Here is a 230686-nt window from a genome sequence, read left to right as displayed (position 1 = left end):
GGCGGTGGCGGTCGAGGTGCTCGGCAGCTGCGGCAGGGCGATCTCCTGGACGCGGGAGTCCTTGCCCTCGCTGCCCACCAGCAGGCCGGCCCCTCCCGGGGCGATGGCCAGGGTCTCCCCTTGCGGCTGGAGCGGGAGCAGGGTGGTGAGCTGCTCGGTCCACGTACGGGGGTCGAGCAGGTGGAGCGAGGTGTAGGTCCGGACGGCCAGCGCGGAGCCATCGGGCAGGAAGACGGCGTCGGTCGCGGTCGAGGGTGCCGGCCCCACGCGGGTCAGCCGGTTCACCCCCTGACGGCTCGGTGCGGTCGGGAGGGCGTAGACGCCGCCCGGCCGACCCTTGGTGACGACGAGCACGCGACCGGTCCGAGGGTCGACGGCGAGGGCCTCGGCGTCGTGCGGCCCGTCCGGGTAGCTCAGCTCCCACGATGCCGGTCCACCACGTGAGCCGGACGTCTTCCCCAGCTCCGGCTCGTCGAACCAGTAGATCCGCACGACCGTGCGGGATGCGCTGTTGTCACCGATGTCGGCGACCAGCATCCGAGCTTGCGGCGTGACCGCAAGGGCCTCGACGTCCCGGACCGGGGCGTCGAAGGTGTGCGCCCCGACCGTCGCGCCGGTGCGGGTGTCGACGGCGAAGACCCTCGCGGAGTCGCCGGAGTCGTTGACGGTCCAGACCGTGTGAGCGTGGCGCACGCTCAGGGCCAGCCCGGACGACTCGCTGATCCGGGCGTCCTCGAACCGGAAGTCCACGCGCGGCTGCTCGGCCGCGACCGCCGGGGCGGCGGCACACGGCATACCCACCGCCGCAGCGGCGAGCACGGCGGTCACGAGCAGGCGAAGCTCAGGCAAGGAGCGCGTCGACGAAGGCCTCGGGGTCGAACGGCGCGAGGTCGTCCGGCCCCTCGCCCAGGCCCACCAGCTTGACCGGCACCCCGAGCTTGCGCTGGACGGAGACCACGATGCCGCCCTTGGCCGTGCCGTCGAGCTTCGTGAGCACGATGCCGGTGACGTCGACGACCTCGGCGAAGACCTCCGCCTGCCGCAGGCCGTTCTGGCCGGTCGTGGCGTCGAGGACCAGCAGCACCTCGTCGATCGGGCTCTGCTTCTCGATGACGCGCTTGACCTTGCGCAGCTCGTCCATCAGGCCGACCTTGTTGTGCAGCCGGCCCGCGGTGTCGATGAGCACGACATCGGCCTCGAGCTCGGCAGCCGCCTTGACGGCGTCGAACGCGACGGCTGCCGGGTCGGCGCCGTCCCGGTCGGAGCGCACGGTGGGCACGCCGACGCGGGCACCCCAGGTCTCCAGCTGGTCGGCGGCAGCGGCCCGGAAGGTGTCGGCAGCGCCGAGCACGACGTCCTTCTCCTCGGCGACGAGCACGCGGGCCAGCTTGCCGACGGTCGTGGTCTTGCCGGTGCCGTTGACGCCGACGACCATGACCACCGCCGGGCGCCCGTCGACGCGGGAGCTGACGACGGTGCGGTCGAGGGTGGGGTCGACGAGTCGCAGCAGGTCCTCCCGGAGCCAGCCGCGGACGGTCGCCTCGTCGGTCGTGCCCTCGACCTTCACGCGGGCGCGCAGCGACTCGACGAGCTCGGTGCTGGCCTCGACGCCGAGGTCGGACGCGATGAGGGTGTCCTCGACCTCCTCCCAGGCCTCCTCGTCGAGCCGGCCCCGCGACAGCAGGGCGAGCAGGCCCTGCCCGAGGGCGGTGTTCGACCGCGCCAGGCGGGCCCGGAGCCGCTGCAGGCGACCAGCCGGCGCGTCGGGGCGGTCCAGCGTCGGGGTCGGCGCGGGCGAGGGCAGTGCCTCGTCGACCGGGGTGGGGAGGGTGTCGACCGAGCCGGCGTCCTCGATGGACCGCTTCGGGGCGTCCCGGGGCGGTTCCGCGTCGTCGCCCACACCGGGCAGGACGTCGCGGTCGCGCGTCGGTGTCGTCGGTGACGGCGCGGACTTCGGGCGGCCTCCGCGGCCCCGAACGAGTCCGAGCAGCACCCCTCCGAGGATGACGAGGAGCCCGACGGCGACGGCAATCCATTCCCACAGCTGATCGATCACGCGCGCCATCCTCCCCCATCACCGCCCCGCGACACGATTCGAGGTGGGCGCCCCAGCGACCCGGCACGCCCACCCCGCCTCGTGCGGCAGCGCTACTGCGGCGCCGGGATGCTCCAGATGCCCCGACCGTGTGTCGCCGCGTAGAGGTTGCCGTCCGGCGCGGACTCGAGGTCCATCACCACCGTGAGCGGCAGGCCGGTGCCGAGCACCTGCCACGTGGTCGCACCCTTGGCCCGGTAGAAGGTGGCCAGGTCGGTGCCGAGGACGACCCCACCGTTGGCCAGCTGCTTCACCGTGCTCGCGGGCACGTCCGGCAGGTTGCCGCTCGTGTCGGTCCAGGTGGCTCCACCGTCGGTCGTCTCGTAGAGGTGACCGACGCCGGCCCCCGGGCCCTCGGTGAACCTGCGCGAGAAGCCGTTGATGGCGGCATACGCGTGCTGGGTGTTGGCCGGGTCGATGGTCAGGCCCTGGACGAACCGGTTGGGGAAGGTGGACGCCAGCGTGAGCTGGTGCCACGTCCCGCCGGCGTTGGTGGCGATACCACGGGTGAATCCGGTGTTGTTGCAGGGTCCGCACCAGGACACGTATGCGGTGCCGTCCTGCATCGAGACCGCCGTGGCCGAGTGCCCGGCGCCGAGGTCGAAGACCTTCTTCACCGCCGAGGCGTCGCGGGCGGCCCACACCTTCGGGACCGTGTAGACGAACTGGCCGCCGAAGATCGCGGTGTCCGGGTCGGCACCGTCGAGCCCGACCGGGGCGATGAACCGTGGGTTGGGGTCACCGGGGTCCAGCGACCAGCTGGTCGCCGTGGCCTCGCTCAGCGCGCCGGGGTTCGTGGCGCAGTTGTTGGTGACCTTCACGGCGAGGTAGACGTACTCCTGCAGCTGGTTGCAGCCCTGGCGCGGGTCGGCGGCACTGTCGCCACCGTCGCCGCCGAAGCCCGATCCCATCTCCGTGTCGCCGTTCGTGCCGTTCGGCGCGACCTTCCGCAGGTTCGACGTGCCGTTGTCCTGCAGACCGCCGGAGACGACGACCCCGCTGCCGGCGGTCTCCGTGCCGACGGAGACCGAGTAGTACTGCAGCGCGTCGAGGGTGCCGTCGGTCGAGGTCGACTCGAGGTCGGTGGCGTTCCCGTTGGCGTTCACCTGGCCGTTGACCGGACGACGGTAGACGCCGCCGTCGTTGCCGAAGAACACCACTGGAGTGCCGTTGCGGGTGCCGACGGCCACCGAGTGCTGGTCGGGGTGACCGGCCAGCGGGCAGGTGTTCTTGGAGTCCGCGATGTTCCAGCAAGGGAAGTAGAAGTTCCAGTACGGCGACACCGCGGACCAGTGGCTGCCGGCGTCCTTGGTCTCGAAGACCTCCTCCAGACCGGCCCACACGTGGTCGCGGTTGGCGGGGTCGACGGTGAGGAACTGGTTGTACCAGGCCTGCACGCCGACGCCGTAGCCCTTGCGGTCCAGCGCCGAGCCGCTGTTGTGCAGCTGCGCGGCGTCGGCGATCTTGTTCCACGGTCCCTTGGGCGAGCCGGTCTTCGACACGAAGATCCCCGCCAGCGACGAGGAGCCGCTGATCTTGCTGGGCTGCTGCACCAAGGCGTACAGCCGGTCACCGGTCTTGCTGAACGCGAACGTCGTGTACCCCACGTCGGAGGTGTTGGTGATGCTGCCGAGGGTCACCGACAGCTTGTGCCAGCCGGACGGCCCGGTGGTGAAGTCGTTGGTCTCGTAGAACCCGTTGTAGGCGTCGCCGGACCGCCAGCCGATGGCTGCCACGACGTGCTTGGGGTTCTTCGGGTCGACCGCGATGTCGTTGACGATGTTCTTGTATGCCGCGTCGGTGGGTCCCGAGGCGGTGTTGCCTCCCCAGTTCGACCCCGCCGGGACGAGGACGTTGCCGGCGTCGTCCTTGATCTCGGGCATCCAGCTGGGGTTGGGCGCGAAGCCGAACGTCCACGCGCCGGCCTTGCTCCCGGCCGCGTGGTACCAGATGCCGCGGTTGGTCGCGGCGAACACGGTCGAGCCGCCACCGAACCGGATCCGGCCGATGGTGGTCGACTCCAGCTCCTTGCCGCCGACCCGGTCGGTCGGGGCGAACGCGGCGGACGTCGGGCTACCGAGCCGGTAGACCCCGGCCCCCACGAACGAGGTGGCTCCGGTGTTGGACTCCCCGGTCGCGAACCACAGCGAGCCGTCGCCGGCCAGCTGGAGGTCGCCACCGCTCAGCGAGGGCAGGGTGTCGGCGATCGACGTCCACGCGCCACCACCCTGGGAGGAGCGCCAGACGCCGCCGTCGGCTCCCGCGGCATACACGTGGTTGGCGTTGTCGGCCGCCAGGCCGGTGATCCGGCCGGTCACGTGGCCGGCCCCGCCGGAGGAGTTGGAGTAGTAGTCGCGGTAGCGCGGGTCGTCGGCGTTGTAGGGGACCCCGGTGACCTCCTTCCAGGTGCCGGCCGAGTGGGTCAGGCCCTGGATCTGGGTGAAGGCGTTCCCGTAGGCGCCGGGTGCGACGACGCCGGGGGCAGTGCGCGCCTGGGCGAACTGCTCGGCGATCGTCACCGCCTCCTTGGACTCGTTCTGGGCCTCCGTCGGGTTGCCCCCGGCGATCATCAGGGCCTTCTCCATGACGGCGGCGTTGTAGTGACGGTCCCGCCACTGGTACTTCAGCCAGGCTTCGTTCAGCTCGTGCCGGCCGAGGAAGCCGGCGGCACCGCCGACGACCAGGGCCAGGCCGCAGCCGGCGGCGATGGTGCGGCGGGTGCGGGACGTGAGAGATGCCATCGGTGGGTCTCCTCCAGGGCGGGGTGGCCCCGGGGTCTGGGACCGCGCCCCAGCATCCTCGTGCGGACAGTCAGCGGCCCATGACAAATGTCATGGGTGGGGCCATGCGCGACGTACCTGACCTGCGCAGACACCCGACGACGAGAGCCGCTCCCCTCGTGATGGAAGCGGCTCCGAAAACCTTGCGCGTCCGACGCGCGGGTGACCCGGCGGTCAGCTGGCGCGGTGCTTGCCGATGTCCTCGGCGGTGGCGTTGGGGGTGATGGTGTCGGCGACCTTGTCCTTGGCCGTGACGATGGCGTCGCCGGTGGACTCGATGGTCGACACCGTCTTGTCCTTGACGGTCGCGATGAGCTCCTCGCCCTGCGGCGTGAGCAGCTCTCGACCCTCGCGTCGTGCCGGGATGGCGACCACGGCGACGACGGCAACGGCCAGGACGACGCAGACGAGCATGCCGATGATGAGGGGGACCATGCCTCCAAGGGTGCCCTGCCCGAGCGCCTTTGCTCAAATCGGCGCGCTAGCGCCGGGGTGCTACGCGCTCTGGGCAGCCACGTCCCGGATCCGCTGCGAGACCACAGTGGTCACGCCGTCACCACGCATCGACACACCGTAGAGGGCGTCGGCGACCTCCATGGTGCGCTTCTGGTGGGTGATGACGATGAGCTGGCTGGAGTCGCGCAGCTCCTCGAAGAGCGTGATCAGACGGCCCAGGTTGGCGTCGTCGAGCGCTGCCTCGACCTCGTCCATGATGTAGAACGGGCTGGGCCGCGCCTTGAAGATCGACACCAGCAGGGCCACGGCCACGAGGGACCGCTCGCCACCGGAGAGCAGCGAGAGGCGCTTGATCTTCTTGCCGGGCGGGCGGGCCTCGACCTCGATGCCGGTGGTGAGCATGTTGGCCGGGTCCGTGAGGGTGAGCTTGCCCTCGCCACCGGGGAAGAGTCGGCTGAAGACGCCCTCGAACTGCGCGGCCGTGTCGTGGAACGCCTCGGTGAACACCCGCTCGACCCGCTCGTCGACCTCGCGGACGATGTCGAGCAGGTCGCGCTTGGACTTCTTGAGGTCCTCGAGCTGCTCGGTGAGGAACTTGTGGCGCTCCTCCAGCGCGGCGAACTCCTCCAGTGCGAGCGGGTTGACGCGGCCGAGGGCACCGAGGGCACGCTCGGCCTTGCGCATCCGCTTCTCCTGGACCTCGCGCACGAAGGGCGCCGGCTCCGGGAGAGCGTCGGGGTCGTCGTCGGGACCGGCCACGAAGGGGACGAGCTGGTGGGGGCCGAACTCCTCCATCAGGGCGTCGGGGTCGATGCCCAGCTCCTCGACCGCCTTGGCCTGCATGGCCTCGATGCGCAGGCGCTGCTGGGTGCGCGCGACCTCGTCACGGTGGACGGTGTCGGTCAGCTCGCGCAGGTCGTCCTGGAGGACGGAGACCTCGCGTCGCACCTGGGTCAGGGCCTGGTCGCGCTCGGCGCGCTCCTGCTCGGCGGCGGCGCGCTGGCGGGCGGCGGTGTCGAGGGCGGTCGCGATGAGCGTGCTCGCGTATGCCGCGCCGCGCCGGACGGCCTCGGCCACCGTCGCCTCGCGCTTGCGCCGCTCCTGGCGGGCTGCGAGCCGCTGACGGGCAGCGAGCTCGTTGCGAGCCGCGCCCTCGAGCGAGTCGGCCCGACCCTTGAGGGCGCGGGCACGCTCCTCCTTGGTGCGCAACGTGAGTCGCAGCTCGGTCTCCGCGGTGCGGCCGCGGCTCGCCTCGAGCTCCAGCCGGTCGCGCTCGTCGGTGCTCGGGTCCTGCGACTCGGTCGGCTCCGCGCTGGCCTCGTCGAGGCGCTCGGTGAGCCCGGCCAGCTCGACCCGGTCGCTCTCGAGGGCCGCGGTGGCGTCGGCGATGGTGCGCTCGGTGCGCTCGGCCTCGGCCTTGGCGGAGCGCACGGTGGCCCCGAGGTGGCCGAGGCGCTCGGCCACGGCTGCCATCTTGGCGTCGGAGTCGTGGAGTCGCTCGAGGGCGGCCTCGACGTCGTCGTTGGCCACCCGCTGGCGCTCCTGCGCAGCGGTCAGCGCGAAGCGGGCCTGCTCGCCGCGCCGGGTCGCGTCGGCGACGCGGTCGCGGGTCTCGTCGACGGCCGACTGGATCTCGATGAGGCTGGGGGCGCTGCTGCTGCCGCCGCGGACGAAGCCGGGGGCGAACACGTCGCCGTCGGTGGTGACCGCGGTGATCCCCTCACCGCGTGAGGCGAGGGCCGCTGCGAGGGCGGGGTCTGCGACGAGGGCCACGCGGTCGAGCAGCTGCTCCACCGCGGGCCGCACAGTGGCGGGTGCCTCGACGACCTCGCGGGCCCAGACCGCCGAACCCTCGAGCACGGGCCAGGTGGACGGGTCGCTGGAGCGGGCGGTCTGCCCGACGAGGAAGGCAGCCCGGCCGGCGTCGTCGGCCCGCAGCGTGGTGAGGGCGCGAGCCGCGTGGTCGACGGACTCGACGGCGAGGGCGTCACCGGCCCAGCCGAGCGCCGCCGCGATGGCGGCCTCGTGGCCGCCCTTGACCTGGAGCAGGGAGGCGACCGACCCGACGATCCCGTGCCGGGAGTCGGCGGCGGCCAGCAGGGTGGCCGCGCCGTCCTTGCGGGACAGGCTGAGCTCGAGGGCCTCGAGCCGCGCGGCGCCACTGGTGCGGTCGCGCTCGGCGAGCCGCTCGGCCTCGCGGTGCTGCTCGACCTCGGCCTCGACCTGCTCGAGGACGGCAGCGGCCTTCTCGTAGGCGGAGTCGAGCCCCTCCTCGCCCTCTTCGTCGACGGCGACCGAGGCCTCGAGGGTCCGGAACTCCTGCTCCGCCGCGGCGGCGCGCTGGAGCGACTGCTCGATGACACCGCGCAGGCGGCCGATCTCCGCCTCTCCGGCCTCGAGCCGACTCCGGCGGGCGCCCACCTGACCGGCCAGCTTGGCCAGTCCCTCTCGTCGGTCAGCGGCCGCGCGGGCGAGGCGCTGGAGCCGCTGCTGCTCCGCGGCATACGCCTGCTCGGCGGCCTCGCGGGCCGCGACGGCGACCTCGAGCTCGGTCTTGGCCTCGCGCACCTCGGCGAGCAGGGCCTCTTCCTGCTTGCGCGCCTCGGCAGCCTGCGCGCGCAGCTCCTCGGGGTCACGGCCCGAGGTCTGCTCGTCGTGGGTGTCCTGGCTGAGCAGGCGCACGCGCTCGGCGGCGAGGGACTCGGTGGAGGTGAGCTTGTCGCGCAGCTGCTGCAGGCTGAACCAGCGCTCCTGCGCCCTGGCGAGCTCCGGCGCGGCGTCCTGGGCCTGCTGCTCGAGGGTGGCGAGCCGGCTGCGCAGCGTGGCCAGCCCCTCCTCGACCTCGGTGCGCTTGGCAACCAGGGCGGTCTCGTCGGCGACCTCCTGCTCGAGGGTCGACGTCAGCTGGACGAGGTCGTCGGCGAGCAGGCGCAGGCGGGCGTCCCGGGCGTCGGCCTGGATGACGGCGGCCTTGCGGGCGGCCTCGGCCTGGCGACCCAGGGGGCCGAGCTGGCGGCGGATCTCACCGGTGAGGTCGTTGACCCGGGTGAGGTTGGCCTCCATCGACTCGAGCTTGCGGAGCGCCTTCTCCTTGCGCTTGCGGTGCTTGAGGACGCCGGCCGCCTCCTCGATGAAGCCGCGCCGCTCCTCGGGGGTGGCGCGCAGCACGGCGTCGAGCTGGCCCTGGCCGACGATGACGTGCATCTCGCGGCCGATGCCGGAGTCGGAGAGCAGCTCCTGGACGTCGAGCAGGCGGCAGGACGTGCCGTTGATGGCGTACTCGGAGCCGCCGTTGCGGAACATCGTCCGCGCGATCGTGACCTCGGTGTAGTCGATCGGGAGCGCGCCGTCGGAGTTGTCGATGGTCAGCGCGACCTCGGCGCGACCCAGCGGCGCACGGCCGGACGTCCCGGCGAAGATGACGTCCTCCATCTTGCCGCCGCGCAGGCTCTTGGCGCCCTGCTCCCCCATCACCCAGGCGAGCGCGTCGACGACGTTGGACTTGCCCGAGCCGTTCGGCCCGACGATGCAGGTGATGCCCGGCTCGAGACGCATCGTGGTCGCCGAGGCGAAGGACTTGAAGCCCTTCAGGGTGAGGCTCTTGACGTACACGAGCGGGTCGGCTCCTGGTGAGATGCGGGGCTGTCTGACGGGACCGTCGAGGTCTGGGCCACCTTACCTGCGGTCGCGGCGTGGTCCCGGCACCTTCCGTCGCCCTGCGTTGCCTGTGCCTCATGTGACAGGAGTGGCCCCAGAGGTATGCCGCGCGCCCCTCTTCTCCGACTTCTGGCCATCCGTGCCGCACCGGACCCGCCAGACCCCGGCTCCCTGCCACACCAGTGGCCAGAAGTGGGGGCAGAGTCAGGAGCTGGCGATGGCCTCGTGGTGGTGGATGACCTCGGCGATCACGAAGTTGAGGAACTTCTCGGCGAACGTCGGGTCCAGCCCGGCCTGGTCGGCGAGGTCGCGCAGCCGCGCGATCTGGGCCTCTTCGCGCGCGGGGTCAGCGGGCGGCATACCCTCGCGGGCCTTGAGCTCACCCACCTGCTGGGTGCACTTGAAGCGCTCGGCGAGCAGGTGGATCAGGGCCGCGTCGATGTTGTCGATACTCGCACGCAGGCGCAGCAGATCGTCAGGGGTCGAACCAGTGGAACGGGACGAACCGGGCGTCGCTGCGGTCGAGCTCACCCGGCAATCGTAGGCACGCCGGCTGCGACGGCGTCGGGGTGTCTCAGATCTTCACGCAGCTTGTCGTTCTCGAGCTGCAGTCGCTCGACGAGGAACTCGAGGTCCCGCACCCGGCGACGCAGTTCGATGGTCTCGAGCATCAGTCGCGGGTCAGACGCCACGCGATAGCCCACCAGGGCCTTGGCCATGTCGACTCCTTCTCCGCAGACGTGGGGGTCGCGTCCGGCGGGTGCCCGATTCCGGCATCTCATCCGGCTTCTCGTCCGGGCATCTCTCAGAGTGACATCCGGACCACAGCCGGTCAATGCCGCAGCGGGCAAACTGCCGCAACCGCGCTCATTTCGCGCTCACTTCTCGACGCGCTGGTTTCGCGACGCGCTCCTCCACACGGTCACTTCTCCACAAAGCCGACCAGCCCGTCCTTGGGCGAACCCCAGGTGGTCACGCACTGGTGGACCTCGCCGGGCCGCAGGTGCTGGGAGGGACGCTCCTCGATCAGCGCGACCAGCTCACGGATCCGCTCCTCGTCGCCCTGGGCGACCACCTCGACGCGGCCGTCGCCGGCGTTGCGGGCGTGACCGACGAGGCCGAGCTCGAGCGCCCGGGCGCGGGTCCACCAGCGGAACCCGACCCCCTGCACCCGACCGTGCACCCAGACGACCGCCCTGGCCGGACCGTTGTGATCCATGCTCACCACCCTCTCGGTTCAGTTGTACAACCGCGCGACCCCCGCTGTCAGCAGCAGGGTCTGCAGCCGGCTCAGCCGCGGCGGGGTCGGGGACGGGGCTGGCACCTCGGGCACGAGAACGACGAGCGGTTCATGAAGGCCTCGCGCCGGATCAGCGTGCCGCAGCGGTCGCACGGACGACCCTCCTGCCCGTACGCGTGCAGCGACCGGTCGAAGTAGCCTGACGCCCCGTTGACGTTGACGTACAACGCGTCGAAGCTCGTCCCGCCCTCACCCAGGGCCGCGAGCATCACGTCGTGGGCGTGGTCGAGCACCCGCGACAGGGTCGGCTTGGTGAGCGACGAGCAGAGCCGCTCGCCGTGCACCTGCGCCCGCCAGAGGGCCTCGTCGGCATAGATGTTGCCGATCCCGGCGACGAGGGTCTGGTCGAGCAGCGCCCGCTTCACGGCGGAGTCGCGGGACTTCATCCGGCGCACGACGGCGGCCTGGTCGTAGCCCGCCTCGAACGGGTCGGGGGCGATGTGGGCGATCGTCTCGGGGACCAGGTCGTCGGTCAGCTCGGCCAGCGCCATCCCCCCGAACGTCCGCTGGTCGACGAAGCGCAGCTCGGGTCCGCGGTCGGCGAAGGTGAGCCGCGCGTGCAGGTGCTTCTCCTCCGGCGCGTCAGCCGCCTCGACGAGCAGCTGCCCGCTCATGCCGAGGTGCGCGATCAGCCCCTGTCGGTGGCCGTCGGGGGCGCGCAGCACCAGCCACAGGTACTTCCCGCGTCGACGGGCCTGCTCGATGTGGTTGCCGGCGAGCTGGTCGGCGAGGTCGAGCGGGCCGGGCAGGTGGCGGCGGGCCACTCGCTCGCCGCGGAACTCCGCGACATCGATCGTGCGCCCGACCACGTGGTCGGCCAGACCACGGCGGACCACCTCGACCTCGGGCAGCTCGGGCATGGGGCAACTCAAGCATGCGGGCCCGACACCCGTGCGGGCCGGCCTGGTCTGACGTGGGGTATGCCGTGGGGTATGCCGTGGGGTATGCCGCGTGCTCGCCTAGGAGGGCGAGCCCGCCACGGCCTCTTCGTCGACCGACGCGGTGGGGTCGCCGGGGAGGTCGGCCGCGCGCGCCGTCAGGGCCCGCCAGGCCAGCTCGGCGGCGCGCTGCTCGGCTTCCTTCTTGGACCGGCCGCTGCCGGCCCCCAGGACCTCGTCGCCGACGACGGCGCGGGCGTGGAACGTCTTCTCGTGGTCGGGACCCTCTTCGTCCACGCGGTACTCGGGCACGCCCTTGGCCGTGGCGGCGGACAGCTCCTGGAGGCTGGTCTTCCAGTCGAGCCCGGCGCCGAGCGTGGCGCTGGCGGCCATCAGCGGGTCGAGCAGGTGGTGCACCAGCCGGGCCGCCGCGGGCATGCCGCAGGACAGGTAGACCGTCCCGATCACGGCTTCCATCGTGTCGGCCAGGATCGAGGCCTTGTCGCGACCCCCGGTGCTCTCCTCACCCCGGCCCAGCATCACGTGGTCGCCCAGACCCAGGGTGCGGGCCACGTCGGCGAGCGCACGCATGTTGACCACGGCGGCACGCAGCTTGGCGAGCTGGCCCTCGGGCAGGTCGGGGTGGGTGGCGTAGAGGGTGTCGGTGACGACCAGCCCCAGCACCGAGTCGCCGAGGAACTCGAGGCGCTCGTTGTTGGGGAGTCCGCCGTTCTCGTACGCGTACGAGCGGTGCGTGAGGGCACGCAGAAGCAGCGACTCGTCGATCGTCCCACCCACCACCTCGGTGAGGTGCTGGACGAAGCCGTCGACGGGCCGCTGCATCGCGCTGTCCCCGGTCGGGGACTGAGGAGTACTCACGCGAGGTTCAGACCGACTCAGCCCTGGTGCTCGGTGCGCTCGGCCGGCGTGTAGTGACGGCCCTTGTAGGTGCCACAGGACGGGCAGGCGATGTGGGGCTGCATGGCAGCCTTGCACTGCGGGCACGTGGTGAGCGTGGTCGCCGTCGCCTTCCAGTTCGCACGACGCGAACGGGTGTTGGAGCGCGACGTCTTCCGCTTCGGGACAGCCACGTCAGTTCCTCTTCTCTTCGGTGTTGCTCTGGGTGGTGTCGGGGGACAGCGCGCTGAGCGCGGCCCACCGGGGGTCAAGCACTTCGTGGTGGTGCTCGGGGTCGTCCGCCAGGTGGGCTCCACACTCGGAGCACAGGCCCGGACAGTCTTCCCGGCACACGGGCTGGAACGGCAGTGCTGGCACCACCGTGTCCACGAGCACGGGCTCGAGGTCGAACAGGTCGCCCTCCAGCACGTGCTCCTCGGTCTCGTCGTCGTCCGCGCCCACCTCACGGTGGTGGGCCGCGCGATCGGCGTAGGCGAACAGCTCCTGGAAGTGTCCGTCAACCTCGTGGCTGACGGGATCCAGGCACCGCACGCAGGCGCCGGTTGCCGTGGCTCGGGCCGAGCCGGTGACCAGCACGCCCTCGACGACGGACTCGAGCCGGAGCTCCAGCTCGATCGGGGACCCTTCCGGGACCGCGATGACGTCCGTGCCGAAGTCGGCAGGTGCCTCGACGGTGCGCTGGAGGCGTTCCATGGAACCGGGTCGCCGACCGAGGTCCGTGGTGTCGAAGACCAGCGGCGATCGGGGGTTCAGGTGTTCCATGGCTCCAGCAGACGTCGAGTGACTCGGACTTCACCTCGGGCGAGGACAAGACCGACGCACGAGATTACCGGAGCACGGGCCACTCCCCCAAATGCGCGGGTAGGCCGTCCCACCCGCAGCCGCCCTGTTGGAAGCGAAACTGCCGGAATCCCGGAAGTTTCGCTTCCAACAGAGGGGCTGATCGTGGGCCCGGTTCAGCGTGTCACAGCTGCCGGGACGGCGCGGTCCAGCGCTGCCCCCAGTACGGGGGCCAGGGTCCGCACGTAGGTGGCCGTCAGGTGGTCGCCGGCGCGGTGGATCGACACGTTCCCGATCGCCACAGGGCACCGCTCCACCGGGCAGATCCACGGGGTGAGGTCGACCAGCGGGGTGCCCGAGGAGGCCGCCGCCGCGCGCTGGGCGGGCAGCCCGCTGCCGGCCACGGCGGACGCCCGGTCGAAGGCGCACCGGGTCAGCTGGCGCGGGTGGCGGGCGGTGCACACGTCGAGGTCGTCGGGCGAGAGCGGGCTGTCCCCCAGCACCACGACCGGCACGCCGTCGTCGCGCAGCTGCCCCCAGCGGGTCGCGAGCCCCGAGACCAGTGCCGTCCGGGTGGCGTGCGCGCCGTCCCAGGCCGACGCGGCATACCCGGAGGTGAGGAGGAGGTCGGGCGGGTCCGCGCGCAACCGGTCGGCGACCCGCCGGTTCCACTCGTCGCAGGCGGGGTAGGGCCGGCCCTCGTTCTGGGCATGACCGGCCGCCAGCGCGCAGGAGGACTTGCCGTAGGTCACGACCCGCCAGCCACGGTCGGAGGCCAGCCGCTCCAGCGCGGGCAGCCACTGCATGGCCTTGGAGTCGCCGACGAGGGCCACCGTGGTCTGGCCGTCGGCGACGCCGAACTCGCAGGCCACCGGCTCCTCGACCAGCCGGTCCACCTGGCAGCGGTCGACGTCGGCGGCGGGGCGGTCCTGGCCGGCGAGCTGCGGGTCAGGGGTGAGCCAGCCCCAGTCGTCGACGGCATACGCCGCTGGGTCGGTGCTCGGCGGTGACGAGAGGGTCATGGCGCCGAGCGCGTCGACCGAGGGTCGGGCGCCGGCCACCGGCGTCGTGCGGAACGGCGATGCCGCGGCGACGAGCGGCAGGGCCGCGAACGCCCCCACGGCCGACAGGGCGACGCCGAGCGCGAGCACCGGACGGGTGCGGGCGGCCAGCGCCCGGCTGTGGTGGATCGGGCTCTCGAGGAACCGGTGGCTGGCCCACGCCGGCAGCAACGACACGGCCAGCACCAGCACCCGCTGGGTCGTCGTGATCCCGTCGAGGGCCCACTCGGTCAGCACCAGCGAGGGCCAGTGCCAGAGGTAGATCGAGTAGGACAGTCCCCCGACCCACACCATCGGCGCGCTGCCGAGCACCCGCACCGGCCCGCCCGGGGCACCCGACCAGCCGACGAGCAGCACCGCCGCCGCCCCCACCGTCGGGACCAGGGTCCAGGGTCCGGGCGTGGTCGCACCGGCCGGCAGCCAGACCGCCGACCCGATGACGGCGGCGAGCCCGACCCACCCGAGCACGGCCCACGCCACCGCGGCCTTCCCGCCGTCGGCGTCCTCGGGCGCTTCGGTATGCCGGGTGCTCGCCTCCCTGCCGGCGCACCAGACCGCGAGCGCCGCACCCACGCCGAGCTCCCACGCCCTCGTCGTGGTGACGAAGTACGCGCGGTCCGGGTCGACGTGACCCAGCCACACGGCATATCCGAAGGACGGCACGGCGATCGCGGCGAGGAGGCCGGCCACGACGCCCACGCCGGGTGGGCGGCCCAGCCGCTTCAGGACCAGGGCGAGCGCGATCAGGGCGAGGGGCCACACCACGTAGAACTGCTCCTCGACGGCGAGCGACCAGAAGTGCTGGACCGGGGAGGGGATGCTGTCGGAGGCGAGGTAGTCGACGGCGCGGCGGGCGAACACCCAGTTCACGACGTACAGCGCCGCGCCGGCGACGTCGGTGCCGATGTCGCGCCGCCGTAGGCCGGGCACGACGAACCAGGCGACCAGCGCGGTCACGACGAGGACGAGGATCGCTGCCGGGAGCAGCCGCCGGATCCGTCGGCCGACGAACCGGGCCCAGCTGATCGTGCCCGTGGTGACCAGCTCGCGCACGAGGATGCCGGTGATGAGGAAGCCGGAGATGACGAAGAAGACGTCGACCCCGAGGAAGCCGTTCGGGAGCGGCAGGCCTGCGTGGTAGAGCACGACGAGGAGGACGGCGACGGCGCGCAGCCCTTCGATGTCGGGCCGGAAGCGTGCCGTCCGGGGGTCCGTCGAGGTCAGGTCAGCGCTCCTGCAGGCGGGCCAGCAGCGCGTCCCGCACGCGGTCGCTGACCAGCCCTGAGATGTCGCCGCCGTGCGCCGCGACCTCCTTGACCAACGAGCTAGAGATGTGTTCGAGGCTCGGGTCGCCCGGGAGGAAGACGGTCTCGATCCCGGTGAGGTGGCGGTTCATCAGGGCCATCGGCAGCTCGTAGGCGAAGTCGGTGCCACCTCGCAGGCCCTTGACGATCGCGCTCGCCCCGACCTCGCGGGCGACGTCGACGAGGAGGCGACCGGCGAAGAGCTCGACGCGGACGTTTCCGAGGTCGTCGCACGTGTCGATGATGAGGTCGCGGCGCTCCTGCGGGCTGAACGTGCCTCGCTTGGCCGGGTTGTGCAGCACGGCGACGACGACCTCGTCGTAGAGGGCCGCCGCCCGCCGGATGACGTCGGTGTGGCCGAGCGTCACCGGGTCGTAGGAGCCAGGGCACACGCACCGCCGGGCCCCCACCTGCACGGGCCCGGCCTGTGTGGTCTCAGCGCTGCTCACACGGGAACGCTAGCAGCGCGGCCCTGCCCGTCGAGCTCCGTTGCCGGCTACTCGTCCTCCTCCTCGTCGGCGGGGAGCAGGCCCTCCTTGTGGGCACGGGCCACGATCTTGCGGACGTTGGTGATCGACCCGGCCCCCTCGTCCAGCAGCTCGTTGCGGCGGGTCGCCCACGCGACGCCGAGGTCCTGGCGGACCTGCTCCGACACGTCCTCACGGGCCGGGTTGAGGATGGTCTGCTCCTCCTCACCGATGTGGTGGTTGAGGGCTTTGGCGAGCGCCTCGACCGCATCGTCGAACTTCTGCGTGTCGGTGCCCTTGCACTCCAGCAGGGCGAGGAGGGCTTCGTTGCCCTCGGCGTGCTCCTCCTCGCCGTGCTCGGCCTCGTGCGCGGTGATGGCGCGCTTGCTCTTCAGCTGGTTGTACACCTTCTCCTCCTCGGCCTCACCGTGGGCGATGAGCACGTTGGACAGAGCCTCGCGGGCGGTCTCGCGGTCGGCCGTGGCGTCCCGCAGGTCGCGCAGGAGGGCTTCGAAGAGGCGGTGGTCGTTGAGGATCAGTTCGACGACATCGCCGTCGATGGGTCGGGGGATCTCGTAGTGCGTCATCCCCATACCCTCTCCCACCTGCGCTGATGTCACATCTCGGGGGTAGTGCGAGGTGGCGGTCCCACCCAGCGGACACCCGTTTTGGTGTCCGCGCGGTGGGTGCGACACGGTGGAGGGGTCCTGACCTCAATCGCCTGACTCATCGGCAACGAAGGAGAGCCCCATGCTCACCCTGACCGAGAACGCCAGCACGATCGTGAAGACCCTCGTCGACCAGAACCTCAGCACCGAGGACGCTGGTCTGCGGTTCAGCCAGGAGGGCGTCGACTCCGGCGGCCTGACCGTCACCACCGCCGAGGAGGCGCTGCCCGGCGACGCCGTCGTCGAGCAGGATGGCGCGAAGGTCTACCTCGACGAGACCGCCGCCGTCGCCCTGGGCGACCAGGTGCTCGACGCCGCGGTCGACGAGACGGGCGGGGTGCAGTTCAGCCTCCTGCCGTCCTCCTCCCCCACGGTCTGACCGACCCGGCACCCTGACAGAGCCCGACCGCGGTGCGGTCGGGCTCTGTCACGTCCGCGTCCGGGTCGCCGCGAGGCGACCACGTCAGGCGACTGCGTCAGGCGACTGCGTCAGGCGACGACGTCAGGGGTGCGTGGGCCCGCGAACCAGATCTTCGTCTCGCCGTAGCGGCGCTCGCCCTCACGCTCGAGGACCTCGGGCCAGGCCGGCTCCGGTGAGCGGGCCGAGCGTTCGACGACCACGAGCGCGTCAGGGGCGAGCCAGCCACCGGTCGTCAGCGCGGTGAGGTCGGCGGTGAGCGCCTCCTCGCTGAGCTCGTACGGCGGGTCGAGGAAGACCAGGGTCTGCGGCTCGGGGGGCGGCGTCGCCAGCACCCGCTGCACGGTCGCGTGCCGGACCGTTGCTCCCGGTATGCCGAGGGCGTCGGCGTTCTGTCGGGTCACCTTCGCGGCAGCCTTGTCCGACTCGACGAGCAGGACCGTCACCGCTCCGCGGCTGGCTGCTTCGAGGCCCAGAGCTCCTGAACCGGCATACAGGTCAACGACCCTCGCCCCGACGAGCACCTCGAGGTGCTCCAGCCGCGAGAACAGCGCCTCACGGACGCGGTCGCTCGTGGGCCGGGTGCCGGAGCCCGACGGGGTGGTGAGCCGCATGCCTCCGGCCCGGCCGCTGATGATGCGCGTCACGGCGGCAAGGTAGCAGTGGCGTGGGTCAGGGTGCGTGCACCGTCGGGTCGTCGCGCAGGACGTCGAGCAGCAGGGCGAGAACGGCGTCCGGGCGCTCGAGGGCGGGCAGGTGTCCGGCCCAGTCGAGCTCGACCGTCTCCGCCCCGGGGATCTGCTCGCCCAACAGCGCGGCCACCTCACCGAAGTGGTCGAGGTCGTGGGCCCCCGACACCACGACGGTGGGCACGGCGATGGCCGTGGGATCCACCTCGACGCGGCGCGGTTCGGGCCCGGGATCGGCCAGGTCGGCGGCGATCTGGACATCGAAGGCCCGCTTCTGCATGAGCGTCAGCAGGGCCCGCGCCGCGGAATCGCCTTCGGGGCCCAGGAAGGTGTCGACGTTGAGGGCGACCGCTCCGTCGACGTCACCGGCCTCGAGCAGCCGGTCCTCCTCGGCGCCGAACGCCTTCACGCTGTCGGTCGGCTCCAGCCCGCGGTAGGCGGTGCACATCAGGACCAGCGAGGACACCCTCGCCGGGTGAAGCGTGGTCAGCTCCATCGCCACCCGCCCGCCGAACGACGACCCCACGACCGCGGCGTCGACGACCCCGAGCGAGTCCAGTAGGGCGTCCACGTCGTCGGCATCCGCGTAGGGCCCGGGCGGCTGCGGGGTCTGCCCGAAGCCCCTCAGGTCCGGTCTGATCACCCGGAACGTGTGCGCCAGCGCCGGTGTGATGGCGTCCCACATCCTGCGGTCGGCCACCCCCGCATGCAGGAGCACGACCGCGGGACCGGAACCTTCGTCGTCATGCGAGAGCAGCATCCATCGAGCGTATTGCGCCGCGGGCCAACCGCGCCCCTCCATATCTCGACGTTGGCGCGCTGCTACGACACTGCTCGCTCCGGGCGAGCAGTGTCGTAGTCCTAGCCTCGGTCGAGGAAGGCTGCCTGCTCGGCGTCGACCCGCTCGGCCACGGCCTTCGCCAGCTCCGGGTGCTCGGTGAGCTCGGGGTCGGCCGCGACCAGCTCGGCGGCGTCCTCGCGCGCCTGCAGGATCACCTCTTCGTCCCGCACGAGCGAGAGGAACCGGAAGCTCCCCCGACCCATCGCCCGTCCGGACCGGCCGCCCCCGCTCTGCCGTCCGCTGAGGACGTCGCCGGTGCCACGCAGCTCGAGGTCGAGCCGGGCCAGCTCGAAGCCGTCGTTGGTGGCTGCCACCGCTTGGAGTCGCTCGACCGATGCCTCCGCCTCGGACGACGTCATGAGCAGGCACAGTCCGGGGTGGACACCACGGCCGACGCGGCCGCGCAGCTGGTGCAGCTGCGAGACCCCGAACCGGTCGGCATCCACGACGACCATCACTGTGGCGTTGGGGACGTCGACACCGACCTCGATGACGGTGGTGGAGACCAGGACGTCGATGCGCCCCGCCGTGAACGCGCTCATCACCGCGTCCTTGTCCTCCGGGGCCATCCGGCCGTGCAGGACCGCGATCGAGAGACCCGCGAGGGCGGGGTTCGCGCGCAGGGTGGCCTCCACGGCATACACGCTCGCCATCTCGCGCGGCGGAGCGGCGACCTCGCCCTCGTCGCCGTCCTCGTCGGTGGGGGCGAAGACGCCGGAGATCTCCTCCTCGTCAGCCGTGGCCGCGGAGCCGGCGGCCCGGGAGTCGCCGTCCCCGATCCGCGGACAGACGACGTAGGCCTGCCGCCCCGAGCGCACCTCCTCCGCCACTCGCTCCCAGGTGCGCTGCACCCACGCGCCCCGGTCGGCGGGCACGACGTGCGTCACGATGGGTGAACGGCCCCGAGGAAGCTCGGCCAGGGTCGAGGTCTCCATGTCGCCGAAGACCGTCATGGTCACGGTGCGCGGGATCGGCGTCGCCGTCATGACGAGCACGTGAGGGGGCTGTGATCCCTTCTCCCGCAAGGCATCTCGCTGCTCCACGCCGAAGCGGTGCTGCTCGTCGACGACGACCAGCGCGAGGTCCTGGAACTGCACCTTCTCCTGGATCAGCGCGTGTGTCCCGATGACGATGCCGGCGTCGCCGCTGGCTGCCTGCAGGAGGTTCTCGCGACGCGCCGCGGTGGCCTGGCTCCCGGTGAGCAGCGCCACCCTGGTGCCGATGTCGCTGCCGCCGAGGAGGCCACCCTCGGCGAGGTCGCCCAGCATCGTCGTGATCGAGCGATGGTGTTGTGCCGCAAGGACTTCCGTCGGGGCGAGCAGCGCCGCCTGGCCGCCGGAGTCGATCGCGGCGAGCATGGCGCGCAGCGCGATGATCGTCTTGCCTGACCCGACCTCGCCTTGGAGCAGGCGGTTCATGGGCACATCCCTGGCGAGCTCCTCGGCCAGCGTGGCGCCAACGGCCTTCTGCCCGTCGGTGAGCTCGAACGGCAGCCGCGCGTCGAAGGCCGCGAGCAGGCCACCCGCCCGAGGAGTGCGCGCCACGGTGCGGTCGGCGGCCTGCCGTGCCCGCCGCTGGGCGAGGAGGGTCTGGAAGACCAGTGCCTCCTCGTAGCGCAGCCGCTGCCTGGCCCGCTGCACCTCGGGGAAGGCCTTGGGGACGTGGATGCCGCGCAGGGCCTCGAGCCGCTCGGGCAGCCCGTGTCGCCTGCGCAGGTTCGCCGGCAGCGGCTCGGGCACCTCCTCGAGGTGGTCGAACACGATCCGCACGCACTCGGCGACGGTCCAGTTCTGCAGTCCCTTGACCTGGAGGTAGACGGGGATCGGCCCGCGGTCGGTGGCGGCGACGCCGAGGTCGCCGCCCTCGACGAGCTGGTAGGCGGGGTGGGCGAGCTGCCACTTCTTGCCGTACATCCCGACCGTGCCGGCGAACACTGCCCGGACACCGGGCACCAGCGCGTCCTTGTGTCCCCATGCCTTGAAGAACACGAGGTCGACGTCGTTGCGACCATCGGTGATCGTCACCGTGAGCATCTCGCCGCGACCGCTCTTGGGTCGTCGCGTAGCCGCGGTCTTCACCTCGGCGACGGCCACGACGTACTTGCCCATGTGCAGGTCGGACAGGTCGGAGGTGTGCTCGAGGTAGCGACGCGGCCAGAACTCCAGGAGGTCGCCGACCGTCACGAGGTCACGGTGCTTGGCGAGGTTGCCAGCTGTCCGCACGCCGAGCAGCTTGTCCAGCTTGGTGCGCTCGTCGACCACGCCTACTCGACCCCGAGCAGCAGTGGGTAGTGCGGCTGGCCCCCGTCGATGACGCTGACCTCGACGTCTCGGTGGCCCCGCTCGATCCGCGCCCCGAGGCCCTCGGCCAGTCCCTCGGGTGCGTCGACACCCCCGATCACGGTGACGATCTCGCCCCCGCTGCTGAGCAGCCGCGCCACCACCTCGACGGCCACCTCCTCGAGGTCGGACCCCACGATGACGACGTCACCGGCCACGGCGCCCAGCACGTCGCCGGGCTCGCAGGGGCCGGCACTCGTGAGGGCCTGCTTGCTGGCGACCGCCACCGCGCCGTGGCGGGTGGCCGCGGCGGCGTGCGACATCTGCGCGGCGTTGCGGGAGGCGGAGGCCGTCGCGTCGAAGACGGCGAGCGCGGCCAGGCCCTGCACGGCCGTCCGCGAGCGGACGACGTGCAGGGTGATGCCCTCCTGCTCGGCCGCGCTGGCGGCCGCCTCGGCCGCCAGCACCGTGTCACCGTCGTTGGGGAGGACGATGACCTCGAGGGCGTGCGCCGCGCGGGCCGCGTCGAGGAGCTGGCCGGCGGAGGCGCGACGACCCGGTCCGCTGGACACGACGACCGCACCGGCGTCCTCGAACACCTCGGCCAGCCCGGGACCGGCCGCGCAGGCGACCACGGCCACCGTGGCTGCTGGCGTCGCGCGAGCGATCTGGTCAGCGCCACCACCCTGAACAGAAAAATGCGTGACCCGCACCCGGTAGGGGCGACCGGCGTCGATGCCCGCCTCCACGGCCGCACCCACGTCGTCGACGTGCACGTGGACGTTCCACAGGTCCGGTCCGCCGACCACCAGCAGTGAGTCGCCGAGCCCGTCGAGGGTCGCCGTGAGGGTGGCCACCCGCTCCTCGTCGCTGTCCCGCAGCAGGTACATCACCTCGTAGGCCGGGCCGCCCACGACGAGGTCGCCGTCACCGGTGGGCGCTCCCCCCGCCGCGCCGATCGGCTCGACCACGCCACCGACCTGGCTCCAGTCCTCGCGACGGCGCATCGAGTCGTCGGCGAACACCTCCATGCGCTCACCCACGTGCGTGCCGTCCTGGTGCACCACTCGCGCAAGCGCCTCGAGCAGCAGCAGGTAACCGGCCGCGCCCGCGTCGACGACGCCGGCGCGCTCCAACGCCGGGAGCTGGGCAGTCGTGGCCCGCAGGGCCTCGGTCGCCGCGTCGAGGGCGTCCTCGGCCACGGCCACGAGCCCGCGGTCGACAGCGGCGGCTCCGGCCGCCGCGGCCGCCCGGGCCACCGTCAGGATCGTTCCCTCCGCGGGGCGGGTGACGCTCGCGTAGGCGCGCTGGCTGGCGCGCTCGAGGCCGTCGGCGATGGTCTCGGCACCCGCCTCGTCCTTGCCGGACTCGGCGATCGCCTCGGCGAACCCGCGCACGAGCTGGCTCAGGATCACCCCGGAGTTCCCGCGCGCGGTCAGCAGCAGCGAGCGGGCCAGCGCCGAGCACTCCTGCGCCAGGGTGGCCGCCCCGAGGATGCCGGCCTTCTCGTGCTCGGTGCGGACCGAGTCGAGGGCGGCGTCGAGACTGAGGTAGAGGTTGGTGCCGGTGTCGCCGTCCGGGACGGGGTAGACGTTGAGCGCGTCGATCTCGGCCCGCCGCGCGGCGAAGGCGGCGCGAGTGAGCACGGCCCATCGCCTCGCGTCCACAGCGGTGAGGGCTTCGAGCACGGTGGCAGGCTAGCCGCAGACGCCGTCACGAGCCCCGTTTTGGCCGTTGCGCCACACCTCGGCTACGCTTGACCGGTTCCCGTGGACCTCTGCGTCGCTGGCTTGTGCCCGCGCGAGGAGACACCTTGGGGCCATCCATTCTTGTACCAATCGATTTCAGGAGAACACCCGTGGCTGCCAACTGCGACGTCTGCGGCAAGGGACCGGGCTTCGGTCACAACATTTCGCACTCGCACCGCCGCACCAAGCGTCGCTGGAACCCCAACATCCAGCGCGTCAAGGCGCTGGTGGGCGACGCGGGAGTGACCCCGAAGCGTCTCAATGTCTGCACCTCGTGCCTCAAGGCCGGCAAGGTCAAGCGCTGACCCTGCCCCCGCGGCATACCGAAACGAGCCGATCTCCCCACCGGGAGGTCGGCTCCTTTCATGCCTGGCCGGTCACGTCTGGCCGCCGAAGTGTCGATTTTCCTGCTACGCCCGGAAGTGTCGATTTTCCTGCTACGCCCGGAAGTGATCCCAGCCGCGCGCCTGCTGGACGGCCCCGTCGAGGGTGACGCCCGCGCCGGCCTCCACGAGGCCGATGGTGCGCCAGCCGTCGGGGACGTCGCCCGGGAAGGTGGCCAGCAGGCTGTGCTCCTCGCCCCCGGCGAGCACGCACTCCCACGCTGCGTCGCCGACGACCGGCTCGAGTGCCGCGTGGTCGTCGAGGAGACCGGTCGGGGACAGCGCGAGGCGCACGCCGCTCGCCTCGGCGATGCGGTGACCGTCACGCAGCAGCCCGTCGGACAGGTCGATCATCGCGCTGGCACCAGCGCGCGCAGCCTCTGGTCCGGCCGCCAACGGCGCGACCGGACGCAGGTGCTGGGCCAGGCACGAGCGAGGTATGCCGTCCGTGACGGTCAGCGGGTCGGCGCCACCCTGCAGCAGCGCCAGGCCGGCCGCCGAGCGGCCGAGGGTGCCGTTGACGGCCACGACGTGGCCGGGGCGCGCGCCGCTGCGCAGCACCGGCTGGTGGTCGCCGAGGTCGCCCAGCGCGGTGACCGACACCATGAGGACGCCGGTCGGGGCCGAGGACAGGTCGCCGCCGGCGACGACGACACCCGCTGCGGAGGCTCGCTCCCCCAGCACCCGGGCGAAGTCCACCGCCCAGTCGAGCCGGGTCGCGGGCTCGGCCACCAGCGACACGAGGATCGCGGTCGAGATCGCGCCCATGGCGGCGACGTCGGCGAGGTTCTGGGTGAGGACCTTGGTCGCCACGTCACCCGCCGTCGACCACTCGTCGAGCCAGTCCCGGCCGCGCACCATCGAGTCAGTCGTGGCAACGGTGGCCGGGCCGGTGCGCAGGACCGCTGCGTCGTCACCCGGCCCGACCGACAGCGCTGCCGACGACGGGAAGAACGGGAAGATCTCGCGCAGGAGTTCGGACTCGGAGACGTCAGCCAGGGTGCGAGCGGCCGTGACCATGACTTGACCTCCTCGTGACGGGTCGGGGGAGACGGGCGGGACACGGGCACGGTAGCGTCTGGCGTGGCCGAGGTGCGCCCCGGCCGTGCAGTTCTCCGGGACACCGATGTCCCGCTCAGGACTCTGAGTACCAAGACGAGCTCAACGCTTGAACAGACTGAACCCTTTAACAGAACTGTGAGGTGCCACGTGGTGGTCCAGGCCTACATCCTGATCCAGACCGAAGTCGGCAAGGCGGCGTCCGTTGCCGAGGCCATTGCCCAGATTGCCGGTGTGGTGCTGGCCGAGGACGTCACTGGTCCCTACGACGTGATCGCCCGCGTCGAGGCCAACACCGTTGACGAGCTGGGCAAGCTCGTCATCGCCAAGATCCAGGACGTCCCGGGCATCACCCGCACCCTGACCTGCACCGTCGTCCACGTCTGAGCGTTCGACCGACGTGCGTCGCGCTGCCCGCCTGAGGGCTGCGCGCCCAGTGCGCACCACGACCACCGGCCTCCTCGTCCTCGGGGTGGCCGGTGGTCTGCTTTCGGCCTGCTCCACCCTCGTGGAGATCTATCCGCCGCGACACACGGCGGAGTGCGAGCCGGCGACCGCCCAGTGGCCTTCGAAGGCTGGTGGTCAGTCCGCGCGGGGGGTCGACCCCAACGGTGGCGTGAAGGCAGACGCGGCTGCGTGGGGTGACCCCGCCATCATCGCCACCTGCGGATGGCCCGCCCTCGGCCCCACCGACAAGGAGTGCCTCGACGTCGACGGCATCTACTGGGTCGTCGAGCCCCTGAGCGACGGCGTGCGGTTCACGACCTACGGACGAGAGCCGGCGATCGAGGTCCTGGTCCCCCACGCCTATGCTCCCGAGCCGCTGCTGCTCCCCGCCTTCGGTCCGGCCGCGAAGGCGCTGCCCACCAACGGCCGCAAGTGCGACTGAGCCACCAAGCGCCTCAAGACGCCTTGGCAGGGGCCTACTGGACTTTCTGGAACGCTGGGCCGATGGAAGCACTTGGTCAGTTCCCCTTCGGTCGGGCAAACATCTTACGGCCAGCCCGAATGTCGTCGAAGGGACGCGCAGAGATAGTGGTCGTCGGCGTTTACCCACAGATGGGCGGAGGGTCAACCTCGGTGAGGTTTGGCAATCCCACTACTCCTGACGCAGCAAGTCGTATCCTCCTCGAACTGCCCGTTTCATCAGCTCGATGTCACGCCTTAGGTCGCCCTCCGTCCGACCCTCCAACTTCATCGAGCCTTTGGCGAGGACAGATTCCGTGCCGTCCTCGCCCTCGACCCAAGGCGAATGAATGACGCGGTTGCGCGACTCGTTGGCGCTTCTGGCCAACGGCAACCAAGCACCCACGCGTGCGGGGTCCAGCGAGCCACACTCCGTCCTTGCTCCCAGTGTCTGGAGCACTCCGAACGTGGAAGCCAGCCCCATCGAACCCGTGATCAGGCGGGCGGTCGACTCCGTCACCTGAATTGCCCGGGCCAATATCTGGGCCGTGACAAGTTCGAGCTGATGGCCTAGCGCAGTCGTATAGCCAAGAAGTTGTAGTCGCGTTTCGTGCTCCACAGGGGCAACCTACGTGCCGCAGTGTGCCAATGACTCAGACCCGCGCCGAGGAGGTGCGTTTCCGCTGCTGCCAGCGACGGATCTCGACACGCGTCTCGAACCCAAAGACGGCCGCGGCGCGTTATTCAAGCGCCTTCTTCAGAGTTGGGCCAGGAACGCGAACACGGCGTCTGCGTGATCGGCTAGCGGTAGCTCGTGCCGGAAGTCCGGGTAGAGGATGACGCTCTTGGGGCTCGCGATCTTGTTGTAGACGGCAAATTGGCTGGATGGCGGACACGTGCGATCAGCGAGGCCGACGCCCAGGAGCACATCCGCCCGGATGCGCGGGGCGAGGAACTGGATGTCGATGTACCCGAGCTGGGTGAAGATCTCACCCTCCCTTTCGTGCCTCGGGTCGAAGCGGCGGAACCAGTCGTCCACCTCCTTGTAGGCATCGAGATCCAGTCCCCAGACTCGTTGGTAGTCGCAGAGGAACGGAAAGACGGGCGCGGCCAGCTTGATCCGTGGTTCCAAGGCGGCACAGGCGATGGTGAGGGCACCACCCTGGCTGGGACCAGTGACACCGACCCGCGACTCGTCCACATGGTCCATGCCCATGACGAGCCGAGCGAGCAGTGCGGTGTCCAAGAAAACCTGTCGGTAGTAGAGCTGCTTGGGTGGGCCCTGCAGGCCGCGGACGATGTGGCCCTCCAAGGTCCAGCCAGTGACCCCTCCGACGTCTTCGGACAGGCCGGCCTGACCACGACAGTCCATCGCTGCGACGGTATAACCAAGGCTCGCGTAGCCCAGCAGCTCGGACCAGTCGGCGGACCTCTGCGCGTAACCGTGGAACATCAAGACCGCCGGCTGTGGTTCGGTCTGGAGCCGGGGACGAACCAGCTTCGCGTGCACCCGGGCTCCGCCAGTTCCCCTGAACCAGAGGTGCGAACACTCGAACGCCTCCGTCTGGAAGGCCGCCGTCTCGATCTCCAGTTGGGAGTCCAACGAGTCGAGCTCCCGCAGACTGGCGTCCCAGAATCGGTCGAAGTCCTCCGGACGAGGGTTGGTCCCTTCGTAGGCAGCCAGCTCGTCCCGGGTCATGTCGAAGGTCAAAGGCATCGTGGGTCCTCTTGCGTCGTCGGCGGGCGCGGCGCCCGATCTTGGCATTCTCCACGGCCCCGCCCTCTTCGTGAGGAAGGGGCCTTTCGTCATGCCGTCGGGGCCAAAAGGACGATGGCACCCACCTGCGGCAGCTCATAGCCTTCCAGGATGACTCTGGGGGAAAGCCTCGAGGGCCGCAACAACGCCCTCAACGCCCTCCGACTCCTGTTTGCCGTGCTCGTGATCGCTTCACATTCGTTTGCCCTGACCGGACGCCACGAACCGAGCTACGTGGGCGTGCCCCTCGGCGGATGGGCAGTCGCAGGGTTCTTCGCCATCTCCGGCTACCTCATCTCCCGCGCCCGCCTGCACACCGACCTCGCGACGTTCCTGCTCCGTCGTGGCCGCCGCATCTACCCGGCATTCTGGACCTGTTGTGCTGTCATCGCCTTCTGCTTCTCACCCCTTGCCGCGCACCTCACTGGTAGTCCCTACGATCCCCGCACTGGCGCCGGCTACGTGGTGCTCAACGCCACCACGTCCATGCAGCAAGTCATCATCGGCACCGAGACCTTTGGCGCACCGCCCACCCTGATCATGTGGAACGGCTCGGCTTGGACCCTCGCCTTTGAGATCACGTGCTACCTCATCATCGGTGCAGCACTCACGGTCACGCTCGTTCGGAAACACCACATAATCGCAGCGGTCTGTGCGTACGCCATCGGTGGGACGACCGCCATCGTCACTGACAGCCAGCAGGGGCTCGCCTGGTTCGTCGCTCTTTTCGCCGCTGGCTGGATCGTCTCCACCCGGAGCCGCCAGCTGACTGCCACCAAGGCCACGACGGCGATCGCGTTGCTCTTCGCGCTCGGCGCGGCGCAGATCCACCCCGTGCTGGCCGCGCTCCCCCTGTCCTACGCGGTGCTCGGGGCTGGTGCGCTCCTGCCGTCCCGCTGGTTCACGACCAACGACATCTCCTACGGAACCTACCTGTACGGCTGGCCTATCCAGCAGCTGCTCTTGATTGCGGAGCTCGATGAGCTGGGCCTGTTCGTGTTCATCGCGGCCGCCATCTCCCTGTCGTTGGCGGCGGGGGCGGTGTCGTGGTTCCTGCTTGAGCGACGCTGCCTGCCGAAGCGTCGGAGCATCGTCACGTCGCCGACCCTCGCCCCACAGAGCATCACGCAGCCGGCATAGTTCACATCGGGTTCAGGCGCGCTCCTCATCGCACTGCTTAGCCCATCGGCGACCACTCACGTTCCACCGGTGCTGGCCGCGAGCGCGAGCTTGGCGACCAGGGCCAGGAGCGCGGTCACCAACACAGCACAACGCTCCCCGGTGGAGGACAGTGCCGCACGGCTGCCATCGGGATGATCTCGCGCCCCCGATTCCTGTGGCGGGTGCGACGCCCCGAGGTCGGCTACGGCGCGGGGACGAGCTTGGCCTCCTGGAGCAGGCCCCACACGTACTCCGCCCACCTGGCCTGACCACTCAGGTTCAGGTGGTTGAGGTCGTCGCTGTAGTCGGATCGACGCATGGTCCAGCCCTGGCCGGTCTGGTCGGTGCTGCACCGGTCGGTCTCCGAACAGGCCTTGGTCAGCTCGGTCTTGAATCCGGCGATCGCGGCTTCGAGCCGGGTGAGCTCCTTGGGGACGAGGTTGCCTCTCGGGTCGAGGAAGGCGCACGGACCCGTGCCGCCGACGCTCGCCCGCTCTGATCGTGAGTACACCGCGGCATCGCGGCTGGGTGTGCTGATCTGGGTGGTGATGAAGAATCGGCTACCGGGCATCTTCGTGGACAGCTCTCCGAGGACCTTGCCGATGGCTTGGCCGTACGCAGCGAAGTCGCCTTGGGTGGCCGGACAGGCGATGTCGGCATCCAGGGTCGCGATGAGGACCAGCTCAGGCTGTGGGTTCTGCGCGATCAGGCCCTCGGCCTGCCCAGCAAGCGACTCGACGTCGGCACTCCCCGAGCCGAAGTTCACGACGTGGCCCTTGATCGCAGGGTGTGCCTGCAGGAGGCGCAGGTAGACGCTGTTCACCTCAGGATTGCTCCCTGTCGCCCACGAGTTGGCCTTGACCTCCTGGCCGCCCGGCTGGGTGCCTTCGCCAGTCACCGCCGAGTGGCCGATCGCCGCAACGGAGTCCGGGTAACCGGTGTACGCAGACGCGGGCTTCGTGGCCGTGGCCGTTCTGCTGGTTGGGTTCGTCGGACTGTCTCCACCAGAGCAACCGGTGCCGAGCAGGACCGCGCAGAGGGCCGAACACACCCAGGCGCGCTCTGAGCCGCTACCTGCCATCGTCTTCATCGCGGCACTCCTCTCGCCAACCGTCGAGGACGAGCCCCAGCTCCACCCTCAGGTCATGGTCATGGAGTCGTTCCCGGGCACCGTCAGACCGGGGAGCGCCTCCGGTGCGACCAAGACGAGTACGCCGAGCACGAGCAGGATGACCGCCGTCCCGTACGTCGCCGTTCGCCGCCACGGCAGGACCTTCTCGACCGCGATGAAGCCTGCGACGACTGCCATCCAGACCACGCTCATGACTCCCAGCGCGAACAGTGACGCCATCAGGGCCCAGCAGCACCCGACGCACCAGGCGCCGTTCTTGGCACCCATCCGGAGGGCGCCCGACCTCCCGCCCCGCCAGGACCCGAGCAGCGTGCCCAGCGGGCTACGGCACTTCCCGAGGCAGACGTTCTTGAGCGGCGTCAGCTCGTAGCCGGCAGCCATGACCAACACGGCTCCGGCGATGGGCCGCCCGGCGCGGTCCCACGACAGGGCCCCTCCAGCCAGGCGGCTCGCCACTCCCCCGACCAGGAAGGCGATGACGCCGGCACCAGCCCAGGTCAGGAGGTAGCCACCGGTGAAGACGAAGGGCAGCAAGCGCGACTTCCCGCTCATCCGCGCGTAGAGGGCGATCGTCGGCGCGACCGACGGGAACATCATCGCCGCCATCATGACCACCCAGACGCTGATGAACCATCCGAACGAGCCGAGGGCCGTCCAGGGGCCGGTGTCCATGCCGCGCATGAGCTCGAAGGTCCACCACCAGGCTGCACCTGCGAGGAGGAAGAGCAGCGCGACCAGCCCCCACTGCGCGCGGCTGGCGACGAGTGCAGGATGTAGACCTCCGCGGGCCGATGGGGCCGCCGAGCTGATGTCGGTCATCCCTTCAGGCAGTCCAGGCGAAGTCCGACTTCGACAGTCCGGTCTTCCCCTCGTACTCGATGCCGAAGGCACTGATCCTCGACCGCTTGGCTTCGGCCATCGTCAGGTCCGACCCGACCGGGTGGAACATCCCGGAGAACTTGATCGGCTCCCCGGACTCCACCCCAAACGGCACGATGTCAGCGATCTCGAAGTCGATGACGTCGCCGATGCGGACGCTGTGTCGCAGGCCATCGTCCTCGACGTCGATCTTGGCGCGTTCGACGCCCAGCATCTCGCCGATCAGCGGCGCGAGACCCGCCATCGGCCCACCCAGCTGGCCGCCGAAGACCTGCACGAGCTGGTCGAACTGCTCGTCGGTCGCGCCGTCGTCGACGAACACCCCGACCCGCCAGTTGCCCTCGGTCATGACCTTGGGCGTGTCGGCGATCAGGGCGACCTTGCACCCCGCGATGTCGGTGCCCTCCACGGCACCCTCGCGGATGTTGAACACGAGCGTCACGCGACAGAAGTCGTAGGTGGCTCCGTGATCGAGAGACAGGTTGCACGGGCACATCAGCTCGCACGAACAGGTCTCGACGTAGCTACCGGCCAAGTTCCAGGACATCGGACCTCCCAATTGCCCCTCACGCCGAGTCTCCCGCCGCGCGCCAACAGCGTCAACGGCCACGGACGCCGTTGGGGCCATTGAATATCCGGCAAGTTCCGGCCTTCCGGACAAACGGCTCTCAGGCCTCGACCACCTCCGGCTCCTGGCTGGCGACCTGCTCTTCGGGTCTCAGCGCTGCCGGCGAAGCCGCTTGGCCTGGGCAACGGCGAGCACACCGACAGGGAGCGGCACCGTGTACTCGGTGTCAAAGCCCCAGGCGTGGTCCCACGTGTCGACGCCCGACGCGACGGCAATGAAGCCACCGATCACGTCGCACGCGAGCAACGTGAGCATGGCCAGGATCAGGGCCCGCCCCAGTGCCATCCGCGACTCGGCGCGTGACCCGTCCCAGGCTCTTGGGACGCCCTCTCCCGACGGTCCGTCCATGCAGCCAACATGACAGCGGGCCCACTCCTGGAGCAGATGCAAACAGCGCAGACCCGTGCGCGTCTGACACCATCGCGGGCAGACCCACCGACAGCTGCTTGAGATGGGAGAAGCACATGCCCGAGTTCACGTGGCTGCCGGCCAACCAGGCAACGGGCGAGGACGTCGAGGCAGTGTTCGCCACTGGGGGTGCCAGCAAGTGCCGTTGCCAGGCCATGAAGGTGCCGGGCTGGATCTGGCGTGACACGACCCAGGAGCAGAGGGACAACGCCCTCATCGAACAGACTGCCTGCGGCACCGCGGGACCGACCTCTGGGCTCATCGGGTACGTCGACGGCGAAGCGGCCGGATGGGTCGCCGTCGAGCCGCGGGAGAACTACCCCAGGCTGTGGAGTCGAAAGCAGCCGTGGATGCGGATGGACCCCGAGCTCGAGGGTGTCTGGTCGGTCACCTGTTTCGTGGTGCGCAAGGGCTGGCGCCAGTCGGGCCTGACCTACGAGCTGGCCACCGCCACGGTCGAGTACGGCGAGCAGGTCGGGGCCCGCGTCCTGGAGGGCTACCCGATCGAGCCGCCACCGGGCAAGACCGTGATCTGGGACGAGGCGTCGGTCGGACTGTTGCAGGTCTTCCTCGAGGCGGGTTACCAGGTCGTGGCGTCACCCACCCTGCGTCGGCGCGTGGTGCGTCGACGACTGGAGAGCGCCCGATGACCCTCACGCGTGACTGCGGCGGATGAGTGCGGTCAGTCGGGGGTGCTCGGGGCCACCTAGCGCACCATCACGCAGTTGCCCAGGCCCTTGGGCCGGTCGTAGGTGAAGCCCTCCCGCTCGTACATCGTGCGGGTGCCGTTGTAGAGGAACGACGAGTTCTTCTTCCGCACCCCGCCGGTGTCGTGCGGGTAGCCCTCGACCACGCCGCCTCCGGCCTGCGCGATCAGCTCGACGGCCCCGCGCAGGGCGACCGACGCCAGTCCCTTGCCGCGATGGGCCTTCTCGACCTGGATGCAGGTGACCCGATAGTCGGGCAGCCGCTCGGCCGTGGCGAGGTACTCCTTGCGGTGGTGGATGCCGGGCAGCTCCTCGGGTGTCCCGTACTCCGCCCAGGCGATGGCGAGGTCGCCGTCGTAGACCAGAGCAGCGTGCGCGATCCCCTCGTCGACGCGGCGCTTCTTGAACGCCCGGTTGTCCTCGGTGGTGCTGTCCGGATCGCGGTCCTCGGGGTGGAACCACGTGCACCAGCAGTTGGCGAACATGCCCTTGTTCCGCTCGACCAGAGCGGCGAAGTCGTCGAACGTCTCCGGCGTGAGCGCCTTGATCGTGAAGTCGGACATGCCGGCAAACTACCCGGGATCCAGGACGTTCGGCGTCCGGAACCTCCCCGGGTCAGGGCGACTCGAGCGCATCACACCAAACCGCGCGGCGCCCTCCCCCGCGACTCAGCGCAGCCCGACCGGCCGGGTGAGGGCGAGCTGGATCAGCTCGTCGATCAGCTGCGGGTAGGGCAGCCCGGTCGCCTCCCACATCTGGGGATACATCGAGTGCGGGGTGAAGCCGGGCATCGTGTTGATCTCGTTGATGACGACGTCGCCGGTGTCGGTGTAGAAGCAGTCGACCCGTGCCAAGCCCTCACAACCGAGCGCCTCGAACGCCTCGCCCGCCAGCCGCTGAACCTCGGCCGAGATCGAGTCCGGCACGTTGGCGGGGCAGGACAGGACCGCGCCGTCGTCGATGTACTTGGCCTCGAAGTCGTAGAACTCGTGACCGCCCTCGGCCGTCACCTCGATCTCCCCGACGTGCGAGACGCGGGGTGCATCGGTGCCGCGGCCCTGGAGGACGGCGCACTCGATCTCACGACCGACGATGCCCTGCTCCACGATGACCTTGCGGTCGTGCTCGCGGGCGAACTCGATCGCCGCCTCCAACGCCTCGGGAGTCGACACCCGCGAGATCCCCATGCTCGAGCCGGCTCGTGACGGCTTGACGAACACCGGGTAGTCGAGCGCGCCGACCGCGTCCATCGCGGCCGCCTTGTCGCGCCGCCACTGGGAGTCGGTGATCACGACATACGGGCCGACCGGGAGTCCGGCCCCCGCAAACAGGACCTTCATGTAGTGCTTGTCCATCCCAGCAGCCGACGCGAAGACCCCCGACCCGACGTAGCGGATGTCGGCCATCTCGAACATGCCCTGGATGGTGCCATCCTCCCCAAAAGGCCCGTGCAGCAACGGAAAGACGACGTCCACCTCCCCGAGCGACTCGGGGATCTGCTGCGGCTCGAGCGTCGTCAGCGTGCGGTCGGTGGTGGCGAGCGGCACCACGACGGCAGCCCCGTCCGGCGCGACCTCGGGCGTGCTGTCCGACGTCAGCTCGAGCGACCGCAGGTCGCCGTCGGCGAGCACCCAGTGACCGTCGCGCGAGATCCCGATCGGGATCACGTCGTAGGCGTCGCGGTCGATCGCTCGCATCACCCCCGCTGCGGTAGCGCACGACACGGCGTGCTCCGAGGAGCGGCCGCCGAAGACGATGGCGACGCGAGGCTTGGAGGGCGTGGGCTGGTCAGTGCTCATCGCGGACGAGCGTATCCCGCCCATTCGTCGGGCAGCCCGACGGCACGCACGGCCACCCGCCTACGCTGGCGACGTGAGCCACGAGCAGCTGTCCCCCGCCTCCCGCGTCGTCGCCCTCGGGCGCCAGCCCCGTATGCCGGGTGCCGGAGTCAACGCGCCCCTCGAGTTCACGTCGACCTACCTCGCCGACGGCCCGGTCAACTACGCGCGCGGGGGCAACCCCACCTGGACGGCGTTCGAGGAGGCGCTCGGCGGCCTCGAGGGCGGCGACGCCCAGGTCTTCTCATCGGGGATGGCCGCCGTCTCGGCCGCCCTCACCTTGGTGCCGCACGGCGGGGCCGTCGTGGTCCCGGCGCACGCCTACAACGGCACGACCGCACTGCTCGACCAGCTCGCGTCCACCGGCGCGGTGGCGGTCCGTCGCGTCGACCCCACCGGCCAGGAGCAGGTCCGCGAGGCGCTGCAGGGGGCGGCGATGCTCTGGGTCGAGTCCCCCACCAACCCCATGCTGGAGGTCTCAGACATCCGCGCGCTCGCCGCCATGGCGCGTCAGGCCGGCGCCCTGACGGTGTGCGACAACACCTTTGCCACACCGCTGGTGCAGCAGCCTCTCAGCGACGGCGTCGACGTCGTGCTGCACTCCGTGACCAAGTACCTCTCCGGCCACTCCGACGTCATCCTCGGTGCGCTCGTCACCCCCTCGACGGACGCCGGTCGCGAGCTCGCCGACCGGCTGTCCACCGCCCGACTGCTGCACGGCGCCATCGCCGGGCCGATGGAGACCTGGCTGGCCCTGCGTGGCCTGCGCACCCTGCACGTCCGCATCGAACGCGCCACTGCCAACGCCCGAGAGCTCGCCGAGCGCCTGGCCGCCCACCCGGCGGTCGAGAGGACGCGCTACCCCGGGTTCGGGGCGATCATCGCCATCGAGGTGCCGGGCGGCGCAGCCGGCGCCGAGCGCGTCGCTGCGGCAACCGAGCTGTGGACCCACTCGACCAGCCTCGGAGGGGTCGAGTCGCAGATCGAACGCCGTCGCCGCCACCCTGCGGAGCCGGCCACCGTCCCCGACGCCTTGCTGCGCCTGTCCGTCGGCATCGAGGACGTGGAGGACCTGTGGCGCGACCTCGACCGCGCCCTCAGGGACGGCGCGGACGCCACCTGACGGCTGTCGATTCGGGGCGGGCTCGAACGTCATCTGGGTGAAGGCCACGCCCGGTGGCCTCGCCCAACCGGAGGTCATCATGAGCCATCCCATCATGCACGCCGAGATCCGTTCGGGCGACCCTGACGCAACAAGGGCCTTCTTCGGGGAGCTGTTCGGCTGGACCTACCCCACCGAAGGAGCCTTCCCCGGCTACACCTTTGTCGAGACAGGGGTGCCCGGCGCGCTGTACACCGCGATCAGCCCGCTCCAGGGCGACGGCGACCTGGTCACGTTCTTCGTCGGCGTCGATGACATGGCCGCGGCCATCGCCGAGACGACTCGCCTCGGCGGACGCGTCGTCCAGGAGCCGGTCAGCGTTCCCGGAGTGTCGTTCGCCCTGATCGCCGACCCGCAGGGTCATGTCGTCGGTTTGGCCCAGCAGGTCTGACCGGGTCAAGGAGGCGTTTCCGGAGACTCGCACCGACTCCCTCGTTGCGACAGGAATTGGTTGCTCTCCCCAACGTTGACTTTCGGGGCGCGGAGACCCTACGCAACGGGGCGTCATCATCCCTGGGTGAGCAGCTTCCAGTCGCCCTCGCTGACGACCTCGACGGTGCCGTCGACCACCGTGATGGCCGTCTGGTCGTCGATGACGTAGGAGGGACCCGGGATGCCCTCTGCCCACGCCTCTGCCTTGGGCAGGGTGTTGGTGGGAAAGACGTCCAGGTGCGGGAAGATCGAGAAGTCGACGACCCCTAGCGTCCGGTCGTCCGGGGCGGACGGCCACTCCACGAAGTAGTCGCCGATCCTGGGGGTCATGACCATGCTGCCGGCGCTCACTCCCACCCAGACCAGGTCGGGCAGTGACGGCACGAGGTCCGCCAGTCCGGACTGCCGCATCCAGTGACACAGGTAGGTGGCATCGCCGCCGTCCACCAGCAGGACGTCGGCGTCTCTGACCCACGGGACCAGCGCTCCTCGCCGATGCTGGGCAGGGCGGTGAGCTCGAGCACACCCAGTGACCTCCACCCCAGCGTGGACATGCCGCCCCACGGAGGCAGCCCGCTGACGAAGCCACGGACCGAGGTCGGCCCACACATCGGGTGCCCCCACTGGGCGGTGGGGATGCAGAGCGCGTTGGACTCCGAGATCGGCTTGCCCAACAGGTCGACCAGGGCGGCACGGATGCTGTCGTTGGTGACGCCCCCGGACGTGAGAAGCAGCTTCACAACAGACCCCTGACTGCTCTACTTCGCCTCGTTCTTGAGTGCCCGTCCCATCAGCGCGCCGACGACGTCCTCGGCCCGCCGACCGTCGTGCACGACCGCCGCCACCTGCTCGATGATCGGCACGTCGACGCCGTGGTCGTGGGCGAGCTGCAGGATCGACTCGCACGACTTCACGCCTTCAGCCGTCTGCTTCGTGACCGCCACCACCTCCTCGACCCCCATCCCGCGACCGAGGTTGAGCCCGAAGGTGCGGTTGCGCGAGAGCGGCGACATGCAGGTGGCGATGAGGTCGCCGACCCCGGCCAGTCCCGAGAACGTCACCGGGTCGGCTCCGAGCGCCATGCCCAGGCGCGACGTCTCGGCGAGACCGCGGGTGATGATCGAGGCCTTGGAGTTGTCGCCCATACCCAGCCCTTCGGCCATGCCCACCGCCAGCGCGATGACGTTCTTCACGGCGCCGCTGAGCTCGGCGCCGACGACGTCGGTCGTGGTGTAGGGCCGGAAGTAGGGCGGGTTCGAGGCCTCAGCGACCATGCCCGCGACCGCCTCGTCGATGCACGCGACCACGCTCGCGGCCGGCTGCTTGAGGGCGATCTCCTTGGCCAGGTTGGGGCCCGACACGACGACGATCCGCCGGGGCTCGACTCCGCCCGCCTCGGCGATCACCTCGCTCATCCGCTTCGTGGTGCCGAGCTCGACGCCCTTCATCAGCGACACGATCGCGGCGTTGCGGGGCAGCACCCCACCCCAGTCGGCGAGGTTGGCCCGCAGGGTCTGGGAGGGCACGGCGAGGACGATGATGTCGGCGCCCTCGGCTGCCTCGGCGGGGTCGGTCGTGGCCGAGATGCCCGTAGGCAGTGGGATGCCGGGCAGGTAGTCCTCGTTGCTCCCCGCGTTGATCTGGTCGACCACCGCCTGTCGGCGCCCCCACATGCGCACGGTCGTGCCGCTGTCAGCCAGCACCGCGGCATACGCCGTGCCCCAGCTGCCCGTCCCGAACACCGCAGCTGTCGTCATGCGCCATCTCCTTGCGTGCGGTGGAAGTTCCCGGTCTCGGGCAGTCCGTGCTTGCGTGAGTCGAAGCGCTCGGCCGGGGCCTTGGCGCCGCGGATGGTCTCGAGCTCGGCCGTGATCGCCGCCATGATGCGGTCGGTCGCCTGACGCAGCAGGGCACCCGTCACGGGCTTGTCGTAGAGGTCGCTGAGGTCGACGGCCGGACCGGCGCTGACCCGCATCGTCTTGCGTGGGAACAGCCGCAGCCGCTTCCCGTAGGGTGCGAGCAGCTCCTGCGGCCCCCACTGGGCGACCGGGATCACGGGGCAGCGAGTCGCCAACGCGATCCGCGCGGCTCCGGTCTTGCCGACCATGGGCCAGATGTCGGGGTCGCGGGTGAGCGTGCCCTCGGGATAGACCGCGACGCACTTGCCGCTCTCCACCGCGGCGACGGCGGCCCTGAAGGCGTCCGCGGCCTGGCCGGTGTTGCGGTAGACCGGGATCTGCTCGGCGCCACGGAGGATGGCGCCGACGACGGGGACGCGGAAGACGCCTTCCTTGCCGAGGAAGAAGGGCGGGTGGTCGTGGTCGACGAGGAAGTGGGCGAAAGCCAGCGGGTCGACGTAGGACAGGTGGTTGGGCGCCACGACGAACCCACCGGTGGCTGGCAGGTTCTCGGCGCCGCGCCAGTCGCGCTTGGTGACCACCATGAGCACGGGACGCAAGATCGCCACCACGAACCGGTAGGCGAAGGGCAGAGCTCGTGCACCGCGGGCGGTCACGTGTCCTCCATATCGACGGGAGCGTGTGAGTGAGCATCCTCGCGGCTCCCGGGGTCGGTGTCGAGCAAGCGCGCCAGCACTGCGACGATCGTCTCGATGACCTCTCCCGTCGACTGGCACCTCGTCGTCCCCGTCAAGGGCGGGGCGACCGCGAAGTCGCGCCTGCACCCTCCGGCCGGGGTCGGACGCGAGGACCTCGCCCTCGCCCTCGCGACCGACTGCCTCACCGCCTGCTGCGCCGGTATGCCGTCCGGCCGGGTCCTCGTCGTGACCTCCGACGAGCGGGTGCGCGGGGTCGCGCGTGCTCTGGGTGCACTGGTCGTGGCGGACCCCGGCGCAGGTCTCGACGCCGCCGTCCGTGCGGGCCGCGACGCCGCCCTGGCGCGGTCCGCGCATGCACCGGTGGCGGTGTTGCTCGGCGACCTGCCGTCCCTGCGCCCCACCGACCTGGTGGCGGCGCTGGCCGCAGCGTCCCAGCACCCCCGCGCGGTGGTCCCGGACGCCTCGGGCACCGGCACGGTCCTGTTGACCGCCCTCGACGGGGCCGACCTCGTCTCGTCCTTCGGCCACGGCTCGGCCGCCAGGCACGAGGCGGCGGGGCACGACCGGCTCCCACTCGACCTCCCCCGGCTGCGGACCGATGTCGACGACGACCGGGCCCTGCGCGCCGCCCTCGCGCTCGGGGTCGGCGCCGCCACGGCGGGCGTGTTGGGCGCCACGCCGGATACGCTGCTGCCCATGCAGGCGAGCGTGCACACCTTCGACGAGTCGACCGGCGGCGGCTCCGCGCTGCTCGACGACGGGCGCGAGGTCAGCTTCAGCTCCGCGGTGTTCGCGGCCAGTGCGCTGCGCCACCTGCGGGTCGGCCAGCGCCTCAGCATCGACCTGGGTGAGGGCACGACGGTCGACCGCCTGTGGATCGTCGGGATCGGCGACGACCAGACCATCGGCTGACTCTCGGCCAGGCGGCCGGGCGGACGGGCGGACGACGTCGTGAGGCGGGCTCAGCCGACCTCGTAGTCGGCTCCCAGGCCGTCGAGCTTGTCGGAGAACCGCTCGTAGCCCCGGTAGATCAGCTCGATGCCGTGCACCTTGGACTGTCCCTCGGCGGCCAGTGCGGCGATGAGGTAGCTGAAGCCACCGCGCAGGTCGGGGACGGTGATCTCGGCACCCTTGAGCGGCGTCGGACCCGAGATGACCGCGCTGTGGCGGAAGTTGGCCCGGCCGAACCGGCACGGTGAACCACCCAGGCACTCCTTGTAGAGCTGGACGACCGCGCCCATCTCCCCCAGTGCCTCCGTGAACCCCAGTCGGTTCTCGTAGACCGTCTCGTGGACGATCGACAGACCACTGGTCTGGGTCAGGGCCACGACCAGGGGTTGCTGCCAGTCGGTCATGAAACCGGGGTGGACGTCGGTCTCGAGCACGAGCGAGTTGAGGGTGCCACCGGCGTGCCAGAAGCGGATGCCCTCGTCGTCGATGTCGAAGTCGCCACCGATCTTCCGGAAGACGTTGAGGAACGGCATCATCGCCTGCTGCTGGGCGCCCCGGACGTAGATGTCGCCCCTGGTCGCCAGCGCCGCGCACGCCCATGAGCCGGCCTCGATGCGGTCCGGGATGGACAGGTGGTCGTAGCCCCCGAGACTGTCGACACCGTCGATCTTGATGACCCGGTCGGTCTCCACACTGATGATCGCGCCCATCTTCTGCAGCACGGCGATGAGGTCGAGGATCTCCGGCTCGACCGCGGCGTTGCGCAGCTCGGTGACCCCCTGCGCGCGCACCGCCGTCAGCAGCACCTGCTCGGTCGTGCCGACGGACGGGTACGGCAGCTTGATGCGCGTGCCCTTCAGCCCGTTGGGCGCAGTGAGGCGCAGTCCCTCGGGACGCTTCTGCACGTCGGCACCGAACTGGCGCAGGACGTCGAGGTGGTAGTTGATCGGGCGCTCACCGATGCGGCACCCGCCGAGGTCGGGGATGAACGCCTCACCGAGGCGGTGCAGCAGCGGGCCGCACAGCAGCACGGGCACGCGGGAGGAGCCGGCGTGGGCGTCGATGTCGGCCACGTGCGCCTGCTCGACGTTGGTCGGGTCGAGCAGCAGCTCGCCGTCACGGTCGGTGGAGTCGATCTTGACGCCGTGGAGCTCGAGCAGTCCCGACACGATCTTGACGTCGGAGATCTCCGGGACCCCCCGGAGCCGGCATGGCCCCTCCGCGAGCAACGCGGCGACCATCGCCTTGGAGACCAGGTTCTTGGCACCCCTGACCTCGAGGTCTCCGACCAGCGGTACGCCGCCATTCACGGTGAGGATGTCTGCCATGGCCCAAGCATCCCACCCCGCCCTCCCGCCATGTGACGGAGGCCGACACCCATCTGGGTGCCGGCCTCCGTGATGGGGCTGGTGTGGCTCAGGCCTTCTTGGCCGCGCGCTTCGTCGCGGCCTTCTTGGCCGGTGCCGCCTTCTTCGCAGGCGCGGCCTTCTTGGCCGGTGCCGCCTTCTTCGCGGGAGCCGCCTTCTTGGCCGGAGCCGCCTTCTTGGCCGGAGCCGCCTTCTTCACGACCGCCTTCTTCGCAGGCGCCGCCTTCTTGGCCGGTGCCGCCTTCTTCGCGGGAGCCGCCTTCTTGGCCGGAGCCGCCTTCTTCACGACCGCCTTCTTCGCAGGCGCCGCCTTCTTGGCCGGTGCCACCTTCTTCGCGGGAGCCGCCTTCTTGGCCGGAGCCGCCTTCTTCACGACCGCCTTCTTCGCGGGCGCCGCCTTCTTGGCGCCGGCCGCGGCGGCCTTGGTGGCCGTCCCTGCAGCGGCACGGGCACCGGCGACAGCTGCCTTGGGCAGCGAGCGCGGGTTCTTGACGACATCCTTGAAGGCCGAGCCGGCGCGGAACTTCGGCACCACGGTCTTCTTGATCTTCACGCTGGCACCGGTGCGCGGGTTGCGGCCGGTGCGCGCGGCCCGGGCGGCCTGCTCGAACGTTCCGAAGCCGGTGATGGCGACGCTGCCGCCCTTGGCCACCTCGCGGATGATCACGTCCACGACGGCCGTCAGTGCGTCGCTGGCTGCCTTCCGGCTGCCGAGGCGGCTCTCCAGCTCCTTGATCAGTTCTGCCTTGTTCACGTCTTCCCCTTCATAGGGTTGGTGACGCCGGACCCCTTAGTCCGACGAGGGTGAGCGGCCGAGCCAGTGCCCGACTTGGGTCCGACGTTAGGGCGGTTGCGCTCGTGAGTCCACCATCTCGGCGCCCGATCTGTTGTGTCGCAACGGATTGCGGCGCGCTTCGAGGGCGCCGGCGCGGCCGCAGCAGGTCGTGGACCTTGCGCTGGCCATTCCGGGTCCGGATGAGCCCGAGCGCCGGAAAGCGTTGCAGGTCAATGGTTTTCGCAGACGCATGACGATGCCGCAACGGTGCGGGACGCCAGAAGACCCCCGACGCGGCGCATCGGGGGTCGCTCCGGCAGGCGCCGGAAGGCGACTTTCGGGGAATTTGTGCTCGTCGGCGCGCCGCGCGCGTCAGGCCACCGTCGTGGAGGGCTTGTATGCCGGTCGGCGAGTCTCGAACTCGGTCACGTCCTGCTCGTGGCGCAGGGTCAGGCTGATGTCGTCCAGGCCCTCGAGAAGCCGCCAGCGCGTGTAGTCGTCGACCTCGAACGGCGCGACGATGTCACCGGCGGTGACGGTGCGCGACACGAGGTCGACCGTCACGGAGGCACCCGGCTCGTTCTCGAGGTACTTCCAGATCAGCTCGATGTCGTCCTGGGACAGCTGCGCCGTGAGCAGCCCCTGCTTGCCGCTGTTGCCGCGGAAGATGTCCGCGAACCGCGACGACAGGACGACGCGGAAGCCGTAGTTCAGCAACGCCCAGACGGCGTGCTCGCGTGAGGAGCCCGTCCCGAAGTCGGAACCCGCGACGAGCACCGACCCGGCGGCATACGAGGGGTTGTTGAGGATGAACGTCTCGTCCTTGCGCCACGCCGCGAACAGGCCGTCCTCGAAGCCGGTGCGGGTCACCCGCTTGAGGTAGACGGCCGGGATGATCTGGTCGGTGTCGACGTTGCTGCGGCGCAGCGGCACACCGATGCCCGTGTGGGTGGTGAAGGCATCCATCACTTGCTCCCCTCGGAGGTGGCGTCGACGAGGTCGGCCGGGCTGGACAGCGTGCCGCGCAAGGCGGTGGCGGCGGCGACGAGCGGGCTCACGAGGTGGGTGCGACCGCCCTTGCCCTGCCGGCCCTCGAAGTTGCGGTTGGACGTGGAGGCGCTGCGCTCACCGGGGGCGAGCTGGTCGGGGTTCATGCCCAGGCACATCGAGCAACCGGGGAGGCGCCACTCGGCACCCGCCTCGGTGAACACCTGGTCGAGGCCCTCTTCCTCGGCCTGCAGCCGCACCCGCGCGGATCCGGGCACGACGAGCATGCGGACGCCGTCGGCGACCTTGCGCCCCTTGACGATGTCGGCGGCGGCGCGCAGGTCCTCGATCCGGCCGTTGGTGCATGAGCCGACGAAGACCGTGTCGACCCGGATCTCGCGCAGCGGCGTGCCCGCGGTCAGACCCATGTAGTCGAGGGCGTGCTGGGCGGCCGCCTTCTCGTTGTCGTCGCCCATCGTCTCGGGGTCGGGCACCGACTCGCTGAGCGGGAGACCCTGGCCGGGGTTGGTGCCCCACGTGACGAACGGCGTGAGCGTGTTGGCGTCGAGGTCGACCTCTGCGTCGAAGACCGCGTCGTCGTCGCTGCGCAGCGTGCTCCAGTCGGCGACCGCGGCATCCCAGTCGGCGCCCGTCGGCGCGTGCTCGCGACCCTGGAGGTAGTCGAACGTGGTCTGGTCGGGGGCGATCATGCCCGCGCGGGCGCCGGCCTCGATCGACATGTTGCACACCGTCATGCGGGCTTCCATGGACAGCGCCCGGATCGCGCTCCCCCGGTACTCCAGGACGTAACCCTGGCCACCGCCGGTGCCGATCTTCGCGATCACCGCCAGGGTGATGTCCTTGGCCGTGACCCCGGGCTGGAGCTCACCTTCGACGTTGACCGCCATGGTGCGGAACGGCTTGAGCGGCAGGGTCTGCGTCGCCAGCACGTGCTCGACCTCGGACGTGCCGATCCCGAACGCCAGCGCGCCGAACGCTCCGTGCGTGGACGTGTGCGAGTCGCCGCAGACGATCGTCATGCCCGGCTGGGTGAGGCCGCGCTGGGGACCGACGACGTGGACGATGCCCTGCTCGGCGTGGCCCATGGGAAAGAGCCGGACCCCGAACTCCTCGCAGTTGCGGCGCAGCGTGTCGACCTGGGTCTTGCTCACGAGGTCGGTGATCGGGCCGGGCGTGGTCGGGACGTTGTGGTCCTCGGTCGCGAGGGTGAGGTCGGGACGGCGGACCTGGCGGCCCGCGAGCCGGAGCCCGTCGAAGGCCTGGGGTGAGGTGACTTCGTGGATCAGGTGGAGGTCGATGTAGAGCAGGTCCGGCTCGCCCTCGGCGCGCCGAACCACATGCGCTTCCCAGACCTTCTCGGCCAGCGTTCCTGACACGTCTTCCACCCTCTTGTCCTGGTTGCGGCCCATCGCGGGCACGGCTTGGCCGTGCCCCGTCGTGAGCACGGCGCTGTGCTGCAATCCGAGGTTCGCACGCGGGACACGCCCACGGATTTGCGTCTCAGCGAATGAGACGTCAATATCAAGCCATGGACACAACCAGTGGAGTCGGCGTTCTCGACAAGGCAGCCATCGTCCTCGGCGCCCTCGAGGCCGGTCCGTCGACCCTCGCCCAGCTGGTCACCGCGACCGGGCTGGCCCGCCCCACGGCTCACCGGCTGGCCGTGGCCCTCGAACACCACCGCTTGGTCACGCGCGATCTCCAGGGCCGTTTCGTGCTCGGTCCACGCCTGGCCGAGCTCGCCGCCGCCGCCGGCGAGGACCGGCTCCTGGCCGCTGCCGGCCCGGTGCTCGGCGCGCTGCGCGACCACACCAACGAGAGCGCGCAGCTCTTCCGGCGCCAGGGCGACCACCGCATCTGCGTGTCCGCGGCCGAGCGCCCCGTGGGACTGCGTGACTCGATCCCGATCGGCGCGACGCTGTCGATGCTGGCCGGCTCGGCGGCCCAGGTGCTGCTCGCCTGGGAGGAGCCCGACCGGCTCCACCGCGGGCTGCACGGCGCCAAGTTCACCGCGACCACTCTCTCCGGCGTGCGCCGCCGCGGGTGGGCGCAGAGCGTGGGCGAGCGGGAAGCCGGCGTCGCCTCCGTGTCGGCACCCGTGCGTGGCCCGTCCGGTCGCGTCGTCGCCGCGGTGTCCATCTCGGGCCCGATCGAGCGGCTCTCCCGCCAGCCCGGCCGGCTGCACGCCGCCACCGTCATCGCCGGCGCCAACAAGCTCACCGAGGTGCTCGCGCGCCACCACGCGCAGCAACAGCAGCAGAACCACGCCTGAGGCGAGCGCTCCACGCGTTCCCACGACGACGAGGTATGCCGCGTGGCCCAGCCGGCCACGCGGCATACCTCGCCCTGCTGGCCGTGGGTAGTGTGACTATCCATGAAGATGTCGGAGCTGTCGGAGCGCAGCGGCACGACGGTGGCGACCCTCAAGTACTACCTGCGTGAGGGGCTCGTCCCCGCCGGGGAGAGCCTCGGCGCCACCCGGGCCGACTACTCCGAGATGCACCTCCAGCGGGTGCGGCTGGTCCGCGCGCTGATCGACGCGGGCGTCTCCGTCGCCCAGAGCAAGCGGGTGGTCGAGACCCTCGACTCTCCCCCGACCTCCCGGCACGACCTCCTCGGCAAGGCGCAGTACGCGCTGCCCGCCAGCCACCCCGACGTCGCCGTCAGCGCCGAGGTGACCGACCTGGTGGCCGGGCTCGGCTGGCAGGTGTCACCCGACTCGCCAGCCCTGCGCTCGCTGACCGGCGCGATCGCGGCGGCGAGGTCCGCCGGCGTGCCGCTCGAGCCGGAGTCGCTGACCGGCTACGCGCGGGCCACCGAGGGCATCGCCGCGGTCGACGTGGCCGCGGTGCCGCGCGACGACCTCGCCGCCGCCCTGCACCGGGTGGTGGCCGGCACTGTCCTGGTCGACCCGGTCCTGGCGGCACTGCGCAGACTCGCCCAGGAGCACGTCAGCAGCGGAGCCACCTAGGCTGGCTCACCCGTCCGGACCCGGACATGGGAGAAGCCCCCGTCCGTGGACGGAGGCTTCTACTGGTAGCCCCGACGGGATTCGAACCCGCGCTACCGCCTTGAGAGGGCGGCGTGCTAGGCCGCTACACAACGGGGCCCTAGCTGGTTGCCCGTGCACTCTGCAGTGCGCGGGCAGCGGAGAGAACCATACCGGCAGGAAGTGGATTTCTCCGAATCGGCGTGTGCCACAAGGGCTTGCGCCTGAGCTGGGGTACCAGGACTCGAACCTAGAATGACGGTACCAGAAACCGTAGTGTTGCCAATTACACCATACCCCAAGGGGGTATCACTTCCAGCGCGCCCGAAGGCCTTCATGGGAGTGAACCGAGACGCGATACTACCGGCCCCTCGGTCGCGTTCCCAAATCGGCTGTGAGTGGCGCCTGACACGTGTGGCCGGCAGGCGCCGACGACCTGCTCGACGCCCCCGACCTCAGGCGAGGTCGTCGTGCAGCCGGTGCAGGCGCGCCAGGGTCGAGGTCTTGCCGAGGATCTCCATCGACTCGAACAGCGGCGGGCTGATCCGCTGGCCGGAGACGGCGGTGCGCAGCGGCCCGAACGCGAACTTGGGCTTGATGCCCATCTCCTCGACGATCGCCGTGCGCAGGACAGCCTCGATCGCGGAGGCGCTCCAGCCGCTCTCGGACCCGAGCACCCCCGAGCGGGTGTCGTCGACGTCCTCGAGCGCCTTGGTCGCCGCGGCCAGGACCGCACCGGAGTCGTCCTTGAGCTGGGCCCGCGCGTCCTCGGCGATCTCGATCTCGTCGTCGCCGAGGAAGAACGGGCGCACCAGGGCGCTCGCCTCGGTGAGCAGGACCATGCGGGTCTGGATCAGCTCGGTGACCTTCTTCAGCCGGGCCAGCTGGCCCAGGCTCGGGTTGTCACCCAGCACCCCGTCGGCCTGCAGGAAGGGCAGCAACCGCGAGGCCAGCTCACCCACCTCGAGCCCACGGATGTAGACCCCGTTGAGCCAGTCGAGCTTCTTCAGGTCGAAGATCGGGCCGACCGGGTTGACCTTCTTCCAGTCGAAGTCCTCGCTGAACTCCTCGAAGGTGAAGACCTCGACGTCCTCGCCGGCGGCACCCTCCTTCGGCGGATAGGCAAGCAGCGCAAGGAAGTTCACCAGCGCCTCGGGCAGGTAGCCCTGCTCCTTGAACCAGGTCAGGCGGGCCGCGGGGTTCTTGCGCTTGGAGATCTTCGACTTGTCGGTGTTGCGCAGCAGCGGCATGTGCGCGAACTTCGGCGGCTCGAGCCCGAGGTCCTTGTAGAGCTGGATGTGCTTGGGGGTGCTGGAGATCCACTCCTCACCACGCACGACGTGGGTGATCCCCATCTCGTGGTCGTCGACGACGACAGCGAGGTGGTAGGTCGGGAAGCCGTCGCCCTTGAGGATCACCTGGTCGTCGGGACGCGGTGCTGACACGCGACCACGGATGAGGTCGTCGAAGGTCAGCTCGACGTCGTCGGGGATCAGCATCCGCACCACGGGGGTCTCGTTGAAGCCCGGCAGCTCGGCCCGCTCCTCGCGCGTCTTGCCGTGGCAGAGCCGGTCGTAGCCGGTGGGCTGCTTGAGCTTCTGCTGCATGTCACGCATCTGGGCGAGACGCTCGGTCGAGCACCAGCAGTGGTACGCGCGACCATCGGCCAGCAGCCGCTCGACGTACGGGCGGTAGGTGTCGAGCCGCTCGGACTGGCGGTAGGGCGCGAAGGGCCCACCCACGTCCGGCCCCTCGTCCCACTGCAGCCCCAACCAGTGCAGCGTCTCGAAGACCTGCTGCTCGCTGTCCTCCCTGAACCGCGCCCGGTCGGTGTCCTCGATGCGCAGCACGAACGACCCGCCCTGCTGGCGCGCGAAGGCCAGGTTGAACAGCGACATGTAGGCGGTGCCGACGTGCGGGTCGCCAGTGGGCGACGGCGCGACACGGAGGCGGGGTGCGGAGCTGGGCGTCTCAGTCATGGTGCCCCGATTCTAGGGACCACCCGAGAAGGTCCCGTCCGCCAGTCCCCCGCGACTTCTGGCCACCAGGACCTCACCAGACCCCCGATCCGGGCCACCCGTGCCCCACCAGTGGCAACAAGTCGGCACCCCCCGCGACTTCTGGCCACCAGGACCTCACCAGACCCCCGATCCAGGCGTCGCGTGCCACACCAGTGGCAACAAGTCGAGACGCCCCGCGACTTGTTGCCACCAGGACCTCACCAACCCACCCATCCGGGCCACCCGTGCCACACCAGTGGCAACAAGTCGCGGCCGAGGGCGGAGGTGGGTATGCCGCGCGGCCGGCCACGCGGCATACCTCGCTTCAGGGCGGCCGGGTCCGGCCTGAAGTGATCCTGAAGCGGGTCTTGGGACGGTTCTCCTGTCAGCAAGAAACCACCCGGACCGACTCCCCGAGGAGGAGAGAACGATGAACACCACGACCACCACCCAGACCACCCCGACTGCCCAGCCCACCTCCGCCGCGACCCCGGCTCCGGCATCCGCTCGTCGGGCTCCGCGTCGCCTCCGCCGGCGTCTCGCCGCCCTCGTCCTCGTCCTCGCCAGCGTCGCTGGCTTCGGCACCGTCACGGCAACTTCGGCATCTGCCTCGACCCCCAGCATCACCCTCTCGGCGAACTGCAACTACCGCTCGATCTCGGCCGAGGCGCCGGACCTGCACTGGTGGGGAGCCGGTTGGGCCGTCTCCTACCGGTTCAAGGTCTGGGAGTACAACACGTCGGGTTGGGTGCTCCGTCAGGTCTACCCCTCGTCCGGCTACCTCTCGACTCGCAGCGGTCTGGGCATGGGCAACGACGTCTTCACCTTCTCGGCCCGCTCCGGCTACGCGTACAACGTGAGCATCGAGATGTACTGGTACTACAACGGCATCTACCAGGGCTACCAGTACCAGTCCGAGATCCACTCGGTCTCAGGGATCTACGTCTCCCCGTCCGCGACCTGGTGCCGCGTGCAGTAGTCCACACGGACCACGGACCAGCGCAGAGCCGCCGACAGGCCCACCTGTCGGCGGCTCTGCGTTGTTTGGCGGTGTCCGGCCACCATGCCTCCTGCCTACGATGAGGCGCTCCGGCGCGGGCCGGGTGGCTGAGCAGCCGGAGGGTCGGTGGAGGTCAAGCTCCTGGGCAGCATGCAGGTCGTCGCGGACGACGGCTCCCCCGTCGACTGTGGAGGGCCCAAGCAGCGGGCCGTCCTCGCCCAGCTGGCCCTCGACCCCAACCACACCGTGTCCGTCGACCGTCTCGCGGAAGGCGTGTGGGGCGAACGTGTCCCGCCCCACTACCGCCAGAACCTCCAGGTCTACGTCTCGACCCTGCGCAGGGCCCTCGAACCCGACCGGCCAGCCGGCTCCCCGAGCCGCATCGTCGGCCACGGCGAGGGGTACGAGCTCGTCGCGGCCGTGGAGGAGATCGACGTGTCCCGCTTCCGCGGCCTGCTCACGGAGGCTGCGGACGCCCTGACCGCCGGTCGCCCCAAGGCAGCCGCCGAGCACTGCGCCACAGCCCTCGACGAGTGGCGGGGCGACCCGCTGGCCGACCTCGTGGGAGTGCCCTTCGCTGCTGAGTGGCTCGAACCCCTGCACCGCGACCGACTGCGCGGACGAGAGCTGCGGGCGGAGGCCAACGTGGCGCTGGCCCAGCACCAGGCCGCCCTGCCCGAGCTCGAGGAGCTCGTTGAGCAGCACCCGGATCACGAGCACCTGTGGGAGCTGCTGGTGACCGCTCTCGCGCGGGCGGGTCGACAGGCCGATGCCCTCGATGCCCTGCGTCGAGCCACGCGCTACCTGTCACAGGAGCTGGGGCTCGACCCGGGCCCCGCGCTCGCTGAGCTGGCCGAGCGCGTCCTCCACCAGGATCCGGCCCTGATGGGCAGCCGACCCCCGGCGATCCGGGCTGAGCCGGTCCCCGTTCCCCTGTCCCCGTCGATCGGCCGGGAGGAGGTCATCACCGCCACGGCGGACGCCCTGGACTCCCACCGCCTGGTCGTGGTGACCGGGCCCGGCGGGGTCGGCAAGACCCGCACCGCCCAGGAAGCGCTGGCGCGGCGGGACACCGACGGGGTGCGATGGGTGTCCTTCGCCGCCGAGCCGGGAACGGCGTCGGTCACCGACAACGTCGCACGCGCGCTGGGGGTCGCGCCGGACTCCCTGGGCGACCGGCTCGACGAGGAGCCGACCCTGCTCGCGCTCGACAACCTGGAGCACGTCGTCAACGCGCCGAAGGAGATCCGGGAACTGCTGGAGGCGCACCGCACGACGAGGGTGCTGGCGACATCCCGGGGTCCGTTGGGCCTGCCCGGTGAACACGTCGTGCCGGTGCCACTGCTCGACCCCCGGACCACGGCCCGGCAGCTCTTCGTGGAGCGCGCGGGGGCGGTGGTCCCGGGGTACACGGGCGCCTCGGACGCCGACGCGGTGGTGCAGCTCTGTGAGCTCCTCGACGGGCTACCCCTGGCCATCGAGCTGGCTGCGGCGCGAGTCGCAACGCTTCCTCCCACCGAGCTCCTCGGACGTCTCCCCCGCCCCGGCGACGTAAGTTCAGCAACGCCGAGCGGACGACAGTCGTCCCTGACCAGCCTGGTCCGATGGAGCCTCGACCTGCTCCGTCCAGCCGAACGGGTCGCCCTCGAGGCGCTCTCGGTCCTCGACGGCCCGCCGGACCGGCGCACCGCCTCAGCGGTCGTCGCTGCCGCGACCGGCGAGGGGCCGACGCGCGCGGATCCCCTGCTCGCCATCGAGGCGCTGGTCCGGCACGCCCTGGTCCAGCCCCTCGAGTCGCGGTCGGGGCGACGGTTCGGCCTGCTGCACACCGTGCGCGCGGTGTGCCTGACCGACCTCGAGACGGCCGGCCCCGCCGACCCCGGTGGCGTCACGACCGCAGCAGCGCGCCGCCACGCCGCCCTCCTCGCCGTGGCCGACCTGTGGCTCGAGGAAACGGAGCGGGTGGACTTCGAGGAACACGTCCCTGAGGAGTTCGTGGCCGGGGTGCAGGACGACCTGCCCATCCTCCGGCAGGTCGTCGAAGAGCTGGTCGGCAACCGACGACCCGACCGCGCGACCGCACTGCTGGGCAGCCGCCGTCGTGCCCTGGCCCTGCTCGGACGACAGGACGTCCTGCTCGACCTCATGCGGTCCGTTCTCGCGATGCCCCGCCCGGGGCCCTGGCTCCCGAGGGCCCAGATCGTCGCGGGGAGCGCGGCCTACGTCGTCGAGGGCCCTCAGGTGGCCACTCCCCTGCTCGCGGCGGTCGACCAGCTCGACCCCTCGGACACGGTGCACCGCGTGCTGGCCCACTGCTTCCGCGCCGTCATCGCCTCGGAGTGCGGGGACGACGATGCCGCGCGGGCCGAGGGTGACCTGGCGATCTCGGTGGCGACCGAGGCGGGCCACCGCGGGATGCGGCTTCGCGCCCACAGCGCCGCGGCGTGGGCGGCCACCAACCGTGGCGATGCGGCCGAGGTGGTCCGCCTCGGTCGGATCGGCCTCGACCTCGCCGTGGACGACACGGAGGCGATGTCGACGTTGGTGGACATCGCGCGAGGCCACCTCATGGCCGACGCGCCGGGGCAGGCCGTCCCCTTCGCCCAGGAGGCGGTGCGGCGCAGCCGGCGCATCGGCACCGGATACGTCCTGTGCGACGCGCTGCAGATGCTCGGCTTCTCCCTCGTGCGCGACGGGCAGCTGGACGACGGTCGTGGCGTGCTCGCGGAGTCCATCCGGCACTTCGCCCCGAGCGACCTCGGGTGGCAGCTCGAGACGATCGCGGGCATCGCCCTCGCCACCGTGGCCGGAGGTCCTGATGTGGAGGCCGAGCGGCTGCTCCAGGACGCGACGCGCGCGGCGGTGCGTGGCGGGTTGGGCGACTCTGCCGTCCCGATGGAGCTGGAGCCACTGGCCGCGCGGCTGTCCGTCGACCCGGTCGGGGTCGCGGTCGGGCCCGCTCCGTCGATCGCCGAGCTCAGGGACCGTGCCCTGGCCTGTGGCCGGGCCCCTGCGCAGGATGGCGGGCTCGTGCGCGCCACGTCGCCCACCTGACACCCGGAGAACACTGGGGTATGCCGCGTGGCCGGCCGCCCCGCGCTGAGCGCGACGACCCCGGCGGCATACCTCGCCTCAGCGGCGCACGAAGGTGTTGCTGAGCGTGCCGATGCCCTCGATCTCGACGTCCACCCGCTGACCCGGCTCGACGAGGCCGACCCCGGCCGGGGTGCCGGTGAGGATCACGTCACCGGGGAGGAGCGTGAACGCGGCGCTGACGTAGGACACCAGGGTCTCCACGTCGAAGATCATGTCGGCGGTCCGGCCGTCCTGGCGGGTCTCGCCGTCGATCCGGCTCTGGATCCGCAGGTCGGAGACGTCGAGCTCGGTGGTGATCCAGGGTCCCAACGGCGTGGACGTGTCGAAACCCTTGGCCCTGGCCCACTGCCCGTCGCCACGCTGCCAGTCGCGCGCGGTGACGTCGTTGGCACAGGTGTAGCCGTAGACGACCTCGGACACCCGCTCCCGCGGCACGTCCTTGGCGATCCGCCCGATGACGACGGCCAGCTCACCCTCGTAGGAGATCTCCTGCGCCCCGGCCGGCATGACGATGGGGTCGCCCGGACCGACGACCGCGGTGTTGGGGACGAGGAACATCAACGGCTGCGCGGGCGGTTCGCCGCCCATCTCCTTGGCGTGGTCGGCGTAGTTGCGACCGATGCCGATCACCTTGCTGCGCGGGATGACCGGCGCCAGGAGCCGGGCGTCCTCGAGCCGCACGGTCTCGCCCGTCAGCACGACCGGCTGGTAGAGCGGGTCACCCTGGACCTGGGCGATGAACTCGCGGCCCGGCTCCCCCTCGACGATGCCGTAGGAGGGGTCCTCACCAGTGGTGTATCTCGCGATGCGCACCCGAGGAGCCTATCCGGCCACCCACCCTGCAGGTTTCTCACCCAATTGGAACGAAACCTGCACGGCCCACGGCAGATCAGCGCCGCGAGAACTCGCGACGGTAGCGCTGGGGCGAAGTGCCCACGACGGTCTGGAAGTGGGTCCGCAGCAACGCCGCCGACCCGAACCCGCTGTGCGACGCCACCGACTCCACCGGGAGGTCGGTCGACTCGAGCAGCTCGCGAGCGCGCAGCACGCGTTGCTGGACGAGCCACTTGTGCGGTGTCGTGCCCGTCTCGGCGACGAAGCGGCGGGCGAAGGTGCGCTCGGACATCATCGCGAGGCGGGCCAGGTCCGGGACGGTGTGGGGGGCGTCGAGGTTCTCGGTGATGTGGTTGAGCACCGGCTGCATGCTCTCGCAGTCGACCTCGGGCAGCGGCGCCTCGACGTACTGGCGCTGGCCACCGTCGCGCTGCGGAGGCACGACCATCCGGCGGGCGATCCGGGTGGCCACCGTCGACCCCAGCTCGCGACGCACGAGGTGGAGCACCGCGTCGATCCCCGCTGCGGTGCCGGCCCCGGTGACGATCTGGCCGTGGTCGAGGTAGAGCACGTCCATCGACACCGTGGTCTTGGGGAACCGCTTGGCGAACGACTCCGCGTAGCGCCAGTGCGTCACCGCGGTCAGCCCGTCGAGCAGCCCGGTCTCGCCGAGGATGAACGCCCCCGTGCAGATCGACAGGATCGTGGCGCCGCGGGCGTGCGCACCACGGATCACGTCGAGCAGCTCCTCCGGGTACGTGTCGCGGACGCCACCCGCGGGCATGACCACGAGGTCGGCGTCCAGTGCGTCCTGCCACTGGTGCGTCGGCGTCAGCGCGCCGCCACTCGTCGTGGGCACGGGCACTCCGGCGGTCTCGCCGCACATCATGAAGGTGAACGGCGGCACTCCGTCGTCCGTGCGGTCGAGCCCGAAGACCTCGCACGCGATGGCGGTCTCGAACATCGCGACGGGGTCGGTGATCAGCGCAGCAATCGTGGACAGGGCCATGCCGACAGTATGGCAGAAAAACCTCCCTCAGCGACAGTTCTGCCACTCGTGGCTGCATTCGGTTGGGCGCATGATTTCAGTCATGGAAATCATCGTTTTCATCGCCTTCATCACTGCGCTGGTCTTCGCCCTCGAGCGTCACCACCGCCGCACCTGGTCGCTCCCGCACGCACCGCACGGAGCCGACTCAACCATCGCCTTCAGCGACCTCGACCACGACTGGGACCGCGTCCTGCACGACGCCGCTGCCCGCTCGTGACCACCCTCCCCGCGTCACGAGGGTGACCGCCTAGCCTTGGTGCCCATGGTCGCCGGGGTGCTCGAGCAGGCGGCGTGGCAGGCCCTTGAGGCCGACCACGCCGACCGGGTCGACGCCCTCACGGCCGGCCACCGCGAGCGTCGCCAGACCGGCACGGCCCACCCGGTCGAGGACTTCCTCTTCACCTACTACCCGTTCAAGCCCTCGCAGCTGCGCCGCTGGCACCCGGGACCCGACCTGGTCCTCGACGGCGCCGCACAGCTGGACCGCGGGTCGTGGCGGTTCTACCGCGACCTGGACGGCGGCAGTGTGCTCGACACGGCGGCATACCTGGAAGCGCGTGGTGCCACGGTCGAGTTCGTGCGCCGGCTCGTGACAGCCACCCACTCGCGGCCGGCGCAGCTCGGCTGCTTCGGCCTGCACGAGTGGGCGATGGTCTACCGCCAGTCGCCTGACGAGGTGCGACACTCGGCCTGGCCACTGCGCCTCGGCCCCACCGGCACCGACGAGGTCGTCGACGGGCTGCAGATCCGGTGCACGCACTTCGACGCCTTCCGCTTCTACACTCCCCCGGCCCGGTCCCTGAACGTCCTCCAACCCACCCGCGAGGACCAGGTCGCCCTCGAGCAGCCGGGCTGCCTGCACGCCGGCATGGACCTCTACAAGTGGTGCATGAAGCTGGCGCCGGCGGTGCCGAGCAGCCTCGCGCTCGACTGCTTCGAGCTCGCCCGCGAGATCCGCGAGCTCGACATGCGCGCCTCGCCCTACGACCTCGGCGCCCTCGGCTACGTGCCCGTCGCCATCGAGACCCCCCAGGGACGGGCCGAGTATGCCGCCGCGCAGCGCGACTTCGCGACGCGCGGACAGGGCCTGCGGGAGCGACTCCTGCAGGCCCTGGACGCGGTCGACGGTGGCTACTCGACCGGGTCGGTCGGGCTCTCAGCGCCCGCCTCGTCGTCCTCTGCCAGGATGCGGTAGAGCGAGCGACGGGCGTCGGCGAGCACCTTCTGGGCCGTCTCAATCTGGGTCGGCTGGCCGGCCATGACGACCTGTTCGACGGCGACGACGAGCTGGCCGATCTCCCGGCGCATCTCGCGGAAGCCCCGCTGCGGTGTCGTCGCGTCGGCGAACGCCTGGGCGAGCTCGTCGCCGTGCGTCTCCGCGTAGGTCCGACCGTCGTCGGTCAGCGCGAAGACCTTGCGGCGCGGGTCGTCATCGGACTCGTCCGGGGCAATCAGGCCCTCTTCGTCGAGCAGTCGCAGCGCGGGGTAGACCGAGCCGGGCCCGGGCTGCCACGAGCCGTCGGAGCGCTCGGCGATGGCGGTGATGATGCCGTAGCCGTTCATCGGCTCCTCGGCGAGCAGCGCGAGGATCGCCCGGCGGACGTCACCGCGCCGGCCGCGACGCGGACCGCGTCCGCCGCCGCGAGGGCCACGGCCTTCGCCGAAGCCCGCGAACTCGCTGCGGCCACGACGGGGTCCCCCGTGGTGTCCGTGGCCGGGCTGGCCGTCCTGCCCGCGGTTGCGACCGGGCTGGTCGTCGATGGACCGGCCTCGGCCGGCGTGGCCCCCTCGGCGGGGGTGGGACATGTGGATGTTCAGGTTCATGCGGTTCACGGGTTCTCCTACGAATGTGGTGGTGCGGGGGCCGTCACTCTGGTCGGGCGGCTCTCTCTCGCACGGTCGACAGTCTGTTGTCGATATATCGAATGATGCACCTATCGATATATCGATGTCAAGTTGCCAGCACCCCCGAGCCTGCAGCCTGAGCACCCCTCGGGGCGCCCGGGTTGCAGGGAGGCTGGCCACGGACCGGACCCGTGCACGCGTCGGTCTGGCGGCCCGTAGGCTGACCTACCGTGTCGAAGGTTCTGACGTCCCTGCCTGTTGGTGAGCGTGTCGGGATCGCCTTCTCGGGCGGTCTGGACACCTCTGTCGCCGTTGCCTGGATGCGGGAGAAGGGGGCGATCCCCTGCACCTACACCGCAAACCTGGGCCAGTACGACGAGCCCGAGATCGACACCGTCCCCGATCGGGCCGGCGCGTACGGCGCCGAGCTCGCCCGGCTCGTCGACTGCCGCTCGGCGCTGGTCGAGGAGGGCTTGTCCGCGATCGCCTGTGGCGCGTTCCACATCCGCAGCGGTGGCAAGACCTACTTCAACACCACTCCCCTGGGCCGGGCGGTCACGGGCACCCTGCTGGTGCGGGCCATGAAGGACGACGGCGTCGACATCTGGGGCGACGGATCCACCTTCAAGGGCAACGACATCGAGCGCTTCTACCGCTACGGCCTGCTGGCCAACCCGTCGCTGCGCATCTACAAGCCCTGGCTCGACGCCGACTTCGTCACCGAGCTCGGCGGCCGCAAGGAGATGTCCGAGTGGCTGCAGGCCCGCGACCTGCCCTACCGCTCCAGCACCGAGAAGGCCTACTCGACCGACGCCAACATCTGGGGCGCGACCCACGAGGCGAAGACGCTCGAGTTCCTCAGCGAGAGCATGGAGATCGTCGACCCGATCATGGGCGTCCCCTTCTGGGACGAGTCCGTGGCGATCCCCACCGAAGACGTGACCGTCCGCTTCGACCAGGGCCGACCGGTGGCCATCAACGGCCAGGTCTTCCCCGACGCCGTCGCACTGGTCGACGAGGCCAACACGATCGGTGGTCGCCACGGCCTCGGCATGTCCGACCAGATCGAGAACCGCATCATCGAGGCCAAGAGCCGTGGCATCTACGAAGCCCCGGGCCTGGCCCTCCTCTGGATCACCTACGAGCGACTGCTCAACGCGATCCACAACGAGGACACCATCGCCAACTACCACGCGGAGGGCCGCCGGCTCGGCCGCCTGCTCTACGAAGGCCGCTGGCTCGACCCCCAGTCGCTGATGCTGCGCGAGTCGCTGCAGCGGTGGGTCGCGTCGGTCGTGACCGGCGAGGTCACCGTGCGGCTGCGTCGCGGCGACGACTACTCGATCATCGACACCACCGGCCCCGCCTTCAGCTACCACCCCGAGAAGCTCTCGATGGAGCGCACCGAGGGCGCGGCCTTCGGCCCCGTCGACCGGATCGGGCAGCTGACCATGCGGAACCTCGACATCGCCGACTCCCGGGCCAAGCTCGAGCTGTATGCCGCGCAGGGCCAGCTCGTCGCGCGTCACCAGGACCTCGTGGGAGACCTGGAGCCCGGCGGCGCCAAGGCGATCTCGTCGAACCCGAGGGCGCAGGACGGCGAGGACGACGCCCTCGACCGGGCAGCCATGGAGTCCGGCACCGACTGACCGGAGCCGGCGGACCCGGGGCAAACGGGTCGACATGACCCGCGTCACACATCGTTCTCCCATGCGTCTCGTTACGCATGGAGGGCATGCAGGTCCCTGCGGGCGCGGCGGTGTACGGCGAGCCGGACCCGTCGACGGTCGACGACCCCGCGAGTCCGGGAGCCGCGTCTGACCTTGCGGCCGAGGACGACCTCGTGCTCTTGGCCGCCGTCCGAGCGGGCGACATGTCGGCGATGTCGGCGCTCTACGAGCGCCACTACGCCGCAGCGCTCCGCACCGCGCGCGCCGTCGGCGGTGCCGGCCTGGCCGACGACCTGGTCAGCGACGCGTTCTCCCGGGTGGTCACGTCCGTGCTCCACGGCTCGGGCCCGGACCGCTCGCTGCGGCCCTACCTCGCGACGACCATCCGCCACCTGTACGTCGACCGGGTCCGCAAGGGCGCCCGAGAGTTCCTCGTCGGGGACTCCGACGCGCTGGACCGGCTCCAGCCCGACGACAGCGACACGATCCTCGAGGAGAGCCTGGTGGTCGAGGTGCTCTCGACGCTGCCACCGCGGTGGCGGGAGATCCTGTGGCGCACGATCATGATCGGCGAGCCGTTGGCCGTCGCCGGGGCCAAGATGGGCCTCAATGCGAACGCCGCGGCCGCCCTGAGCTTCCGCGCCCGCGGCGGACTTCGCACCGCGTACCTCGCGCGGAAGTCCGCCGAGGAAGCGGGCCCGTCCGCCGAGGAAGCCGGTCGACAGCAGGCGGTCCGCGGTCCCGCCTGAGGCCGGGTGGAGCTCTGCGCAACCCGATGGCGGACGGTCCACGGTTCCTCTCAGGACAGCGGCTCCACGAGCCTCAGGTGGCGGTTGAGGTCGGGCGCAGGGGTTGCCACGAAGTAACCCTGCGCCAGGTCGAAGCCGAGGCCGCGCACCTCGGCAAGCTGGCCGGCGGTCTCGATCCCCTCCGCCAGGACCTCGATCCCGAGGGCCGAGGCGATGTCGACCGCAGACTTCATGATCGCCCTTGCGACGTCGGTCGACCGTGGCTCCGATGCCCTGAGCGCCGCAGCGAACGAGCGGTCCACCTTGATGACGTCGACGGGCATGCGCTGGAGGCGAGCCAGCGAGGAGTAGCCGACGCCGAAGTCGTCGATCGCGATGCGGACCCCGAGCTGCGCGACCTCCCGGAGCAGCGACTCCGACCGCGGCGTGCCGGCCGCGGTCTCGGTCACCTCGAGCTCGAGCCGTTGCGGGTCGACCCCGAACTCGTCCAGGGCCTGCTCGAGCCGCTCGAGGAAGTCGTTCGCGTCGAGCTCTGAGTGGGACACGTTGAAGGCCACCCGGACCCCACCTCCGAGGGTGGCGAGCTTGCGGCAGGCCTGGCGGAGCATGAGCCCGCCGATGGGCACGAGGAGACCGGATGCCTCCGCCACCTCCAGGAACTCCGACGGCGGTAGCAGGCCGCGACGTGGGTGCTGCCACCGCAGCAGCGCCTCGGTCGCCACGACCTTGCCGGTGCGCAGGTCGTGCTGCGACTGGTAGTAGAGGAGGAACTCCTCTCGCGTGATGGCCCGCTGCAGATCGGCGACCAGGGACGCCCGCTCCCGGGCCTGCATCGTCATCGACGAGGTGTAGGAGCTCATCCGGCTTGGCCCGGCGGCCTTCGCGGCATACAAGGCGAGGTCAGCCCTGCCGACCAGCTCCTCGGACCGCGTGGTGCCCGGCCAGGCGCGGGCGCAGCCGACGCTCGTGGTCACGTGAAGCCGGTTGCCCCGCACGATGAAGGGCTCGGTGAACACGTCCTGGTAGGGCGCGAACAGCAGCTCGGCGAAGTCCGGCGGCGACGCCGGCTGCGTCACGACCGCGAACTCGTCCCCACCCAGGCGAGCGATGAAGTCGTCCTCCCTGCAGGCGGCCATCCGCAGGGCGACCTGGACCAGCAGCTCATCGCCCACCGAATGCCCCAGGGTGTCGTTGACGACCTTGAAGTTGTCCAGGTCGAAGATGGCGAGGTGGACCTCGCCGGCGCTCGGTTCGCCGTCGAGGACGGAGTCGAGGCTCTCCTGGAACCGGCGGCGGTTGGCCAGCGCCGTCAACGGGTCGGTCTCAGCGAGCCGCACCATCTCGAGGCCGTGGATGTGGGCCTGGGTGGTGTCGGCCCCCACCCCTCGCCAGCCGAGGACCCTCCCGTCCGCCGCCTTCCTCGGCTTGGCCGAGATGGCCCACCAGTGCTCCGATCCGCCGACCTGGACGTGGAGCAAGTGGTCACGGACGCCCACCCCACGCGCCATCGCGTCGGTGAGCAGCTCGACGGATCGACGCCCGTCGTCGGACGGGTGGGCGAGTCGCCCCAGCAGCTCCACCATCGTCAGCCGACGAAGCGACTCCACCGAGTAGCCGGACACTTCGGCGAGCCGTTCCGACGCGTGGGTGAGGGCGCCTTGGGAGTCGGTCTCCCACAGCCAGTCGCGTGAGCCGTCCTCGAAGTCGTCGAGGAGGAGCTCGACGACCTGGTGCTCCCGTCTGGCATTGATCTCGGCCAGCGTCCGTCGCCGGAACGAGTCGGCCAGGTAGACCACCCCGGCGACCAGCACCGCGCCGTAGACGAACATCTGGACCGTCAGCACGTCGTAGGCGGTCCGGTCCATCGCCAGGAAGGTGGGGGCAATGGTGGACACGTGGAGGACCACCCACAGCGTGCCGACCGACCTGACCGTCGAGAGCGCCACCGCCCCGGCCCCCAGGATCCCCGCGATGGACGCCACCAGGACCAGCTGTCGATCCGGGTCGATCCGCGGGAGCAGGTAGGCGGCCAGGATCGCGTTGAGGGAGGCCTGGAGCGTGACCTCGAGCATCGAGATGCGGTGGTACCGGCGCCTCAGGACGGCGGTCGGCCTGGGCGGGGAGGCTCGCTCACCGAGCCACCAGACCACCGCACGCAGAGCAGCCGCGGGCAGCGCCAGGCCCACCCACACCAGGGCAAAGACGGGGTGACCGGGCAGGGCGATGTAGAGGGTCACGACGATGATGTTCGTGGCGTTGGCCAGGTTCGCGCGTGGCGCCACCTTCATCGCGGCGAGGACCTGTCGACCGAAGATCTCGTCCTCGATGCCCTCGAGCCCGGCTACTCCTGGTTCATCCACGGGCCTCCGTCCCTCGTGACTCGTCCCCTGCGGGTGGTCTCGCCTCCAGACGTCCCAGGGGCAGCACCCATTACGCGGTGTCCAGGATGCGAGAGGCGAGGGGCGCGCCGCGGCGACGCCCACGCACGGTGGAGTCCCTAGCGGACGGGCACCCCGGCGCGCACCAGGCCGTACGTGACGCCGTCGACCAGGGCCTGCCACGAGGCCTCGATGATGTTGCCGGCCACGCCGATGGTCTCCCACGACGTCGAGCCGTCGGAGGTCTCGATGAGCACCCGGGTGACCGCGTCGGTGCCGTGGGCGGCATCGAGGATGCGCACCCGGAAGTCGATCAGCTCGAGCTTGTCGAGCTCGGGGTAGGCGGGCGCCAGCGCACGGCGAAGCGCGTGGTCGAGGGCGTTGACGGGTCCGTTGCCCTCACCGGTCGCCACGACCCGCTCGCCGCCCGCGAGGACCTTGACGGTCGCCTCGGACAGCGCGTCCTCGTCGCCACGCGCGTCGGTGATGACCCGCCAGGACTCGACCTCGAAGAAGTCGTAGCCGCCGCCCTCGACCTCACGGCGCAGCAGCAGCTCGAAGGAGGCGTCGGCCGCGTCGAAGGTGTAGCCCCGCAGCTCGAGCTCCTTGACTCGGGCCAGGACACGGATCAGCAGGTCGTTGTCGTCGGACAGGTCGTAGCCCAGCTCCCGGCCCTTGAGCTCGATGCTGGCGCGTCCAGCCATGTCGGACACCAGCATCCGCATGTCGTTGCCCACGTGCTGGGGGTCGGTGTGCTGGTAGAGGTCGGGGTCGACCTTGATCGCGCTCGCGTGGAGACCGGCCTTGTGGGCGAACGCGCTGGCCCCGACGTAGGGCTGCCGGGAGTAGGGCGGGACGTTGGTGATCTCGCTGATCGAGTGGGCGATCCGGGTCGCCTCGCGCAGCCGGTCGGTCTCGAGCAGCGGCAGCCCCCGCTTGATCTGCAGGTTGCTGACGACTGTGAGGAGGTCGGCGTTGCCCGTGCGCTCGCCGTAGCCGTTGATGGTGCCCTGCACGTGCGTCGCCCCGGCGTCGACGGCCGCCATGGAGTTGGCCACCGCGCAGCCGGTGTCGTTGTGGCAGTGGATGCCGACCCGCGCCGAGGTCGCGCCGACCGCATCGGCCACCACGTCCGCGATCTGGTCGGGCAGCATGCCGCCGTTGGTGTCGCAGAGGGCGACGACCTCGGCACCGGACTCCATCGCCGCCCGCACGACCTCGAGCGCGTAGTCGCGGTTCGCGGCATACCCGTCGAAGAAGTGCTCGGCGTCGAGGAAGACCCGTCGCCCCTCCCCCGCGAGGAACGACACGGTGTCGCGCACCATGGCGAGGTTCTCCTCGAGGGTGGTGCGCAGGGCCGACTCCACATGGCGCACATGGGACTTCGCCACCAGAGTCACCACCGGCGCCTGGCTGTCGAGCAGGGCGCGCACCAGGGGGTCGGTGGCCGCCTGGCCACCGGCCCGCCTGGTCGCGCCGAACGCTGCGAGCGTCGCATTGCGCAGCCGCAGCTCGGTCTGGGCGCGGGCGAAGAACTCGGTGTCCTTCGGGTTCGCGCCCGGCCAACCACCCTCGATGAAGCCGACCCCGAGCTCGTCGAGGTGCATGGCGATGGCGAGCTTGTCCGACACGGAGAGGTTGAGCCCCTCCTGCTGCGCGCCATCGCGCAGGGTGGTGTCGTAGACGTGCAGGTCGCTCATCGTCATTCCTCGCCGAGTCGTCATTCGGTGTCCTGGTGGTCATTCTCCCCGTCATCGCGCCCCTCTGCCCGGCTGGGGTGTGCCGGCGAGGCCTGTGTCCGTGTCTCCACGAACGCTGTGTCTCCACAAAGCAAAAGACCCCCCGGGTGTGGGAGGTCTGCGCGACGAGAGGTCTCGTCGCGCTAGTCGATAATCACCATGGTGGTAGCCATGTGCCAGGAGGTCACGGGATCACTGTGGCAGGTGCTGTCCACCGACTGAACCCCCGGTCCGCCATCTGGTCACGCTGTTCTGCGGGTCGAGGTGAACCCGCCGGTGATGGCGGGCGTGTTCACCTCGACTCGGAGGCGGAGTCGCGGTGTTGGCGCGCGGCAGCCACGAGTGCGTCGAAGAGCCTCGGGTCGTCGCCCACCTCGGGGTGCCACTGGACGCCCAGCCGGAACCGCGCAGCGGGGTCCTCCATCGCCTCGAGGGTGCCGTCCGCCGCCCACGCCGACGGCTCGTACCCGGGGTGGGTCAGCACCGACTGGTGGTGGTAGCTCGGCACATCCGTCACGTCTCCGAGCAGGCTCGCGATGCGGGTGCCGGGGACCGTGGTGACCACGTGGTGGCCGTAGACCGCGACACCCGGCGAGTGGTCGACGTGCCCGACGCGGTCGGGCACGTGCTGCTCCAGGACACCGCCGGCCGCGACGGCCATCACCTGCATGCCGCGGCAGATGCCGAGCAGGGGCAGGTCGGCCTCGGCCGCAGCCGTGGCCAGGGCGAGCTCCATGGCGTCGCGGTCGTGGCGCGCTTCCTGCACCTCCGGGTGTCGCTCGGGCGCGGCATACCGGTCCGGGTCGACGTCGGCGCCGCCGGCGATCACCAGCCCGTCGATCCGCGACACGATGTCGCGGGCGACCACGTCGTCCGCGTCGGCCCTCGGCGGGATGACGAGGATCGTCCCGCCCGCCGCCTCGACCTGCCGGACGTAGTCGTGCGGCAGGACGACGCTCGGCACGTCCTTCCAGTCACCGCGGCTCGCCGGCTCGACGTAGCAGGTGATCCCGATGAGCGGTCGGCTCACGCAGACCTCACAGGGGGGTCACGTAGGCGGCGGAGATCCCTCCGTCGACCAGGAACGTCGAGGCGGTCATGAAGCTCGACTCGTCGGAGGCCAGGAAGAGCACCGCGTTGGCCATCTCCTCCGGCTCGCCGAACCGGCCCATCGGCACGTGCACGAGCCGGCGGGCCGCCCGCTCCTCGTCCTTGGCGAACAGCTCCTTGAGCAGCGGGGTGTTGACCGGCCCCGGGCACAGCGCGTTGACCCTGATCCCCTCGCGGGCGAACTGCACCCCGAGCTCGCGCGTCATGGACAGCACGCCGCCCTTGCTGGCGCTGTAGGAGATCTGCGACGTCGCGGCGCCCATCACCGCGACGAACGACGCCGTGTTGATGATCGACCCGGACTTCTGCTCCAGCATGTAGGGCAACGCCGCCTTGCAGCACAGGTAGACGCTGGTGAGGTTGACCTCCTGCACCCGGCGCCAGGCATCGAGGTCCGTGTCCAGGATCGAGTCGTCCTCCGGAGGGCTGATGCCGGCGTTGTTGAACGCGATGTCGAGCCGCCCGAACTTCTCCTTCGCCGTCGCGAACAGGCGGTCGACGTCGTCCTTGGCGGCGACGTCGCAGTGGACGTAGGCGCCCCCGATCTCCTCGGCCAGGGCTTCCCCCGCCGCGTCGTCGAGGTCGCCGACGACGACCTTGGCGCCCTCCTCGGCGAACCGGCGGACAGTCGCGAGACCGATGCCGGAGCACCCGCCCGTGACGACGGCCACCTTGCCCTCGAGCCTGCCTGCCATGTGATGTCCTCTCAGGAAGTTGTTGAGTCAGTTCAGGGTGGAAATGCTGCGACTCGAAATGAAGACGTTCTTGACGTCGGTGAAGGCGTCGAGGGCGTCGGGACCGAGCTCGCGCCCGATCCCCGACTGCTTGAAGCCACCGAAGGGTGTGGAGTAGCGGACGCTGCTGTGCGAGTTGACCGACAGGTTGCCCGCCTCGACGCCGCGGGCCACGCGCAGGGCGCGTCCCACGTCGCGGGTCCAGATCGACCCCGACAGCCCGTAGGCCGTGTCGTTCGCCTTCGCGACCGCGTCCGCCTCGTCGTCGAACGGCATGACGGCCACGACCGGTCCGAAGACCTCCTCCTGCCAGACCCGGTCGGTCGTCGCCCTCGGCAGCACCACCGTGGCCGGGTACCAGTACCCGTCCCCGGTCGGCGCCTCGCCGCGGAAGGCGACGTCGACGTCCTCGGTCGCCTCCTCGACGTAGGAGCGCACCGTCTCGCGCTGGCCGGCGCTGATGAGCGGTCCCATCTCGGTGCCCTCGGCGCCGGGATCGGACACCACGACACCCTTCACGGCCGGCTCGAGGAGCTCCATGAACCGGTCGAAGACGCTGCGCTGCACGAGGATCCGACTGCGCGCACAGCAGTCCTGCCCCGCGTTGTCGAAGACTCCGTAGGGAGCCGTGGCAGCCGCGGTCTCGAGGTCGCTGTCGTCGAACACGATGTTCGCGCTCTTGCCGCCGAGCTCGAGGGTGATCCGCTTGACCTGGTCGGCGGCGCCGCGCATGATCCGCTGGCCGACGGCGGTCGACCCGGTGAAGCAAACCTTGCGCACCGAGGGGTGGGTCACGAAGCGCTCGCCGACGACGGACCCCTTGCCCGGGATGACCGTGAAGACGCCCTCGGGGATCCCGGCCTCCAGGGCCAGCTCGCCCAGCCGGATCGCGGTCAGCGGGGTCAGCTCAGCAGGCTTGAGCACCACCGTGTTGCCCGCAGCAAGCGCCGGGGCGAAGCCCCAGCCGGCGATCGGCATCGGGAAGTTCCAGGGGACGATGATGCCCACCGTGCCGAGCGGCTCCTTGAAGGTGACGTCCAGTCCGTCGGCCACGGGGATCTGCCGGCCGAACAACCGCTCGGGGGCCGCCGAGTAGTAGGCCAGCACGTCGCGGACGTTGCCTGCCTCCCACCGGGCGTTGCCGATGGTGTGACCGGAGTTGGCCACCTCGAGCTGGGCGAGCTCCTCGCTGTGCGCGTCGACCTGCTCGGAAAACCGTCGTAGCAGGCGTCCCCGGTCGGCGGGCGCCACGGCACGCCACGCCGGCCCAGCAGCTTCGGCCGCCTCGATCGCCGCGTCGGTCTGCTCGACGTCGGCCAGCGGGACCTCGGCCACCACGGCTTCGGTGGCGGGGTTGACGACCTGGTGCACGCTCACAGCCGCTCGAACCCCCTGACCCGCTCCCAGTCGGTCACCGCGGCGTTGAAGGCGGCGAGCTCGACGTCGGCGGCGTGCGCGTAGTGGTCGACCACGTCGTCGCCGAACGCGCCGCGGGCGAACTCCGAGGCCGCGAACAGGTCGCGCGCCTCGGCGAGGGTCGACGGCACGCGGTCCTTGTCGGACGCGTAGGCGTTGCCCTCGAAGGCCGGCTCGAGCGCGATCTCCTCGCGGATGCCGTGCAGCCCTGCGGCGAGCATGCCCGCCACCGCGAGGTAGGGGTTCACGTCACCACCGGGCACGCGGTTCTCGACCCGCAGACCGGCACCGTGGCCGACGACCCGCAGCGCACAGGTGCGGTTGTCGGTGCCCCACGCGATCGCGGTCGGGGCGAACGACCCGGGCTGGAACCGCTTGTAGGAGTTGACGTTCGGGGCGTAGAGGAGCGTGAGCTCGCGCATCGTCGCCTGGATGCCCGCCACGAAGTGCTCGAAGACGGCGCTGCGCCCATCCTCCTTGTCGTCGTCCGCGAAGACGATCCCCCCGTCGGTGCCGCGCAGCGAAAGGTGGATGTGGCACGAGTTGCCCTCGCGCTCGTCGTACTTCGCCATGAAGGTCAGCGACTTGCCATGGTTGGCCGCGATCTCCTTGGCCGCGGTCTTGTAGACCACGTGGTTGTCACAGGTGCGGACCACGTGGTCGTAGAGGAACGCGATCTCGTGCTGGCCGAGGTTGCACTCACCCTTGGCGCTCTCGACGGTGACGCCCCCGGCATACATCTCGTTGCGGATGTCGCGCAGCAGCGGCTCCACGCGGGTGCCGCCGAGGATCGAGTAGTCGACGTTGTAGCGGTTGGCCCCGGTGAGGCCCTGGTAGCGGCGGTCCCAGGCCTGGTCGAAGGAGTCCTCGAACACGATGAACTCGAGCTCGGTGCCGGTGAGGGCGGCGAAGCCGAGCTCGGCGGCCGCGTCGACCTGGGCCTTGAGGACCGAGCGTGGCGACTCCCGGACGAGACCGCTGCCGTCGAGCCACGACAGGTCGCACTGCACGGTCGCCGAGTAGGGCTGGCCCGGGGTTCGGCGCAGGGTGTCGAGGTCGAGGTCGAACATCATGTCGCCGTACCCGCGCTCCCACGAGCTGATGGCGTAGCCGTCCACGGTGTTCATGTCGACGTCGACCGCGAGCAGGTAGTTGCACCCCTCGGTGCCGTGACCCAGCACGGAGTCGAGGAAGAACTGGGCGTGGATCCGCTTGCCCTGCAGGCGACCCTGCATGTCGGTGAACGCGACGATGACCGTGTCGACCACCCCGGAGGCGATGTCGGCACGGAGCTGCTCGACGGTGAGCTGCGGTGGAGCGGTCATGCGGGTCTCCTGGTCTGTCGCGTGGTCGTGAGCGTGGTCGTGAGCGTGGTCGTCGTGAGCGTGGTCGACGCGAGCGTGGTCAGCGGGCGCCTGGTCATCCGATCAGCCCTCTCAGCAGGGCGGCCGTGGCGTCGCAGTGCTCCTCCATCGCCTCGCGGGCACGGGCGTCGTCGCCGTCGAGGATGGCCCGCACGATCGCGTCGTGCTGGTCGTTGGAGTGGGCGATGTTGGTCGGCAGCACGGGGATCGCGGAGAGCAGCTCGTTGAGGGCCGCCTGGGCGCGCGTGACTGCCTCGATGAGCATCGGCGAACCCGACAGGGTGGCCACGGCCAGGTGGAAGCGGCTGTCGGCCAGTCGGTGGGCCGCGTTGTCCGGCGCCTCGCGGGCTGCCTTGGCGCTCTCGACCAGCCAGGCCCGCTGGTCGGCGGCGAGGGCTCGCGTCGCGGTGAGCGCGGCCGCGCCAGGCTCGACGACCCGGCGGAAGTCGATGGCGTCCGCGAGCGCCGCACCGGTCCGCACCGGCACGGACCCGGCCCGGCTGCCGGGCTCCAGCCCTGCGTAGGTCACGACGCTGCCGCCCCCTCGCCCACGGCGCGTCGTGACCAGTCCCGAGTCGCGCAGCGCGGCGATCGCCTCGCGCAGCGTGCTCCGGCTGACCCCCAGCCGGTCGGCGAGCTCGCGCTCCGGCGGGAGCTGCTCGCCGTCGGTGAAGACGCCGAGCCGGATCGCCGTCGCGAGCTGCTCGACTGTCGACTCGAAGGCGTTGCCCGACGCCGGCCGGAGGACGACGTGGGGCAGCGACATCCTCGGCTGGGCGGAGCTCACCGTCCGATCCAATACCCCCGGCGGGTGGACGTCAATGGTCTGGGATAAGACCTTTAACTGGTTCATGTTGTGTCGTCTCCCCCGCGTCCGAGCTTGCGGCCCTCCGGGTCGAACGGCGGACGCAGCGACAGTCGCACCGGCCACCGCTCCCCCGCGAGGTCGACGGTCCACGTCCCCTCCTCGAGCCAGTCCTTCGTAGCAGTGCCGGAGGCCCGGTCGCCGACCAGGGCCAGGCCGACGGAGACCCCCACGGTCGCGCCCCAGGCCGCACTGGTGACCTGTCCCGCGGGCTCACCGTCGCGGAGCAGCAGCTCGCCACCCCAGAGGTATGCCGTGGGGTCACCCACCACGAGTGACACCACCCGGCGGGGCGGCGGGACGAGGCGGGAGGCCTCCACCGCCGACCGACCGAGGAAGTCGACGTCGCCGCGCAGCTTGCAGGCGAAGGTCAGCCCGGCCGCGACCGGGCCGGTGTCGGTGGTGAGCTCTCGGGCGAAGGCGCGGTAGCCCTTCTCCAGCCGCATGGACTCGATCGCGTAGTAGCCGGCCGGGACGACCCCGAGGTCCGCGCCGACGCGGAACAGGTCCTCGTAGACCGACCGCGCGAGCTCGGTCGGGACGTAGAGCTCCCACCCGAGCTCGCCGACGTAGGTGATCCGGGTGGCCCGCACGAGCGTCGTCCCCACCACGACCTCCCGACTGGTGCCGAACGGGAACGACGCGTCGTCGAAGCGGTCGGCGCTCAAGGCCTCGAGCAGCTCGCGCGAGCGCGGCCCCATGACGCCGAACACGGCATACGAGCCGGTCACGTCGACGACGCCGACGCGGGCGTCGCCGGGCACGTGTCGCCGGATCCAGTCGAGGTCACGCACCGTCGTCGCGGCGCTGCTGACGAGGAAGAAGTCGGTCGCGGAGGTCCGCGTCACGGTGAGGTCGGCCTCGTAGGTGCCGCGCTGGTTGAGCATCGCCGTGTAGACCGCCCGGCCCACGGGCACGTCGACGTCGGCCGAGCAGAGCCACTGCAGCGCCCGGACGGCGTCGGGTCCGGTCACGACGTACTTGGAGAAGGACGTCTGGTCGAAGACCGCCACGGCCTCGCGGGTGGCTCGCTGCTCGGCCACCGACCAGTCCACCCACTTCGGTCGCTCCCACGCGTAGTCGAGGACGGGCGCCACCCCCGGCGGCGCGAAGACGTTGGCCCGCTCCCAGGCGTTGCGGCTGCCGAGGCAGGCGCCTTGGGCGACCAGGAGGTCGTGCACGGGCGAGATCCGTTGCGGCCGTGCGGACTCCAGCTCGCGGTTGGGCCACGGCACGGCGTAGTGCAGCCCCAGCACCTCGCCGACCCGCGCTCGCAGCCACGCGTTGCTCCCTGACAGCGCCGAGAAGCGCCGGAGGTCCACGCCGATCAGGTCGGACGTGGGCTCCCCCTCGACGATCCACTCGGCGAGCGCCCGGCCCGCGCCGCCGGCCGACGCGATCCCGACCGAGTTGAAGCCGGCACCCACGAAGAAGCCGGGCAGCTCGGGCGCCTCGCCCAGGAGGAACTGGTTGTCGGGCGTGAAGCTCTCGGGACCGTTGTAGAACTTGCGGATCCCCGTGTCGGCGAGTGCCGGGATCCGGTGCACCGCACTGTCCATGAGCACCTCGAAGTGCTCCCAGTCCTCGTCGAGCAAGGCGAACTCGAAGGGATAGGGGATCTCATCGGGCGACACCCAGGGCTTGGCCACCGGCTCGAACCCACCGACCAGGAGACCCCCGACCTCCTCCTTGACGTAGGTGTAGCCGTCCGGGTCGCGCAGGATCGGCAGGTCGCGGTGGACCCCGGCGACCTGGTCGGTCACGACGTAGAAGTGCTCCGCGGAGTGCAGGGGCACCGTCACGCCGGCCAGCGCGCCGACGGCCTTGGCCCACTGTCCCGCGCAGTTCACCACGAACTCCGCCTCGATGTCGCCCTGGTCGGTGGACACCCCTGCCACCCGGCCGGCGCGGGTCGTGACACCGGTGACGCGGACCCGCTCGACGATCGTGGCGCCCCCCATGCGCGCGCCCTTGGCCAGCGACTGCGTGAGGTCGGTCGGGTTGGCGCGTCCGTCGCCCGGGAGCCAGATCGCCCCGAGCACGTCGTCGACCCGGATGAGGGGGAAACGGTCGAGCGCCTGGTCGGGGGTGAGCAGCTCACAGTCGAGGTCGTATGCCGCGGCGCTGGCGACGGTGCGCCGCAGCTGCACCATGCGCTCGGGCGTCCGCGCGACGGTGAGGCCGCCGCAGACGCGGTAGCCGGTGGTCAGCCCGGTCTCGTCCTCGAGCCTCGAGTAGAGGTCCGTGGAGTACTGCACGAGCCGGGTGCCGGCCTCGCTCGCCCTGAGCTGCCCGACGAGTCCCGCTGCGTGCCAAGTGGTTCCGCAGGAGAGGGTGCCCTGCTCGAGGACCACGACGTCAGTCCACCCGAGCTTGGTGAGGTGGTAGGCGACGCTGCAGCCGATCACCCCACCACCGACGACGACGACGCGGGCGCGCTCGGGGACCCCGCTCATGCGGGACCACCGGCGGCGTCGAGCAGGTCGTCCAACCGCCGGCTCGTCAGCAGCGGCAGGGCCAGCTCGTGGCGCTCCATCGCGAAGTCCCAGAAGTCGTGGTCGACGTCGGACACACCGTGCTGGATCGCCCCCCACAGCGTCCACGCCCACCGCCCGGCCAACCCCCACAGCTCGGCGCGAGCGACCAGCCGGGGGGTGGCCCTCCCGTGGTAGGCCTCGACCAGCTCGACCAGGTGGTCGTGGTCGAGCTGCGACTCGTTGACGAGGTTCCCCAGCTCGAAGGAGGCCTCGTTCATCCCCGAGTACTCGTAGTCGATGAACCGGAGGTCTCCCCCGTCGTCGAGGACGTTGGCGGCCAGCAGGTCGTTGTGGCACGGCACGAGCGGCTCGGGCCGGGAGGCGAGCGCAGCCTCGACGCGGGCCGCGGCCGGCGCCAGCGCGTCGTAACCCTCGGGCACGGCATACCCGCGATCGCGGACGATCCGCAGGTAGCCGCGCTGCACCTCGAACATGTCGAAACGGGAGGCGAACTCGGGGCCGCCGTGGAGCCGGCGCGCGGCCGCTGCGACGCGCGGGAGGTTGGCGGCCACGTCGTCCGGGCCGTAGGTGCGTCCGGGGAGGAACTCGACGACGAGGACTCCCTCGCCGGGCAGGTAGTCGACGACGGGGGCGCCGACGCCGACCGAGGCTGCCACGGTGCTGTTGTGCCACTCGTGCTCGCGGTCGATCGCCAGCAGCTCGGTGCCGGGAGGTGAGATCCGGACGACGACGTCGTGCGTCGGCGTCCGGACCCGGTAGTTGTGGTTGGTCAGACCGCCAGGGAGCTCGGTGACCTCCAGAGGCTGCCCCAGCCGGGGCAGCCTCTGGAGTGCCTCGTCGAGTGAGAGGCCCGAGGTCACTCCCCGAAGGCCTCCACCACGGCCTGGTCGATGGTGTGCTTCGGGCCCTTGAACCAGTGCCGCGCCGAGACCTGCCACCAGATCCACAGGATGACCAGCGAGCCGATGGTGAGGATGGGCGCGTAGTTGACGAACTTCCAGTCGAAGCCATCGCTGAACGGCACGCCGGCCGGGACGAAGGGCAGGATGAAGTAGATCGAGATGATCGCGATCTCGATGACGGCGATGATGTTCATCCACTTGTACTTCGCGCCGTTGTTCCAGCTGCCGGGCTGGAACGCGTCGCCCATCCGCCAGCGCAGCCAGATCGGGATGAGGAACGCGAGGTAGAGCCCGATCACGGCCACCGAGACCACCGCGTAGAAGGCGACCGGCACGATGAGCGGCGACTCGTCCGTGCCGATGTTGACCTCCTTCAGCGCGGGGAGGGTGATCAGCGCGGCCACGACGGCCACCAGCATCACGGCGTTGGCCGGCACCCTGGCGCCCGACAGCGAGGACCACAGTCGGGATCCCGGGATCGCGCCATCACGACTGAACGCGAACGTCATCCGGGAGGCACTGGTCATGCACGACGTGGTGCAGAAGAACTGGCCCACTGCGGAGATGAGCAGGATCGTGCCGGCCCACTTGCTGTCCATGGCGTGGGTGAAGATGTAGGCCACTCCACCGCCGCCGACCCCTGCGTTGTCCGGCAGTCCCTTGTCGTTGTCAGGGACCGCGAAGAGGAAGCACAGCAACAGGATCCAGCCGCCGATGGCGGAGTAGAAGATCGACTGCCAGATGCCCTTCGCCGCTGCCTTCGACGCTGAGGCGGTCTCCTCGGAGAGGTGGGCTGACGCGTCGAACCCGGTGATCGTGTACTGCGTGAGCAGCAGGCCGAACGGCAGCACGAGGAACCAGTACTTCAGCGAGCTGTTGCTCCCACCGCTGTAGCCGGAGTTGTTGAACCGCTCCGTGAACACGTAGGAGAAGCTCTGGTGGTGGTCGGGGATGAAGATGAGCATCAGGATCACGATGGTCGCGCCGACGACGTGCCACCAGACCGAGACGTTGTTCATGATCGCCATCAGGTGGCCGCTGAAGATGTTGAGCACCGAGGCGAGCGCGAGCAGGATCACGAAGAGCCAGAACACCCTGGTGAGCGAGTAGCTGTCGGCGTAGCCCTTCGAGAAGGTGCTCAGCGTGAGGTCGAGGAAGGTGGCGCAGCCGTAGGCGACCGAGGCCGTCACGGCGATGAGGCCGATCAGGTTGAGCCACCCGGTGAAGAAGCCGGCCCGCGCCCCGCCCATCTTGCTGGCCCACCAGTAGATGCCACCCGAGGTCGGGTAGGCCGAGACCAGCTCGGACATGGTGAAGCCGATGAGGAGGATGAACGCCGACACGATGGGCCAGCCCCACGAGATCGCGATGGGCCCACCGTTGTTGAAGCCCTGGCCGAAGGTGGTGAAGCACCCGGCCAGGATCGAGATGATCGAGAACGAGATCGCGAAGTTCGAGAAGCCGGACCAGGAGCGGTTGAGCTCCTGCTTGTAACCGAGCTCGGCGAGGCGGCGCTCGTCATCGGACAGTGATCGCACATCGGACACAGCAGACTCCTAGTCCACGCAACGAAGGTGAGCGAATGCTTCACCCAGCGGGCTGGGCCTGTCAATGGTCCGAACACAAACCAATAGCCCGAACCCAAACCAAAAGGTATGCCGCCCGCTCCAGGGGAGCGGGCGGCATACCGATGGCGCGTGGGGCCTCAGACCAGGCGGGTCAGCCAGCCGTGGGTGTCCGCGGTGCGGCCGTACTGGATGTCGAGCAGCCGCTCACGGATCGAGCGGGTGACCTCGCCGTAGTCGACACCGCGTCGGTGGTCGCACGAGCCGCCGGCCCAGCGCAGCTCGCCGACGGGGGTGATGACCGCGGCGGTGCCGCACGCGAAGATCTCGACGATGTCGCCGCTGGCCGCCCCGTCCTTCCACTCCTGGATGGGCACCCGCCGCTCCTCCGGCTCCAGGCCCATCTCCTTGGCGAGCGCCAGCACCGACGAGCGGGTGACGCCCTCGAGGATCGACCCGGTGAGCTCGGGCGTGACGAGCCGGTTGTCCTTCGTGACGAAGAACAGGTTCATGCCACCGAGCTCCTCGACGTAGGTGTGCGTCGAGGCGTCGAGGAAGACGGCCTGGTCACAGCCGTTCTCGATGCCCTCGAGCTGTCCCGCGAGGCTGGAGGCGTAGTTGCCGCCACACTTCGCGGCGCCGGTGCCGCCCTCGCCGGCCCGCGCGTAGTCGGTGGAGAGCCACAGGGTCACCGGCTTGATGCCGCCGCTGAAGTACGCGCCGGCCGGCGAGGCGATCACCGAGTAGGTGACCTCCGACGCCGGGCGCACCCCGAGGAACGCCTCGGAGGCGTACATGAACGGGCGGAGGTAGAGGCTCGACTCCCCGCTGGCGCCCGACGGCACCCAGGCCTGGTCGACCTCGACCAGCGCGCGCAGCGAGGCGATGAAGTCCTCCTCGGGCAGCTCGGGCAGGGTCATCCGGCGGGCGCTGCGGATCAGTCGCTGGGCGTTCGCCTCGGGGCGGAACGTCCAGATCGACCCGTCCTCGTGGCGGTAGGCCTTCATGCCCTCGAAGATCTCCTGGGCGTAGTGCAGCACGGCAGCCGACGGCATCAGCGTGATCGGCCCGTAGGGGACGACCTTGCCCTCGCTCCAGCCCTCGCCCTTGCGCCACGTCGCCGTGACCATGTGGTCGGTGAAGGTGGTGCCGAACCCCGGGTCGGCCAGTACCGCCTCACGCTCCGCGTCCGGCCGCGGGTCGCTGCGGCGGGCGACCTCGAAGGTCAGCGGGGCGGTGGTCTGGCTCATGGAGTCCTCCTGGTGGGTCACCCCCGGTGGGGGCGGGGTTCCTCCTGCCGAGATTACCTGCCCGGCCAACCACCCGGGCAGGAGACGTCGGATGTAGCCAGTCGTCTAGAGGAGGGACGCGATCGCGTCGCCGACCTCTGAGGTGCTGCGCACGACACTCCCCCTGGCCGCCAGGTCGGCCTCGACCGCGCGCTCGACGCGGGCCGCCTCGTCGGCCCGACCGAGGTGCTCGAGGAGCATGCCGACCGAGAGGATGGTCGCGGTCGGGTCGGCCTTGGCCTGCCCGGCGATGTCGGGGGCGGAACCGTGCACCGGCTCGAACATGCTGGGAGCGGTGCGTTCGGGGTTGATGTTGGCGCTGGCGGCCAGCCCGATGCCGCCGACGATCGCGGCCGCGATGTCGGTGATGATGTCACCGAACAGGTTGTCGGTGACGATGACGTCGAAGCGTCCGGGGTCGGTGGCCAGGAAGATCGTGGCCGCGTCGACGTGCTGGTATGCCGTCGTGACCTCGGGGAACTCGGCGCCCACCTCGTCGGCGGTGCGGCGCCAGAGGTGCCCGGCGTGGGTGAGCACGTTGTGCTTGTGGACGAGCGTCAGGTGCTTGCGCGGACGCGCCTGCGCACGGGCGAAGGCGTCGCGGACGACCCGCTCGACGCCGAACCTGGTGTTGACGCTGACCTCGGTGGCGATCTCGTTCGGGGTGCCGGTGCGCAGCGCACCGCCGTTGCCGACATAGGGACCCTCCGTGCCCTCGCGGACGACGACGAAGTCGATGCCGTCGGGGGCGACCCGCTCGACCGCGAGCGGGCTCTGCACTCCGGGGTAGAGCTTGGCCGGGCGCAGGTTGACGTACTGCTCGAGGGCGAACCGCAGCGGCAGGAGCACCCCGCGCTCGAGGACGCCGCTCGGCACGGTGGGGTCACCGATCGCGCCGAGCAGGATGGCGTCGTGCCCGCGCAGCTCCTCCAGGACGGAGTCGGGCAGGGTCTCCCCGGTGGCGTGCCAGCGCCTCGCCCCGAGGTCGTACTCGGTCGCGTGGAACTTCGTGCCGGTGCCGGCGGTGACCGTCTCGAGGACCTTCAGGCCCTCGGCCACGACCTCCGGCCCGATCCCGTCGCCGCCGATGACGGCGAGGTTGACGGTGTCGTTGCCGGTGCTCACGGAAGCCATGTCACCAGCCTAAGGAGGGTCTTGCAATCTGATACCGGTGTCTCACATGACGAACGACTCTGAGCGGTTGCCCGGAGCCGTTCGTCGTCGCACCGGTCGGTGCGGAGGTGTGCGTCGCGCTGGTCAGTCGTCGGAGTGACCCTGCTCGCGCAGGTCCATCGACTCCTGCAGTGCCTGACGTGCCTTTTCGGCCTCTTCGCTCATGTTGATCATTTCCTCTACGGATCTCCCTGTGTCACAACAGGGCTCGGTCTTGGGGTGGTTCTCGGTGATCGCACTGGGCACTCGCCGGTTAACGGGGTGCCACTGCCAGCCACGCACGCGGGATCTCCGCGGCGAGTGGGCTGACTACCGGAACTCGCCGCGGCAAATAAGAATTACGACCTGCCGCGTCATGTCTTCGAGGTTACGTGGACGTCCAACTAATTGACACCCGTTTCCCACGCAGTGAGACATGGCTGGACGTGACCGGCGTCTCATGGTGTGCAGGTCCTCGAGGGACCGCTGTCCGAGGTGCCCGAGACCCGATTGTCTAGGGTGGCGAGGTGCTTGCCGACGGCTACGCCCTGCGTCCCCTCTCGATCGACGACGCCGGCCCGCTGGCCGACGCGGCCGAGCGCAACCGTGACCACCTCCGTCCGTGGGAGCCCGCACGCCCCGAGTCGTTCTTCACGGAGGAAGGCCAGCGCGAGGTCGTCGAGGGTCGGCTGCGCCAGGTCGAGCTCGGGTTGTTCGACTCCTGGGTGCTCTGGCACGGCACCGACGTCGTGGGGGCCGCCACCCTGCAGAACATCGTGCGTGGCGCGATGCTCGGGGCCGACGTGGGCTACTGGGTCGACCACGCCCACCTGCGCCGCGGCCTCGCCGTCGCCTCGCTCGAGCACCTCGTGCAGCGCGGGCACGACCTCGGCCTGCACCGCCTCGGGGCGAGCACCATGGTGGCGAATCTCCCGTCCCAGTCCGTGCTGCAGCGCTGCGGGTTCGAGGAGATCGGGCGGATCCCGTCGTTCCTCTACCTCGACGGTGACTGGCGCGACAGCATCCTGTTCAACCTGGTCCTCCACGACGGCCCACCGCGCAGCTGAGCCGCGCCGCCGCACCCTCCCCCCACAGACAGGTATGCCGGTGGGTCCCCACCTCGGGGACCCACCGGCATACCTCGTGGTTCAGGTCGCGGAGCTCAGTCGGCGAGGTCGACGACGCTCACGTCGGCGCCCACCTCGGTGACGATCGCGGCGAGGACGTCGGCCGGGATGCGGCTGTCGACGGTGAGGGCGACCAGTGCCTGGCCGCCCTTCTCGTTGCGCGCGACCTGCATGCCGGCGATGTTGATGTCGGCGTCGCCCAGCAGCCGCCCGACCGTGCCGATGACCCCGGGCCGGTCGACGTAGGTGAAGAAGGCGAGGTGCTCGGTGAGCGGCACCTCGATGTCGAAACCGTTGACGCCGACGACCTTCTCGATCAGGCGAGGGCCGGTGAGGGTGCCGGCGACGCTGATGGTCGACCCGTCGGCGAGGGTGCCGCGCAGGGTCGTGACGTTGCGGAAGTCCTGCATGGTCGGGTCGGTGAGCAGACGCACCTCGCACCCCCGCTGCTCGGCGAGCAGCGGCGCGTTGACGTAGGTCACCGGGTCCTCGGTCACGTCGGTGAACAGGCCCTTGAGCGCGGCGAGCTTCCAGATCGACACGTCGTGCGCGGTGATCTCACCCTGCACGTCGACGTCGAGCTGCACCGGCACGGAGCCGGCCAGCGAGGTGAAGATCCGGCCGAGCTTCTCGACCAGGGCGATGCCCGGACGGACCTCCTCGGGGACGACGCCACTGGACACGTTGACCGCGTCGGGGACCAGGTCGCCACCGAGGGCGAGCCGCACCGACTTGGCCACCGAGACGCCGGCCTTCTCCTGGGCCTCGTCGGTGGAGGCCCCGAGGTGTGGTGTCACGACGACCGACTCGTGCTCGAACAGCGGGCTCTCGGTCGTGGGCTCGGTGGCGAAGACGTCGATGCCGGCGCCGGCCACGCGGCCCTCACGCAACGCTTCGGCCAGCGCCTCCTCGTCGACGATCCCGCCGCGGGCGGCGTTGATGATGCGGACGCTCGGCTTGACCTTGGTCAGCGCCTCCTTGCCGATGAGCCCCACCGTCTCGGGGTTCTTCGGCAGGTGCACGGTGATGAAGTCGCTCTGCTCGAGGAGCTCGTCGAGCGTGACGAGCTGGGCGCCGAGCTGGCCGGCCCGCTGCGCCGAGACGTAGGGGTCGTAGGCGAGGATCTCCATGCCGAAGCCCTTGAGCCGCTCGGCGACCAGCTGGCCGATCCGGCCGAAGCCGACGACGCCGACCTTCTTGTCGAGCAGCTCGACGCCGCCGTACTTGCTGCGCTTCCACGCACCGCCCTTGAGGGCCTGGTTGGCAGGCGCGATGTTGCGGGCGGTGGACAGCAGGAGGCCAACCGCCAGCTCGGCCGCGGAGGTGATGTTGGAGGTCGGTGCGTTGACGACCATGACCCCCGCACGGGTGGCCGCTGGGACGTCGACGTTGTCGAGCCCGACACCAGCGCGCGCGATGACCTTGAGGTTCTTGGCGGCGGCGATGGCCTCGGTGTCCATCTTGGTGGCCGAGCGGATCAGGACGGCGTCCACGTCCGCCAGGGCCGGTAGGAGTGCCTCGCGGGACGCTCCGTCGACGTGGCGGACCTCGAAGTCGGGCCCGAGGGCATCGATGGTGGCGGGCGAGAGTTCCTCGGCGATCAGCACGATCGGCTTGCTCACGGGTCAGTCCTTCGGTGGGTCACGTTGGTCATTGGGGGGTCCGGCACCACGCTGTGCCCGGCGCACAGCATACGACCCGGCTCAGCATGTGGATGCCGTGGCTCGACATGTGACACGCAGATCACACCTCTCGTGCTGCTCGGCGCCGGCCACCACGCCGTCCCGGACTGCCCCGCTGACTGCCCAGCCGGCTGGCTCGAAGACGACGAAGCCGGCCGGCCCCGCGAACGGGACCGGCCGGCATACCTGCTGTGGTCGTCAGCGGGCGGCGGAACCCTCGACGTAGTCGGAGTCCGTCTCCTTGATCCAGCTCATCAGCTTGCGCAGCTCCTTGCCGGTGCCCTCGATCGGGTGCTGGGCACCCTTCTCACGCAACGCCTTGAACTCCGGTGCGCCCGCGTCCTGGTCGTCGATGAACCGCTTCGCGAACACGCCGTTCTTGATGTCGGCGAGGACGGCCTGCATGTTCTCCTTGACGCTCGGGTCGATGACCCGGGGGCCGGAGACGTAGTCGCCGTACTCGGCCGTGTCGGAGACCGACCAGCGCTGCTTGGCGATGCCGCCCTCGACCATGAGGTCGACGATCAGCTTGAGCTCGTGGAGGCACTCGAAGTACGCCACCTCGGGCTGGTAGCCGGCCTCGACCAACGTCTCGAAGCCGTACTGCACCAGCTGGGACGCGCCACCGCAGAGGACGGCCTGCTCGCCGAACAGGTCGGTCTCGCACTCCTCGGTGAAGGTCGTCTTGATCCCGCCGGCGCGCAGGCCGCCGATCGCCTTGGCGTAGGACTGGGTCAGGGCCCAGGCGTCACCGGAGGCGTCCTGCTCGACCGCCAGGAGCACCGGCACGCCGCGACCGTCGACGTACTCGCGACGGACGAGGTGACCGGGGCCCTTGGGGGCCACCATGACCACGTCGGAGCCGGCCTCGGGCTTGATGTAGTCGAAGCGGATGTTGAAGCCGTGGCCGAACAGCAGGCCGGCGCCCTCCTTGAGGTTGGGGGCGATGTCGTTGGCGTAGACGGTCCGCTGCACCTGGTCGGGCGTGAGGATGACGACCAGGTCGGCCTCCTTGACCGCATCCGCGACCGACTTCACGGTCAGCCCTTCAGCCTCCGCCTTGGCGCGGCTCTTGCTCCCCTCGGCGAGACCGACGCGGACGTCGACCCCCGAGTCGCGCAGGTTGAGCGCGTGCGCGTGGCCCTGGCTGCCGTAGCCGATCACGGCCACCTTCTTGCCCTGGATCACGCTCAGGTCAGCATCGTCGTCGTAGAACATCTCGGCCACGGTGGCCACTCCTTAGGTTGTCTGTGCTTCTCGGGTGTGCAGTGAAATCAGGCGGACCGCATGGCGCGATCGGTGATGGAGCGGGTGCCGCGGCCGATGGCGACCATGCCGGACTGGACCAGCTCCTTGACCCCGAACGGCTCGATGACCTCGAGGAAGGCGGCGAGCTTGTCCCGGTTGCCGGTGACCTCGATGGTCAGGGTGTCGCTGGCGACGTCGACCACCTTGGCCCGGAACAGCTGCACCGTCTCCAGGACGTGGCTGCGGCTGTGGATGTCGGTGCGGACCTTGACCAGCAGGATCTCCCGCTGGACCGACGCAGTGGGCTCGAGCTCGACGACCTTGAGCACCTCGATGAGCTTGTTGAGCTGCTTGGTCACCTGCTCCAGCGGCAACGCGTCGACGTCGACCACGACCGTCATCCGGGAGATCTCGGGGTGCTCGGTCGGGCCGACCGCGAGCGAGTCGATGTTGAAGCCGCGCCGTGAGAAGAGCGCCGCGATGCGGGCCAGGACGCCCGGCTTGTTCTCGACCAGGACCGACAGGGTGTGCTTGCTCATCGCCATCACTTCCCGTCCTTGTCCGCGTCCTCGGGCTGTTCGGTGGCCTCGTCCTCTTCACGGTCCCACTGCGGGGCGGTGTCCTTGGCGACCTGGATGGCGTCGTTGCTCACGCCGGCCGGCACCATCGGCCAGACCATCGCGTCGCGGTGGACCACGAAGTCGACGATCACCGGGACGTCGTTGATCTCCATCGCCTTCTTGATCGTCGCGTCGATGTCCTCCGGCCGCTCACAGCGCAGGCCCACGCAGCCGTAGGCGTCCGCGAGCTTGACGAAGTCGGGGATGCGGTTGCCGACCGACGTGTGCAGGTCGGTGTTGGAGTAGCGCTTGTCGTAGAAGAGCGACTGCCACTGGCGCACCATGCCGAGGCTGCTGTTGTTGATGATCGCGACCTTGATCGGGATGTTGTTGATCACGCAGGTCGCGAGCTCCTGGTTGGTCATCTGGAAACAGCCGTCACCGTCGATCGCCCAGACCACGCGGTCCGGCTCTGCGACCTTCGCGCCCATGGCGGCCGGCACGGCATACCCCATCGTGCCGAGGCCACCGGAGTTGAGCCAAGCGTTCGGGCGCTCGTACTGGACGAACTGGGCGGCCCACATCTGGTGCTGCCCGACGCCCGCGACGTAGATCGACTCGGGACCGCTGATGGCCCCGATCCGCTCAATGACCTGCTGCGGCGACACAGCGTTCTCCTCGCCCTCGGGCGTGGTGTAGCCGAGGGGGAAGGTGGCCTTCCAGCCGGCGGTCTGGTCCCGCCACGCTGCGTAGTCGCCCTTGGTGCCGGCCTCGTGGTCGGCCGAGACGGCCTTGACCAGCTCGCCGATCACCTCGAGCACGTCACCGACGATCGGGACGTCGGCGGTGCGGTTCTTGGAGATCTCGGCCGGGTCGATGTCGGCGTGGATGACCTTGGCCTCGGGGGCGAACGTCGACAGCTGGCCGGTGACCCGGTCGTCGAACCGCGCGCCGAGGGTGATGAGCAGGTCGGACTTCTGCAGGGCGGTGACGGCCGCGACCGACCCGTGCATGCCCGGCATGCCCAGGTGGAGCGGGTGGCTGTCGGGCACCGCACCGCGCGCCATCAGGGTGGTCACGACGGGGATCTGGGTCAGCTCGACGAACTCCCGCAGGGCGTCCGAAGCACGACCCCGGACGACGCCGCCGCCGACGTAGAAGACCGGGCGCTTGGCCGCCGCGATGAGCCGGGCCGCCTCGCGGATCTGCTTGTTGTGCGGTCGCGCGACGGGCCGGTAGCCGGGCAGGTCGTACTTCGGCGGCCACGAGAACGTCGTCTTGGCCTGCAGGGCGTCCTTGGAGATGTCGACCAGCACCGGGCCGGGACGTCCCGTGGAGGCGATGTGGAACGCCTCGGCGATGACCCGCGGGATCTGGGACGCGTCGGTCACGAGGTAGTTGTGCTTGGTGATCGGCATCGTGATGCCGCGGATGTCGGCCTCCTGGAACGCATCCGTGCCGATGGCGGCTGACGCGACCTGGCCGGTGATCGCCACGATCGGCACCGAGTCCATGTAGGCGTCGGCGATCGCGGTGACCAGGTTGGTCGCGCCCGGCCCGGACGTCGCCATGCAGACCCCGACCTTGCCGGTGGCACTGGCATAGCCCTCGGCCGCGTGACCGGCCCCCTGCTCGTGGCGGACCAGGATGTGGCGGACCTTGACCGAGTCGAGCAGCGGGTCGTAGGCCGGCAGGATCGCCCCGCCGGGGATGCCGAAGACGGTGTCGACCTCCATGGCCTCGAGCGAGAGCACCAGGCTCTGGGCGCCGGTCACCACGGCGGGCACCTTCGCCTTGGCCTGCTCGGCCAGCCGGGACGGGCTGGGGGCTGGACTGCCGACCGGGCTCGGTGCCGGTTTCAGGTCGCTCACGTCACTACCGCTTTCGGTTCTCGCTCGAACTGCTCAGGCTGGAGGTGTTCCCACTGGATCTGCTCACACTGGATCTGCTCATGAAAAAGCCCTCCAGTCCTCAGGTGAGGACGACGGAGGGCAGCGCGCTGGCTCGGGAGCCGGCGCGCTAGTGAAGTACGAGAATTCGTGCCACACGAGAACTCTCCCGCCGTCCACTGGTGGTGTCAACGTACGAGACAACCGGTCCCACGATCCGGGACTGTCGTCTCACTCACAAACCCGGTTCGAGATATTCGGCGACCGGGTCCCGGTCGCCGAATACCTCGAACCGCGAGAGAAGGGACCCCGCGAGCTGAACGGCCTAGCCGCAGACGGCACCGCCGCTCGCACTGCCGACCAGCTTGCGGTACTTGGCCAGGACGCCGCGCGGGTACTTCGAGGCCGGCGGCTCGAAGCCCTCCGCCCGTCGGGCCAGCTCGGCCTCGTCGACGTGGACGTCGAGCACACCGTTCGCGACGTCGAGGGTGATCCGGTCTCCGTCCTGCACGAACGCGATCGGCCCACCGTCGACGGCCTCGGGGGCGACGTGCCCGACACAGAGACCCGTCGTCCCCCCGGAGAACCGGCCGTCGGTCAGGAGCAGCACCTCCTTGCCGAGGCCCGCACCCTTGATGGCGCCGGTCACGGCCAGCATCTCGCGCATGCCGGGACCGCCCTTGGGGCCCTCGTAGCGGATGACGACGACGTCGCCGGCCTTGAGCGAGCCGTCCTCGACCGCGTCCATCGCGGCCCGCTCGCCGTCGAACACCCGCGCCGTGCCCTCGAAGACGTCGGAGTCGAAGCCGGCCGACTTCACGACGGCCCCTTCGGGCGCGAGCGTCCCCTTGAGGATCGTGATGCCGCCGGTCTTGTGGATGGGCTGGGCCATCGCGCGGACGACCTTGCCGTCGACGTCGGGCGGGGCGATGTCGGCGAGGTTCTCGGCCATGGTCCGGCCGGTCACGGTCAGGCAGTCGCCGTGCAGCAGCCCCGCGTCGAGCAGCGCCCGCATGACGACCGGCACTCCCCCGACCCGGTCGATGTCGGTCATGACGTACTGGCCGAACGGCTTCACGTCGGCCAGGTGCGGCACCTTGGCGCCGACACGGACGAAGTCGTCGAGGGTCAGGTCGACCTCCGCCTCGTTGGCGATGGCGAGCAGGTGCAGGACGGCGTTGGTCGAGCCACCGAAGGCCATCACGACGGCGATGGCGTTCTCGAACGCCTCCTTGGTCATGATGTCGCGCGCGGTGATGCCGCGACGCAGCAGCTCGACGACCGCCTCACCGGACTTGCGGGCGAAACCGTCGCGTCGACGGTCGGTCGCGGGCGGGGCGGCCGAGCCGGGCAGCGACATCCCCATCGCCTCGGCCACGGACGCCATCGTGTTGGCGGTGTACATCCCGCCGCAGGCGCCTTCGCCGGGACAGATCGCGCGCTCGATCGCGTCGACGTCCGCCCGCGACATCAACCCGGCAGCACAGGCGCCGACGGCCTCGAACGCGTCGATGATCGTGACCGTCTTCTCCGAGCCGTCGGAGAGCTTGGCGATGCCCGGCAGGATCGACCCGGCGTAGAGGAAGACCGAGCTGAGGTCGAGGCGAGCGGCGGCCATCAGCATCCCCGGCAGCGACTTGTCGCAGCCGGCCAGCAGCACCGAGCCGTCGAGCCGCTCGGCGTTCATCACGGTCTCGACGGAGTCGGCGATGATCTCGCGGCTCACCAGCGAGAAGTGCATCCCCTCGTGGCCCATCGAGATGCCGTCGCTGACCGAGATCGTGCCGAACTCGAGGGGGTAGCCACCGGCCGAGTGCACGCCGTCCTTGACCGCCTTCGCCAGCCGGTCGAGCGACAGGTTGCAGGGCGTGATCTCGTTCCAGGAGCTGGCCACGCCGATCTGCGGCTTGACCCAGTCGTCGTCGCCCATGCCCACCGCGCGGAGCATCCCGCGCGCCGCGGTCTTCTCGATGCCGTCGGTGACGTCGCGGCTGCGCGGCTTGATGTCGACGCCGGACGTGGTCGCCCCCGCAGTGGGCTCGGTGGTCGTCATGTCCGCAGTCTAGAACTCGGGTCCACAGGGTGGGACGCGGGTCTCACTGGCCGACCGGCGCCGCAAGGACGCCACCCTGGTATGCCGCGTGGTCACCCGCGCGACACGTGGCAGCGTTCCAGCGCTGCCGTGCCGAACGCGAGTCCCGACCACGGTCCCGAGTAGCGCAGCACCGCGATCGAGGACGTCGGGAAGCCCGCGGCGAGGCAGTCGTGCGCGGCGCTCGAGCCGTCGCCCTCGGACAGCCCGCTGGCCAGCATCGCCATCGTCGGGTTGTGGCCGACCACCATCACGACCTGCACCTCGCCCGGCGCGTCTCGCAGCGACCGCAGCACCGTCTCGGCGCCGCCCGAGTAGATGCTGTCGGAGAACTCCACCGTCTCCCCGCAGGCTCCGCCCTCCTCGGCGGCGGCCCAGGTCTGCCGGGTCCGGGTGGCCGACGAGCACAGCACGAGCTCTGGCCCGAGCTCGTGCTCGTGCAGCCAGGCCCCGGCCGCGCGGGCGTCCCGCACGCCCCGACCGGTCAGCTCGCGCTCGTGGTCGGGCTTGCCGAAGACCTGCTCCGCCTTGGCGTGGCGGAAGAGGATGAGCACCTTGTCATCACTGGCGAGGGTCATACCCCGAGCATGGCCCTGATGGCCCCAGACGGCCAGCCCTGCAGGTCCGGCAGCCAGCCCCGGCCGCTAGCCTCGTGCCACACGACGAGGTGACCCGGGGCAGCGACGAGCGGCCACGGCATACCTCGCTGCGCAGTGAGGAATGACCGATGGAACAGGGGCCCACCCTGATCGACGCCGTGACGTCCACCCCGACCGACCGGGCGTGGCTCGACGAGGCCGTCCGACGCATCCAGGCCGACGCCAACCGCAGCGCCGACACCCACCTGGTGCACGTGCCGGTGCCCGGCCTGCCCGACGTCGACCTCTACCTCAAGGACGAGTCGACGCACCCGACCGGCAGCCTCAAGCACCGGCTCGCCCGCTCGCTGTTCCTCTACGCGCTCTGCAACGGCGAGCTGCACGAGGGCACGACCGTCATCGAGGCCTCGAGCGGGTCGACGGCCGTGTCCGAGGCGTACTTCGCGCGCATGCTCGGGCTGCCGTTCATCGCCGTCATGGTCAGCACGACGAGCCCGGAGAAGATCGCCCTGATCGAGCGCGAGGGCGGTCGGTGCCACCTCGTCGAGGACGCCTCCGAGGTCTACGACGAGGCGCGCCGGCTGGCCGAGGAGCGTGGCGGGCACTACCTCGACCAGTTCACCTACGCCGAGCGCGCGACCGACTGGCGGGGCAACAACAACATCGCGGAGTCGATCTTCGAGCAGATGGCCAGGGAGCGGCACCCGGTGCCGCACTGGGTCGTCGTCGGCGCCGGGACCGGCGGCACGAGTGCCACGATCGGACGGTTCGTCCGCTACCGCGGCCTGTCCAGCCAGGTCTGTGTCGTCGACCCGGAGCGGTCGGCCTTCTTCCCCGGCTTCTGCGGTGACGACGAGGGCGTCTCGGCGGCCTGCGGGTCGCGGATCGAGGGCATCGGCCGACCGCGCGTGGAGCCCAGCTTCATCCCGAGCGTCGTCGACCGCATGCTGCTGGTGCCCGACGCCGCCTCGGTCGCGGCGATGCGGTTCCTCACCGAGCGCACCGGCCTGCGCGCCGGCGCCTCGACCGGCACCAACCTCTTCGGGGCCCTACGGCTGGCCTGCGAGATGGCTGAGCGCGGCGAGTCCGGCAGCATCGTCTCGCTGCTGTGCGACGGGTCGGAGCGGTATGCCGGCACCTACCGCAACGACGACTGGCTCACCGAGCGCGGCTGGGACCTCGGCCCCCATCGAAGAGTTCTCGAGCGGGCCTGGGACGACGGGATCTGGACCGCCTGACCCGGGCTTACCCACGAGTCCTTGATGGATTCACCACGCTCTGACGTGGCCAACCCCTCAAAGACTGCCGCGGGTCAGCCGCCGGAGACGGCGTTGATCACGTGGACCGTCGAGGTCGGCGACACCCGCGTCTGCACGCCGTCGGCGCGCTTGGCGTCCTCGCCGTCGACGAACACGTTGACGTGGCGGCGGATCTGCCCGCGCTCGTCGCGGACGCGGGAGGCGAGGATCGGCCACGGCTCGAAAGCCCGGTCGAGCACCTCGGCGAGGGGTGCATCCGCCGACAGCTCGACGGGGAGCTCGGCAGCACCCTCGGCCAGGTCGCGCAACAGACCCGGCAGGACGACCCGCGCGGTCATCGGAGCGTGACCGCCCGGACGCACAGGACGTCGGGGAGCTGCTCGACGACCCGGTCGAAGGACTCGCCGCCGTCGAGCGAGGCGTAGACCTCGCCGTTGCGGGTGCCGAGGTAGAGGCCGGGGTCGTCGTGGGTGTCGAGCCCTGCGGCGTCGCGCAGGACGTTCGTGTAGGACGGCGACGGCAGGCCCTCGTGCTGCGTGCGCCAGTGCGCACCCGCGTCGTCGCTGCGCTGCACCTGCAGCTCCGCCGCAGGGGGGATCCGCTCGCCGTCCGAGGCGATGGGCACGAGCCACACCGTGTCGCCCTGGGTCGGGTGGGCCAGCGCGGTCATGCCGAAGTTGGTGGGCAGCCCCGCCTCGATCGAGGTCCAGGTGACCCCGTCGTCGTCCGACCGGTAGACGCCCCGGTGGTTCTGCGCGTACAGGCGGGTGGCGGTGGCGCTGTCGCGGACCACCTTGTGCACGCACTGGCCGAACTCGGGCCACTCGTCGTGGGGCTGGAAGTAGGCGTGGATGCCGGTGTTGCCCGGGGTCCACGACTGTCCGCCATCACGGGTGTTGTAGACGCCCCCGGTGCTCATCGCGACGAGCATGTGGTCCGGGCTGGCCGGGCTGGGCAGGACGGTGTGGATCGCACCGCCACCGAACCCCTCGCCCCACTCGGGCCGGTGCGGGTGCTCCCACAGCCCCCGGTTGAGCTCGAACGTCTCGCCACCGTCGGCGCTGCGCCACAGCCCCTGGGGCTCCGTGCCGGCCCAGACCACGTCGGGGTCGTGCGGGTCGGCGACGAGCTGCCAGGTGGCCTTGAGCGCGGTGTCGGTGTCCTCGGGGAAGCGGATCGAGCCCTCGGGGTGCTCCACCCAGGTGGCGCCGAAGTCATCGGAGTGCTGGAGCGAGGGGCCCCAGTGCGACGACCGGAAGCCCACCAGCAGCCTCGGGGTGTCGCGCCTCGTGTCGAACAACAGGGACAGCACCTCGCTCATCAGGAAGTGCGGTCCCTCGACCGTCCAGGTGCGCCGGTCCGTGCTGCGGGCCAGCCACAGGCCCTTGCGCGTCCCGATCCCGATGATGGTCTCCCCAGCAGTGCGCTCAGCCGTGTCTCCCATGGCTCCCAATATGGCACTGACGTCTGACGGTGGCACCCGTCACGATGGGGACATGACCGCCGACCGCGCCCAGGACGACCCCGGCCACCAGGGCTTCGTCGACGACTTCGCGGACCCCGACCTCGACCTCTCGGTGTGGGTCCCGTCCTACCTCCCCCAGTGGAGCTCCCGGGCCGCCAGCGCGGCCACGTATGCCGTGCGCGACTCGTGCCTGCACCTCACCATCCCCCCCGAGCACGGCCTGTGGTGCCCCGACGACCACGGACCGCTGCGCGTGTCCGGAGTGCAGTCCGGCGTCTTCGCCGGCCCGGTCGGGAGCACCATCGGCCAGCAGCCGGTGCGCGAGGGCGCCCTGGTGCGCGAGGCCCAGCCGACGATGTGGGGCTGGACGCCCCGCTTCGGCCGCCTGGAGCTGCGGGCGCGGATGGACCTCACGTCGCGGTCGATGGCCGCCTGGTGGCTGGTCGGCCTCGAGGACCAGCCGGACCGGTGTGGGGAGCTCTGCGTCGTGGAGGTCTTCGGCGACGCGATCACCGCAGAGGGCGCCGCGGTGGGGATGGGGGTGCACCCGTTCCGCGACCCTCGGCTGGTCGACGACTTCGACGCTCCGCGTGTGCCGATCGACGTCAGCGAGTTCCACACCTACAGCGTCGACTGGGCGCCGGACGGCGCGAGCTTCGCGGTCGACGGCCTGGTGATCCGGACCGCCGACGTCGTGCCCGACTACCCGATGCAGTCGATGGTCGCGGTCTTCGACTTCCCCGACCGTGCTGACCCCGACGATGCGGACCAGGCCGCCCACGTGCCTGCCCTGGTCGTCGACCGCATCGGGATGGCGCCTGACCAGACCCCGTCCGCCTGAGGTCAGTCGCGCGCGACGAGGTTGCGCAGGGGCCGACCTGCTGCATACGCGCCCAGCTGCTCCTGGAGCAGCCGGGCCGCCCGCGGCATGAAGGCCGTCGACGCACCACCCACGTGGGGCGTGATGAACACGCCCGGCAGTCCCCACAGCGGGTGGTCGGCGGGCAGCGGCTCGGGGTCGGTGACGTCGAGGGCGGCCCGGATCCGGCCGGCGGTCGCGTGCCGCACGAGCGCGTCGGTCTCGACCACCCCACCACGGGCGACGTTGACCAGCAACGACCCGTCGGGCATCGCCGCGAGGAACTCGTCGTCGACCAGCCCGGCCGTCTGGTCGCTCAGGGGCACGATCACGACCACCACGTCGTGGTGTGGCAGCAGCTCCGGCAGCTCGTCGACCCCGTGCACCGACCGCACCAGCTCGTCGCCCGCCCGGGCACGGCTGGCGACGGCGGTCACCTGCACCTCGAACGGCGTCAGCCGGGCCGCGACCGCTCGACCGATCGAGCCGTACCCCAGCACGAGCACCCGCTTGTCGGCCAACGACTCGTGGAACACCGAGGGCAGCCAGGTCCGATCCCGTTGCGCCGCAACGAAGTCCGGGAAGTCGCGCAGGCTCGCCAACGTCAGGGCCACGGCGAGCTCGGCGGTCGAGGCGTCGTGGACCCCCGTGGCGTTGGCCAGCAGCACGGCGTCGGGCAGCACGGCGAGGACGTTGTCGTAGCCGGCGGTGAGCAGCTGCACCAGCTCGAGGTGCGGCAGCTGTGACAGGACCGCGAGCCGCTCGCCGGCACCGATGTAGGGCGGCACGACCACCCTGACCTCGTCGGCACGGTCGGGCACACCGTCGAGGTCCCAGACTGCCAGCTCGATGCCGGAGACCGGGCCCACAGCTTCGAGCCACTCCGGTCCGGGCAGGGTCACGAGAGTCATGTCCAGCACGGTAGCCCCGTCTCCATCGGCGTTCGCAGGGTGCCCATCCCGCACAATGGGGTATGCCGCGTGCACCAGTCCATCCGAGGCGCAAGGGTCCAGGGCGCACCTCCGCAGGGGCCGCAACCGCCTCCGTGGTCGTCGGTGTGCTGCTCGTCAGCGGCTGCTCGGGCGACGACCCCGGCCCGACGGGAACGGTCTCGGCTCCCCGGATCAGCACCTCCGCGACCTCGAGCGCCTCGACGACCACGAGCCCGTCGACGACCAGGAGTCCGACGAGCGCTGCCGCCACCGCGACCATCGCCAAGGACCTCGACGTCCCGTGGGGCCTGGCGTTCCTGCCCGACGGGTCGGCCCTCGTCACGTTGCGCGACGAGGGGCGGCTCCTGCAGGTCCGGGCCGGTCAGGCGCCGAGGGTCCTGGGCGAGGTCCCCGGGGTCACCCCGGACGGCGAGGGCGGGTTGCTCGGCGTCGCGGTCTCCCCCGACTTCGCCACCGACCAGAGCATCTTCGTCTACTTCACGGCGGCCGAGGACAACCGCGTTGTGCGGCTGACCTTCGCGGACGGCGCGGCGACCCGGCCCACTGTGGTGCTGCGCGGCATACCCAAGGCCGGCCACCACAACGGCGGGCGACTCGCCTTCGGCCCCGACGGCTACCTCTACGTCACGACCGGTGACGCAGGGAAGTCGGACCGGTCGCAGGACAAGGAGGCCCTCGGCGGCAAGATCCTCAGGATCACCAAGGACGGCAAGCCCGCTCCCGGCAACCCGTTCGGCGCCTCCCCGGTCTGGAGCTACGGGCACCGCAACGTCCAGGGCATCGCGTGGGCACCCGACGGGCGGATGTTCGCCAGCGAGTTCGGCCAGAACACGTGGGACGAGCTCAACCTCATCCAGCCCGGCCGCAACTACGGCTGGCCGGTCGTCGAGGGCAGGGCCGGACGCTCGGGTTTCACCGACCCCCTCGTCCAGTGGGCGACCTCCGACGCCTCACCGAGCGGGATCGCCGTGACCGAGGGCGCCGTCTGGATGGCCGCACTGAGGGGCGAGTCGCTCTGGCGGGTCCCGTTGACCACCAACGGGGTCGGCAGGCCCGACCGGCTGCTCGAGGGCAGGTACGGCCGGCTGCGTGATGCGGTTGCCGCGCCCGACGGTCGGCTGTGGGTGCTGACGAGCAACACCTTCCGCGGCACCCCTGCCGCAGACGACGACCGGGTCGTCGCGTTGTCGCTCGACGACTTCTAGGCCTGCCCGCGCGGACGGCGGCGCGGTACGTTGACGCCAGGCGCGGCCATGGCGGCCGACCACCTCAGAAGGGGGCACCCATGTCAGCAGTGGACGAGATCCTGTCGCAGGTCGACCTCGACCAGCTCGCGCAGCAGGTGGGGGCCGACCCCGCGGACGTCGAGCAGGCTGCCAGGACCGCACTACCGGCCCTGCTCGGCGGTCTCGACGCCAACGCGGCCGACCCGGCAGGTGCGGCTTCGCTCGCCGAGGCGCTGGGCCAGCACGACCCGGCGCTGGTCGAGGGCGGCGTCGACCTCGGCCAGGTCGACCCGGCCGAGGGCGACAAGATCGCTCAGCACATCTTCGGCGACAACCGTGACCAGGTGGTCAGCCAGCTCGGGGGTATCAGCGGGTCAGCAGGCAAGGGGATCGTCGCCAAGCTGATCCCGATCCTCGCGCCCATCGTGCTGTCCTGGCTGGCCAAGAAGGTGCTCGGGGGCGCGGCCGACGCCTCCCGGTCGCCGTCCGCGAGCGCGGGCGGCGGCGGGCTCGGCGACATCCTCGGTCAGGTCCTCGGCGGGGCCACCAAGGGCACGCAGTCCGGCGGGGTCGACACCGGGTCGATCATCACGGACGTGCTCGGCGGCCTGCTCGGCGCAGGCCGCCGCTGACAGCCGCCCCGTGACCACGTCTGTTGGAAGGGGAACTACCGGATATCCGGTAGTTCCCCTTCCAACAGAGGCTCAGCGGGTGCGGTGAGCGGACGTCAGCTCAGCTTGGCGAGGATCAGCTCGCGGGCCTTGCCGGCATCGGCCTGGCCCTTCATCTCCTTCATCACCTGGCCGATGAGCGCACCAGCGGCCTGGACCTTGCCGTCGCGCACCTTCTGGGCGACCTCGGCGTTGGCCTCGATGACCTTGTCGACGGCTGCCTCGAGCGCGCCGTCGTCCTGCACGAGCTCCAAGCCGCGGGCGTCCGCCACCTCGGTCGGTGCGCCCTCGCCGGCGATCACGCCCTCGAGCACCTGACGGGCCATCGAGTCGTTGAGCCGGCCGTCCCGGACCAGCCGGTCGAGCTCGGCGATGTGGGCGGGGGTGACGCCGAACTCCTCGACGCTCCGGCCTTCGACGTTGGCGCGGCGGGCCAGCTCACCGGTCCACCACTTGCGCGCACCGGCCGGCGTGGCACCAGCGGCCACGGTCTCCTCGATGAGGGCGACCGCACCGGCGTTCATGACGTCACGCATCTCGAGATCGCTGTAGCCCCAGTCGTTCTGCAGGCGGCGCCGACGCTCACCGGGAGCCTCGGGCAGGGTGCCCCGCAGCATCTCCACGGTCTCGCGGGTCGGGGCCACGGGCACCAGGTCGGGCTCGGGGAAGTAGCGGTAGTCCTCGGCGTCCGACTTCTCGCGACCGCTGGTCGTGACGCCGGTGTCCTCGTGCCAGTGCCGCGTCTCCTGGGTGATCTTGTCGCCCCTGTCGAGGATCGCCGCGTGACGGGTGATCTCGTAGCGGACGGCCCGCTCGACGCTGCGCAGCGAGTTGACGTTCTTGGTCTCGGTGCGCGTGCCGAGCGGCACGTCGTCCTGAGACTGGTCGCCGGTCGCGCGCGGGCGCAGGGAGACGTTGGCATCGCATCGCAGCGAACCCTGCTCCATCTTCACGTCGGAGACCCCGAGGGCTCGGAGCAGCTCACGCAGGGCGCCGACGTAGGCCTTGGCGACCTCGGGTGCACGCTTCCCCGCGCCGGTCAGCGGCTTCGTCACGATCTCGATGAGCGGGATGCCAGCGCGGTTGTAGTCGACCAGCGAGTGGTCGGCACCGTGGATGCGACCGGTCGCGCCGCCGATGTGCAGCGACTTGCCGGTGTCCTCCTCCATGTGGGCGCGCTCGATCTCGACGCGGTAGGTCGTGCCGTCCCCGAGCTCGACATCGAGGTGGCCCTCGAAGGCGATCGGCTCGTCGTACTGGCTGGTCTGGAAGTTCTTCGGCATGTCCGGGTAGAAGTAGTTCTTCCGGGCGAACCGGCACCACTCGGCGATCTCGCAGTTGAGCGCGAGGCCGATCCGGATGGCCGACTCGACGGCCTTCTCGTTGACCACCGGCAGGGCACCGGGCAGGCCGAGGCAGACGGGGCAGACCTGGCTGTTGGGGTCGGCCCCGAACCCGGTCGCGCACCCGCAGAACATCTTCGTCGCCGTGTTGAGCTCGACGTGCACCTCGAGCCCCATCACGGGGTCGTAGCGCTCGAGGGCCTCGTCGTAGTCGACGATCTCCTCGGCAACGGACGTGGCGCTGCTCATGGTCACGCTCCCTTCGCGGTCAGCTGGGGCGCCTTGGCCAGCAACGGCCCACCCCATCGGTCGACGAGCATCTTCTCGAGCGCGGCACCCACGTTGTAGAGACGCTCGTCCTGGGTCGCTGGGGCGAGGATCTGGATGCCGGTGGGCAGCCCGTCCTCGTCGGCCAGACCGCTGGGCAGCGACATGCCGGGCACGCCCGCGAGGTTGGCCGGGATGGTGGCGACGTCCTGGAGGTACATCGACATCGGGTCGTCCAGCTTGTCGCCGAGCTTGAACGCGGTGGTCGGGGCCGTCGGGCTCACCAGCACGTCGACCTGCTCGAAGGCGGTGGAGAAGTCGTTGGCGATGAGCCGGCGCACCTTCTGGGCCTGACCGTAGTAGGCGTCGTAGTAGCCGCTCGACAGGGCGTAGGTGCCGAGGATGATGCGGCGTTTGACCTCGTCGCCGAAGCCGGCGTCACGCGTGGCCGCCATGACCTGCTCCGCGCTCGGGTCCTCAATCCCCTCGGGCAGCACCCGCAGGCCGTAGCGCATGGCGTCGAACTTCGCGAGGTTCGAGGACGCCTCACTCGGCAGGATCAGGTAGTAGGCGGCCAGCGCGTAGTCGAAGCTCGGGCAGGACACCTCGACGACCTCGGCCCCGGCCTCCTGGAGCAGGGTGACCGACTCGTCGAACCGGGCGCGCACGCCGGCCTGGTAGCCCTCTCCCCCGAGCTCCTTGATGACGCCGACCTTGAGCCCCTTGACGTCGGCCCGCCGTGCGGCCTCGACGACCGAGGGCACCGGGGCGTTGATCGAGGTGGAGTCCATCGGGTCGTGGCCACCGATGACCGAGTGCAGCAGCGCGGCGTCGAGCACGGTCCGCGTGCACGGACCGGCCTGGTCGAGGCTCGAGGCCAGGGCCACGAGGCCGTAGCGCGAGACACCACCGTAGGTCGGCTTCACGCCGACGGTGCCCGTCACCGAGGCCGGCTGGCGGATCGACCCACCGGTGTCGGTGCCGATCGCCAGCGGTGCCTCGTATGCCGCGACCACGGCCGAGGAGCCACCTCCCGACCCGCCGGGGATCCGGGTGAGGTCCCAGGGGTTGTGGGTGGGTCCGTAGGCCGAGTGCTCGGTCGAGGACCCCATCGCGAACTCGTCCATGTTGGTCTTGCCGAGGATCGGCATGCCGGCTGCCTTGAGCCGCGACACGAGCGTGGCGTCGTAGGGCGGGATCCAGCCCTCGAGGATCTTGGAGCCGCACGTCGTCGGCAGGCCCTTCGTCGCCATGACGTCCTTGACGGCGATCGGGACGCCGGCGAGGACGTGCAGGTCCTCGCCGGACGCCCGGCGCTCGTCGACGGCCCGGGCCGCGTCGAGCGCGCCTGCGCCGTCCACGTGGAGGAACGCGTGCACGTCGGCGTCGACCGCGGCGATCCGGTCGAGGTGGGCCTGGACGACCTCGACGGAGCTGAGCTCCTTCGAGGCGATGGCATGAGCCAGCTCAGCGGCGCTGAGGCGGGTGGGGTCGGTGTTCACGAGGGTCGTCCTTGGTCTGTCGCAGGGTCTGTCGCTGGGTGGGACGCGCACTCGGCGCGGTCGCTCAGTCTTCGTCGAGGATGCGGGGCACCGAGAAGCGCTGTTGCTCCTTCTCGGGAGCAGCAGCCAGGGCGGCCTCGGCACCGAGGGACGGGCGGACCTCGTCGGGACGCGTGACGTTGGTCAGGGGCAGCGGGTGCGACATCGGCTCGATCTCGTCGGCGGCCACCTCCTGCACCTTGGCGACGGACTCGAGGATGACGCCGAGCTCGCCGACCATGCGGTCGAGCTCGGCGTCGGACAGGTCGATGCGGGCGAGGCCGGCGAGGTGCGCGACGTCGTCCCGGGACAGTGCGGACATGGGCGCCAGTCTAGGGGCCTCGCGCACGACGAACCGTCCCCGGGCGTGCTCGGGCGGCACCCGCGGGAGGCTCCGGGCCGGTCCCCTGGGGGCACCACCACACCACCACCGTGACCCGGCGGGCCGTCGCCGATCCGGGCCTGCCGGGTCACCCCTCGTGGCGACCACCACACGACTCACCCCTGTCTGCCGGGCGGCCGGGTGCCTACGGTGGTGGCATGACCCGCCTGCCGATCGACCTGTTCACGGCCATCGACCACGTGGGGGTCGCGGTGCGCGACCTCGACGAGGCGATCGCCTTCTACCGCGACACCTACGGCATGACGCTGGCGCACGAGGAGGTCAACGAGGAGCAGGGCGTGCGCGAGGCGATGATGGCCGTGGGCGGCAGCGGCTCCCACATCCAGCTGCTCGCGCCGCTCTCCCCGGAGTCGACGATTGCCAAGTTCCTCGACCGCTCAGGCCCCGGCGTGCAGCAGGTCGCCTACCGGGTCGAGGACGTCGAAGCCGTCAGCCAGGTGCTCCGTGACCGGGGCCTGCGCCTGCTCTACGACGAGCCGCGACGGGGGACCTCGAACTCCCGCGTCAACTTCATCCACCCCAAGGACGCCGGCGGCATCCTCGTGGAGCTGGTCCAGCCCGCGCACGAGACGCACTGACCGCCAGCGGGGACCCAAGGCTGGGACTGGCCACGCGGCATACCCGGTCCGTGAGCCCGCCGAGGCAGGCGGCGGGTGAGGTAGGTCACCGCGTGACCGGAGTCTCACCGGGCCCCGGATCGCCTTACCCAGCAGTAGTTTCGGCTGCACGTGCCGACGACGCCGAGGAGCCACACCGATGCAGGAAATCCGCGACGCCATCCTCTCTGGGGACCGCACCCAGGAGACGTATGCCGGGCTGTCCATCCCCGAGTCCTACCGCGCCGTGACGGTGCACAAGGACGAGGTCGAGATGTTCGAGGGCCTGGCCAGCAAGGACAAGGACCCCCGCAAGTCGCTGCACCTCGACGACGTGCCGGTGCCCGAGCTCGCGCCGGGTGAGGCCTTGGTGGCCGTCATGGCCAGCGCCATCAACTACAACACCGTGTGGACCTCGATCTTCGAGCCGGTGTCGACCTTCGGCTTCCTCGAGCGCTACGGCCGCACCTCCGAGTTCGCCAAGCGGCACGACCTGCCCTACCACGTGGTCGGCTCCGACCTGGCCGGCGTCGTCCTGCGCACCGGCCCCGGGGTGACCAAGTGGACGCCCGGCCAGGAGGTCGTGGCGCACTGCCTGTCCGTCGAGCTCGAGGACGCCGACGGCCACAACGACACGATGCTCGACCCGCAGCAGCGCATCTGGGGCTTCGAGACCAACTTCGGCGGCCTCGCCGAGCTCGCCATCGTGAAGTCGAACCAGCTGATGCCCAAGCCCGCCCACCTGTCGTGGGAGGAGGCGGCCTCCCCCGGGCTCGTGAACTCCACGGCCTACCGCCAGCTGATCTCCAAGAACGGCGCGGCGATGAAGCTCGGCGACCGCGTGCTCATCTGGGGCGCCTCCGGCGGCCTGGGGTCCTACGCCACCCAGATGGCCCTGGCCGGCGGGGCGACCCCCATCTGCGTCGTGTCGTCGCCCGAGAAGGCCCAGATCTGCCGCGAGATGGGTGCCGAGCTCATCATCGACCGCAACGCCGAGGGCTACCGGTTCTGGAACGACGACAACACCCAGCAGGACCCGCGGGAGTGGCAGCGGCTGGGCAAGAAGATCCGCGAGCTGACCGGCGGCCACGACGTCGACATCGTCTTCGAGCACCCCGGCCGGGAGACCTTCGGTGCGAGCGTCTACGTCGCACGCAAGGGCGGCACGATCGTCACCTGTGCGTCGACCTCCGGATACATGCACGAGTACGACAACCGCTACCTGTGGATGAACCTCAAGCGGATCATCTCGAGCCACTTCGCCAACTACCGCGAGGCGTGGGAGGCCAACGAGCTGATCAACCGCGGGCTCATCCAGCCGACGCTGTCGAAGACCTACGGCATGGACGAGGTCGGCCAGGCGGCCCTCGACGTCCACCGCAACGCCCACCAGGGCAAGGTCGGCGTCCTCACCCTGTCGCCCGAGGCTGGCCTCGGGGTCACGGACACCGAGAAGCGCGCGGCCCTGCTCCCGCAGATCAACCGCTTCCGCAACGCCTGACCTGCGCCTTCGCGGGCTGGGCGGGTGTCGGTGCCATAGGGTCGTCGCATGTCAGTGCTCGACCGGTGGAGAGAGTTCCGGCGCGCCCAGCGGGACGCGTTGCGGGCCAGCAACCACCCCCACGACCGCTCCGAGCAGTCCGGCGAGTGGGGTGAGCTGCTCGCCGACATCCTGCCCTCGCGCCGTCAGCCAGCGGGAGCGACCGGCGCGGCCAGCGAGCCCGGCGACCAGCCCGACGGGGTGCCCACCGACGGCACGACGTCCCCATCGAGCCACGCCGACCTGGGCGTGGGAGTCCGCGAGCGCGAGGACGACGCCGAGCGCTCGCCCGATGACGACGGCCGTCGCTACGGGCGCGCCGGGCGCCCCCTCAACCGCCAGTCGCCGTTCTACATGGGCTTCGTCGGCGCGATCGGCGTGCTCACGGCCGTGCTCCTTTGGCACACGCTCGGCCGGCTGACCACCGTCCTGACCCTCGTCGTCATCGCGTTCTTCCTGGCCCTCACGCTCAACCCGCTCGTCGAGTTCCTCACCCGCCACGGGCTCAACCGCGCAGGTGCGGTCGCCCTGGTCTTCGCCGGGGTGGTGGCGGTGTTCACGCTCCTCGGGCTCGTCGTGGTGCCGCCGGTCATCTCGCAGGGCACCGACCTCGCCCAGAAGGCGCCCGACTACCTCGACCAGATCCTCCAGAGCCGCTTCGTCAAGGACCTCGACCAGCACTACGGCGTGGTTGACAAGATCCAGGCCGAGTTCAACAAGCGGATCACCGACGGCAACTTCCTCAGCCAGGTCTTCGGCGGCGTGCTCGGCGTCGGCGCGGCCGTCATCGGCGGGATCTTCCAGGCCTTCACGGTGCTGGTCCTCACGCTGTTCCTGCTCGCGTCGTTCCCCCGCGTGAAGCAGGGCGCCTACGCGATCGTCCCCGCCTCGCGTCGTCCGCGGGTGATCTCGCTGTCCGAGGAGATCATGCGACGCACCGGCTCCTACGCCATCGGCCAGGTCGCCGTCGCGACGATCAACGCCATCTGCTCGTGGATCATGATGATGATCGTCGGCATCCCGTATGCCGCGGTGCTGGCCGTCGCGGTCGGCTTCCTCGGCCTGATCCCCATGGTGGGTGCGACCGCCGGCGCGGCCGTCGTGTGCCTGGTGGCGATCTTCGACGAGCCCAAGAAGGCGGTCATCGCCCTCATCTACTACGTCGTCTACCAGCAGCTCGAGAACTACGTCGTGGCACCGAGGATCATGCAGCGCACGGTCTCGGTGCCTGGCGCGGTGACGGTTGTCGCCGCCCTCGCCGGCGGCACGCTGCTCGGCGTGCTCGGCGCGCTGCTGGCGATCCCGGTCGCCGCCGGCCTGCTGCTCCTCTACGAAGAGGTCCTGCTGCCCCGCCAGCGCCGCCACTGAGCTGAAGCGACGGGCCCGCGGGCAGCTGCGCCACCACAGCCACTGATCGCCCTTTGAGACCAATGCCACTCGCGACCTGGCGCCGTCAGTGATACTGGCTGGATGCAGGGGACGGGGTTCTTGGGGCGCCTTGAGCAGCGCTGGTCACGACGGCAGGACGAGCGGCGCGACGACGAGCTCTTCGGCGAGCTCTTCGAGGCGCAGTCCGAGGTTCACATCCGTGCCACCGGTCAAGCCGTCTGGGATCTGGTCGAGGCAGACGGCGTTGAAGCGCTTCTCCTGGAGGGCCATCGCGTGAAGCTGTTCACCGTCCCTGGCACGGCCGTGGACGGTCACGACAGGACCCTCTTCGTGTTCCGCACGACCGATCAGGGACAGCTTGCCGTGCTCGAGTCGGATGTACTGACCCACCTCCCGCCGAGCCTGTCCGTCCGCCGGTCACGGACCGAACGGGTGTCGACGATCGAACGTCACGAACTGACCGACGCGGCCGGCGGGTGCCGCTATGTCGTCCGTTTCGAGTCAAAGGTCCCCGTCGGCTTCACTCGGAAAGTGGGGACCAAGCTCCAGGAGGCGCTCGACGCGTACGTGACCAGGGTCAAGGTCCTCGTCGAGGCGGGCGGTGGCGCGCCGGGCTGACCTCAGAGGAACAGCAGGACAGTGCGGGCGATGCCGAGGGGTGGGCCGAAGGGCAACGCGAACCCGACCCAGTAGGCGAGCTCGAACGGCAGGAGGGCGATCGACAGGGCCTTCGCGCCGGGGGCGTCAGCCAGGATCAGGACGCCCAGCACCACCTCGGCAGCGCACACGAGAACGAAGCCCACCACCAGCGCCACCGAGGTTGGGATGCCCCAGCGCTCGAACGGGCCGCCACCGTAGGTCGGGAAACCGACGAACGTCCAGACCTCACCGGTGCGGGCAAGGTGCAGCGCGCCGAAGACGCCGGGGAGGCCGAACCCCAGGCCGAGCACGAGCGAACAGACCGCCGCCGCCACTCTCATGGAGCCAGCATCCTCCGCACGTCGGTCCCCGCGAAACAGGTTCGCGCCGAGTCGTCATTGGGCACGCGTGCCGCGCGGCTGGCCCCCCTGGCGCGCCGAGTCAGCGGGTCAGCGGGTGGCGCCGCGGGTGTGGCGGCGGTCGCGGGCCTCCCAGCAGGGCGTGTGCCAGTGCCGTCGGTCGTCGAGACCGCCCATGCCCTCGGCCGGCCAGGCGACCACGTGGGGCGTGCCGATCGGGATGTTCTGCTGGCAACCCGGGCACAGGTACGCCCGGCTCGCCCCACTGCCGGTGACGCGGCGCACGAACCACTCGGCACCGGCATACAGCTCCCGCCGCGCGGTGCCCCCGACCGCTCGGTCGAGGTTCAGCGGGGCGTCGTCACGGCGACGCCGGTTGGCGCGGGGCATGGGTCCAGTCTCCCAGAGGCCGCACGGCCCGAAGGCCGCACCCGACCCGGCTCAGGCGTAGGTGCGGAAGCCGCGACCGGTCTTGCGACCGAGGTAGCCGGCCGTGACCATGTGCTCGAGCAGCGGCGCCGGGGCGAACCCGGGCTCGCGGAACTCGAGGTAGAGCTCACGCTGGATCGCCAGGGACACGTCGTTGCCGACCACGTCGAGCAGCTCGAACGGCCCCATCGGCAGGCCACAGCCGGTCTTCATGGCGGTGTCGATGTCGTCGGCGGTGGCGTAGTTGGCGCTGAGCATCTTCACGGCGTCGTTGAGGTAGGGGAACAGCAGCGCGTTGACGATGAAGCCCGAGCGGTCACCGCAGGTCACGGCATGCTTGCCGACCTTGGCACACACGTCCTGGATGGTGGCCACGACGTCGGCGGCGGTCGAGACGGTGTGGACGACCTCGACGAGCTTCATGACCTGGGCCGGGTTGAAGAAGTGCATCCCGATGACGTCCTCGGGCCGCGTCGTGGCGGCCGCGCAGTCGACGACGGGCAGCGACGAGGTGGTGGTGGCCAGGATCGCGCCCGGCTTGCAGATCTCGTCGAGGTTCTCGAACAACGCCTTCTTGACGGCGAGGTCCTCGACGACCGCCTCGACCACGAGGTCGACGGTGGCCAGGGCGTCCAGCGAGGTGGTGCCGGTGAGGTGGGACAACGCCTCGGCGCGGGCCGACTCCTCGAGCTTGCCGCGCTGCACCGCCTTCTCGAGCGACTTGGTGATCGCCGCGGTGACGGCGTCGACCTTGGCCTGGCTGCGGGTCACGTAGGTGACGTCGTAGCCGGCCTTGGCGAAGACCTCGATGATGCCGGTGGCCATGGTGCCGGAGCCCACGACGCCGACCGTGCGGACCTCGCGCAGGGCCACGCCCGCGTCACCTGCGGGGCGCGGCGTGAGGGAGTCGTCGACGACCTGGCTGCTGCCCGGCTCGGCGTAGGTGTAGAACCCGCGCCCGCTCTTGCGGCCCTTGAGGCCGGCGCTGACCATCTGCTTGATGACCGGGCTGGGGGCGTGCAGCCGGTCCCGGCCCTGCTTGTACATCGTGTCGAGGATCTCGTAGGCGGTGTCCAGGCCGATGAGGTCCATCAGCGCCAGCGGTCCCATCGGGTAGCCGCAGCCGAGCTTCATCGCCGCGTCGATGTCCTCGCGGCTGGCATAGCGCGACTCGAACATCGAGACGGCGTGGTTGAGGTAGCCGAACAGCAGGGCGTTGGCGATGAACCCGGCCTTGTCGCCGACGATGACCGGCTGCTTGCCGAGCCGCAGGGCCAGGGCCTTGACGTCCTCGAACACCTCGTCCTCGGTGACGACCGTGCGGATGACCTCGACGAACTGCAGCACGGGCGCGGGGTTGAAGAAGTGCATGCCGACGACCCGCTTGGGGTTGCCGGTGGCCACCGCGATCTCGGTGACCGACAGCGACGAGGTGTTGGTCGCGAGGATGGCGTCGGGGCCGACGATCGCGTCGAGCTTGCCGAAGACGTCCTTCTTGAGGTCGAGGTGCTCCGGGACGGCCTCGACGACCAGCTCGCACTCCGCGAGGTCGTCGAGGCTCGAGGTGAACAGCACGCGCGAGTGCAGCGCCGCCTGGTCCTCCTCGCTCAGCTTGCCGCGGCTGACCGCCCGGCCGGTGGAGTGCTCGAGCACCCCACGGCCCTTCTCGACCGCCGCCTCGTCGACCTCGACGGCGACGACGTCGATGCCGTTGCGGGCGAACACCTCGACGATGCCGGCACCCATGGTGCCGAGACCGATCACTCCGACCTTGCTGAACTCACGAGCCATGCGGCGAGTCTGGCAGAGCGGGTATGCCGCGTGGACCCCTGGGCAGCGTGACGGTCACCACCCCGGCCCCGAAGCCCGAGTCTTTGATGGGTTGACCACACCCTGGTGTGGCCAACCCATCAAAGACCTGCGGGAAGCCGGGTCACCAGTCGTGGCCGGCGCCGATCAGGGCGGACTCCATGTGGAACCGCTGCTCGCGGGACAGGCCGCGGATCGCCACAGGCACCGGGATGCCGACGGCCCGGCAGTAGTCCCGCAGCGCGTGGTCGTAGGCGAGCCTGGCCGCCATCAGCCGCTCCGCCTTGCGGGGCTGGTCGCCCGCCTCGACACGGCGGATGTGCGCGGCCAGCCGGCTCAGCTCCATCGCCAGCAGGATGGGCGGGATGGGTTCGGGCACAGGGCGCCGCAGGTCGCGCCGTGCCTGGTACCTCGTGACGGCTGGCTGCACGAGCCGGGGTGGCTGGCCCGTCGTGAGCCAACGCACCCCGCTCACGAGGGTGCCCATCACGAGGACGAGACCGGCGACGTTGCCCAGGACGTTCGGCATACCAGCTCACCTCTGTGCTCCGAGTGTGCGCCACCGACCCCGCACGACGCAACGGTTGGCTGCCCGTAGAGTGACCCCTCGTGCGGCTGGTCATAGCGAAGTGTTCGGTGGACTACGAGGGCCGGCTGACGGCCCACCTCCCCCTGGCGACGAGGTTGCTCCTCGTCAAGGCGGACGGGTCGGTGCTGGTCCACAGCGATGGTGGTTCGTACAAGCCGCTCAACTGGATGTCTCCTCCGTGCGCGATGGCCGAGGTGTCCCCCGAGGAGCACGAGACCGCGGACGGCGTCACGGCCGTCTGGCTGGTGCAGCACGCCAAGTCGGAGGACCGGCTCCGGGTGCTCATCCACGAGGTGCTGCACGACTCGTCGCACGAGCTCGGGGTCGACCCCGGGCTGGTCAAGGACGGGGTCGAGGCCCACCTCCAGAAGCTCCTGGCCGAGCACATCCACACCCTCGGCGACGGCTGGAGCCTGGTGCGTCGCGAGTACATGACCGCCATCGGACCGGTCGACATCCTGTGCCGTGATGCCGCCGGGGCCTCGGTGGCCGTGGAGATCAAGCGGCGGGGTGACATCGACGGCGTCGAGCAGCTCACCCGCTACCTCGAGCTGATGAACCGCGACCCGCACCTGTCACCGGTGACCGGGGTCTTCGCGGCGCAGGAGATCAAGCCGCAGGCGCGCACGCTGGCGACCGACCGGGGCATCCGTTGCGTGACGCTGGACTACGACGCGCTCAAGGGCATCGACAACAGCGAGCACCGGCTGTTCTAGTCGTCGGGGCGGCGCTGGCACACCCTGTGCAGGTGGCGCCGGGGTCAGACGACCGCGCGGTCGGTCGAGCCCGGCCAGGTGCGGACGTCGAAGCCGTCACCGTCGACCGCCACCTCGGCCACCCCGCAGTTGGGCAGGAACTTGGCTGCGGCGAGGTCCCCGCGGAGGTGGCTGGACAGCCGCGGCAGGGCGAACGACATGACGCCACCGTGCGAGAAGACCAGGACGGTCTCGCCGCGGAACTGGTCGGCGATCGACAGCAGCGCCTCCCGGTAGCGGGTGAGGACCTCCTCCCCCGTCTCCCCGCCGGGGATGCAGCGCCTCGTGTCGCCGTGCAGCCAGGCCTTGAAGACCGAGTGCAGCTCGGGGTCGTCGTGCGGCCGGCCCGCCAGGGCACCGACCGAGAACTCCTCGAGCCCCTCGACCGCGCGCGAGTCGACGCCCAGGACCTCGGCCGCGACCGCGCCGGACTGGACGGCACGCGCCAGCGGGCTGGTGCGGACCGCGGCCACCCTTCGGCCGACCAGGGACTCGGCCAGGGCAGTGGTCTGCTCGATCCCCTTGGGCGACAGCCACCCTCCCTCGTCGGACAGCACCGAGGGGTGTCCGTACTCCGCGTCGCCGTGGCGGGCGACGAGGAGCGTGGCGGCACACTGCAGGTCACTCATGCGTCGAGGGTATGCCGGGCACGCCCGTTCCCTGCCGCGCGGCCGGGCCGTTCGCGCCGTGCGGCGGGTTCGCCGTGCCGCGGACACCCGTCAGCGCAGCGCGACCAGCGCCAGCAGCCGGGCCGCCTCGGCGCGCACGGCTGCGCGCGCCGGCCCGAGGTACTTGCGGGTGTCGACCAGTGCGTCGTCGGCCGCCAGCCGCTCACGCACGGCTGCGGTGAAGACGGCGTTCAGGTGCGTCGCGATGTTGATCTTGGTCATTCCCGCGCGCACCGCCGCCTGGATCCCGTCGTCAGGCACCCCCGACGAGCCGTGCAGCACCAGTGGGACGGGCACCTGCGCCGCGATCGCCGCGATCAGGTCGAGGTCGAGGACCGCGGTGCGGTGGGTCATCGCGTGGGAGGACCCGACGGCCACCGCGAGCGCGTCCACGCCAGTGTCGCGGGCGAACTGGGCCGCCTCGTCCGGTCGCGTCCGGACTCCAGGGGCGTGCACGCCGTCCTTGCCCCCGATCTCGCCGAGCTCTGCCTCGACGCTCACCCCCGCGGCGTGGCAGCGGTCGACGACCGCCCGCGTGACGGCACGGTTCTCGCTGTCCTCGAGGGTCGACCCGTCGAACATCACCGACGTGAAGCCCGCACCGAGCGCCTCCTCGACCAGGTCGGTGCTCACGGCGTGGTCGAGGTGGAGCACCACGGGGACGGTGGCCGCCTCGGCCAGCACGCGGGCCGCCGCCGCGAGCGGGGCCAGGGCTCCGTGGAAACGCACGGTGTTCTCGCTGACCTGCAGGACGACGGGCAGGCCCACGTCCTCGGCCGCCCCGACCAGGGCCTGCGCATGCTCGAGGTGGATGACGTTGAAGGCCGCCACCCCGCGCCCCTGCGCCCGCGCCTCCGCGAGCACCCCTGCCAGATCAGCCAGCACGTCAGTCCCTCCAGATCGTCACGTCGGCCCCCAGGCGGGCGACGTCATCGGCCGACACGACCCCTGCGACCGGCTGCAGCACCGCCGCCGCAGACCAGGCCACGGCGTTGCGCAGCAACAGCTCGGGCGGCTCCCCCGACAGCAAGCCCGCGGCCACCGCGGCCACGGCGGCGTCGCCGGCCCCGGTGGGGTTGCCGAGCAGTGCGTGGCCCAGTGCAGCCCGCAGCACCGGACCCTGCGCTGGGACCCAGACCATGCCGTCCGGCCCCAGCGAGACCAGCACGTCCCCGGCCCCGCGGTCCTGGAGCAGACGGGCACCCGCGACCGGGTCGTCGCTCCCGGTCGCCTCGGCGAGCTCGTCGCGGTTGGGCTTGACCACGTCCGGACCAGCGGCGACCCCACCGAGCAACCCGTCGCCGGAGGCGTCGAGGACCACCCGGCAGCCGGCGGCGTGACCGGCCGCCACGAGCTGGGCGTACCCGTCGGGCGGAAAGCCCGGTGGGACGCTGCCGGAGGCGACCAGCACCGCGGCACCGTGCTCGACGAGCACCCGACCGGTGTGCGCGACGACCGAGTCCCACTGGCCGGGGGCGCAGGGCGCACCGGGTTCGTTGAAGGCGGTCGCCTCGCCGTCGGCCCGCGAGACGACGGTGACCGTGCGCCGGGTCTCGACCGGGCTCGTCAGGCACGAGTGCCGTATGCCGCGTGCGTCGAGGTCGGCGAGCAGCCGTTCGCCGGCGGCTCCCCCGACCAGGCCCACCGCCAGCACCGGCTGTCCCTGGCCGGTGAGAACCGACGAGACGTTCAGCCCCTTGCCGCCCGCCACCTCGCGGACCTCGAGCACGCGGTGGCTGCGGTGGACCGTGAGGCGCTCGACGGCATACGTGACGTCAAGGGCCGGGTTGGGCGTGACGGTGACGATCACGTGCGATCCCACGCCAGGCAGGAGGCGCCCAGGCATCCGGCGCGGTCCCCGAGCGCGGCCTGCACAATGGTGGGGCGCCGCTGGAACGTGAGGGCGGACTCGACCGCGCTGCGCAGCGGGCGCAGCAGCACCTCACCGCTGCGGCTCAGTCCGCCACCCACGACGACTCGCTCGACCCCGGTCAGGGTGACCGTCGCGACGACCGCCCGGGCCAGCGCGTCGACGGCCCCCTGCCACACGCTGGTGGCCGGCAGGTCTCCGCCCGCCACGAGCTCCGCGACGGCAGCGGCGTCACGCCGGGTGCCGGTGCTGGCCGCGTAGGCCGACTCGACCGCTGCGGCCGACGCGACGGCCTCGAGGCATCCCCGCCCTCCGCAGCCACAGCGGGGACCGCCGGGCTCGACGACCAGGTGACCCAGCTCGCCGCTCCAGCCGTCGGCCGAGATGACCCGTCCGTCGAGCAGGAGCGCGCCGGCCACTCCCGTGCCGATCGCGACGAAGACGGCGTTCGAGGCGAGCCGGGCGGCGCCGAACCTGGCCTCGGCCACCAGCCCGGCACGCACGTCGTGGCCGAACGCGACCGGGAGCGCGAGGACCCGCTCCAGCGGTTCGGCGACGGGCAGGTCGCGCCAGCCCAGGTTGGCCGACCATCGCGCCAGGCCCCTGCCGTCGTCGACGATCCCCGGCACGACCAGTCCCACCGCGGCGACGGCGACCTCGTGGCCGTCCCGGGTCGCGGCGTCCCGCAGCGCGCCCACGGTGTCGACCGCGGCGTCCACCAGGGCGCCGTCGACGTCGAGGCGCTCGGGAGTGGGTCGAGTGAGGGCCACGACCTCGACTCCTTCGCGGGTCACCAGGGCTGACTTGATCCGCGTGCCGCCCACATCGATCGCGGCCACGACAGGACGATCCACCCTCAGACCACCTGCACCGTGACACCCGCGGCCCGCAGGTCGGAGACAGCATCGTCGGGAGCGCTGGAATCGGTGACCAGCAACGAGATCCGCTCGGTCGGGCAGATCCGCGCGAACGCCCGGCGGCCGACCTTGTCGCCCGTCGCGACGACGACGACCCGGTCCGCGCGCTGGACCATGAGCGAGTTGATGCCGGCCTCCCCCTCGTGCTGGCAGGTGGCCCCGCCCGCGCTGGAGACCCCGTCGACGCCGAGGACGACTGTGTCGAGCCACAGCTCGCCCAGCACCATGGCGGCGAGCGGACCCGAGAGCTCGTAGGACTCCTGCCGCGCCACGCCCCCCAGCGACACGCAGCGGATGAAGGGTCGCAGCACCATCTCGGTGGCGATGTTGAGCGCGTTGGTCACGACGGTGACCGCGGGGCGCCTCGAGCTGGCCGCGAGGTCGGCTCGGGCCGCGAGCCGTCGCGCGGTCGCGCTGGTCGTCGTGCCCCCGTTGAAGCCCACCACGGTGCCCTCCGGCACGAGGTCGGCCGCATGGGCTGCGACCCGCTCCTTGGCCGAGTCGCTCCCCGCGAGCTTGTAGCGGGCCGGCAGCTCGTACGCCACCGCGCTGGCCACGACCCCGCCGTGGGTGCGGGTCACCAGCTGCTGGGCGGCGAGCTCGCCGAAGTCGCGCCGCACCGTGGCCTCCGAGACACCGAGCGCCTCCACGACCTGGGCCACGCTGAGCCGGCCGTGCTCGGCGAGGAGGGCGAGCAGGGCACCCCAGCGGGCGCCGCGATCCATGCCGCCGCGCACCTCGAGCTCGCTCACTTGACCGCCCCCGACGTGAGCCCGCCGACGAGGTGCTTCTCGATGACCGCGAACAACACCACGACCGGGACGATCGCGACGATGGAGGCGGCGAACAGCTGGTCCCAGTTCTGCTCATAGCCGGTGACGTAGGAGTTGATGCCGACGGTCAGGGGTTTCTTGTCGTCACTGAGCATCAGGGTGAGCGCGACGACGTACTCGTTCCAGGCCGCGATGAACGTGAAGATCGTCGCCGTGACCAGGCCCGGCAGCGTCAGTGGCAGCATGACCCGCCACAGCCGACCGAGCCGGCCCGCACCGTCGAGCTCGGCGGCCTCCTCGATCTCGCGCGGGATCGAGGCGAAGAAGCCGTGCAGGATCCAGATCGCGAAAGCCAGGTTGAAGGCGGCGTTGGTGAGGATCAGCGCCTGGTAGGTGTCGACCAGGGTGAGGGCGTAGAACTCGCGGTAGATGCCCACGACCAGCGAGGTAGGGGCGAACATCTGGGTCACGAGCACGAGGAACAGGAACGCCATCCGGCCGCGAAACCGGAACCGCGCGGTGAAGTAGGCCGCCGGGATCGCCACCACCACGACGATGGCGGTCGAGGACAGCGAGATCACCAGCGAGCTCTTCAGCCAGGCGAGGAAGCGCTCGTCACCGAGCACCTCGGAGAACGTCGTCCACTTCCACTGCTCCGGGAGCAGGGACGGCGGCGTCTTCACCACGTCGCTGCTCGGGCGGAACGCGTCGAGCAGCATCACGAGGTAGGGCCACAGGAAGGCGAAGGCGACGACCAGGCCGATGATCGGCATGACCCACGGCCGGACGCCCCGCCACCCACCCGGTCGCGGACGACGGACGGTGGGGGCGGCCGGCAGGCCGGTGGACGTGCTGCTCATGACTCCTCCTCGCGCCAGCTGGACACCCGGAGGTAGACGAGCACCGCCACCAGGATCAGGCACACGTTGAACAACCCGGCTGCCGCGGACTGGCCCACGTCCTTCTCGGCGCTCTTGAAGGCGAGCTTGTACATGAACGTGATCGTCGTGTCGTGACCGAACCCGGGGTTGGACTCGTTGAGCGTGTAGATGATCGGGAAGCTGTTGAACACGTAGATCATGTTCAGGACGGTCGCGACGAGGATCGCGGGTCGCAGCAGGGGCAGCGTGATCTGCCGCCAGGTCTGCCAGGCCGAGGCACCGTCGATGCGCGCCGCCTCGTAGACGTCGCCAGGTATCGCGTTGAGCCCGGCGACGAAGACGTAGGCGGTGAACGGGATGGAGACGAACACCCCCACCACGATCATCGACGGCATGATCAGCCGGTCGCTGCCGATGAAGTCGATCGGGGTGTCGATGACGTGCAGCTTGAGGAGCACGGCGTTGAGCGTGCCGTAGTAGTAGCTGTAGATCAGGCTGAACAGCCGGGCGGTGATCACGAGCGACGCGGCCCAGGGCACGATCACCGCCCACCTGACGATGCGCCGTCCCCAGAACTCCTTGGTGAGGAACTGGGCGACACCCAGGCTGATGAGGATCGTGAGCGCGACCACCGCGACCACCCAGACGACCGTGTTGGTGAGCACCGTGGTGAGGCTGTCGTTGGCCAGGACGTTGCGGAAGTTGTCGAGGCCGGCGTCGCCCTTGCGCAGCCCGGTGATCGAGTAGCGCGACAGGGAGGCACGGACCAGCTCGACCGCCGGCCACACGACCACGCCGAGGACCAGCGCGAGTGCCGGGGCCAGCCAGAGCAGGGCGATCCACCCGGACACGCCGGAGGTGTGTCGCCGCCGCGCTGTGCGTCGCCGGCCACCGACCGGCTCGGCCGGCGAGGAGGGGGCCGCCGGGGCGGGTGCGGCCGGACCTCCGACCGCACCCGCCCCTGCGCCGATGGGCTGGGTCACGCTCAGCCGCCGGCCTCGGCGGACTGCTGCAGCTTGTCCAGCACCGCCTTCGGGTCACCGGTGATGGCCGTGCCGAGGTTCTGCTGCACGGCGAGCTTCACCTTGTCCCACGTGGGGTCGTCGGTGGGCGTCAGGTGCGCGTTCGGCAGGGTCTCGAGGTAGGTCTTGAGCGCGGCGTCGGAGGAGAACTCCTGGATGCCGGACTTGGTGACCGGCAAGAACCCCTCGGCCTTGATGAACTGGTTGACCTGGTCCTTCTGGTAGTAGAGGTCGTAGAACGCCTTGACCGCGTCCTGGTTCCCCTTCTTCTTGAAGGCCATCAGGTAGTCGGTGACACCGAAGGTCTGCGGCTCGCCGCCCTCGGCCTTGGTCGGCATCGGGGCGACGCCGTAGTCGACCTTCTTGTCCTTGTCGAGGGTGCCCGCGAGCGGAGAGAAGCCGACGACCATGCCGACCTTGCCTGACGCGAACAGGTCGAAGGCGTCCTGGCGGTTGGTCTTGCCGGGGTTGTTCTGGGTGAGCTTCTTGGCGGCCAGGGTCTTGAGGAAGGTCAGCGTCTCGACGTTCTCAGGGCTGTTGATCGACCACTTGCCGTCCTTCTTCCAGTCACCGCCGTTGTTGAACAGCCAGATGGAGAACTCGCCCTGCGCCTCCTCGGGGCCCAGCGGGAGGCCGTAGCCGATGTTGCCCTTGCCCAGGTCCTTGATCTTCTGGGCGTCGGCCTCGAACTCGGCCCACGTCTTCGGCGGCTCGGCGATGCCGGCCTCCTTGAAGAGGGTCTTGTTGTAGAACATGGCCCGGGCGGAGCTCAGGTCGGGCATGCCGTACATCTTGCCGTTGTAGGTGCCCGACTTCACGAAGGCCTCGAGCAGGTCGGACTTCACCGAGTCGGACAGCACCTCGTCGGAGCTGTACAGGAGGTCGTCCTTCGCGTAGCTCGCGTAGGCGTTGAGGTTGAGGATGTCCGGCGGGTTGTTGTTCTGGACCATGGTGGAGCTCTGCTGGTCGATGTCGTCCCAGCTGACGATCTGCACCTGCAGGGTGTTGCCCGTCTTGGTCTTGTAGGCCTGGGCGAACTGGTCCCAGAAGGCCTTCGTGTGGTCCTTGGAGTACTCGGCCGCGACCAGCTTGATGGTCGTGGCCTTGCCCCCCGATCCGCCGCCGTCGGCGGTACCGGCTCCCTGCCCGCCGCCGCAGGCAGCCAGCCCAAGGCCGGCTGCCGCGGTCGCCGCGACCAGCGCCGCTCCCCGGAGGTGTCGTCTCGTGCTCACGTGTCTACCTCGATCTCTGTCGGTTCTCGTGTCGACCCGGCCTCGTGGCCGTGATCGTTTCGTAGCGGTTGCCGCGTTGTTCGCTCACAACTGCGAGGTTCGACAGCCACAGTGGCCCCGGTGATCGGCGCTCGTCAAGGGGTCTGCAGCGACATTTTCGTGCAGTTGCCCTGATCAACCGGGCGAAATGCGGATCAAACCGGCCTGGTCTTGACTGATCGAATCTGATGGTTAAAGATTCGTAACAGTCGTATTCACTCATCCAAGGAGTCATGTCGTGGTTGACCGCCCCGCTGCCCACCTGGCCGCCGAGATCGCCACCCAGCCGGGTGACTGGCGGGCCGTGCTGGCCCGCGTCGACGAGGCGCTGGCCGTCCTCCCACCCCGCGGTGCCCGGGTGGCCGTCACCGGCTGTGGCACGTCCTTCTACATGGCGCAGGCCTACGCCACGCTGCGAGAGACCTCCGGCACCGGCCCCACCGATGCCTTCGCGGCCAGCGAGTACCCGCTCGGGCGCGACTACGACCACGTCGTGGCCATCTCGCGCTCGGGCACCACGACCGAGGTCATCGACCTGCTCGAACGGCTGCGTGAGCGCTCCGACGGCCCGACCACCACGGCCCTCGTCGCCACGGCGGGCACCGCCATCCCCGACCTGGCCACCCACGCGCTCCTGCTCCCCGAGGTCGACGAGCACTCCGTGGTGCAGACCCGGTTCGCCACCACGACCCTCGCGCTGCTGCGAGCCACGCTGGGCGAGGACCTCAGCGCCGCCATCGCCGACGCCGAGGCCGTGCTCGCCGAGGACGGCTCCACGGCGCTCGAGGGTGTCCGCGAGGCCGAGCAGGTCACCTTCGTCGGCCGGGGCTGGACCGTGGGCCTGGCCCACGAGGCCGCCCTGAAGCTGCGCGAGTCGGCCCAGTTCTGGACGGAGTCCTATCCCGCGATGGAGTACCGGCACGGCCCGATCAGCATCGCGACGACCGGGCGGGCGACGTGGGCCTTCGGTGAGGTCCCTGCCGGCCTGGACGAGGACGTCCGGGCGACCGGCGCACACTTCGAGCACCGTGCCATCGACCCGCTCGCCGACCTGCTGCGGGTGCACCGGCTCTGCCTGGCCAAGGCCGAGCAGGCCGGCGTGGACCCGGATCGACCCCGACACCTGTCTCGGTCCATCATCCTCACGTGACCCCTTCCGCTGCCGACCCCCGCCGACTGCTCCTGACCGGGCGAGTCGTCACCCCCGAGGGGGTCGTCGGGGACGGGGCGGTCGCGGTGGAGGGCGCCCGCGTCGCGTATGCCGGTGCCCGGGCCTCGCTGCCCCCGGCGTGGGTCGACGTGGCCGAGCCGGACGGCTGGCAGGCCGGCCTGACCCTGCTGCCCGGGCTCGTGGACCTCCACTGCCACGGAGGCAACGGAGGCGAGTTCGGTCCCGACCCTGCGAGCGCGCACCGGGCCGCCCGGCACCACCACCAACACGGCACCACCACGATCGTGGGCTCCCTCGTGTCCGCGCCGGCGACCACGCTGCTCGAGGGTGCCCGGACGCTCGGTGACCTCGTGCGCAGCGGCGAGCTGGCCGGCATACACCTCGAAGGGCCGTTCCTCTCGACCGCGCGGTGCGGGGCGCAGAACCCCGCCGCGCTGGTCGACGCCGACGTCGCGCTCATCGACGCCCTCGCTGACGCCGCGGGCGACGGGGCCTTCGCGCAGATGACCTGGGCCCCGGAGCGGGCCGGCGGGGACGAGGTGCCGGCGGCCCTCGCTGCTGTCGGCGCCGTGGGGGCGGTCGGTCACACCGACGCCGACTTCGACGCCACCGCCCGAGCCCTCGACGCGGTGGCCGCGTCCGGCGTGCGGGGTGGCCTGCCCCTCGCGACGCACCTCTTCAACGGTATGCCGCCGCTGCTGTCCCGCTCCCCGGGCCCCGCGGGTGCCGCGATCGCTGCCGCAGCCCGCGGCCGGGCGGTCGTCGAGGTGATCGCCGACGGAGTGCACCTCGACGGTGGCACGGTGCGGATGCTCTTCGACACGGTCGGCCCCGAGCACCTCGCCCTGGTCAGCGATGCGATGTCCGCGAGCGGCCTGCCCGACGGCGCCTACACCCTCGGTGGGCTCGACGTGACACTCAGCGGTCGGGCGGTGCGACTGACCGGCAACGGCAGCCTGGCCGGTGGGGTGAGCACGCTGCTCGACCAGGTGCGGTGGCTGGTCCACGACCTCGGCATCCCCCTGGTCGACGCGGTGGCGGCAGCCTCCGCCACGCCGGCCCGGGCCCTCGCCCTGGCGGGGTCGGGAAGCCTGGCACCCGGACAGCACGCCGACCTGCTGGTGGTCGACTCCCAGCTGGTCCTGCAGCGGGTCCTGCGCCACGGCAGCTGGCTCTGACCCCACCCCCCTTCCCCGACTTCTGGCCACCGGTGCCGCACGCAGGCCCGGGATGTCGGTGCCAAGGGGGCATGGGTGGCCAGAAGTCGGCGGGAACGACTCTGGGCCCCTGCCGGATGGCAGGGGCCCAGAGGTCACGCAGGGTGGATCAGGCTCAGCGCACGACCACCGTGATGGCCGCCGACGTCGACGGAGCGTACGCCGTCGAAGCGGTGTACCTCGCCGTCAGCTTGTGCGTGCCCTTGGACAGGACGGGCGCCTTCAGGACCGCCTTGCCGTTGCTGAGCGTGGCGGACCCGAGCACCCGGCTGCCGTCCAGGAACGTCACCGATCCAGTCGCGGCGGACGGGCTGACCGTGGCAGTCAAGGTCGGGCGGTAGCCGTACCTGAAGTCGCGGTCGTTGGCGGTGATCGTGGTCTTGGTCGGGAGCCGGACCGGCACCACCTGGGCCCGAGCACCATTGGTGTTCAGGTGGTGGATGAGCAGCAGCCCCTGCGGCTTGTCCGACGCCATCGACGCGTCGGCGCGACGGACCGTGAGCTTCGCACCCGGGAGGTCGGTGTTGAGCATCGTCAGGTAGTCGCCGTAGGCGGCCAGCGCGGGCGAAGCCACGCTGAGCGTCAACGGAGCGGCCTGCGAGCCCACCGTGTCGACCAGACCGGCCTCCGCGGTGGAGGACTCGACCCAGTACTTGATCTTCGGCGCGGCACCCGTGATGAGACCCGCGTCCTGCAGCACACCGACGGACACCGGGAGGACCAGTGAGTCGCTGTTGAAGGCGTTGGTGTCGAAGGAGCCGTCGATGCCGTTGAGCAGCTGGTCATCGATCACCGAGTACTGGTCGACACCGGGGCGAAGGTCGACCAGCTCCGAGAGGAAGTAGTCGTAGTCGTCCGTGGTGACGAACCGGGTGTTGTAGACGACCGCATCGGGTCCCGGCTTCGTCGCGTCCGTCTCGAGCCAGACGTCGAACTCGGTGTAGGACGCCGGCGTGCGCCAGGGTCCGAAGCTGGTGACCCCGAAGCTGATGAACGAGTGGTCCAGGTCCGCGGCCGCGTACTTCGGTGCGTCCGAGCCGGTGCCGACGAAACGCAGGTCGGCAGAACGGTCGTCGGCGAACGCGATGCACTTGACCACCAGGGTGGACGAGCAGCTCGGGATCTTCGGGCTGTTGCCCTGCAGCTGGAACGTGGACACCGACGACTCGTAGCCGGTGTTGCCACTGCCCTGCGAGACACCCGTGCCGGACAGCGCGAGCGAGCCGGTCTTGACCGTCCCACCCGTGACGGTGGCCGTGGCGGCCGCCTTCATCACCGAGGCCGGACGCGGAGCCGACCACACCGGCACCCGGAGCTTGGAGCCCGGGGTGGTGCCGGCCGGCGTCAGGACCATGCGGCCGCTGGCGTCAGCGCGGTGGTTCGTCTGGATCTCGAGTCCGAGCGGGTCGGTCGGCGTGGTCGGGTCGGTGACCGCCCGGAGCGACGAACGCGTGATGGTCGCCGTGACCTTGACGTCCGCCGAGCCACCAGCCGGGAGGCTGATCTGGCTGGGGGTGAACGAGTACGTCACACCCGGGGTCGGGTGGGCCGCCTTGTAGGCGATCGTGTACGAAGACGTGCCGGTCGGGCGCTTGTTGACGACCTTGACCGTCTTGGTCAGGGTTGTGGTCGCCGCCGTGACGGCCACCGGACCGAACGAGACGCTGACGGCACCCGGGGTGTCCTTGACGTAGGCCAGCGTGGTCGTGTCGACAGCCGCGTCGGCCTTGACGCGACCCGAGCCGACCCGCTCCGGACCGTAGACGTCACCCGTGTGGCTCGCACCGACGAAGACGTCCTGGGTCGCCGTGTTCATGATGGCGGCCTTGACCTCCTCGGAGGTCCAGTTGGGGTGGGCGCCACGCACGAGGGCGGCTTCACCGGCAACGTGCGGCGAGGCCATCGAGGTGCCGCTCTCGGCGATGCCCTCGCTGCCCGTGCCGACGGCGACGGAGAAGGTGGTCACACCGGGGGCCGCGACGTCAGGCTTGACGTTGTTGGCGATGCCGACACCCCGCGAGGAGAAGCCGGCGACCTGGTCGATCGCACCGGAGTTGACGACGGTCACGCTGTTGCGCAGGGCGTTGGTCATGGTGACCTTCACCGGCACGCTGTTGTCCAGCTGGGCCTTGATGGCGACGGTGGCCTGGTTGACGGTCAGCATCGCGGGGATGTCCGCGTCACCGGTGACGCCGGCCGAGAACGAGTTCACGTCGCTGCCGTAGATGACGCCGATGGCGCCGGCGTCCTCGGCGAGCTGGGCGCGAGCGGCCGAGCCACAGCGACGTCCCGTGCCGTCGAACCACTTGGTCATCACGATCTTGCCGGCCACCTTGGCCGCGTCGCCCACCGACAGGGTCGAGCACGCGTCGGTGTTGTTGGTCGGGCTGGCTGCCTGGCTCCAGTCACCGATCGTGACGACGTCGGTGTCGGTCAGGCCGGGCTTGGTCGCCCAGTCGTAGGCCACCGACTTCAGCGCGGCGAAGATGTTGTCCTGCGTCTTGTCGACCGTGTTGGCCGGCTCGATGCCGGTGGGGCTGTCGACCTTGAGGCCGTCGACGACCGAGTCACGGTCGTCGGAGGCGGCCACGGCCAGCACGCGGGTGGCGTTGCCGGGAGCGCCACCGACCTCGTAGACGTCGCCGCTGTTGCCCATGGAGGCGACGACGACGGTGCCGAGGGCGGCGAGGTTGTTGGAGGCCACCGAGTCCGGGTCGTCCGGGGAGCCGTAGCTGGAGCCGAGCGACATGTTGACCACGTCGAGGCGGTCGGAGAGGTTGCCGTCACCGTTGGGGTCGGCGGCCCAGTCGAGTGCCTGGCCGACGACGCTGGTGTCACCCTCGCAGCCGAACACCTTGAGGGCGTAGAGCTTGGCGCCCGGCGCGACACCGGGCCCGATGGCCATGTTCGCGGGGTTGATGGTCACGTTGTAGCCGCCGGTGTAGGTGGCACCGGCCTTGGTGACACCGAGGCCCGCGGTGGTGCCGGCGACGTGGGAGCCGTGGCCCTCGCAGTCGAGCGGGTTCGGGTCCGGCACCGGCTTCGTGACGCCCTCGCTGGGGTTGTACGCGTCACCCGCGAAGTCGTAGCCACCGACCACCTTGGCGGTGGGGGTGAACGTGTTGGAGGCCTTGGCGGTGTTGTATGCCGCGGTCGTGCCGGGGCCGCCGAAGTCGGCGTGGGTGTAGTCGATCCCCGTGTCGATCACGCCGACCCGGACGCCCTGGCCGGTCTCGCCCTTGGCCTTCCAGACGGCGGGGGCGCCGATCAGCGGCACCGAGGAGGAGTTGGACGGGGACTTGGGCGTGATCCGGTGGACCGCCTTGACGCCCGGGATCGCTGCCAGTGCCTGAAGCTTGCTCGCGTCGGTGCGGACGGCGACACCCGAGTAGAGGGCGTGGGCGCGGTAGAGGGTCTGGGCCCTGGTCGCCGAGGCGCCGAACCGGGCCTCGACGGCCGCCTGGGCGCGCTTGATCGTGGCCGTCTGGTTGCGGGACGCGAGCGTCGCTGCCGCACCGCCGCGGGCCTTGGCCCGGGTGTAGGCGGTCGACGCGGGAACGGCGTCGAGCTCGATCATCACGTCAACGGCGCCCTTGACACCCTCGAGCGACCGATCGACCTTCTCCGCCTGCGAGCGCTGGGTGCCCAGCCGGAAGGATCCACCACCGGTCAGACCCTCGGGGGCGGTGAAGGCCTTGCCGCGGTGCTTGACCGGGCTCGGCGTGGTGCTCGCGATGGCGGGCGCTGCACTCATTGCAGCTGCCGCCACGATCGACAGGGCGCTGACTCCGACGACGGCTGTGTAGCCCCGACGACGCCTTCCCCGAGATTCCATCGACACGAGGTCTCCTTCGCACGTGGCCGCACAACCACTCGCCTCGGGGATCGCCCGAGGCTCGCGGAGGAAACACTCCCCCACCGGTTCACCACGCCGTCGCTGAAGGTAAGCCATCCCGGGCCGGGATGGACAGGGATTCGCCGAGACCAGAACCAGAAATTTGCCTAGGTTTCCGGTGTTTGCCCCCGAAATGGCTCTGCCGCCCCTGACGGGGGATCTCCCCGCCCGTCCGGGCGGGCTCGACCCAGCCAAGGTGAGGCCGGCGCCGGAGTCCGTCCGGTCTCAGGCCAGCCCGCGCGACGCCCTGATGATCGAGACGAACCGGCCCATGATGTCGTTGAGCCCGAAGTCCTTCGGGGTGAAGACCGCGGCCACGCCGCGCTCGCGCAGGGCGCGGGCATCGGTGTCCGGGATGATCCCGCCGACGATGACGGGGACGTCACCAGCACCGGCGTCGCGCAGCCCCGCGAGGATCTCGGGCACCAGCTCCATGTGGGAGCCGGAGAGGATCGAGATCCCGACCAGGTGGACGTCCTCGGCCACCGCGGCGGCCACGATCTGCTCCGGGGTCAGCCGGATCCCCTGGTAGACGACCTCGAAGCCGGCGTCGCGAGCGCGGACGGCGACCTGCTCGGCACCGTTGCTGTGCCCGTCGAGACCCGGCTTGGCGACCAGCACGCGCAGTCGCTCCCCCAGCTCCTCCTCCGTGCGACGGACCTCCGCCCGCACGGCCTGGAGCTCGTCGCTGCCGCCACTGGCGACACCGACCGACCCGGAGACGCCGGTCGGCGCCCGGAACTCCCCGAACTCCTCGCGCAGGGCCTGGGCCCACTCCCCCGTCGTGACCCCGGCCCGGGCGGCCTCGAGGGAGGCCGGCATGAGGTTGGTGCCGCTGCGCGCGTCAGCCGTCAGGGCGGCGAGCGCTGCTGCTGCCCGCTCGCGGCCCTCGGGGTCGGCGTCGCGTCGGTCGCGCCACGCGCGCACGGCTGCGGCGGCCTTGGCCTCGACGTCGTGGTCGACGGTCTGGATGGCGGCATCGAGGTCGGCGGTGAGCGGGTTGGGCTCGGTGGTCTCGAACCGGTTCACGCCGACGACGACGTCCTCGCCGGACTCGATCCGCTGGCGCCGCAACGAGTGCGACGCCACCAGCGCGGACTTCATGTAGCCGCTCTCCACGGCGGGCACGGCACCGCCCATCTCCTGCACCCGGGCGATCTCGGCCTGCGCGCCGGCGACGAGCTCGGCCACCTTGGCCTCCACGACCCTCGACCCCGTGAACAGGTCGTCGTACTCGAGCAGGTCGGACTCGAAGGCGAGCACCTGCTGCATCCGCAGCGACCACTGCTGGTCCCACGGACGCGGGAGCCCGAGCGCCTCGTTCCAGGCGGGCAGCTGGACGGCGCGGGCGCGGGCGTCCTTGGACAGCGTCACCGCGAGCATCTCGAGCACGATCCGCTGCACGTTGTTCTCGGGCTGGGCCTCGGTCAGCCCGAGCGAGTTGACCTGCACGCCGTACCGGAACCGACGCTGCTTGGCGTCGGTGACGCCGTAGCGCTCCCGGGTCAGGTCGTCCCACAGCTGGACGAAGGCGCGCATCTTGCACATCTCCTCGACGAACCGCACGCCGGCGTTGACGAAGAACGAGATCCGGGCGACCACCTCACCGAACCGCTCGGGTGGCACCTGCCCGGAGTCGCGGACGGCGTCGAGGACGGCGATCGCCGTGCAGATCGAGTAGGCGATCTCCTGGACCGGGGTGGCCCCGGCTTCCTGCAGGTGGTAGCTGCAGATGTTGGTGGGGTTCCACTTGGGTATGTCCGAGACGGTGTAGGCGACCATGTCGGTGATGAGCCGCAGCGACGGCCCCGGTGCGAAGACGTAGGTCCCGCGCGACAGGTACTCCTTGATGATGTCGTTCTGGGTCGTCCCGGCCAGCGCCCGGACGGCCTCGGCGGGATCGGCGCCGGCCGCGGTGGCCTGCTCCTCTGCGACGACCTGGTACATCGCCAGCAGCCACATCGCCGTGGCGTTGATGGTCATCGAGGTGTTCATCTGGTCGAGCGGGATCTGGTCGAACAGCGCACGCATGTCGCCGAGGTGCGAGATCGGCACCCCCACCTTGCCGACCTCGCCCCGCGCGAGCGGGTGGTCCGGGTCGTAGCCGGTCTGGGTCGGCAGGTCGAAGGCGACCGAGAGCCCGGTCTGTCCCTTGGCGAGGTTGCGGCGGTAGAGCTCGTTGCTCGCCGCGGCACTGGAGTGACCGGCATACGTGCGCATCACCCACGGGCGGTCGCGCTCCGGGCGCGCGGGCGCGGCCGCCTCCGTGACGGGCGCCGGTGCGGCCGCCTCCGTGACGGGCGCCGGGACGGCGTCCACGACCGGCTCCGCGACGGCTTCCGTGGCGGCGGGCGTGGCGAGGTCAGGCGCCTGGACGTCGGTGTGCTCGGCCATAGGGCCGAAGGTACCTGCGCAGGAGCAGGGTCAGGCAGGCGTTCAGGCGGTGACAGCCGCCACAGTCGACGCCGCGGTGTCCTCCCGGAGCACCAGCGCGCGGTCGAGGCGTGATGCACGCAACAGCCGCCCGGTGCGCTCCGTCATCTCGATGACGGCCAGTCGGCGGCCCGCGCGCCGGGCCCGGTTGTAGGCCTCGACCAGGACCCCGAGCCCCGTGGCGTCGCCGATCTCGGCCCCGGCGAGCCGCATGTGCACGTCACCACAGCCGGTGTCGATGATCTCGTGGAGGAGGAGCCGCACATCCGGGACGGTGTGCACGTCGATCCGGCCGATGATCGCGACCTCCTGCCCCGTGTGCGTGGCAAGCACTTGCACGGGCAGAGCCCCGATGGTGCTGATCGACATGCGAACCCCCTCGTCCGTGACAGACATTCACTCACACGGACGCACGGGATGGGGGTTTCGGTTGTCGGCGTCCAGATCAAGATCTGATAAAGGTCTGCGCGGGGGTTGGGGCCGGCCGGCGGTCCGGCTCAGAGGAACGGGGCGTCGTCGGGCTCGCGGGTGACGTCGGCACCCAGTCCCTGCATGCTCTCGGCGAACCCTGCGTAGCCACGGTCGATGTGCTGGGCCCCGCTGACGGTGGTGATCCCGTCGGCCACCAGCCCGGCGATCACCAGGGCGGCACCGGCGCGGATGTCGCTCGCCTCGACCGGGGCCCCGGAGAGCGTCTCCACCCCGTGGACCATCACGTGGTGACCGTCGATCCTGGTCTCCGCCCCGAGCCGGTTCAGCTCCTGGACGGTGCGGAACCGGGCCTCGAAGAGGTTCTCGGTGATCATCGCCGAGCCGTCGGCGACGGCGTTGCACGCGAGGGCGAACGGCTGCAGGTCGGTCGGGAAACCCGGGTAGGGCAGCGTGGCGACGTCGAAGGCCTTGGGGCGGCGGCCACCGGAGTCGACCCGGAAGCCGCGCTCGGTCGTCGTCACGGTGGCACCGCTGGCCCGCACCAGCTCGAGCGCGCTGGTGAGGTGCTCCGGGCGGGCTCCCACCACCTCGACGTCACCCCGGGTGGCGGACGCTGCGAACGCCCAGGTGCCCGCGGCGATCCGGTCGGGGACCACGGCGTGCTCGGTGGGGGCCAGCCGGTCGACGCCCTCGATCTCGACCACGGACGAGCCCGCACCGGTGATCCGCGCGCCCATCGAGATGAGCATCTCCGCGATGTCGACGATCTCGGGCTCGCGGGCGGCGTTCTCCAGCCGGGTGACGCCCCGGGCCAGGACCGCGGCGGTCAGGACGTTCTCGGTCGCCCCGACGCTCGGGAACTCGAGTCGGATCTCGGCACCGTCGAGCCCTCTCGGGGCCTCGGCGACGAGGAACCCGTGGGTGACGTGCACCCGGGCCCCTAGGGCCTCCAGGCCTGCTGCGTGCAGGTCGAGCCCCCGTGAGCCGATCGCGTCACCGCCCGGGACGGCCACGTCGGCGGCGCCGCACCGGGCGACGAGCGGACCGAGCACCGCCGTGGACGCGCGCAGGGCCCGGACCAGGTCGTAGTCGGCCCGGTGGCCGATCTGCTCCGGCACGTCGATCTCCACGACCCCGCTCGGGGCGTCGTAGTCGACGGTGCAGCCGAGCCGGCGCAGCAGCTCGGCCATGATCGTCACGTCGAGGATGGCCGGCACGTTGGTCAGCCGGGTGCGGCCCACCGCGAGCAGGGCCGCCGCCATGAGCTTGAGGGCGCTGTTCTTGGCGCCCCACACGGCGACCTCACCGTGCAGCGCGGTCCCTCCGACGACCCGGAAACGTTCAGCCACCGCACCACCCTATCGAGGCTCGCGGAGACCCCTGACACACCACCGGCACGCCCGCGCACCCCGCGGCATACCCTCGTGGCATGGTCAACCTCACGCGCATCTACACCCGCACGGGTGACGACGGCCAGACCCACCTCGGGGACATGAGCCGCACCAGCAAGACCGACGTCCGGCTGCTCGCGTACGCCGACGTCAACGAGGCCAACGCCGCGATCGGCGTGGCCCTGGCGGCGGGTGACCTGCCGGACGACCTGCGGACCACCCTGCTGCGCGTGCAGAACGACCTGTTCGACGTCGGCGCAGACCTGTGCACGCCGCTGCAGGAGAGCTACGACTACCCGCCGCTGCGGGTCGAGGCGGCCTGGATCGACGAGCTCGAGGCCGACTGCGACCGCTACCTGGCACGGGTCGAGAAGCTGCGCTCGTTCATCCTCCCCGGCGGGACCGTCGGGTCGGCCCACCTGCACGTGGCCACCACGGTCGTCCGCCGCGCCGAGCGGCAGGCCTGGTCGGCCATCGAGGCCTACGGCGACCAGCCCGGCTCCGCCAAGGGCCAGGGCGGCGTCAACCTGCTCACCGCGAAGTACCTCAACCGGCTCTCGGACCTGCTGTTCGTGCTGGCCCGCGTGGCCAACCTGCCGATCGGTGGCGACGTCCTCTGGCAGCCCGGGGGCGGGCGCGCCGAAGGACCTCCCGGCCGCAGCAGCTAGCTACGCGACGTTGACGTTGAAGCCCGGGGGCGAGCTCTCCAGCCAGCTGCGCATCGCGGTGTAGGCCGAGGGCGCCAGGGCGAGCGAGAAGGTGTCGCTGCCGTAGTGGCAGTCGACGGTCACCGCTTCGGGGAGACCGGCGATGGCCGCGTGGGGCAGCCCCGGCGGACCCAGCTCGAGGCGGGGGCGCTCCCAGGTGCGGGCAGGGCGGGGCGAGGGCCCGATCAGGGTGAACCACTCCAGCGCGCTGCCCGAGAACCGCAGCAGCCCCAGGCGGTACTGGGACCGACCGTGGGGCTGGAGGGCACACAGCATGAGCGGTGCTCCGGAGGCGAGCAGGCGCCGGCGCACGAAGATGTACGTCAGCGCCAGGAGCGCAAGCAGGATGAGGGCGCCGGCGACGATCTCCGCGGAGACGACGGGCGACATGCTCACCCCTTTCGAAAGGTAGCCGTGAGCTGGTCGTGGGCCTGCCGCGACCAGCCCGCGGCTAGGCCGAGAACTGCGAGGCGTCGACCGCCTCGGCGACGATGATCACCTTGTCGCGGTCGACGGACAGGAAACCGCTGTCGATGGTGGCGCTCTGGGAGCCCTCCCCCGACTTGATCCTGACCTCACCCTCCACGAGGACCCCGAGCAGCGGCGTGTGCCCGGGCAGGATGCCCAGCTCGCCGTCGACGGTACGGGCGACGACCATGTCGGCCTCGCCCTCCCAGACCTTGCGGTCTGCTGCGACGAGTTCAACCTGCAGGGTGCTCACGGTGTCCTCCAGTGGTGCGGTGCTTGCAGTCTATCGGCCTGCGGGGTGGTGCCCTGCGGGCCGGTGGTATGCCGTGGGGCCAGCCGTGTCCGGCCGGCCCCACGGGTCACGCGGTGGTGCGCCTGCTCAGAGGTTCTTCTCGATCTCGGCGGCCTGGCGCTCGACGTCGTCGAGCCCACCGCACATGAAGAACGCCTGCTCGGGCACGTGGTCGTACTCGCCGTCGGCGATCTTGGTGAACGCCTCGATGCTGTCGACCAGCGGGACCGTCGAACCCTCGATGCCGGTGAACTGCTTGGCGACGTAGGTGTTCTGCGACAGGAAGCGCTGGATGCGACGAGCGCGGTTGACGAGGATCTTGTCCTCTTCGGAGAGCTCGTCGATGCCGAGGATGGCGATGATGTCCTGCAGCTCCTTGTTGCGCTGGAGGATCTGCTTGACGCGCACCGCGGTGTTGTAGTGGTCCTCGGCGATGTAGCGGCGGTCGAGGATGCGCGAGGTCGACGTGAGCGGGTCCACGGCCGGGTAGATACCCAGCGAGGCGATCTCACGGGACAGCTCGGTGGTCGCGTCGAGGTGGGCGAACGTGGTGGCCGGGGCCGGGTCGGTGTAGTCGTCGGCCGGCACGTAGATCGCCTGCATGGAGGTGATCGAGTGACCACGCGTGGAGGTGATGCGCTCCTGGAGCACACCCATCTCGTCGGCGAGGGTGGGCTGGTAGCCCACGGCGGACGGCATGCGGCCGAGGAGGGTCGACACCTCGGAACCGGCCTGGGTGAAGCGGAAGATGTTGTCGATGAAGAGCAGCACGTCCTGCTTCTGCACGTCGCGGAAGTACTCCGCCATGGTCAGCGCGGAGAGCGCGACGCGCAGACGCGTGCCCGGCGGCTCGTCCATCTGGCCGAAGACGAGGGCGGTCTGGCCGAGGACCCCGGCCTCCTCCATCTCGACCATGAGGTCGTTGCCCTCACGGGTGCGCTCACCGACACCGGCGAACACCGACACACCACCGTGGTCGCGGGCGACACGGGCGATCATCTCCTGGATGAGGACCGTCTTGCCCACGCCGGCGCCGCCGAACAGGCCGATCTTGCCACCCTGCACGTAGGGGGTCAGCAGGTCGATGACCTTGATGCCGGTCTCGAACATCTGGGTCTTGGACTCGAGCTGGTCGAAGGCCGGCGCCTTGCGGTGGATGCCCCAGCGCTCGTTGACCTCGAACTTCTCGCCCTCGGCGAGGTTCATGACCTCACCGGTGGTGTTGAAGACCTTGCCGAGCGTGACGTCGCCGACGGGCACCGAGATCGGGCCGCCGGTGTCCTGCACCTTGGTGCCGCGGACCAGGCCGTCGGTGGGCTGCAGCGAGATGGCCCGGACCATGTTGTCGCCGATGTGCTGGGCGACCTCGAGGTTGAGGCTCTTCTTCTCGCCCGCGAGCTCGACCTCGGTGGTCAGCAGGTTGTACTGCTCCGGCATCGCGTCCGCGGGGAACTCGACGTCGACGACCGGGCCGATGATGCGGGAGATGCGGCCGATGCCACCGGGGGTGGCGGCCTTGGTCTCTTCAGTGACAGTGGCAGTCATTGGTTTCTCTCTACCTTCTCAACTGGCGTCGGCGAGGGCGTCGGAGCCGCCCACGATCTCGCTGATCTCTTGGGTGATCTCGGCCTGGCGAGCCTGGTTGGCCAGCCGGGTGTACTTCTTGATGAGCTCTTCGGCGTTGTCCGTCGCCGACTTCATGGCCCGCTGGCGCGACGCCAGCTCGGACGCGGCGGCCTGCAGCAGGCAGTTGTAGATGCGCGCCGTGACGTACTTGGGCAGCAGCGCGTCGAGCACCTGCTCGGCATTCGGCTCGAACTCGTAGAGCGGCAGGACGTCGTCCTCGGCGGGCGCGTCCTCGCCCTCCACGACCTCGAGCGGCAGCATGCGGATGACGTCGGGCTCCTGGGTCACCATGTTCACGAACCGCGTGAAGACGATGTGGACCTCGTCCACGCCACCGTCCTCGTAGTCCCGGTTGAACGCGGCGACCAGGGCCTCACCGATCTCGCGGGCGGCGTCGAAGGTCGGCTGGTCGGTGAACCCGGTCCACTCGTCCGCGTACTCGCGCTTGCGGAACTTGTAGAACCCCACGGCCTTGCGACCCACGAGGTAGGGGACGACCTCCTTGCCGGCGGAGCGCAGGTCGCCGATCAGGCGCTCGCTCTCCTTGAGGACGGAGGAGCTGTAGGCGCCGGCCAGCCCGCGGTCGGACGTCACCACGAGGACCGCGGCGCGACGGACGTCGTCGTGCTCGGTGGTCAGCGGGTGGTCCACGTTCGAGAAGGTCGCGACGGCCGAGACCGCCCTGGTCAGGGCACGCGCGTAGGGCGAGGACTCCCGCACCCGCTGCTGCGCCTTGACCACGCGAGAGGCTGCGATGAGCTCCATCGCGCGCGTGATCTTCTTGGTCGCCTGGACGGACCGGATGCGCTGGCGGTAGACCCGCATCTGCGCTCCCATATGAAGCCGCCTCTCTCAGTCTGTTTCTACGTTGTGGTGTGCTGCGCGCCTTGGTTGGGCGCTGTGGGTATGCCGTGTGGCCGGCACGTTCGCTGCGGTGCCGGGTGCCCACCGAGGTGGGCACCCGGCATACCGGTCAGCGCTTCTGCTTGACGATCTTCTCCTGCTCGACGTCGTGCTCGAGGGCACCCGGGTCGGCCTCGTGGCCGACCGGGGTCTTCTCGGCGCCGGACGCTGCGAACTGCTCCTTGAACTTGCCCACGGCCTCCTCGAGGCCGGAGCGGGTCTCGTCCTCGAACTTCTTGGACTCGCGGATCGCGTCCAGGAGACCGGACTTCTCGCGGCGCAGGTAGTCGAGGAACTCGGTCTCGAAGCGGGAGACGTCCTCCACGGCGACCGAGTCGAGCTGGCCGCTGGTGCCGGCCCAGATCGAGACGACCTGCTCCTCCACCGGGAACGGCGCGGCCTGCTTCTGCTTGAGCAGCTCGACGAGCCGGGCACCCTTGGCGAGCTGGGCCCGCGAGGCCGGGTCGAGGTCCGAGGCGAACATGGCGAAGGCCTCCATCGCGCGGAACTGCGCGAGGTCGAGCTTCAGACGACCGGAGACGTCCTTCATGGCCTTGATCTGCGCGGCGCCACCGACTCGGGAGACGGAGACACCCACGTCGATCGCGGGACGCACGTTGGCGTTGAACAGGTCGGCCTGGAGGTAGATCTGGCCGTCGGTGATGGAGATGACGTTGGTCGGGATGTACGCCGAGACGTCACCGGCCTTGGTCTCGATGATCGGCAGGCCGGTCATCGAGCCCGCGCCCAGGTCGTCGGAGAGCTTGGCGCAACGCTCGAGCAGACGGGAGTGCAGGTAGAACACGTCACCGGGGTAGGCCTCGCGGCCCGGCGGACGACGCAGCAGCAGCGACACGGCGCGGTAGGCCTCGGCCTGCTTCGACAGGTCGTCGAACACGATGAGGACGTGCTTGCCCTGGTACATCCAGTGCTGGCCGATGGCCGAGCCGGTGTAGGGCGCGAGGTACTTGAAGCCGGCCGAGTCGGACGCGGGGGCCGCGACGATGGTCGTGTACTCGAGCGCGCCGGCCTCCTCCAGGGTGCCGCGGACGGCAGCGATGGTGGAGCCCTTCTGGCCCATGGCGACGTAGATGCAGCGGACCTGCTGCTCCGGGTCGCCCGAGTCCCAGTTCTGCTTCTGGTTGATGATCGTGTCGACCGCGACCGTGGTCTTGCCGGTCTGGCGGTCACCGATGATGAGCTGGCGCTGGCCGCGACCGATGGGGGTCATGGCGTCGACGGCCTTGAGGCCGGTCTGCAGCGGCTGGTGCACCGACTTGCGCTGGACCACCGTGGGGGCCTGCAGCTCGAGGGCGCGACGCTCGGACGTGTCGATCTCGCCGAGGCCGTCGATCGGCTGGCCGAGCGGGTTGACCACGCGGCCGAGGAACGCGTCACCGACGGGCACGGAGAGGACCTCTCCCGTGCGCTTGACCTCCTGGCCCTCCTCGATCTTGGAGAAGTCACCGAGGATGACGACGCCGATCTCGTGGACGTCGAGGTTGAGCGCGAGGCCCAGCGTGCCGTCCTCGAACTCGAGCAGCTCGTTGGTCATGCACGAGGGCAGGCCCTCGACGTGGGCGATGCCGTCTCCGGCGTCGCTGACGCGGCCGACCTCTTCGCGGGAGGCCGTGCCGGGCTCGTAGGACTGAACGAAGTTGTCCAGCGCGTCCCGGATCTCCTCCGGACGGATCGAAAGCTCCGTCATCTGATCTCTTCTCCTCGATAACCGGCCCGATGAGTCGAACCGAAGTCTGTGGTGTGGTCCTGCATCTTCAGTTGTGGTGCGCGTGCCCTGCTGCTGGTGCCGTGTGGCTGGGTGCCGGTGGTCAGCCGGCGATGTGCCGACGGGCCTCGTCGAGGCGTCGCAGCACGGTGCCGTCGACGACCTCGTCGCCCACCTGCACCCGGATACCGCCGAGGACCTGGTCCTCGAGGACGACCTGGAGCAGGACGGGCTTGCCGTAGATGCCCTGCAGGGCTGCGGCGAGCCGCTCCCGCTGCTGCGGGGTGAGCTCGGTGGCGGCGGTGACGACCGCCGTGATCTGCTCGCGCCGCTGGGCCGCGAGGCCGAGGTAGCGCTCGAGGGTGCGGTCGAGCTTGCGACCCCGCGGGGCCAGCACGGCCTGGCGGGCCAGCCGCACCGTCTCCTCGGAGGCCTTGCCCTCCAGCAGCTCGCTGACGACGCCGGCCTTGGCGTCGACGTCACCCTGGCGGTTGGTCAGGCGGTCCCGCAGCTCGGGGTTGCCGGCGACGATCCGCTCGAACCGGAACAGCTCGTCCTCGACCCGGTCGATCCGGTTGGCCTTCTCGGCACCGGCGAGGATCGACGTGACGGCCAGGTCCTCCAGGGTGTCGGAGAGGTCGCGCTCGGTGGCCCAGCGCTGACCGACGAGGTTCTTGACCACGACGATCGCCTCGGCCGAGACCTTGCCGCCGAGCAGCCCCTCGGCGAGGGCCTGCTTCTCCGTGCCCTCCCGGGACGGGTCGGCGAGGGCGCGGCGCAGGGTGGCCGAGCCGTCGATGACGGCCACGACAGCCAGCAGCTCGTCACCGAGCACGCGACGGTCGACCCCACCGGCGAGCGCGGCGTCGAGCGCCTTGCCTCCGGCGATCGCGGCCGCCCGCGAGGACCCACGCATCAGGCGTCCTCCCCGACCTTCTCGGGCTGGATCTCGCCGGCCTCGAGCTCGGCCAGGAAGCGGTCGACGATGCCCTTCTGACGAGTCTCCTCGTGCAGCGACTCACCCACGATGCGGCTGGCCAGGTCGGTCGACAGGCGACCCACCTCGGAGCGGAGCGAGACGACCGCCTGCTGGCGCTCGGCCTCGATCTGCTTGTGGGCCGCCTCGGTGATGCGGGCCGCCTCGGCCTGCGCGTGTCCGCGCATCTCCACGACGATGGCCGCACCCTGCTCGCGAGCTTCCTCGCGGATCCGGGCGGCCTCGGCACGGGCCTCGGTCAGCTGGGCCTGGTACTGCTCCAGGGCAGCCTGGGCCTGCTGCTGGGCCTCTTCGGCCTGCTGCATCCCGCCCTCGATCGCGGCGGTGCGCTCGGCGTACGCCTTCTCGAGGTTGGGCACGACCTTGGTGGCCACGACCCAGTACAGGATCGCGAACGCGATGATGCCGAAGATCAGCTCGCCCCAGAGGGGCAGGATCGGCAGGCGTTCGCCGGTCTTGTCCTCGGCGGCGGCCGCGACAACCACCTGCGTGATGCCGGTGAAGTGCTGCACGGGGTTCTCCTAGTGCTGTGGTGCCAGGGGGCGTTGGGCTGGGTGGTTCGACTTACTTGAAGACGAACGCGAGCACCAGACCGAAGATGGCGAGCGCCTCGGCGAGGGCGAAGCCGAGGATGGCGATGCCCTGGAGCACGCCGCGTGCCTCGGGCTGACGTGCCACGCCGTTGATGTACGCAGCGAAGATCAGGCCGATGCCGACACCGGGGCCGATCGCAGACAGGCCGTAGCCGAGGATGGCGATGTTGCCTTCCATTGATGGTCCTCTTTCGTTTCTTCAGTGACCCGCACGGCCCAACGCCGTCCGGAAGTTCAGGGTGCGTATTCAGTTGTGGGTCAAGCTGTCGTGCACCGGGCCGACGTGCGGTGGCCCGGACGTCTCAGTGCTCGTCGGCCAGGGAGCCGGCGATGTAGGTCGCTGCGAGCAACGTGAAGATGTAGGCCTGCAGGAACTCGATCAGCCCCTCGAACGCGGTCAGCACGAAGGCCATGCCGAACGAGCCGACGCCGGCGACCTTCAGGCCGAGCCCACCGTGGATCAGCATGTACTCGCCACCGGTGATGAACAGCAGCAGGAGCATGTGCCCGGCGAACATGTTGCCGAAGAGTCGCAGTGCGAGGGTGAGCGGGCGGGTGACGAAGTAGGTCAGCAGCTCGAGCGGGATGATCAGCACGTAGATGCCCTTGGGCAGGCCCGGCGGGATCATGTGCTTGATGTGTCCCCAGGCGCCGTTCTTCTTGATGCCGACGGCGTGGTAGATCACGAAGACCAACAGGGTCAACGCGATCGGGAAGCCGATGCGGCTCATGGTCGGGTACTGGATCGGCGGGATGATGCCGAACAGGTTGTTGACCAGGATCAGCATGAACATGCTGAACAGCAGGGGCACGAACTTGAGGAAGTCGTGGCTGCCGATGATGTCGCGGGCCACGCCGTTGCGCACGAAGTTGTAGGCGTTCTCGGTGACCCACTGGCCCTTGCCCGGGACGACCGCCGCACGCTTGGTGGTGGCGACGAGGAACCAGGCGATGAGGGCGACGGAGATGGCCAGGACGACCATCGGACGCGTGATCGCGAAGTCACCGTGACCGATCAGCGGCTGGTAGAACTCGGCCGGCGTGGGGGCGTGGAAGCCCTCACCTTCGCCGCCCTCGGCAGCCAGGCTGATGGCGCCCAGCACGTTCAGACTCACAGGTTCTCCTTGAGCTTTGCGTTCGGAACGGTCCACGGGCCAACGAGGGCAGCACCCATACGCGTGGGCCCGGCATACAGAGGGGGGAGCTGACCTGCGGAAGTCATTGCGTACCGTACCGGAACCACACGAGGTACAGCGACAGTGCCATCCCGCCCACGATCCCCACCGCGACGAGCCAGGTCGTGCCCAGCCAGTGGTCGAGTCCCCAGCCCACGGCGCCGAACATCGAGGGTCCGGTGATGAGGTAGGAGACGACGTTCCACATCCTCGCCTCGTCGAGCCGTTGATGACCCGAGTCGGCCTTCTGCAACGGCGTCTGCCGGGCCTCCGGCGACGGCTGCGAGGACGGTGTGGTCACGGTGAGCTCCAATGGTCATCAGGCCGAGCCCCCATCCTGCCGCGTTTCCTGCGGCTCGTCGAAAGCAAGGCGACGAGAGCGGACGAAGGCGATCACCTGGAACACCTGCCACACGAGAGCGACAGCCAGGATGGTCAGGCCGAAGGCGGTGCCGTCGAGCCAGCTCGCACCCTGCAGCGCGATGATGACCAACAGCAGGAAGATCATCTGGCCCATGAAGACGGCCAGTGCGCTGGCGAGGAAGCGCAACGGGTCCGCAGCGCTGTCGAGCTTGCGCATGATGATCAGTCCGAGGGCGAAGAAAGCCAGGGCGATCACGAAGCCGAGGGCGGCAGCCAGGGCGGCCTTGCCGCCACCCACGATCGCGGCCACGACCACGGCGACCGGACCCACCGCGACGGTGGGGAGGAAGGCTCCACGCAGCATCACCGCGAACGGGTCGCGGTCGGTGTGCGGAGTTGCGCTCATCGGTCTGGCCTGCCTGATTCGTCGGGGCTGCGGTGCCTGGCGAACGGGGTGGTCTGCACCCACCTTGGGGTGCTTGTGAAAGGTATCACAAGCAGTTTGGGGCGTGCCACCGGGGTACCGCAGGCCCCGCAACCGAGGGGGTCGGGCCCGGCCGAAGAACCGGTCTCGGTCGCAGGGAAATCGGCGGGATTCGGGCACGGGTAGCCTTCCGCCATGCCAGCCACTCCCCCGACCGGCGCGCCCCTGAGGGGCCGGTTCGTCCGGCTCGACGTGATGACCATGGAGGACGCCCCCGGCCTGCACGCGGTCTACACCGACCCGGCCGTCTACACGCAGGGCTTCATCATGCGCCCGCCGCCGGAGAACCTCGCTGCCACGCGCGCCAACACCGAGGACGACATCGCGGCCGGCGCCAGGGGCCGCACGGCATACACGGTCCGGCTCACTGGCGAGGGCGGCCTCGGTGACGCGGGCACCGTCGTGGGCACCTCGTCGCTCGGCGACGTCGACCTCGAGAACGAGCGGATCCACCTCGGCTGGACCATGTACGGCTCGCGGTGGTGGGGCACCCCGGTGAACCCCGAGTGCAAGCTGCTGCTGCTGGGGCACGCCTTCGACTGCGGCTTCGGGCGCGTCAAGATCCAGACCGACGCGGTGAACGAGCGCTCGCAGGCCGCGATCGCCAAGCTGGGCGCGACCCGCGAGGGTGTCCTGCGGCGGCACACCCGGCGGGCGGACGGCAGCTTCCGCGACACCGTGGTCTTCAGCGTGCTGAAGGACGAGTGGCCCACCGTGCGGGCCGGCCTCCGCGAGCGGATCGGCCTCGGCGACGGCTGAAGCCGAGCGGTGGCGCAGTCGTTGGCCGTGGGCGCAGTCATGTCTGCGCCCGAAGCCGACAGCTGCGCCGCGGGCCCGGTCAGTGTGAGCGCGGGCGGTGGCCCGGGACCGACCAGCGCGGCAGCCACAGCGTGAGCACGCCGATCACCACGACGGCGGCCAGCACGCCCGCGCCGGCCACTCGCGCGTCGTCCACGAAGATGAAGCTCACCGAGCCGAGCGCCGCGACCGCCGCCCAGAGCCACAGGAGCAGCACGGCCCGTCGGTGGCCGTGACCGAGCTGGAGCATCCGGTGGTGCAGGTGCTGCTTGTCGGGGTGCCACGGGCGCTCCCCGCGCGCGGTCCGCCGGACCACCGCCAGGAGGATGTCGACCAGCGGGAGCAGGATGATCGCGGCCGGCACGACGAGGGGCAGCAGGGTCGCGGCGACCGGGTTGGTGCTGACCTGCGCTGGAGTCACGTTGCCGGTCGTCGAGATCGTCGCAGCGGCGAGCAGCAGGCCCAGCAGCAAGGCCCCGGAGTCACCCATGAAGAGCCGGGCCGGGTGGTAGTTGTGCGGCAGGAAGCCCACGCAGCAGCCGATCAGGGCGGCCGAGATGAGGGTCGCCGACGAGAACACGTTCGGTGGGTCGAAGGTGCGCGAGATGCCGTAGCTGTAGATGAAGAACGCCGTGCCCGCGATCACCACGACGCCGGCCGCGAGACCGTCGAGGCCGTCGATGAAGTTGACCGCGTTGGTGAACAGCACCACGGCAAACACGGTGAGCCCCACCATGATCGGCTGCGGCAGCACGGTCACGCCGCCGATCGGCAGCTGGTAGAGCAACACCCCGCTGAACGCCATGATCCCGGCGGCGATCATCTGGCCGCCCATCTTGGTCAGCCAGTCCATCTCGCGGATGTCGTCGATCGCGCCGATCAGGCAGACGATGCCGGCGCCGACCAGCACCCCCTGCAGCTCCGGGCCGAGCCTGAACACCTGGCCCAGGAACGGCAGGTGGCTCGCCGCGATCATAGAGGCCGCGAAGCCGAGGTAGATCGCTACTCCCCCGAGGCGCGGGATCGGCGTCGAGTGGACGTCGCGGTCACGGACCGGCGTGAACGCGCCCGTGCGTACGGCGACGGCACGCATCAGGGGCGTCGCGGCATACGTGATCACCGCGGCGACCATCAGGACGAGGAGGTACTCGCGCACTTATGGCGCCTCTCGAGTGGGGGACTCAGCCTCGAGGGTATGCCGGGAAGCGGGTCACGAGGTCCGTGACCCCCGCGCGGACCTCCTTGGAGACGGCGTGGTCGGGGTCCGCGTCTCCGCGGATGACCGCCGTGGCGATGAGCTCGGCGACCTCGCGCATCTCGTCGGTGCCCATGCCCTGGGTGGTGACGCAGGGAGTGCCGACCCGGATGCCGCTGGCGATGTTGGGCTTCTGCGGGTCGAACGGGATGGCGTTCTTGTTGAGGACGATGCCGGCCGCGTCGGACCGAGCCTCCGCGTCGGCACCGGTCACGCCGACGCCCTGGAGGTCGTGCAGCGAGAGGTGGGTGTCGGTGCCGCCGGTGGTGGGACGAATGCCCTTCTCCCCCAAGGCGGTAGCCAGCACCGAGGCGTTCTCGACGACCCGCTTGGCGTAGTCCTGGTACTCAGCAGTGGCGCACTCCTTGAAGTTCACCGCCTTGGCCGCGATGGTGTGCATCTGGGGGCCGCCCTGCATCATCGGGAAGACCGCCTTGTCGAGCTTGGCGGCGTGCTCCTCCTTGCAGACCAGCGCTCCGGAGCGGGGGCCGCGCAGCACCTTGTGGGTCGTGAACGTGACGACGTCGGCGTAGGGCACCGGGCTGGGGATGGCCTTGCCGGCCACGAGGCCGATGAAGTGCGCAGCGTCGACCCAGAAGATCGCCCCGACCTCGTCCGCCAGCTTGCGGAAGAACTCGAAGTCGATGAGCCGCGGGATCGCCGACCCGCCGGCGAGGATCACCTTCGGGCGGTGCTCCTTGGCGAGCCGCTCCACCTCGGCGTAGTCGATGTCCTCGGTCTGCTTGTCGACGCCGTAGTGCACGGCGTTGAACCACTTGCCCGAGAAGGACACCTTGGTGCCGTGCGTCAGGTGGCCACCCATCGGCAGGGCCATCGCGAGGATCGTCTCGCCGGGCTGCATGAACGCGCCGTAGACGGCCTGGTTGGCGCTCGCTCCCGAGTGCGGCTGGACGTTGGCGTGGTCGGCGTCGAAGAGCGACTTGCACCGCTCGATCGCGAGCGTCTCGGCCTTGTCGACCTCCGAGCAGCCGCCGTAGTAGCGGCGTCCGGGGTAGCCCTCGGCATACTTGTTCGACAGCGTCGAGCCGAGGGCGGTGAGCACCTCGGGGCTGGACATGTTCTCCGAGGCGATCAGCTGGAGGCCGCCGCGGATGCGGTCGAGCTCGGAGACGAGCACCCCCGCGATCTCGGGGTCGAACGACTCGAGGGCGCCGAAGTCGGAGCCGTAGAAGGTGTCAGCGCTCATGCGGGTCTCCTGGGAGGGTGCTGTCGGTGCCGTCGTTGCGGTCAGTGGCGGGATCCGCGGGCAACTCTATTGCCTGCGTCCCGTCGGTCTCGGGGGTGCCCGACGCCTCGCCGGGCAGGGTGGTGGCCTCGTCCGTGGTCTCGGCCTCGCCGGGCTGCTCGGGCTGATCGGGCTCAGCGGGCCGCTCGGGCTCCTTGGGCTCGAGGGCGGCCCGGAGCTGCTCCTCGGTGACCGCCCCGGCCCGCAGCACGACGAACTCCTCGCCCGTGCAGTCGACGATCGTCGACACCTCCGTGCTGGTGGTCGGCCCGCCGTCGAGGTAGACCGACACCGCCGAACCGAGCTGTGAGGCGGCATCCGTGGCCGTCGTGGCCGCGGGCTGGCCGGTGAGGTTGGCGCTGGTCACGGCCATCGGGCCCACCTCGCTCAGCACCGCGAGCGCGATGTCGTCCTGTGGCATGCGCAGGGCGACGGTGCCGTTGGTCTCCCCGAGGTCCCACATCAACGAGGTCTGTGCCTTGAAGACCAGGGTCAGCGGCCCGGGCCAGAACTCGCGGATCAGGTCGCGAGCCCAAGCCGGTACGTCGGTGGCGAGGCCGTCGACCGTGCGGACGCTCGGGACCAGCACGGGTGGCGGCATCTCGCGTCCCCGGCCCTTCGCGGCCAGCAGCGAGGCGACGGCCTCGGCGGAGAAGGCGTCGGCGCCCACGCCGTAGACGGTGTCGGTCGGCAGGACGACGATCTCGCCGGCGCGGACGGCCTCGACCGCCTTCGCCACCCCCTCGCGGCGACCCTCGTCGGTGCTGCAGTCGTAGACCGGGCTCATGGTCGCCAGCCTAGGACCCCCGCTGACAGCCCTCTCACCCGAGTCTTTGCGTGATCCGGCGGACCAGGGGCCGTTGGATCACGCAAAGACTCGGGTGAGGAGGACTGCAGGTCAGGCTGCTGTGGCGCTGTCGTCCTGCGCGCGGAAGTTCCGCACGCAGATCCCGACCGTGAGGCAGCAGTTCGCCACCGCGACCCACTGCTCGCCCGACACCAGGGTCGGGGCCCACAGTCCGGCTGAGGCGATGCAGAGCAGCCAGCCGCTGCGCCTCCTGGCCGCCACCCAGGTGCCCAGCAGGCCCAGCACGATCGCGACGCCGCCCAGGACCTGGAAGGTGACCATCGTCATGTCTTCTCTCCTTTCGTCTACCGGCGCCTCAGCGCAGCGAGATGACCGTTTCGAGGTAGGTCGACGGGATGCTGACGCTGCCGCCGTCCTGGTTGCGGTCGTAGCGGCCGGCCAGCTCCGCGAGGTCGGCTGCCAGCGCTGCCTGCCCCGTCTCGTCGAGGGCCTCGAAGGCCTTGAGGGTGGGGCCGTACCAGCGTCGGAAGAACGTCACGAACTCCTCGGCCGTCGTGAAGCGGAAGACGCACTCGCGCTCCCGCGACTCGATCGTGTCGACCGCCGTGCCGAAGAGCTCGACGAGGTGCTCCTCGGTCCCCCACAGGAGGGGCGAGGCGACTCCGGCCGGTGCAGGGACGTGCGAGGTGATCACCCGGAACATCTGCCCGATGAAGCCTCCCGGCGTCCAAGAGGCGAGCGCGACCGTGCCACCCGGCTTGGTCACGCGCACCACCTCGTCGGCGGTGCGCTGGTGGTCGGGCGCGAACATCGTCCCGAACACGCTGAGGACCGCGTCGACCGAGTGGTCCTGGATCGGCAGCGCCTCGGCGTCGCCGTCCCGGAATTCGACATCGAGCCCCTCGGCCAAGGCCCGGCCCCGCCCGTCCTCCAGCAGCGCCGGCACGTAGTCGACGCCGATGGCGTGGGCTCCGGACCGCGCTGCGGCCAACGTCGCGTTGCCGTTGCCGCAGGCCACGTCGAGCACGCTCCAGCCGGCGCGCAGGTCCGCGGTCTCGGCCAGCTGCTCGCTCACCAGGACGATGCGGGAGGCGACCACGGAGAAGTCGCCGCTGGACCAGGTCTTCTGCTGCTTCGCCTTGACTGCCGCCAGATCGACCAGGGTGGTGGTTGTAGACATGGTGGTGTTGCTCCTTCGTCGTGCGACGGCACCGTGCCGTCGTCTGCATCGAGGATGCGTGGACCGCAAGGGCCGCAACGAGTGGCGATCTCGTACCGCCCGGAGGGCCTTTCGCTGCCCATCCGGGCGCCGCAGAACAGGGCAAACCCGACTCGACGACGGGATCCCACGCACGGTGACGGGTACAAAGTTCGTACTACCCTCGCGCGCACCGTCGGTGCACCATGGGTCCATGAGTGAACGGGGCGGGGACTACTGCCCGATCTCGATGGCGGTCGACGTGCTCGGCGACCGGTGGACGCCCCTGGTCATCCGGGAGCTGATGGTCGGCGCCAGTGGCTTCAACGAGATCCACCGCGGCATCCCCCGAGTCAGCCGCACGCTGCTCGCCCAGCGCCTGCGCCTGCTCGAGCGGATGGGTCTGGTCGAGCGCACCGTCGGGCCGCGCGGACGCCCGGGCGGGTACCACCTGACCGAGGCGGGCCACGGCCTGACACCGGTCGTCTGGGCGATGGGGCACTGGGCGGCGGAGTGGGTCTTCGGCGACCCCAGCGAGGCCGACTGCGACGGGCTGTCGCTGATCTGGCGGCTCCACCAGCACGCCATCCCCAGCAAGCTGCCCGTCGAGCGGACGATCGTGCACATCGTCCTCACCGGCCACGGTGCGGCTGAGGGTTGGCTCGAGCTGAGCCGGTCGGGTGCGACCGTCTGCAAGGACGACCAGGGTCACGACGTCGACCTCGCGATCGAGGCCGACACGGCGCAGATGCACCGCTGGCTGTTGGGCCGCACCTCCTTCGCCGAGCTGGTCCGCCGGGGTGACGCTCGGGTGCTGGGACCGAGTCGGCTGGGCCGCGCCTTCGCCTCGTGGTTCGACATGAGCTACTTCATCGAGGACTTCCGCCGTGCCGACCACCGGCGCCAGCGTGCGCTGTCCGTCGCGGCAACAGCCGGCTGAGATGGCTGCCCCCACCACGGACGAGCTGGCCGAACGGATCTTCGGCGCCCTCCTGGGCACGGTCGACATCCTGTCGGTCTTCCTGGGCGACCGCCTCGGGTGGTACCGCAGCCTGGCCTCCGACGGGCCGGCGACCCCACTCGAGCTCGCCGACCGCACCGCCACCCATGCGCGCTACGCCCGCGAGTGGCTGGAGCAGCAGGCGGTCACCGGCTTCCTCGCCCTCGACCACCCTGACGACGACCCCGACGCGAGGGTCTACTCGATCCCGTCGGCCACCGCCGAGGTGATGACCGACGAGACCAGCCTCAGCTACCTCGCCCCCTTCGCCCGGATGTTCGCCGCCGTCGGTCCGCAGCTGCCCGACCTGCTCGGGGCCTACCGCACCGGCGGTGGGGTGAGCTGGGACCAGCTCGGCACCGAGGCACGTGAGTCCCAGGCCGATGGCAACCGGCCGTGGTACCAGCACCGGCTGGCCGAAGCCCTCGCCGGCGTCCCGCAGGTGCACGAGGCGCTGTCCGCGCCGGGAGCAGTGATCGCCGACGTCGGGTGCGGGGCGGGCTGGTCGAGCATCGCCCTCGCGAAGGCCTACCCCGACGCCACGGTCGAGGGCTTCGACATCGACGCACCCTCGGTCGCGATGGCCACGGCAAACGCCGCGGCGCAGGGCGTCGACGACCGGGTGCGCTTCACCGCGGGCGATGCGGCAGGTATGCCGTCCGGCCGGTTCGCGGCCGCGTTCGCCTTCGAGTGCGTGCACGACATGCCCGACCCCGTCGGGGTGCTCAGGGCGGCCCGCGCCTCACTGGCACCGGGAGCGTTCATGGTCGTCATGGACGAGGCCGTCGCGGAGGACTTCGCTCCGCACGGCGACGAGCTCGAGCGGGTCATGTACGGCTTCAGCCTGCTGGTCTGCCTGCCCGACGGGATGTCGGCTCCAGGCAGCGTGGGGACCGGCACCGTGATGCGCCCGGCGACCCTGCGTCGCTACGCGCAGGAGGCCGGCTTCACCGGGTTCGAGGTGCTCCCGATCGAGGAGTTCGGCTTCTGGCGGTTCTATCTGCTGAGCTGACCCGGCCCGGACGCCGAGCCCGGGTCTTTGACGGGTTGACCCCGCCCTGACGTGGTCGACCCGTCAAAGACCCGGGGAGGGGGCGGGCTCAGGCGCGCCGGGCGGTGGTGGCGCGCGGTCGTCCGGTCAGGTCGTCGTGGTCGAGGATCTCGGTCCACTCGCCGGTGCGGCCGAGTCCGTGCGGCAGGCTGGCCCCCTGGCTGTCGGCGTGCTCCATCACGAGCAGGCCGCCGGGACGCAACAGCTGGGCGGCCCGTCGCGCGACGGCGAGCGGGATGGCGAGCCCATCCGGACTTCCGCCGAAGAGCGCGAGCTCCGGGTCGTGGTCGCGCACCTCGGGGTCGAGCGGCACCATCCCCACTGGGATGTACGGCGGGTTCGACACGACGATGTCGACCTCACCCGCCAGCTCCGGGAAGGCCTCGGTGGCGTCGCCGAGCCGCAGCTCCACCGGGAGCCCCGAGTCGGTGACGTTGCGGTCGGCCCAGGCGTGCGCCTCACGTCCCAGCTCCACGGCATACACCGTCGCGCTCGGCACCTCGTCGGCGACCGCGAGGGCGATGGCACCCGAGCCGGTGCACAGGTCGACCACGACCGGCGCCTCGAGGCCCAGCGCAGCCTCGATCGCCAGCCCGGCCACGAACTCGGTCTCGGGCCGCGGCACGAAGACCCCCGGCCCGACGCTCAGCTCGAGCCGGCGAAACCCGGCGCGACCGGTGAGGTGCTGCAAGGGAATCCGCGCCGCACGCTCCGCGACGAGGTCCGCGTAGCGATCGAGGAAGGCGACGTCGGCCTCGGCGAGCATCACCATGCGGCGCCGGACGTCGGCGACGTCGCTACCGAGGGCGAACGCCGCGAGGACGAGGGCGTCCGCCTCGGGGGACGGCACCCCGCTCCCAGCGAGCGCCCCGGTGGCCCGCACGACCTCCGAACGGAGGGTCGTCACTGACCGGTGCCCTCGGCGACTGCCGCCATCTGCGCGGCCTCGTCGGCGTCGACCGCGGACTGCACGACCGCCTCGAGGTCGCCGTCGAGCACGGTGTCGAGGTTGTAGGACTTGTAGCCGGTGCGGTGGTCGGAGATGCGGTTCTCCGGGAAGTTGTAGGTGCGGATCCGCTCACTGCGGTCGACCGTGCGGACCTGCGACCGACGGGCGGCACTGGCCTCGGCGTCGGCGGCCTCCTTGGCCAGGGCGTGCAGCCGGGCCCGGAGCACGCGCATTGCCGACTCCTTGTTCTGGAGCTGGCTCTTCTCGTTCTGGCACGAGACCACCACGCCGGTGGGCAGGTGGGTGATCCGCACCGCCGAGTCGGTGGTGTTGACCGACTGGCCACCGGGGCCGGACGAGCGGTAGACGTCGATCTTGAGGTCGTTGGGGTCGATGGTGATCTCGACCTCCTCTGCCTCCGGCATCACCAGCACGCCTGCCGCCGAGGTGTGGATGCGCCCCTGGCTCTCGGTCACGGGGACGCGTTGCACCCGGTGGACGCCGCCCTCGTACTTGAGCCGCGCCCATGGGGCGTCGCCCGGCTGGGGGGTGCCCTTGGCCTTCACGGCCACCTGGACGTCCTTGTAGCCACCGAGGTCGGACTCGGTCGCGTCGATGACCTCGGTCTTCCAGCCCCGTCGCTCGGCGTAGCGCAGGTACATCCGCAGCAGGTCACCGGCGAACAGCGCCGACTCCTCGCCACCCTCCCCCGCCTTGACCTCGAGGATCACGTCGCGGTCGTCGTCGGGGTCGCGTGGGATGAGCAGGCGCCGGAGCACGTCCTCGGTCTCGGCCAGCCGGGCCTCCAGACCGGGCACCTCCGCGGCGAAGCCCGCGTCTTCGGTGGCGAGCTCGCGGGCGGCCGCCAGGTCGTCCGTCGCCGCGTGCCACGCGTGGTATGCCGCGACGGTGGGTGCCAGCGCGGCATACCGCTTGTTCAGCTTGCGGACGAGGTCCTGGTCGCCGAACACCTCGGGGTCGGCCAGCTGCTTCTCGAGGTCGGCGTGCTCCTGGACGAGGGCTGCGGCGGACTCCAACATGGGGGCTCCCTGAGGTGGTGCGGGGGTGGCGCGGGGGTGGTGCCGGGGTGGTGCACTGGGGCGGGGAAAGCAGTGCGCCGGCCCCGACCCCAGGGGGTCAGGACCGGCGCATCGGGAAAGCTACTTGCTCTCGGCAGCGGCCTTCTTGCCGTAGCGGGCCTCGAACCGGGCCACGCGGCCACCGGTGTCGAGGATCTTCTGCTTGCCGGTGTAGAACGGGTGGCACTGCGAGCACACCTCGGCGCGGATGACGCCGGAGGTCGCGGTGCTGCGAGTCGTGAACGTGGACCCACAGGTGCAGCTCACCGTGGTCTCGACGTACTCGGGGTGGATGTCCTTCTGCAAAGCGTGCTCCTTGAGTCAATGTGGCCGGGTCGGCTGGGCGGGCTGCCCTGGAGGTGTCCATGCCGTGAACCGGTCAGCAGTCAAGTGTGCCAGAGAGCGGCGCACATCTCCTAAACGGCGTGGACCGCCGTGCCATTCCCCGCCGGGAGCACCACCGTCATCACCGTTCCCTGGTCCTCGACCGAGTCGACCTGGAGCTCTCCGCCGTGGCCCTCGACGATCGCTCGCACGATCGCCAGGCCCAGCCCGGTGCCGGGGATCGCGGCGGCCGTGGCGTTGGAGGCACGGAAGAACCGGTCGAACAGGTCGGGCAGGTCCTTCTCGGGGATCCCGATACCGGTGTCGGTCACCGTGATCACCACCCGGCCGTCGACCTGCTTGGCGGCGATCGTCGCCCGGCCGCCCGCGGGGGTGAACTTCACGGCGTTGGAACCGAGGTTGATCAGGCTGCGTTCGAGCTGGCCGCGGTCGACCCGGATGGTCAGCTCCGGGTCGACGGCGTCGACCACGAGGGCCACCCCCGCGGCGTCGGCCACGGGGCGGAGCAGGTCGGCGACGCCGGCGACGAGGGAGACGACCTCGACCTCTTCGGTCGACGACTGGAGACCGGTGACCTCGATCTTGTTGAGGACCAGGAGGTCCTCGATGAGGCCACGCAACCGGTGGGCGTTGCGACCGATGATGTCGAGTGCGCCGCGCTGACTGCTCGTGAGGTCTCCGTAGTCGCCGTCCTGGAGCAGCTCGAGGTAGCCGTTGATGGAGGTCAGCGGGGTGCGCAGCTCGTGCGACACGGTCGCCATGAAGTCGGTCTTCTGCCGGTCCAGCGCGGTCAGCTGGTCGACCTGGGCCTCGCGCATCTCGCGGAGCCGCAGGTCGACGATCGACTGGGCGACGTAGCCGGCGCACTGCTGGACGGCCTGGATCTCGTAGCGACGCCACCGACGCGGGCCGTCGACGGTCATCAGCGACAACACGCCGAGCCCTTGCTCGCCGATGCCCACGGGCACCATGAGGAGCGACGTGGCGCCGGTCGCGCGGTAGAAGCGCTGGGCCCGGTCCTGGGCCTGCACCTCCGGGGCGAGGAAGTCCGAGACCACGAAGAAGGTCGCCTGACGCCGCAGCTCGTCGCCCACGTCCTTGACCTCACCGGCCAGCGAGGGTGGGAGGACCGGCAAGTCGGGAAGGTCGTGACGATGCCACTGGGTCCGCTGGTCGATCACCCCCGACTCGTCGTGGGTGTAGAGGATGATCCGGTCGACCGACAGACCCTCCCCGAGCATCGTGCACACCGCGTGCAGGGCGGTGTCGATCTCGGGCGCCCCGTGCACCACCCGGGCGACGTCCAGGGCGAGCTGGTGCGCCAGCAGGACGACCGACTGCTGCTCCTGGAGCACTTGGTTGGAGCGGGTCAGGCCGTTGAAGTCGGCCGCCAGCGCCCGGATCTCCGCGGCCCCCGTCCCGGTGTCTGCCTGGGCGTCGCGGTCACCGTCACGCTGACGCTCGACGACCGAACGGAGCCGCTCCAGCGGACCACTGACCGAGCGCGCCAGCAGCCGCCACCCCCTGAGCACGATGACCATGGCCAGCAGCACCGTGGCGGCCGCGGTGCCGACGAGCAGCTGGACGGAGCGCCGCGCCCTGTCGCGGGCCGCGTCACGCTCGAGCCGGAGCACGTCGTACAGGCCGCGGTTGCTGTCGCGGAAGGCACGGAACCGGTCCATCGCGTCTGTCTCGAGGACCTCGCGCTGCGGCTGGCTGCGCCGCATGCCGTCGTCCGCGGCCTCTGCCGACCTGAACCAGGCGGCGATGGCCGTTCGCTGGGTGTCCAGCAGGGCGGCATACCGGGTGCGGTCCTCGGCCGGGAGCGAGCTCGAGGTCAGGGCACGCTCCATGGTGGCGAGCTCCACGGAAACCCGGTTCTGCGTGCCGCGGTAGCTGGTCAGTGGGGCGGAGCCGCCCAGGAGCTGGCTCCACGTCACATAGGCCCCGGTCATGTCGATGAGGACGGCGTTGTTGGCGTCGAGGGCCGGGCTGTATGAGGTCGTCAGCACGCGGATGTCCCGACTCTGGCTGGTGAGGTTCCACAGCGATGCCGCGGCCACGACAGGGATCAACACCACCAGCGCCAGACCGAGGACCTTGAGCTGGCCGGAGACCGATCGGCTCGCGAGCTTGGTCACCCGCCAGCCTCGTCGAAGCCGGTCCGGGTCATGACACCCCACACCTGCTTCTTGCGCCGCAGGCTGGCCCACCAGCCCTCCAGCCGCCACCACACGGTGAGCTGCCGGTAGCCGAAGTTCTCCAGGACCGAGGCCGCGAGGCTCAGGCCCAGGTCACGCCAGCGCTCGTGCCGGTGAAAAGCCCACTCCTCGGCAGCCATGGCCGACAGCGTCACGAGGACGGCCAGGCCGTAGGCCAGCACGAGGAAGAGGATGCCGTAGGGGACGTTCACGACCCCGAGGGCGAGGGCCAGCGGGACGATGATGATGCCGAACATCTCCAGCAGGGGCGCGAACAGCTCGAAGATCCAGAAGTACGGCAGCGCGACGAACCCGACCCGCCCGTAGCGCCGCCGGAAGAGCATGCCGCGGTAGGCCCACAAGGTCTCCCACAGGCCCCGGTGCCAGCGCCGGCGCTGGCTGCGCAGGACCGAGGTGGTCGAGGGGACCTCGGTCCACAGCACCGGCTCGGGCACGAATGCCACGCGGTAGTCACGGTCCTCGTCGCGCAGTCTGCGGTGGATCCGCAGGACCAGCTCGAAGTCCTCGCCGATGCTGTCGGGGTCGAGCCCACCCACCTCGACGATGACGTCGCGACGGAAGATGCCGAAGGCCCCGCTGATCAGGATCAGGGCGCCGAACCGGGCCCACCCGGTGCGCCCGAGCAGGAACGCCCGCAGGTACTCGACGACCTGGATCCTGGCCAGCCACGACGTGGGCATCTGGACCTTGACGATGCGGCCCGACACCACCCGGCTCCCGTTGACGGGGCGGATCGCGCCACCTGCCGCGACCATCCGGTTCGGGTCGTCGACGAACGGCTGGGTGACGCGCAGGAGCGCGTCGGGCTCGAGGATGGAGTCGGCGTCCACCATCGTGACCAAGGGCTCGGTCGCGGCGTTGACCCCGACGTTGATGGCCTCTGAACGCCCCGAGTTCTCCTTGCGCACGACGATCAGCCGGGTGCGGCCGTCGCGAGGCACGTGCACGTCGATGACCCGGGCTCGGGTGGGCACGTCCTGCGGGATCTCGCGCGGGATGGGGACGAGGTCGAAGGCGTCCCGCAGCCGCTCGAAGGTCGCGTCGGTGCTGCCGTCGTCGACCGCCACGACCTCGTGCCGCGGGTAGCGCAGGGAGAGCAGCGCCTGCACGGCCGTGACGATCCCGGCCTCCTCGTTGTAGGCGGGCACGACGAGCGACACCCCGGGGGTCAGCGCACCGCCGAAGGTCTCGACGATCGCCTCTCGACGTCGGTGCTGCGCCCGGAAGTCGACGAAGGCCAGCACGATCAGCGCCAGGTAGGACAGGTTGATGACCGTGAAGTAGATGAGGATCGGCGTCGACGTGATGTGCATGAGCCACGCCACGGTCGACCGCAGCCCGTCGACGAGGCCGTCCCAGCTCACGACAGGCTCCCCTGCAGCCGGGCCACGGCCCGCGCGCTCTCGATCGAGGCGTTCGTGGGCGCGCCGTCCACCGCCGCGCGGCCGATCGGCCCCAGCCTGAGCAGCGAGGTGGCGGCGATCTCGGCGATCCGCGGGTCAGGGTCGGCCAGCAGGGCACGCAGCCCGTCGACGGCCGACGGGTCGCCGAGGTCACCCAGTGCCGCCGCACAGGCGCGCCGCAGCTCGATGGGCTGATGGGTCTGCGTGCCCTCCAGGAGCACGGCGACGTCGGCGGTGCGCCCCATCCGTCCGAGGGCGACGGCCGCCGTGGCCCGGACGACCGGGTCCTCGTCGGTCCTCAGCGAGAGCCGCAGCAGGTCGATGGACCGCGTGAAGGTCCCCTCACCGCTGAGGTATGCCGCGACGGTGCGGGTCGTGGGGCTGGTCGCCAGGAGTCCGTCGCGCAGCGCGTCGGCGATGCCGACTCCCAGCTGCTCCAAGGCGTCGCCGGCCGGGCCGGCGGGGACGGCGCGGTCCGCGCCGACCGCGGCGAGGAGCGGGGGTGCGGCGCTGGGCTCCCTGAGGAGGCCGAGGGCCCGGGTCGCCGCGACGCGCACCTCCGCGGCGGGGTCACGCAGGGCGTCGACGACCAGGGGCAGGGCCGCACCCACGTGGCAGAGCCCGAGGAGGTGGGCCGCGCGGGCCCGGCGGACGGTGCTCCGGTGCTTGAGGTCGTGGGGCGCCCGGTCGACGGCGCCGTGGGCCAGGAGAACCGCCGCGAGCTCCTCGGCGGGCACGCCGCGCACCTTGGCGAGCAGGTCGACCAGCGCGTCGTCCAACGCCTCACGCGCCGGTCCTTCCACGGCGATCAGCGCGTCACGGTGGGTGCCGTCCTCGTCCTCGCCGGAGCCGACGGCGAGCAGGTCGGCTCGGTGGGGGGCGACCAGGGCCGAGGTCCGCCGGTCACGCAGCGTGCGCGTCACCTTCGTGGCGACGATCAGCAGCACGAGGACCAGGCACGCCAGCAGGACCAGGGCGGTGGAGCCCCAGAGAATGCCGCGGGCGCTCACCTGACGCGGGCCAGGATCCCGTTGACGCGGTGCAGGAGCTCACGGGGGCTGAAGGGCTTGATCACGTAGTCGTCGGCTCCCACCGCGAAACCGGTGTCCACGTCGCTGTCGCGCGACTTGGCGCTCAGCATCAGGACCGGCACCGTGGCCGCGCCGCTCTCGCGGATCTTGCGCAGGACGTCGATCCCGGAGAGCCCGGGCATCATCACGTCGAGGATGACCAGCGCCGGTGGCTCCGTCTGGAACGCCTCCCAGGCGCTCAGGCCGTCACCCACCGCCTCCACGGCATACCCGGCCTGGGTGAGCTTGAACTCCACCAGGTCGCGAATGTCCGGGTCGTCGTCGGCGACGAGCACTCGGATTCCCTCAGCCGCGGTCACTGCCAGTCCTCTCGTCATGCAAATGGATGAGCCTGGACCAAATGTACGGGCTCGGGACCCGTTCTTCGCGCTCATCGGGCACTCCGACGGCACTGCTCAGCACACCCACGGACCTCCCGCTGCCAGTCGTCCCACAGGGCGGACGACACGACGGGGGCCCGGCACCTGTTCGGCGCCGGGCCCCCGCTCGGATCGGATCAGGGTGGGACGTCAGTCCTTGTCCTCGTCGTCGATGCGGATCGAGGAGTTCTGCTGGACCTGCATGAGGAACTCGATGTTGCTCTTGGTCTTCTTGATCCGGTCGATCAGCAGCTCGATGCCCTGCTGCTGGTCGAGGGCGGCCAGCACCCGGCGGAGCTTCCACATGATCTTGAGCTCGTCGCCCGACAGGAGGATCTCCTCCTTGCGGGTGCCCGAGTTGTTGATGTCGACCGCGGGGAAGATCCGGCGGTTGGCCAGGCCACGGTCGAGCTTGAGCTCCATGTTGCCGGTGCCCTTGAACTCCTCGAAGATCACCTCGTCCATCCGCGAGCCGGTCTCGACGAGGGCGGTCGCGAGGATCGTGAGCGAGCCGCCGTTCTCGATGTTGCGCGCCGCGCCGAAGAACTTCTTGGGCGGGTAGAGCGCCGCGGAGTCGACGCCACCGGACAGGATCCGGCCGCTCGCCGGGGCCGAGAGGTTGTACGCGCGGCCCAGCTTGGTGATCGAGTCGAGCAGCACCACGACGTCGTGCCCCATCTCGACGAGGCGCTTGGCCCGCTCGATGGCCAGCTCGGCCACCGTGGTGTGGTCCTCGGCAGGACGGTCGAAGGTCGACGAGATGACCTCACCCTTGACCGCCCGCTGCATGTCGGTGACCTCTTCGGGCCGCTCGTCCACGAGGACGACCATGAGGTGGCACTCGGGGTTGTTCGTCGTGATCGCGTTGGCGATGGCCTGCATGACCATGGTCTTGCCGGCCTTGGCGGGCGCGACGATGAGGCCGCGCTGGCCCTTGCCGATCGGGGCGACCAGGTCGATGACCCGGGTGGTCAGGATGCTGGGGTCGGTCTCGAGCCGCAGCCGCTGCTGCGGGTAGAGCGGCGTGAGCTTGCCGAACTCGACCCGCTTGCGCGCGTCGTCGGGCGACATGCCGTTCACGGTGTCGAGGCGGACCAGCGCGTTGAACTTCTGCCGCTGGTTCTGCTGGGCGTCCTCGCGCTGGGCCTTGACGGCGCCGGTGACGGCGTCGCCCTTGCGCATGCCGTTCTTCTTCACCATGCCCAGGGGGACGTAGACGTCACCCGGACCCGGGAGGTAGCCGGAGGTGCGGACGAAGGCGTAGTTGTCGAGCACGTCGAGGATGCCGGCCACCGGCACGAGGACGTCGTCCTCCTCGACCATGGGCTCGTTCTCGTAGTCGCTGCCGTAGTCGCCGCGCTGGCCCCTCTTGTCGCGGTTGCGGTTGCGGTTGCGGTTGCGGCGGCGTCCGCCACGACCCTCACCGTCGTCGTCGTAGCCCTGACCGCCCTGGCCACCCTGCTGGTTCTGGCCGCCCTGCTGGCCCTGGGCGCTGTGGTTGCCCTGGCCCTGGGTGCGGCCGCCACGCTCGTCCCGGTCATCGCGGTCGTCCCGGTCGTGCTGCGGACGGTCGTCGCGGTTCTGGCGGTCGCCCTGCTGGCGGTCCTGCCGGTCCTGCCGGTCCGGCTGGCGCTCGTCGCGGTTCTGGCGCTCGCGGCGGTCGCCCTGCTGGCGGTCCTGCTGGCGGTCCTGCTGGCGGTCGTCCCGGTCCGACGCGGCCTGGTCCTGCTGGTCGCGCAGCGAACGCTCGCCCTGCTGCCGGTCCTGCCGGTCCTGCCGGTCCTGGCGGTCCTGCTGGCGGTCGGCCCGGGTGCGGTTCTGGCGGTCACCCTGCAGACGGTCGCCGCGGTCCTGCCGCGCGTCGTCCGCGCCGGCCTCGCGAGCCTCCGCCGCCCGGCCCTCGGCCTGGTCGACCTGCTCGCGGACCGCACGGTCAGCCCGCTCGGCACGCTGGGCGCGGTCCTGGCGGTCGCCACGGGACTGCTGCGGCTCGGTGGCGGCGGGTGCCTCGGCCTGCGCCGGGCGCTCCTGCTGCGGTGCGCTGCGGCGGGCGGGCGCCCCTGCTCCGGACTGGCGGTCCTTGATGGCGGTGACGAGGTCACCCTTGCGCATCTTGGCGGTGCCGGTGATGCCCATGCTCGCGGCCAAGCCCTGGAGCTCGGCCACCTTCATGGTGCCCAGCGCGCCGGAGCGACGCGGCTTCTCGTCCTGCGTACCCGCAGTGTCGAGAGTGGTGGTGTCTGTCACGAAGGATCCTTCCCCCTCGTTCGCGGCCGGTGTTCAGATCCCGGACCGGTGCTTGGGTCAGAGGTGCTGACCAATGGAGCCACATGCAGCACAGCGAGGCGTGGCAGCGCCGAGGCCGCCGACATGTGGTGGGTGCAGATCGCTGCTGGATGCGCAAGAGGAGGCATCGGCTGCGAGTGCGCTCACAATGTAACACCGTTGGGTGCTGGGTCAGTCCACTGTGGCCAGATCGCCGTCACGTGTCCTCGCCGCGCACCAGGTCGCTGAGCTGCGCCCCGGTCGCCGGGATGCCCGGGTCCAGCACCGTCCAGTCGTTGCTCGTCAGGGCCCTGACGGCGGCTGACGCGTCACCGCGGGTGAGCACCAGCACCGACGGCCCGGCCCCGGAGATCACGGCCGCGTGGCCGGCGCCGCGCAGCCTGTCGACGAGGTCCATCGACGCGCTGAAGGAGTCGCGTCGGGCCTCCTGGTGGAGCCACTCGCGGGTCGCGTCCAGCAGGTGTTCCGGGTGGCTGGTCAGCGCCTGCACGAGCAGGGCGGCGCGGGCCGAGTTCAGCGCGGCATCACCGTGCCGGATCTGGGTCGGCAGCACCGACCGGGCCTTGGCCGTCGAGAGCTGGGTCGCCGGCACCAGGACCAGCGCGTGCAGGTCGGGGTGTGGACGGAGCCGCAGGGTGCGCGTCCCGTCGTCCGGCGAGTCGGACCAGGAGAGGGTGAGCCCGCCATAGACGGAGGCCGACGAGTTGTCGGGGTGCCCCTCGAGGCGGGCCGCGAGGTCGTTGGCGAAGGTGAGGTCGGGACCGTCGGTGACCCCGCGGCATACCTGGTGAAGTCCTTGTGCCGCAACGATTCCGGTCACGATCGCGGTCGCCGACGAGCCGAGGCCGCGGCCGTGCGGCACCTCGTTGACGCAGCTCAGGTGCAGGCCGCGCGGCGGCGCGACGCCGAGCTCGTCCCAAGCTCGGAGCATGGTGCGCACGACGAGGTGGGTGGCGTCCCGCGGGACGTCTGCGGCCCCCTCCCCCTCGACGTCGACCGTGATGCCCGGCTCCTCGGTGACCGTGGCGACGCAGGTGTCCCAGAGCCCGAGGGCGAGGCCGACCGAGTCGAAGCCCGGCCCGAGGTTCGCGCTGCTGGCCGGCACCCGCGCCGTGACGGAGCTGCCGACGACGAGCTCGGCCATCAGTCCTGCAGACCCAGCGCCTGCGCCGCCGTGAACGCGTCGACCTGGACCCGCGTCGGGGTGACGTCGGAGCCGTCGGCGTTGCGCAGCGCCCACTGCGGGTCCTTCAGGCCGTGTCCGGTGACGGTGCACACGATCGTGGCGCCGCGCGGGACCTGGCCCGCCTCTGCGGCCTGCAACAGACCCGCGACCGAGGCCGCGGAGCCGGGTTCGACGAAGATGCCCTCGCGGGCGCTGAGGATGCGGTGGGCGGTGAGGATCTGCTCGTCGGTGACGGACTCGATGCGGCCACCGGACTCGTCCCGGGCCGCCTCAGCCTGCTTCCACGAGGCGGGGTTGCCGATGCGGATGGCGGTGGCGATGGTGTCGGGGTCGTCAACCGGGTGGCCGAGGACGATCGGCGCCGCGCCGGCCGCCTGGAAGCCCCACATCTGGGGGAGCTTCGTCGCCGGACCGGGCTGCTCGCTGCCGCGGTGGTACTCGCGGTAGCCCTTCCAGTAGGCCGTGATGTTGCCGGCGTTGCCGACCGGGAGGCAGTGGATGTCAGGAGCGTCACCGAGCGCGTCGACGACCTCGAACGAGGCCGTCTTCTGCCCCTCGATGCGGGCCGGGTTGACCGAGTTGACCAGCTCGACCGGGTAGGACTCGGCGAGCTTGCGCGCCAGGGTGAGGCAGTCGTCGAAGTTGCCGTCCACCTGCAGGAGGGTCGCGCCGTGCGCGATGGCCTGGCTGAGCTTGCCCATGGCGATCTTGCCGTCGGGGACGAGGACCGCGCAGGCCATGCCTGCCTTGGTGGCGTATGCCGCGGCGCTGGCACTGGTGTTGCCGGTCGACGCGCAGATCACCGCCTTGGCACCGTTCCTGGCCGCCATCGAGATCGCCGCCGTCATGCCGCGGTCCTTGAACGACGCCGTCGGGTTGAGCCCCTCGTACTTCACGAAGACGTCCGCCCCGGTCAGCTCGGACAGGTGCGCTGCCGGGATCAACGGGGTGCCACCCTCCTGGAGCGTCACCACCGGTGCACCCGCGAGCATCGGGAGGCGGTCGGCATACTCACGGATCACGCCGCGCCAGAGGGTGGCCATCAGGCGCCCTCCACCCGCATCACGGACACGACCTCGCGGACGGTGTCGAGCCGCACGAGGGCCTGGACGGTGGCGGACAGCGCGGCGTCGGGGGCGGTGTGGGTCACGACGATGAGGTTCGCACGGGTCTCGCCGACCTCGCCGTCCGGGCCCTCGGGCTCCGCGGCGATGATGTGCTGGCGCACCGTCTCGATCGACACCCCGTGCTCGGCGAACGACGTCGCGACCTGGGCCAGGACGCCCGGACGGTCGGCCACGTCGAGGCTGATGTGGTAGCGCGTCAGCGCCTGGCCCATCTCGAGGACGGGCAGGTCGGCGTAGGCCGACTCACCGTGCCCCCGACCACCACCGACCCGGTGACGGGCCACCGCGACGACGTCTCCGAGGACCGCGCTGGCCGTGGGGTCGCCGCCCGCGCCCTTGCCGTAGAACATCAGCTGACCCGCGGCGTCGGCCTCGACGAAGACGGCGTTGAACGCGTCACGCACGCCACCGAGCGGGTGCGAGCGCGGGATCATTGCCGGGTGCACGCGGACGCTGACCCCGGCCGTCGTCGTGCCGTCGGCACCGACCGTCTCGGTGCGCTCGCAGATGGCGAGCAGCTTGACGACACAGTCCATCTCGCGCGCGGCCTGCACGTCGGCGGCACTCACCTCGGTGATGCCCTCGCGGTAGACCTGGTCGCTCGACACCCGGGTGTGGAACGCCAGGGAGGCGAGGATCGCGGCCTTGGCAGCGGCGTCGAAGCCCTCGACGTCGGCGGTCGGGTCGGCCTCCGCGTAGCCGAGCGCCTGGGCCTGCTCGACCGCCTCGGCGAAGCCCTGGCCGGTCGTGTCCATCTTGTCGAGGACGTAGTTGGTGGTGCCGTTGACGATCCCGATGACCTTGCGCACCTCGTCGCCGGCGAGCGACTCGCGGATCGGGCGCAGGATGGGGATCGCCCCGGCCACGGCCGCCTCGTAGTAGAGGTCGACCCCGTGCTCGGCGGCCTCGGCGTAGAGCGCCGGACCGGCCTCGGCGAGCAGCGCCTTGTTGGCCGACACCACGGAGGCGCCGCTCTTCATCGCGAGCTCGATCAGGCTGCGGGCCGGCTCGATGCCACCGATGACCTCGATGACGATGTCGGCCCGGGTGATGATCGACTCGGCATCGGTGGTGAACAGGGCGGGGTCGACCGGCAGGTCGGAGCGGTCCTTGCCGGGCCGGCGCACCGCGATGCCGATCAGCTCGAGGGGCCTGCCCACCCGTGCGGCGAGGTCGTCGGCGTGCTCGGTGAGCATCCGGGCCACGGACGAGCCGACGACCCCGCACCCGAGCAGGGCCACCCTCAGGGGCTCTCCCGCCGTCACCTGCTGGCTCTCACTCACACCTGCTCCTCGCGCCCTCGTGGGGCTGTCTCACGGTCCGGACCATCGTGACGGGTGACCACTTCGTGGACGCCATTGTTCCGCCATCCGGACCTTAGCCCGGTCATCGCGTCAGCCGACGTCGAGGGCCAGCAGGTCGTCCACCGTCTCGCGGCGCACCAGCACCCTCGCCCGCCCGTCCCGGACCGCGATGACCGGCGGCCGCGGAGTGTGGTTGTACTGGCTGGCCATGCTCCGGCAGTAGGCACCGGTGCCCGGCACGGCGACGAGGTCACCGGCCGAGATGTCGTCCGGCAGGTACTCGTCCATGACGACGATGTCGCCGCTCTCGCAGTGCTTGCCGACCACGCGGGCCAGCCGCGGCGCCGCGTCGGAGTGCCGGCTGGCCAGCGTGCAGGAGTAGTCGGCGTCGTAGAGCGCGGTGCGGATGTTGTCGCTCATGCCGCCGTCCACCGAGACGTAGGTGCGCTTGGCTCCCCCGCCGAGGTCGACGTCCTTGACCGTGCCCACCTCGTAGAGGGTGAACGTGCTCGGTCCGACGATGGCGCGGCCGGGCTCGATCGAGATCCGGGGGGTCGGGGTGTCCGGACCACCGTCGCCGACGGCCTTCAGCTCGCGCTCGACCAGGTCGGCCATCTGCTCGCCGAGCTCGCCGGGGTGCAGGGGCGTGTGCTCCGAGGTGTACGCGATGCCGTAGCCGCCCCCGAGGTCGAGCTCGGGCATGTGGATCCCGTGCACCCTGGCCACCTCCGCGTGCAGCCCGATCAGCCGTCGCGCGGACACCTCGAACCCGGACGTGTCGAAGATCTGGCTGCCGATGTGGGAGTGCAGCCCGAGCAGCTCGAGCTGGGCACTCCGCTCGACGATGCGCGCGACCGCCTCCGCGGCCTGCCCGCCAGCCAGGGAGAACCCGAACTTCTGGTCCTCGTGCGCGGTCGCGATGAACTCGTGGGTGTGTGCCTCCACGCCCACCGTGACGCGGACCATGACCGGGGCGCGCACCCCGAGCTCGTCGGCGACCGCGGCCACCCGGTCGATCTCCTCGAAGGAGTCGACGACGATCCGCCCCACGCCGTAAGCCAGGGCCTGACGGATCTCGGCGAGCGACTTGTTGTTGCCGTGCAGGCCGATCCGCGCCGCGGGGAACCCAGCGCGCTGCGCCACGGCGAGCTCACCGCCGGAGCAGACGTCGAGGCACAGCCCCTCCTCGGCCACCCAGCGAGCCACCTCGGTGCAGAGGAAGGCCTTCCCGGCGTAGAACACGTCGACCCCGCCGAGGGCCGCGAACGGGGCGCCGAACTCGTCCCGGAACGCCCGCGCCCGGGCGCGGAAGTCAGCCTCGTCCACCACGTATGCCGCGGTGCCGAACTCGCGGGCGATGCTCACCACGTCGAGCCCACCGACGGTCAGGCGACCCTCGTCGTCACGGTCGACCGTCTGCGGCCACAGCTGCGGCAGCAGCTCCATGACGTCGGTGGGCCAGGGCAGCCAGTGGGGTGGTCCGCCGTACCCCTCAGCGTGGAGGGCTCCCGCCTCGTGCGCGCGCATGGGCTACATCCTGTCGGGTGCGGAGACTCCCAGGAGGTCCAGTCCGTTGGCCAAGACCTGGCGGGTGGCGTCGTTGAGCCACAGCCTGGTCCGGTGCAGGTCGGTGATCTCCTCGTCGGCGGTCATCGGGCGCACGCGACAGGTGTCGTACCACTTGTGGAAGTGACCGGCGAGGTCCTCGAGGTAGCGGGCCACCCGGTGCGGCTCGCGCAGGTGGGCCGCCTGGGCGACGACGCGGGGGAAGTCGCCGAGGATGGCCAGCAGCGACGCCTCGGTCGGGTCGGTCAACAGCGACGGGTCGAAGCCGTCGCCGCGGTCGACACCGTCCTCCCCCGCCAGCCGGGCCACGTTGGAGGTGCGGGCGTGGGCGTACTGCACGTAGAAGACCGGGTTGTCGTTGGTCTGCTTGCGCAGCTCCTCGCCGTCGAGGGACAACGGGCTGTCGGCCGGGTAGCGCGACAGGGAGTAGCGGATCGCGTCGGTGCCGATCCAGTTGATCAGGTCGCGCAGCTCGATGATGTTGCCGGCCCGCTTGGACAGCTTGGCTCCGCCGAGGTTGACCAGCTGGCCGATCTGGACCTCGATGTTGTGCTCGGGGTCGTCGCCCGCGCAGGCCGCGATCGCCTTGAGCCGGTTGATGTAGCCGTGGTGGTCGGCACCGAGGAGGTAGATCTTCTCGTCGAAGCCGCGGTCCTTCTTCGACAGGTAGTAGGCGGCATCGGCGGCGAAGTAGGTGGGCTCCCCGTTGGCCCTGATGAGGACGCGGTCCTTGTCGTCGGTGAAGTCGGTCGTGCGCAACCAGATCGCGCCGCCCTCGTCGAAGACGTGCCCCTGCTCCCGCAGCCGTTCGACGGCCTGCTCGACCGCGCCGGAGTCGTGCAGGGCAGCCTCGGAGAACCACACGTCGAAGTGCACGCCGAAGTCGGCGAGGGTGTCCTTGATGTCCTGCAGCTGCGCGTCGTAGGCCACCGAGCGCGCCGCGGCCAGGGCCTCGTCGGCCGGGAGCTCGAGCAGGTCGGGACGGGCGGCGAGCGCCTGGGCAGCGAGGTCGTCGATGTACGCGCCGGGGTACCCGCCCTCGGGGGTGGGCTCCCCCTTCGCGCTCGCGAGGACCGAGGCGGCGAACTTGTCCATCTGGGCGCCGGCGTCGTTGATGTAGTACTCGGTCGTGACCGTCGCACCCGACGTCTTGAGCAGGCGGCTCATCGCGTCGCCGAGCGCGGCCCACCGGGTGTGGCCGAGGTGGAGCGGCCCGGTCGGGTTGGCCGAGATGAACTCGACGTTGATGACGTGACCGGCCTCGGAGTCGTTGCGACCGTAGGCGGCCCCGGCCTCGACGATGCTGCGGGCCAGCTCCCCGGCCGACGCCGCGTCGAGGGTGATGTTGAGGAAGCCCGGTCCGGCGATGTCGACGGCCTTGACGCCCGGGACCCGGCCGAGGCGCTCGGCGAGCCGCGTCGCGACGTCGCGCGGCGGCATACCGGCTCCCTTCGCCAGCTGGAGCGCGACGTTCGTGGACCAGTCCCCGTGGTCCCGGTTCCTCGGTCGCTCCACGCGGATCTCCGCGGGCACGTCCACCGCGAAGTCGTCGGCGGCGACGGCTTCGGTGAGGGCGGTGCGGATGGCTTCGGAGAGCTCTTCGGGAGTCACCCGGTCAAGTCTAGGGCGCGGGTGAGTGCTGCCGTCCGTCGGCCATGAAGCCCGAGACGAGCTCGATGAGGTGGTCGGGATCGAAGGGCTTGGACACGAAGGCGTCGAGTCCCGAACCCTGTGCCTGGACCCGGTCGTGCTGCTGCACCGACGCCGTCACCATGATGACCGGAATGTCCGCCAGCCTCGGGTCGGCCCGGATCTGCGAGATCGTCCACCACCCGTCGCGCGGGCTCATCTGGGCGTCGATCGTGACCACTCCCGGGAGCGGGTCGAGCTCGTGCAGGGCGGCGATCAGCTCCTCGCCGTCACGCGCCTCACGCACCTCGTAGCCCTCGAGCTCGAGGTTGACCCGGATGAGGCGCCTGATCTGCTCGGTGTCGTCGCAGACGTAGACGAGTCCCCCGCGTTCCATGGGGGCCACCCTAGGCTGCTAACCTCTGCGGGCGCCTCCTTCTCGGAGCGCACGTGTCGGCCCCCGTAGCTCAGGGGATAGAGCACCGCCCTCCGGAGGCGGGAGCGCAGGTTCGAATCCTGCCGGGGGCACCCACGGTCGAGATGGCCTGGCGTCAAGCGCCAGGCCATCTTTTCGTCTCCGACCTACCCCAGCTTTATCGGGTCTAGCAGGAACGTTGACCCTGACACCGGTTCTGAAGTCGTGCGAAGGTCAACCTTGTTGCCTGACCCGATAAAGTTGGGACAGGTATGCCGCGGGGTCAGCGTTGGGAGGCGTCGGTGACCTCGCCGACGAGCTCCTCGATGACGTCCTCGAGGAAGACGACGCCGATGTCGGCGCCCTCGGGGTCCACCACGCGGGCGAGGTGCGAGCCGGTGCGTTGCATGGTCCGCAGCACCTCCTCGACCTCGTCCGCGGCCTGCACCGTGGCCAGCTTGCGGACCCGCTTGACCGGGACCGCGATGTCGCGCTCGGTGTCGTCGGCGTAGAGGACGTCCTTGAGGTGCAGGTAGCCGGTGAGCTCACCGGCCTTGTCGAGCATGGGGTAGCGCGAGAAGCCCCGCTTGGCCACGAGGCGCTCGACGTCGTCGGGGGTGGCCGTCAGCGGCAGGGTCACGAGGTCGGACAGGGCGACGGCGACATCGACGGCGTCCTTGTCGCTGAACTCCAAGGCCGCCCCGACCAGCCCGTGCTGGCCCTCCTCGATCAGTCCCTCGTGGCGGCTCTCGGCGAGGATGTGCTCGACCTCCTCGACGGTGAAGGTCGAGGTGATCTCGTCCTTGGGCTCGACCCGGAACAGCCGCACCAGCGACTTCGCGAGCGACTCCATGACCGAGATGATCGGGCGCAGGGCCCGGGTGATGAACAGCAGCACGGGCACGAGGATCAGCGCGGACCGCTCGGGTCCGGCGAGGGCGAGGTTCTTCGGGATCATCTCGCCGACGACCACGTGCAGGTAGACCACGACGAGCAGGGCCAGCGCGAGCGCCAGGCCGTCGGTCACCCCCTCGGGCAGCCCGAGGTGGTGGACGACGGGTTCGAGCGCGTGGTGCAGGGCGGCCTCGGAGATGGCACCCAGCAGCACCGAGCAGACCGTGATGCCGAGCTGGGCACAGGCGAGCAGCGAGCCCATCTGCTCGAGGGCGTCGAGGCAGACCTGCGCGCGGCGGGACCCGTTGGCCGCCAGGGGTTCGAGCGTCGAACGGCGCGCCGCCATGGCCGCGAACTCGGCCCCCACGAAGAACGCGTTCAACAGGAGGAGCAGGACCGTGACCCAGACCGCGCCGGCGCTCACTTCGCCCCCTCCGCGTCGCGGCCGCCGGCAGTCACCGAGCGACCGCCGTCACGACCGGGTGCGGCCTGGCCCCGCGGGGAACCCTCGACCGAGGTCCCCTCGTGCGAGTCCTCGCCTTCCTCGGTCGGGACGAACCGCAGCCGGTCGGCTCGCATGCCGTCCATGGCCAGGACCGTGATCGCCCAGCCGGGGATGTTGACGGTGTCGCCGACGGTCGGGATCCGGCCGAGCTCGGCCATCACGAAGCCGCCGGTGGTCTCGTAGGCGGGGCCGTCGGGCACGACGGCCCCCAGCCGCTCCCGCACCTCGTCGGGACGCCAGAGACCCGGCACCGTCCACGACCCGTCGGTGAACTCACGCCCGGTCGTGCGGAAGACGTCGTGCTCATCGGAGACCTCGCCGACGATCTCCTCGACGACGTCCTCGAGGGTCACGATGCCGGCCGTGCCGCCGTACTCGTCGACGACGATGGCCAGCTGGAGACCGTGCTCGCGCAGCATCAGCAGCAGCGGGTCGAGGCGGATCGTCTCCGGCACCAGCAGCGGCGGCACCATGAGCGCCGACACCGGCACGTCGTTGCGGCGCTCGTGCGGGACCGCGATGGCCCGTTTCACGTGCACGACGCCGTCGATGTCGTCCCAGTCCTCGCCGGTCACCGGGAAGCGCGAGTGCCCGGTGCGCCGGGCCAGCCGGACGACGTCCTCGGCCGTGGCCGTGCGCTCGATGGACGACGCCCGGGCGCGGGGGCTCATGACGTCGGCCGCGGTCTGCTCACCGAAGCCCAGGGACTTGGTGACCAGCCGGGCGGTGCCCTCGTCGAGCGTGCCCGCCTCGGCGGAGCGGCGGACCAGCGAGGCCAGCTCCTGCGGGGTCCGGGCGCCGGACAGCTCCTCCCGGGGGGTGATGCCGAGCGCCCGCAGGAAGAGGTTGGCCGAACCGTTGAGCACGAAGATCAGCGGCCTCGCGACCAGGGCGAAGCCCCGCACCGGCATGGCCACGACCTTGGCCGTGGCGAGCGGTGCCGAGATGCCGAGGAACTGCGGCAGCAGCTCGCCGAACACCATCGAGAACACCGTGGCGATGAGCAGGGCGACGGCGGCGGCGACCGACTCCAGCGTGGAGCCCCTGAGACCAACTGCCCTCAAGGGGGTCTCGAGCAGCACCCCGAGCGAGGGGGTGGCGAGGAAACCGAGGATCAGCGTGGTCAGCGTGATGCCGACCTGGGCCGCGGAGAGCTGTGTCGAGAGCCGGCGCAGCGACCCGAGCACCACCTCTGCGCGGGCGTCCCCGGCGTCCACGGCCTTCTGCACGGTCGGCCGGTCGAGCGCGACCAGCGAGAACTCGGTGGCCACGAAGATGGCCGTGCCGATCGTCAGCCCCACGCCGGTCAGGACCAGCAACCATTCGGTCATAGTCCGGTCATCCTAGGGCCGCAACCCGGTTGACCCTGACCCCACGTCAGTTGGCAGGATGCCGTCATGACACCGATTCCGGGGGAACGATGACCACGACCACAGCACCACCGCGCCACACCGAGGGCGCCCGCATCGAGGTGCGTGACCTGACCAAGCGGTTCGGCAGCTTCACCGCCGTCGACAACCTCTCCTTCACCGTCGAGCCCGGCCGGATCACCGGCTTCCTCGGCCCCAACGGGGCGGGCAAGACGACCACGCTGCGCATGCTGCTCGGCCTGGTCAACCCGTCCAGCGGTGTCGCGACCATCGGCGGGCGCAGCTACCAGGAGATCACGCAGCCGATGTCGGTCGTGGGGTCGGCGCTGGAGGCCACCAACTTCCACCCCGGCCGCACCGGTCGCGACCACCTGCGCGTCCTGGCCGACACGGCTGGCGTCGGGGCCCAGCGCGTCGACGAGATGCTGGAGCTGGTCGGGATCCCCGCCGCCGCACGCAAGCGCGCCGGGGGCTACTCGATGGGCATGCGCCAGCGGCTCGGCCTCGCGGCCGCGATGCTGGGCGACCCCCAGGTCCTCATCCTCGACGAGCCGGCCAACGGGCTCGACCCCGAGGGCATCCGGTGGCTGCGCGGGTTCCTGCGCCACCTGTCCGCCCAGGGCAAGACGGTCCTGATCTCGAGCCACATGCTCCAGGAGGTCGAGCAGACAGTCGACGACGTCGTCATCATCAACAACGGCCGGCTGATCAAGCAGGGCGCGATGGACGACCTGCACGGCGAGGCCCACACCATCGTCCGCAGCACCGACCTCGACGCCCTGGCGGGGGCCCTGCGGGTCGCCGACGTCACCAGCACGGTCGAGGACGGCACCCTGCTCGCCGAGACGCACGACCTGCGCCTCATCGGCGACGTCGCCCTGCGCGCCGGCCTGCCGATCTACGAGCTGCGCCAGGCCACCACTGACCTCGAGGCACTCTTCTTCGAGCTCACCGAGGGCACCAACCGCAACCTCGGCGACGGAGCCTCCGGGCACGCGGTGGCCACCGAGCGGGATGCCATCGCCGGACAGGAAGGGGGCAACGAATGACCAACGCCATCAAGGCCGAGTTCCGCAAGTTCTTCACCACGCGCATGTGGTGGGGGCTGGCCATCGCCATGTTCGTCGCGGGAGCGGGCCTCGCCGTCCTCTTCGGCTTCCTCTTCACCCAGGCCCCCGACCCGAGCGCCGCGCCCGGCCAGGGCGTCCCGACCGGCACGCCGGAGCAGGTCGCCAACAGCGTCTACACGAGCGGCCTCAGCATCGGCTACCTGCTCACCCTGACCATCGGCGTGATGCAGATCGGCTCCGAGTACCGCCACAAGACCATCACGAGCACCTTCCTCGGCACCCCCAAGCGAGCCAAGGTGATGGGCGCGAAGGTCATCGCCCTGCTCGGCATCGGCGCCATCTACGGGCTGATCTCGCTGGCCGGGTCGATCATCGCCGGGGCCATCGTCCTGAACGCCCGCGGGTTCGCACCGTTCCCGACGTCCGGCGTGTTCCGGACGCTCGCCCTGAGCCTGCTCGTCCTCGGTCTGTGGGCCCTGATCGGGCTCGGTGCGGGGATCCTCATCCCCAACCAGGTCGCGGCCCTGCTGATCTCGGTCGGCGTGGCCTGGATCGTCGAGCCCCTGGCCGGCTTCGGGCTGTCGTTCTGGGACTGGGGCCGGGACCACATCGTCCAGTACCTCCCCTCTGCGGCGACGCAGGCCATGGTCAACGGGGTCAACCAGGGCGGCGAGAACGCCGTGACGCCGCTGGCCTGGTGGGCTGGCGCGCTCGTCCTGGCCGCCTATGCCGCGGTGCTGGCCGGGTTCGGCTCGTGGCGCACCATCCGGAGCGACATCAGCTAGGTCGCCAGGGGTATGCCGCGGGGCCGGGTTCCAGCACGGAACCCGGCCCCGCGGCATACCCGGGCCGGGCGCTGGAGCGCCTGCGGGAGGGCCGGCGAGCGACGTGGCGAAGGTCGCTCCGGAAACCTGTCGCCCGCCGCAGCGCGGCGCGACGCACGGGGATAGGCTGGGAGCACCTATTTGCCCGTCATTGTCGACGCTACGAAAGAGGCGTATCCGCCGTGCCCGACCAGTCCCCGACCAACGACCCCATGGCGGCTTTCGGGCCGAACGAGTGGCTCGTGGACGAGCTGTACGAGAAGTTCCAGAAGGACAAGAACTCCGTGGACAAGGCGTGGTGGTCCTTGTTCGAGGACTACCAGCCGTCCGACGGCTCCACGACCAACGGGTCCGGCTCCAACGGGAGCCCGACCTCCGCGCCTGCCGCTCCGGCCGCGTCCGCCCCGGCTGCTGCGCCCGCCCCGGCTGCTGCGCAGGCTCCCGCTGCTGCGCCGGCCCCGGCCGCAGCCCCCGCTGCACCCGAGACCACCTCCGGACAGACCACCGACAAGCCGGACGCCAGCACCGACAAGGCGGTGGCCGACAAGCCCGAGGACAAGGAGGCCGCCACCGGCGGCGAGACCGGCGGCGTCAAGGAGGCTCCCAAGCCGCGCGAGCCCCAGGCCCCCAAGCAGACCGAGGCCACCAACGAGAACCAGGTCAAGCCGTTGCGCGGCGCCAGCGCCCGCACGGTGACCAACATGGAGAGCTCGCTGACCGTCCCCACCGCGACCAGCGTCCGCGCCGTGCCGGCCAAGCTGCTCATCGACAACCGGGTCGTGATCAACAACCACCTGCAGCGCTCCCGCGGCGGCAAGGTGTCGTTCACCCACCTAATCGGCTACGCCCTGGTCAAGGCGCTGGGCCACATGCCGGAGATGAACAACGGGTTCACCGAGGAGAACGGCAAGCCGGCGCTGGTCATCCCGGGCCACGTCAACCTCGGGCTGGCCATCGACATGGCCAAGCCCGACGGCACCCGCCAGCTCCTGGTGCCGTCCATCAAGTCGGCGGAGTCGATGGACTTCGCGCACTTCTGGACGGCCTACGAGGACATCGTGCGCAAGGCGCGCGGCGGGAAGCTCACCGTCGAGGACTTCCAGGGCACCACCCTCACGCTCACCAACCCGGGCACCATCGGCACCAACCACTCGGTGCCGCGGTTGATGTCCGGCCAGGGCGCGATCATCGGGGTGGGCGCGCTGGAGTACCCGGCCGAGTGGCAGGGCGCGAGCCAGGAGACGCTCAACCGCAACGCCGTCTCCAAGATCCTCACGCTGACCAGCACCTACGACCACCGCATCATCCAGGGCGCGCAGTCGGGCGACTTCCTGCGCATCGTGCACCAGCTCCTGCTGGGCGAGAACGGCTTCTACGACGAGATCTTCGAGAGCCTGCGCCTGCCCTACGAGCCGGTCCGCTGGGTCCAGGACATCTCGGCCCACCACGACGACGACGTCAACAAGACGGCGCGCGTCCAGGAGCTGATCCACGCCTACCGCGTGCGCGGCCACCTGATGGCCGACACCGACCCGCTGGAGTACCGCCAGCGGCGCCACCCCGACCTCGACGTCACGTCCCACGGGCTCACGCTGTGGGACCTCGAGCGCGACTTCGCGACCGGCGGCTTCGGCGGGGCGCCGATGCTCCGGCTGCGCAAGATCCTCGGCATCCTGCGCGACTCCTACTGCCGCACCATCGGCACCGAGTACATGCACATCCAGGACCCCGAGCAGCGCCGCTGGCTGCAGGCCAAGATCGAGGTCGGCTACGCCAAGCCCGGTCCCGACGAGCAGCTGCGGATCCTGCGCCGGCTCAACGCCGCCGAGGCCTTCGAGACGTTCCTGCAGACCAAGTTCGTCGGGCAGAAGCGGTTCAGCCTCGAGGGCGGCGAGTCGGTCATCGCGCTGCTCGACCGGATCCTGTGCCGCGCCGCCGCGGACTCGATGGACGAGGTCTGCATCGGTATGCCGCACCGCGGGCGCCTCAACGTGCTCGCCAACATCGCGGGCAAGTCCTACGGCCAGATCTTCCGTGAGTTCGAGGGCAAGCAGGACCCCAAGTCCGTGCAGGGCTCGGGCGACGTGAAGTACCACCTCGGCACCGAGGGCGAGTTCGTCGCGGAGGACGGCAGCAAGACCAAGGTCTACCTCGCGGCCAACCCGTCGCACCTCGAGGCCGTCAACCCGGTCCTCGAGGGCATCACCCGCGCGAAGCAGGACCGGCTCGACCTCGCGGGCGAGGACTTCACCGTGCTGCCCCTGCTGATGCACGGCGACGCGGCGTTCGCCGGCCAGGGAGTCGTCGCGGAGACGCTCAACCTGTCCCAGCTGCGCGGCTACCGCACCGGCGGCACCATCCACGTGGTCATCAACAACCAGGTCGGGTTCACCACGTCGCCGAGCGCCAGCCGCTCCTCGACGTACTCGACCGATGTCGCCCGCATGATCCAGGCGCCGATCTTCCACGTGAACGGCGACGACCCCGAGGCCTGCGTCCGGGTGGCCGAGTTGGCCTACGAGTTCCGCCAGACGTTCAACAAGGACGTCGTCATCGACATGGTCTGCTACCGGCGCCGCGGTCACAACGAGGGCGACGACCCCTCGATGACCCAGCCGCTGATGTACAACCTCATCGAGGCCAAGCGCTCGGTCCGCAAGCTCTACACCGAGTCGCTCATCGGCCGCGGCGACATCAGCCAGGAGGACGCCGAGGGCGCGCTGCGCGACTACCAGCAGCAGCTCGAGCGGGTCTTCGTCGAGACCAAGGCCGCGCTCAAGCAGGCCTCCGAGGAGACCAGCGACCCGACGCTCGTCGGCACCGACGCCGAGGGCCACTCCGGCCTCGAGCCGCCGACCGCCCAAGCGACCGACCAGGCGACCCGTTCGGCCGACCAGACCGCCATCCCGAGCGACCAGCTCCAGCACATCGGTGACGCGTTCGTGAACCCGCCGCCGGGCTTCACCGTCCACCCGAAGCTGTTGCAGGCCATGGAGAAGCGCGCCCAGTCCACCCGCGACGGTGGGATCGACTGGGCGACCGGCGAGCTGCTCGCGTTCGGCTCGCTGCTCATGGAGGGCACCCCGGTGCGCCTCGCCGGACAGGACAGCCGTCGCGGCACCTTCGTCCAACGGCACGCCGTGCTGATCGACAAGCACACGGCCGAGGAGTGGACCCCGCTGCTCTACCTCGGTGAGGGCCAGGCCCGGTTCTGGGTCTATGACTCCCTGCTGTCCGAGTTCGCGGCGATGGGCTTCGAGTACGGCTACTCCGTGGAGCGGCCCGACGCCCTGGTCCTGTGGGAGGCGCAGTTCGGCGACTTCTTCAACGGTGCGCAGACCATCGTCGACGAGTTCATCAGCTCCTCCGAGCAGAAGTGGGGCCAGCGCTCGTCCGTTGTGCTGCTGCTCCCCCACGGCTACGAGGGCCAGGGACCGGACCACTCCTCCGCCCGCATCGAGCGCTTCCTGCAGATGTGCGCCGAGGACAACATGACGGTCGCCTACCCCTCGACCCCGGCGAGCTACTTCCACCTGCTCCGCCGCCAGGCCTACGCCCGCCCGCGCCGACCGCTGATCGTCTTCACCCCGAAGTCGATGCTGCGGCTCAAGGCGGCGAGCAGCATGCCCGAGGACTTCACCGAGGGCACCTTCCGCCCGGTGCTGCCCGACCGCGCGTCGTTCGACAACGGTGGCGTGACCCGGGTCCTGCTCGCCAGCGGCAAGGTCGTCTACGACCTCGAGGCCGCCCGCGACAAGGCCGAGGACACCACCACGGCCATCGTGCGGGTCGAGCAGCTCGCGCCCCTGCCCGCCAAGGAGATCGCCGCCGAGCTGGCGAAGTACCCGGGAGCGGACTTCGTCTGGGTGCAGGACGAGCCGGCGAACCAGGGCGCCTGGCCGTTCGTGGCCATGAACCTGCCGCAGGCCCTCGCCGAGCTCGGCGAGACCCGCCCGCTGCGGATCGTGTCGCGCAAGCCCTCCGCCTCGCCGGCCACCGGGTCGAGCAAGCGGCACGCGGAGCAGCAGGCCGAGCTGATCGCGGCGGCCTTCGCCCGCTGACACCCACGGTATGCCGCGTGGCTGGCTCAGCCACGCGGCACACCCGTCTCCCCGGGGCGTGAACGGACGACCACGGTCGCGCCGCCATCGGGCGCTCTCGCATCCGCGCAGGCACGCACCCCCTGACCGCCCGTCGACCCCGGTCGTCGGCCCACGGGGCTGTGGACAAAGTCCGGGCCAAGGGTCGCGGCGGGTCAGACTCGGCCTGTGGATGTGGTCGAGGCGCTGGAGCGGCTGGGAGGCGCCGGCACCCGGTCCGAGGTGATCGCGGCAACCGGCCGACAGCCTTTCGAGCGCGCCCTCCGGGACGGCTTCGTCGAGCGGGTCGCACGTGGCCGCTACGCCTTGCCCACCGGGTCGGCCGCACGACGCGCTGCGGTGCAGCTCCGGGGGACCGCCGTGCTCCTGAGCGCGGCCGCACACCATGGTTGGGCCCTGAAGTGGCAACCCCGTGCGCCGCAGATAGCGGTGGGGCGCGGCCGGAGGCTGCTTCCCGAGCAACGTGCGGCCGCGCAGGTGTCGTGGGTGAACCTGCCCGCCAGCGCTGTGGACGGGACCGTCACCACTCGAGTCCGCACGATCCTCGACTGTGCGGCGCGGCTGCCCTTCGACGAGGCGCTTGCCGTCGCCGACTCCGCCTTGCGAGAGGGGAAAGTGACCAGAGCTGAGCTCATGCGAGCAGTCGCGTCGCTACCGGCCCGGGGGCCTCGTCGCCGGGTGGCTCGAGTGGTGCAGCTCGCAGACGCGCGCGCGGCCAACCCGTTCGAGTCAGTGCTGCGGGCGATCGCGCTGGACGTCCCGGGCCTGTCGGTGGCACCGCAGGTCCGCATCGACCGCAACGGTCGGTGGGTGGGTCGGGTCGACCTCGCGGACGTGGACCTGAAGATCGTGCTCGAGGCGGACAGCTACGAGTTCCACGGGGAGGGTGAGCTGTTCGAGAAGGACTGCGTGCGGTACGACGAGCTGGTGGCCGACGGCTGGCTGGTGCTGCGGTTCCCCTGGACGAGGGTGATGACCAAGCCGGACTGGGTGGCCGAGATGATCACGGCGGCCGTGGCCATCCGGCGCGAGGAGCTGGCCCTGCGCGAGGAGCTGCGACTGGCCCGACTCCGGTTGGGCCGCGTGACCTCGTCGCGGGACGACCAGGGTCGCCGCAGGGGTCCTCCATTGCTCGCATCCTCCGCAGTGCGGCCGATCCGCGTCGCTGACCATGGTCGTCGGGCGACGAGCAAAGCCCCACACAGCGGTGGGTATGCCGCGTGGCTGGCTCAGCCACGCGGCATACCCCCGTTAACCTTGCAGACGTGTACTTCACGGATCGTGGCATCGAGGAGCTGGCCGCTCGCCGAGGGGAAGAGGAAGTCTCCTTCGAGTGGCTGGCCGACCAGCTGCGCACGTTCGTGGACCTGAACCCCGACTTCGAGACCCCCGTCGAGCGCCTGGCCACCTGGCTGGCCCGGCTCGACGACGACGAGGACTGACGCGTGAGCGAGCCCACCTTCACCCCGAGTGCCGAGTTCCAGGTCGCCGCTGACGGTCCGCGGGACGTGGGCATCGTCTTCGTCGGCGCCTCGCTCGTGGCCGGCGTCGGCGACCCCAAGGGTCAGGGTTGGGTCTCGCGGGTCGTGGGTCGCACCCACCACTCCGACCTCGAGCTGACCGCCTACAACCTCGGCGTACGCGGCGACACGACCGCTGACGTGCTGGCCCGCTGGAAGGCCGAGTGCGCCCCACGCTGGCGCGGCCGGGCCGAGAAGCGGCTGGTGATCTCGGTCGGCGGCAACGACGCGGCGACCGGTGTGACCCTGGCCCGGCACCGGCTCAACCTGGCCAACATCCTCGACGACGCCGCGAGCGCCGGCATCGGCACCTTCGTGGTCAGCCCTCCGCCGGGCGACGACGAGGAGCTGAACGCCAAGCTCGACGTGCTGGTGGAGGCCCAGGCCGACGTGTGCTCCCGGCGCGGGGTGCCGTTCGTCGACTGCTTCCGGCCGCTGCTGGGGCACGAGCAGTGGCAGAGTGACCTGGCCGCCAGCCGGGTGCAACACCACCCGGGGCAGGCGGGATACGGTCTGATCGCCTGGCTGGTCCTGCACAACGGCTGGTACGACTGGTTGCAGATCTCACCGAGCTGACCGCCTGCTGACCGCCTGCTGACCGGCACGACATCGCATCACCACCGACGACCGAGGGGGCCCTCGATGGGTACGTCCGCTGAACTGATCACTGCTGTGCGCGCTGCTGCCGCCGGCACCCCGTATGCCGTGCGCGAGACGCCGCAGGGCTTCGACCTGACGATCGACGTGGCCGACGCCCAGTGGCTGGCCGTGTTCAAGGCGCACGGGCTGAAGAAGGTGTTCACGCACCAGGTCCGGCTCAACGAGGCCGGTCAGTCGATGACGATCACCGACGTCAGCAACACCTTCTCGTGGAGCGGCGGCGGCTCGTCACCGCGCCTGCAGGCATCGGCGTCCACGCAGCGCGGTCGGGTCTACGAGAAGTCGTTCCGCAAGGAGCTCGGGGTCGACCTGAAGACCGGGCAGGTCGGCAAGGTCGTCGACTACAGCTTCGACGCCACCGCGGGTCGCGACCTGGTCCGCGACGTCGCCAAGGAGCAGGGCTGGGACGAGAAGATGGGCGGCACCCAGAAGGGTGCGGTCATCGTCGCCGGTGCCACCGTGGCGATCCTCGCGGTGGCCGGGATCGTCTGGCTGGTCACCGCCCTCCTCTGACCCCCTGAGGGGTCGGGGGGTCAGGAGACGGTGAAGACGACCTTGCCGAACAGCTCCCCGGCGGCCATGCGGGCGAAGCCGTCCCGGGCCTGGGCCAGCGGCAGGGTCGTGTCGATGACCGGCGCGATGCGCTGCTGCACCACGAACTGGGCCAGCCGCTCGAGCTCGCCACGGCTGCCCATCGTCGACCCGACGACGCGCAGCTGCTTGAAGAAGATCTTGGTCAGCTCGGCCTTGCTGGGCGCGTCGCCCGACGTCGCCCCGGAGATGACGATGGTGCCGCCGGGCTTCAGCGAGTTGACCGAGTGCGACCAGGTGGCCGCCCCGACCGTCTCCATCACGGCGTCGACGCGGTCGGGGAGGCGTTCGCCGCTGCCGAACGCGCGGTCCGCGCCGATCTCGACCGCGCGCTGGCCCTTCTCCTCGTCGCGGCTGGTGACCCACATCCGGTAGCCCGCCGCGGCCCCGAGCTGCACGAGGGCGGTGGACACCCCGCCGCCGGCCCCTTGGACCAGGACGGTGGCGCCGGGCGTCAGCCCCGCGTTGGTGAACAGCATGCGGTAGGCGGTGAGCCACGCGGTCGAGAGGCAGGCGGCGTGCTCCCACGGGAGCTCGGCCGGCTTGGGCACCAGGTTCGTGGTGGGGACGGTGACCTTGTCGGCGAGGGTCCCGTCGTGCAGCTCCGAGAGCAGCGTGCGCCGCGGGTCGAGGGTCTCGTCACCCCGCCAGCCGTCGCTGGGGATGACCGCGTGGACGATCACCTCGGTGCCGTCCTCGGCGATGCCCGCGCCGTCACAGCCCAGGATCATCGGCAGCCGGTCGGCGGGCAGCCCTACTCCCCGCAGCGACCAGACGTCGTGGTGGTTGAGCCCGGCCGTCCGGAGCGTGACCGTCGTCCAGCCCTCGCGCGGGGCGGGGTCGGGCCGCTCACCGACCTCCAGCCCCGAGAGCGGGTCGTCGGCGGACTGGCGTGCGGCGTAGACGGCGAGCATGTCCCGACCCTAGCCGCACGCCCCTCCGGACGACTCAGCCGGACTTCTCCATGAGGAACCAGGTCGAGTCGTCGAGCGGGAACTGCGGGTCGCGGTGGTAGGTGAAGCCGTAGTCGACCAGGGTGAGCTCCGGGAACGCGTCGAGGATCTCCCCGGCGAAGTCGCGCTTGAACAGCGCCTGCTCGTGACCGCGGTAGCTGACCTCGACGGGCGTCGGGTTGTAGTACTCGCAGACCATCACGTAGCGGTTCGACGACTCCACCAAGGCGCTGTAGACGTCGCGCACCCGGTCGGGGTTGATGTGGATCAGGACACCCTTGGTGAAGGTGAGGTCGAAGCCGCGCTGTGCCTGGTACTCCAGGATCGAGGCCACCTCGACCGTCGCGCCGCCCCATCGCTCCACCTCGGCGGCGGCCTGGGTGTTGATCTCCACACCGTGCAGGTCGGCGTCGGGCAGCAGGGTGCGCAGGGCCATCAGGTTGTTCCCGATGTTGCAGCCCAGCTCGAGGACCGAGCCCACGCCGTCCGTGGCCGCCAAGACCTTGCGGAAGAGCTCGGTGTTGCTCGCGATCAGGTTGGTGCCCCGGTTCCGCTCGATGTAGTCGGCGCCGAACTCGCCGGCCCAGAGGTCTTCTTGGGAGGTGCGCTGCGTCTCAGTTGCCATGGCGGCCACTCTCGACCACCGGACCCCTCGACTGCAAGGTGACCGGCCGGGTGCAGCCATCCGTTCACCCTCGCGTCGTGCAGCCGCTCAGCTGCTCGGCTGCTCAGCCGCTCAGCCGCTCAGCTGCTCGGCGGCTCGGCGACGACGTCCGGCAGCGCCTCGGCGAGGCTGGCCTCCCAGTGCGGGAGCGGAGCGAGCCGGGCCATCCGCCACGCGTCGTGCCCCAGCACGCTGTAGGCCGGACGCGGGGCCGGCAGGCGGAAGGCGTCGCTCGTGGTGGGTCGCACCCGGTCCGGGTCCAACCCGAGCTGGCGGAAGATCTCGCGGGTGAGGCCGAACTTCGTGGTGTCGCCCTGGCTGGTCGCATGCCACACCCCGAACGGGGCGGACCCGTCGACGAGGCGCAGGACGGCCCGCGCCACGTCCATGGTCCAGGTGGGTTGGCCGCGCTGGTCGTCGACGACGTCGAGGGTGTCGTGCCGTTCGGCGAGCCGGGCCATCGTCTTGACGAAGTTCGGGCCCCCGGCTCCGTAGAGCCAGGCCGTCCGGACGATCCAGGCCTGCGGGCAGCGCGCCTGCACGGCCCACTCCCCCGCAGCCTTCGACCGGCCGTAGGCGGACAGCGGTGACAGGGCCGCGTCCTCGGCGTAGGGCTCGTCGGCGTCGCCGGAGAAGACGTAGTCGGTGGAGAGGTGCACGAGCCGCGTGCCCACCGACCGGCACGCGTCCGCGACGTTGGCCGCGCCGATCGCGTTGACCGCGAACGCCTGCCCCTCATGGGTCTCCGCATCGTCGACGGCCGTGTATGCCGCGCAGTTCACCACGACGTCGTGCCCCCGGACCGCGTCGCGCACCGCGTCGGCATCGGTGACGTCGAGGTCGGTGCGGGTGAGTGCCGTGACGTCGTCCTCGTCGACCCCGGCCAGCGCCAAGGTCACCTGCAGGTCGAGCCCGAGCATGCCGCCCGAGCCGGTCACCAGCCACCGCGCCATCAGCGCCCGATCCGGTCGTACCGTGCCTCGGCGACCACCTTCGCGGTGCGCCACCAGTCCTGGTTGTCCTGGTACCAGGCGATCGTGTCGACCAGGCCCGAGCGGACATCCGGGTGGGCCGGGCGCCAGTCGGTCTCGGCCCGGAGCTTGGCGGCGTCGATGGCGTAGCGCAGGTCGTGCCCCGGTCGGTCGGGCACGTGGTCGAACCAGTCGGCCGGCTTGCCCATCAGCTCGAGGATGAGGGCGACGACGTCACGGTTGTTCATCTCGCCGTCGGCGCCGATGAGGTAGGTCTCCCCGGGCCGGCCCTGCTCGATGATCGCGAGGACCGCGTCGTTGTGGTCGTCGACGTGGATCCAGTCGCGGACGTTGAGGCCCGCGCCGTAGAGCTTGGGCCGCACCCCGTCGAGGATCCCGGTGACCTGTCGCGGGATGAACTTCTCCGGGTGCTGACGGGGCCCGTAGTTGTTGGAGCAGTTGGACAGCGTCGCCCTGAGGCCGAACGAGCGCACCCAGGCCCGCACGAGGAGGTCCGCGCTGGCCTTCGACGCCGAGTAGGGGCTCGACGGGTTGAGCGGCGTGCTCTCGGTGAACTTGGCCGGGTCGTCGAGCTCGAGGTCGCCGTAGACCTCGTCGGTGGACACGTGGTGCAAGCGCTTGTCGTGCCGCCGCACGGCCTGGATCAGCTGGTAGGTGCCGATGATGTTCGTGTCGATGAACGGCCAGGGGTCCTCGAGCGAGTTGTCGTTGTGCGAGTCAGCGGCGAAGTGGACGACGAGGTCGTGCGCGGCGACCAGCTCGTCCACGAGGTCCGCGTCGGTCACCGAGCCCTTCACCACGTCGACCTCGCCGGCGACCGGGTCGAGGGAGGCGAGGTTCGCGGCATACGTCATCGAGTCGAGGACGGTGAGCCGCCACTCCGGCCGCACCACACGGGCCCTGATCACGAAGTTCGAGCCGATGAACCCGGCGGCGCCGGTGACGAGGACCTTCATGGCGCCGAGGCTATCGCGCGGGGACACGCCTCACGGCGGGCTTGCTCGCACTAGGGTCGGGTCCCATGAAGGGCATCATCCTGGCAGGGGGGTCAGGCACGCGGCTGCACCCGATCACGCTCGGCATCAGCAAGCAGCTCATGCCCGTCTACGACAAGCCGATGATCTACTACCCGCTCTCGACCCTGATGATGGCCGGGATCCGCGAGGTGCTGGTCATCACGACCCCCGAGGACCAGGCGCAGTTCCAGCGACTGCTCGGTGACGGGTCGCGGTGGGGTGTCGCGCTGACCTTCGCCGTGCAACCGAGCCCCGACGGCCTCGCCCAGGCCTTCATCATCGGTGCCGACTTCATCGGCGACGACTCGGTGGCCCTCGTGCTGGGCGACAACATCTTCTACGGCACCGGCCTCGGCACCTCGTTGGCGGCGAACACCGACGTCACCGGGGGCCAGATCTTCGCCTACCACGTGACCGACCCGTCCGCCTACGGCGTCGTCGAGTTCGCCGAGGACGGCCGCGTCATCTCCATCGAGGAGAAGCCAGAGCACCCGAAGTCCTCCTACGCGGTGCCCGGTCTCTACTTCTACGACAACGACGTCGTCGCGATCGCCCGCGGCCTCGAGCCCAGCGACCGCGGCGAGCTGGAGATCACCGGTGTCAACGACGCGTACCTGCAGCGGGGCGACCTCACCGTCACCGTCCTGCCGCGCGGCACCGCGTGGTTCGACACCGGCACGTTCGAGGGGCTGATGGACGCCGCGCAGTTCGTGCACGTGGTCGAGGCCAGGCAGGGACAGAAGATCGGGTGCATCGAGGAGATCGCCTGGCGCAACGGCTGGCTCACCGACACGCAGTTCGCCGAGCTCGCGGCGTCGCTGCGCAAGAGCGGCTACGGCGCCTACCTGACCGGGCTCCTCGAAGAGGCCGGGGCCGGCTAGTGCAGATCCGCCCCCTCTCGATCGCCGACGCGTTCGAGGTCACCCCGCGCCAGTTCCCCGACGACCGGGGCGTGTTCCTCGAGTCGTTCCGCGGTGACCTCCTCGCGGAGGTCATCGGGCACCGCCCCCAGGTCGTCCAGACCAACATCTCGGTGTCGTCGCGCGGGACCGTGCGAGGCATCCACTTCGCCGACGTCCCGCCGTCGCAGGCGAAGTACGTCACCGCCCTGTCAGGCGCCCTCCTCGACTTCGTCATCGACCTGCGGGTGGGGTCGCCGACCTTCGGCCAGTGGGACTCGGTCCTGCTCGACACGGTCGACCGGCGGGCGGTCTACCTCGCTGAGGGGCTCGGGCACGCCTTCGTGGCGCTCGAGGACGACACCACGGCGATGTACCTGTGCACCGCGGCCTACAACCCCGGCCGGGAGCACGGCATCCACCCGCTCGACGCCGAGGTGGGACTGGTCTTCCCGGACGGTCTCGAACCCCTGCTGTCGCCCAAGGACGCAGCGGCGCCGTCGCTGGCCCAGGCCCTGGACGAGAACCTGCTGCCTTCCTACGGCGCCTGCCTGGCCCTGGCCCGCGAGCTCGCGGACCAGGACCAGGACCAGGACCAGGGCCAGGACTAGCTCCAAGGCTGGCTCCAGGGCTGGCTCCAGGGCCGGCCCCACGGCCCGCCCCACGGCCGGCCCCACGGCCGGCCCCACGGCCGGCTCCAAGCCGGCTCAAGGGCCGGTTCGAGGTCGGCTGCCGATCGGGGCTCAGGCCCCCTTCGACACCGCCGCCGCCACCGCGTCCGCCACCCCGGGGGCGAAGACGCTCGGCACGATCTCCTCGGCGGTGGGGTGCTCGACCAACCCGGCGATCGCGTGCGCCGCGGCCAGCTTCATGGCCTCGGTGACCTGCGCGGCACCGGAGTCCAGGGCGCCACGGAAGATCCCCGGGAAGGCCAGCACGTTGTTGATCTGGTTGGGGAAGTCCGAGCGCCCGGTGGCGACCACCGCGGCATACCGGGCAGCCACGTCGGGGTGCACCTCGGGAGTGGGGTTCGCCAGCGCGAAGATGATCGCGTCGGGTGCCATCCGGGCGACGTCCTCCTCCGGCACCTGCCCACCGGACACCCCGACGAACACGTCAGCGCCCGTGAGGGCGTCGGACAGCCCGCCGGACAGGCCGCGTGGGTTGGTGGTGGCGGCCAGCCGGCGCTTGTGGTCAGCGAGGTCGTCGCGATCCGGGGCGATGATGCCGCGCGAGTCGCACACCACGATGTCGGCGACACCGGCACGGGCCAGCAGCTTGGTCACGGCCACCCCGGCGGCGCCGGCTCCGGAGACGACCACGCGCAGCGACTCCAGCGAGCGGCCGACCACGGTCGCCGCGTTGAGCAGCCCGGCCAGGACGACGATGGCCGTGCCGTGCTGGTCGTCGTGGAAGACCGGGATGTCGAGGCGCTCCTGCAGCAGGCGCTCGATCTCGAAGCAGCGCGGCGCCGAGATGTCCTCGAGGTTGATGCCGCCGTAGGTGGGCGCGATCCGGGCGATGGCGTCGACCAGCTCCTCCACCGTGCCCGACTCCATGCACACCGGAACGGCGTCGACGTCCCCGAAGTGCTTGAACAGCACCGCCTTGCCCTCCATCACGGGCAGCGCGGCGAGCGGGCCGATGTCGCCGAGTCCGAGGACGGCGGTCCCGTCGGTGACGACCGCCACCGTGTTGGCCCGAGCGGTGTAGCGGGCGGCCAGCGTCGGGTCGACCGCGATCGCGCGGGAGACATCCGCCACGCCCGGCGTGTAGAGCAGGGCCAGGTCGGCGCGGTCCCGCAGTGGCTGCGTGGCGTGTACCCCCAGCTTGCCGCCCTCGTGCGCCCGGAAGACCGGGTCGGACGGGTCGAACAGCGGGTACGACGGGATGGCAGACATGGACGAGTCACCTCAAAAGGGGTCGGAGCTGCGAACAGAAGAAGTTGCTCACAGCAGAACTGCGTGGGGCACACACCGCGCACGGATCGAGCCGCGCGGTCGAACGACAGCCGGGTGTGGCCTCTCAAACGCAAGGTGCGGGGGTTACCCGCGAGTTCATGGTGGCACAACGGCGACCGCGAAACCACTGTCGTAACGCGAGTGTGACCCGCGTCGCCCCATCGGAGTGGCAGTATGCCGGTCAGTCCCCCACGTGGCGCCGCGCCCCTGCCCGCCACTCGCCATCGAGGAAGGAACCTCACCGCATGACCCACCGCCTTCGCCCTGCCACGCTCCTGATCGCGGGGCTGGCCACCGCCGGACTGGCACTCTCCGCCTGTGGATCCGACTCGCTGTCCACGAACACCAGCAGCTCGAGCAGCTCCACGACCAAGGCGACCGTCGACCAGGCCCTGGTGGCCAAGCTGCCCGCCAAGGTCAAGAGCGCCGGGAAGATCGTCATCGGCACGGACGCGACCTACCAGCCGAACGAGTACCTCGACACGGACGGCAAGACCGTCATCGGGATGGACGTCGAGCTCTTCGACGCGGTGATGGCCAAGTTCGGCATCAAGACCGAGTGGGTCCCGACCGGCTTCGACCAGATCATCCTGGGTGTCAAGAGCGGCAAGTACGACGTGGGCGTCTCGTCCTTCACGGTCAATGCGGACCGCGAGAAGGAAGCCACGATGGTCAGCTACTTCACGGCCGGCACCCAGTGGGTCACGCAGAAGGGCAACCCCAAGAAGGTCGACCCGGCCAGCGCGTGCGGCCTCAACATCGCGGTCCAGAAGGCCACCGTCCAGGCCGATGTCGACCTGCCCAAGCGCAGCAAGGACTGCACGGATGCCGGCAAGCCCGCCATCAAGCCGATCGTCGACGCCGACCAGGCCAAGGTGACGTCGGCCGTGCTGACCGGCAAGGCGGACGCCATGCTCGTCGACCTGCCGCCGGCCATCAGCGCCGTCGCGACGACCCAGGGCAAGCTCGAGCTGCTCGGTGAGCAGTACGACTCGGCGCCCTACGGCTACGTGCTCCCCAAGGACCAGACCGACTTCGGGCAGGCCATCGCCGACGCGCTCAAGTCGCTCGAGGCCGACGGCACGTACAAGTCGATCCTCACCAAGTGGAAGACCGAGGGCGGCGCGATCAGCGACTTCGCTGTGAACCCGCAGCCCTGATGTCCACCCCCGCCGCTGCAGCGGACCGGCCGGGCAAGATCCACGCCCGGCCGGTCCGGCACCCCTGGCGCTGGGTGGCGATCGCCGTGATCCTCGTGGTCGTCGCCATGATGGTGAGCTCGGTGGTCACCAACCCGAACTGGAACTGGTCCTTCGCGTTCGAGATCATGCAGCAGCGGCCGGTCATCGACGGGCTGTGGAAGGGGACCATCTTCGGCACCATCGGTGCGATGGTCCTCGGCATCGTGCTCGGGATCGCGCTGGCCGTCATGCGGCTGTCGACCAACCCGGTGCTGCGAGGGGTGGCGTTCGTCTACACCTGGTTCTTCCGGGCGATGCCGCGCTACGTCCTGCTGGCCATCCTCGGTGGCGCGATCGCGGTGCTCTACAACCCGATCGACATCGGCATCCCGTTCGGGCAGCAGCTGTCCAAGGCGCTCGGCCTCGGCAACGACCTGACCTTCTTCAGCTTCAGCTGGAACGACATCTCGTCCTCGATCTGGATCGGCATCCTGGGCCTCGGGCTCTCCGAGGCCGCCTACATGGCCGAGATCGCCCGCGCCGGCATCATGTCCGTGGACCGGGGCCAGACCGAGGCGGCGCACGCCCTCGGCATGCCCCCCGGCAAGACCATGCGGCGGATCGTGCTGCCGCAGGCGATGCGCGTCATCGTGCCCCCGACCGGCAACGAGACGATCGCCATGGTCAAGGACACCTCGCTGTTCATCGCCGCATCGATCATCACCGAGCTCTACTTCCAGGCCTACGGCTTCGGCTCGCGGAGCTTCCAGATCGTGCCCGGCTTCATGGCCGCCACCTTGTGGTACCTCATCGTGTGCTCGATCCTGATGGTTGGGCAGTACTACCTCGAGCGCTACTACGGACGCGGCTTCGGCGCCCCGTCCAAGGCCACCCGGCGCAAGCTCGACACGATCACGGCAGGTCACTGATGAGCACCGACACCCGCACCGGCTCCAGCACGGACACCGGCAAGAGCACCGGGGACCCCCTGGTCCACGCCGTCAACGTCACCAAGGCGTTCCACGGCAACGAGGTGCTCAAGGGCATCGACATGGACGTCCACCCCGGTGAGGTGGTCTGCCTGCTCGGCCCGTCCGGGTCGGGCAAGACCACCTTCCTGCGCTGTATCAACCAGCTCGAGTCGATCGACGGCGGCCGGATCTGGGTGGACGGCGACCTGATGGGCTACGAGGACCGCAGCGGGACGCTGCACCGGCTGACGGACAAGCGGATCGCCGCCCAGCGCCGTGAGATCGGCATGGTCTTCCAGCGGTTCAACCTGTTCCCCCACCTCACGGCGCTCGAGAACATCATGGAGGCGCCGATCCAGGTCAAGGGGGAGAAGAAGAAGGCGGTCCGCGAGCGCGCCCTCGCCCTGCTCGACCAGGTGGGGCTCAAGGACAAGCCCAGCGCCTACCCCGCCCAGCTCTCGGGCGGTCAGCAGCAGCGCATCGCGATCGCCCGGGCCCTCGCCATGCAGCCCAAGCTGATGCTCTTCGACGAGCCCACCTCGGCGCTCGACCCCGAGCTCGTCGGCGAGGTCCTCCGGGTGATGCGCCAGCTCGCCCAGGACGGTATGACCATGATCGTGGTGACCCACGAGATGGGCTTCGCCCGTGACGTGGCCGACCGCGTGGTCTTCATGGACGGTGGCGTGGTCGTCGAGCAGGGTCCGCCGAGCGAGGTGATCTCCAACCCGCAGCACGAGCGCACCCGCAGCTTCCTCCGGCGGATGCGGCAGGAGGAGGAGGCGCACGAGAAGGCCCTGGAAGAGGCCGCGCACCTCGCCGGCCTGGGCGACGAGGGTCCCGCCTGATGCCGGTGGGGCTCGGCGTCGTGGTCGTCCGCGGACGGTCCATGGAGCCCACCCTCCACACCGGTGACCGGATGCTCGTCCTGCGCGGCGCACCACCGCGGCTGGGCCGACTCGCCATCGTCCGGCTGCCCGACGACGACTCCGGGAACCCGCGACCGCTGGCCATCAAGCGGGTCACGATGCGCGACCCGAGCGACCGGCGGCGCTACTGGGTGGAGAGCGACAACCAGAGTGCGCTCGGTGTCGCCGACTCGTGGACGCACGGCATCGGCTCGCTGGCTCGCGAGCAGATCCGCGCGATCGTGCTCTTCCGGATCCCCCACCGGGTCCGCATCCCCGGCCCGCGCCGGGGTCGACCCGACCTCGGCTGAGTGAGCGGCTCCCCCGCGTCGCCACGGGTGGGAGCCGCTCTCGCGGCATACCCGTTCCGTATGCCGGGCAGCCCCGGGGGGTGCCGTGCGGCCCGCTGACCTGCGTTGTAGGGTCGAAGGCGCACGTGAAAGTTTCTGATCTCCTGCTACGCCCGGAAGTTCACATTTTCCTGCTACGCCCGGAGGTCCACCTCGCAGAAGGGATTCGCATGCTCTCCCGCATTTTCCGTACCACCGAGGTCAGCGCCCACTGCGACCTGCCCTGTGGTGTCTACGACCCCGCCCAGGCGCGCATTGAGGCCGAGTCGATCAAGGCGATCATCGCCAAGGTCGCCGACAACGACGACCCCGACTTCCGCACCCGCGCAGTCGTCATCAAGGAGCAGCGCTCCGAGCTGGTCAAGCACCACCTGTGGGTGCTGTGGACCGACTACTTCAAGCCCCCGCACTTCGAGAAGTACCCGGACCTGCACACGCTGTTCAACCAGGCCACCAAGCTGGCTGGCGCGTCGGGCACCAAGGGTGAGTTCGACGCCGCGAAGGCGGACGAGCTGCTCGCCAAGATCGACGAGATCGACAAGATCTTCAAGGAGACCAAGGCCGCCTGAGGCCCGCTCCAGCCGTTCGCCCGTCCCGCACCGCGGGGCGGGCGTTCGTCGTCCCGGGGGCCAGCCGACGGTGAGCCGCCGCGCGCCCGCCACCTGCGGGTTGGTGCTGAAGTGACCCCTGTTTTCTCCCACAGTTACCGACGAGTCGGGCATATCGTACGCACTGGCTGCCCTCCCGCAGCCGCCCACTCTCCATTGGAGGTCACGGTGAGCATCGACACCGACGTCGATCACGACACAGTCCCCCCTGCCAACAAGGGCCTGCTGGCCATTGCCGGCGTCCTGCTCGCCCTCCCACTGGTGGCGCTGGCCTGGGTCGGCAGCTACGCGCGCAAGGACCCCGAGCTCTGGGGGTTCCCCTTCTTCATCTGGTACCAGTTCCTCTGGGTCTTCCTCTGCTCCGCGCTGACCTTCACGGCCTACAAGCTGGTCCTCAGGGCCCGCCCGCACCGCCCCATGCCGGGCCACCGCGACGCTGAGACCCGCCGCCGCGACGACGAGGAGGCCGGCCGATGACCGCGCTCGCACCCGCCGTGACCGACTCGAGCGTCAACGGCGTCGCCCTGACCGTCCTCATCCTGCTCTTCGCGCTCGTGACCGGGATGGGCTTCTGGGCCACCCGGTGGCGCAAGGCCGACAGCATGGAGTCGCTCGACGAGTGGGGCCTGGGCGGTCGCCGCTTCGGCACCTGGGTGACCTGGTTCCTCCTCGGGGGCGACCTCTACACCGCGTACACGTTCGTCGCGGTCCCGGCAGCGATGTTCGCGACCGGTGCCGTCGCCGGGTTCTTCGCGGTCCCCTACACGATCGTGCTCTACCCGATCATCTTCATCTTCATGGCCCGCCTGTGGTCGGTCAGCCACCGGCACGGCTACGTGACGCCGGCCGACTTCGTCCGCGGGCGCTACGGCTCCCGTGGCCTGTCGCTCGCGGTGGCCGTCACCGGCATCCTCGCGACGATGCCCTACATCGCGCTGCAGCTGGTCGGCATCCAGGCCGTCCTCGAGGTGGCGGGTATCGGTGGCGAGAGCGTGCTGGCTCGCGACCTCCCGCTCTTCATCGCGTTCGCACTGCTCGCCGCCTACACCTACTCCAGCGGCCTGCGCGCTCCGGCGGTCATCGCGTTCGTCAAGGACGCCCTGATCTACCTCGTCATCATCGTCGCCGTGATCTACCTGCCGACGAAGTTCGGCGGTTGGGACGCGATCTTCGGTGCGGCCGAGAAGAAGATGGCGGCCCCCAACGCGATCGACGGCAAGCCCAATGGCGCGTTCATCCCGTCGCAGCAGCAGTTCGTCGCCTACGCCACCCTGGCATTCGGCTCCGCGCTCGCGCTGTTCATGTATCCCCACTCGATCACGGCGACCCTGTCGAGCTCGAGCCGCAACACGATCCGGCGCAACGCCTCGATCCTCCCGGCCTATTCGTTCGTGCTCGGCCTCCTGGCCCTGCTCGGCTGGGTCGCGATCGCGGCGGGCACCAAGCCGATCGGTCTCGACGGCAAGCCGAACGCCCAGCTGGTGATCCCCCAGCTGTTCGAGGACTCGTTCCCGAGCTGGTTCGCCGGCGTCGCCTTCGCCGCGGTAGCGATCGGGGCGCTGGTCCCAGCGGCGATCATGTCGATCGCGGCGGCCAACACCTTCACCCGCAACATCTACAAGGAGTGGCTCAAGCCCGACGCGACGCACGCCCAGGAGGCCAAGGTCGGCAAGCTGGTCTCGCTGCTGGTCAAGGCCTTCGCCCTGGTCTTCGTGCTGACCCTCGACAAGCAGAACGCGATCAACTTCCAGCTCCTGGGTGGCATCTGGATCCTGCAGACCCTCCCTGCCATCGTGTTCGGCCTCTACACGCGGTGGTTCCACCGGTGGGCCCTGCTGGCCGGCTGGGCGGCCGGCATGGCCTACGGCACCTATGCGGCGTGGGGCGTGGCGAACCCGCGCAGCAAGGTCGCGCACTTCGGAGGGTCCTTGGACCCGATCCCGGTGCTCGGCGACCTGGGCTACATCGCGATGACGGCGTTCGTCATCAACCTCGTGGTGGCCGTGGTCCTGACCCTCGTGCTGACGGCGATGAAGGTCGACGCCGGTCGCGACGAGACGATCCGGGGCGACTACTTCGCCGACGCGGGCGACCCCCGCGTGGAGAAGAACCTCGCCATGGACGCCCACCTCACCACGGGCACGCCCTAGCGACGCGGCTCCAGCAGGGCCGGGCGGTGTCGGGACGTGGTCCCGGCACCGCCCACTGCGTGGTCCGGCCGCCGCCGGCAGGTGGGCCGTGCGGTCCGCCAGGAGGCGGAGCAGGTATGCCGCGCTGCGGCTCGGCCGCGTCAGCCGGCCGGCAGGGGCGTGCGACCCCGACGGCGCTCGAGCACCCGGGTGAGCGAGTCGACCACCCGGGGGTCGTACTCGTAGCCCAGCCCGAGGTGGATCCGCTCCATCGCGCGGTCGTCGTTGCCACTGGGGGCACAGAGGTCGTCGTAGGCGTTGGCGACCTTGATGATGCGGCTCGACATCGGCAGCTCCTGCCCGAACTCGCGGACCTGCCGATAGGGAGTCGTCTGGGACTCGAGGATGGCTGCGACGTTGTCGAGCACCCCGGTGGTGCGGACGATCTCGGCGCCGTCGTGGGCGATTCGCTGCTGGTCGGCGGGGGCCGCCATCACGGTCGCGCCCTCGGGGATGGGGGCCCGCAGGGCGACCTGGCCGAGGTCGTGCAGCAGCGCGGCATACTCCAGGTCGGTGAGCTCGCGCTGGCCCATGCCCATGTCACGGCCGACGGCCACGGCGATGTCGGCGACCCGCTGGGCGTGCGACGTGCGGGTGTAGCCGGCCCGGTCGGTCAGCGAGGAGAGGGCCCCGATGGTCTGCCGGTACGTGGTGCGGATCGAGGCGTAGCGCTGGACGGCGAAGTAGGTCAGCAGCAGCGGGAAGAGGAACAGCGGCAGCGCGGCCACCCCGACGGCGAACTCGGCCAGGGCGATCAGGGCACCCGACGACACCAGGGCGGTGGCCAGCCCGCCACTGGACCGGACCTCGTCGACCACCGACCTGAGCAGCGGGGCGTGGTCGCGCCCGGCTCGCACGGCGGCCTCGAGCGTGAGGTCGACCAGCATGGCGAGCGCGCCGACGGAGAGCATCAGGACCGCCACGAGCCAGCGGTGGTCGGACCACTCCTCCTGCCACACGATCAGGGTGTGGCCGTTGAAGTCGACCGACCGGTAGACCACCGCCGCACTGGCTGCTGCGAGCAGACGGGCCGCCGTGCCGCCCCAGTGGCCCGACCCCGTGGCGAGGCGCAGGATCAGCAACCCACAGGCCATGCCCAGCGAGATGGTGGCCACCACGACGCTGGCGTCGACCTGCTGGTCGCCGGGTGCTGTCAACGCGGTGAACGACAGCCCCAGCGCTGCCGCTGTGGACATCGGCGCCGTCTCGCGGCCGGTCAGGATGGTCAGCCGCGCCGTCTCGCCCAGCGCGATGGCCACGAGGAAGATCAGCATCTCCAGGCCGACATCGCCGGCCAGGCCGCCGACCGAGTCACGCGCCAGCCACACGGAGACCACGACGCAGGCCCCGCAGAGGACCCCGATGGCCCCCCTCAGGTCGATGCGCCGAAGCCTCTCGCGCATCAGCGCACCTCTCCACCGGCGTGGTGCAGTCCTGCTGCAGCGCGTCCGGTGATGAGGGCGCGAAGCCGCTCGGTGGTGGCGATGTGGTCGGACACCTCGGGCTCGTCGTGGTCGAGGGCGACACCGGCCGAGGCCAGCTCGTCGGGAGTGCGCTCGGTGAGGCTCCACTCGTGGCGCGACAGCGCCTTGGCCAGCAGCTCGACGACCTGCGGGTCGAACTGGGTGCCGGACTGGCCACGTACGACCGCCAACGCGGCGTCGACGGGCAGGCCCGGACGGTAGGACCGAGCCGAGGTGAGGCACTCGAAGCCGTCCGCCACGGCGATCAGGCGGGCCGCCAGCGGGATCTGCTCGCCTGCGAGCCCGTCGGGGTAGCCCCGCCCGTCGTACCGCTCGTGGTGGTGGGCGATCCCGTCGACCGACCCGGAGAGGAAGTCGACGTCCTTGACCAGCTCGACGCCGGCCAGCGCGTGACCGGCCATGGTGGCGAGGTCGTCGTCGGTGTGGGCCTGGCGCGACCCCAGCAGCCGGGTCGGCATCGCCACCTTGCCGACGTCGTGGAGCATCCCTGCGGTGCGGATGTCCTCGATCTCCTTGTGGCCCAGCATCGCCGCCTCGGCCATCCACTCGCTCAGCTGGGCCACCCGCTCGCTGTGGCCGGCGTTGTGCGGCTCCTTGGTCTCGACGGCCGTCACCAGGGCCCGCAGCGTGCGCTCGTGCGCCTGCAGCTCGTCGCCGTACTGCGCGAACGCCCACCGCGCGACGAACAGCGGCGCGAGCACGAGGATCGCGCTGAACCAGCCCACCTGGGCCGGGATCCACAGCACGACGAAGAGGAACCCGATCAGGCCGTAGCCGATGTAGGCGGGCCCGGTGGTGGCCAGCAGCCCCCAGACCTGGGTGCGCAACGGGGTGGCGGTGGCAATCGTCTGGACGGCCGCGAGGAGCAGGGCGTTGACGAGGCACTGGGCGACATCGGCCGCCACGAGGGGCAGCCCCACCTCCAGCAGGAGGGTCGAGGCGGAGTGCAGGGTGGCCACGTCGGCACGACCACCGACGCCCAGGTAGACCAGCCCCCCGGCCGCGCCGATGAAGGCGAACATGCCGGTGTTGAACACCCGTGCGCGGTGGGGCATCTTGCGGAACCGCACGAGGTTGGCCCCGCCGCCGACCAGGGCCGCGCCTGCGGGGCCGGTGATGACGATCGAGGCAAGGACGACGATGCTGACGAAGGAGAAGCGGATCCGCGTCCCGACGAGGTTGTCCCGACCCAGCCAGCCCGCCACCGCGACCAGCACCAGGAGCACGAGGGCCGGAAGGTTGGTCGGCGGGCCCGCCACGAGCCACGACAGGGCAACGGCGACCAGCGCCAGGAGCCACACGAACCCGATGAACAGGGCAACGCGCAACGCACTCGTGTCGGCGCCCTCGGAAGAGGGGCTCGACGACGACGGACTCATGCCGTCAACCTACCGGCACGAGCACACGCTGAGGCGGAGCTCAGCCAGTCCAGGTCCAACCACGGTTGGCCTCGAGGCCGGTCCAGGTCCAGCCACGGTCGGCCATCGCCTTGGTGGGTCCGTCGGCGGGGGTCCAGACGAGCGAGTCGTCCTTGTTGAGGATGGACTCGAAGATGGTGGTGATCGCCTTCATGGCAGATGCTCCTTCTGTCTGATGCCCGACTCGTCCGTTCGGTTACTTCAGACCATCAGTTGTCCCTAGCCGCCAGGGGTGCGGTGCGTGGACAGGACTATGATGCCGGTCAACCTGTAGCCTTGGGACTTTCCTTGCCCCTTCTTTGCCAAACCTTGAACAAGCCGTCGCACCTTTTCGAGGCGTGCGTGGACCCTTTGGTTGGGGTTTGGCCGCAGAGATCCCGATTTCGGCTGTCGCGGACGGCAGCACCTCGAGCCTGTGAGACAATCGCCGTGCACCCGGTGCACATCGCGCCACACCACCACTGACGGAGTGACTCCCATGAGCAAGCGCGCCCGCAAGCGCCGCTCGCGCAAGGGCAACGCGGCCAACCACGGCCGCAAGCCCAACGCCTGAGCCCGCGCCAGACGCACGAGACGGGGCGGTCGAATCCAGTTGGATTCGACCGCCCCGTCTGGCGTCTGATGGCCTGCGTCGGCCCCCGGTGACGTGCGGTGGGTGCCAGCTACTCCGAGATCTGGATCTGGTAGCTGATGGTGGTGATCCGGGCCATGATCGAGGTGCGCAGCTCGACCGGGGCCTCCTCGCAGGCGCAGGAGCGCTTCACCAGCGCCTTGAGCGCGTGGTCGAGGTCGTACTCCTTCAGGCAGGGGCCGCACTCCTCGAGGTGGTGCTTGATCTTGACCGTGTCGGCGTGCGTCATCTCGCCGTCGAGGTACTCGTAGACCCGGTGCAGGACCTCGGAGCAGTCCGACCCCGCAGCCTCTCCCGGTCCCTGTTCTCCGCAGCTCATGAGTCCGCTCCCTGGGTCACGAAGCCGCGCTCGGCGGCATACTCCGTCAACAGCTCCCTCAGCTGGCGCCGGCCGCGGTGCAACCGCGACATGACGGTGCCGATGGGGGTGTCCATGATCTCGGCGATCTCCTTGTAGGCGAAGCCCTCGACATCGGCGAGGTAGACCGCCATCCGGAAGTCCTCCGGAAGCTCCTGGAGCGCCCGCTTCACCTCGGTGTCGGGCAGGTGGTCCAGCGCCTCCATCTCGGCCGACCGCAGGCCGCTCGAGCTGTGCGACTCGGCACGCGCGAGCTGGTAGTCCTCGATCTCCGCGGCGTCGGACTGCAGCGGCTCGCGCTGCTTCTTGCGGTAGGTGTTGATGTAGGTGTTGGTGAGGATGCGGTACATCCACGCCTTGAAGTTGGTGCCGGGCCGGTACTGGTGGAACGCGGCGAAGGCCTTGGTGTAGGTCTCCTGCAGCAGGTCCTCGGCGTCCGCCGGGTTGCGCGTCGTGCGCAGCGCGGCGGAGTAGAGCTGGTCGAGCAGCGGCATCGCCTCGCGCTCGAAGCGCCCTTGGCGCTCGGCGGGGGTCTCGCTGGCCACGTCGACCGTGGCGTCAGGGGTGGCCTCGTCGACGATGGTGTCGGTGGCGGGTGTCTCAGTCATTGCCCTCCAGCCTAGTCCCGCGGTCGCGGCGACAGGCTTCTCGGTCGTGGCGGACAGGCCCAGGGCGACAGGCGCGGTGAGCGCGGCGCCGCGCTCGGGCGGTGCGGTCAGGACGGGCACGAACTGGCTCCTGGTGGTGCATCGATGGGTTCGACCGCGTCGCGGTCGGTCCCTTGGTTCAACGGGGCGCCTGGCGTGGTCATTCCCACGCGCTACGGTTTCCGGTATGTCGCGCGCTCCGGAACCGTCCTTCGTCCAGCTGCTCACGGAGCAGGTACGCCACGAGTTCACCGCGAGCCAGCAGTACATCGCCATCGCGGTGTGGTTCGACGGGCACGACCTCCCGCGCCTGGCGACGCACTTCTACCTCCAGAGCGTCGAGGAGCGGAACCACGCCATGATGATGGTCCAGTACATGCTGGACCGGGACTGGGCGCTGACCGTCCCCGGCGTCGACGAGGTGCGCAACGAGTTCGGCAAGCCGCACGAGCCGATCGCGCTGGCGCTGGAGCAGGAGAAGTCGGTGACCGCCCAGATCGAGGCGCTGTTCCGGGCCGCCCGCACCGAGGGCGACGTCCTGGGTGAGCAGTTCATGCTGTGGTTCCTCAAGGAGCAGGTCGAGGAGGTGGCGGCGATGAACACCCTGCTGACCATCGCGCAGCGAGCCGGTGAGGACTGGTTCCAGATCGAGGACCACCTCGCCCGTGAGGCCGTGGGCGACGGCGGCAACGACGCCTCCGCACCGGCCGCTGCGGGTGGGGCGCTCTAGCCACCGGCTGGACCGAGCTCCACCCCGGCGCGCGGGTCGGCGAGCAGCCTCAGGCGAGGGTGCGCACGAACGCCACCGCGGCCGCGACCAGGTCGTCCGGCTTCCGGGTGAAGCCGTGGCCGCCCTTGACCCCGGTCACCCACGAGGGGTCCGGCAGCTCGGCACGCACCTCGGCGGGTGTGCCGAACGCGTCGCTCTCGCCCTGCACGACGTGCAGCGGTATGCCGTGGGGCACGGGTGCACGCAGCTCCCCCGCTCGCGAGAGCTCGGGCTTCCCGGGCGGGTGCAGCGGAAAGGCCAGGGCGAGCGCCGCATCGGCGCCCACCTCGTGCGCGGTGCGGAACGCGACCCGCGCCCCGTTGCTCTTGCCGCTCACGACCAGGGGTCTCGGCAGGGCGCCGCGTCCCGTGGTCAGGTGGGCGACCACCGGCAGCCACGCGGGGTCCTGGGTCGCGGCGGGTGGCGGCAGCTTGCGCCCGGCGACGACCCAGGCCTGCTCGACCAGGGCCACCGCCCAGCCGGCCTCGACCAGCCCGGTGGCGACCGCCGTCACGTCGCCCGCGCGGATGCTTCCGCCGGCGCCGTGGGTGAGGACGACCGAGCCGTGCGCCCGTGGCGGTCTCGCCAGGTGCACCCGCGCGGGTCCCAGCGGCGTCTCGACCTCGACCACTCGTGGGCTGCTCATGCGGGGTTGGGCCCTCCGGACGAGTCGGCGGCACCGGCGGCAGCGGCACCGATGATCTCGCCGGTCATCGGGTCGACGACGCCGTCGAGCTCGTCGAGGCCGGCCGGCTCGATGAGCTGGGGGCCGTTGCTGCGGTTGGACGAGACCGCCGCCCCGACGGGGTGCGCCTCGAAGCGTCCTGGCGACGCGAACGCGAGCAGCCGACCGACCTCGCCCGGGTCGGTGACGGCGGGGTCCAGCCAGGTGGCCCAGTCGTCGCGTTCGAGGACGAGCGGCTGCCGGTCGTGGATCCGGTCCAGGCCCGGCTCGGCCTCGGTGGTGATGATCGTGAAGGTGGTCAGCCAGGCCTCGGGGTCGTCCTGGTCGGCGATCTCGCGGTCCCGCCAGAACTCGTAGAGCCCGGCGAACGCCACCACGTCGCCGTCGGCCCGGTGCATGAAGAACGGCTGCTTGCGCGGGTTGCCCTTGGCGTCCGTGCTGACCGGCGACTTCTGCCACTCGTACCAGCCCTGGGCCGGCACCAGGCACCGGCGCGAGGCCGCCGCCTTGGCGAACGACCCCTTCTCCAGGACGGACTCCGCGCGGGCGTTGATCATCCGCATCCCGATCTTGACGTCCTTGGCCCAGCTGGGGACCAGCCCCCACGTCAGCAACCGCAGCTGGCGCACGGGCGCCGGCTCACCGGCATACCCCTCCGCGGTGTCGCGCGGCACGCGGGCCAGGACGACGGGCGCCTGCTTGCTCGGGGCGAGGTTGTAGTCGGGTGTGCCGGCCGGTGGCGACTGCGGGTTCTTGAGGATGCTGCGGGTCGGCTCCGCCGTGCGGTCCTGCTCCACCTCGAACTCCTCGATGAGCTCGTCGGGGTTTGCTGTCGCTGCGTATCGGCCGCACATGGTGGACAGGGTACGCAGCGACGCTGACCGGCCAATACGGTAGACAGGGAGGCGACGTGCGAACCGACCGACCGCACCCCCCAAGGCATCTCCAGGAGTGAACATGACCCTCGTCCGCCGCGTGGCCCGGCCGCTGCTCGCAGCGATCTTCGTCGTCCAGGGCCTCGAGCAGCTCCGTCACCCCTCGGCCCTCAAGCCGAAGGTGGCCCCCTTCGCCGAGCGGCTCGCTCCCCTGGGCCTGCCCAACGACCCCGAGCTCCTCGTGCGGGCCAACGGCGCCACCATGGTCGCGGGCGGCGCACTGCTCGCCACCGGTCGGGTGCCGCGCCTGGCCTCCCTGGCCCTCGCGGGCGCGCTCGTGCCGACCACCTATGTCGGGCACGCGTTCTGGGCCGAGACCGACCCGGCCGTGAAGCGCACCCAGCGGATCGGCTTCCTCAAGAACCTCGGGCTGCTCGGCGGCCTCCTGCTCGCCAGCGTCGACACCGAGGGCCGGCCCGGCCTCGCCTATCGCGCCGGGCTCGCCAGCGACTCCGCGAAGCGCACTGCCAAGAAGGCCAGGCGCGACGCGAAGCACGCCGCGCACGCCGCCCGTCGCGAGGCCAAGCTGGCGGCAGCCCAGGCGCACGATGCCCTCACCTGACCCATCGCCCGCCGCGCCGGCCGACTGGTCCACGCCCGCCGCGACCCGACCCGTCGACGCCGAGGTCGCCCTGCCGGGCAGCAAGTCCCTGACCAACCGCTTCCTCGTCCTCGCCGCCCTCGCCAACAGCCCGTCCCGGCTGCGGCGGCCGCTGCGGTCACGCGACACGCTCCTGATGGCGCAGGCCCTGCGTGACCTCGGGGCGGGCGTGGACGATGCCACCGGACCCGGCGCCCACGCCCCCGACTGGGTGGTCACGCCGGCGGCGCTCAACCGGGGCGCGCACGTCGACTGCGGCCTGGCCGGCACCGTGATGCGGTTCCTGCCTCCGGTGGCCGCCCTGGCCGACGGCCTGGTCACGTTCGACGGCGATGTGCAGGCACGCGTGCGGCCGATGGGCCCGGTGCTCGAAGCGCTGCGCGTCCTCGGAGCGACGGTCGAGGACGAGGGGCGCGGCACGTTGCCGTTCACCGTCCACGGCACGGGCCGTATGCCGGGTGGCACGGTCACCCTCGACGCCTCCGCGTCGTCCCAGTTCGTGTCCGCCCTGCTGCTCGCGGCCCCGCGCTACGACAACGGCGTGACGATCCACCACGTCGGCAAACCGGTGCCGTCGGAGCCGCACATCGAGATGACGATCGAGACCCTGCGGGACGCCGGGGCCATCGTCGACGACGGCGAGGCCAACACCTGGCGGGTCGAGCCGTCGGAGATCAACGGCCTCGACGTGCAGGTCGAGCCCGACCTGTCCAACGCGGCACCGTTCCTCGCCGCGGCGCTCGTGACCGGCGGACGCGTCACCGTGCCCGGGTGGCCCCAGCACACCACGCAGGCCGGTGACGCGATCCGCGACATCCTCGACGTCATGGGGGCCGACGTGTCCCTGTCCCGCGAGGGGCTGACCGTGTCGGGCAATGGCGACGTGGGCGGCATCGACGTCGACCTGCACGACGCCAGCGAGCTCACCCCCGTGGTGGCTGCACTTGCGGCGCTCGCCGACTCCCCCAGCGTGATCCGGGGAGTCGCCCACATCCGGGGACACGAGACCGACCGGCTGGCCGCCCTCTCCCGCGAGCTCGGCGCCACCGGCGCGACCGTCACCGAGACCGACGACGGCCTCCGCATCGTGCCGGGCGCCCTCACGGGTGGGCTGTTCCACACCTACGCCGACCACCGGATGGTCATGGCCGGTGCGGTCCTGGGCCTGCGCGCGCCCGGACTGGTCGTGGCGGACCCCGGCACGGTGGCCAAGACCCTGCCCGAGTTCGTCGACCTGTGGCACGGCCTCGTGGACCCCGGTGGTGACCGGGCGTGAGCCGACGCGCGTCGGACTACGACGAGAGCGACGTCCGCATCCGGCCGAGCCGCCGGGGCTCCCGGCCGAGGTCCAAGGACCGCCCCGCCCACGAGGACGCCGTGCCCGGGTTCGTCGTCGGCGTGGACCGCGGTCGCTACACCGTGCTGGTGGCGGCGGGCGCCGGCGGCAAGCGCCCGGACGGCAGGCCGTGGCCGGAGCGCACGGTCACCGCGATGAAGGCCCGCGAGCTGGGACGCAAGGGCATCGTCGTCGGCGACGACGTCGAGCTCGTCGGTGACACGACGGGCAACCCCGACGGCCTGGCGCGGGTCGTCCGCCTCACCCCGCGGCGCTCGGTGCTGCGTCGCACCGCGGATGACACCGACCCGGTCGAGCGGGTCATCGTCGCAAACGCCGACCAGCTCGTCATCGTCTCGGCGCTGGCCAACCCCGAGCCGCGACCACGCATGATCGACCGCTGCCTCGTGGCCGCCTACGACGCCGGACTCGACCCCCTGCTCGTGCTCACCAAGGCAGACCTGGCCGACGCCGACGCCTTCATGGCGAACTACGCACCGCTCAACGTCCGCAGCGTCGTGACCGCCACCGGGGAGACCGGCTTCGAGGGTCTCGAAGCCCTCCAGGAGCAGCTGGTCGACCGGATCAGCGTCTTCATCGGCCACTCCGGCGTCGGTAAGTCCACCCTCGTCAACGGGCTGGTCCCCGACGCCCGCCGGGCGACCGGGGTGGTCAACGACTTCACCGGTCGCGGTCGCCACACCTCCAGCTCCGCGGTCGCGCTACGGCTCCCCGATGGCAGCGGCTGGGTGATCGACACCCCGGGGGTGCGCTCGTTCGGCCTGGCCCACGTGGACCTCGCCCGGATCATCCAGCACTTCCCCGACCTGGAGCCCGGCACGGCCGAGTGCCCGCGCGGATGCACCCACGACGAGGAGGAGTGCGCCCTCGACGCGTGGGTGGCATCCGGTCAGGCGGGGCCGGCCGGCACCTCACGCCTGGAGTCGCTGCGCCGCCTGTTGCGGGCGCGCTCGGGCGACGCCGACTGATCGCGCTGCCCCAGCGGACCCAGCACCAGGTGGCCGGCGAAGGCCAATGCCGTTGACAGCACAGGCATCCCGATCAACAACCAGAGCTGGACCCGCGTCGGCGCCGACAGCATGGTGTCCTCGTCGAGTCGCTCCGTCCACCACAGCACCACCGCCGGGCCGGCCACGGCCAGGACCGTCCCCGCCCGCGCCAGCACACCGGGGCGGCGCAGCAGCGGGCCGGCGACGAGCAGTCCCGGCGCCAACGGCGCACCCTGTCCCGCGAAGAGGATCAGGCCCGGCAGGAACAGCAGCCGGAACCACCGTCGGCGTCCCGTGGCATGTCGCGCGCGCCAGGAGAGCCCCAGCAACAGGCCCAGCAGGCCGCTGAACCCGAGGATGATCGCCGTGCCCGCCCAGCTGAACTCCGGTGTCGTCGACACCAGGCGCATCCAGACCCGCGCGGCCGCGCCCCACGCCACCCCCAGGCCGAGGCCGATGAGGGCGGCACGGAGCACCGCGCGCCGGGAGCCTGTCATCACCACTCCACGGGCAGGCACGCGAGCCTCGCCCCCGCGGTCCCGTCTGCTGCCGTCGGGTTCGCGTGGATCACCACGGATCGCGGGCCGGCAGCCGGCGCCCACTCGACCCGGGCCATGCTCTGCCCGTTCCCGCCGTCGTTGATGGTCACGTCGAGCCAGATCTCGGTCTGGTCGTTCACCGTGGGCGGTGCCGTCGTCGAGTGGTTGTAGTGGCCGAGGGCTGCCGCGCCGTTGCCCGCGACGCAGGGACCGTTGTGCAGGTGGGCGCCGAACGTCCGGCCCGCAACTGCGGGGTCTGCTCCGTGCACGACGAAGACGGCCTGCGTCGAGTCGGTGCCGACCAGGGTCAGCTTGGCGGTCGCCCCGTCGAACGGTCCGGAGGCGGTCGGGGCGAAGTCCCTCAACCCACTGTTGAAGTTGAGCGCCACCCCCGCGACCGCAGGGGCGACTGCGGCGCCCACGCCGAGGATCGCCGCGCACGCCGCGGCGGTGGCCGTCCTCCGCCAAAGAGGTGATGACTGGATGTGTTCCATGGTGCTCTCCTTGCCCTGTGATGCCGTGGTGCTGACAACTCACTGACGCGACACCACGACGCGGTGGGTGACACGAGAAATTGCCGAAATTCGTTGTCACCCAACGGCTCTGCTCGTTCGTCTGTCGAGGTGATGGAATCTGTGGGCGTTTTGGAGGGTGGCACACGGGAGGCGTCGGCAGTCCCTGCTGCCGACGCCCTCGTCGCCGCGCTCTTCGCCGCCGAGGCATCGCGACTCGTCTCGCTCGCGAGGTTCTTCGTGGAGGACCGCACGGCAGCGGAGGACCTCGTGCAGGAGGCGTTCATCCGGCTGTCGCGCAGCGCACACCGGATCCGCGACCCCGAGCGGGCCGCTGCCTACGTGCGGTCGATCGTCATCAACCTGGCTCGCGATCACAACCGCCGCGGTCTCGTCTCGCTCCGGCACCGGCCGCCGGCCGTCCTCGACGAGCCCTCCGCGGAGGAGACCGCCGCCGCCCGCGAGTCACGGTCGGAGGTCGTCGAGGCGTTGCGCCGGCTGCCGCACCGGCAACGCGACTGCCTCGTCCTGCGTTACTACCTCGACCTCCAGGTCGAGGCCATCGCCACGACCCTTGGCATCTCCACCAACTCGGTCAAGACCCACCTGCAACGGGGCATGCGCGCCCTCGCGACCACCCTGGAGGAGAAGCAATGAGCACCCTCGAGGAACGCCTGCACGAGGCCCTCGTGAGCGAAGGGACCCGCGCCGAGCCGTCGCCGGACCTGTTCGCCCGCGTGGTCGCCTCGATCGACGACGATCGCGCCCGACGGCGCCGCCTGGCCCGGGTCGGGGCCCTCTGGCTGGTCGGGACTGCTGCCGTGACGGCAGCCGTCCTGACCCTCACACCGAGAGATGGGAAAGGACTGCACATGCCCTGGTGGATCCTGGAGGTGGGTACCAACCTCGCCCTGCTGGCCATCGCGTTGTGGCTGGGCCCGTTCATCAAGCGCTTCGGGCGGGCGTATGCCGCCGACGTGTTCCACGACAACCCGCTCACCGGCAAGAGCTACATCGTCCTGACCGACATCGTGTACTACCTGATCTTCGCCGCCTACATCCTCTTCAGCGTGCACGTGGCGCCGCAGAAGGACTGGCAGAACTCGATCTCGGGCAAGGTCACCGCGGAGCAGGTGACATTCGAGCTCGGGCGACTCGGCGGCATACTCCTGATCATCGGGATCCTGCACGGGCTCAACATCGTGCTGATGCCGCTGCTCGGGCGGATCTTCTCGCTGAACCGCCGGCTGCCCGGGCGGCCGTAGACCAGGGGGACGACGCGGTGCCGCCCTCCTGCGCAGGAGGGCGGCACCGTGGTCGTGCGGCGAGGCGGTCAGGCGCCTGCGGTCTGCGCCTTCGGGTCGATCTCGGTGAGGTCGATCGTCTCGATGATCTCGCGCGGAGCGGCGAAGTGGCAGGCCGACAGGTGCTCCGCGACGCCGTCAGGGCGCGGCTCGAGCAGCGGGATGTCGGTCTTGCACTTGTCCTGCGCCTTCCAGCACCGGGTGTGGAAGCGGCAGCCGGACGGCGGGTTCGCCGGCGAGGGCACGTCGCCCTTGAGGACGATCTGCTCGCGCTTGTCACGAAGGGTCGGGTCGGGCACCGGGACGGCGGACAGCAGGGCCTGCGTGTAGGGGTGGGTGGGACGACCGTAGATCTCGTCCTCCTCCCCCAGCTCTGCCATCTTGCCGAGGTACATGACCCCGACGCGGTCCGAGATGTGCCGGACGACGGACAGGTCGTGCGCGATGAAGATGTAGGACAGGCCGAGCTCGTCCTGCAGCTTCTCCATCAGGTTGACGACCTGCGCCTGCACCGACACGTCGAGCGCGGAGACCGGCTCGTCGCAGATCAGCACCTTGGGGTTGAGCGCGATGCCGCGGGCGATGCCGATGCGCTGCCGCTGGCCACCGGAGAACTGGTGGGGGTAGCGGTTGATGTGCTCCGGGTTGAGGCCCACGAGGTCGAGCAGGTCCTGGACTGCCTTGCGACGACCCTTCTTCGGCACCACGTCGGGGTGGATGTCGAAGGGCTCCCCCACGATGTCGCCGACCGTCTTGCGAGGGTTGAGCGAGGTGTAGGGGTCCTGGAACACGATCTGGATGTCGCGACGCAGGCGGCGCATCGCGCGACCCTTCTGGGCGTACATGTCGACGCCGTCGAAGACCACGCTGCCGGAGGTGGGCTCCTCCAGACGCATCAGCAGGCGTCCGAGGGTGGACTTGCCACACCCGGACTCGCCGACGATGCCCAGCGTCTCACCCTTGAGGAGCTCGAAGCTGACGCCGTCGACGGCCTTGACGTTGCCCACGGTGCGACGCAGGACACCGCCCTTGATGGGGTAGTACTTGACCAGATCGGTCGCAGTCAGAATGGCCTCAGCCATTGAGGACCTCCTCGGCGAAGTGGCAGGCGCTCTCTCGGCCGGGGACGACCTCGAGCAGGGCAGGACGGTCTTCGCGACACACGTCCTGGGCGTACTTGCAGCGCGGGTTGAACGCACAGCCATTGGGGATCCGCATCAGGTTGGGCGGCAGGCCACCGATGGCGGCCAGCTGCTGCCCCTTCTGGTCAAGACGCGGGATCGACTCGAGCAGACCCTTGGTGTAGGGGTGCGCGGGCTTCCGGTAGAGGTCGAAGACGTCGGCCCGCTCGACGATCCGACCGGCGTACATCACCGCGATCTTGTCGGCGACGTCGGCGACCACACCGAGGTCGTGCGTGATGAGAATGAGCCCCATCTGGCGCTCCTCCTGGAGCTCCTGGAGCAGCGCCATGATCTGCGCCTGGACGGTCACGTCCAGGGCGGTGGTCGGCTCATCGGCGATGAGCACCGCCGGGTCGAGCGCGATCGCCATCGCGATCATGATGCGCTGGCGCATACCGCCGGAGAACTGGTGCGGGTAGGCCTTCACCCGCTCCTTCGCCGCGGGGATCTGCACGCGCTGCATGAGCTTGACCGCACGCTCGAGGGCGTCGGACTTGTTCATGCCACGGTGCACCCGGAACATCTCGGCGATCTGCCAGCCCACCGGGAACACCGGGTTGAGCGAGGACAGCGCATCCTGGAAGACCATCGAGATCTCCGGACCCCGGGTCCTGCGACGCTGCTCGGGATCCATCGTGAGCAGGTCTTCACCGCAGTAGCGAATCTGGCCGTGCGGGATCACCGCCGGCGGCATGTCGAGGATGCCCATGATCGCCTGGGCGGTCACGGACTTGCCCGACCCGGACTCGCCGAGAATGGCCAGGGTCTGACCCTCGTAGAGGTCGAAGTTGACGCCGTTGATCGCCCTGGCGATGCCGTCGGGGGTGTGGAACTCGACGTGGAGGTCCGCCACCTGGAGCAGCAGGCCGTCCTTCGGCGCATAGGTGTGACCCGAGGACTTCGCAGACGCCCGAGCCATGGTTTCAGAGGTTGTCATCTATCTCTCTCCGCTCAGCGCGACTTCGGGTCGAAGGCATCACGGACGGCGTCGCCGAGCATGATGAAGGCCAGCACGGTCAAGCTCAGGAAGAGGCTGGGGAACAGCAGGATGTGCGGGGTGGTCCGGAGCGCCACGATGGCATCCGAGATGGCCACACCCCACGAGACGGCCGGCGGGGTGAGCCCGATCCCCAGGAAGCTCAGGGTGGCCTCCACCGAGATGAACACACCCAGGTTGATGGTCGCCACGACGATCATCGGGGCCACCGCGTTGGGAAGGACGTGCGCCCGGATGATCCGCCACGGGCTCGCCCCGAGGGCCCGGGCAGCCTGGACGTAGTCGTTCGGCTTGACCTGGAGGACGCTGGACCGCATCAACCGGGCCAGGCCCGGCCAGCCGAACAGCGACAGGACGAGGACGACCTTGCCGACCACGACGAGGTAGGGCGAGTCCACGGTGTTCGGGAACGTCGCCATGAGCAGGATGCCGCCGAGCAGCAGGGGGATGGCGAAGAAGATGTCCGTGATGCGCGAGACCACCGAGTCGAGCCAGCCGCCGTAGTAGCCCGCGGCGACACCCATGGCGCCCCCGATGAGCACCGTCACGATCGACGCGAACACACCGACCAGGATCGAGGCGCGCGCACCGTAGATGGTGCGTGAGTAGATGTCGTAGCCCTGGATGTCGCGCCCGAACCACGCATTGCCATTGGGACGCTGGCGTGCCTCCTTGAGCACGGCCGCGTTGGGGTCCACGTTGGTGAACAGTGACGGCCACGCGGCCATCAGCACGAAGACCACGATGAGCACGACGGAGACCCAGAAGATCGGGTTCCGCTTGAGCGAGCGCCAGGCGTCCGAGGTCAGCGAACGAGCCTCGTCCTGGCCCTGGGAGGGGGCGCTGGTCTCGGCGCCAACGGCAATGGTCGATGCCTCAGTCATGGGTGATCCTCGGGTCGAGCACGCCGTACAACAGGTCGACGAGCAGGTTGGCGAGCAGGAAGACGAGCACGAGGACCGTCACCGTCCCGACCACGGCCACGCCGTCGTGGTTGTGCAGGCTGCTGAAGGTGTAGCCACCGACGCCCTGGATGTTGAAGATCCGCTCGGTGACGATCGCGCCACCGAGGAGGCCGCCGAAGTCGGCGCCGATGAAGGTGACCACCGGGATCAGGGAGTTGCGCAGGGTGTGCAGGCCGATGGCCCGGCGGCGGGTCAGCCCCTTGGCGACCGCGGTGCGCACGTAGTCCGCACGCAGGTTCTCGACCAGGTTGGTGCGGGTCAGCCTCGCGACGTAGGCGATCGAGCCGCTGCCCAGCACGAAGGCCGGCAGCAACAGCTCGTAGAACGTCGCCTCCGGTGACACCGTCACCGGGAAGATCTTCCACCTGACGCCGAGGTAGTACTGGAGCGTCGCGCCGATCACGAAGATCGGGATGGCGATGACGAAGAGGGTGCTCACCAAGACCAGGTTGTCGACGAACCTGCCCTTGCGGATACCCGCCAGCACACCCGCGAAGACCCCGATGATCGTCTCGAAGATGATCGCCATACCGGCGAGCTTCGCGGTCGTGGGGTAGCGGGTCTTGAGCTCGTCGGCCACCTTGATGCCGCGGAAGTTCGTACCCAGGTCGCCCTGGGCGACGTTGACCATGTACTTGGCGTACTGCGTCGGCAGCGGGTCGTCGAGGTTGTGCTCGAGGCGGAACTTGGCGACGAAGGCCGGGGCACAGGGCCGCTCGCCACACATACCTGCCGTGGGGTCTCCGGGCAGTGCGAAAACCATGGCAAAGATAATGAACGTGGACCCAAGCAGCACCGGGATCATCTGGAGCAGTCTCCGAAGGATGTACTTGTACACGTCACCTCCCTTGATCTGACGCCGCCGGGTGGGGTGTTCCCGGAGCGTGGCTGGACTAGCCGTGAACGGGGCGATGCCTGCACGCCCGTGTGCATCTCACAACATAGTCGTATGGATGGTGTGGGTGTCAGGAGGCGGGGTAACCCCTCGACTGACCCCGGACAGGCCGTCGGCCTGCCGGCACTGGGCCGGCAGGCCGACGACGCTGCCTCGGTTCCCCCACCCGGAGGGTGGGGGGACCGGGATGGGCTTACTTGAGCGCCAGGGCGGAGAAGTCGATGGTGCCGAACGCAGTGACCTTCACGTTCGTGACCTTGTTCGACCAACCGAACTGGGCGGTGGAGTACCACATGGGGATGGAAGCCATGTCGCTGGCGAGAACGCCCTCGGCCTCCTGGTACTTGGCGTTGGCAGCGGCGCCGTCCTTGGCAGCCGCGGCCTCCTTGAGGAGCTGGTCGAACTGAGCGCTGCTGTAGTCGCTGTCGTTCGACCCGGCACCGGTGCCGTAGAGCGGGGCGAGGAAGTTCTCGATCGACGGGTAGTCCATCTGCCAGCCGGCGCGGAACATGCCCTTCATCTTGCGCTCCGTGATCTGGCTACGGAACGTGGCGAAGTCGACGACCGGGGTGGCGACACAGTCGACACCGAGGGAGGTCTTGATCGAGTTGCAGGTCGCCTCGACCCACGCCTTGTGCGAAGCGTCGGCGTTGTAGGAGATCGTCATCTTGCCGCCCTTGAAGCCACCGGCCTCGTCGAGCTTGGCCTTGGCCTTGGCGGGGTCGAAGACACAGGACTCGCCACAGGCGTTGGCCTTGTAGCCGTCGACGACCGGGGAGACCCAACCGGTGGCAGGCTCACGCGTGCCGTTGAAGATCTGCTTGACGATGGTCGGCCGGTCGATGGCCATGGAGATCGCCTGACGGAGCTTGACGTCCGAGTAGTTCGGGTCCGTCTTGGCCGGCGGGAAGTTGATCGCCTGGATGACGCCGACAGCCTTGGACAGGTTGCGGTCCGGGAGGTCCGTCTTGTACTTGTCGTCGATCAGGGCCGAGGACGGGATCGTGTCGATCACGTCGAGCTGGTTGGCGATGACGTCGTTGTAGGCCGCGTCGTCGTCCTGGTAGATCTTGAACGTGATGTTGTCGAGCTTGCCGCCGAACTTGCCCGAGTAGTCAGCGAACTTGCTGATCTTGATCTCGGTGTTCTTGGTCCAGCTGTCGAACTTGTACGGGCCCGCACCGATCGGCTTCTCACCGAAGGCCTTCGGGTCGTTGAAGAACGAGTCCGGGACCGGCGCGAAGGCGGTGTAGCCAAGGCGGACCGGAAGGTTCGAGACCTTCTCCTTCGTCTTGATGGTGAAGGTGTAGTCGTCCTTCACCGCGAGACCGGACAGCTTGTTGGTCTTGGCCTTGCCAGCGCCCGCACACGGGTCGTCACCGGTGCCGGTGCACTGCGTTTCCGCGTAACCCTCGATCGGGTCGAAGAAGTAGCTACCCAGCGCGGCGTTCTCGCCAGCTGCCACCCAGTTCCAGGCGTCGACGAAGTTCTTCGCCTTGACCTCGGTACCGTCCTGGAACTTGTAGCCCTTCTTCAGGGTCACGGTGAAGTTCTGGTTGTCCGGCGTCTCGATCTTGTCGGCGATGTCGTTCTCAGGGGCCGCGGTCTCGGGGTTGTAGTGCACGAGCTTGGCCGAGATGGCGTCGAGCACGTTGCCGCCGCAGGTCTCGTTCGTGTTGCCCGGGACAAGGGGGTTCTGGGGGTTGCACCCGCGGACCGTGACAGCCCCGCCGGTCTTGCCAGCGGCGCTGGAGCTGGTGTCATCGCTGCTGTCGCCGCCGCCGCAGGCTGCAGCAAGCAGCGCGACGGAAGTGATACCAGCAAGCATGGCCACCGTGCGAGTAGTTCCTCGCATTGACGTCCTCCTACTTAGGGTCTGCCGCCCAGATTGATGGGCGGTCGGTCCGGGCTGTGCACCGAGTGGAGCGCAGCCCTGTAACGCACAGGGCGTTCGTGTTGTGGCACCCATGAAAGGGCAAGCAGGGAGTAAAGGCGACGCTCTGGGCCAACCCGAGACAAAAACGTGATCGTCCTGCCGCCGACTTGAGAGCAGATCTTCGGCGCGGATGCCTTTTGTACCCATTTGGTGCTATTTGATTTGGAATGCCCCTCGGCCGCCGACCGGGTCGCCCAAGCCCCTCCGACGCCGTGGACGGCGCCGTCGAAGCCGGGGTCCACCGCCGTGGTGCGCCGACGGGCTAGCGTGGCCGGGTGCCCTACGACGACGACCTGCGCCTTGCCCATGTCCTGGCCGACGCGGTCGAGCGGATCACCATGTCCCGCTTCCGGGCGCACGACCTCGTGGTGGAGTCCAAGCCCGACCTGTCCCTGGTCAGCGACGCGGACAAGGACGCCGAGGAGCTCGTCCGGTCGCAGCTCAAGCGGACCCGACCGCGCGACGCCGTCGAGGGCGAGGAGTTCGAGACCACCGGTCACGGCCCGAGGCGCTGGGTCATCGACCCCATCGACGGCACCCACAACTTCGTGCGCGGGGTCCCGGCCTGGGCGACGCTGATCTCACTGGTCGACAACGACATGCCCGTGCTCGGGCTGGTGGCCGCCCCCGCCCTGGGGCGACGGTGGTGGGCCGCCAACGGCTCGGGCGCCTGGTCCGGGCGCAGCCTCGCGGCTGCGAAGCGGATCCACGTGTCGGCCGTCTCCGACATCGCGGACGCGTCCATCTCCTACTCCAGCATCAAGGGGTGGCGTGACGTCGACCGGCACGACGAGTTCCTCCAGCTCACCGACGACTGCTGGCGCAGCCGCGCCTTCGGTGACTTCTGGTCCTACATGCTCGTCGCCGAGGGCGCGGTCGACATCGCCGCCGAGCCCTCCCTCGCCGTCTACGACATGGCCGCCCTGGTCCCCATCGTCACCGAGGCCGGCGGTCGGTTCACGTCGCTGGCCGGCAAGGACGGGCCGTGGGGTGGCAACGCGCTGGCCACCAACGGCCTGCTGCACGACCAGGTCCTCGAGCGGCTGGGCACCGGCGCCCGCGCCTGACGCACAGCGCCGCACCACCCAGCAGGGCCGCCGTCGCTCAGGCGGGGACGACGCTCACGTCGCCGACGCCCAGGGCACGCACGCCATCGGCATACGAGCTCGCGTCGCCGACCACCACGATGGTCCACTCCCCCTGCACCCACTCGCGGTAGGCCGCGGTGAGCTGCTCGCCGTCGAGCCGGCGCATGGCCTCGAGGGTCCGGGTGGTGAAGTCGGTGGTGAGGCCGTCGAGGGCCATCAGGACGGCCTCGTCGGCGACCGCGTCGGCCGTGGCGAAGCGGCCGGGCGCCGTCTTGCTGATGAAGTCGACACCCGCGCGCACCTCCTCGGGGCTGAACCCCTCGCGACCCGACGCCAGCAGGTCGAGCAGGAGGCGCACCGACTCCACGGTCGCGTCGGCCCGCACCGAGCCGGACGTCAGGAAGAGTCCTCCGACCCGACGGGGGCGGAAGACCGAGCGGATCCCGTAGGTGTAGCCCTTCTCCTCGCGCAGTACCGCGTCGACGCGCGCGTTCGGGGAGCCACCCACCATGAAACCCAGGACCGGGTATGCCGCCCAGCCCGTCGTCGTGTGCCGGTCCGGTCCCGCCCAGCCCACCAGGAGCTCGCTCTGCACCGATCCGGGTCGGTCGACGAGGACGACGCGTGCCGCGTCGACGGCGCGCCGGGGCGCCGTCGCAGGCGGGGCCGGCACGTGGCTGGCGTTGCGCCAGGTGCCGAGGGTGTCCTCGGCCAGCGTCACGACGTCGAGGCCGGTGAGGTCGCCGGCCACCACGGCGGTCATGCCGGTCGGGCCGACCCGCTCGGTGTGGAAGTCGACGATGTGCTGTCGGGTCAGGGCGGAGATGCTCTCGGTGGTGCCGGCCGTGGGTCGGGAGGCCCGGTCGGCCCCGTCGAAGAAGGTGTTGATGAACTCCTGCGCGGCCCGCTGAGGGGCGAGGGCACGCTCCTGCTCGATCTGGGCGAGCCGGGTCTTGCGGTGGCGGTCCACCTCCGGCTCGGGGAAGACCGGCTCGGCCAGCGCCTGGCGGAGCAGGTCGAGGGCCTCGGCGAGCCGGCGTTTCGGGACGTCGAGGTCGACCCCGAGACCACCGTCGGTCACCGAGGCGCCGAGGGCAATCCCCTTGCGCTCCAACAGTTCTGCGAACTCCTCGGGCGAGTGCTCGGCAGTGCCTTCGTCGAGGAGCCTGGCCATGATGCTCGCGACTCCCTCGACCTCGCGGGGCTCGACGGACAACGGGAACGGCAGCACGGTGCGCACCGAGATGACGTACTGCCCCGGGATGTCGTAGGCCACCAGCTCGATGCCGTTGGACAGGGTGTGCCGCGCAGGCGTCGCGAACCGCCACGCGCCGGGGGGCTGGACGGGGGGCTCGGGTGGGGTGCCGTCGTCGAGCGTGCGGTCGACCACCTCGGTCACGTCGCTCATGCCACCGCCTCCTCGTCACGGACGGACAGGTGCCGGACGACGGCCCTGCTCTCGGGTCGCAGCCAGCGCGACGCGGCGGCACGGACGTCGTCCGGCCCGACCTCGCCGATCCGGTCGAGGAAGGTGTTGACGAACTGGCCGTCACCGTGGAGCAGCACGTGCTGGCTGATCAGGTCGGCCCGCTCCTCCTGCCCTGCCAGCGCCGACAGCCACGAGCGCTCGGACTGGGCCATCGCGGACTCCATCTCGACCTCGGTGGGTCCCTCGACCACGAACCGCTCCAGCTCCTCCACCACGGCTGCCTCGATGGCCTCCGGGTCCTGGCCGTCGGCGACGTCGACGACGAGGAACCCCAGCGAGACACCGTCGACGAAACCCATCGCGTGCGCCTGCACGGAGTTGGCCACCTGCTCACGGCGGACCAGCCGCTGCACCAGCCGGGAGGTCGAGAGCCCACCCAGCGCGTCGATGGCCAGACCTGCCGCGAAGAACTCAGGGGTGTTGTCGACCGGGAGCCGGAAGGCGATGTGCAGGCGGTCGTTGGGGACGTGGCCCGGCCGGTCCACCCGCACCGGGTCGGCGAGCGGCTCCAGGGGCGGCACTGCGGGCCGGGCCGGCTCCGCCGATGGCAGCAGGTGGCCGAAGTAGCGCTCTGCCGCGGCGAACCCCTCCTCCGGGGTGATGTCGCCGACGAGGGTGAGCACGCTGTTGTTGGGGCCGTAGTAGCGGCGGAAGAAGTCGTGCACGTCGGCGAGGCTGGCCGCGTCCAGGTCCTCCATCGACCCGATCGTGGGGTGGTGGTACGGGTGCCCGGCGGGGAACACCGCGGCGTACACCTCGATCAGGGCCGTGCCGTAGGGGACGTTGTCGTAGCGCTGGCGCTTCTCCTCCTTGACCACGTCCCGCTGGTTGTCGAGGTTCTCCTGCGTGACCGCGTCGAGCAGGTGCCCGTGCCGGTCGGCCTCCATCCAGAGGGCGAGCTCGTAGGCACCCTTGGGGATGGTCTCGAAGTAGTTGGTGCGGTCGAACCAGGTCGTCGCGTTGAGGCGCCCGCCTTCGGCCATCAACCGGGTGAAGTGCTCACCGCTGGCGATGTGCCGTGACCCCTGGAACATCAGGTGCTCGAACAGGTGGGCGAAGCCGGTGCGCCCCGGGACCTCGTGGCGCGACCCGACGTTCACCCAGATGTTGACGGTGACGGTGGGCACGGAGGCATCGGGCGAGACGACGACCCGCAGGCCGTTGGCCAGCGTCGCCTCGTGGATCGGGTAGTCCAGCGGCATGGCGCCACCCTAGGCGAGTCACCCGCCGCGCACGTGGCATCTCACGCAGCGGGCACGTCGAGACGGCTCAGAGGATGCGACTGCCTTCTTCGCGTGCCTGTGCCACGGACTGGGTCGGAGACTTCTTGTCGGCGGCGACTCGCGGCAGCGACGGTGCGTAGCCCGAGCCGAGCTGCTCGATCGCCGTGCGGGCGAACACCTGCTGCTCCGTCACGGTGCGCTCCGAGCGACCGCGACCGAGGAAGCTGACGGCCCAGTGCAGGAGCGTGGTCAGGCGGTGCTTGAAGCCGATGATGTAGACGAGGTGGACGGCCAGCCACAGCACCCACGCGACGAAGCCCGTGAACCGCAGGTTGCCGATCGAGGCAACCGCGCTGAACCGCGAGATCGTGGCCATCGAGCCCTTGTCGTGGTACTCGAACGGACCCTTGGGCTCCTTGCCTGCGAGTCGGCGCTTGAGCTGGTCGGCGGCATACCGCGAACCCTGGATGGCGACCTGGGCGACGCCCGGGTAACCCTTGAGCGAGGCCATGTCACCGACGACGAAGACCTCGGGGTGGCCGGGGAGCGTCAGGTCGTCGTTGACGGCGATGCGTCCGGCGCGGTCGAGCTGCGCACCGGACTGCTCGGCGAGCTGGGCACCGAGCTCGGACGCCTGCACGCCGGCGGCCCAGACCTTGCAGACCGACTCGATCCGGCGTTGCGTGCCGTCGGCGTCCTCGACGTCGATGCCGGTGGCGTCGACGCCGGTCACCTTGGCCCCCAGCTGCACCTCCACCCCGATCTCGGCGAGCCGCTTGGCGGCCTTTGCGCCGAGCTGGTCACCGAAGGCGGCCAGCACCGTGGGTGCGGCGTCCAGCAGCACGATGCGGGCGCGGCTGGTGTCGATGTTCCGGAAGTCCTTGCGCAGCGTGCGACGCGACAGCTCGGCGATCTGGCCGGCCATCTCCACACCGGTCGGACCGGCGCCGACGACCACGAACGTCATCAGCCGCTCGATCTCCTTGGGCGTGCTCGCGAGCTCGGCCCACTCGAACGACCCGAAGATCCGGCCGCGCAGCTCGAGGGCGTCGTCGATGGACTTCATGCCCGGGGCGAACTGCGCGAAGTGGTCGTTGCCGAAGTAGGACTGACCCGCGCCGGCTGCCACCAGCAGGGTGTCGTAGGGGGTGACCGTGTCGCGGTCGAGGACGCGGGACGTCACCGTCTTCGCGGTCAGGTCGATCTTCGTGACGTTGCCGAGCAGCACCCGCGCATTGCGTTGGCGCGCAAGGACTTCCCGCGTCGCGGGCGCGATCTCGCCCTCGGAGAGGATGCCGGTCGCCACCTGGTAGAGGAGCGGCTGGAAGAGGTGGTGCGTGGTCTTGGCGATCAGCGTGATGTCGACGTCGGCACGCTTGAGGGCCTGCGTGCCGAAGAGCCCGCCGAAGCCGGAACCGATGACGACGACCCGGTGACGCGACGTTGTTGTGGGCACCTGCTGCGAGGTCATTCCACCACTCTCCTGTGAAAGGCGAAGGACGGCCACCCCTGGTCGGGGCGCCGTCCTCGCTGACGTCTGCTGTGCGGACCAGCAGTCACTCTCGTCAACGACGCTAGACCCCTTGGTATGCCGTTCGGTCACCCCCCTGCGCGAAGTGCGACGCGCGTCACGTCGCCGTCCCACCCCCTGGTCAGCCGGCGGGTGACGGCTCGGGGTCGGGCGGCGAGCTGGTGGACGAGGCGGGGGGCGGTGTCGTCGTGGTCGGGGCCGGGACGGTCGGCTCCGGAGTGGGGTCGATCGGTGTCGTCGTGGGCGGCGTCGCGGGCGTCGTGGGTGGCGGACCAGGCTGCGTCGGCGTGGTCGACGGGCTGCTCGTGGTGGGGGTGTCGGGTGGGTCTGACGCGGTGGGAGGGGGCTGCTTCGTGGGGGCCTTGGTGGGCGTCGACTGGGCGTGCTCGGTGGCCTGGTCCGCCTTCTCCGCCTTGTCGTCGTCGGGTTCGGGCTCGCCGAGCGCGCTCGCCCGGCCACCCGACCCGACCCGGAACGCCACGCTGGTCAGCGCGGCCAGGCCGTGCTGGCGGAAGTACGAGACCCACTCCAGCACCGCCGAGTGGTACGCGCCGGACTGGTTGTAGGACAGCACCGCCGACCTCAGGTCACCCGTCCTGGACAGGTCTCGCCCGCCGAGGCAGAGGTAGCCGGCCGTCGCGAGGGCCGCGTCGAAGACGTTCTGCGGGTCGCGGCGTCCGTCACCGTCGCCATCGCGGCCGGCCCAGCGCCAGGTGCCCGGGAGGAACTGCAGCGGCCCCATCGCCCGGTCGTACTGGCCGTCTCCGTCGTAGCTGCCGCCGTCACTGTCGTGCACCACCGCGAACGGCCCGCCATCCAGCAGCGGCCCGTAGATCGCGGGCGTGACCCGGTGCGCCGGCGTGACCGACCGACCACCGATCGAGCCCGACTCGACCTGCCCGATGGCGGCGAGGTGCTCGGGCCGGAGGTGGCAGCTCTGCGGTGACCGGGCCACGGCCCTCCGGTAGGCGGCCGCCAGGACGGCCTGGGGCGTCCCCGGGGCGGGCGAGCTGCCGTGGGCACCGGTGCGCGGGGGTCGGGGCGGCGGCTGGCGCAGGCCGGTCACCAGCGAGGTGGGCGGTCCGGTGTGCTCCAGGGCCACGGCCTCGGCCGGCGCCAGGTCGTCGAACGAGTACAGCGCCGGCACGGCGACGAGCGCCGGGGTGGTGAGGTCTGCGGCGGGTCGCACACGAACGTCGGTCGACCGGCCGGCCGGGGGCGACGTGGAGGCACTGAGGAGCACGGTTGCAGCCGCGAGAACCGCCGCGCCCGCCCGGCGCCTCCGCATCCACATGGCGCCCCCTTTCCACCGTGGATCCTCCCGGTCGTGACCACACCGACAGGCACACTCCAGGCAATGCCGGACGAACGGACGAGCACCAAACGGACACGGGTCACACCTGTCACAGGTCAGCCGTCAGAACAGGCGGTGCGCCTCGTCGGCGGGCGGCTCCTCCAGCGCGAGCAGGAACCGCTTGCGGTCCAGCCCTCCCGCGTAGCCGACCAACGTGCCCTCAGCCCCGATCACCCGGTGGCAGGGCACGATGATGCTGATCGGGTTGCGGCCGTTGGCCCACCCGACCGCCTGGCTGAGGTTGACGTCACCCAGGACCCGGGCGAGCTGGCCGTAGCTGCGCGTCTGCCCGTAGGGGATCTCGCGCAGCAGGGCCCAGACCTTGAGCTGGAACTCGTCGCCGCGGGGTGCCAGCGGCAGGTCGAACTCGGTGCGCTCCCCCGCGAAGTACTCGGCCAGCTGGGACGCGGCAGTGCGCAGCACCTGGTCGGCCGACCCCGGCTCGGCGGCCGCACCCAGGGTCTCGTCGGACGGGTCGCGGTCGGGCAGGGCCATCAGACACCCCACCAGGGCGCCGTCCTCGGCCACGAGGGTCAGCTCGCCGAGCGGCGAGGGCGTGACGAGGTGGCTGCGCACGGAGCCGATCCTGCCAGCCCCCGGTGACAGGCGCCGGGTTGGTCAGCTCGGAGGTGGCGGGAGGACGGCAGCCAGCCGCGCGGCATACTCCTGCGCCTCGTCGTCCGAGGCGTAGGTGGTGCGGGGCCAGAAGAAGCCACGCAGACCGTCGCCCTTGGTGCGTGGCACGACGTGCACGTGGAGGTGTGGCACGGACTGCGAGACGACGTTGTTGACCGCGACGAACGAGCCCTGCGCGCCGAGACCCGCGACCACGGCGCCGGACAGCCGCTGGGCCGCCCCCATCAGCACGGGGAGCAGCTCAGCGGGCAGGTCGACGAGCGTGTCGACGTGGATCTTCGGCACCAGCAGGACGTGCCCCTTGAACACCGGTCGGGTGTCGAGGAAGCCCAGGGTGAACGGTTCGTCGAGCACCACGGTCGCCGGCAGCGCGCCGTCGAGGATCCGGCAGAACAGGCAGTCCACGAGCGGACTCTAGCCCGGGCGCGCCCACCAGTGCCTGACCGGTGGTCACCCCGGACGGCTCAGGGGCAGCCACCGGTCAGGCGTGGTCAGGAGTGCGGCTCAGTCGTCGTCGTGCGACCCGCCGTCGTCACCCTCGTCGTCACCCTGGTCGTCGCCGTGGCCGCTGCCGTGGTCCTCGCCCTGGTCGTCGCCGTGGTCCTCACCCTGCTCGTCGCCCTGGTCCTCGCCCTGCTCGTCGTCGTCACCACTCTGGTGGGCCGCCGTCGAGTGCTCGGAGTGGTGGTCGACCACGCCTCCGCCGTTGACATCGGCGTGCTCGTCGTCCTTGCCCTTGCCGTCGTGGTGGTTGGCCGAGGCGACCGGGTTCGCCGTGTGCGTCGCGGCGTCCTCGTCGGTGCTCTCGTCGTCGGACGTGTCCTCGGTCTCGGGGGCCTCGGTCTCGGGGGCCTCGGTCTCGGGGGCCTCGGTCTCCGGGGCCTCGGTCTCGGTCTCGGTGGACGTCGACGTGGTCGTGTCGCTCGGGTCGTCCTGCTGGACCTGCGCGGGCTCACGGTCGGGGGCGCCACCGGTCGCGGCCACGGCGACGCCGCCGATGGCCGCCAGGGCGAGGGCTGCGCCGACGGCCACGGCAACGCGGCCGGCTCGGCGGATGGGAAGTCGGACAACGGTCACGAGATCGCTCCTCTGGGGGGATGTGGTGCCCAGACCCTGACCTGCGGGTTCGTCGAGGAAGGCGGCCAGCTCGGCGCTGGCCGCCACCGGCCCCTGCGAGGCCAGGGCACGCAGCGCCTCGACGGCAGGGGCCGCCGGGTCGCTGGCGGGCACGTGCAGTCCGCGGGGGGCGAGGTCTTCGGGTTCAGGCATGACGGGCGTTCAATCGCGCGAGGGCGTCCCGGGGATACGGGTCCGGCGAGAGTTTTCTCCGCAGCCGCGCAAGCGCCCGGTGCTGTAGCGACTTCACGGCGCCGAGGTCCTTGCCGAGCACGGCCGCCGTCTCCTCGAGGCTGAGCTCGGCCACCACCCGGAGCGCCAGCACGGACCGCTGGTCGGAGGTGAGGGTGCCCAGCGCCGCCACCACCTGCTCGTCGGCGATGGCCGCGAGGGCCGCGCTCTCGGCCGAGGGGGAAGCTGGTTCGGACCCCAGGTCATCGAGCGTCAGCCAGGTCCCGCGGCGGGTTCGCTGCCGGTGCCAGTCCACCTGCCTGCGGTGGGCGACGGTGAAGACGAGCGCGCGGAAGGCTGCTCCCCCGCCGGAGAACCGGTCCATGTGCCGGAACACCGCGAGGAAGACCTCGCTCGTGACGTCCTCGGCGTCGGCCACGCCGTGCGAACGGAGGTACGCGGCCACTCGGGGCGACAGGTCGAGCCAGAGCTGTCCGAACGCAGGACGGTCGCCCGCCTTCGCCCGGGCGACGGCGGCGTCCATGAGAGCACTGTCCACGGTCTCCACCTCCACTCGCACCCGGTCCGTGGCGCCCTGCTCGCCAAGGCAGGACAGTACCGGGTCCGAGCGAGGTTTGCGCTCGTTTGCGCCAGTCTGAGACCGTCAGCGTCGGGGTGGCCGCGGGAGGAAGTAGCTCGTCCGCTGCTGGTACTCGGCGTAGCCGGGGCGCTCCGCCATGTGCTTCTCGAGCAGCCTCGCCCCGGTGGCGAACACCAGGAAGTAGGTCATCGCCACGGGCGAGAGGATGGTCAGGACGCCCGGCCAGGCGCTCGCCGCCACGAGCCAGGTCCCCCACCAGACGCAGGAGTCGCCGAAGTAGTTGGGGTGCCGCGTCCAGGACCACAGCCCACGGTCCATCACGGTGCCCTTGGTGGCCGGGTCGGCCTTGAAGTCCTTGAGCTGCTTGTCGCCCAGCGACTCGAGGGAGACGCCGAGCAGCCACAGGGCCAGGCCCACCACAGCGACCACCACCACTCCCCCGCCCGCCGCGGCGCTGACCTGGATCGGCAGCGACACGAACCACACGGAGAGCCCCTGGATGCCGTACACCTTCCGGATGGCGACCAGGGTCGGGTTGCCGGTCTCCTTCTCGAGCATGGCGGCGTAGCGCGGGTCCTCGCCCTTGCCGCGGTTGCGCTGGTGCATGTGCCACGCGAGGCGCAGCCCCCAGACCGCGACGATGACGAACAGTGCCAGGCGTCGCCAGCCGGCGCCGTCACCCGCGAGGGCGGCCACGGCTGCGACGACGACGAAACCGAGCCCCCACGTGGTGTCGACGACGCTGACCCTGCCCTGGCGGTGCCCCTCCACGGCGGTGGCGACCATCAGCAGGACGATGGCCAGGAGCGAGAACCCAGTGACCGCAAGGAAGTTCGAACCGTCGAACATCAGGACCAGTCCGCCGGTCGCGCCGGCTCGAGGTCCGCGGGCCCGCGGTCGGGGCGGACGGCCAGGATCTGGTCGACCCCCATCCGGCCGTCACGGAAGGCCATCGCGCCACCGACCAGGTAGAGCCGCCAGACGCGCGCGACCTCCTCGCCGACGAGGGCCACGACCTGGTCGAAGTTGTCCTCGAAGGTGCGGTGCCAGGCCGCGACGGTGCGCACGTAGTGCTCGCGCAGGGCGTGCACGTCGCGCACCTCGAGCCCCGACGCCTCGATGAGGTCGACGGTCGCCCCGACCGGCCGCATGTGCATGTCGGGAGCGATGAAGGACTCGATGAACGGACCACCGCCGGGGTGACGGCCGCGACGGGACATCTGCTGCACGAGGACGCGGCCACCCGGGCGCACCCGGTCGTGCAGCACCTTGGCGTAGGTCGGGTAGTTGCGTTGGCCCACGTGCTCTCCCATCTCCAGCGACACGACCGCGTCGAAGTCGCCGTCGGGCACGTCGCGGTAGTCCTGCAGCCGGATCTCCACGCGGTCCTGCAGACCTCGCTCGGCGATGCGGGCGTCGATGAAGCGCTTCTGCTCCGCGGCGATGGTCACGCCGACGACCTGCGCGCCGAAGTGCTCCGCGGCATACAGGCTCATCGAACCCCAGCCACAGCCCACGTCGAGCAGCCGCGCTCCCGAGCCCAGCCCGAGCTTGTGGCCGACGAGCTCGAGCTTGTCGCGCTGGGCGTCCTCGACGGTGTAGCCCTCGTCCTCGGACCGCCAGTAGCCGCACGAGTAGGCCAGGTGGGGGTCGAGGATCAGGCTGTAGAAGTCGTTGGACAGGTCGTAGTGGTGGTGGATCGCCTGACGGTCGCGACCCAGGCTGTGCAACCGTCCGCTCAGCGCGGCCTGGCTGGCCGGCGCGGGCAGGGGAAGTCCGATGGCGCCCGCACCGCGGGCGACCTTGAGCAGCGCCGCGATGGCGGCAGGGGTGGGACGTAGGCCGGTGAGCTGGCGCTCGTGGGCCACCGCCCGGACGTGCGTCAGCGCCTCGTCGAGGTCACCCTCGACGTCGAGCTCACCGGTGACGTAGGCCTGCGCGGCCCCGAGCTCGCCCGGGTGGCGCAGCAGCCGGCGCAGCGCGCGCGGCGATCGGAGGACGACGTGGGGGGCGTCAGCAGGTCCGGCCTCGCTGCCGTCCCAGGCCGTGAGTCGCACCGGCAGCTCACCGCCGACGAACGGGGCCAGCGCCTTCGCGATCTCGCGCGCGACGCCGGATCGCCCTGTCACGGTTGGGGACTCGACCCACTCGAGGGTGGTCATCAGGCTGCCTTCCTCTCGAGCACGAGCTGCTGGACGTCGAGGTAGCCCGAGCGGAAACCGGCTCGTGAGTACTCGAGGTAGAAGTGCCACATCCGGTCGAAGACCTCGTCGAACCCGAGCGCGTGCACCCGGTCGAGGGAGGCGAGGAAGCGCTCGTCCCAGAGTCGAAGGGTCTCGGCGTAGTGCTGCCCGAACGAGAGCCGCTCGCTGACGTGGAGGCTGGTCTCCTCGCCGCTGACATCGATGATGGCCTCGGTCGAGGGCAGGAAGCCACCGGGGAAGATGTACTTGTTGATCCACGTGTAGGTGTACTTCGTGGCCTGCATGCGGTCGTGCGGCATGGTGATCGCCTGGATGGCGACCTTGCCGCCCGGGGCCAGGACGCTGTCGATCGTGCGGAAGTACTCGCCCCAGAACTCGTGGCCGACGGCCTCGATCATCTCGACCGAGACGACCGCGTCGAACTCGCCCTCGACCAGCCGGTAGTCGAGCAGCTCGACGTCCACGGAGTCGGCGTGGCCGGCGAGGGCGATGCGGTCGCGGGCCAGGGCCTGCTGCTCGCTGGACAGGGTCACCGACAGCACCCGGGCACCGCGCGACGCAGCGCGGATGGCCAGCTCGCCCCAACCGGTGCCGATCTCGAGGACGCGGCTGCCGTCACGTACGCCGGCGGAGTCGAGCATCCGGTCGATCTTCTGCCGTTGCGCGTCCGCCAGCTGGTCCCACGTGGGGACGGTGGTCGGCACGCTGGTCGTCACCACCTCACCGGCCACGGCCCGGCCGGAGTCCTCTGCCCCGTCGAAGAGGGCCGAGGAGTAGCTCAGGGTGCCGTCGAGGAAGGTCGCGAACATGTCGTTGGACAGGTCGTAGTGGCGCGCGATGTTGGTGCGGGTGTTGGTCGTCGTGTTCTTCTCGGTGTGCGGGGCCCGAGCGACGTAGAAGGCGCGGAGCTTCTGCAGGGGCTCCGGGATCAGCGTCCCCATCTGGGCGGCAAAGACCTCGAGGAGCCCGCCGAGGTCGTCGGCGTTCCAGTCGCCGGTCATGTAGGACTCACCGAAGCCGATCAGCCCACCGGCGCCGAGCGCGGCGAAGAAGCTCTCGGGCCGCTCGATGACCATCAGGGGCGCGGTGGGGTCGGTGGCGGCGCCCCCGACGATCGCGTCACGCCCGAGCTGGACGCGCACGGGCAGCCGTCGTGCGACGGAGAGGAAGATCTTGCGGGCGACGGCGCCTTCGACGGCCCGGCGCGCCTTGGCGCGAGGTGCGGTGAGGTCGGGCCAGCGGCTGGCGTCGATGGCGGGCCGCGTGGACAGGCCGGCGGTGGCGGTGGTCACTGGACTGCCTCCTGGTGGTGGGAAGGGCGCGGCTGGACCGGCAGGCGGCGCAACCACAGGCGGATGCCGTGCCAGCGGATCCGCGCGGCGACGGCCAGGGGTTCGAGGGGCTGGGTGACGGCGAGGCGCAGCACCGTCGTGGCGCGAACGGGCAGGGCGCGTCCGCGCAGGCCGGCCACGAAGGGCGCCTGGTCGGGGCGGTCGAGGACCACCTGCACCTGCACGGTCTCGCCCGGGGTCGGGATGGTCAGCCGGTAGCGACCGGAGACATCGTTGAACGGTGAGACGTAGAGGGCCTTGTCGACCTCGGCGTGGCCCTTGTCGTCCGCGTGGACGAGGTAGGCGTGCCGGTCGCCGTAGGTGTTGTGGACCTCGACCACGTTGCAGGCCAACCGCCCGTCCGGCGTGTGGCACCAGTAGACGCTGATGGGGTTGAAGACGGTCCCGGCCACGCGTGGCATGGCCAGCATGAGGATCCGGCCGCCCTCCAGGTCGATCCCCTCGGTGGCGAGGAAGGTGTCGAGGTTCTCGCGCAGCGTGTGGTCCGGCGACCCGAGGTGGTCCCGGGACTCGAAGCTCGCGAGTGGACCCAGCAGCCCCAGCCGGGGCAGCTCGTCGAGGTCCACCAGCCAGGTGTGGCTGCGGTGCCTGAAGCTGTGGCGCAGCGGGGTCGTGCGGGCGTGCACGATCGAGGTGGCGTAGATGCGCGTGGCGGCGGGTGCCTTCACCGGGCGCCCACCTCCTCGAGGTCGCCCTCGGCCGCGGCGACGAGACCCGTCGTGTCATCGACCGACACGTCCTCGTGGGCGCTCAGGGCCACGTCGGCGCGGTGGCGACCGGCAGGTGCAGTGGGCTCGTCCTCGACCCACGGCACCCCGAGCGCCTCGGCGGCGACCGCACCGGACCGCGCCCCGTCCTCGTGGAAGCCCCACCCGTGGTAGGCGCCCGCGAACGCGATGCGGGCGGTGTTGATCTCGGGCAGTCGTCGTTGGGCTGCAACGGATTCCGGGGTGTAGAGGGGGTGCTCGTAGCGCATCGTGTCGATGACGAGGCCCTGGTCCACGCAGTCCACGCCGTTCAGGGTGACGAGGAAGCGACGGTCGGTCACGTCGAGCCGCTGGAGCCGGGTCAGGTCGTAGGTGACCAGCACGCCGGTGCCGTCACCCTCCGCCCGCCGCCAGTAGTTCCACGAGGCCCGCGCGCCCGATGCCGCGGGCAAGACCGACTCGTCGGTGTGCAGCTGGGCGACGTTGCTGGAGTAGGTGATCGCGCTCAGCACGTCGTGCTGCGCCCGGGTCGGCTCGGCGAGCATGGCCAAGGCCTGGTGCGGGTGTGCGGCGATGACGACCGAGTCGAAGACATCCTCGACGCCGTCGACGTCGGTCACCACGACACCGTCGGCGGTCTCGACGACCGAGCGCACGGGAGTCGACAACCTGATGTCGGCAATCCCTGCCGCGAGTGCCTCCACGTAGCGCTGGGAGCCGCCGGTCACGGTGCGCCAGGTGGGCGAGCCGAAGACCGTGAGCATGCCGTGGTGGTCGAGGAACTCGAACAGGTAGCGGGCCGGGTAGTGCAGCGACACGGACGGGTCGCAGGACCAGACTGCTGCGACCACCGGCTCGAGGAAATGGCGGGTGAAGTAGGGGCTGAAACCGCAGCGCCCGGCGAACGAGCCGAGGGTCTCGTCACGGTCGGTGTCGGTGGCCTGTCGGGCGAGGACCGCCTTGGCCTCCCGGTGGAACTTCTTCACCTCCGTGAGCATCCGCAGGTACCTGCCGTTGGTCAGGTTGGCCGCCCGCGGGAAGAGTCCCCGGGCCGCACGCGCACCGGCATACTCCAGGCCGGCCTCGTCGTCGCGGACGGACATGCTCATGTCCGACTCCTGCGTCTCCACGCCGAGCTCACGGAAGAGGCGGACGAGGGTGGGGTACGTCCGGTCGTTGTGCACGATGAAGCCGGTGTCGACGCCGATCGTCCGGCCGTCCACCGTCACCTCGTGGGTGTCGGCGTGGCCGCCGAGGCGGCAGTCGGCCTCGTAGAGGGTGACGGCACCGCGGGTGCTGAGCACGTGGGCGGCGGTGAGCCCGGCGACTCCGCTGCCGATGACGGCGCGGCGTGGTGCAGACATGGGGATCCATCCGGTCGGAGTGACGGTTCGCCAGTGGTTCGGCACGCCAGACCTGCTGGATTGGGGTCACCGGCGCCGTCCGGCGCGGTCCGCGGTCACGGTGCTCGGCGCGGGTCCGTCCACGGGGCGGCCGCGTACCGGGACAGCCGCGCGACGAGCGTCTCGAGGGGCCCCCTGAGCGGCGCTAGGGCGAAGCCGGTACCCACCCCCAGCACGATGAGCACCTGGTGGGGGTAGTTGGCCGGCGCCTCGAGGTCGGGCCACCAACCCTCGCCCATCATCAGGACGTGCAGCGTGTAGAGGCTCAGGGTCATCGCCCCGGCGCCGAAGGCCGCGGCCCAGACCCGGGGCCGGACTCGCGTGGCCAGCAGGCACAGCCCGAGCACCGCCATCGCACTGCCGATCGTCTGGGCCAGGTCGAGGGGTGACCCGGAGTGTGGCGCGACCGTGGCCAGCCACCACCAGGAGCCGGTCGGCGTCGTGCCGTGCAGACCGTGGGTCAGGGTGGCGGCCAAGAGGTCCGGGTCCTGCCCCACCCCCTGGTCCGGGTAGGTCGCAGCGAGGGCGGCCCAGGCGTCGTCGCGGGACAGGAGCACCCGTGAGAGCACCGTGCCGGCCACCGCCACGCCGACCCCGCCCACCAGGAGCACCACGTCGACGCCCCGGCGGAGCAGGTCGGCGCGCCCGATCGCCATGCCGGCCAGCAGGTAGGCCAGCCAGACCGCCGCCGGGTAGTAGCCGACGAACAGCAGCTCGTTGAGCAGGTGGAGGGGCGAGGTCAGGGACCCGGGCGTCGGGCTGCCGACCTCGTGGCCGGGAAGGTGCGGCCGCAGCACCAGGGAGAGGACCGGCCCGGCCACCGCCCAGACACCGGCCAGGAGGGCCAGCGCGGGCGCCCGCAATCCCAGGAAGGGCAGTCCCAGGAGGAAGAGGACGGCGTAGTAGGCCAGGATCACGGCGATACCGGTCGGCACCAGGCCGAGCGTCAGGCCCAGCGCACCGATGACCAGGCTGCGGACCACCAACCTGGTCGACACGGCATACCTCGCTCGTCCGCGCACCGGCCGGGTGCGGCCGCTGACGAGGGCGACGCTGACCCCCGCCAGCACCGCGAACAGGGCCGAGGCGCGGCCCCCGGCCACCTGCTGTGCCCACGGCACGTGGGTGCCCACGAGTCCGGGGAGCATGTGCGTGGCCATCATGCCCACGAGAGCCAGGGCACGGGCCACGTCCACCCCCACGACCCGGCCCCGCGCGACCTCGGGCAGGAGGTGCCGACTCATGCCGTCATCCTGTCAGCCGCCTCCTCCCGTTGGGCTCCTCACCTGCGAACTTGTCCATGCTTTGCGCAACGATGTGGGACCCTGCGGGGGTGTACACGATTGGGCACGCCGCCCGCCTGACCGGCGTCCCGTCCGCCACGATCCGGGCCTGGGAACGCCGCTACGGACTCGTGCGCCCGGTGCGCACCGAGGGCGGCTACCGGCTCTACGACGAGCAGGGCCTGCAGCTGCTGCGGGCGATGGGCGCTCTCGTGGCGGCCGGCTGGTCCCCGAGCCAGGCCGCCGAGCACCTGCGCTCCGACGTCACCTCGGACGGCGACCCGCAGAACGCGCCCTGGGATGCCTACCTCGTCACCGATGAGCGGGACGACAGCGGAGAGACGGCGCACGCGCCCGCGACGGACGACGCCGCCGACCGGGATGCGTCCGGCGCCTGGGACGTCACGGCCCTGGCCCGCGGAGCCGCCGAGCTCGACCCGGCGGCGATCGACGAGGCCATCACGACGGCCTTCGCGGCCGGCCCCCTGGAGGAGGTCGTCGAGGTCTGGCTGATGCCCGCCCTGGAGATGCTCGGGGCACAGTGGCGGGCCGGCCGGGTGGACGTCGCCGGCGAGCACGTGGTGAGTGCGACCGTGCACCGACGGCTGGCGATAGAGCTGGACGCGGTCACCCCGAGTGCCGGCGGACCCCGGGTGGCCGTGGGTCTGCCGCGCGGCGCCCAGCACGAGCTCGGGATCCTGGCGTTCAGCGTGATGCTGCGAAGGGCCGGCGTCGACGTCCTCTACCTCGGGGCCGACCTGCCCGCCCAGCACTGGGTCCGCGTCGTCCAGCAACAGCGGCCGGCCGCCGTGGTGATCGGGACCCCGACCCCCACCGACGTGCTGTCCACCCGTGAGACGGTCGCTGCCCTGCGCGCCGCCGACCCGGTGCTGCGGGTCCACGTCGGCGGAGGCGCGCAGTTCGAGGTCGGGCAGGGTGCGGTGACCCTCGGGCACTCCGTGGCCACCGCGGCCCACGACCTCGCCCTCGCGCTGGGCCGCGCCGCCAGCTGAGGACTCCAATCCGGCGATCTCGACGGCGCCGAATGTGAGGTGGGTCACGTCAGTCTGGGTGCTCCGCGCTGGCGATGCCCACCACCGCGCGGGATCCCGCTGCCCGCGCACTCTCAAGGAGTGAGCAATGAGCAACACCTCACGGCGAGTCTTCCTGGCCGCGGCCGGGTCGAGCGCTGCCGCCGCCGCGGCCCTCGCGGCTGCACCGGGGGCCCTGGCCGCCCCTTCCGGCCAGCGGCCGGATGACTCCGCACCGGACGGCGAGCCCCTCGTCGCCTACATCGACGACGTGACCACCGGCCGCGTCGCCATCCTGTTCGGCGAGGACGAGGTCGTCGTGCAGGACGCCGACCTCGTCCGTCGTCTGACCCGAGCAGCGAGGAAGTAGCCATGTCCTCGCACCGCGAAGCCCCGGAGGTCTCCAAGGACCCGGTGGCGGACAACACCGACGTCTACGCGTTCGTCAGCCCCGACAAGCCGGACACCGTCACGCTGATCGCCAACTTCATCCCGTTCCAGAACCCCCAAGGCGGACCGAACTTCTACGAGTTCGGTGACGACGTCCTCTACGAGATCCACGTGAGCAACCGCGGCGACGCGCGCGCCGACGTGACCTACCAGTTCCGGTTCCGCACCAAGGTCCGCAACGACTCCACCTTCCTCTACAACACCGGGCCCATCACCTCGATCTCCGATCCGGCCTGGAACCGTCCGCAGTCCTACTCGGTCACCCGGGTGGCCAGGGGCGACTACCCCCGACTGCTCGCGAGCCGGCTGTCCTGCCCGCCGGTCAACATCGGCCCGCGCAGCACGCCGAAGTACGCCACCCTGGCCGGCCAGGCGGTCCACTCGATCCAGGGTGGACGCAAGGTGTTCGCGGGGCAGCGGGCCGAGGGGTTCCACGTGGACCTCGGGAGCATCTTCGACCTGGGCACCCTCCGCCCGTTCCAGATGCTCCACCTGATCCCGTCCGCGGCGGCAGTCGGCGTCAACGGCACCCAGGGGCTCAACGTCCACAGCATCGCCATCCAGGTGCCGATCTCGGACCTGACCCGCAGGGGCAACAAGCCGACCGACCCGCTGGACGCCGGGTCCGTCATCGGCGTGTGGGCCACGGCCAGCCGGCAGAAGTCGCGGATCTGGGACGACATCTCGGAGCGCTATGCGTGGCGGGGTCCGTTCAGCCAGGTGTCCCGGCTCGGGAACCCGCTGTTCAACGAGGTCATCACCCCGATGGCCATGAAGGACCGCTGGAACGCCCGGCAGCCCCACGACGACTCCGCCTTCGCCCGCTACGTGGCCAGGCCGGAGCTCGCCAAGCTGCTGCCGGTCCTCTACCCCGGGGTCTTCCCGAACCTGGCCGCCTACACGAAGGACCGGGCCGACCTGCTCGCGATCCTGCTGACCGGCATCCCCAAGGGGGTCGTCCCGGGCTTCCAGAACTACACCGGGAGCACCCAGGCCGACCTGCTGCGCCTCAACGTCGCGGTGCCCCCGACCGCGAACCCCAACCCGATCGGGCTCGTCGCCGGTGACGCCGCCGGGTTCCCGAACGGGCGCCGGTTGATCGACGACGTCGTGGCGATCGAGCTGCGGGCCGTGGCCGGGGCGACCATCCCGCTGGTCGACCCGAGCTTCACCCCGGACGGGGCAGCCAGCGTGGTCACCGACGGCACGTCGAACACGAACGCGCCCTACCTCGACGCGTTCCCCTACCTCGGCCACCCGGCCGGGGGCTACCAGACGCTGCCCGGGACCCCCGCGGCCTGACCCACGTCGTGGCGGCGGCCGGGTCCACCAGCGGCCGCCGCCACGACCTCCTCGGGTGACCGCCCGAGCACAGCGCGAACAGTAGGAACACGAACAGCCAGGAGGCCGCCATGGGCGGAACGATGGAGAACCCGTATGCCGGTCAGGGACCGGTGCTGCTCGACATCGGTGGCGACGTGGGGGCCCTCGTGGTCGTCATGCCACCGGAGACCGACGGCCTGGAGGTGGAGCTGCGCCCCGCCGGCGCGACCGCCGCCGGCGCGACCGCCGCTGGCGCGACCGCCGCGGGACCGACGACGCAGGGACACCGCCACACCGACGGCGACGACCACCACGAGCACCACCACCACCACGACAGCGATCACCACGACCACGACCACGCTGGGACCGCCGGCCAGGAGGCGGACCCCGCCCACGCGGCATACCCACACGTGGGGGTGGTGGCCCGTCCCGACGGTGCGGGCGTCGTGCACTCGCTGGTCTACCCCTCGGTGACCGAGGGTGAGTACGAGCTCTACCAGCTGCGCGACGGACCCGTGGTGATGACCGCGTCGGTCATCGGCGGGCAGGTCACCCGGAACCGCTGGCCGGGGTGAGGCCCGACGAGTGGCCGAGCCGAGGGCGGCTACTGGGTGGCAGACAGCTCGGTGGTCGAGAACAGGTCGAGCACCGGGGCGGGGGCGGTCGGCGCCGCCGACTGCGACGGCTTCGTCGTCGGGCCCGCCAGGGCGATGGCGTCCAAGGCGTCGGCGTCGGCGTCGGCGGCACCGAGCTCCTCCGTGAGCGCATCGGTGAGCAGCGCGACCAGCGCCTCCAGCTGGACGTCGGCGGAGGAGCCAACCTCCTCGTCGGAGCCGTCCAGCGCCCGGGCCGCCAGCCCAGCCTTGGTGTCGATCAGCTGGGCGATCTTGGCGTCGATGGTCTGCGCGGCGATGATCCGCCAGGCGGTGACCGGCTCGGCCTGACCGATCCGGTGGACGCGGTCGATGGCCTGGGTCTGCTCGGCGGCAGTCCAGGACAGCTCGGCGAGCACGACGTTGGACGCGACCTGGAGGTTGAGGCCGACCCCGGCCGCCGTCAGCGAACACACGACGACCGCGACCTCGGGGTCGTTGATGAACGCGTCGATGTTGGCCTTGCGGACCTTCGCGGTCTGGTCGCCGCGGATCGAGGAGTACTTCATGCCACGTCGCGCGAACGTCTCCTCGGCCACGTCCATGACGTCGATGTGCTTGGCGAAGAAGACGACCTTGCCGACGCTGCGGGCGAGCTGGCCCGCGTAGTCGGCGGCGAGCCCGGCCTTGGCCTGGCCGATGCGACGCATGACGGTGAAGACGTTGTCGCCCGACTTGGCCTTGCTGCCCTCCTCGCGCTCCCACGTCGCGACCCGACGCACGAGGTCGTGGTCGATCCCCTCGACGTCCGGACCGGCGGTGCGGGCCGCGACGGCTGCGTGGTAGCGCTTGACCAGTCGGCGGGCCAGCTCCTGCTCGGCGGCGCGGATGGACCGTCCGGCGTCGTCGTCGAGCTCGACCGGCAGGTCGGCCACGCGACGGGCCGGGATGTCGGCGGCGACGTCGACCTTGCGCCGCCGGACGATGCCCTGCTCGATGACGCTGGTGCGAGCCGCGGTGTAGAAGCCGGAGTCGGCCGGCGTCAGGCCGGTCTCCTCGAGGGCCGCCATGAGGGCGTGCCGCGGCTTCTTGTCGTCGATCCAGCCGAGGAACTGCCAGATGGCCTTGAAGTCCTCGATGTCGTTGATGAGCGGCGTGCCCGTCAGCGCCATGAGGAGCGGGTTGGGGGTGCGCTGGCGGATCCGGTCGGCCAGCTGCAGGACGTGCTGCGAGCGCTGCGACGTCTTGTTCTTGATGAAGTGCGCCTCGTCGACGACCATGCCGCGGAAGCCGAGGTCGCCGAGCCACCCCACGTGCCGGTCGAGGACCTCGTAGTTGACCACCACGATGTCGGCGAACCCGTCGATGGTGTCGCCGTTGCCGTGGATCACGGTGGCCGGGTGGCCCGGAGTCCACAGCTCGGCCTCGTGGGCCCAGTTGGCCTTGACCACGTTCGGGACCACGACGAGCAGCGGGTAGGCGTCGGCAGCGCTGGCGGCCAGCAGGGCCTGTGCGGTCTTGCCGAGACCCGGCTCGTCGGCGAGCAGGAAGCTGCGGTGGCCGGCGGCGGCCGCAGCGACGACCTGACCCTGGTGCCGCATCAGCTGCAGCTCACCGGCGCCGCGCAGGACGCTGGTGGGTTCGGGCAGGGGCATGCAGGAGGAGTCGCCGCCGTACTCGAACGCCCGGAAGAGCGGACCGAGCAGCTCCCAGCTGGCCAGCCGTCCGGTCGTGGGCTTGCGGGGGGCGACGGCACTGAAGTCGGGAGCCAGGAACGGGTTCGCGAGCTGGCGGGCGACGACCGACTGGGGCACGGCGCGGCGCTCGGGCGCTGGGGCGAGGCCCTCGGGAGCCTCCTCCTCGACCTCTTCGGGCTCGGCCTCGAGGCCGGCGGCGCGGAGCATGTCGCGTCGCAGCGTCGCCGCGGCGTCGCTCACGACGGCGTCCTCGGCCAGCAGGGCCAGCAATGAGGTGTCGCGGGCGGCGGTCTTGGCCAGGATCGTCGCGACGCCATCGAGCCGCTTGAGCTGTCCGTCGCGCTCGGCGACGGTGACGGTGGTGTCGGCCTTGACCCTGGCGCGCTCCTCGCGCACGAGGAGCGCGACGACCTGGAACTTGGCGCGTCCGGAGGGCTTGACCCGACCGCGCTGGGCGTCGGTCTCGACCTCGCGCACGGCGCGAGCCAGCACGGGGATGATCCCCTCGTTGTCGAGCGCACGCCCGCGGCGCTGGGTGCGCTGCGCGGGTCGCTGACCGCCGGACTGGCGCTGGCCTCGCTGAGCCAAGTACTCCTCCTGAAGGATGCCCGCGACGTGCGGGCCGAGCGAACGACGGGCCACCCCGTGTGTGACGGTGTGGACACCGGGATGGAACGGCCTGGAGGCCGTTCCTTGCTCGTCCCATGGTGCTGGGACGGATCGACGTGCCGTCCCCGACGGCGCGCCCACGGCGTGCAACCGACGACCTGCGGTCGCGGGGCCCGCCAGGCGCTGAACCGAGTCGGCGCCAGAAGTGCGGTACGGCCGGGAGCCGGTACGCGTCGATGGTACCGCGCCGCATGCCTGCGCAGCGAACGCCGCGCTGCCGACGCCGGGTCGCGGGGCGAGCAGCCGCGAGCCGGGGGTATGCCGCGTGGCCACCACGCGGCATACCTGCACCGCCCCGCGCGGCCGGCCGGGCCGTCCCGTGTGCTGGCATAGGATCGACGCATGCGCTGCGTGAGCGGACCCCTCGCAGCCGAGCCCACCTCTCCGGCCGCGACCCAGTGAGCAGTCACGCGCACGGGCACCCCGGGGCGACGCACCGGTGGCGGCTGCGGACGGCCTTCGTGCTGGTCGCCGGCTTCTTCGTCGTCGAGCTGGTCACCGGGCTGGTGTCGGGGTCGCTCGCGCTGCTGAGCGATGCGGGCCACATGGCGGCCGACGTGGTCGCGCTGGGCGCGGCGCTCGTCGCCACCCGCATCGCGGCGCGGCCCGACAGCAGCGGGCGCCGCACGTTCGGCTCCTACCGCGCCGAGGTGTTCGCCTCCGGGCTCGCGGTCCTGCTCATGCTCGGCGTGGCCGGCTACATCGTCGTCGAGGCACTCGGCCGGATCGGCGACTCCCCCGACGTCGCCACGGGCGCGATGCTCGTCGTCGGGGCCATCGGTCTGGTCGTCAACGTCGCCTGCCTGAGCTTGCTGCGCGGCGGGGCGGCCGAGTCGCTCAACGTCAAGGGCGCGTACCTCGAGGTGGTGGCCGACACCCTGGGATCGGTCGGTGTGATCGTTGCCGGGGCGCTGGTGGCGGCCACGGGCAGCGCCTGGTGGGACACGGCCATCGCGCTGGCGATCGCTGCCTTCGTCGCGGTGCGGGCCGTGCAGCTGGGTCGCGAGGTCCTGGGTGTCCTCGGGCAGCACGCCCCGGCCGGCATGGAGGCCGAGACCGTGGCGCGCGCCCTCGCCGGGGTCGACGGGGTCATCGACGTCCACGACCTGCACCTGTGGACCCTGACCTCGGGCATGAACGTCGCCACCGCCCACCTGGTGACCTCCGAGAGCGCCGACGCCCACGGGGTGCTCGACCGCGCCATGCAGGTGATGCGCTCGCAGTTCGGGGTCGAGCACGCCACCCTCCAGGTGGAGCCCGACACGCACACCGGGTGCAAGGAAGTCACCTGGTAGCAGTGCGGTCCGGCGTCGTGCCGGACGGACCGGTGTTTCGAAGGACTCTGTGAGTTTGGAACGGCTCTGTGGCGTCCCCCGCGCGGACGTCGCGTGATTTTACGCTGGCGACCCGGATCTCGCAGCCGAACTGGGGGAGTCCTTACCCGACTCCACCGAACGTATACCGAGGGATGGACAAATCTGCCCCCTTGGCACCGTTTCGCCCGCAGCGCCGCCCGTTCGGGGCCATATTGGCGATCCAGAACCCAAACCGAGGGGGTGGGGGGCATGGTCCCAGTGGTCGTCCGGCTGAAGGAGGCTGGTGTGTGCGCATGCGGACAGGTCGTCGCGGCCGGCGAGCGCGCGGGCTCGACGCGTCGGTCGGGCCTGGTGGTGTGCCTCTCGTGCGTGGCTGCGTTCTCCACGGCTCCTGACGAGGACATCCTGAGCGTCTACTACGAGGCGCCGGCCCCGGGCCAGGACGCGGACCTGTCCGTGCCGCTGCCCGAGCCTGTCTCCGTCGTCATCCCCCCGGACTGGGGGCCGTCCACGCCGAGCAAGCTGCCCGCGTGGCAGCGTTCGGCCGGCATCACCGTCGACCTGCCGCCCGCTGCCCCCGTGGGTCCGGGTCGCGTCGAGCCAGCGGTGCCGCCGGTGGTCGTGCAGTTCGCCCCGCCGTCACCGGTCGAGGAGGACGCTCTTCGCGCAGCGGAGGTCGAGTCCCCCGTTCCCACACCAGTGCCAGCTGCGCCGGCTGCCCCGGTGGCAGAGACCCCTCCCCCCGCTCCGGCGGCAGAGACTCCTCCCAGTGCTCCGGTGGAGACCGCTCCCGTCGCCCCGGCTCCTCCCGTGGACGCCGCCGCGGCCGAGGCTCCTGAGCCCGCGCCCTCCGTCATCGCCGTGTCGCACGAGGCCGTCGCGATCGTCGGCCCGTCGCACCGACGCCGCACCTTCCTGCCCGCCGGGCTGCTGGCGCTGCGCGCCTCCCGCGGTCGGGACCCCGGCGTGACCGGCACCCCCGACGGCGCCACCCGGGCCATCCTGGACGCCGCGGCCGACGCCGGCGTCCTGTCGCTGCACGACCGGCACATGCCGGGTCGGCGCGGCCGCATCGCGCACCTCGCTGTGGGGGCTGGTGGCGTCTACGTCATCGACGTCGTGCGCGCCAAGAACGCCTCTGTGGAGGTGCGTCCCGCCGACGAGCCGGCTCCGGTGGCCCGTGAGCTGCTCGTCGGCGGTCGCCCCATGACGTCGACCGTGACCGCGACGCAGGGGCGGGTCGAGATCGTGCGCGCGCTGCTCGACGAGGTCGGGCTGTCCGCGGTGCCGGTGGTCGGTGTCATGTGCTTCGTCGACGCCGCTGTGCCGACCGATGCCGACCTCGAGGTCGACGGCGTCCAGGTCACCGGCAAGACCGGTCTCCCGGCGTTGGTCCGCAGTGAAGGCGCCCTCGAAGGGGACCACCTCGAGACCCTGGCGGAGTACCTGGCCGAGCGTCTGCCCGCCTGACCCCTTCCGACTTCCTGCCACCAGGCCCTCACGGAGCCCTGTCTTCCCGGCCTCGGTGAGGCACTGGTGGCAACACGTCGGGCGCGAGTCGGCATCGGCGCGTCGAGGCGGTCGGCCTTCGCGCCGTCGCCTAGGTTTGAGGACCAGCAGGGCAGCCGGCGCAGCGGGGGCGCGTCGCGGGTTGCCCCATCCGGCAGGACCGCTCGGACGGCGGGTCCCGGTTGGCCGGTGGCACACGAAGGGAAGCTGATGGTCAACGTCCTGCTCGCCGGCGGGATCTCGATGGCTGTGGCGCTGCTCGGCACCCCGTTCTTCACCCGGTTCCTGGTCCGGCGTCAGTACGGCCAGTTCATCCGGGACGACCTCACCCAGCACCACTACAAGCGGGGAAAACCCACGATGGGCGGCGCGGTGATCATCGGCGCCACCGTGGTCGGCTACTTCGTCTCCCACCTGGTCCTCGTCGCGGTGAGCTCCAGTGGCGCCATCGCGGTCGCGCCGGGTCGACTCTCCCTCAGCGCGCTGCTCGTGCTCTTCCTGCTGGTCGGGATGGGGCTGGTCGGCTTCCTCGACGACTACACGAAGATCTCGAAGGCGCGCAGCCTCGGGCTCACGTCGAAGCAGAAGCTCCTCGGCCAGACCCTCGTGACCGTGGCCTTCGCCGTCCTCGCCCTGCTCGTGACCGACGGCTCCGGGCACGCCTCGGCGTCCACCGCGATCTCGTTCATCCGGGACACCCCCGTCGACCTCGCGGTGGCTGGTCCGGCGCTCGGGCTGGTCCTGTTCATCCTGTGGGCCAACGTGTTGATCAGCGGCGCCTCGAACGGCGTCAACATCACCGACGGGCTCGACGGACTGGCCACCGGTGCGTCGGTCATGGTCTTCGGCGCCTACAGCGGCATTGCCCTGTGGCAGTACAACCAAGCCTGCGCCATCGCCCCCGGCCCCGGCTGCTACGACGTGCGGGACGGGCTCGACCTCGCCGTGGTCGCCTGCGCCATCGCCGGAGCCTGCTTCGGGTTCCTGTGGTGGAACGCCTCCCCCGCCAGCATCATCATGGGCGACACGGGGTCGCTGTCCCTCGGCGCCGCCCTGGCGGGTATGGCGATCCTGACCCGCACCGAGCTGCTGCTGGTCATCCTCGGGGGCCTGTTCGTGATGATCACCATGTCGGTCGTCATCCAGGTCGCCAGCTTCAAGCTGACCGGGAAGCGGGTCTTCCGGATCGCCCCCATCCACCACCACTTCGAGATGATCGGGTGGGCCGAGATCACCATCGTCATCCGGTTCTGGATCATCGCCGGCATCTGCGTGGTCTCCGGTCTGGGGCTCTTCTACGCCGAGTGGGTCACCGGCCAGTAGCCAGCGACGCCAGGGCTGGGGCCGGGCTGTGGGCCCTCACTCTTTTGCCGGTGGCTTCCTCGGGTGGTCGGGACGACCCTGAGAGCGACGTCAGCTGTGGCAGGGGCCGCGGCGTCTGCAACGGGGGACGTCACCCCGGCGTCACCCGGATCCGACCCGGACTGGAGGTTGCGGATCATGTTGATGCACGTCGTGTGGGAGTGGGCCGATGCCAGCGAAGCAGGCGGCGCCCGCGCCTTGGCGGTGTTCCAGGGCTGGAAGCCGCCACCCGGCGCCGACTTCCAGGCGTTCTACGGCTTCGCCGACGGGGACGGCGGTGTCGCCCTCATCGAGGTGGACAGCGCCGCGACCCTGGCACGGGCGGTGAGCGCGTTCACCCCCTGGCTGCGGTTCACGGCCAAACCCATCCTCCCCATCGAGGAGTCGGCCGGCATCGCCGGCGAGGGGATCGCCTTCCGGGCCACGATCGGCTGACGCCTGTCGCCCGGCCCTGCTCTCCCACCCCACCGCACGACCATCCGGAGGTCACCATGACCGACAAGCAGAACATCGAAGCTCCGCACGAGCGCCGGCCCTTCAAGGACCACGGCCACATGGATGTGGTCACGCTCGGCGGTTTCACGCTCGGCCGCGGCGTGTTCGAGCCGGGCTGGCGCTGGTCCGACGACGTCAAGCCGATCGCAGGCACCGACTCCTGCCAGACGCACCACACCGGCCTCTGCCTGTCCGGGCAGATGACGGTCCGGTTCGACGACGGCAGCGAGCTGGAGGTCGGCCCGGGCGACGTCGTGGACATCGACCCCGGACACGACGCCTGGACGGTCGGCGACGAGCCGTGCGTCCTGGTCGACACGGGCGTCGCGGCCTACGCCAAGCCGAGGTGACCGAAGGCTCCAGTACCTTCGGGTGATGGAGTCGCTCGGGGACGCCCTCGCCCGACGCGCTGAGGACGAGGGCTTCTCGGGTGTGGTCCGCGTCGACCGCGGCGGCCAGACCGAGGTGGCCCAAGCCTTCGGTCTCGCAGAACGAGCCTTCCGAGCGGCCAACACGCTGACCACGCAGTTCGGGACCGCCAGCGGCTGCAAGGCCTTCACGGCACTCACCGTCGTGGCCCTGGTCGACGAGGGTCGGCTCTCGCTGAGCACCACTGCGCGGTCGCTCCTTGGCGACAGCCTGCCGGAGATCGACGATCGGGTCACCGTCGAGCACCTGCTCGCGCACCGATCCGGCATCGGGGACTACCTCGACGAAGAGGCCGACTTCGATCCCACCGACTACGTCATGCCGGTGCCCGTCCACCAGCTTGCGACGACCGAGTCCTACGTCAGCGCGCTCGAGGGATATCCCACGAAGTTCGCACCGGGCGAGCGGTTCTCCTACAACAACAGCGGCTACGTCGTGCTCGCGCTCCTGGCCGAGCGCGTCACCGGCACGCCCTTCCCCACCCTTGTGGCGGAGAAGGTGTGTGGCCCCGCTGCCATGGACCACGGCATACCTGCGCGGTGACGAGCTCCCAGCGGGCGTCGCCCGCGGTTACCTGGGCCCCGACGGGCTGCGCACGAACGTGTTGCACCTGCCCGTCCTCGGCAGCGGCGACGGCGGCATGTACACGACCGCCGAGGACCTCGACCGCTTCTGGACCAGACTGTTCGCAGGGCGGATCGTCCCCATGCCTTGGGTGCACGAGATGGTGCGACCACGGAGCGACGTGCCGACGGAGGGCCGTCGCTACGGCTTGGGCTTCTGGATCCACCGGGAGCGGGACGTGGTCTTCCTCGACGGCTGTGACGCGGGGGTCGGGTTCCGCAGCGTCCACGACCCGTCCACCGGCGCCACGTGGACCGTCCTGTCGAACACCACCGACGGGGCATGGGCGATCGCAGCCTTCCTCGAGGAACGCCTGCTCGGTTAGCTCGCGGGAAGCGGCAGGCCAGGCCAGCGCCCAGCGCCATGGACGCGACAGCAGAAGGCCCGGACCAGTGGTCCGGGCCTTCTGTGTGTGACGCGTTGGTAGCGGGGGCAGGATTTGAACCTGCGACCTCCGGGTTATGAGCCAGCCCTGCCCACGTCTCACACGTCCCGCACCAACTCCTGCCGCACGGAGTCTCCCCTGCGCGTCCCGGTCGTCGCACGGCGTATCAGGCCGTCCCGCCACCTCCCGGTTACACATTTGGCTACACCTCCCCGCCTGGAAGACACGTCTGGTCATTGGCCTGCTCGGAGTACCCGCGCACCGGTACAACACGTCGTTCAGGGTCTCCGTTGCGCTCAAGATGCTGCATGTCTCGAACGTGTGGATGCCAGCACCGGAGCGATACCTCCGTCAGACCGGCCCGGCAGCTGTTCGACCTGCTGACGGCGTCTGGCCGACCCCCGGCGGAGTTGCCATAGCAGCCTTGCGGATCAAGCGTCCGACTTAGGATCTGACGGTGTGCGGTTCGGCCCGCGGCACTAGACATCCTGGCCGCGGCCTGTGCATCCTGCCCGTCTGCTCGAGAACGGGCGGCTGACCGTGGTGAGCCAGTGCCCCGGGGTCGGTCGCCGCGGTGGCCCGAGTCCAGTCTGCGCGGTCGCTGTCGCACCGGGCCGACCTGGCACTGCGCCGTGATCGCACTCAAGGCTGCTGCCGGCTCAGACGGGAAGGGCCAGGTTTGGGCGCCGGGCGACCAATTGACTCGAAGACCCGAAGGGGAGCAACTCGCGCTGCGCACGACGATCACGGCAGCGGCCCCGTCCTCCCCTCGAAAGGACGGGGCCGCTCGACGTCCCACGCGAGCATGCTCCCCTTTAGCCCTCCCGGCTGAATATGCGAGCTGCCGGGATAGCTGATGCTGGGCACCCATACATACCGGATGGGCAGCTCCCGCCGACATTGGTGGTGGTGTACGCCGGCATCATGCAGTTCCAGTCCCACCAGTACGAGCCGAGCGACCCGTTGGTGTGCGCCCATGTCCACCACGTCCAGTCGTAGGTTCTGGCCATGTCTGCCCCAGAAGCGAACCACAGTCTCGCGGCGACCCTCGTCCCGGCCGGGTAGGGGCGGATAATGGACTTGTTGATGTAAGCGCCGGTCACACCGTCATGCCAGTAGTTCGACAATGGGTTTCCCACGTAGTAGTCGTCGTTATAGAAGGCGTGAGTGCTGCCGTCGTAATACCACCCAGCGCCCTTGTTCACCCACCAGTCGAACTTCGCCCAGTCCCGAATTCCGTCCTGAGTCACCCGGGCGTACTGGAAGTCGACGACGGGCATATCCAGCCGGACCGAGGAGCCCGCCGCGCTGGAGGGGCAGGTCAGGTCTGCGTACACAACGCCCCACCCAGTGTTGATCGGCGTCGCGCTGGCCGGGGCTGCGGACATCCCAAGCAGGGCCACCAAGGCCGCCAGACACGCCCCAGCCGCAACCACGCAGCGGCCACCGATGACGCGCCTCTTGCGCCCGAGGGTCCTCCCCTGAGTCTTGAAATCTGTGTCGGTGTTCATTGTCGATTCCTCTTTCGCAGTCGAATGGCTACCGCAGGACCTCACGCCTCAACGGTGCAAGACCGCGCTGAAGGACCGCTGAAGTCGTGCGTGCTAAGACGAGCAGGGACCGGAAGGCGCTATCGGGATGCCGTGCAGAGCTTCGCCTGCGGCCGGTCCGGTGACACTTTGGGCTTGCCACCATCGTCTCGTTGACCCAACGTGCGCGATCGAATGAACTGTCTGACGGTGACATGTAAGGCAAGCCGTTCACAGGCGACCACCCGTCCACCGAAACGGCAACTGAAAGAGGGAACAGCACCATGAGCGCAGCGCCGTACGACCGGCCGCTGTACGCGGTCCCGGCCCCACCATCGACGAAGGCACGCTTCGCGTTCCTTCTCGCCCTGCGTCGAAAGTTCGCCCGTGCTCCCCGCTCGCCAGGAGGGCTCGCGTTCTCGCCCGACGGACAGCTCGTCGCGGCCGGACTGCTAGACGGCCACATACGCCTCTGGCAGACGTCCACCTGGACCGAACTCTCTGGGCGGGTGGGAGCACACCACGGACAGATTTACTCCGTCGCCTTCGGCCCGGACTCCGGCAGCTTAGTCACGGCTGCTTCCGACGACGTCATCATCTGGGATCTCACGAACCGTTCCCCCGCCGGCACACACCTCAACACCCGGCCCAACGGGCAATAGCGTTGGACGCCACGCACGTGCTTACACACGGTGACAACGGGCCCGCCCACAACCCACACCGACCGTTCCGCGCACTGGCTAAAGCAGCCGTAGCAGGCCGTTTGACGGAAGTGAGGCAACCTGTCGCCTCGTAGACTGACTGCGTCAGGCGACCACAACAGCGCTGGAACGTCCATGGAAGTTCGTGTGTTCGGTGGTCTGAGCGCCATCGCGGACGACGGTCGTCCGCTGCCGCTGGGTGGTCAACGGCAACGAGCTGTATTGGCGCTCTTGTTGGCGAACGCTGGACATGCCCTGACCAGGGACCAGCTCGTGGATGGCGTCTGGGGCGACGATATTCCGGCGACCGCCGCAAATGTGCTCCAGGTGTACGTCTCCCAGCTCCGGAAGGCGCTCGGTCGGGATCTGATCCAGACCGAGGGGCAGGCGTACCGACTCGTGCCCGGGTCAACGCGAATCGACGTGGATGAGTTCGTTTCGCTGATCTCCTCGGGCCGCCAAGAGCTCGATGATGGTGATCCCGCGCTTGCGTCGGAACATCTCTCTGCGGCGCTGGGGTTGTGGCGCGGCTCTCCCTACGAGGACGTGGCCGACACCGAGGCCTTGGGGCTGGAGATCAGTCGCTTGGAGGAGCTGCGACTAAACGCATCAGAGGCGTGGTTCGACGCGCAGCTGGCCTGCGGGAGACACGCCGAGCTCCTGCCCGAATTGCTTAGTTTCACCAAGGTCCATCCGCTCCGGGAACACGTCTGGGCTCAACTGATGCGAGCCCAGTACGCACTGGGTCGACAGGCCGACGCCCTGTCGTCCTTCCGCGCCGCACGCAACACCCTGCGCGATGAGCTCGGTGTGGAACCTGGGCCGGAACTGCAGGGCCTGCACCATGCGGTTCTGGATCACGACTCGACTCTTGCGCTCGGCCACGCCGTGGAGCTCCCCCCGCTGCCGGCTGAGCTCAGCGTGCCCGGGCCACGGTTCGTTGGGCGTGAGGCGGAGTTGTCCGCGCTGCTGGCATCGTTAGTCCGCGCAGAGGCGGGGCCGAGCGAGGTGTTCGTCCTGGAGGGGCCGGAAGGCTCCGGAAAGACACGCTTGGCTGCGGAGTTGTCACGGATCGCCCGAGCCCGGAACGTGCGCACCTCGTATGCGAGTGGCACCGAGGTTCTGTCGCTGACGGGTGTGGACGAGGTGCCATCACTGCTCGTCGCAGATGACGTCGAGCGGCTCACCGGGGCGGCCGCACCCGAGCTGGCTTCTCTGGTGGGGCGCGTGAGACCGCGCACGCTCCTAGTGATGCTGTATGACGCGAGCGAGGCCGCGATGCCCGTGCGTGTGGTGCTCGCGTCAGCGCACGCAGGTCCTGTGCAGGAACGTCGACTGGATGAGCTCACCGTGCCCGAGTCGCTCACGGTATGTCGCCTGTACGACCCGGACGCCTCGGAAGCCGACATTCGCGCCTTCGTGGGGAGTCTGCACGATCGGTGGCCCCGACGGATCCACGAGCTGGCCAGCGAATGGGCGGTGGGCCGGGCCAAGGGCCGCGCCCATGAGGCCGCAGCGGGGTTCTCGGCGCCCATGGCGGCGCTCAGCCGAGCCCAGGACGACCTGGTCGACACGTTGTCCGAGGTGGCACACGCTCAACGCACCCGGTCAACGGTGGCCCGAAGCGGACCGCGACTCGAACGACCGCCGTACGTGGGCATGCGCCCCTACACGGCACACGAACAGGCAATCTTCTTCGGCCGCGAAGCGCTCGTCGGGCAGCTCCTCGCCGAGCTCGTCGCACACAGAGTCGTCCTGGTCGCTGGCCCCTCAGGCTCGGGGAAGTCGTCCGTGGTCATGGCCGGCGTGCTGCCCTGCCTGGCTGCTGGCGCGCTTCCGGACAGTGACCGCTGGACGGTCCATCCCCTGGTTCCCAGCGCAGTGAGTCCGGGCCAGCTCGATGAGATCCTTGCCGAGGCTGATGCCGGCCAGCCCCTGCTGCTTCTCCTAGATCAGCTCGAGGAGGTCTTCACAGCCATCGGCGACCCATCGCCCACAGAGCTGGGACGCTGCCTGGACACCCTGGTCCGCAACCCGAATGTGCGCGTCATCTCCACCCTGCGCACAGACTTCCTCGACCGGTGCGCCACCTGGGGTCTCGTCGGCCCGCGGCTGGTGGAGGCGACGTCGCATGTCTCGCCAATGCACGAGGCGGAACTGCGCCAAGTGGTCGAGCAGCCCGCCGTCGCGTGCGGCCTGCGCCTCGAGCCCGGTCTGGTCAACCGGATCCTTACCGACGCCGGGGACGCACCAGGGATCCTTCCCCTCTTGTCCACAGCACTGCGCGCTCTGTGGGAGCGGCGCTCAGGCGACAAGCTCACCCACCAAGCCTACCAGGAGGCCGGCGGAGTACGCGCCGCAATCAACAACCTGGCCGAAGACACGTACGAGAGCCTGACCGACGACGGGCGAGCTGCCGCGCGCCGGATGCTGCTGCGCCTGGCCGAAGCGGACACGGACGTCGGGTACGTCCGACGCCGCGCCGCCATCACCGAGCTCGCCCCCGAGCAGGACGCCATCGGCCGCCACGTCCTGGACGCCCTGACGGCGCGACGACTCGTGGTGGTCGACCGGGACACGGTGGAGGTCTCCCACGAAGCCCTGCTCACCGAGTGGGCAAGGTTGCGTGGATGGTTGGACGAAGACCTCGAGGGCCGCGCGATCCTTCGTCATCTCGGCCCCACTGCGGTCGAGTGGGACGCGACAGGTCGGAGCCCCGGCGACCTGTATCGAGGACCACGCCTTGCCCTGGCTGAAGAGTTCGCCACCACCCATGACCGCGACCTGACTCCGCTGGAACGCGAGTTCGTCAGCGCCGGGGTCGCCGCCGCGACCGCCGAGGCCGGCAAGCAGCGCCGGTCACTTCGCCGCCTGCGCACACTCGTTGCCGCGCTCGCGGCCGTGGTGGCCGTCACCGCTGGGACCGCCGTGGTCGCGACCGACCAGCGCAACAAAGCGACGACCGCGCGGGCCGCCGCAAGCGCCGCGGCCGTCCATGCCGACGCGCGCCGACTGGCAGCCGCCGCGCTCCTCGAACCCCAGGCCGACCGGGCGCTCTTGATGGCCGCCCAGGCCCAACGGCTCGAGGACAACGCCGACACCCGGGCCGCGCTGTTCACGCTGCTGCGTCAGGACGAGGCCTTGACCCGCGTCGTCACGGTCTCCGACAAGGGGCTCGGCAACGTCGCGGTCAGCCCCAACGGGCAGCTCGTCGCCACCGCAACGACGGACGGCGTCACACTGTTCGATCAAAGCCTCAACCGACGGATTACCACGCTGGTCGTACCTGAATCTTCGGACATGGCCTTCAGCCCAGACAGCCTGCATCTTGCCGTCATCGGCGAGCGCGGAGCTCGGGTCTTTGACATGCAGCGCCCCACTGCCAGCCCGGACGTGCTTCCCGTCGAGAACTGGATCAACGGCCACCTTGCCTTTACCAAGGACGGAGGGCGGCTCGTCGTTGCTGGCTTCCGGACGGGGAGTGAGGACGGCGAAGGGGGCGGATGGTCGGTGAGCACGTGGGACGTCAAGACTCACCGACTGGTCGCAACCTTGCTCACGGGGATCCGCCTGGACGGGCCGCGAGCGGTGACGGTACTGAACTCAGGGGTGGTCGCAGTCGATGCTGGCGACGGATCCGCGCTGCTACGAGCGGACGGAACAGCCGTCCTGAAGGATCTCGAAGGCTCTCAGGTGACCAACGGGGTCGGGGAGCTCGCGGTCGCTGTCAGCCCCGATGGCACAACGGTCGCCACAGCAGACGCGTCAGGAAGCCTCAGGCTGTTGGACGGTACAACGCTGCAAACCAGGGAGGAGCGCGCATCCACCGCCGTGCGAACCAACGCCCTCAGCTTCTCACCGGACGGTCAGCGGCTCGCCGTCGCCGGAGACGACGGCACTATTCGCCTCTGGACTACACGACCACTGCAGCTCTCGGCCGAGTTCACCGGTCACGGTGCCCCGGTCAACGATCTGGCCTTCACCCGAGACAGCGCCAACCTGATCAGCGCCGGCTCCGAGGGCTCACTGATCCGGTGGAGCCTGACCCGCACCAACCCGCTAGCCAAACCGCTGGTCCTGCCTGCGGCGCCCAAAGGCTTTTCACACCAACGGGCCGACTTCCGGACCTCCCCCCCGGGAAGCCCGCTGCTCGGGGTAGTGAGCTTCGCCAACGAGCACCCCAGCGGCCCCGACGACACCATCCAGACCGACGCCTGGGTCTGGTGTGGAGTCAGTCAGCTTACGTGCACCCCCACCTTCCTGCCGGGAGAAAGCATCGACTCTGCCAGCACCGACGCAGACAGAAACCGCGTCCTGGTCCAAAGCTCAAAGGCCGTCACAGGTATCCAGTCATCCAGCACTTGGCGCGTCTATGACCGGGGCGGCAGGACGATCGCCCAGGCACAGACCAAGACTGTCGGTGGTGGCAGGCTCACACCCGACGGAACACAGATCGCCGGGCCATCGGACTCCGGAGACGTCGTCTTCTGGGACACCAACACGCTCAAACCTCTACCGCGCCGCTATGCGACCGGGCTGAAGGAGTCGTTCGGGGTATCAGCGTTCAGCCCGGACGGTCGCTTCATGGCCGTCAACACGTTCGCCGGCGACCTACTCATCCTCGACCTGGCCAACAAGGGCCACATCCACGAGCTCGCGCGGGCCCCCGGGCCGCCCGGCGGGCTCGCCTTCTCGCCCGACGGACGACTCGTCGCGGCGGGTCTGCTGGACGGCCACATACGTCTCTGGCAAACGTCCACCTGGACCGAAATCACCGGGCGACTCGGGAATCACCACGGACAGATCGGCTCCATCGCGTTCGCAACCGACTCCCGCACCCTGATCACGACCGCATCCGACGACGTCATCATCTGGAACCTGACCAGCGATTCACCAGCTGGCACCCACCTCAAGGCCCCCGCCCAACGAGCCGCAACCCCCGTCGACGCCACCCACCTGCTCACACAAGGCGACAACGCATCCGCCCTCCTGTGGACCCTCGACCCCGCTGACTGGATAGCCGCTGCCTGCTCCATCACCGGACGTGACCTCACCGCAGCCGAGTGGCACCAGATCTCAACCACCCGGCCCCAGACAAAAGCCTGCAACCCAACTCGCTGACCCCGCGGTGTCACCAGCATGTCCACCCTGGCTGTGATCGGCCGCTACCACGCGCCATGTGACCCAGTCGGCGACCCGAATGACGCAACGTTCCAGGGGACCGCAGGCGCGCCCACCGCACGCGCTAGTCCACGTACGGGGTCGCCGGAGCGACCATCTCCGCTGAGCTAGGTGTACTGACCGGAGAGGTTGGTCAAGCGGGTGATGGGTGGCTTGTTCCCGCAGGCGGTGTGGGGTCGGTGGTGGTTGTACTCGTGGATCCATGCTGGCATCGTGGATCCATGCTGGCA

General features: G+C 70.5%; 212 protein-coding genes, 3 tRNA genes and 3 pseudogenes (1 of these 218 cut by a window edge). 70 read left to right on the top strand and 148 right to left on the bottom strand.

Annotated elements, in window-relative coordinates; genetic code table 11:
* From ASG91_RS10175 to ASG91_RS10105, 15 genes are all read right to left on the bottom strand, one after another.
* A protein-coding gene (locus ASG91_RS10175) for a hypothetical protein (RefSeq protein WP_157606290.1) crosses the window boundary here: on the bottom strand, positions 1-849 show its 5' portion. It extends 210 nt beyond the left edge of the window; the window shows 849 of its 1059 coding nt (coding positions 1-849); the start codon lies at positions 847-849; the stop codon falls past the left edge of the window.
* A complete protein-coding gene (gene ftsY / locus ASG91_RS10170) occupies positions 842-2065 on the bottom strand; it encodes a signal recognition particle-docking protein FtsY (RefSeq protein WP_056922527.1) in 1224 nt (407 codons plus the stop codon). Before ftsY ends, ASG91_RS10175 begins: the two co-directional genes overlap by 8 nt.
* An 83-nt stretch (positions 2066-2148) precedes the next feature.
* Positions 2149-4836: a hypothetical protein gene (locus tag ASG91_RS10165; RefSeq protein ID WP_056922526.1), complete on the bottom strand. Its 2688-nt coding sequence runs from the start codon at positions 4834-4836 to the stop codon at positions 2149-2151.
* A 213-nt stretch (positions 4837-5049) separates the two neighbouring features.
* A complete protein-coding gene (locus ASG91_RS10160) occupies positions 5050-5310 on the bottom strand; it encodes a hypothetical protein (protein WP_056922525.1) in 261 nt (86 codons plus the stop codon).
* Between the two features lie 60 nt (positions 5311-5370).
* A complete protein-coding gene (smc, locus tag ASG91_RS10155; RefSeq protein WP_056922524.1) occupies positions 5371-8943 on the bottom strand; it encodes a chromosome segregation protein SMC in 3573 nt (1190 codons plus the stop codon).
* A 249-nt stretch (positions 8944-9192) separates the two neighbouring features.
* Positions 9193-9519, bottom strand: coding sequence for a chorismate mutase (locus tag ASG91_RS10150; protein WP_056922523.1), 327 nt, complete (start codon positions 9517-9519; stop codon positions 9193-9195).
* The gene (locus tag ASG91_RS10145) at positions 9516-9707 is read right to left on the bottom strand and encodes a hypothetical protein (RefSeq protein WP_056922522.1); all 192 of its coding nucleotides are present in this window, start codon (positions 9705-9707) and stop codon (positions 9516-9518) included. Before ASG91_RS10145 ends, ASG91_RS10150 begins: the two co-directional genes overlap by 4 nt.
* Before the next feature lie 203 nt (positions 9708-9910).
* Positions 9911-10207, bottom strand: coding sequence for an acylphosphatase (locus ASG91_RS10140; RefSeq protein WP_056922521.1), 297 nt, complete (start codon positions 10205-10207; stop codon positions 9911-9913).
* 71 nt (positions 10208-10278) lie between these two features.
* Entirely contained in the window at positions 10279-11148 is an 870-nt protein-coding gene (gene mutM / locus ASG91_RS10135; protein ID WP_056922520.1) for a bifunctional DNA-formamidopyrimidine glycosylase/DNA-(apurinic or apyrimidinic site) lyase, read from the bottom strand.
* Between the two features lie 99 nt (positions 11149-11247).
* Positions 11248-12009, bottom strand: coding sequence for a ribonuclease III (rnc, locus tag ASG91_RS10130; protein ID WP_056922519.1), 762 nt, complete (start codon positions 12007-12009; stop codon positions 11248-11250).
* 53 nt (positions 12010-12062) lie between these two features.
* On the bottom strand, positions 12063-12257 hold the full coding sequence (rpmF, locus tag ASG91_RS10125) for a 50S ribosomal protein L32 (protein WP_056922518.1): 195 nt from the start codon (positions 12255-12257) through the stop codon (positions 12063-12065).
* Between the two features lies 1 nt (position 12258).
* Positions 12259-12846, bottom strand: coding sequence for a DUF177 domain-containing protein (locus ASG91_RS10120; RefSeq protein WP_056922517.1), 588 nt, complete (start codon positions 12844-12846; stop codon positions 12259-12261).
* Positions 12847-13040: 194 nt separating this feature from the next.
* Complete coding sequence (locus ASG91_RS10115) at positions 13041-15098, bottom strand: acyltransferase family protein (RefSeq protein ID WP_371262046.1); 2058 nt, start codon at positions 15096-15098, stop codon at positions 13041-13043.
* A gap of 52 nt (positions 15099-15150) precedes the next feature.
* Positions 15151-15678 (bottom strand): pantetheine-phosphate adenylyltransferase, encoded by a 528-nt coding sequence (gene coaD, locus ASG91_RS10110; RefSeq protein ID WP_235545524.1) that lies wholly within the window; start codon positions 15676-15678, stop codon positions 15151-15153.
* Positions 15679-15725: 47 nt separating this feature from the next.
* Positions 15726-16283, bottom strand: a complete 558-nt coding sequence (locus ASG91_RS10105) for a hemerythrin domain-containing protein (protein ID WP_056922723.1) — start codon at positions 16281-16283, stop codon at positions 15726-15728.
* Between the two features lie 163 nt (positions 16284-16446).
* Between ASG91_RS10105 and ASG91_RS10100 the strand changes: the two genes are divergently transcribed.
* The gene (locus tag ASG91_RS10100; protein WP_056922515.1) at positions 16447-16743 is read left to right on the top strand and encodes a hypothetical protein; all 297 of its coding nucleotides are present in this window, start codon (positions 16447-16449) and stop codon (positions 16741-16743) included.
* A gap of 110 nt (positions 16744-16853) precedes the next feature.
* Here the strand turns inward: ASG91_RS10100 and rsmD are convergent, their stop codons facing one another.
* The 4 genes from rsmD to ASG91_RS10080 form a co-directional block, all read right to left on the bottom strand.
* Complete coding sequence (rsmD, locus tag ASG91_RS10095) at positions 16854-17429, bottom strand: 16S rRNA (guanine(966)-N(2))-methyltransferase RsmD (protein WP_056922514.1); 576 nt, start codon at positions 17427-17429, stop codon at positions 16854-16856.
* A 25-nt stretch (positions 17430-17454) separates the two neighbouring features.
* A complete protein-coding gene (locus ASG91_RS10090) occupies positions 17455-18231 on the bottom strand; it encodes an alpha/beta fold hydrolase (RefSeq protein ID WP_056922513.1) in 777 nt (258 codons plus the stop codon).
* A gap of 101 nt (positions 18232-18332) precedes the next feature.
* On the bottom strand, positions 18333-20573 hold the full coding sequence (locus ASG91_RS10085) for an ATP-dependent DNA helicase RecG (RefSeq protein ID WP_056922512.1): 2241 nt from the start codon (positions 20571-20573) through the stop codon (positions 18333-18335).
* Between the two features lie 2 nt (positions 20574-20575).
* Positions 20576-22279: a DAK2 domain-containing protein gene (locus ASG91_RS10080; RefSeq protein WP_056922511.1), complete on the bottom strand. Its 1704-nt coding sequence runs from the start codon at positions 22277-22279 to the stop codon at positions 20576-20578.
* A 170-nt stretch (positions 22280-22449) separates the two neighbouring features.
* Here ASG91_RS10080 and rpmB point away from each other — a divergent pair, with 170 nt between their 5' ends.
* Entirely contained in the window at positions 22450-22644 is a 195-nt protein-coding gene (rpmB, locus tag ASG91_RS10075) for a 50S ribosomal protein L28 (RefSeq protein WP_056922510.1), read from the top strand.
* A gap of 132 nt (positions 22645-22776) precedes the next feature.
* On the opposite strand, the gene thiL is transcribed toward rpmB, so the two are convergent.
* The gene (gene thiL / locus ASG91_RS10070; protein WP_056922509.1) at positions 22777-23742 is read right to left on the bottom strand and encodes a thiamine-phosphate kinase; all 966 of its coding nucleotides are present in this window, start codon (positions 23740-23742) and stop codon (positions 22777-22779) included.
* A gap of 192 nt (positions 23743-23934) precedes the next feature.
* On the opposite strand from thiL, the gene ASG91_RS10065 reads away from it, so the two are divergent.
* Both ASG91_RS10065 and ASG91_RS10060 read left to right on the top strand, forming a co-directional pair.
* Positions 23935-24168: an Lrp/AsnC family transcriptional regulator gene (locus ASG91_RS10065; RefSeq protein ID WP_056922722.1), complete on the top strand. Its 234-nt coding sequence runs from the start codon at positions 23935-23937 to the stop codon at positions 24166-24168.
* Between the two features lie 49 nt (positions 24169-24217).
* Positions 24218-24670 (top strand): DUF3515 family protein, encoded by a 453-nt coding sequence (locus ASG91_RS10060; protein ID WP_056922508.1) that lies wholly within the window; start codon positions 24218-24220, stop codon positions 24668-24670.
* 774 nt (positions 24671-25444) lie between these two features.
* Here ASG91_RS10060 and ASG91_RS10050 read toward each other — a convergent pair.
* A complete protein-coding gene (locus ASG91_RS10050; protein ID WP_056922506.1) occupies positions 25445-26404 on the bottom strand; it encodes an acetylxylan esterase in 960 nt (319 codons plus the stop codon).
* A gap of 150 nt (positions 26405-26554) precedes the next feature.
* Here ASG91_RS10050 and ASG91_RS10045 point away from each other — a divergent pair, with 150 nt between their 5' ends.
* Complete coding sequence (locus tag ASG91_RS10045) at positions 26555-27583, top strand: acyltransferase (RefSeq protein ID WP_056922505.1); 1029 nt, start codon at positions 26555-26557, stop codon at positions 27581-27583.
* Positions 27584-27806: 223 nt separating this feature from the next.
* Here the strand turns inward: ASG91_RS10045 and ASG91_RS10040 are convergent, their stop codons facing one another.
* The 4 genes from ASG91_RS10040 to ASG91_RS10025 all read right to left on the bottom strand — a co-directional run bounded on the left by ASG91_RS10040 (position 27807) and on the right by ASG91_RS10025 (position 30591).
* The gene (locus tag ASG91_RS10040; RefSeq protein ID WP_157606286.1) at positions 27807-28502 is read right to left on the bottom strand and encodes a hypothetical protein; all 696 of its coding nucleotides are present in this window, start codon (positions 28500-28502) and stop codon (positions 27807-27809) included.
* 240 nt (positions 28503-28742) lie between these two features.
* Positions 28743-29555, bottom strand: coding sequence for a DUF2182 domain-containing protein (locus tag ASG91_RS10035; protein ID WP_056922503.1), 813 nt, complete (start codon positions 29553-29555; stop codon positions 28743-28745).
* A 4-nt stretch (positions 29556-29559) separates the two neighbouring features.
* Complete coding sequence (locus ASG91_RS10030) at positions 29560-30162, bottom strand: DUF1326 domain-containing protein (RefSeq protein WP_056922502.1); 603 nt, start codon at positions 30160-30162, stop codon at positions 29560-29562.
* A 171-nt stretch (positions 30163-30333) separates the two neighbouring features.
* Positions 30334-30591, bottom strand: a complete 258-nt coding sequence (locus tag ASG91_RS10025) for a hypothetical protein (protein WP_157606284.1) — start codon at positions 30589-30591, stop codon at positions 30334-30336.
* Between the two features lie 116 nt (positions 30592-30707).
* Here ASG91_RS10025 and ASG91_RS10020 point away from each other — a divergent pair, with 116 nt between their 5' ends.
* Positions 30708-31301 carry a hypothetical protein gene (locus tag ASG91_RS10020; RefSeq protein ID WP_056922500.1) on the top strand — a complete coding sequence of 198 codons (594 nt, stop codon included), beginning with the start codon at positions 30708-30710 and terminating at the stop codon, positions 31299-31301.
* 56 nt (positions 31302-31357) lie between these two features.
* Here ASG91_RS10020 and ASG91_RS10015 read toward each other — a convergent pair whose 3' ends face one another.
* Complete coding sequence (locus tag ASG91_RS10015; RefSeq protein ID WP_056922499.1) at positions 31358-31921, bottom strand: hypothetical protein; 564 nt, start codon at positions 31919-31921, stop codon at positions 31358-31360.
* 105 nt (positions 31922-32026) lie between these two features.
* Positions 32027-33157, bottom strand: a complete 1131-nt coding sequence (locus tag ASG91_RS10010) for a D-alanine--D-alanine ligase family protein (protein ID WP_056922498.1) — start codon at positions 33155-33157, stop codon at positions 32027-32029.
* A gap of 73 nt (positions 33158-33230) precedes the next feature.
* On the opposite strand from ASG91_RS10010, the gene ASG91_RS10005 reads away from it, so the two are divergent.
* Positions 33231-34319, top strand: a complete 1089-nt coding sequence (locus ASG91_RS10005) for a PLP-dependent aspartate aminotransferase family protein (RefSeq protein WP_056922497.1) — start codon at positions 33231-33233, stop codon at positions 34317-34319.
* 79 nt (positions 34320-34398) lie between these two features.
* Positions 34399-34749 carry a VOC family protein gene (locus ASG91_RS10000; RefSeq protein ID WP_157606282.1) on the top strand — a complete coding sequence of 117 codons (351 nt, stop codon included), beginning with the start codon at positions 34399-34401 and terminating at the stop codon, positions 34747-34749.
* A 116-nt stretch (positions 34750-34865) separates the two neighbouring features.
* On the opposite strand, the pseudogene ASG91_RS09995 reads toward ASG91_RS10000, so the two are convergent.
* From ASG91_RS09995 to ASG91_RS09985, 3 genes and pseudogenes are all read right to left on the bottom strand, one after another.
* Positions 34866-35530 (bottom strand): annotated as a pseudogene (locus ASG91_RS09995) (Type 1 glutamine amidotransferase-like domain-containing protein).
* A gap of 18 nt (positions 35531-35548) precedes the next feature.
* Positions 35549-36547 carry an NAD(P)H-dependent glycerol-3-phosphate dehydrogenase gene (locus ASG91_RS09990; RefSeq protein ID WP_056922495.1) on the bottom strand — a complete coding sequence of 333 codons (999 nt, stop codon included), beginning with the start codon at positions 36545-36547 and terminating at the stop codon, positions 35549-35551.
* Positions 36544-37305 carry a 1-acyl-sn-glycerol-3-phosphate acyltransferase gene (locus ASG91_RS09985; RefSeq protein ID WP_056922494.1) on the bottom strand — a complete coding sequence of 254 codons (762 nt, stop codon included), beginning with the start codon at positions 37303-37305 and terminating at the stop codon, positions 36544-36546. The genes ASG91_RS09990 and ASG91_RS09985 overlap by 4 nt, the downstream gene beginning before the upstream one ends.
* 96 nt (positions 37306-37401) lie before the next feature.
* Between ASG91_RS09985 and cofC the strand changes: the two genes are divergently transcribed.
* Positions 37402-38259, top strand: a complete 858-nt coding sequence (cofC, locus tag ASG91_RS09980) for a 2-phospho-L-lactate guanylyltransferase (RefSeq protein WP_082594095.1) — start codon at positions 37402-37404, stop codon at positions 38257-38259.
* 50 nt (positions 38260-38309) lie between these two features.
* Here cofC and murA (ASG91_RS09975) read toward each other — a convergent pair whose 3' ends face one another.
* The 4 genes from murA (ASG91_RS09975) to leuC form a co-directional block, all read right to left on the bottom strand.
* On the bottom strand, positions 38310-39626 hold the full coding sequence (gene murA, locus ASG91_RS09975) for a UDP-N-acetylglucosamine 1-carboxyvinyltransferase (RefSeq protein ID WP_056922492.1): 1317 nt from the start codon (positions 39624-39626) through the stop codon (positions 38310-38312).
* An 88-nt stretch (positions 39627-39714) separates the two neighbouring features.
* The gene (locus ASG91_RS09970) at positions 39715-40419 is read right to left on the bottom strand and encodes an HU family DNA-binding protein (RefSeq protein WP_056922491.1); all 705 of its coding nucleotides are present in this window, start codon (positions 40417-40419) and stop codon (positions 39715-39717) included.
* A gap of 393 nt (positions 40420-40812) precedes the next feature.
* Complete coding sequence (gene leuD / locus ASG91_RS09965) at positions 40813-41406, bottom strand: 3-isopropylmalate dehydratase small subunit (protein WP_056922490.1); 594 nt, start codon at positions 41404-41406, stop codon at positions 40813-40815.
* Positions 41406-42824, bottom strand: coding sequence for a 3-isopropylmalate dehydratase large subunit (gene leuC / locus ASG91_RS09960; RefSeq protein WP_200961275.1), 1419 nt, complete (start codon positions 42822-42824; stop codon positions 41406-41408). The genes leuD and leuC overlap by 1 nt, the downstream gene beginning before the upstream one ends.
* Positions 42825-42976: 152 nt before the next feature.
* Between leuC and ASG91_RS09955 the strand changes: the two genes are divergently transcribed.
* Both ASG91_RS09955 and ASG91_RS09950 read left to right on the top strand, forming a co-directional pair.
* Complete coding sequence (locus tag ASG91_RS09955; RefSeq protein WP_056922488.1) at positions 42977-43720, top strand: IclR family transcriptional regulator; 744 nt, start codon at positions 42977-42979, stop codon at positions 43718-43720.
* A 102-nt stretch (positions 43721-43822) separates the two neighbouring features.
* Complete coding sequence (locus tag ASG91_RS09950; protein ID WP_056922487.1) at positions 43823-44419, top strand: MerR family transcriptional regulator; 597 nt, start codon at positions 43823-43825, stop codon at positions 44417-44419.
* 63 nt (positions 44420-44482) lie between these two features.
* On the opposite strand, the gene ASG91_RS09945 is transcribed toward ASG91_RS09950, so the two are convergent.
* The 3 genes from ASG91_RS09945 to gltX all read right to left on the bottom strand — a co-directional run bounded on the left by ASG91_RS09945 (position 44483) and on the right by gltX (position 46416).
* Positions 44483-44558 (bottom strand) — tRNA-Glu (locus tag ASG91_RS09945).
* A 108-nt stretch (positions 44559-44666) separates the two neighbouring features.
* Positions 44667-44738: transfer RNA gene (locus ASG91_RS09940), tRNA-Gln, on the bottom strand.
* A 154-nt stretch (positions 44739-44892) separates the two neighbouring features.
* Complete coding sequence (gene gltX, locus ASG91_RS09935; protein ID WP_082594069.1) at positions 44893-46416, bottom strand: glutamate--tRNA ligase; 1524 nt, start codon at positions 46414-46416, stop codon at positions 44893-44895.
* A 451-nt stretch (positions 46417-46867) separates the two neighbouring features.
* Between gltX and ASG91_RS09930 the strand changes: the two genes are divergently transcribed.
* Both ASG91_RS09930 and ASG91_RS09925 read left to right on the top strand, forming a co-directional pair.
* Entirely contained in the window at positions 46868-47416 is a 549-nt protein-coding gene (locus tag ASG91_RS09930) for a hypothetical protein (RefSeq protein WP_056922486.1), read from the top strand.
* Positions 47417-47563: 147 nt separating this feature from the next.
* On the top strand, positions 47564-50491 hold the full coding sequence (locus ASG91_RS09925) for a BTAD domain-containing putative transcriptional regulator (RefSeq protein WP_056922485.1): 2928 nt from the start codon (positions 47564-47566) through the stop codon (positions 50489-50491).
* A gap of 78 nt (positions 50492-50569) precedes the next feature.
* Here ASG91_RS09925 and ASG91_RS09920 read toward each other — a convergent pair whose 3' ends face one another.
* Both ASG91_RS09920 and ASG91_RS09915 read right to left on the bottom strand, forming a co-directional pair.
* A complete protein-coding gene (locus ASG91_RS09920; RefSeq protein WP_056922484.1) occupies positions 50570-51346 on the bottom strand; it encodes a fumarylacetoacetate hydrolase family protein in 777 nt (258 codons plus the stop codon).
* A 76-nt stretch (positions 51347-51422) separates the two neighbouring features.
* Complete coding sequence (locus tag ASG91_RS09915; protein WP_056922483.1) at positions 51423-52376, bottom strand: GlxA family transcriptional regulator; 954 nt, start codon at positions 52374-52376, stop codon at positions 51423-51425.
* An 82-nt stretch (positions 52377-52458) separates the two neighbouring features.
* On the opposite strand from ASG91_RS09915, the gene ASG91_RS20650 reads away from it, so the two are divergent.
* Both ASG91_RS20650 and ASG91_RS09910 read left to right on the top strand, forming a co-directional pair.
* The gene (locus ASG91_RS20650) at positions 52459-52635 is read left to right on the top strand and encodes a hypothetical protein (protein ID WP_157606280.1); all 177 of its coding nucleotides are present in this window, start codon (positions 52459-52461) and stop codon (positions 52633-52635) included.
* 45 nt (positions 52636-52680) lie between these two features.
* Positions 52681-53613, top strand: a complete 933-nt coding sequence (locus tag ASG91_RS09910; RefSeq protein WP_056922482.1) for a hypothetical protein — start codon at positions 52681-52683, stop codon at positions 53611-53613.
* Here the strand turns inward: ASG91_RS09910 and ASG91_RS09905 are convergent.
* Positions 53550-54242 (bottom strand): PadR family transcriptional regulator, encoded by a 693-nt coding sequence (locus tag ASG91_RS09905; RefSeq protein ID WP_235544220.1) that lies wholly within the window; start codon positions 54240-54242, stop codon positions 53550-53552. The genes ASG91_RS09910 and ASG91_RS09905 overlap by 64 nt on opposite strands.
* Positions 54243-54493: 251 nt before the next feature.
* On the opposite strand from ASG91_RS09905, the gene argG reads away from it, so the two are divergent.
* Together argG and ASG91_RS09895 are read left to right on the top strand one after the other, a co-directional pair.
* Positions 54494-55912: an argininosuccinate synthase gene (argG, locus tag ASG91_RS09900; RefSeq protein ID WP_056922480.1), complete on the top strand. Its 1419-nt coding sequence runs from the start codon at positions 54494-54496 to the stop codon at positions 55910-55912.
* A gap of 86 nt (positions 55913-55998) precedes the next feature.
* Positions 55999-56682, top strand: coding sequence for an RNA polymerase sigma factor (locus ASG91_RS09895; RefSeq protein ID WP_056922479.1), 684 nt, complete (start codon positions 55999-56001; stop codon positions 56680-56682).
* Between the two features lie 50 nt (positions 56683-56732).
* Here the strand turns inward: ASG91_RS09895 and ASG91_RS09890 are convergent, their stop codons facing one another.
* The 12 genes from ASG91_RS09890 to ASG91_RS09835 all read right to left on the bottom strand — a co-directional run bounded on the left by ASG91_RS09890 (position 56733) and on the right by ASG91_RS09835 (position 73676).
* On the bottom strand, positions 56733-59042 hold the full coding sequence (locus ASG91_RS09890) for a bifunctional diguanylate cyclase/phosphodiesterase (protein ID WP_056922478.1): 2310 nt from the start codon (positions 59040-59042) through the stop codon (positions 56733-56735).
* A gap of 137 nt (positions 59043-59179) precedes the next feature.
* Positions 59180-60760, bottom strand: a complete 1581-nt coding sequence (gene cimA, locus ASG91_RS09885) for a citramalate synthase (RefSeq protein WP_056922720.1) — start codon at positions 60758-60760, stop codon at positions 59180-59182.
* Positions 60761-61091: 331 nt separating this feature from the next.
* Entirely contained in the window at positions 61092-61829 is a 738-nt protein-coding gene (locus tag ASG91_RS09880) for a gamma-glutamyl-gamma-aminobutyrate hydrolase family protein (RefSeq protein ID WP_056922477.1), read from the bottom strand.
* A gap of 7 nt (positions 61830-61836) precedes the next feature.
* Positions 61837-62604 (bottom strand): 3-oxoacyl-ACP reductase, encoded by a 768-nt coding sequence (locus ASG91_RS09875; protein ID WP_056922476.1) that lies wholly within the window; start codon positions 62602-62604, stop codon positions 61837-61839.
* A gap of 27 nt (positions 62605-62631) precedes the next feature.
* Positions 62632-64020: an aldehyde dehydrogenase gene (locus tag ASG91_RS09870; protein ID WP_056922475.1), complete on the bottom strand. Its 1389-nt coding sequence runs from the start codon at positions 64018-64020 to the stop codon at positions 62632-62634.
* On the bottom strand, positions 64017-65384 hold the full coding sequence (locus tag ASG91_RS09865) for a glutamine synthetase family protein (protein ID WP_056922474.1): 1368 nt from the start codon (positions 65382-65384) through the stop codon (positions 64017-64019). Before ASG91_RS09865 ends, ASG91_RS09870 begins: the two co-directional genes overlap by 4 nt.
* A gap of 94 nt (positions 65385-65478) precedes the next feature.
* A complete protein-coding gene (locus tag ASG91_RS09860) occupies positions 65479-66210 on the bottom strand; it encodes a FadR/GntR family transcriptional regulator (protein ID WP_371262043.1) in 732 nt (243 codons plus the stop codon).
* Positions 66211-66272: 62 nt separating this feature from the next.
* Positions 66273-68744 carry an FAD-dependent oxidoreductase gene (locus ASG91_RS09855; protein WP_056922472.1) on the bottom strand — a complete coding sequence of 824 codons (2472 nt, stop codon included), beginning with the start codon at positions 68742-68744 and terminating at the stop codon, positions 66273-66275.
* Positions 68741-69646: a choline/ethanolamine kinase family protein gene (locus ASG91_RS09850; protein WP_056922471.1), complete on the bottom strand. Its 906-nt coding sequence runs from the start codon at positions 69644-69646 to the stop codon at positions 68741-68743. The genes ASG91_RS09855 and ASG91_RS09850 overlap by 4 nt, the downstream gene beginning before the upstream one ends.
* Positions 69643-71235, bottom strand: coding sequence for an amino acid permease (locus ASG91_RS09845; RefSeq protein ID WP_056922470.1), 1593 nt, complete (start codon positions 71233-71235; stop codon positions 69643-69645). Before ASG91_RS09845 ends, ASG91_RS09850 begins: the two co-directional genes overlap by 4 nt.
* Positions 71236-71393: 158 nt before the next feature.
* Complete coding sequence (locus ASG91_RS09840) at positions 71394-72503, bottom strand: branched-chain amino acid aminotransferase (RefSeq protein ID WP_056922719.1); 1110 nt, start codon at positions 72501-72503, stop codon at positions 71394-71396.
* A gap of 105 nt (positions 72504-72608) precedes the next feature.
* The gene (locus ASG91_RS09835; protein WP_056922469.1) at positions 72609-73676 is read right to left on the bottom strand and encodes a 3-isopropylmalate dehydrogenase; all 1068 of its coding nucleotides are present in this window, start codon (positions 73674-73676) and stop codon (positions 72609-72611) included.
* Between the two features lie 545 nt (positions 73677-74221).
* Between ASG91_RS09835 and ASG91_RS09825 the strand changes: the two genes are divergently transcribed.
* A complete protein-coding gene (locus tag ASG91_RS09825) occupies positions 74222-74761 on the top strand; it encodes a GNAT family N-acetyltransferase (RefSeq protein ID WP_056922467.1) in 540 nt (179 codons plus the stop codon).
* 95 nt (positions 74762-74856) lie between these two features.
* Here the strand turns inward: ASG91_RS09825 and serA are convergent, their stop codons facing one another.
* The 6 genes from serA to ASG91_RS09795 form a co-directional block, all read right to left on the bottom strand.
* A complete protein-coding gene (gene serA / locus ASG91_RS09820) occupies positions 74857-76443 on the bottom strand; it encodes a phosphoglycerate dehydrogenase (RefSeq protein ID WP_056922466.1) in 1587 nt (528 codons plus the stop codon).
* 258 nt (positions 76444-76701) lie between these two features.
* Entirely contained in the window at positions 76702-77730 is a 1029-nt protein-coding gene (gene ilvC, locus ASG91_RS09815) for a ketol-acid reductoisomerase (protein ID WP_056922465.1), read from the bottom strand.
* A 47-nt stretch (positions 77731-77777) separates the two neighbouring features.
* Positions 77778-78290: an acetolactate synthase small subunit gene (gene ilvN, locus ASG91_RS09810; RefSeq protein ID WP_056922718.1), complete on the bottom strand. Its 513-nt coding sequence runs from the start codon at positions 78288-78290 to the stop codon at positions 77778-77780.
* Between the two features lie 5 nt (positions 78291-78295).
* Positions 78296-80182, bottom strand: coding sequence for an acetolactate synthase large subunit (locus tag ASG91_RS09805; protein ID WP_082592647.1), 1887 nt, complete (start codon positions 80180-80182; stop codon positions 78296-78298).
* Positions 80183-80525: 343 nt separating this feature from the next.
* On the bottom strand, positions 80526-82253 hold the full coding sequence (gene ilvD / locus ASG91_RS09800) for a dihydroxy-acid dehydratase (RefSeq protein WP_056922464.1): 1728 nt from the start codon (positions 82251-82253) through the stop codon (positions 80526-80528).
* Positions 82254-82345: 92 nt separating this feature from the next.
* Positions 82346-82870, bottom strand: a complete 525-nt coding sequence (locus ASG91_RS09795; RefSeq protein ID WP_056922463.1) for a histidine phosphatase family protein — start codon at positions 82868-82870, stop codon at positions 82346-82348.
* A gap of 149 nt (positions 82871-83019) precedes the next feature.
* On the opposite strand from ASG91_RS09795, the gene ASG91_RS09790 reads away from it, so the two are divergent.
* Complete coding sequence (locus ASG91_RS09790) at positions 83020-84129, top strand: PLP-dependent cysteine synthase family protein (RefSeq protein WP_056922462.1); 1110 nt, start codon at positions 83020-83022, stop codon at positions 84127-84129.
* Positions 84130-84203: 74 nt separating this feature from the next.
* Here the strand turns inward: ASG91_RS09790 and ASG91_RS09785 are convergent, their stop codons facing one another.
* Together ASG91_RS09785 and ASG91_RS09780 are read right to left on the bottom strand one after the other, a co-directional pair.
* Positions 84204-84488, bottom strand: a complete 285-nt coding sequence (locus ASG91_RS09785; protein ID WP_056922461.1) for a MoaD/ThiS family protein — start codon at positions 84486-84488, stop codon at positions 84204-84206.
* Positions 84485-85594 carry a sialidase family protein gene (locus ASG91_RS09780; protein WP_056922460.1) on the bottom strand — a complete coding sequence of 370 codons (1110 nt, stop codon included), beginning with the start codon at positions 85592-85594 and terminating at the stop codon, positions 84485-84487. The genes ASG91_RS09785 and ASG91_RS09780 overlap by 4 nt, the downstream gene beginning before the upstream one ends.
* Positions 85595-85646: 52 nt before the next feature.
* On the opposite strand from ASG91_RS09780, the gene ASG91_RS09775 reads away from it, so the two are divergent.
* On the top strand, positions 85647-86456 hold the full coding sequence (locus ASG91_RS09775) for a glycoside hydrolase family 16 protein (RefSeq protein WP_056922459.1): 810 nt from the start codon (positions 85647-85649) through the stop codon (positions 86454-86456).
* A 2-nt stretch (positions 86457-86458) separates the two neighbouring features.
* Here ASG91_RS09775 and ASG91_RS09770 read toward each other — a convergent pair whose 3' ends face one another.
* Positions 86459-87385, bottom strand: a complete 927-nt coding sequence (locus tag ASG91_RS09770) for a 2-hydroxyacid dehydrogenase (RefSeq protein WP_056922716.1) — start codon at positions 87383-87385, stop codon at positions 86459-86461.
* Positions 87386-87519: 134 nt separating this feature from the next.
* On the opposite strand from ASG91_RS09770, the gene ASG91_RS09765 reads away from it, so the two are divergent.
* Positions 87520-88632 carry a sorbosone dehydrogenase family protein gene (locus ASG91_RS09765; RefSeq protein ID WP_235545522.1) on the top strand — a complete coding sequence of 371 codons (1113 nt, stop codon included), beginning with the start codon at positions 87520-87522 and terminating at the stop codon, positions 88630-88632.
* Between the two features lie 80 nt (positions 88633-88712).
* Complete coding sequence (locus ASG91_RS09760; protein WP_056922457.1) at positions 88713-89285, top strand: DUF937 domain-containing protein; 573 nt, start codon at positions 88713-88715, stop codon at positions 89283-89285.
* A 95-nt stretch (positions 89286-89380) separates the two neighbouring features.
* On the opposite strand, the gene gatB is transcribed toward ASG91_RS09760, so the two are convergent.
* From gatB to gatC, 3 genes are all read right to left on the bottom strand, one after another.
* Positions 89381-90916, bottom strand: a complete 1536-nt coding sequence (gene gatB / locus ASG91_RS09755) for an Asp-tRNA(Asn)/Glu-tRNA(Gln) amidotransferase subunit GatB (RefSeq protein WP_056922456.1) — start codon at positions 90914-90916, stop codon at positions 89381-89383.
* 2 nt (positions 90917-90918) lie between these two features.
* Positions 90919-92436, bottom strand: coding sequence for an Asp-tRNA(Asn)/Glu-tRNA(Gln) amidotransferase subunit GatA (gene gatA, locus ASG91_RS09750; RefSeq protein WP_056922455.1), 1518 nt, complete (start codon positions 92434-92436; stop codon positions 90919-90921).
* Between the two features lie 64 nt (positions 92437-92500).
* Positions 92501-92797, bottom strand: a complete 297-nt coding sequence (gatC, locus tag ASG91_RS09745; protein WP_056922454.1) for an Asp-tRNA(Asn)/Glu-tRNA(Gln) amidotransferase subunit GatC — start codon at positions 92795-92797, stop codon at positions 92501-92503.
* A 218-nt stretch (positions 92798-93015) separates the two neighbouring features.
* Here gatC and mce point away from each other — a divergent pair, with 218 nt between their 5' ends.
* The 4 genes from mce (at position 93016) to ASG91_RS09725 (ending at position 97021) form a co-directional block, all read left to right on the top strand.
* The gene (mce, locus tag ASG91_RS09740; RefSeq protein WP_056922453.1) at positions 93016-93456 is read left to right on the top strand and encodes a methylmalonyl-CoA epimerase; all 441 of its coding nucleotides are present in this window, start codon (positions 93016-93018) and stop codon (positions 93454-93456) included.
* Positions 93457-93634: 178 nt separating this feature from the next.
* Positions 93635-94975, top strand: coding sequence for a crotonyl-CoA carboxylase/reductase (ccrA, locus tag ASG91_RS09735; RefSeq protein ID WP_056922452.1), 1341 nt, complete (start codon positions 93635-93637; stop codon positions 94973-94975).
* Positions 94976-95023: 48 nt separating this feature from the next.
* Complete coding sequence (locus ASG91_RS09730; RefSeq protein WP_056922451.1) at positions 95024-96382, top strand: AI-2E family transporter; 1359 nt, start codon at positions 95024-95026, stop codon at positions 96380-96382.
* Positions 96383-96484: 102 nt separating this feature from the next.
* Positions 96485-97021, top strand: a complete 537-nt coding sequence (locus ASG91_RS09725) for a hypothetical protein (RefSeq protein WP_056922450.1) — start codon at positions 96485-96487, stop codon at positions 97019-97021.
* A 2-nt stretch (positions 97022-97023) separates the two neighbouring features.
* On the opposite strand, the gene ASG91_RS09720 is transcribed toward ASG91_RS09725, so the two are convergent.
* From ASG91_RS09720 to ASG91_RS09705, 4 genes are all read right to left on the bottom strand, one after another.
* Complete coding sequence (locus ASG91_RS09720; protein ID WP_056922449.1) at positions 97024-97383, bottom strand: hypothetical protein; 360 nt, start codon at positions 97381-97383, stop codon at positions 97024-97026.
* A gap of 108 nt (positions 97384-97491) precedes the next feature.
* The gene (locus tag ASG91_RS09715; protein ID WP_056922448.1) at positions 97492-97791 is read right to left on the bottom strand and encodes a hypothetical protein; all 300 of its coding nucleotides are present in this window, start codon (positions 97789-97791) and stop codon (positions 97492-97494) included.
* 51 nt (positions 97792-97842) lie between these two features.
* Positions 97843-99621 (bottom strand): 3-hydroxyacyl-CoA dehydrogenase family protein, encoded by a 1779-nt coding sequence (locus tag ASG91_RS09710; protein ID WP_056922447.1) that lies wholly within the window; start codon positions 99619-99621, stop codon positions 97843-97845.
* A 142-nt stretch (positions 99622-99763) separates the two neighbouring features.
* Positions 99764-100168 carry a hypothetical protein gene (locus ASG91_RS09705; protein WP_056922446.1) on the bottom strand — a complete coding sequence of 135 codons (405 nt, stop codon included), beginning with the start codon at positions 100166-100168 and terminating at the stop codon, positions 99764-99766.
* Positions 100169-100248: 80 nt separating this feature from the next.
* Between ASG91_RS09705 and nucS the strand changes: the two genes are divergently transcribed.
* The gene (gene nucS, locus ASG91_RS09700) at positions 100249-100944 is read left to right on the top strand and encodes an endonuclease NucS (protein ID WP_056922445.1); all 696 of its coding nucleotides are present in this window, start codon (positions 100249-100251) and stop codon (positions 100942-100944) included.
* A 44-nt stretch (positions 100945-100988) separates the two neighbouring features.
* Here nucS and ASG91_RS09695 read toward each other — a convergent pair whose 3' ends face one another.
* The 8 genes from ASG91_RS09695 to ASG91_RS09660 form a co-directional block, all read right to left on the bottom strand.
* Entirely contained in the window at positions 100989-101612 is a 624-nt protein-coding gene (locus ASG91_RS09695) for a histidine phosphatase family protein (protein ID WP_056922444.1), read from the bottom strand.
* 90 nt (positions 101613-101702) lie between these two features.
* The gene (locus tag ASG91_RS09690) at positions 101703-102536 is read right to left on the bottom strand and encodes a class II fructose-bisphosphate aldolase (RefSeq protein WP_056922443.1); all 834 of its coding nucleotides are present in this window, start codon (positions 102534-102536) and stop codon (positions 101703-101705) included.
* 1 nt (position 102537) lies between these two features.
* Entirely contained in the window at positions 102538-103473 is a 936-nt protein-coding gene (locus tag ASG91_RS09685; RefSeq protein WP_235545520.1) for a 1-phosphofructokinase family hexose kinase, read from the bottom strand.
* Positions 103458-104360 (bottom strand): ROK family protein, encoded by a 903-nt coding sequence (locus ASG91_RS09680; RefSeq protein ID WP_082592650.1) that lies wholly within the window; start codon positions 104358-104360, stop codon positions 103458-103460. Before ASG91_RS09680 ends, ASG91_RS09685 begins: the two co-directional genes overlap by 16 nt.
* A 17-nt stretch (positions 104361-104377) precedes the next feature.
* Positions 104378-105190, bottom strand: a complete 813-nt coding sequence (locus ASG91_RS09675) for a DeoR/GlpR family DNA-binding transcription regulator (RefSeq protein WP_235543908.1) — start codon at positions 105188-105190, stop codon at positions 104378-104380.
* A complete protein-coding gene (locus ASG91_RS09670; RefSeq protein WP_056922440.1) occupies positions 105187-106071 on the bottom strand; it encodes a carbohydrate ABC transporter permease in 885 nt (294 codons plus the stop codon). The genes ASG91_RS09675 and ASG91_RS09670 overlap by 4 nt, the downstream gene beginning before the upstream one ends.
* A complete protein-coding gene (locus tag ASG91_RS09665; protein ID WP_056922714.1) occupies positions 106068-106943 on the bottom strand; it encodes a carbohydrate ABC transporter permease in 876 nt (291 codons plus the stop codon). Before ASG91_RS09665 ends, ASG91_RS09670 begins: the two co-directional genes overlap by 4 nt.
* Positions 106944-107077: 134 nt before the next feature.
* Complete coding sequence (locus ASG91_RS09660; protein WP_235543909.1) at positions 107078-108346, bottom strand: extracellular solute-binding protein; 1269 nt, start codon at positions 108344-108346, stop codon at positions 107078-107080.
* Positions 108347-108623: 277 nt separating this feature from the next.
* On the opposite strand from ASG91_RS09660, the gene ASG91_RS09655 reads away from it, so the two are divergent.
* Positions 108624-109535 carry an SIS domain-containing protein gene (locus ASG91_RS09655; RefSeq protein WP_056922439.1) on the top strand — a complete coding sequence of 304 codons (912 nt, stop codon included), beginning with the start codon at positions 108624-108626 and terminating at the stop codon, positions 109533-109535.
* Positions 109532-110734, top strand: a complete 1203-nt coding sequence (locus ASG91_RS09650) for an N-acetylglucosamine-6-phosphate deacetylase (RefSeq protein ID WP_082592652.1) — start codon at positions 109532-109534, stop codon at positions 110732-110734. Before ASG91_RS09655 ends, ASG91_RS09650 begins: the two co-directional genes overlap by 4 nt.
* 154 nt (positions 110735-110888) lie before the next feature.
* Here ASG91_RS09650 and ASG91_RS09645 read toward each other — a convergent pair whose 3' ends face one another.
* The 4 genes from ASG91_RS09645 to murA (ASG91_RS09630) all read right to left on the bottom strand — a co-directional run bounded on the left by ASG91_RS09645 (position 110889) and on the right by murA (ASG91_RS09630) (position 118882).
* Complete coding sequence (locus ASG91_RS09645) at positions 110889-114608, bottom strand: S8 family serine peptidase (RefSeq protein ID WP_235544222.1); 3720 nt, start codon at positions 114606-114608, stop codon at positions 110889-110891.
* A 285-nt stretch (positions 114609-114893) separates the two neighbouring features.
* Entirely contained in the window at positions 114894-116888 is a 1995-nt protein-coding gene (locus ASG91_RS09640) for a protein meaA (RefSeq protein WP_056922711.1), read from the bottom strand.
* A 216-nt stretch (positions 116889-117104) separates the two neighbouring features.
* Positions 117105-117470 (bottom strand): STAS domain-containing protein, encoded by a 366-nt coding sequence (locus ASG91_RS09635; protein WP_056922437.1) that lies wholly within the window; start codon positions 117468-117470, stop codon positions 117105-117107.
* Between the two features lie 128 nt (positions 117471-117598).
* Positions 117599-118882 carry a UDP-N-acetylglucosamine 1-carboxyvinyltransferase gene (gene murA / locus ASG91_RS09630; protein ID WP_056922436.1) on the bottom strand — a complete coding sequence of 428 codons (1284 nt, stop codon included), beginning with the start codon at positions 118880-118882 and terminating at the stop codon, positions 117599-117601.
* Positions 118883-118962: 80 nt separating this feature from the next.
* Between murA (ASG91_RS09630) and ASG91_RS09625 the strand changes: the two genes are divergently transcribed.
* Positions 118963-119592 carry a cob(I)yrinic acid a,c-diamide adenosyltransferase gene (locus ASG91_RS09625; RefSeq protein ID WP_056922435.1) on the top strand — a complete coding sequence of 210 codons (630 nt, stop codon included), beginning with the start codon at positions 118963-118965 and terminating at the stop codon, positions 119590-119592.
* Here the strand turns inward: ASG91_RS09625 and ASG91_RS09620 are convergent, their stop codons facing one another.
* The 11 genes from ASG91_RS09620 to ASG91_RS09570 all read right to left on the bottom strand — a co-directional run bounded on the left by ASG91_RS09620 (position 119593) and on the right by ASG91_RS09570 (position 128180).
* Positions 119593-120021: a DUF2550 family protein gene (locus ASG91_RS09620; protein WP_057377951.1), complete on the bottom strand. Its 429-nt coding sequence runs from the start codon at positions 120019-120021 to the stop codon at positions 119593-119595.
* 61 nt (positions 120022-120082) lie between these two features.
* On the bottom strand, positions 120083-120352 hold the full coding sequence (locus tag ASG91_RS09615; RefSeq protein ID WP_056922433.1) for a F0F1 ATP synthase subunit epsilon: 270 nt from the start codon (positions 120350-120352) through the stop codon (positions 120083-120085).
* 126 nt (positions 120353-120478) lie between these two features.
* The gene (gene atpD, locus ASG91_RS09610; RefSeq protein ID WP_056922432.1) at positions 120479-121936 is read right to left on the bottom strand and encodes a F0F1 ATP synthase subunit beta; all 1458 of its coding nucleotides are present in this window, start codon (positions 121934-121936) and stop codon (positions 120479-120481) included.
* A gap of 18 nt (positions 121937-121954) precedes the next feature.
* Positions 121955-122854 (bottom strand): F0F1 ATP synthase subunit gamma, encoded by a 900-nt coding sequence (locus tag ASG91_RS09605; protein WP_056922431.1) that lies wholly within the window; start codon positions 122852-122854, stop codon positions 121955-121957.
* Between the two features lie 136 nt (positions 122855-122990).
* Complete coding sequence (gene atpA / locus ASG91_RS09600; protein WP_056922430.1) at positions 122991-124628, bottom strand: F0F1 ATP synthase subunit alpha; 1638 nt, start codon at positions 124626-124628, stop codon at positions 122991-122993.
* 121 nt (positions 124629-124749) lie between these two features.
* Positions 124750-125562, bottom strand: coding sequence for a F0F1 ATP synthase subunit delta (locus ASG91_RS09595; RefSeq protein WP_056922429.1), 813 nt, complete (start codon positions 125560-125562; stop codon positions 124750-124752).
* Positions 125562-126137 (bottom strand): F0F1 ATP synthase subunit B, encoded by a 576-nt coding sequence (locus ASG91_RS09590; protein WP_056922710.1) that lies wholly within the window; start codon positions 126135-126137, stop codon positions 125562-125564. The genes ASG91_RS09595 and ASG91_RS09590 overlap by 1 nt, the downstream gene beginning before the upstream one ends.
* Before the next feature lie 70 nt (positions 126138-126207).
* On the bottom strand, positions 126208-126414 hold the full coding sequence (atpE, locus tag ASG91_RS09585; protein ID WP_056922428.1) for an ATP synthase F0 subunit C: 207 nt from the start codon (positions 126412-126414) through the stop codon (positions 126208-126210).
* Positions 126415-126538: 124 nt separating this feature from the next.
* The gene (gene atpB / locus ASG91_RS09580; RefSeq protein WP_056922427.1) at positions 126539-127351 is read right to left on the bottom strand and encodes a F0F1 ATP synthase subunit A; all 813 of its coding nucleotides are present in this window, start codon (positions 127349-127351) and stop codon (positions 126539-126541) included.
* 103 nt (positions 127352-127454) lie between these two features.
* On the bottom strand, positions 127455-127712 hold the full coding sequence (locus tag ASG91_RS21025; RefSeq protein ID WP_200961274.1) for an AtpZ/AtpI family protein: 258 nt from the start codon (positions 127710-127712) through the stop codon (positions 127455-127457).
* Between the two features lie 18 nt (positions 127713-127730).
* A complete protein-coding gene (locus tag ASG91_RS09570; RefSeq protein WP_056922425.1) occupies positions 127731-128180 on the bottom strand; it encodes a hypothetical protein in 450 nt (149 codons plus the stop codon).
* Positions 128181-128393: 213 nt separating this feature from the next.
* Here ASG91_RS09570 and ASG91_RS09565 point away from each other — a divergent pair, with 213 nt between their 5' ends.
* Entirely contained in the window at positions 128394-129017 is a 624-nt protein-coding gene (locus ASG91_RS09565) for a GNAT family N-acetyltransferase (RefSeq protein WP_056922424.1), read from the top strand.
* Between the two features lie 79 nt (positions 129018-129096).
* Here the strand turns inward: ASG91_RS09565 and ASG91_RS09560 are convergent, their stop codons facing one another.
* The 5 genes from ASG91_RS09560 to ASG91_RS09540 all read right to left on the bottom strand — a co-directional run bounded on the left by ASG91_RS09560 (position 129097) and on the right by ASG91_RS09540 (position 133545).
* A complete protein-coding gene (locus ASG91_RS09560) occupies positions 129097-130212 on the bottom strand; it encodes an MraY family glycosyltransferase (RefSeq protein WP_056922423.1) in 1116 nt (371 codons plus the stop codon).
* Between the two features lie 25 nt (positions 130213-130237).
* Positions 130238-131518, bottom strand: a complete 1281-nt coding sequence (glyA, locus tag ASG91_RS09555; RefSeq protein WP_056922422.1) for a serine hydroxymethyltransferase — start codon at positions 131516-131518, stop codon at positions 130238-130240.
* Positions 131508-132344, bottom strand: coding sequence for an L-threonylcarbamoyladenylate synthase (locus ASG91_RS09550; protein ID WP_056922421.1), 837 nt, complete (start codon positions 132342-132344; stop codon positions 131508-131510). Before ASG91_RS09550 ends, glyA begins: the two co-directional genes overlap by 11 nt.
* Before the next feature lie 111 nt (positions 132345-132455).
* Positions 132456-132692: a hypothetical protein gene (locus ASG91_RS09545; protein WP_056922420.1), complete on the bottom strand. Its 237-nt coding sequence runs from the start codon at positions 132690-132692 to the stop codon at positions 132456-132458.
* Between the two features lie 28 nt (positions 132693-132720).
* Positions 132721-133545: a class I SAM-dependent methyltransferase gene (locus ASG91_RS09540; protein ID WP_056922419.1), complete on the bottom strand. Its 825-nt coding sequence runs from the start codon at positions 133543-133545 to the stop codon at positions 132721-132723.
* Between the two features lie 232 nt (positions 133546-133777).
* Between ASG91_RS09540 and ASG91_RS09535 the strand changes: the two genes are divergently transcribed.
* Positions 133778-134503 (top strand): helix-turn-helix domain-containing protein, encoded by a 726-nt coding sequence (locus tag ASG91_RS09535; RefSeq protein WP_056922418.1) that lies wholly within the window; start codon positions 133778-133780, stop codon positions 134501-134503.
* Position 134504: 1 nt separating this feature from the next.
* Positions 134505-135575: a bifunctional 2-polyprenyl-6-hydroxyphenol methylase/3-demethylubiquinol 3-O-methyltransferase UbiG gene (locus tag ASG91_RS09530; protein ID WP_056922709.1), complete on the top strand. Its 1071-nt coding sequence runs from the start codon at positions 134505-134507 to the stop codon at positions 135573-135575.
* 88 nt (positions 135576-135663) lie between these two features.
* Here ASG91_RS09530 and prmC read toward each other — a convergent pair whose 3' ends face one another.
* The 14 genes from prmC to ASG91_RS09460 form a co-directional block, all read right to left on the bottom strand.
* Positions 135664-136521, bottom strand: coding sequence for a peptide chain release factor N(5)-glutamine methyltransferase (gene prmC / locus ASG91_RS09525; RefSeq protein WP_056922417.1), 858 nt, complete (start codon positions 136519-136521; stop codon positions 135664-135666).
* Entirely contained in the window at positions 136518-137603 is a 1086-nt protein-coding gene (gene prfA / locus ASG91_RS09520) for a peptide chain release factor 1 (protein WP_056922416.1), read from the bottom strand. The genes prmC and prfA overlap by 4 nt, the downstream gene beginning before the upstream one ends.
* Before the next feature lie 120 nt (positions 137604-137723).
* Positions 137724-137948 carry a 50S ribosomal protein L31 gene (gene rpmE, locus ASG91_RS09515; protein ID WP_056922415.1) on the bottom strand — a complete coding sequence of 75 codons (225 nt, stop codon included), beginning with the start codon at positions 137946-137948 and terminating at the stop codon, positions 137724-137726.
* A 110-nt stretch (positions 137949-138058) separates the two neighbouring features.
* The gene (locus ASG91_RS09510; protein WP_056922414.1) at positions 138059-140128 is read right to left on the bottom strand and encodes an ATP-binding protein; all 2070 of its coding nucleotides are present in this window, start codon (positions 140126-140128) and stop codon (positions 138059-138061) included.
* Complete coding sequence (locus tag ASG91_RS09505; protein WP_082592658.1) at positions 140125-141573, bottom strand: glycosyltransferase family 2 protein; 1449 nt, start codon at positions 141571-141573, stop codon at positions 140125-140127. Before ASG91_RS09505 ends, ASG91_RS09510 begins: the two co-directional genes overlap by 4 nt.
* Complete coding sequence (locus ASG91_RS09500; protein ID WP_056922413.1) at positions 141570-142622, bottom strand: HEAT repeat domain-containing protein; 1053 nt, start codon at positions 142620-142622, stop codon at positions 141570-141572. Before ASG91_RS09500 ends, ASG91_RS09505 begins: the two co-directional genes overlap by 4 nt.
* Positions 142619-143020 (bottom strand): response regulator transcription factor, encoded by a 402-nt coding sequence (locus ASG91_RS09495; protein WP_056922412.1) that lies wholly within the window; start codon positions 143018-143020, stop codon positions 142619-142621. Before ASG91_RS09495 ends, ASG91_RS09500 begins: the two co-directional genes overlap by 4 nt.
* Before the next feature lie 192 nt (positions 143021-143212).
* Positions 143213-145234, bottom strand: a complete 2022-nt coding sequence (rho, locus tag ASG91_RS09490) for a transcription termination factor Rho (RefSeq protein ID WP_371262045.1) — start codon at positions 145232-145234, stop codon at positions 143213-143215.
* A 310-nt stretch (positions 145235-145544) separates the two neighbouring features.
* Positions 145545-146492, bottom strand: coding sequence for a homoserine kinase (locus ASG91_RS09485; protein WP_056922410.1), 948 nt, complete (start codon positions 146490-146492; stop codon positions 145545-145547).
* Complete coding sequence (gene thrC, locus ASG91_RS09480; RefSeq protein WP_056922409.1) at positions 146492-147577, bottom strand: threonine synthase; 1086 nt, start codon at positions 147575-147577, stop codon at positions 146492-146494. Before thrC ends, ASG91_RS09485 begins: the two co-directional genes overlap by 1 nt.
* Entirely contained in the window at positions 147577-148944 is a 1368-nt protein-coding gene (locus ASG91_RS09475) for a homoserine dehydrogenase (RefSeq protein ID WP_235543911.1), read from the bottom strand. Before ASG91_RS09475 ends, thrC begins: the two co-directional genes overlap by 1 nt.
* A gap of 111 nt (positions 148945-149055) precedes the next feature.
* Positions 149056-150492 (bottom strand): diaminopimelate decarboxylase, encoded by a 1437-nt coding sequence (lysA, locus tag ASG91_RS09470; RefSeq protein WP_056922408.1) that lies wholly within the window; start codon positions 150490-150492, stop codon positions 149056-149058.
* Positions 150493-150495: 3 nt separating this feature from the next.
* The gene (argS, locus tag ASG91_RS09465) at positions 150496-152142 is read right to left on the bottom strand and encodes an arginine--tRNA ligase (RefSeq protein ID WP_056922407.1); all 1647 of its coding nucleotides are present in this window, start codon (positions 152140-152142) and stop codon (positions 150496-150498) included.
* A 10-nt stretch (positions 152143-152152) separates the two neighbouring features.
* Positions 152153-152557, bottom strand: coding sequence for a PleD family two-component system response regulator (locus ASG91_RS09460; protein ID WP_056922406.1), 405 nt, complete (start codon positions 152555-152557; stop codon positions 152153-152155).
* A gap of 59 nt (positions 152558-152616) precedes the next feature.
* On the opposite strand from ASG91_RS09460, the gene ASG91_RS09455 reads away from it, so the two are divergent.
* Positions 152617-152688 (top strand) — tRNA-Arg (locus ASG91_RS09455).
* Between the two features lie 170 nt (positions 152689-152858).
* Here ASG91_RS09455 and ASG91_RS09450 read toward each other — a convergent pair.
* Positions 152859-153893, bottom strand: a complete 1035-nt coding sequence (locus ASG91_RS09450) for a hemolysin family protein (protein WP_056922405.1) — start codon at positions 153891-153893, stop codon at positions 152859-152861.
* The gene (locus ASG91_RS09445; protein ID WP_082594066.1) at positions 153890-155305 is read right to left on the bottom strand and encodes a hemolysin family protein; all 1416 of its coding nucleotides are present in this window, start codon (positions 155303-155305) and stop codon (positions 153890-153892) included. Before ASG91_RS09445 ends, ASG91_RS09450 begins: the two co-directional genes overlap by 4 nt.
* Positions 155306-155394: 89 nt before the next feature.
* Here ASG91_RS09445 and ASG91_RS09440 point away from each other — a divergent pair, with 89 nt between their 5' ends.
* The 7 genes and pseudogenes from ASG91_RS09440 to ASG91_RS09420 all read left to right on the top strand — a co-directional run bounded on the left by ASG91_RS09440 (position 155395) and on the right by ASG91_RS09420 (position 164031).
* Positions 155395-156393 (top strand): ABC transporter ATP-binding protein, encoded by a 999-nt coding sequence (locus ASG91_RS09440; RefSeq protein ID WP_056922404.1) that lies wholly within the window; start codon positions 155395-155397, stop codon positions 156391-156393.
* Positions 156390-157199: an ABC transporter permease gene (locus ASG91_RS09435; RefSeq protein ID WP_056922403.1), complete on the top strand. Its 810-nt coding sequence runs from the start codon at positions 156390-156392 to the stop codon at positions 157197-157199. Before ASG91_RS09440 ends, ASG91_RS09435 begins: the two co-directional genes overlap by 4 nt.
* A gap of 221 nt (positions 157200-157420) precedes the next feature.
* A complete protein-coding gene (locus ASG91_RS09430; RefSeq protein ID WP_056922402.1) occupies positions 157421-161299 on the top strand; it encodes a multifunctional oxoglutarate decarboxylase/oxoglutarate dehydrogenase thiamine pyrophosphate-binding subunit/dihydrolipoyllysine-residue succinyltransferase subunit in 3879 nt (1292 codons plus the stop codon).
* Positions 161300-161971: 672 nt separating this feature from the next.
* Positions 161972-162343: pseudogene (locus tag ASG91_RS21195) on the top strand (endonuclease domain-containing protein); the annotation flags it as partial.
* A 260-nt stretch (positions 162344-162603) separates the two neighbouring features.
* Complete coding sequence (locus ASG91_RS21190; protein ID WP_157582120.1) at positions 162604-162780, top strand: DUF6104 family protein; 177 nt, start codon at positions 162604-162606, stop codon at positions 162778-162780.
* Between the two features lie 3 nt (positions 162781-162783).
* Positions 162784-163434 (top strand): GDSL-type esterase/lipase family protein, encoded by a 651-nt coding sequence (locus tag ASG91_RS09425; RefSeq protein ID WP_056922401.1) that lies wholly within the window; start codon positions 162784-162786, stop codon positions 163432-163434.
* Positions 163435-163500: 66 nt separating this feature from the next.
* Positions 163501-164031, top strand: a complete 531-nt coding sequence (locus tag ASG91_RS09420; RefSeq protein WP_157606274.1) for a hypothetical protein — start codon at positions 163501-163503, stop codon at positions 164029-164031.
* Positions 164032-164051: 20 nt separating this feature from the next.
* Here the strand turns inward: ASG91_RS09420 and ASG91_RS09415 are convergent, their stop codons facing one another.
* From ASG91_RS09415 to rfbB, 4 genes are all read right to left on the bottom strand, one after another.
* Complete coding sequence (locus ASG91_RS09415; RefSeq protein ID WP_056922399.1) at positions 164052-165023, bottom strand: zinc-binding dehydrogenase; 972 nt, start codon at positions 165021-165023, stop codon at positions 164052-164054.
* A gap of 34 nt (positions 165024-165057) precedes the next feature.
* The gene (locus ASG91_RS09410; RefSeq protein ID WP_056922398.1) at positions 165058-165687 is read right to left on the bottom strand and encodes a pseudaminic acid biosynthesis-associated methylase; all 630 of its coding nucleotides are present in this window, start codon (positions 165685-165687) and stop codon (positions 165058-165060) included.
* 119 nt (positions 165688-165806) lie between these two features.
* Complete coding sequence (rfbD, locus tag ASG91_RS09405) at positions 165807-166679, bottom strand: dTDP-4-dehydrorhamnose reductase (RefSeq protein WP_056922397.1); 873 nt, start codon at positions 166677-166679, stop codon at positions 165807-165809.
* Positions 166679-167674 carry a dTDP-glucose 4,6-dehydratase gene (gene rfbB, locus ASG91_RS09400; RefSeq protein ID WP_056922396.1) on the bottom strand — a complete coding sequence of 332 codons (996 nt, stop codon included), beginning with the start codon at positions 167672-167674 and terminating at the stop codon, positions 166679-166681. The genes rfbD and rfbB overlap by 1 nt, the downstream gene beginning before the upstream one ends.
* Before the next feature lie 65 nt (positions 167675-167739).
* Between rfbB and rfbA the strand changes: the two genes are divergently transcribed.
* Both rfbA and ASG91_RS09390 read left to right on the top strand, forming a co-directional pair.
* On the top strand, positions 167740-168615 hold the full coding sequence (gene rfbA, locus ASG91_RS09395) for a glucose-1-phosphate thymidylyltransferase RfbA (protein WP_056922395.1): 876 nt from the start codon (positions 167740-167742) through the stop codon (positions 168613-168615).
* Positions 168615-169244, top strand: coding sequence for a dTDP-4-dehydrorhamnose 3,5-epimerase family protein (locus tag ASG91_RS09390; protein WP_056922394.1), 630 nt, complete (start codon positions 168615-168617; stop codon positions 169242-169244). The genes rfbA and ASG91_RS09390 overlap by 1 nt, the downstream gene beginning before the upstream one ends.
* 132 nt (positions 169245-169376) lie before the next feature.
* On the opposite strand, the gene ASG91_RS09385 is transcribed toward ASG91_RS09390, so the two are convergent.
* A complete protein-coding gene (locus ASG91_RS09385; RefSeq protein ID WP_056922393.1) occupies positions 169377-170534 on the bottom strand; it encodes an NADP-dependent malic enzyme in 1158 nt (385 codons plus the stop codon).
* Between the two features lie 305 nt (positions 170535-170839).
* On the opposite strand from ASG91_RS09385, the gene ASG91_RS09380 reads away from it, so the two are divergent.
* The 7 genes from ASG91_RS09380 (at position 170840) to mctP (ending at position 176759) form a co-directional block, all read left to right on the top strand.
* A complete protein-coding gene (locus tag ASG91_RS09380) occupies positions 170840-171754 on the top strand; it encodes an ABC transporter substrate-binding protein (protein WP_056922392.1) in 915 nt (304 codons plus the stop codon).
* Complete coding sequence (locus ASG91_RS09375) at positions 171754-172704, top strand: amino acid ABC transporter permease (protein WP_056922391.1); 951 nt, start codon at positions 171754-171756, stop codon at positions 172702-172704. The genes ASG91_RS09380 and ASG91_RS09375 overlap by 1 nt, the downstream gene beginning before the upstream one ends.
* Positions 172704-173591, top strand: coding sequence for an amino acid ABC transporter ATP-binding protein (locus ASG91_RS09370; protein ID WP_056922390.1), 888 nt, complete (start codon positions 172704-172706; stop codon positions 173589-173591). The genes ASG91_RS09375 and ASG91_RS09370 overlap by 1 nt, the downstream gene beginning before the upstream one ends.
* Positions 173591-173962, top strand: coding sequence for a S24/S26 family peptidase (locus ASG91_RS09365; protein ID WP_056922389.1), 372 nt, complete (start codon positions 173591-173593; stop codon positions 173960-173962). Before ASG91_RS09370 ends, ASG91_RS09365 begins: the two co-directional genes overlap by 1 nt.
* A gap of 209 nt (positions 173963-174171) precedes the next feature.
* A complete protein-coding gene (sodN, locus tag ASG91_RS09360; protein WP_056922388.1) occupies positions 174172-174570 on the top strand; it encodes a superoxide dismutase, Ni in 399 nt (132 codons plus the stop codon).
* 207 nt (positions 174571-174777) lie between these two features.
* On the top strand, positions 174778-175086 hold the full coding sequence (locus ASG91_RS09355) for a DUF3311 domain-containing protein (RefSeq protein WP_200961273.1): 309 nt from the start codon (positions 174778-174780) through the stop codon (positions 175084-175086).
* Positions 175083-176759, top strand: a complete 1677-nt coding sequence (gene mctP, locus ASG91_RS09350) for a monocarboxylate uptake permease MctP (RefSeq protein ID WP_056922387.1) — start codon at positions 175083-175085, stop codon at positions 176757-176759. The genes ASG91_RS09355 and mctP overlap by 4 nt, the downstream gene beginning before the upstream one ends.
* 140 nt (positions 176760-176899) lie before the next feature.
* On the opposite strand, the gene ASG91_RS09345 is transcribed toward mctP, so the two are convergent.
* From ASG91_RS09345 to ASG91_RS20635, 3 genes are read right to left on the bottom strand one after another with little or no spacing between them, the layout of a single operon-like run.
* Positions 176900-178201: an HD-GYP domain-containing protein gene (locus ASG91_RS09345; RefSeq protein ID WP_056922386.1), complete on the bottom strand. Its 1302-nt coding sequence runs from the start codon at positions 178199-178201 to the stop codon at positions 176900-176902.
* Positions 178201-179661, bottom strand: a complete 1461-nt coding sequence (locus ASG91_RS09340) for an HD-GYP domain-containing protein (protein ID WP_082594064.1) — start codon at positions 179659-179661, stop codon at positions 178201-178203. The genes ASG91_RS09345 and ASG91_RS09340 overlap by 1 nt, the downstream gene beginning before the upstream one ends.
* 40 nt (positions 179662-179701) lie before the next feature.
* Entirely contained in the window at positions 179702-179854 is a 153-nt protein-coding gene (locus ASG91_RS20635) for a hypothetical protein (protein WP_157582129.1), read from the bottom strand.
* A 324-nt stretch (positions 179855-180178) separates the two neighbouring features.
* Between ASG91_RS20635 and ASG91_RS21455 the strand changes: the two genes are divergently transcribed.
* Complete coding sequence (locus ASG91_RS21455) at positions 180179-180253, top strand: 50S ribosomal protein bL37 (protein WP_369791897.1); 75 nt, start codon at positions 180179-180181, stop codon at positions 180251-180253.
* Between the two features lie 109 nt (positions 180254-180362).
* Here the strand turns inward: ASG91_RS21455 and rsrA are convergent, their stop codons facing one another.
* Entirely contained in the window at positions 180363-180650 is a 288-nt protein-coding gene (gene rsrA / locus ASG91_RS09335) for a mycothiol system anti-sigma-R factor (RefSeq protein ID WP_056922384.1), read from the bottom strand.
* The gene (locus ASG91_RS09330; RefSeq protein WP_056922383.1) at positions 180647-181297 is read right to left on the bottom strand and encodes a sigma-70 family RNA polymerase sigma factor; all 651 of its coding nucleotides are present in this window, start codon (positions 181295-181297) and stop codon (positions 180647-180649) included. The genes rsrA and ASG91_RS09330 overlap by 4 nt, the downstream gene beginning before the upstream one ends.
* A 226-nt stretch (positions 181298-181523) precedes the next feature.
* Here ASG91_RS09330 and ASG91_RS09325 point away from each other — a divergent pair, with 226 nt between their 5' ends.
* Positions 181524-182066, top strand: coding sequence for a ferritin (locus tag ASG91_RS09325; RefSeq protein WP_056922382.1), 543 nt, complete (start codon positions 181524-181526; stop codon positions 182064-182066).
* A gap of 49 nt (positions 182067-182115) precedes the next feature.
* On the opposite strand, the gene ASG91_RS09320 is transcribed toward ASG91_RS09325, so the two are convergent.
* Positions 182116-182751: an alpha/beta family hydrolase gene (locus ASG91_RS09320; RefSeq protein WP_056922381.1), complete on the bottom strand. Its 636-nt coding sequence runs from the start codon at positions 182749-182751 to the stop codon at positions 182116-182118.
* Positions 182748-183644: an SOS response-associated peptidase gene (locus tag ASG91_RS09315; protein WP_056922380.1), complete on the bottom strand. Its 897-nt coding sequence runs from the start codon at positions 183642-183644 to the stop codon at positions 182748-182750. The genes ASG91_RS09320 and ASG91_RS09315 overlap by 4 nt, the downstream gene beginning before the upstream one ends.
* A 103-nt stretch (positions 183645-183747) precedes the next feature.
* On the opposite strand from ASG91_RS09315, the gene ASG91_RS09310 reads away from it, so the two are divergent.
* Genes ASG91_RS09310 through rsgA form a run of 3 tightly spaced genes read left to right on the top strand, consistent with a single transcriptional unit; the run spans position 183748 to position 186651 of the window.
* Positions 183748-184287, top strand: a complete 540-nt coding sequence (locus tag ASG91_RS09310; RefSeq protein WP_056922379.1) for a DoxX family protein — start codon at positions 183748-183750, stop codon at positions 184285-184287.
* A complete protein-coding gene (gene aroA / locus ASG91_RS09305; protein WP_056922378.1) occupies positions 184274-185602 on the top strand; it encodes a 3-phosphoshikimate 1-carboxyvinyltransferase in 1329 nt (442 codons plus the stop codon). The genes ASG91_RS09310 and aroA overlap by 14 nt, the downstream gene beginning before the upstream one ends.
* Positions 185599-186651 carry a ribosome small subunit-dependent GTPase A gene (gene rsgA / locus ASG91_RS09300; RefSeq protein ID WP_056922377.1) on the top strand — a complete coding sequence of 351 codons (1053 nt, stop codon included), beginning with the start codon at positions 185599-185601 and terminating at the stop codon, positions 186649-186651. The genes aroA and rsgA overlap by 4 nt, the downstream gene beginning before the upstream one ends.
* Here the strand turns inward: rsgA and ASG91_RS09295 are convergent.
* Complete coding sequence (locus ASG91_RS09295; protein WP_056922376.1) at positions 186573-187169, bottom strand: hypothetical protein; 597 nt, start codon at positions 187167-187169, stop codon at positions 186573-186575. The two genes, rsgA and ASG91_RS09295, sit on opposite strands and share 79 nt — an antisense overlap.
* Positions 187169-187705, bottom strand: coding sequence for a hypothetical protein (locus ASG91_RS09290; protein ID WP_157606272.1), 537 nt, complete (start codon positions 187703-187705; stop codon positions 187169-187171). The genes ASG91_RS09295 and ASG91_RS09290 overlap by 1 nt, the downstream gene beginning before the upstream one ends.
* 141 nt (positions 187706-187846) lie before the next feature.
* On the opposite strand from ASG91_RS09290, the gene ASG91_RS09285 reads away from it, so the two are divergent.
* Both ASG91_RS09285 and ASG91_RS09280 read left to right on the top strand, forming a co-directional pair.
* Positions 187847-188380, top strand: a complete 534-nt coding sequence (locus ASG91_RS09285) for a SigE family RNA polymerase sigma factor (RefSeq protein WP_235545517.1) — start codon at positions 187847-187849, stop codon at positions 188378-188380.
* Positions 188377-188988, top strand: coding sequence for a hypothetical protein (locus tag ASG91_RS09280; RefSeq protein WP_056922373.1), 612 nt, complete (start codon positions 188377-188379; stop codon positions 188986-188988). Before ASG91_RS09285 ends, ASG91_RS09280 begins: the two co-directional genes overlap by 4 nt.
* A gap of 68 nt (positions 188989-189056) precedes the next feature.
* Here the strand turns inward: ASG91_RS09280 and ASG91_RS09275 are convergent, their stop codons facing one another.
* The 5 genes from ASG91_RS09275 to ASG91_RS09255 all read right to left on the bottom strand — a co-directional run bounded on the left by ASG91_RS09275 (position 189057) and on the right by ASG91_RS09255 (position 194923).
* Complete coding sequence (locus tag ASG91_RS09275; protein WP_056922372.1) at positions 189057-190109, bottom strand: ABC transporter ATP-binding protein; 1053 nt, start codon at positions 190107-190109, stop codon at positions 189057-189059.
* On the bottom strand, positions 190102-191130 hold the full coding sequence (locus ASG91_RS09270; RefSeq protein ID WP_157606270.1) for an ABC transporter ATP-binding protein: 1029 nt from the start codon (positions 191128-191130) through the stop codon (positions 190102-190104). Before ASG91_RS09270 ends, ASG91_RS09275 begins: the two co-directional genes overlap by 8 nt.
* Before the next feature lie 32 nt (positions 191131-191162).
* Positions 191163-192092: an ABC transporter permease gene (locus ASG91_RS09265; protein ID WP_056922370.1), complete on the bottom strand. Its 930-nt coding sequence runs from the start codon at positions 192090-192092 to the stop codon at positions 191163-191165.
* A complete protein-coding gene (locus ASG91_RS09260) occupies positions 192085-193011 on the bottom strand; it encodes an ABC transporter permease (RefSeq protein ID WP_056922369.1) in 927 nt (308 codons plus the stop codon). The genes ASG91_RS09265 and ASG91_RS09260 overlap by 8 nt, the downstream gene beginning before the upstream one ends.
* A gap of 250 nt (positions 193012-193261) precedes the next feature.
* Positions 193262-194923: an ABC transporter substrate-binding protein gene (locus tag ASG91_RS09255; RefSeq protein ID WP_056922368.1), complete on the bottom strand. Its 1662-nt coding sequence runs from the start codon at positions 194921-194923 to the stop codon at positions 193262-193264.
* A 356-nt stretch (positions 194924-195279) separates the two neighbouring features.
* On the opposite strand from ASG91_RS09255, the gene hisN reads away from it, so the two are divergent.
* Complete coding sequence (hisN, locus tag ASG91_RS09250) at positions 195280-196071, top strand: histidinol-phosphatase (protein WP_056922367.1); 792 nt, start codon at positions 195280-195282, stop codon at positions 196069-196071.
* Positions 196072-196108: 37 nt separating this feature from the next.
* Here the strand turns inward: hisN and ASG91_RS09245 are convergent, their stop codons facing one another.
* The 14 genes from ASG91_RS09245 to ASG91_RS09180 form a co-directional block, all read right to left on the bottom strand.
* Entirely contained in the window at positions 196109-197500 is a 1392-nt protein-coding gene (locus ASG91_RS09245) for a pitrilysin family protein (protein ID WP_056922366.1), read from the bottom strand.
* A complete protein-coding gene (locus ASG91_RS09240; protein ID WP_056922365.1) occupies positions 197497-198783 on the bottom strand; it encodes a pitrilysin family protein in 1287 nt (428 codons plus the stop codon). Before ASG91_RS09240 ends, ASG91_RS09245 begins: the two co-directional genes overlap by 4 nt.
* 67 nt (positions 198784-198850) lie before the next feature.
* On the bottom strand, positions 198851-200275 hold the full coding sequence (locus ASG91_RS09235; protein WP_056922364.1) for an NAD(P)/FAD-dependent oxidoreductase: 1425 nt from the start codon (positions 200273-200275) through the stop codon (positions 198851-198853).
* A 181-nt stretch (positions 200276-200456) separates the two neighbouring features.
* Positions 200457-201524, bottom strand: a complete 1068-nt coding sequence (locus tag ASG91_RS09230; protein ID WP_056922363.1) for a lytic murein transglycosylase — start codon at positions 201522-201524, stop codon at positions 200457-200459.
* 228 nt (positions 201525-201752) lie between these two features.
* Entirely contained in the window at positions 201753-202265 is a 513-nt protein-coding gene (locus tag ASG91_RS09225; protein ID WP_056922362.1) for a methylated-DNA--[protein]-cysteine S-methyltransferase, read from the bottom strand.
* Between the two features lie 42 nt (positions 202266-202307).
* Positions 202308-202730: an HIT family protein gene (locus ASG91_RS09220; RefSeq protein WP_056922361.1), complete on the bottom strand. Its 423-nt coding sequence runs from the start codon at positions 202728-202730 to the stop codon at positions 202308-202310.
* 99 nt (positions 202731-202829) lie between these two features.
* Positions 202830-203594, bottom strand: coding sequence for a hypothetical protein (locus ASG91_RS09215; RefSeq protein WP_056922360.1), 765 nt, complete (start codon positions 203592-203594; stop codon positions 202830-202832).
* Positions 203587-204171 (bottom strand): RNA polymerase sigma factor, encoded by a 585-nt coding sequence (locus tag ASG91_RS09210; RefSeq protein WP_157606266.1) that lies wholly within the window; start codon positions 204169-204171, stop codon positions 203587-203589. Before ASG91_RS09210 ends, ASG91_RS09215 begins: the two co-directional genes overlap by 8 nt.
* 105 nt (positions 204172-204276) lie before the next feature.
* Positions 204277-205062: a DUF1295 domain-containing protein gene (locus ASG91_RS09205; RefSeq protein ID WP_056922358.1), complete on the bottom strand. Its 786-nt coding sequence runs from the start codon at positions 205060-205062 to the stop codon at positions 204277-204279.
* Positions 205062-206375 (bottom strand): cyclopropane-fatty-acyl-phospholipid synthase family protein, encoded by a 1314-nt coding sequence (locus tag ASG91_RS09200; protein ID WP_056922357.1) that lies wholly within the window; start codon positions 206373-206375, stop codon positions 205062-205064. Before ASG91_RS09200 ends, ASG91_RS09205 begins: the two co-directional genes overlap by 1 nt.
* On the bottom strand, positions 206375-207709 hold the full coding sequence (locus ASG91_RS21185) for a cyclopropane-fatty-acyl-phospholipid synthase family protein (RefSeq protein WP_056922356.1): 1335 nt from the start codon (positions 207707-207709) through the stop codon (positions 206375-206377). Before ASG91_RS21185 ends, ASG91_RS09200 begins: the two co-directional genes overlap by 1 nt.
* Positions 207706-208437 (bottom strand): DUF1365 domain-containing protein, encoded by a 732-nt coding sequence (locus ASG91_RS21180; protein WP_056922355.1) that lies wholly within the window; start codon positions 208435-208437, stop codon positions 207706-207708. Before ASG91_RS21180 ends, ASG91_RS21185 begins: the two co-directional genes overlap by 4 nt.
* Positions 208434-209840 carry an NAD(P)/FAD-dependent oxidoreductase gene (locus ASG91_RS09185; RefSeq protein ID WP_082594061.1) on the bottom strand — a complete coding sequence of 469 codons (1407 nt, stop codon included), beginning with the start codon at positions 209838-209840 and terminating at the stop codon, positions 208434-208436. The genes ASG91_RS21180 and ASG91_RS09185 overlap by 4 nt, the downstream gene beginning before the upstream one ends.
* Before the next feature lie 95 nt (positions 209841-209935).
* Complete coding sequence (locus ASG91_RS09180) at positions 209936-211123, bottom strand: heparan-alpha-glucosaminide N-acetyltransferase domain-containing protein (RefSeq protein WP_056922354.1); 1188 nt, start codon at positions 211121-211123, stop codon at positions 209936-209938.
* Between the two features lie 89 nt (positions 211124-211212).
* Here ASG91_RS09180 and ASG91_RS09175 point away from each other — a divergent pair, with 89 nt between their 5' ends.
* From ASG91_RS09175 to ASG91_RS09160, 4 genes are all read left to right on the top strand, one after another.
* Complete coding sequence (locus tag ASG91_RS09175; RefSeq protein WP_056922353.1) at positions 211213-212175, top strand: MerR family transcriptional regulator; 963 nt, start codon at positions 211213-211215, stop codon at positions 212173-212175.
* A 127-nt stretch (positions 212176-212302) separates the two neighbouring features.
* Positions 212303-212563 (top strand): hypothetical protein, encoded by a 261-nt coding sequence (locus tag ASG91_RS09170; protein WP_056922352.1) that lies wholly within the window; start codon positions 212303-212305, stop codon positions 212561-212563.
* 2 nt (positions 212564-212565) lie between these two features.
* Entirely contained in the window at positions 212566-213945 is a 1380-nt protein-coding gene (locus tag ASG91_RS09165) for a DUF4331 domain-containing protein (protein WP_056922351.1), read from the top strand.
* 110 nt (positions 213946-214055) lie between these two features.
* Complete coding sequence (locus ASG91_RS09160; RefSeq protein ID WP_056922350.1) at positions 214056-214541, top strand: hypothetical protein; 486 nt, start codon at positions 214056-214058, stop codon at positions 214539-214541.
* A gap of 29 nt (positions 214542-214570) precedes the next feature.
* On the opposite strand, the gene ASG91_RS09155 is transcribed toward ASG91_RS09160, so the two are convergent.
* A complete protein-coding gene (locus ASG91_RS09155; RefSeq protein WP_082594092.1) occupies positions 214571-216844 on the bottom strand; it encodes a DEAD/DEAH box helicase in 2274 nt (757 codons plus the stop codon).
* A 479-nt stretch (positions 216845-217323) separates the two neighbouring features.
* Between ASG91_RS09155 and ASG91_RS09150 the strand changes: the two genes are divergently transcribed.
* The 6 genes and pseudogenes from ASG91_RS09150 (at position 217324) to ASG91_RS09125 (ending at position 222985) form a co-directional block, all read left to right on the top strand.
* Complete coding sequence (locus tag ASG91_RS09150; protein ID WP_056922349.1) at positions 217324-218220, top strand: cation diffusion facilitator family transporter; 897 nt, start codon at positions 217324-217326, stop codon at positions 218218-218220.
* Between the two features lie 306 nt (positions 218221-218526).
* Complete coding sequence (locus ASG91_RS09145; protein ID WP_157606264.1) at positions 218527-219711, top strand: hypothetical protein; 1185 nt, start codon at positions 218527-218529, stop codon at positions 219709-219711.
* Between the two features lie 249 nt (positions 219712-219960).
* Positions 219961-221073, top strand: coding sequence for a phospho-N-acetylmuramoyl-pentapeptide-transferase (gene mraY / locus ASG91_RS09140; protein ID WP_056922705.1), 1113 nt, complete (start codon positions 219961-219963; stop codon positions 221071-221073).
* A gap of 177 nt (positions 221074-221250) precedes the next feature.
* Positions 221251-221547, top strand: coding sequence for a DUF3303 domain-containing protein (locus ASG91_RS09135; protein WP_056922347.1), 297 nt, complete (start codon positions 221251-221253; stop codon positions 221545-221547).
* A 56-nt stretch (positions 221548-221603) separates the two neighbouring features.
* A complete protein-coding gene (locus ASG91_RS09130; RefSeq protein WP_056922346.1) occupies positions 221604-221957 on the top strand; it encodes a cupin domain-containing protein in 354 nt (117 codons plus the stop codon).
* A gap of 25 nt (positions 221958-221982) precedes the next feature.
* Positions 221983-222985 (top strand): annotated as a pseudogene (locus ASG91_RS09125) (serine hydrolase domain-containing protein).
* Positions 222986-223860: 875 nt separating this feature from the next.
* On the opposite strand, the gene ASG91_RS09120 reads toward ASG91_RS09125, so the two are convergent.
* Positions 223861-224556 carry a hypothetical protein gene (locus ASG91_RS09120; RefSeq protein WP_056922345.1) on the bottom strand — a complete coding sequence of 232 codons (696 nt, stop codon included), beginning with the start codon at positions 224554-224556 and terminating at the stop codon, positions 223861-223863.
* Between the two features lie 302 nt (positions 224557-224858).
* Between ASG91_RS09120 and ASG91_RS21450 the strand changes: the two genes are divergently transcribed.
* Together ASG91_RS21450 and ASG91_RS09115 are read left to right on the top strand one after the other, a co-directional pair.
* Positions 224859-225236 carry a hypothetical protein gene (locus ASG91_RS21450; RefSeq protein ID WP_082594058.1) on the top strand — a complete coding sequence of 126 codons (378 nt, stop codon included), beginning with the start codon at positions 224859-224861 and terminating at the stop codon, positions 225234-225236.
* A gap of 174 nt (positions 225237-225410) precedes the next feature.
* Entirely contained in the window at positions 225411-230396 is a 4986-nt protein-coding gene (locus ASG91_RS09115; protein WP_082594057.1) for a BTAD domain-containing putative transcriptional regulator, read from the top strand.
* Between the two features lie 167 nt (positions 230397-230563).
* Here ASG91_RS09115 and ASG91_RS20185 read toward each other — a convergent pair.
* Positions 230564-230686: integrase core domain-containing protein (locus tag ASG91_RS20185; protein WP_157606262.1), on the bottom strand; the 123-nt coding region annotated here is incomplete at its 5' end.

Source organism: Phycicoccus sp. Soil802, from assembly GCF_001429605.1.
Classification (GTDB): Bacteria; Actinomycetota; Actinomycetes; order Actinomycetales; family Dermatophilaceae; genus Pedococcus.
This window is presented reverse-complemented; position numbering and strand designations above follow the sequence as displayed.

Bases quoted from the DNA above. Each gene is read 5' to 3' on its own strand.
- ASG91_RS09255 (WP_056922368.1), bottom strand. From the start codon at position 194,923: ATGCGAGGAACTACTCGCACGGTGGCCATGCTTGCTGGTATCACTTCC.
- sodN (WP_056922388.1), top strand. From the start codon at position 174,172: ATGCTCTCCCGCATTTTCCGTACCACCGAGGTCAGCGCCCACTGCGAC.
- ASG91_RS10025 (WP_157606284.1), bottom strand. From the start codon at position 30,591: ATGGACGGACCGTCGGGAGAGGGCGTCCCAAGAGCCTGGGACGGGTCA.
- ASG91_RS09605 (WP_056922431.1), bottom strand. From the start codon at position 122,854: ATGGGAGCGCAGATGCGGGTCTACCGCCAGCGCATCCGGTCCGTCCAG.
- ASG91_RS09530 (WP_056922709.1), top strand. From the start codon at position 134,505: ATGGCTGCCCCCACCACGGACGAGCTGGCCGAACGGATCTTCGGCGCC.
- gatB (WP_056922456.1), bottom strand. From the start codon at position 90,916: ATGAGCAGCGCCACGTCCGTTGCCGAGGAGATCGTCGACTACGACGAG.
- ASG91_RS20635 (WP_157582129.1), bottom strand. From the start codon at position 179,854: ATGAAGGCGATCACCACCATCTTCGAGTCCATCCTCAACAAGGACGAC.
- ASG91_RS09865 (WP_056922474.1), bottom strand. From the start codon at position 65,384: ATGACCGCTCCACCGCAGCTCACCGTCGAGCAGCTCCGTGCCGACATC.
- ASG91_RS09275 (WP_056922372.1), bottom strand. From the start codon at position 190,109: ATGGCTGAGGCCATTCTGACTGCGACCGATCTGGTCAAGTACTACCCC.
- ASG91_RS09235 (WP_056922364.1), bottom strand. From the start codon at position 200,275: ATGACCTCGCAGCAGGTGCCCACAACAACGTCGCGTCACCGGGTCGTC.
- ASG91_RS09415 (WP_056922399.1), bottom strand. From the start codon at position 165,023: ATGCTCGCCGTCTACGCCGCACGCCAGTCCGCCGACGACCCGCTCTCG.
- ASG91_RS09930 (WP_056922486.1), top strand. From the start codon at position 46,868: ATGAACACCACGACCACCACCCAGACCACCCCGACTGCCCAGCCCACC.
- ASG91_RS09215 (WP_056922360.1), bottom strand. From the start codon at position 203,594: ATGCCTGAACCCGAAGACCTCGCCCCCCGCGGACTGCACGTGCCCGCC.
- ASG91_RS09795 (WP_056922463.1), bottom strand. From the start codon at position 82,870: ATGACCCTCGCCAGTGATGACAAGGTGCTCATCCTCTTCCGCCACGCC.
- ASG91_RS09115 (WP_082594057.1), top strand. From the start codon at position 225,411: ATGGAAGTTCGTGTGTTCGGTGGTCTGAGCGCCATCGCGGACGACGGT.
- ASG91_RS09160 (WP_056922350.1), top strand. From the start codon at position 214,056: ATGGGCGGAACGATGGAGAACCCGTATGCCGGTCAGGGACCGGTGCTG.
- ASG91_RS09380 (WP_056922392.1), top strand. From the start codon at position 170,840: ATGACCCACCGCCTTCGCCCTGCCACGCTCCTGATCGCGGGGCTGGCC.
- ASG91_RS10010 (WP_056922498.1), bottom strand. From the start codon at position 33,157: ATGAGCACTGACCAGCCCACGCCCTCCAAGCCTCGCGTCGCCATCGTC.
- ASG91_RS09325 (WP_056922382.1), top strand. From the start codon at position 181,524: ATGTCGCGCGCTCCGGAACCGTCCTTCGTCCAGCTGCTCACGGAGCAG.
- ASG91_RS09915 (WP_056922483.1), bottom strand. From the start codon at position 52,376: ATGGCCCTGTCCACGATTGCTGCGCTGATCACCGACCCCGTCGCGATG.
- ASG91_RS09130 (WP_056922346.1), top strand. From the start codon at position 221,604: ATGACCGACAAGCAGAACATCGAAGCTCCGCACGAGCGCCGGCCCTTC.
- ASG91_RS09170 (WP_056922352.1), top strand. From the start codon at position 212,303: ATGAGCAACACCTCACGGCGAGTCTTCCTGGCCGCGGCCGGGTCGAGC.
- ASG91_RS09695 (WP_056922444.1), bottom strand. From the start codon at position 101,612: ATGAGTGACCTGCAGTGTGCCGCCACGCTCCTCGTCGCCCGCCACGGC.
- ccrA (WP_056922452.1), top strand. From the start codon at position 93,635: ATGCAGGAAATCCGCGACGCCATCCTCTCTGGGGACCGCACCCAGGAG.
- ASG91_RS09715 (WP_056922448.1), bottom strand. From the start codon at position 97,791: ATGCCCCGCGCCAACCGGCGTCGCCGTGACGACGCCCCGCTGAACCTC.
- ASG91_RS09895 (WP_056922479.1), top strand. From the start codon at position 55,999: ATGCAGGTCCCTGCGGGCGCGGCGGTGTACGGCGAGCCGGACCCGTCG.
- ASG91_RS09310 (WP_056922379.1), top strand. From the start codon at position 183,748: ATGACCCTCGTCCGCCGCGTGGCCCGGCCGCTGCTCGCAGCGATCTTC.
- atpA (WP_056922430.1), bottom strand. From the start codon at position 124,628: ATGACGGAGCTTTCGATCCGTCCGGAGGAGATCCGGGACGCGCTGGAC.
- ASG91_RS10000 (WP_157606282.1), top strand. From the start codon at position 34,399: ATGAGCCATCCCATCATGCACGCCGAGATCCGTTCGGGCGACCCTGAC.
- ASG91_RS09905 (WP_235544220.1), bottom strand. From the start codon at position 54,242: ATGAACCTGAACATCCACATGTCCCACCCCCGCCGAGGGGGCCACGCC.
- rho (WP_371262045.1), bottom strand. From the start codon at position 145,234: ATGAAGGTGGCCGAGCTCCAGGGCTTGGCCGCGAGCATGGGCATCACC.
- ASG91_RS09440 (WP_056922404.1), top strand. From the start codon at position 155,395: ATGACCACGACCACAGCACCACCGCGCCACACCGAGGGCGCCCGCATC.
- ASG91_RS09185 (WP_082594061.1), bottom strand. From the start codon at position 209,840: ATGTCTGCACCACGCCGCGCCGTCATCGGCAGCGGAGTCGCCGGGCTC.
- ilvN (WP_056922718.1), bottom strand. From the start codon at position 78,290: ATGAGCAAGCACACCCTGTCGGTCCTGGTCGAGAACAAGCCGGGCGTC.
- thrC (WP_056922409.1), bottom strand. From the start codon at position 147,577: ATGGCCACCCTCTGGCGCGGCGTGATCCGTGAGTATGCCGACCGCCTC.
- ASG91_RS09835 (WP_056922469.1), bottom strand. From the start codon at position 73,676: ATGGCTTCCGTGAGCACCGGCAACGACACCGTCAACCTCGCCGTCATC.
- ASG91_RS09420 (WP_157606274.1), top strand. From the start codon at position 163,501: ATGGGTACGTCCGCTGAACTGATCACTGCTGTGCGCGCTGCTGCCGCC.
- ASG91_RS09775 (WP_056922459.1), top strand. From the start codon at position 85,647: ATGACCGCCGACCGCGCCCAGGACGACCCCGGCCACCAGGGCTTCGTC.
- ASG91_RS09565 (WP_056922424.1), top strand. From the start codon at position 128,394: ATGCCAGCCACTCCCCCGACCGGCGCGCCCCTGAGGGGCCGGTTCGTC.
- ASG91_RS09640 (WP_056922711.1), bottom strand. From the start codon at position 116,888: ATGCGCACGTATGCCGGTCACTCCAGTGCCGCGGCGAGCAACGAGCTC.
- ASG91_RS09840 (WP_056922719.1), bottom strand. From the start codon at position 72,503: ATGAGCCAGACCACCGCCCCGCTGACCTTCGAGGTCGCCCGCCGCAGC.
- ASG91_RS10140 (WP_056922521.1), bottom strand. From the start codon at position 10,207: ATGGATCACAACGGTCCGGCCAGGGCGGTCGTCTGGGTGCACGGTCGG.
- mce (WP_056922453.1), top strand. From the start codon at position 93,016: ATGACCCGCCTGCCGATCGACCTGTTCACGGCCATCGACCACGTGGGG.
- ASG91_RS09720 (WP_056922449.1), bottom strand. From the start codon at position 97,383: ATGAGAGTGGCGGCGGCGGTCTGTTCGCTCGTGCTCGGCCTGGGGTTC.
- ASG91_RS09955 (WP_056922488.1), top strand. From the start codon at position 42,977: ATGGACACAACCAGTGGAGTCGGCGTTCTCGACAAGGCAGCCATCGTC.
- ASG91_RS09990 (WP_056922495.1), bottom strand. From the start codon at position 36,547: ATGACGACAGCTGCGGTGTTCGGGACGGGCAGCTGGGGCACGGCGTAT.
- ASG91_RS09790 (WP_056922462.1), top strand. From the start codon at position 83,020: ATGGAACAGGGGCCCACCCTGATCGACGCCGTGACGTCCACCCCGACC.
- ASG91_RS09645 (WP_235544222.1), bottom strand. From the start codon at position 114,608: ATGGAATCTCGGGGAAGGCGTCGTCGGGGCTACACAGCCGTCGTCGGA.
- ASG91_RS09710 (WP_056922447.1), bottom strand. From the start codon at position 99,621: ATGGCTCGTGAGTTCAGCAAGGTCGGAGTGATCGGTCTCGGCACCATG.
- mraY (WP_056922705.1), top strand. From the start codon at position 219,961: ATGGTCAACGTCCTGCTCGCCGGCGGGATCTCGATGGCTGTGGCGCTG.
- rfbB (WP_056922396.1), bottom strand. From the start codon at position 167,674: ATGAAGGTCCTCGTCACCGGCGCCGCCGGGTTCATCGGCTCGAACTTC.
- ASG91_RS10145 (WP_056922522.1), bottom strand. From the start codon at position 9,707: ATGGCCAAGGCCCTGGTGGGCTATCGCGTGGCGTCTGACCCGCGACTG.
- ASG91_RS09730 (WP_056922451.1), top strand. From the start codon at position 95,024: ATGTCAGTGCTCGACCGGTGGAGAGAGTTCCGGCGCGCCCAGCGGGAC.
- gatC (WP_056922454.1), bottom strand. From the start codon at position 92,797: ATGTCCGCACTGTCCCGGGACGACGTCGCGCACCTCGCCGGCCTCGCC.
- ASG91_RS09385 (WP_056922393.1), bottom strand. From the start codon at position 170,534: ATGTCTGCCATCCCGTCGTACCCGCTGTTCGACCCGTCCGACCCGGTC.
- ASG91_RS09910 (WP_056922482.1), top strand. From the start codon at position 52,681: ATGGTCGCCGGGGTGCTCGAGCAGGCGGCGTGGCAGGCCCTTGAGGCC.
- glyA (WP_056922422.1), bottom strand. From the start codon at position 131,518: ATGAGCGCTGACACCTTCTACGGCTCCGACTTCGGCGCCCTCGAGTCG.
- ASG91_RS09670 (WP_056922440.1), bottom strand. From the start codon at position 106,071: ATGAGCAGCACGTCCACCGGCCTGCCGGCCGCCCCCACCGTCCGTCGT.
- ASG91_RS09485 (WP_056922410.1), bottom strand. From the start codon at position 146,492: ATGGCCGAGCTCGTCGTCGGCAGCTCCGTCACGGCGCGGGTGCCGGCC.
- ASG91_RS09950 (WP_056922487.1), top strand. From the start codon at position 43,823: ATGAAGATGTCGGAGCTGTCGGAGCGCAGCGGCACGACGGTGGCGACC.
- ASG91_RS10030 (WP_056922502.1), bottom strand. From the start codon at position 30,162: ATGTCCTGGAACTTGGCCGGTAGCTACGTCGAGACCTGTTCGTGCGAG.
- ASG91_RS09875 (WP_056922476.1), bottom strand. From the start codon at position 62,604: ATGGCAGGCAGGCTCGAGGGCAAGGTGGCCGTCGTCACGGGCGGGTGC.
- ASG91_RS09200 (WP_056922357.1), bottom strand. From the start codon at position 206,375: ATGACCACCCTCGAGTGGGTCGAGTCCCCAACCGTGACAGGGCGATCC.
- ASG91_RS09620 (WP_057377951.1), bottom strand. From the start codon at position 120,021: ATGTCGCCCGTCGTCTCCGCGGAGATCGTCGCCGGCGCCCTCATCCTG.
- ASG91_RS10100 (WP_056922515.1), top strand. From the start codon at position 16,447: ATGCTCACCCTGACCGAGAACGCCAGCACGATCGTGAAGACCCTCGTC.
- ASG91_RS09120 (WP_056922345.1), bottom strand. From the start codon at position 224,556: ATGAACACCGACACAGATTTCAAGACTCAGGGGAGGACCCTCGGGCGC.
- ASG91_RS10160 (WP_056922525.1), bottom strand. From the start codon at position 5,310: ATGGTCCCCCTCATCATCGGCATGCTCGTCTGCGTCGTCCTGGCCGTT.
- ASG91_RS09595 (WP_056922429.1), bottom strand. From the start codon at position 125,562: ATGCGTGGGTCCTCGCGGGCGGCCGCGATCGCCGGAGGCAAGGCGCTC.
- ASG91_RS10050 (WP_056922506.1), bottom strand. From the start codon at position 26,404: ATGCCTTTGACCTTCGACATGACCCGGGACGAGCTGGCTGCCTACGAA.
- ilvD (WP_056922464.1), bottom strand. From the start codon at position 82,253: ATGACGACCACCGAGCCCACTGCGGGGGCGACCACGTCCGGCGTCGAC.
- ASG91_RS20650 (WP_157606280.1), top strand. From the start codon at position 52,459: ATGGAAATCATCGTTTTCATCGCCTTCATCACTGCGCTGGTCTTCGCC.
- ASG91_RS10090 (WP_056922513.1), bottom strand. From the start codon at position 18,231: ATGCTGCTCTCGCATGACGACGAAGGTTCCGGTCCCGCGGTCGTGCTC.
- ASG91_RS10165 (WP_056922526.1), bottom strand. From the start codon at position 4,836: ATGGCATCTCTCACGTCCCGCACCCGCCGCACCATCGCCGCCGGCTGC.
- ASG91_RS09280 (WP_056922373.1), top strand. From the start codon at position 188,377: ATGAGCACCCTCGAGGAACGCCTGCACGAGGCCCTCGTGAGCGAAGGG.
- ASG91_RS10045 (WP_056922505.1), top strand. From the start codon at position 26,555: ATGACTCTGGGGGAAAGCCTCGAGGGCCGCAACAACGCCCTCAACGCC.
- ASG91_RS09780 (WP_056922460.1), bottom strand. From the start codon at position 85,594: ATGGGAGACACGGCTGAGCGCACTGCTGGGGAGACCATCATCGGGATC.
- rfbA (WP_056922395.1), top strand. From the start codon at position 167,740: ATGAAGGGCATCATCCTGGCAGGGGGGTCAGGCACGCGGCTGCACCCG.
- ASG91_RS09760 (WP_056922457.1), top strand. From the start codon at position 88,713: ATGTCAGCAGTGGACGAGATCCTGTCGCAGGTCGACCTCGACCAGCTC.
- rfbD (WP_056922397.1), bottom strand. From the start codon at position 166,679: ATGGCGCGGTGGCTGGTGACCGGCTCGGGCGGCATGCTCGGGCTCGAC.
- ASG91_RS09545 (WP_056922420.1), bottom strand. From the start codon at position 132,692: ATGACGATGGTCACCTTCCAGGTCCTGGGCGGCGTCGCGATCGTGCTG.
- ASG91_RS09270 (WP_157606270.1), bottom strand. From the start codon at position 191,130: ATGGCTCGGGCGTCTGCGAAGTCCTCGGGTCACACCTATGCGCCGAAG.
- ftsY (WP_056922527.1), bottom strand. From the start codon at position 2,065: ATGGCGCGCGTGATCGATCAGCTGTGGGAATGGATTGCCGTCGCCGTC.
- rsrA (WP_056922384.1), bottom strand. From the start codon at position 180,650: ATGAGCTGCGGAGAACAGGGACCGGGAGAGGCTGCGGGGTCGGACTGC.
- mctP (WP_056922387.1), top strand. From the start codon at position 175,083: ATGACCGCGCTCGCACCCGCCGTGACCGACTCGAGCGTCAACGGCGTC.
- ASG91_RS09785 (WP_056922461.1), bottom strand. From the start codon at position 84,488: ATGACCGCGCGGGTCGTCCTGCCGGGTCTGTTGCGCGACCTGGCCGAG.
- leuD (WP_056922490.1), bottom strand. From the start codon at position 41,406: ATGGATGCCTTCACCACCCACACGGGCATCGGTGTGCCGCTGCGCCGC.
- ASG91_RS09245 (WP_056922366.1), bottom strand. From the start codon at position 197,500: ATGAGCGACGTGACCGAGGTGGTCGACCGCACGCTCGACGACGGCACC.
- ASG91_RS09365 (WP_056922389.1), top strand. From the start codon at position 173,591: ATGCCGGTGGGGCTCGGCGTCGTGGTCGTCCGCGGACGGTCCATGGAG.
- ASG91_RS09240 (WP_056922365.1), bottom strand. From the start codon at position 198,783: ATGCCGCTGGACTACCCGATCCACGAGGCGACGCTGGCCAACGGCCTG.
- ASG91_RS09370 (WP_056922390.1), top strand. From the start codon at position 172,704: ATGAGCACCGACACCCGCACCGGCTCCAGCACGGACACCGGCAAGAGC.
- cimA (WP_056922720.1), bottom strand. From the start codon at position 60,760: ATGAGCGACCTGCACGTCTACGACACCACCCTGCGCGATGGCGCGCAG.
- ASG91_RS10035 (WP_056922503.1), bottom strand. From the start codon at position 29,555: ATGACCGACATCAGCTCGGCGGCCCCATCGGCCCGCGGAGGTCTACAT.
- lysA (WP_056922408.1), bottom strand. From the start codon at position 150,492: ATGCGCGCGCACGAGGCGGGAGCCCTCCACGCTGAGGGGTACGGCGGA.
- ASG91_RS09550 (WP_056922421.1), bottom strand. From the start codon at position 132,344: ATGAGCCCGGTCTACGACTGCAGCACCGACGAGGGTCGCCGCGAGGGG.
- ASG91_RS09290 (WP_157606272.1), bottom strand. From the start codon at position 187,705: ATGGAACACATCCAGTCATCACCTCTTTGGCGGAGGACGGCCACCGCC.
- murA (WP_056922492.1), bottom strand. From the start codon at position 39,626: ATGGCAGACATCCTCACCGTGAATGGCGGCGTACCGCTGGTCGGAGAC.
- ASG91_RS10015 (WP_056922499.1), bottom strand. From the start codon at position 31,921: ATGTCCGACTTCACGATCAAGGCGCTCACGCCGGAGACGTTCGACGAC.
- ASG91_RS09625 (WP_056922435.1), top strand. From the start codon at position 118,963: ATGGTCAACCTCACGCGCATCTACACCCGCACGGGTGACGACGGCCAG.
- ASG91_RS09340 (WP_082594064.1), bottom strand. From the start codon at position 179,661: ATGAGTCCGTCGTCGTCGAGCCCCTCTTCCGAGGGCGCCGACACGAGT.
- ASG91_RS09635 (WP_056922437.1), bottom strand. From the start codon at position 117,470: ATGTCGATCAGCACCATCGGGGCTCTGCCCGTGCAAGTGCTTGCCACG.
- rnc (WP_056922519.1), bottom strand. From the start codon at position 12,009: ATGCAGCGGCCCGTCGACGGCTTCGTCCAGCACCTCACCGAGGTGGTG.
- ASG91_RS09265 (WP_056922370.1), bottom strand. From the start codon at position 192,092: ATGACTGAGGCATCGACCATTGCCGTTGGCGCCGAGACCAGCGCCCCC.
- gltX (WP_082594069.1), bottom strand. From the start codon at position 46,416: ATGACTGAGACGCCCAGCTCCGCACCCCGCCTCCGTGTCGCGCCGTCG.
- ASG91_RS09570 (WP_056922425.1), bottom strand. From the start codon at position 128,180: ATGAGCGCAACTCCGCACACCGACCGCGACCCGTTCGCGGTGATGCTG.
- mutM (WP_056922520.1), bottom strand. From the start codon at position 11,148: ATGCCCGAGCTGCCCGAGGTCGAGGTGGTCCGCCGTGGTCTGGCCGAC.
- ASG91_RS09540 (WP_056922419.1), bottom strand. From the start codon at position 133,545: ATGTCTACAACCACCACCCTGGTCGATCTGGCGGCAGTCAAGGCGAAG.
- thiL (WP_056922509.1), bottom strand. From the start codon at position 23,742: ATGGTCACGGCCGCTCGCACCCTGGCTGACGTCTCCGAGTCCGAACTC.
- ASG91_RS09205 (WP_056922358.1), bottom strand. From the start codon at position 205,062: ATGTTCGACGGTTCGAACTTCCTTGCGGTCACTGGGTTCTCGCTCCTG.
- ASG91_RS09330 (WP_056922383.1), bottom strand. From the start codon at position 181,297: ATGACTGAGACACCCGCCACCGACACCATCGTCGACGAGGCCACCCCT.
- ASG91_RS09725 (WP_056922450.1), top strand. From the start codon at position 96,485: ATGCAGGGGACGGGGTTCTTGGGGCGCCTTGAGCAGCGCTGGTCACGA.
- ASG91_RS09535 (WP_056922418.1), top strand. From the start codon at position 133,778: ATGAGTGAACGGGGCGGGGACTACTGCCCGATCTCGATGGCGGTCGAC.
- ASG91_RS09165 (WP_056922351.1), top strand. From the start codon at position 212,566: ATGTCCTCGCACCGCGAAGCCCCGGAGGTCTCCAAGGACCCGGTGGCG.
- ASG91_RS09435 (WP_056922403.1), top strand. From the start codon at position 156,390: ATGACCAACGCCATCAAGGCCGAGTTCCGCAAGTTCTTCACCACGCGC.
- ASG91_RS10020 (WP_056922500.1), top strand. From the start codon at position 30,708: ATGCCCGAGTTCACGTGGCTGCCGGCCAACCAGGCAACGGGCGAGGAC.
- ASG91_RS09295 (WP_056922376.1), bottom strand. From the start codon at position 187,169: ATGACAGGCTCCCGGCGCGCGGTGCTCCGTGCCGCCCTCATCGGCCTC.
- atpE (WP_056922428.1), bottom strand. From the start codon at position 126,414: ATGGAAGGCAACATCGCCATCCTCGGCTACGGCCTGTCTGCGATCGGC.
- ASG91_RS09410 (WP_056922398.1), bottom strand. From the start codon at position 165,687: ATGGCAACTGAGACGCAGCGCACCTCCCAAGAAGACCTCTGGGCCGGC.
- prfA (WP_056922416.1), bottom strand. From the start codon at position 137,603: ATGTTGGAGTCCGCCGCAGCCCTCGTCCAGGAGCACGCCGACCTCGAG.
- ASG91_RS09320 (WP_056922381.1), bottom strand. From the start codon at position 182,751: ATGAGCAGCCCACGAGTGGTCGAGGTCGAGACGCCGCTGGGACCCGCG.
- ASG91_RS09375 (WP_056922391.1), top strand. From the start codon at position 171,754: ATGTCCACCCCCGCCGCTGCAGCGGACCGGCCGGGCAAGATCCACGCC.
- aroA (WP_056922378.1), top strand. From the start codon at position 184,274: ATGCCCTCACCTGACCCATCGCCCGCCGCGCCGGCCGACTGGTCCACG.
- ASG91_RS09315 (WP_056922380.1), bottom strand. From the start codon at position 183,644: ATGTGCGGCCGATACGCAGCGACAGCAAACCCCGACGAGCTCATCGAG.
- ASG91_RS10105 (WP_056922723.1), bottom strand. From the start codon at position 16,283: ATGACGCACTACGAGATCCCCCGACCCATCGACGGCGATGTCGTCGAA.
- ASG91_RS09445 (WP_082594066.1), bottom strand. From the start codon at position 155,305: ATGACCGAATGGTTGCTGGTCCTGACCGGCGTGGGGCTGACGATCGGC.
- ASG91_RS10120 (WP_056922517.1), bottom strand. From the start codon at position 12,846: ATGGAACACCTGAACCCCCGATCGCCGCTGGTCTTCGACACCACGGAC.
- ASG91_RS09345 (WP_056922386.1), bottom strand. From the start codon at position 178,201: ATGCGCGAGAGGCTTCGGCGCATCGACCTGAGGGGGGCCATCGGGGTC.
- ASG91_RS09135 (WP_056922347.1), top strand. From the start codon at position 221,251: ATGTTGATGCACGTCGTGTGGGAGTGGGCCGATGCCAGCGAAGCAGGC.
- ASG91_RS21450 (WP_082594058.1), top strand. From the start codon at position 224,859: ATGAGCGCAGCGCCGTACGACCGGCCGCTGTACGCGGTCCCGGCCCCA.
- atpD (WP_056922432.1), bottom strand. From the start codon at position 121,936: ATGACTGCCACTGTCACTGAAGAGACCAAGGCCGCCACCCCCGGTGGC.
- ASG91_RS09495 (WP_056922412.1), bottom strand. From the start codon at position 143,020: ATGACGAGAGGACTGGCAGTGACCGCGGCTGAGGGAATCCGAGTGCTC.
- ASG91_RS09855 (WP_056922472.1), bottom strand. From the start codon at position 68,744: ATGAGCGGGGTCCCCGAGCGCGCCCGCGTCGTCGTCGTCGGTGGTGGG.
- ASG91_RS09705 (WP_056922446.1), bottom strand. From the start codon at position 100,168: ATGCCGAACGTCCTGGGCAACGTCGCCGGTCTCGTCCTCGTGATGGGC.
- ASG91_RS09180 (WP_056922354.1), bottom strand. From the start codon at position 211,123: ATGAGTCGGCACCTCCTGCCCGAGGTCGCGCGGGGCCGGGTCGTGGGG.
- ASG91_RS09770 (WP_056922716.1), bottom strand. From the start codon at position 87,385: ATGACTCTCGTGACCCTGCCCGGACCGGAGTGGCTCGAAGCTGTGGGC.
- cofC (WP_082594095.1), top strand. From the start codon at position 37,402: ATGACCTCTCCCGTCGACTGGCACCTCGTCGTCCCCGTCAAGGGCGGG.
- ASG91_RS09460 (WP_056922406.1), bottom strand. From the start codon at position 152,557: ATGGAACGCGGGGGACTCGTCTACGTCTGCGACGACACCGAGCAGATC.